The sequence below is a fragment of the Pseudomonas sp. NFIX28 genome, assembly GCF_900107395.1.
In the GTDB taxonomy this organism is placed as follows: Bacteria; Pseudomonadota; Gammaproteobacteria; order Pseudomonadales; family Pseudomonadaceae; genus Aquipseudomonas.
This window is the reverse complement of the sequence record NZ_FNPW01000005.1, coordinates 275,007-437,947: the sequence shown is the minus strand read 5'-3', so window position 1 is coordinate 437,947 and position 162,941 is coordinate 275,007. Positions and strand designations below refer to the sequence as shown.

General features: G+C 62.6%; 153 protein-coding genes, 1 tRNA gene and 2 pseudogenes. 64 read left to right on the top strand and 92 right to left on the bottom strand.

From position 1 onward, the window contains the following. A partial coding sequence (locus BLV20_RS13095) for a contractile injection system protein, VgrG/Pvc8 family (RefSeq protein WP_256577764.1) occupies positions 1-308 on the bottom strand: 308 nt, incomplete at its 3' end. Between the two features lie 479 nt (positions 309-787). On the opposite strand from BLV20_RS13095, the gene BLV20_RS13090 reads away from it, so the two are divergent. Then, positions 788-1,048 carry a hypothetical protein gene (locus tag BLV20_RS13090; protein ID WP_092302047.1) on the top strand — a complete coding sequence of 87 codons (261 nt, stop codon included), beginning with the start codon at positions 788-790 and terminating at the stop codon, positions 1,046-1,048. A 511-nt stretch (positions 1,049-1,559) separates the two neighbouring features. On the opposite strand, the gene BLV20_RS13085 is transcribed toward BLV20_RS13090, so the two are convergent. From BLV20_RS13085 to BLV20_RS12950, 27 genes are all read right to left on the bottom strand, one after another. Continuing rightward, entirely contained in the window at positions 1,560-2,402 is an 843-nt protein-coding gene (locus BLV20_RS13085; protein ID WP_256577763.1) for a KilA-N domain-containing protein, read from the bottom strand. Between the two features lie 2,343 nt (positions 2,403-4,745). Then, positions 4,746-5,303 carry a Panacea domain-containing protein gene (locus BLV20_RS13070; RefSeq protein WP_175540188.1) on the bottom strand — a complete coding sequence of 186 codons (558 nt, stop codon included), beginning with the start codon at positions 5,301-5,303 and terminating at the stop codon, positions 4,746-4,748. 722 nt (positions 5,304-6,025) lie between these two features. Continuing rightward, positions 6,026-6,460 carry a hypothetical protein gene (locus BLV20_RS13065; RefSeq protein WP_092302037.1) on the bottom strand — a complete coding sequence of 145 codons (435 nt, stop codon included), beginning with the start codon at positions 6,458-6,460 and terminating at the stop codon, positions 6,026-6,028. Positions 6,461-6,724: 264 nt separating this feature from the next. Beyond that, complete coding sequence (locus BLV20_RS13060) at positions 6,725-7,516, bottom strand: hypothetical protein (protein ID WP_092302035.1); 792 nt, start codon at positions 7,514-7,516, stop codon at positions 6,725-6,727. Between the two features lie 186 nt (positions 7,517-7,702). Continuing rightward, positions 7,703-8,107, bottom strand: a complete 405-nt coding sequence (locus BLV20_RS13055) for a putative periplasmic lipoprotein (protein WP_175540187.1) — start codon at positions 8,105-8,107, stop codon at positions 7,703-7,705. 42 nt (positions 8,108-8,149) lie between these two features. Continuing rightward, positions 8,150-8,758 (bottom strand): tail assembly protein, encoded by a 609-nt coding sequence (locus BLV20_RS13050; protein WP_092302033.1) that lies wholly within the window; start codon positions 8,756-8,758, stop codon positions 8,150-8,152. A 10-nt stretch (positions 8,759-8,768) separates the two neighbouring features. Next, positions 8,769-9,149 (bottom strand): hypothetical protein, encoded by a 381-nt coding sequence (locus BLV20_RS13045; protein WP_092302065.1) that lies wholly within the window; start codon positions 9,147-9,149, stop codon positions 8,769-8,771. Between the two features lie 112 nt (positions 9,150-9,261). Continuing rightward, positions 9,262-9,867 carry a hypothetical protein gene (locus tag BLV20_RS13040; protein ID WP_092302030.1) on the bottom strand — a complete coding sequence of 202 codons (606 nt, stop codon included), beginning with the start codon at positions 9,865-9,867 and terminating at the stop codon, positions 9,262-9,264. Then, on the bottom strand, positions 9,864-10,343 hold the full coding sequence (locus BLV20_RS13035) for a hypothetical protein (RefSeq protein ID WP_371914310.1): 480 nt from the start codon (positions 10,341-10,343) through the stop codon (positions 9,864-9,866). The genes BLV20_RS13040 and BLV20_RS13035 overlap by 4 nt, the downstream gene beginning before the upstream one ends. Before the next feature lie 190 nt (positions 10,344-10,533). Next, complete coding sequence (locus BLV20_RS13030; RefSeq protein ID WP_092302027.1) at positions 10,534-12,327, bottom strand: DUF927 domain-containing protein; 1,794 nt, start codon at positions 12,325-12,327, stop codon at positions 10,534-10,536. Further along, entirely contained in the window at positions 12,314-13,159 is an 846-nt protein-coding gene (locus BLV20_RS13025; protein WP_092302024.1) for a toprim domain-containing protein, read from the bottom strand. The genes BLV20_RS13030 and BLV20_RS13025 overlap by 14 nt, the downstream gene beginning before the upstream one ends. Further along, complete coding sequence (locus BLV20_RS13020; RefSeq protein ID WP_092302021.1) at positions 13,156-13,383, bottom strand: hypothetical protein; 228 nt, start codon at positions 13,381-13,383, stop codon at positions 13,156-13,158. Before BLV20_RS13020 ends, BLV20_RS13025 begins: the two co-directional genes overlap by 4 nt. After that, on the bottom strand, positions 13,376-13,663 hold the full coding sequence (locus BLV20_RS13015; RefSeq protein ID WP_092302018.1) for a hypothetical protein: 288 nt from the start codon (positions 13,661-13,663) through the stop codon (positions 13,376-13,378). Before BLV20_RS13015 ends, BLV20_RS13020 begins: the two co-directional genes overlap by 8 nt. A gap of 3 nt (positions 13,664-13,666) precedes the next feature. Then, entirely contained in the window at positions 13,667-13,996 is a 330-nt protein-coding gene (locus BLV20_RS13010; protein WP_092302015.1) for a hypothetical protein, read from the bottom strand. Beyond that, on the bottom strand, positions 13,993-14,238 hold the full coding sequence (locus BLV20_RS13005; protein WP_092302012.1) for a hypothetical protein: 246 nt from the start codon (positions 14,236-14,238) through the stop codon (positions 13,993-13,995). Before BLV20_RS13005 ends, BLV20_RS13010 begins: the two co-directional genes overlap by 4 nt. Next, positions 14,235-14,546, bottom strand: a complete 312-nt coding sequence (locus BLV20_RS13000; RefSeq protein ID WP_092302009.1) for a hypothetical protein — start codon at positions 14,544-14,546, stop codon at positions 14,235-14,237. The genes BLV20_RS13005 and BLV20_RS13000 overlap by 4 nt, the downstream gene beginning before the upstream one ends. After that, on the bottom strand, positions 14,543-15,025 hold the full coding sequence (locus tag BLV20_RS30940; RefSeq protein ID WP_139192695.1) for a hypothetical protein: 483 nt from the start codon (positions 15,023-15,025) through the stop codon (positions 14,543-14,545). The genes BLV20_RS13000 and BLV20_RS30940 overlap by 4 nt, the downstream gene beginning before the upstream one ends. Further along, positions 15,022-15,705: a KilA-N domain-containing protein gene (locus BLV20_RS12995; protein ID WP_092302006.1), complete on the bottom strand. Its 684-nt coding sequence runs from the start codon at positions 15,703-15,705 to the stop codon at positions 15,022-15,024. Before BLV20_RS12995 ends, BLV20_RS30940 begins: the two co-directional genes overlap by 4 nt. Then, a complete protein-coding gene (locus BLV20_RS12990) occupies positions 15,702-16,007 on the bottom strand; it encodes a helix-turn-helix domain-containing protein (RefSeq protein ID WP_092302003.1) in 306 nt (101 codons plus the stop codon). The genes BLV20_RS12995 and BLV20_RS12990 overlap by 4 nt, the downstream gene beginning before the upstream one ends. Then, positions 16,008-16,262 (bottom strand): helix-turn-helix transcriptional regulator, encoded by a 255-nt coding sequence (locus BLV20_RS12985; RefSeq protein WP_092302000.1) that lies wholly within the window; start codon positions 16,260-16,262, stop codon positions 16,008-16,010. It lies immediately after the preceding gene. A 124-nt stretch (positions 16,263-16,386) separates the two neighbouring features. Beyond that, positions 16,387-17,304 (bottom strand): hypothetical protein, encoded by a 918-nt coding sequence (locus BLV20_RS12980; RefSeq protein WP_092301997.1) that lies wholly within the window; start codon positions 17,302-17,304, stop codon positions 16,387-16,389. 101 nt (positions 17,305-17,405) lie between these two features. Continuing rightward, positions 17,406-18,611 carry a tyrosine-type recombinase/integrase gene (locus BLV20_RS12975; protein ID WP_092301994.1) on the bottom strand — a complete coding sequence of 402 codons (1,206 nt, stop codon included), beginning with the start codon at positions 18,609-18,611 and terminating at the stop codon, positions 17,406-17,408. Positions 18,612-18,819: 208 nt separating this feature from the next. Further along, a tRNA-Phe gene (locus tag BLV20_RS12970) sits at positions 18,820-18,895 on the bottom strand. A 103-nt stretch (positions 18,896-18,998) separates the two neighbouring features. Then, positions 18,999-19,271 (bottom strand): oxidative damage protection protein, encoded by a 273-nt coding sequence (locus BLV20_RS12965; RefSeq protein ID WP_007921798.1) that lies wholly within the window; start codon positions 19,269-19,271, stop codon positions 18,999-19,001. Beyond that, on the bottom strand, positions 19,268-20,335 hold the full coding sequence (mutY, locus tag BLV20_RS12960) for an A/G-specific adenine glycosylase (protein ID WP_092301991.1): 1,068 nt from the start codon (positions 20,333-20,335) through the stop codon (positions 19,268-19,270). Before mutY ends, BLV20_RS12965 begins: the two co-directional genes overlap by 4 nt. Then, the gene (locus BLV20_RS12955) at positions 20,332-22,560 is read right to left on the bottom strand and encodes an AsmA family protein (protein WP_092301988.1); all 2,229 of its coding nucleotides are present in this window, start codon (positions 22,558-22,560) and stop codon (positions 20,332-20,334) included. The genes mutY and BLV20_RS12955 overlap by 4 nt, the downstream gene beginning before the upstream one ends. Before the next feature lie 68 nt (positions 22,561-22,628). Next, positions 22,629-23,039 (bottom strand): acetyl-CoA sensor PanZ family protein, encoded by a 411-nt coding sequence (locus BLV20_RS12950; RefSeq protein ID WP_092301985.1) that lies wholly within the window; start codon positions 23,037-23,039, stop codon positions 22,629-22,631. Positions 23,040-23,412: 373 nt separating this feature from the next. On the opposite strand from BLV20_RS12950, the gene BLV20_RS12945 reads away from it, so the two are divergent. The 7 genes from BLV20_RS12945 to BLV20_RS12915 all read left to right on the top strand — a co-directional run bounded on the left by BLV20_RS12945 (position 23,413) and on the right by BLV20_RS12915 (position 29,298). Then, positions 23,413-25,074, top strand: coding sequence for an OFA family MFS transporter (locus BLV20_RS12945; RefSeq protein ID WP_092301982.1), 1,662 nt, complete (start codon positions 23,413-23,415; stop codon positions 25,072-25,074). A 297-nt stretch (positions 25,075-25,371) separates the two neighbouring features. Continuing rightward, complete coding sequence (gene hisB / locus BLV20_RS12940) at positions 25,372-25,965, top strand: imidazoleglycerol-phosphate dehydratase HisB (protein WP_007921806.1); 594 nt, start codon at positions 25,372-25,374, stop codon at positions 25,963-25,965. After that, the gene (hisH, locus tag BLV20_RS12935) at positions 25,965-26,603 is read left to right on the top strand and encodes an imidazole glycerol phosphate synthase subunit HisH (protein ID WP_092301979.1); all 639 of its coding nucleotides are present in this window, start codon (positions 25,965-25,967) and stop codon (positions 26,601-26,603) included. Before hisB ends, hisH begins: the two co-directional genes overlap by 1 nt. Next, positions 26,604-26,864, top strand: a complete 261-nt coding sequence (locus BLV20_RS12930) for a DUF2164 domain-containing protein (RefSeq protein WP_092301976.1) — start codon at positions 26,604-26,606, stop codon at positions 26,862-26,864. It abuts the gene before it with no gap. 42 nt (positions 26,865-26,906) lie between these two features. Further along, positions 26,907-27,644 carry a 1-(5-phosphoribosyl)-5-[(5-phosphoribosylamino)methylideneamino]imidazole-4-carboxamide isomerase gene (hisA, locus tag BLV20_RS12925; protein WP_007921811.1) on the top strand — a complete coding sequence of 246 codons (738 nt, stop codon included), beginning with the start codon at positions 26,907-26,909 and terminating at the stop codon, positions 27,642-27,644. A 9-nt stretch (positions 27,645-27,653) separates the two neighbouring features. Further along, positions 27,654-28,424: an imidazole glycerol phosphate synthase subunit HisF gene (gene hisF, locus BLV20_RS12920; RefSeq protein ID WP_092301973.1), complete on the top strand. Its 771-nt coding sequence runs from the start codon at positions 27,654-27,656 to the stop codon at positions 28,422-28,424. Positions 28,425-28,542: 118 nt separating this feature from the next. After that, positions 28,543-29,298 carry a substrate-binding periplasmic protein gene (locus BLV20_RS12915; RefSeq protein ID WP_092301970.1) on the top strand — a complete coding sequence of 252 codons (756 nt, stop codon included), beginning with the start codon at positions 28,543-28,545 and terminating at the stop codon, positions 29,296-29,298. A 121-nt stretch (positions 29,299-29,419) separates the two neighbouring features. Here BLV20_RS12915 and BLV20_RS12910 read toward each other — a convergent pair whose 3' ends face one another. From BLV20_RS12910 to gpmI, 4 genes are all read right to left on the bottom strand, one after another. After that, on the bottom strand, positions 29,420-30,178 hold the full coding sequence (locus BLV20_RS12910) for a divergent polysaccharide deacetylase family protein (protein ID WP_092301966.1): 759 nt from the start codon (positions 30,176-30,178) through the stop codon (positions 29,420-29,422). A 163-nt stretch (positions 30,179-30,341) separates the two neighbouring features. Beyond that, complete coding sequence (locus BLV20_RS12905; RefSeq protein ID WP_092301963.1) at positions 30,342-31,652, bottom strand: S41 family peptidase; 1,311 nt, start codon at positions 31,650-31,652, stop codon at positions 30,342-30,344. A 31-nt stretch (positions 31,653-31,683) separates the two neighbouring features. After that, positions 31,684-32,970 (bottom strand): murein hydrolase activator EnvC family protein, encoded by a 1,287-nt coding sequence (locus tag BLV20_RS12900; protein ID WP_092301960.1) that lies wholly within the window; start codon positions 32,968-32,970, stop codon positions 31,684-31,686. Positions 32,971-33,106: 136 nt separating this feature from the next. Next, entirely contained in the window at positions 33,107-34,636 is a 1,530-nt protein-coding gene (gene gpmI / locus BLV20_RS12895; RefSeq protein ID WP_092301957.1) for a 2,3-bisphosphoglycerate-independent phosphoglycerate mutase, read from the bottom strand. A 150-nt stretch (positions 34,637-34,786) separates the two neighbouring features. Between gpmI and BLV20_RS12890 the strand changes: the two genes are divergently transcribed. The 3 genes from BLV20_RS12890 to secB are packed head-to-tail and all read left to right on the top strand — an operon-like array spanning position 34,787 to position 35,994. Next, the gene (locus BLV20_RS12890; RefSeq protein ID WP_007930821.1) at positions 34,787-35,200 is read left to right on the top strand and encodes a rhodanese-like domain-containing protein; all 414 of its coding nucleotides are present in this window, start codon (positions 34,787-34,789) and stop codon (positions 35,198-35,200) included. Between the two features lies 1 nt (position 35,201). Continuing rightward, positions 35,202-35,456 (top strand): glutaredoxin 3, encoded by a 255-nt coding sequence (gene grxC, locus BLV20_RS12885; protein ID WP_092301954.1) that lies wholly within the window; start codon positions 35,202-35,204, stop codon positions 35,454-35,456. Between the two features lie 55 nt (positions 35,457-35,511). Beyond that, positions 35,512-35,994, top strand: coding sequence for a protein-export chaperone SecB (secB, locus tag BLV20_RS12880; protein ID WP_092301951.1), 483 nt, complete (start codon positions 35,512-35,514; stop codon positions 35,992-35,994). Positions 35,995-36,146: 152 nt separating this feature from the next. Here secB and trmL read toward each other — a convergent pair whose 3' ends face one another. Beyond that, positions 36,147-36,602 carry a tRNA (uridine(34)/cytosine(34)/5-carboxymethylaminomethyluridine(34)-2'-O)-methyltransferase TrmL gene (trmL, locus tag BLV20_RS12875; protein ID WP_007930832.1) on the bottom strand — a complete coding sequence of 152 codons (456 nt, stop codon included), beginning with the start codon at positions 36,600-36,602 and terminating at the stop codon, positions 36,147-36,149. Here trmL and BLV20_RS12870 point away from each other — a divergent pair. Next, positions 36,601-37,041 carry a hypothetical protein gene (locus BLV20_RS12870; RefSeq protein ID WP_092301948.1) on the top strand — a complete coding sequence of 147 codons (441 nt, stop codon included), beginning with the start codon at positions 36,601-36,603 and terminating at the stop codon, positions 37,039-37,041. The two genes, trmL and BLV20_RS12870, sit on opposite strands and share 2 nt — an antisense overlap. A 712-nt stretch (positions 37,042-37,753) precedes the next feature. Here the strand turns inward: BLV20_RS12870 and ntrC are convergent. Then, a complete protein-coding gene (gene ntrC / locus BLV20_RS12865) occupies positions 37,754-39,190 on the bottom strand; it encodes a nitrogen regulation protein NR(I) (RefSeq protein WP_092301945.1) in 1,437 nt (478 codons plus the stop codon). Further along, positions 39,187-40,272, bottom strand: a complete 1,086-nt coding sequence (glnL, locus tag BLV20_RS12860; protein WP_009046535.1) for a nitrogen regulation protein NR(II) — start codon at positions 40,270-40,272, stop codon at positions 39,187-39,189. The genes ntrC and glnL overlap by 4 nt, the downstream gene beginning before the upstream one ends. A 475-nt stretch (positions 40,273-40,747) precedes the next feature. Between glnL and BLV20_RS12855 the strand changes: the two genes are divergently transcribed. Continuing rightward, entirely contained in the window at positions 40,748-41,863 is a 1,116-nt protein-coding gene (locus tag BLV20_RS12855) for a bifunctional transcriptional activator/DNA repair enzyme AdaA (protein ID WP_092301942.1), read from the top strand. On the opposite strand, the gene BLV20_RS12850 is transcribed toward BLV20_RS12855, so the two are convergent. The 4 genes from BLV20_RS12850 to glnA form a co-directional block, all read right to left on the bottom strand. Further along, entirely contained in the window at positions 41,835-42,350 is a 516-nt protein-coding gene (locus BLV20_RS12850) for a DUF4124 domain-containing protein (RefSeq protein WP_092301939.1), read from the bottom strand. The two genes, BLV20_RS12855 and BLV20_RS12850, sit on opposite strands and share 29 nt — an antisense overlap. Positions 42,351-42,438: 88 nt before the next feature. After that, positions 42,439-42,981: a chorismate mutase gene (locus BLV20_RS12845; protein ID WP_092301935.1), complete on the bottom strand. Its 543-nt coding sequence runs from the start codon at positions 42,979-42,981 to the stop codon at positions 42,439-42,441. A gap of 86 nt (positions 42,982-43,067) precedes the next feature. After that, positions 43,068-45,095 (bottom strand): toxin-antitoxin system YwqK family antitoxin, encoded by a 2,028-nt coding sequence (locus tag BLV20_RS12840; protein ID WP_092301932.1) that lies wholly within the window; start codon positions 45,093-45,095, stop codon positions 43,068-43,070. A gap of 178 nt (positions 45,096-45,273) precedes the next feature. After that, on the bottom strand, positions 45,274-46,680 hold the full coding sequence (gene glnA, locus BLV20_RS12835; RefSeq protein ID WP_007929953.1) for a glutamate--ammonia ligase: 1,407 nt from the start codon (positions 46,678-46,680) through the stop codon (positions 45,274-45,276). Between the two features lie 330 nt (positions 46,681-47,010). On the opposite strand from glnA, the gene thiI reads away from it, so the two are divergent. Both thiI and typA read left to right on the top strand, forming a co-directional pair. Continuing rightward, positions 47,011-48,465 (top strand): tRNA uracil 4-sulfurtransferase ThiI, encoded by a 1,455-nt coding sequence (gene thiI, locus BLV20_RS12825; protein WP_092301926.1) that lies wholly within the window; start codon positions 47,011-47,013, stop codon positions 48,463-48,465. Positions 48,466-48,604: 139 nt separating this feature from the next. After that, on the top strand, positions 48,605-50,425 hold the full coding sequence (gene typA, locus BLV20_RS12820; RefSeq protein ID WP_009046549.1) for a translational GTPase TypA: 1,821 nt from the start codon (positions 48,605-48,607) through the stop codon (positions 50,423-50,425). A gap of 266 nt (positions 50,426-50,691) precedes the next feature. Here typA and BLV20_RS12815 read toward each other — a convergent pair whose 3' ends face one another. Further along, on the bottom strand, positions 50,692-51,132 hold the full coding sequence (locus BLV20_RS12815) for a YkgJ family cysteine cluster protein (RefSeq protein WP_092301923.1): 441 nt from the start codon (positions 51,130-51,132) through the stop codon (positions 50,692-50,694). A 265-nt stretch (positions 51,133-51,397) separates the two neighbouring features. Here BLV20_RS12815 and BLV20_RS12810 point away from each other — a divergent pair, with 265 nt between their 5' ends. From BLV20_RS12810 to BLV20_RS12785, 6 genes are all read left to right on the top strand, one after another. Beyond that, entirely contained in the window at positions 51,398-53,848 is a 2,451-nt protein-coding gene (locus tag BLV20_RS12810; protein ID WP_092301920.1) for a glycogen/starch/alpha-glucan phosphorylase, read from the top strand. A gap of 210 nt (positions 53,849-54,058) precedes the next feature. Next, complete coding sequence (locus BLV20_RS12805; protein ID WP_092301917.1) at positions 54,059-55,069, top strand: class 1 fructose-bisphosphatase; 1,011 nt, start codon at positions 54,059-54,061, stop codon at positions 55,067-55,069. 3 nt (positions 55,070-55,072) lie between these two features. Next, positions 55,073-55,675 (top strand): DUF924 family protein, encoded by a 603-nt coding sequence (locus tag BLV20_RS12800; RefSeq protein WP_092301914.1) that lies wholly within the window; start codon positions 55,073-55,075, stop codon positions 55,673-55,675. A 59-nt stretch (positions 55,676-55,734) separates the two neighbouring features. After that, complete coding sequence (locus BLV20_RS12795) at positions 55,735-55,941, top strand: hypothetical protein (RefSeq protein WP_092301911.1); 207 nt, start codon at positions 55,735-55,737, stop codon at positions 55,939-55,941. A 92-nt stretch (positions 55,942-56,033) separates the two neighbouring features. Next, on the top strand, positions 56,034-56,288 hold the full coding sequence (locus BLV20_RS12790; protein ID WP_092301908.1) for a hypothetical protein: 255 nt from the start codon (positions 56,034-56,036) through the stop codon (positions 56,286-56,288). Positions 56,289-56,323: 35 nt separating this feature from the next. Further along, on the top strand, positions 56,324-56,893 hold the full coding sequence (locus BLV20_RS12785; RefSeq protein ID WP_092301905.1) for a lipocalin family protein: 570 nt from the start codon (positions 56,324-56,326) through the stop codon (positions 56,891-56,893). A 43-nt stretch (positions 56,894-56,936) separates the two neighbouring features. Here the strand turns inward: BLV20_RS12785 and BLV20_RS12780 are convergent, their stop codons facing one another. Then, positions 56,937-58,301: a formimidoylglutamate deiminase gene (locus tag BLV20_RS12780; protein WP_092301902.1), complete on the bottom strand. Its 1,365-nt coding sequence runs from the start codon at positions 58,299-58,301 to the stop codon at positions 56,937-56,939. Positions 58,302-58,453: 152 nt separating this feature from the next. Between BLV20_RS12780 and hutC the strand changes: the two genes are divergently transcribed. The 19 genes from hutC (at position 58,454) to BLV20_RS12685 (ending at position 82,555) form a co-directional block, all read left to right on the top strand. Further along, positions 58,454-59,203, top strand: a complete 750-nt coding sequence (hutC, locus tag BLV20_RS12775; protein ID WP_092301899.1) for a histidine utilization repressor — start codon at positions 58,454-58,456, stop codon at positions 59,201-59,203. 9 nt (positions 59,204-59,212) lie between these two features. After that, positions 59,213-59,785 (top strand): HutD/Ves family protein, encoded by a 573-nt coding sequence (locus BLV20_RS12770; RefSeq protein WP_092301896.1) that lies wholly within the window; start codon positions 59,213-59,215, stop codon positions 59,783-59,785. Between the two features lie 496 nt (positions 59,786-60,281). Then, positions 60,282-61,964, top strand: a complete 1,683-nt coding sequence (gene hutU, locus BLV20_RS12765) for a urocanate hydratase (protein ID WP_092301893.1) — start codon at positions 60,282-60,284, stop codon at positions 61,962-61,964. A gap of 153 nt (positions 61,965-62,117) precedes the next feature. After that, the gene (locus tag BLV20_RS12760) at positions 62,118-63,587 is read left to right on the top strand and encodes a purine-cytosine permease family protein (RefSeq protein WP_092301890.1); all 1,470 of its coding nucleotides are present in this window, start codon (positions 62,118-62,120) and stop codon (positions 63,585-63,587) included. A 74-nt stretch (positions 63,588-63,661) separates the two neighbouring features. Further along, the gene (locus tag BLV20_RS12755; protein ID WP_092301887.1) at positions 63,662-64,630 is read left to right on the top strand and encodes an ABC transporter substrate-binding protein; all 969 of its coding nucleotides are present in this window, start codon (positions 63,662-63,664) and stop codon (positions 64,628-64,630) included. 70 nt (positions 64,631-64,700) lie between these two features. Then, positions 64,701-65,552, top strand: coding sequence for an ABC transporter permease (locus BLV20_RS12750; RefSeq protein ID WP_092301884.1), 852 nt, complete (start codon positions 64,701-64,703; stop codon positions 65,550-65,552). Next, positions 65,549-66,379 (top strand): quaternary amine ABC transporter ATP-binding protein, encoded by an 831-nt coding sequence (locus tag BLV20_RS12745; protein ID WP_092301881.1) that lies wholly within the window; start codon positions 65,549-65,551, stop codon positions 66,377-66,379. The genes BLV20_RS12750 and BLV20_RS12745 overlap by 4 nt, the downstream gene beginning before the upstream one ends. Before the next feature lie 99 nt (positions 66,380-66,478). After that, positions 66,479-68,002 (top strand): histidine ammonia-lyase, encoded by a 1,524-nt coding sequence (gene hutH, locus BLV20_RS12740; protein WP_092301878.1) that lies wholly within the window; start codon positions 66,479-66,481, stop codon positions 68,000-68,002. Between the two features lie 147 nt (positions 68,003-68,149). Then, positions 68,150-69,688 carry a histidine ammonia-lyase gene (hutH, locus tag BLV20_RS12735; RefSeq protein WP_092301875.1) on the top strand — a complete coding sequence of 513 codons (1,539 nt, stop codon included), beginning with the start codon at positions 68,150-68,152 and terminating at the stop codon, positions 69,686-69,688. A gap of 155 nt (positions 69,689-69,843) precedes the next feature. Further along, positions 69,844-71,253, top strand: a complete 1,410-nt coding sequence (locus BLV20_RS12730; protein WP_092301872.1) for an amino acid permease — start codon at positions 69,844-69,846, stop codon at positions 71,251-71,253. A gap of 16 nt (positions 71,254-71,269) precedes the next feature. Further along, the gene (gene hutI, locus BLV20_RS12725; protein WP_092301869.1) at positions 71,270-72,475 is read left to right on the top strand and encodes an imidazolonepropionase; all 1,206 of its coding nucleotides are present in this window, start codon (positions 71,270-71,272) and stop codon (positions 72,473-72,475) included. A gap of 10 nt (positions 72,476-72,485) precedes the next feature. Then, positions 72,486-73,289, top strand: coding sequence for an N-formylglutamate deformylase (gene hutG / locus BLV20_RS12720; protein WP_092301866.1), 804 nt, complete (start codon positions 72,486-72,488; stop codon positions 73,287-73,289). A 256-nt stretch (positions 73,290-73,545) separates the two neighbouring features. Then, positions 73,546-74,517, top strand: coding sequence for a prolyl aminopeptidase (gene pip / locus BLV20_RS12715; RefSeq protein ID WP_092301863.1), 972 nt, complete (start codon positions 73,546-73,548; stop codon positions 74,515-74,517). After that, entirely contained in the window at positions 74,514-74,951 is a 438-nt protein-coding gene (gene dtd, locus BLV20_RS12710; RefSeq protein ID WP_092301860.1) for a D-aminoacyl-tRNA deacylase, read from the top strand. The genes pip and dtd overlap by 4 nt, the downstream gene beginning before the upstream one ends. 277 nt (positions 74,952-75,228) lie before the next feature. After that, a complete protein-coding gene (locus BLV20_RS12705; RefSeq protein ID WP_092302061.1) occupies positions 75,229-77,013 on the top strand; it encodes a glucan biosynthesis protein G in 1,785 nt (594 codons plus the stop codon). Beyond that, a complete protein-coding gene (gene mdoH / locus BLV20_RS12700; protein ID WP_092301857.1) occupies positions 77,006-79,576 on the top strand; it encodes a glucans biosynthesis glucosyltransferase MdoH in 2,571 nt (856 codons plus the stop codon). The genes BLV20_RS12705 and mdoH overlap by 8 nt, the downstream gene beginning before the upstream one ends. 356 nt (positions 79,577-79,932) lie before the next feature. Next, the gene (locus BLV20_RS12695) at positions 79,933-80,730 is read left to right on the top strand and encodes a transporter substrate-binding domain-containing protein (protein WP_092301854.1); all 798 of its coding nucleotides are present in this window, start codon (positions 79,933-79,935) and stop codon (positions 80,728-80,730) included. Between the two features lie 138 nt (positions 80,731-80,868). Further along, a complete protein-coding gene (locus BLV20_RS12690; protein ID WP_371914316.1) occupies positions 80,869-81,828 on the top strand; it encodes an amino acid ABC transporter permease in 960 nt (319 codons plus the stop codon). After that, complete coding sequence (locus tag BLV20_RS12685) at positions 81,821-82,555, top strand: amino acid ABC transporter ATP-binding protein (RefSeq protein WP_092301848.1); 735 nt, start codon at positions 81,821-81,823, stop codon at positions 82,553-82,555. The genes BLV20_RS12690 and BLV20_RS12685 overlap by 8 nt, the downstream gene beginning before the upstream one ends. Positions 82,556-82,674: 119 nt before the next feature. Here the strand turns inward: BLV20_RS12685 and BLV20_RS32035 are convergent, their stop codons facing one another. The 11 genes and pseudogenes from BLV20_RS32035 to ubiE form a co-directional block, all read right to left on the bottom strand. Continuing rightward, positions 82,675-83,379 (bottom strand): methyl-accepting chemotaxis protein, encoded by a 705-nt coding sequence (locus BLV20_RS32035; protein ID WP_371914315.1) that lies wholly within the window; start codon positions 83,377-83,379, stop codon positions 82,675-82,677. A gap of 198 nt (positions 83,380-83,577) precedes the next feature. Beyond that, a pseudogene (locus BLV20_RS32030) lies at positions 83,578-84,591 on the bottom strand (methyl-accepting chemotaxis protein); the annotation flags it as partial. 171 nt (positions 84,592-84,762) lie between these two features. Next, positions 84,763-85,470 (bottom strand): 16S rRNA (uracil(1498)-N(3))-methyltransferase, encoded by a 708-nt coding sequence (locus BLV20_RS12675; RefSeq protein ID WP_092301842.1) that lies wholly within the window; start codon positions 85,468-85,470, stop codon positions 84,763-84,765. Further along, positions 85,467-86,261 carry a twin-arginine translocase subunit TatC gene (gene tatC / locus BLV20_RS12670; RefSeq protein ID WP_092301839.1) on the bottom strand — a complete coding sequence of 265 codons (795 nt, stop codon included), beginning with the start codon at positions 86,259-86,261 and terminating at the stop codon, positions 85,467-85,469. Before tatC ends, BLV20_RS12675 begins: the two co-directional genes overlap by 4 nt. Next, the gene (tatB, locus tag BLV20_RS12665) at positions 86,258-86,701 is read right to left on the bottom strand and encodes a Sec-independent protein translocase protein TatB (RefSeq protein ID WP_092301836.1); all 444 of its coding nucleotides are present in this window, start codon (positions 86,699-86,701) and stop codon (positions 86,258-86,260) included. The genes tatC and tatB overlap by 4 nt, the downstream gene beginning before the upstream one ends. 10 nt (positions 86,702-86,711) lie before the next feature. Beyond that, positions 86,712-86,990, bottom strand: coding sequence for a twin-arginine translocase TatA/TatE family subunit (locus tag BLV20_RS12660; protein WP_092301833.1), 279 nt, complete (start codon positions 86,988-86,990; stop codon positions 86,712-86,714). A gap of 25 nt (positions 86,991-87,015) precedes the next feature. Beyond that, entirely contained in the window at positions 87,016-87,348 is a 333-nt protein-coding gene (locus BLV20_RS12655) for a phosphoribosyl-ATP diphosphatase (protein WP_007925883.1), read from the bottom strand. 2 nt (positions 87,349-87,350) lie between these two features. Continuing rightward, a complete protein-coding gene (hisI, locus tag BLV20_RS12650) occupies positions 87,351-87,743 on the bottom strand; it encodes a phosphoribosyl-AMP cyclohydrolase (protein WP_007925882.1) in 393 nt (130 codons plus the stop codon). Between the two features lie 81 nt (positions 87,744-87,824). Further along, positions 87,825-89,429: a ubiquinone biosynthesis regulatory protein kinase UbiB gene (gene ubiB / locus BLV20_RS12645; RefSeq protein WP_092301830.1), complete on the bottom strand. Its 1,605-nt coding sequence runs from the start codon at positions 89,427-89,429 to the stop codon at positions 87,825-87,827. Then, complete coding sequence (locus tag BLV20_RS12640) at positions 89,426-90,049, bottom strand: ubiquinone biosynthesis accessory factor UbiJ (RefSeq protein WP_092301827.1); 624 nt, start codon at positions 90,047-90,049, stop codon at positions 89,426-89,428. The genes ubiB and BLV20_RS12640 overlap by 4 nt, the downstream gene beginning before the upstream one ends. Next, positions 90,049-90,819, bottom strand: a complete 771-nt coding sequence (gene ubiE / locus BLV20_RS12635; RefSeq protein ID WP_092301824.1) for a bifunctional demethylmenaquinone methyltransferase/2-methoxy-6-polyprenyl-1,4-benzoquinol methylase UbiE — start codon at positions 90,817-90,819, stop codon at positions 90,049-90,051. The genes BLV20_RS12640 and ubiE overlap by 1 nt, the downstream gene beginning before the upstream one ends. Positions 90,820-90,974: 155 nt before the next feature. Between ubiE and BLV20_RS12630 the strand changes: the two genes are divergently transcribed. The 3 genes from BLV20_RS12630 (at position 90,975) to BLV20_RS12620 (ending at position 92,679) form a co-directional block, all read left to right on the top strand. Next, on the top strand, positions 90,975-91,250 hold the full coding sequence (locus BLV20_RS12630; RefSeq protein WP_092301821.1) for a polyhydroxyalkanoic acid system family protein: 276 nt from the start codon (positions 90,975-90,977) through the stop codon (positions 91,248-91,250). 207 nt (positions 91,251-91,457) lie between these two features. After that, a complete protein-coding gene (locus BLV20_RS12625) occupies positions 91,458-91,880 on the top strand; it encodes a phasin family protein (RefSeq protein WP_092301818.1) in 423 nt (140 codons plus the stop codon). Positions 91,881-91,890: 10 nt separating this feature from the next. After that, positions 91,891-92,679 carry a phasin family protein gene (locus BLV20_RS12620; RefSeq protein ID WP_092301815.1) on the top strand — a complete coding sequence of 263 codons (789 nt, stop codon included), beginning with the start codon at positions 91,891-91,893 and terminating at the stop codon, positions 92,677-92,679. A 75-nt stretch (positions 92,680-92,754) separates the two neighbouring features. Here the strand turns inward: BLV20_RS12620 and BLV20_RS12615 are convergent, their stop codons facing one another. From BLV20_RS12615 to BLV20_RS12570, 10 genes are all read right to left on the bottom strand, one after another. After that, on the bottom strand, positions 92,755-93,375 hold the full coding sequence (locus tag BLV20_RS12615) for a TetR/AcrR family transcriptional regulator (RefSeq protein ID WP_092301813.1): 621 nt from the start codon (positions 93,373-93,375) through the stop codon (positions 92,755-92,757). 57 nt (positions 93,376-93,432) lie between these two features. Then, complete coding sequence (phaC, locus tag BLV20_RS12610; RefSeq protein WP_092301810.1) at positions 93,433-95,115, bottom strand: class II poly(R)-hydroxyalkanoic acid synthase; 1,683 nt, start codon at positions 95,113-95,115, stop codon at positions 93,433-93,435. Between the two features lie 109 nt (positions 95,116-95,224). After that, positions 95,225-96,082 (bottom strand): poly(3-hydroxyalkanoate) depolymerase, encoded by an 858-nt coding sequence (phaZ, locus tag BLV20_RS12605; protein WP_092301807.1) that lies wholly within the window; start codon positions 96,080-96,082, stop codon positions 95,225-95,227. A 135-nt stretch (positions 96,083-96,217) separates the two neighbouring features. After that, positions 96,218-97,897: a class II poly(R)-hydroxyalkanoic acid synthase gene (gene phaC, locus BLV20_RS12600; RefSeq protein ID WP_092301804.1), complete on the bottom strand. Its 1,680-nt coding sequence runs from the start codon at positions 97,895-97,897 to the stop codon at positions 96,218-96,220. Between the two features lie 258 nt (positions 97,898-98,155). Continuing rightward, positions 98,156-98,536 carry a gamma-butyrobetaine hydroxylase family protein gene (locus BLV20_RS12595; RefSeq protein ID WP_009041814.1) on the bottom strand — a complete coding sequence of 127 codons (381 nt, stop codon included), beginning with the start codon at positions 98,534-98,536 and terminating at the stop codon, positions 98,156-98,158. Between the two features lie 152 nt (positions 98,537-98,688). Next, positions 98,689-100,029 (bottom strand): ATP-dependent protease ATPase subunit HslU, encoded by a 1,341-nt coding sequence (hslU, locus tag BLV20_RS12590; protein ID WP_092301801.1) that lies wholly within the window; start codon positions 100,027-100,029, stop codon positions 98,689-98,691. A gap of 57 nt (positions 100,030-100,086) precedes the next feature. Beyond that, a complete protein-coding gene (hslV, locus tag BLV20_RS12585) occupies positions 100,087-100,617 on the bottom strand; it encodes an ATP-dependent protease subunit HslV (protein ID WP_003186641.1) in 531 nt (176 codons plus the stop codon). A 211-nt stretch (positions 100,618-100,828) separates the two neighbouring features. Further along, a complete protein-coding gene (locus BLV20_RS12580) occupies positions 100,829-101,548 on the bottom strand; it encodes an SPOR domain-containing protein (RefSeq protein ID WP_092301798.1) in 720 nt (239 codons plus the stop codon). Between the two features lies 1 nt (position 101,549). After that, complete coding sequence (gene argS / locus BLV20_RS12575) at positions 101,550-103,286, bottom strand: arginine--tRNA ligase (RefSeq protein ID WP_092301795.1); 1,737 nt, start codon at positions 103,284-103,286, stop codon at positions 101,550-101,552. 195 nt (positions 103,287-103,481) lie between these two features. Further along, complete coding sequence (locus BLV20_RS12570; RefSeq protein ID WP_092301793.1) at positions 103,482-105,701, bottom strand: primosomal protein N'; 2,220 nt, start codon at positions 105,699-105,701, stop codon at positions 103,482-103,484. A 169-nt stretch (positions 105,702-105,870) separates the two neighbouring features. On the opposite strand from BLV20_RS12570, the gene rpmE reads away from it, so the two are divergent. The 3 genes from rpmE (at position 105,871) to BLV20_RS12555 (ending at position 108,366) form a co-directional block, all read left to right on the top strand. Beyond that, positions 105,871-106,089, top strand: a complete 219-nt coding sequence (gene rpmE / locus BLV20_RS12565) for a 50S ribosomal protein L31 (RefSeq protein WP_009046593.1) — start codon at positions 105,871-105,873, stop codon at positions 106,087-106,089. A 41-nt stretch (positions 106,090-106,130) separates the two neighbouring features. After that, positions 106,131-106,913, top strand: a complete 783-nt coding sequence (locus BLV20_RS12560) for a thermonuclease family protein (protein WP_092301790.1) — start codon at positions 106,131-106,133, stop codon at positions 106,911-106,913. A 184-nt stretch (positions 106,914-107,097) separates the two neighbouring features. Then, entirely contained in the window at positions 107,098-108,366 is a 1,269-nt protein-coding gene (locus BLV20_RS12555) for a malic enzyme-like NAD(P)-binding protein (protein ID WP_092301787.1), read from the top strand. Between the two features lie 151 nt (positions 108,367-108,517). On the opposite strand, the gene BLV20_RS12550 is transcribed toward BLV20_RS12555, so the two are convergent. Further along, positions 108,518-110,953 carry a penicillin-binding protein 1A gene (locus BLV20_RS12550; protein ID WP_175540192.1) on the bottom strand — a complete coding sequence of 812 codons (2,436 nt, stop codon included), beginning with the start codon at positions 110,951-110,953 and terminating at the stop codon, positions 108,518-108,520. A 216-nt stretch (positions 110,954-111,169) separates the two neighbouring features. Between BLV20_RS12550 and BLV20_RS12545 the strand changes: the two genes are divergently transcribed. The 12 genes from BLV20_RS12545 to BLV20_RS12485 all read left to right on the top strand — a co-directional run bounded on the left by BLV20_RS12545 (position 111,170) and on the right by BLV20_RS12485 (position 127,415). After that, the gene (locus BLV20_RS12545; RefSeq protein ID WP_092301780.1) at positions 111,170-112,222 is read left to right on the top strand and encodes a pilus assembly protein PilM; all 1,053 of its coding nucleotides are present in this window, start codon (positions 111,170-111,172) and stop codon (positions 112,220-112,222) included. Next, complete coding sequence (locus tag BLV20_RS12540) at positions 112,222-112,788, top strand: PilN domain-containing protein (RefSeq protein ID WP_092301777.1); 567 nt, start codon at positions 112,222-112,224, stop codon at positions 112,786-112,788. The genes BLV20_RS12545 and BLV20_RS12540 overlap by 1 nt, the downstream gene beginning before the upstream one ends. After that, positions 112,785-113,402 carry a type IV pilus inner membrane component PilO gene (locus tag BLV20_RS12535; RefSeq protein ID WP_092301774.1) on the top strand — a complete coding sequence of 206 codons (618 nt, stop codon included), beginning with the start codon at positions 112,785-112,787 and terminating at the stop codon, positions 113,400-113,402. Before BLV20_RS12540 ends, BLV20_RS12535 begins: the two co-directional genes overlap by 4 nt. Next, positions 113,399-113,926 carry a pilus assembly protein PilP gene (locus BLV20_RS12530; protein ID WP_092301771.1) on the top strand — a complete coding sequence of 176 codons (528 nt, stop codon included), beginning with the start codon at positions 113,399-113,401 and terminating at the stop codon, positions 113,924-113,926. Before BLV20_RS12535 ends, BLV20_RS12530 begins: the two co-directional genes overlap by 4 nt. A gap of 13 nt (positions 113,927-113,939) precedes the next feature. Beyond that, positions 113,940-116,009, top strand: coding sequence for a type IV pilus secretin PilQ (gene pilQ / locus BLV20_RS12525; protein WP_092301768.1), 2,070 nt, complete (start codon positions 113,940-113,942; stop codon positions 116,007-116,009). Positions 116,010-116,013: 4 nt separating this feature from the next. Then, positions 116,014-116,532, top strand: a complete 519-nt coding sequence (gene aroK / locus BLV20_RS12520) for a shikimate kinase AroK (protein ID WP_092301765.1) — start codon at positions 116,014-116,016, stop codon at positions 116,530-116,532. 148 nt (positions 116,533-116,680) lie between these two features. Then, positions 116,681-117,781: a 3-dehydroquinate synthase gene (gene aroB / locus BLV20_RS12515; RefSeq protein ID WP_092301761.1), complete on the top strand. Its 1,101-nt coding sequence runs from the start codon at positions 116,681-116,683 to the stop codon at positions 117,779-117,781. Between the two features lie 10 nt (positions 117,782-117,791). Continuing rightward, a complete protein-coding gene (locus BLV20_RS12510; protein WP_092301758.1) occupies positions 117,792-119,381 on the top strand; it encodes an SPOR domain-containing protein in 1,590 nt (529 codons plus the stop codon). A 350-nt stretch (positions 119,382-119,731) separates the two neighbouring features. Continuing rightward, a complete protein-coding gene (gene gltB, locus BLV20_RS12500) occupies positions 119,732-124,177 on the top strand; it encodes a glutamate synthase large subunit (protein ID WP_092301755.1) in 4,446 nt (1,481 codons plus the stop codon). Between the two features lie 33 nt (positions 124,178-124,210). Continuing rightward, positions 124,211-125,629 carry an FAD-dependent oxidoreductase gene (locus tag BLV20_RS12495; protein WP_092301752.1) on the top strand — a complete coding sequence of 473 codons (1,419 nt, stop codon included), beginning with the start codon at positions 124,211-124,213 and terminating at the stop codon, positions 125,627-125,629. Positions 125,630-125,855: 226 nt separating this feature from the next. Then, positions 125,856-126,923 carry a uroporphyrinogen decarboxylase gene (gene hemE / locus BLV20_RS12490; RefSeq protein ID WP_092301748.1) on the top strand — a complete coding sequence of 356 codons (1,068 nt, stop codon included), beginning with the start codon at positions 125,856-125,858 and terminating at the stop codon, positions 126,921-126,923. A 144-nt stretch (positions 126,924-127,067) separates the two neighbouring features. Further along, on the top strand, positions 127,068-127,415 hold the full coding sequence (locus tag BLV20_RS12485; RefSeq protein WP_092301745.1) for a YgiW/YdeI family stress tolerance OB fold protein: 348 nt from the start codon (positions 127,068-127,070) through the stop codon (positions 127,413-127,415). Between the two features lie 92 nt (positions 127,416-127,507). Here BLV20_RS12485 and BLV20_RS12480 read toward each other — a convergent pair whose 3' ends face one another. Next, positions 127,508-128,719: an MFS transporter gene (locus BLV20_RS12480; protein ID WP_256577766.1), complete on the bottom strand. Its 1,212-nt coding sequence runs from the start codon at positions 128,717-128,719 to the stop codon at positions 127,508-127,510. A gap of 178 nt (positions 128,720-128,897) precedes the next feature. Here BLV20_RS12480 and BLV20_RS12475 point away from each other — a divergent pair, with 178 nt between their 5' ends. Continuing rightward, positions 128,898-129,791, top strand: a complete 894-nt coding sequence (locus tag BLV20_RS12475) for a LysR family transcriptional regulator (protein WP_092301739.1) — start codon at positions 128,898-128,900, stop codon at positions 129,789-129,791. Positions 129,792-129,870: 79 nt separating this feature from the next. On the opposite strand, the gene BLV20_RS12470 is transcribed toward BLV20_RS12475, so the two are convergent. The 21 genes from BLV20_RS12470 to BLV20_RS12370 all read right to left on the bottom strand — a co-directional run bounded on the left by BLV20_RS12470 (position 129,871) and on the right by BLV20_RS12370 (position 148,973). Further along, a complete protein-coding gene (locus tag BLV20_RS12470; RefSeq protein WP_092301736.1) occupies positions 129,871-130,674 on the bottom strand; it encodes a hypothetical protein in 804 nt (267 codons plus the stop codon). 25 nt (positions 130,675-130,699) lie between these two features. After that, positions 130,700-131,926 (bottom strand): beta-ketoacyl-ACP synthase, encoded by a 1,227-nt coding sequence (locus tag BLV20_RS12465; RefSeq protein ID WP_092301733.1) that lies wholly within the window; start codon positions 131,924-131,926, stop codon positions 130,700-130,702. After that, complete coding sequence (fabG, locus tag BLV20_RS12460; RefSeq protein WP_092301730.1) at positions 131,926-132,654, bottom strand: 3-oxoacyl-ACP reductase FabG; 729 nt, start codon at positions 132,652-132,654, stop codon at positions 131,926-131,928. The genes BLV20_RS12465 and fabG overlap by 1 nt, the downstream gene beginning before the upstream one ends. Beyond that, complete coding sequence (locus BLV20_RS12455) at positions 132,651-133,124, bottom strand: hotdog family protein (RefSeq protein WP_092301727.1); 474 nt, start codon at positions 133,122-133,124, stop codon at positions 132,651-132,653. The genes fabG and BLV20_RS12455 overlap by 4 nt, the downstream gene beginning before the upstream one ends. Next, positions 133,121-134,317 (bottom strand): beta-ketoacyl-[acyl-carrier-protein] synthase family protein, encoded by a 1,197-nt coding sequence (locus BLV20_RS12450; RefSeq protein ID WP_092301724.1) that lies wholly within the window; start codon positions 134,315-134,317, stop codon positions 133,121-133,123. Before BLV20_RS12450 ends, BLV20_RS12455 begins: the two co-directional genes overlap by 4 nt. Further along, positions 134,314-134,799 (bottom strand): DUF3261 domain-containing protein, encoded by a 486-nt coding sequence (locus tag BLV20_RS12445; RefSeq protein WP_092301722.1) that lies wholly within the window; start codon positions 134,797-134,799, stop codon positions 134,314-134,316. The genes BLV20_RS12450 and BLV20_RS12445 overlap by 4 nt, the downstream gene beginning before the upstream one ends. Next, positions 134,796-135,542, bottom strand: a complete 747-nt coding sequence (locus BLV20_RS12440; RefSeq protein ID WP_092301720.1) for a class I SAM-dependent methyltransferase — start codon at positions 135,540-135,542, stop codon at positions 134,796-134,798. Before BLV20_RS12440 ends, BLV20_RS12445 begins: the two co-directional genes overlap by 4 nt. Next, the gene (locus tag BLV20_RS12435) at positions 135,539-136,786 is read right to left on the bottom strand and encodes an NAD(P)/FAD-dependent oxidoreductase (RefSeq protein ID WP_092301718.1); all 1,248 of its coding nucleotides are present in this window, start codon (positions 136,784-136,786) and stop codon (positions 135,539-135,541) included. The genes BLV20_RS12440 and BLV20_RS12435 overlap by 4 nt, the downstream gene beginning before the upstream one ends. After that, on the bottom strand, positions 136,773-137,948 hold the full coding sequence (locus tag BLV20_RS12430; protein WP_092301716.1) for a cation:proton antiporter: 1,176 nt from the start codon (positions 137,946-137,948) through the stop codon (positions 136,773-136,775). The genes BLV20_RS12435 and BLV20_RS12430 overlap by 14 nt, the downstream gene beginning before the upstream one ends. Next, positions 137,945-140,284: an MMPL family transporter gene (locus BLV20_RS12425; RefSeq protein ID WP_092301714.1), complete on the bottom strand. Its 2,340-nt coding sequence runs from the start codon at positions 140,282-140,284 to the stop codon at positions 137,945-137,947. Before BLV20_RS12425 ends, BLV20_RS12430 begins: the two co-directional genes overlap by 4 nt. After that, positions 140,268-141,008, bottom strand: a complete 741-nt coding sequence (locus BLV20_RS12420; protein WP_256577760.1) for an outer membrane lipoprotein carrier protein LolA — start codon at positions 141,006-141,008, stop codon at positions 140,268-140,270. Before BLV20_RS12420 ends, BLV20_RS12425 begins: the two co-directional genes overlap by 17 nt. Beyond that, positions 141,005-141,430: an acyl-CoA thioesterase gene (locus tag BLV20_RS12415; protein ID WP_092301712.1), complete on the bottom strand. Its 426-nt coding sequence runs from the start codon at positions 141,428-141,430 to the stop codon at positions 141,005-141,007. Before BLV20_RS12415 ends, BLV20_RS12420 begins: the two co-directional genes overlap by 4 nt. After that, positions 141,423-142,967: an HAL/PAL/TAL family ammonia-lyase gene (hutH, locus tag BLV20_RS12410; protein WP_092301710.1), complete on the bottom strand. Its 1,545-nt coding sequence runs from the start codon at positions 142,965-142,967 to the stop codon at positions 141,423-141,425. Before hutH (BLV20_RS12410) ends, BLV20_RS12415 begins: the two co-directional genes overlap by 8 nt. Further along, the gene (locus tag BLV20_RS12405) at positions 142,948-143,904 is read right to left on the bottom strand and encodes an LpxL/LpxP family acyltransferase (protein ID WP_092301707.1); all 957 of its coding nucleotides are present in this window, start codon (positions 143,902-143,904) and stop codon (positions 142,948-142,950) included. The genes hutH (BLV20_RS12410) and BLV20_RS12405 overlap by 20 nt, the downstream gene beginning before the upstream one ends. Continuing rightward, positions 143,901-144,635 (bottom strand): glycosyltransferase family 2 protein, encoded by a 735-nt coding sequence (locus BLV20_RS12400; RefSeq protein ID WP_092301704.1) that lies wholly within the window; start codon positions 144,633-144,635, stop codon positions 143,901-143,903. The genes BLV20_RS12405 and BLV20_RS12400 overlap by 4 nt, the downstream gene beginning before the upstream one ends. A gap of 98 nt (positions 144,636-144,733) precedes the next feature. Next, positions 144,734-146,413: an acyl-CoA synthetase family protein gene (locus BLV20_RS12395; RefSeq protein ID WP_092301701.1), complete on the bottom strand. Its 1,680-nt coding sequence runs from the start codon at positions 146,411-146,413 to the stop codon at positions 144,734-144,736. After that, complete coding sequence (locus BLV20_RS12390) at positions 146,410-146,955, bottom strand: COG4648 family protein (RefSeq protein WP_092301697.1); 546 nt, start codon at positions 146,953-146,955, stop codon at positions 146,410-146,412. Before BLV20_RS12390 ends, BLV20_RS12395 begins: the two co-directional genes overlap by 4 nt. Then, a complete protein-coding gene (locus BLV20_RS12385) occupies positions 146,952-147,206 on the bottom strand; it encodes an acyl carrier protein (protein WP_092301694.1) in 255 nt (84 codons plus the stop codon). Before BLV20_RS12385 ends, BLV20_RS12390 begins: the two co-directional genes overlap by 4 nt. A gap of 9 nt (positions 147,207-147,215) precedes the next feature. Further along, positions 147,216-147,476: a phosphopantetheine-binding protein gene (locus BLV20_RS12380; RefSeq protein WP_092301691.1), complete on the bottom strand. Its 261-nt coding sequence runs from the start codon at positions 147,474-147,476 to the stop codon at positions 147,216-147,218. Continuing rightward, the gene (locus tag BLV20_RS12375; RefSeq protein WP_092301688.1) at positions 147,451-148,266 is read right to left on the bottom strand and encodes a lysophospholipid acyltransferase family protein; all 816 of its coding nucleotides are present in this window, start codon (positions 148,264-148,266) and stop codon (positions 147,451-147,453) included. The genes BLV20_RS12380 and BLV20_RS12375 overlap by 26 nt, the downstream gene beginning before the upstream one ends. After that, positions 148,242-148,973, bottom strand: a complete 732-nt coding sequence (locus tag BLV20_RS12370) for a beta-ketoacyl synthase chain length factor (RefSeq protein WP_092301685.1) — start codon at positions 148,971-148,973, stop codon at positions 148,242-148,244. Before BLV20_RS12370 ends, BLV20_RS12375 begins: the two co-directional genes overlap by 25 nt. Before the next feature lie 333 nt (positions 148,974-149,306). Here BLV20_RS12370 and BLV20_RS12365 point away from each other — a divergent pair, with 333 nt between their 5' ends. Continuing rightward, positions 149,307-150,077, top strand: coding sequence for a ParA family protein (locus BLV20_RS12365; RefSeq protein ID WP_092301682.1), 771 nt, complete (start codon positions 149,307-149,309; stop codon positions 150,075-150,077). Between the two features lie 109 nt (positions 150,078-150,186). Here BLV20_RS12365 and trxC read toward each other — a convergent pair whose 3' ends face one another. Further along, positions 150,187-150,621, bottom strand: coding sequence for a thioredoxin TrxC (gene trxC, locus BLV20_RS12360; protein WP_092301679.1), 435 nt, complete (start codon positions 150,619-150,621; stop codon positions 150,187-150,189). 223 nt (positions 150,622-150,844) lie between these two features. Here trxC and BLV20_RS12355 point away from each other — a divergent pair, with 223 nt between their 5' ends. Beyond that, positions 150,845-151,141, top strand: a complete 297-nt coding sequence (locus BLV20_RS12355) for a type II toxin-antitoxin system HigB family toxin (protein WP_092301676.1) — start codon at positions 150,845-150,847, stop codon at positions 151,139-151,141. Beyond that, positions 151,138-151,539, top strand: coding sequence for a helix-turn-helix domain-containing protein (locus tag BLV20_RS12350; protein ID WP_092301674.1), 402 nt, complete (start codon positions 151,138-151,140; stop codon positions 151,537-151,539). Before BLV20_RS12355 ends, BLV20_RS12350 begins: the two co-directional genes overlap by 4 nt. A gap of 4 nt (positions 151,540-151,543) precedes the next feature. Here the strand turns inward: BLV20_RS12350 and selO are convergent, their stop codons facing one another. The 5 genes and pseudogenes from selO to BLV20_RS32020 form a co-directional block, all read right to left on the bottom strand. Continuing rightward, entirely contained in the window at positions 151,544-153,007 is a 1,464-nt protein-coding gene (selO, locus tag BLV20_RS12345) for a protein adenylyltransferase SelO (RefSeq protein WP_092301672.1), read from the bottom strand. 48 nt (positions 153,008-153,055) lie between these two features. Then, complete coding sequence (mscK, locus tag BLV20_RS12340) at positions 153,056-156,406, bottom strand: mechanosensitive channel MscK (protein ID WP_092301670.1); 3,351 nt, start codon at positions 156,404-156,406, stop codon at positions 153,056-153,058. A 34-nt stretch (positions 156,407-156,440) separates the two neighbouring features. Next, on the bottom strand, positions 156,441-158,183 hold the full coding sequence (locus BLV20_RS12335) for a potassium/proton antiporter (protein ID WP_092301668.1): 1,743 nt from the start codon (positions 158,181-158,183) through the stop codon (positions 156,441-156,443). A 219-nt stretch (positions 158,184-158,402) separates the two neighbouring features. Next, positions 158,403-159,266: a methyl-accepting chemotaxis protein gene (locus BLV20_RS32025; protein ID WP_371914314.1), complete on the bottom strand. Its 864-nt coding sequence runs from the start codon at positions 159,264-159,266 to the stop codon at positions 158,403-158,405. Then, positions 159,258-160,013, bottom strand: a pseudogene (locus BLV20_RS32020) (MCP four helix bundle domain-containing protein); the annotation flags it as partial. The pseudogene BLV20_RS32020 and the gene BLV20_RS32025, both read right to left, overlap by 9 nt. A gap of 296 nt (positions 160,014-160,309) precedes the next feature. On the opposite strand from BLV20_RS32020, the gene BLV20_RS12325 reads away from it, so the two are divergent. Together BLV20_RS12325 and BLV20_RS12320 are read left to right on the top strand one after the other, a co-directional pair. Beyond that, positions 160,310-160,540, top strand: a complete 231-nt coding sequence (locus BLV20_RS12325) for a hypothetical protein (protein WP_092301664.1) — start codon at positions 160,310-160,312, stop codon at positions 160,538-160,540. Further along, positions 160,537-160,839 (top strand): cell division protein ZapA, encoded by a 303-nt coding sequence (locus BLV20_RS12320; protein WP_009041856.1) that lies wholly within the window; start codon positions 160,537-160,539, stop codon positions 160,837-160,839. Before BLV20_RS12325 ends, BLV20_RS12320 begins: the two co-directional genes overlap by 4 nt. Positions 160,840-160,959: 120 nt before the next feature. Here the strand turns inward: BLV20_RS12320 and BLV20_RS12315 are convergent, their stop codons facing one another. Beyond that, a complete protein-coding gene (locus tag BLV20_RS12315) occupies positions 160,960-162,762 on the bottom strand; it encodes an acyl-CoA dehydrogenase (protein ID WP_092301662.1) in 1,803 nt (600 codons plus the stop codon). Positions 162,763-162,941 lie beyond the last annotated feature (179 nt).

The following is a 162,941-nucleotide window of genomic DNA, read 5'->3' as shown; positions in this document are numbered from 1 at the left end:
TTGTGGCGCAGGTAGTTGAGCTGCGGGGTCAGGCTGATGCTGTAGCGGGTCAGCTTGCGCCCGGAATCGCCCTGGGCGATGCGGTATACCAGGCCGTGGATCAGGCCTTTGCCCGTACTGCCGAAGGTCAGGCAGGCCGGCTTGTGCAGCAATTCTTCGAGCTTGAGGTCGGGACGCGCGCTGACCAGTTCGATATCGAAGCAGAAGGGCTGGTTGAGGGCTTCGCGGCCAACGAAACCGAGGACCTGAAGGTCGACCGAGGCGCCTTCGATCGTCAGGGAAATATGGGTAGCGTTAGCATCCAGCATGCCGTGAAATCCATCCATTGAATAAGCAGGGGGGGGGCGGATGGTGGCGCAATCAACTAACGGGCTCAAGTCAGTAGAGGGCTTGAATTCGCTATGGGCAAATAAATCAGATGGTTCCTACAGGCCTTTTCCGGTCCGTCTTACTTAGAGTCGATAACGCCTTGTGGATAAGTACTGTCAGCTCCCTGATTGCTGTTACGTCCGGTCACTGACTGAGGATTGTGCTGAATGGGGAGGCCTGCTTACCCTGGGTCGGTCGCTGCCAAATCAGCGGCCGGGTGTAGGAACCCGCCTTACGATACGTACAGCTTCCGAGTAGAATCGGCCGCTTTTCGCCGCCTGTCTGTTATGGCGGCTGTACGTAGGCACGCTTTGGCGTGACCGGATCGTGTAGCCGGTTCCTACCCTGCGTACAGCTGCCACCCGGCCTGTAGGAAGGCTTGGTGATGGTTCCTAAATATCTACACGGAGCTTCATCAATGAACGGATATATCCCTCTACAAACCCCCACCGAGAATCCCGTCCTGCTGATTGATAGCAATGCAGCGCTGACGGATTTGCTGGCCTGCGCCGACCAGCGCGTACGTGCCATCCACAAACTGATGACCCGTCTGTCCTGCATGACCGCCAAAACGGCAGATGAAAGTGATCTGTTCCAGATCGCCGATATCGCCGCGCTGCTGCTGAGCGATGGAGTGGCCTTGCTTGATGCTGCGCAGGGCAAGGCGATGCAGGCCTGAGGAAGGGAGCGATAGCCGTAGCAGAGGTATCGTCAAATCGCAGGCAATAAAAAACCCCTGAATCTTTCGATTCAGGGGTTTCGGTATTAGTGGTGCCAGAGACGGAATCGAATAGTTGGCTGTAGGCCTTTATTTTAAAGGGTTTTGCTTTGATTGATATATAAATCTACTCACAAATCTACTCTCTTTCTGAAATGCGGCTCTGTTTTGATCCTGCCGACGACGGGCGAAACGGTGCTGATTTCCTCTGTATGAGCCCGACGAGTGGTAAGCCCGCATTGCCACACTTTTGCAGTGATGGTGCTGGCGTTGTTTGGCACTTACACACTGAGGTGTTCTTGCCATTGCCTCGCATCAGCGCTACCCCGTATCAGGGTAGTGGTCATTCATGGGGGGAGTGTTGGTGGCTACCCTGGATTGTGCCATCTCACCGATGGCCGGCCCCTAGAGAGAGTGGGCTCCATCAAGTCGACCGATGCCGGTATCTCGGCATCGGTTTTAAATCAACAGGTTACGCTAGCTTTTCCAGTAGTGCCGGCAGGTACTGTAGCGCCACCGGGTCTTTTTCCTGAAAGTATGCCCGGCATCGTTGTGGAATCCACGTATCGTAGAAGTACAGTCGGAAATCGCTTAAAAGCTCTATGGGGTAAAGTCGGGCGTCGACAACACGCCCATCCAGATACTGATGTTGATAGTTCGGAAAATTTTTTGGCTCGATGCCTTTTTCTTTACGCAGCCAACCAGAAAACATTCTCCCGCTAGAGATGTCAGGGATCATATTTTCGGGCAGAACATAACCATCAGCCTCTAACGGTGCAATCAGAGCCAGAACAATTTCATTGAGCATCGAGAAGTGTGTGTGGGGAATCTTCGCTCTGTTTGCGATATACCGCTGGAGATGTACAGGGACACGCGCGGCATTTTTTGGAGATACCCCTCCAGCCATCCATTCGGTAATCCAAGCGGTCACCTGGACAGCGAAATCTGCCGATAGCCACTGAGCAAGGTGGAGAGCTACCTGGGGATGTACCCAGGTACCTTGGTAATTGCCACCTTTTACTGACTGTACCAAGACCGCAATCGGTAGCTTGAGCGACTTAGACAAAGCCTCAAGAAAATCACTATTTGTCTTTGTAGTATGATAGTGGCTAAATTTTTTATCAGCCGCTTGGCACATAGCTGTGGCGTTGATGTATCCATCTACGGCGCGCTGGTGAATTAGGTTGCCTTCCATCTCGTGCGGAATAACCGGCAAATCCATTTGAACCATTTTGTTCCCCTCGTGGCGATAAGGTGACTTGTCCTGCACCCAGATGCCCTGGAGTGCTGGGTTATCCGAGGTCTTCGGCGTCACACTGAGCCCTTATACCGGGTCTAGTGGCACTCGGCTATTGCCCTTTAGGATTGTGCTTCTTGCTTCGATGGGAAGGTTGTCTATATCTAACTCCCATGATGGGTTTAAGCGCCTATGGCTAGTAGATGCCGGAAATTCTCTACGCATCTTCCTGCGGCGCGATCCAGCAAGGCTGGCTGAGCTCCCATTTCGGTAGGGCAGGTGCCGCGACACGCTTTCATTATTCGTGAAACGTGTCGCGGTAATGATGGCGCATATTTGCGCTATGAACCAAAGCTGGATGATCTTCCGCCGCGGGTGAAATACCCCTGATCAGGGGTATTTAAACACCATCCATCATCTGGACAGATTACCCGGCAGAGCCAAAGTGACGGAATCCCACTTTGGTCCGGATGGCTCAAATGTAAGCCGTCGGCTCGGTTCGTGCCTGCTTTAGCCTGCTGTCAGGTGTGCAACTGACCAGCTTTACTCGGTCTATCCATGCCGATACTGAGGCCCATTTTATGGACGGGCGACGATCCTAGGCTAGCGTCATGAGTACAGGTCAAACAGTTGGCCTGCCCATGAACCACTTGTTCAAAGGAAAGATAATGGAGCGCTATAGGAACTTAGGAGGAGACTCAAATGTGGCTGCATTTGAGATAGGGAATGGATCTATCACGGTCGAGTTTAATGACCGGTCGCAGTACCTGTACACCGATCAGAGTGCGGGGCCTGGGTCTATTGCGGAAATGCATCGGCTGGCTAGGGCCGGTAGAGGACTGAATAGCTACATTGGGCGTGTTGTCAGGAAAGGTTACGCAAGAAAAATTCGCTAAGAAACGGGGTGTGCGACACGTTTTGTGAATTTCGAAAACGTGTCGCGTACTCAAGCATGGAGCATTTAGGACGCCGCCCTGAAGCTGCGTAGCCATATGAGCCACGCAGCTTTCAAAGCGGTAATGGAGCTTTTTGTTTGAGAGGGCTACAGCGGCAAGACCAGGGTAGGAGCCACGTGGCAGAAAGGGGCAAAGCAGGGAATCCTGCTTTGAGGGACATGGTGAATATCACCACACCTTGGCCAGAATTGAAGGGGGGCTCACTTAACGCCCCCATGATTTAAAGGTGAGCCAGGATCACATTTGCTTGAAGGTGTTGCTGTCATCGCAACACCTGCTCCAACCTGCTGTCAGGGCAGGCGAATCACTTGTATAAACTCTTGACGGGCTCCGGCGCCAGCAGAGCACCTATCGAGCTGAAAGGCACGCAGCGATTGGGCTGCGGCCAAATTGGCCCTTGTCTGTGGCAGGAAACCCGTCAAGGCCCTGTCAAGTATTGCTTGGCGCGCTAAGGATTTATCTGGCCCGGTATTTCACTACCTCATCTCGCCGCTTTTGGCCTAGCGATTGATCGAGCATTTACCTTGACGGCGACCTCTCGGATTTTAGACGCGGCTGGTGCTGGACAATCTGCGCGAATGCCCGCAGAGCGTTGTCCTGTATGGCTTTCAGCGTTCCAACTGCTGGTGGCGCCAGATAAATCCGTCAAGACCTGTAAAGAATTTCGTCAAGGCTCCGTCAAGGCTGGTCAAGGATTATGGCCGCGTTTGCTTGGTTCGACCGTGGGCCACTTGTCCCGTAAGTGACTGTCGCGGTCCCTCACTGTTTCTGGACATGGTGGCTGTCCGGCTGCCTACCCGATCTGCCGCCAGCCCGTGCTGGCTTTGGCTCCCAGCCCGAGTTGGATAATCTGCGGCCTCTCCGGGTGTCCAGAGCCTGTCCAGAATCCGTCTGAGGTCTGTCAGGGGTATGAGACGGCGAAAGCCAGGTTCTTTGACGGCCGCCGCATGGATAGGCCTTAGACGCCCACGTTGCGCGGATTCCGTCTTATGTCTGTCTTACATTCCGTCAAAGTGAAGGTTGATGATTAACAGCTTTTATGGTCGGCCATAAGGGGGCGTTGGTCGTTATAGGCCGTGCTGCTTTAGAAATCTGGCGATCTTTGGTTTTACGTCGGGGGAAGCGTCAAAGCCTTCTCGAATACGCAGGAACTCGTCGGGGAGGAATGGATCGTGAGTTCTGATCTGTTTTTGCGCCACGCCAGTCTCGAGGGCGTCTGCTCTTCTTATCACCGCGTCACGGTAAACGACCCAGCTATCATGTTTAACGAATCGGTGTGAGCCCAGCGAAAGAATGCATGTCGTATCTGCGTATTTGCCCGAATAAACGGAGGAGATGTTCACGAGCAAAACAACGTTATCAGCGTGAAACGGACAATAAACTGGGTCGTTGATCACTATGTGTAAATGATCAGAGCCGCCAGTAGGAATCAACAAAGTTCCTTTCTGAAGTATTGTCCCTGGCATCAAATGAACTCAGATATTTTCCTAGCAAGGGCCCGCCGCTCGCGGAGATCCTGCGCTTTGCTTTCAGCAAGATCTTCACCAACGCCGAGGGCTATGAAGGTAGATTTCGGATCAATATCTACCGAGGTGCCGTGCGGGTCGTGCCATTCGGGGATGTGCTTATGAGTGTAGTCCCGAAGCTGGTATTTGTTCATGTGCCCAAATTGATGCCAAACGGAGTCAAGTACCGAAAAGTCCGAACGGCTCAGTTCATCAAGGTCGTCGAAGTTTTGCAGCTCTCTAGCCAATTTCACTTCGTTATCAGATGGCGGAGAAATCCATGAACTCCACTCAGCCGATCCGCGCTTACCTTTGATTAAATCTAAGGTCGCAGACAAAACGGGGCCATGAGGCATCGAAACTGCTCGATCCTCTGACATTGGAACGTCAAACCTATTCATCGACTCTCTATCAGCCAAATACATCAGCTTGATGAGCTTCAGATTTGGCAGCGAACCTTCGGCGCGGGCCAAGAAGAAAGCCGCAATCTGCGCTACCTTCTGTTCACTGAAAATCACGTGTTACCTCTCTTCCCCACTCCTTGGGGTGGTCCAGCATACAAATGGTCGCGAATTATCAACCGACCTACAGGTTAGTCAATAGGCCTGCCCACAGGTTCAGCCCAACGGTATCGACCTCTCCGGCGAACGGTGCACGCTGCTTGCGTTAGCTATAGCACTCCCTGGGCACCCACGCACGTCCAGCACCATAAAGAATCGACATAACCCTTCTGCTCGAGTGAGTAAACCGTTGAGAGCGGGGAGTGTTCTGTTCATGACGTGGGACACTCAATACTCCACTGTCAGAACGTTTACTCTGCAAGTTTCGAGGTTTCCAGTCGAAACACCTGCTTTTGGTGGGAACCACCGTGGAAATCTCGCGCCTGGAAACCTCAACATTTCTCAACAGGCAGGCCGCCAAGGTTCGCGCCCGCATCGCGTAAGAGGGTGCGAACCAAGTGCGCGAACCTTAGGTGCGAACTTGCTGCCGGTACGCATCGGCAGGCGCGTACCGATCGTGCGTACCTGGCTGCGTACCATCGGCACAAAGCTCGCTCCCAAGGAGCATTCGCGCACTCCAAGTGCGCGAAGAAACTGCGTGAAGGGTGCGTGAAAACTTGCAGAGGGGTGGGCTTCGCGCATTCACCAGGTGCGCGACGGACGTGGGTGAAAGACTGCGCGAAATACGCCGGCCGGAACTGGGCGCCAGCCTTTCACGGAGTATTTCGCAATAGGGTTGGCTACGAGTCAATGTGCTCAATCCTGATGATAACCTCGCTTGGGATTATTCGGCCTGAGCTGGGGCGGATTGAAACTTCGCGTTCTTCAGGGTACTTCGGCTGTTGAGATTCGATGGCTACCACGCCGTGCTGTTTGAACAGTGTGTCGTCGATCCAGTAGACGACTCCTGGGATGCTATTGCCGTCTCTATCATGGGTAGCGAAACACTCTGCTGTCTTCTTATCTCGAGTGGTCGAGATGAACGCAGAGCCCCATGTCCCTGTCTCGATCTGTTGAGCATTTACTGCATTTTCCTCAGAGCTCCCATACGTGAAGGTTCCGTCATAGCGTGCTTTGCCATCATGTAAGGGAGTAACTTCCCCTTTATCGCCGTTCACCTTGATCAAGCCTGCTGATGCGGTGTGGATTGCGAGCGAGACGCCTCTGTAGAGCATGTATTTGCCTCTTGGTTGGAAGATGGGCGAAACCGTGGATATCAGAGTGGATACCGCCCAACCTGGTCAGCGCCAACGACTTGTCAAAACTTGACATCGGACGGCGCGGGAACCTGACAAAACCTGACATCGAGTCGAGTGCGCAAGCCTACCGTGATGTTGACAAATGTTGACATCGGATCGGCCTGGAGCCGATGACAACGCATGCGGCCTGTTAGCAAAAGTTAGTCCAGTGAGAGGTTTGGCTAATCGCAATAATTCATGTCACAGAGCTTCTGCGAGAATTTTGCTTTCATCCCTTGCCAAGTTGTTCCGTAGTGCGTCTGCCAGTTCTTTTGATTCTCGTGCAACCTCGGACAGATACTCTCGTCTCACGACTCTAATGCAACATCCAACCTGGCTGGGTATGTGTGCCGAGAATAGAAATTCGCTTTTCTGAACCTCTGTTAGCACTAGCTCACCCTCGAGGTTCCTCTCGCATTCGAATATGGGTGAATCTACGACGATGATCGGAAAGGCGAATGCCAAACGCGGTAGCTTTCCCTCTCCTCTATCTTGAGATACTCCGTGGCAAGCTTTTAATGCCGCTATAGCTGCGCCGAAGGCCTCATCGTGATTACCTCCCATGGCCTGGCGGAAACCATAACCTCCACGGTTAGGGCGTTGTATATATGCAGCCAGTAGAGGAAGTTCGCGCTGTATTCCCATCGATATACGTTTTGCCAATACGGCGCGGGCAACACCAGATTTAACGCCAAAAGCATCTAATCTATTTGAGGTTTTGAGTACGTCATCGGACATGAATACTACCCAGGGCTTTTGGGCTGACTTGCATTCAACGACAAAGGAAATGTCCAATATTCCAATCCAGTCCGGATCTTGCGCAAGCACATCTATTTCTCGTCCTTTATCGGCTTGGGGGTCGGCAAAGGTGGCAGATTGTCTAACATCGAACCCTGCCTCGCGAAATGCCGCCGCCGCTTCCATTTCCAACGGGAAGCCGGTTTTATTTAGCCATTCAGTGACGCTCTTGGTTAGCGTGCCAGATTCCTTCATAGGCAGAACCTCAATTTAGAATGGGCTTATGTTGGAGCCGGGCGGCTCCGTGACGGAGATCCCTGTGATGGATGGTAACCAGGCGTGGTGGTTACTTTTGGTGGTTACCGGTGTGGTTCCCCACTCTCCAGCAAGGCCGCCAGTGAGAGACGATATGATCTCAGTGGGACTATATCGCCTGTTTGCCTAGTAGGCTGTGGGCGTAATAGTGATGCCGCCAGGAGTGACCGAAAGGCGTCGTCTGACCGATTCGCCAACCTTCAAATCAACTTCGGTTTCTACTAGCCCGCCGCCGCCACAAGCCGCGCTCGGTTTGGCGCCGATAACGTGCTTGCCCGGTGCTAGCCCGAACCGGGCAACCTCACCGGCAGCAAACTCGGCGGCCAATGTTCCATCGATATAGAAGCGATGGTTACAGCCAGCTCCAAACATTCCGCTGTCCCGTGTCACAACCAACTGGGAACTTCCATTGGAGCTGAAAGCAAAGAACCTTGATGGTGGGACAGGATCGGCATTGCTGGCGGAAATAGGGGAAGTCGAGCACCCCGACAATAAAAAACTGACCAATCCCATCATCAAAATCCTTCGCATAACTCTCTCTCCATCAAAAGGGTGAATGTAGCACTGACTGGATCAGACCTGATCCTCCGCATAAATCCCGGCACTGATGATTGCGCCACCCCATCGACGGTAGCCGATGCAGAGCGGCACCGGGTTGCCGGATGCAGTGGTGTTTCGGGCGCTGCCAAACGCATATCCGGGTTGATTTTCCGGAGCGGCGCTGGTCTTAAGGCCTTTTGCTTGGGGGCTGAGCATCTGGATTACGCCACCGGCTGTAGAAGCCACCCCAGCCGCGATAAGGCTAGCGCCGAGCGGGGTGGTAGAGCCGAACGAGAATGCTCCAACTATGACCAGCGCAATGCCTAGGACTGTTTGCAGCAGGCCGGCACGCTTGCTCCCGCAGATCACTGGAACAATCTTGATCTCGCGACAACCACCCAGTTCAAACTCTTCCTCTCCGACATTCTTTCCATTGCGGTAGACGGTGAACTCCAGCCCTTTCGCTTTGGCGTTAGCCAATTCCCGAAAGAACCCTGGATGGTTCACATCGATAGCTCTCATTGCTTCCCGAGTATCCCCGCGATCAAGGAGAAAGGTGTGCTCTTTTCCGAACTTCTTACCGAGCGATCCGCACAAGGTGATTTTGGTTCGCGGGGTGTACTCAATTGCTAATGCGGTCATTTTCGTTCTCCTATGGATTGATGGCTGGGGCCGTGGTGCCCAGGCGAATGGCGAGCAGGGATCGCGACATGCGCGCCTGATCGAATGTCACCTGCTCGCGTTGAGGGTCGTAGTTCCAGATCCGGTCGTAGATCGCCTTGTATGCCCTTGCACCCCGGAACGTTCCTCGCAGTAGATCGGCCGAAATTCGGGCCTCCTCTTCGGTGAAAAATGGCCCGTCAATGGTCACCTTCTGGCCATCGCGGACGTGCTGAACGTCCCAAACCAAATAGCCAGAATCCGGGCCCTGTTTCAGAGGGTACGATTCAAAACGATTGGTCTTGCACGCCTCCTCGAAGCGCTCTTGATGAGTAGGCGGTCGGCTCGCCGCGTTACTGTCCTGTTCCGTCATGTATACCTCTGGTGCGCCGCTGGCGCTGGTCATGGGCTGATGCCCGGTGGTGGTGCTCTGTGTGTCGCGACACGTTTTGCGAGTGACCAAAACGTGTGGCGTACCGAAAGAGTTATTTGCCGACGAGGCGCAGGTCTGGCGGCAGCTTCGGGCCGAACGGCGCACCAGGTGCAAACGGGTCGGGCAGCAGGTGCTCCGGGCATTCCCTGATGAATTGCGCAGTCGCGAGCTGGCAGGCGTTGAACAGCGGCGCGTCGTTCCACTCTTGGCCACGGCGGGCGGCGCTGTCCTCGAGCGCGTAGGCGAACACCAGATCGGCCAGGCTGGCCAAGCCATCCTTCCGTGCCGTCTCCCGCTCCACGGTGTTGATCGCCAGCAGGTCGCACAGCCGATCGAATCCAAGTCCTTCGGCTAGTCCCTCGGTGTCCAGCACCAGAGAGCGACCGAAACCAGAAAGCACTGTGCGCAGGTCTTGCCACTCCGACCCGCGGTGGTCGGTGGCCGCCTGCTCAATCTCGGCGATGGCGCTGGCGGTGAATGGCAGGTACTGGCGCAGTTTGCTGGCCTTGCGGCGCATGGCCCGACGCTCTCCGCGGATCGAATCAAGCCGCTCTCCGAAGATGCGGCAGATCCGCCGAGTGGTGATCAAGCTGGTGCTCATGCTGGCGCCCGGTTTTTTGGCAATGTCCACCAGGGTGATAACGAGACTGGTGCTCATGGACGAGCCTCCATAGGTGTGTTGTCGTAGCTGGCGCGCAGATGGGCGCCAGTCGTGCAATGACGGCCGGTGGGCGCGTAGCAGCCCCGGCAAGCCATGATGTGGTTGAGGTATTGGTCGCGGGCACGGCGCCACTCAGTTGTGGCTGTGGCGGCGCTAGCGTGCGGGCTGCTGTAGAGCAGCGCCGGCCGCTCGATGCGGTTGGCCAGCATCAGACGCGGGCGCTCCGGATCACGGCTTGCCAGATTCGTCTTGTTGTTGCTCGCGATGGTTGGGGGCATGTGATTGAGCAGGGCGGAAAGGAGGCTCACAGCGTCACCTCGCCCCGATTGTTCGTAATCCAATGTTCCTGTGATTTCAAAAACACCGGCAACAGCGGCAACAATGGCAACAGCCCCGTAAACTGTGGCCTCCAGGCGTTGCGGATGCTGCCATTTCGTTGCCACCGGTTTTTTACCGGCAACAGTGATAACCAAGCAGATGGGTAGAACCGCTTACTTATGTTGAAAATGAGGTGTGTGTTGCCAGTTGTTGCCACTTTTTTTATAGGCTGGCAACGGCTGTAAGCCCCGCCCCACAAGGCCGTTGCCGGTGTTGCCACTGTTGCCAGTGATTCTAGGTTCCTGTGAACTCTGGCAATCCGGGCAAGTGGTGTTTGGGGACCGTTCATGCGCCACCCCCTTCGCGATCTATTACCTCTGGATCGACCACGTACAGGCGAGCCTGGCCACCACCCGGGAGACGGTAGTTTTTGGTTTTGCGTTCGCTGTCGCGGCGGGCGAGAGCGTTCGCGGCCTCCAACGCCTTGATGATGCGAGACAGGCCGTAGCCATGGGCAGCTTCGATCAGTGCTGGCTTGTTGAACAGATACAGACGGTTGTTGCCCACGAGCTCCCAATAGCCGGCCCGGTTGAATACCTTCGTGTCGGGCGTCGTGTCGTCGACATCGGAAAAGCGGCTGCTGCCGTGGCGATCGATAAAGTCGAGGATGCCGGCCAGGATCTGGCGGTCTTCGGCATTGCCGCTACCGACCCGGCTGAGCCATTCGCCGTAGAGCAAGCGACAGTCGGCGAGGGCGGCGCCCGGCTCCCAGGGCAGCAGCCCGTAGGCGGTGGCCATCTCGCCCGCCAGCGCGATCACCGCGAAACGGTCAGCCACTCGGCCGGTCTGGGCGTTGTCTTCGACGAAGGTGGCGCGCACACCGGCGAAGTCCTCGAGCAGCCCGGCCTGGTCGTCGCTGGCGAGCAGCTTCTCGACGAACGCTGGTCCGAGGTGGCCATGGTGGGCGCCGACCGCCACGGTGAGTTGGCGGTGAAAATCTGCGCCCTCCAGGCCGTGCAACTCATCAAAGGCCCGATGCGTGCGGGTGCCAGCGTTCACGTCGACCATGCGCAACTCGGCGCCAGCGTGGGCAGCATTGCCGGATATGGCGGCGTGCTCGGAGAGGGAGCGCTCGCCGCTGGAGAGCGTTAGCAAGCGCCAGCTCAATTTGGCGCGACCTTCACGCTCTCGGGTCATGGTGCCTTTGCCCTGACCGTTGGCGAGTGAGTAGGCCATTTCCTGGACGCGCTTGGGGTCGGCGCGCTTGATCTCGTCCAGGGGCAAGATCGTGTCGTTACGGCTCGACGCCTCGATCTCCAGGCCGCCCTTGGTCATGTCCCAACTGGCGGCGAACCCCCCCGGGTCACCCCACACCGACGAGCCGATCAACTGCGCCAGCGACTTGCCGCTCGAGCTGTCGCCCACCAGGTGAACACCACCGCCCAACACACCGACCAGGCTTAGCAGCGGCCCGGCCAGCGAACAGCCGATCGCCAGCGTCAGTACCGGGTTGCCGGCGCACTTCGCGGCCACTTCCGTTTGCCATAGCGCCAACTCGCCGCGGCGACTGAAAAGAACCTGAGCTTTGTTGCTGGCCTGGTACCGCACCTTTTCGCTGCCGATCGTGCGCCCAGGTAGTACGAACGCCCCCGACTCGTGCCAACCCGGCCGGCTGGTGGTGGCGAACACCTCGGCGGGGCGCTGGTCGAGCAGGTACTCCATGAACGTGCCACGTTTCTTGAGGGCGATAATGACGCCCATGCCGAACAGTGCGCGCCGGGCGTCCTCACCGCTGCCGCCGAACACCTCCATGGCGATGATCCATTCCTTGATCCCGCTGTCGGTCACCAGGCGCAGCAGCCGGCCCTCGCTGCCGTCGTCGCTGTTGGTGGTGCGGGCCACCACCGTGACGGGGCTTGCAATCCACTCATCCGTGATAGGACGGTCGCCGGTATCGCCCTCGGCGTCGTCTTGGTCGACGGCGGCACGCTTAAAGTTGTGCCAGTAAACGCCTGGGCGCAGCTTGCGTCCTTTCTCGTTGGTTACCCAGTGCTCGTACACGGCCCAGCAGGGACGATCAGGCGCAATGGTGGCCACATCAGGTCGAAGGTTGATCACGTTCGTCTCAGGCTTGGACATTGGCGAGCTTCCAGTTGGCGAGGTCGTTGAAGTCGGTGAGGTCGTCAGGGGCGCCCTCTGGCCATTCCGGAAAGGCCACTTGGCCGCCTACGGCCGCCGCCGCGGCGTTCGCCGCTTTGCGCCCGGGGTTACCGTCGGTGAGCCGATCGTCGTCGCCAGCGATCACGATTGCCTGCCCTGGGTAGCGAGAGCGAAGGCCCATCGCCGCGGGGATCAGGTTGCCCGCGTTCATGGCGGCAGCGACGACGTAGCCCCCGTGCTGGTGGAGGCTGGCGGCCGTCGCCCACCCCTCGCAGATGCAAAGCACAGAGCTGGGCTCGATGATGCCCAGCGGCGAATAGGTGCCCTTCACGCGACCACCAGGCAAGAAGCGTTTGGCGCCGTCCGGGGCAATTCGTTGCAGGTTGACCAAGCGCCCATCCAGGTACAGCGGGACAAGGAGGTCAGCGCCACGCTGGCGCAAGCCGTAGGAGCGAACTCCTTTGGCGACCAGGTACGGATGATCCGGGGCGGCGCGGCGCGCATTCCGCCACCAGCGGTTGACCAACTTGGTGGTCTGCTGCTGGCGCTGGTGCTGCTCGGCCTCGCGCTGGTGCCGGGCCTGGTCCACCGGCTCACGACTACACCAGGTGCTGGCGCCGCCGGCTTTCCAACTGCCGAACGCGCCAGAGGCGATGCCGTCCAGGTACAGCACGTACCAGCCGTTGAGGGTGCCCGGCTTGTCGTCCGGGACGCGGAACCGGTGAATGGTACCGTCGGGCAAGGGAAGCCAATCGAGCGGCCCGTAGACGGCCTGGAGTGCATCACGGAATAGGATCGTTGCGTCAGTCATGCGGCCCCCTTCGGCGGGGTAAACCGCTTGGCCAGACTCTCCAGTTGCAGCGTGAGCCGCTCCAGTTCATCGCAGTGACGGCCTTGGTCGCCTTCCGAGATGCGCAGCTCCAGGAAGCCAATCAGGGTTTCCACCAGCAGCGCATAGCTGGCGCTGTCGATGTGCGCGCCTGTGCTGGGCGGACCGCCGCTACCTTTGCGCTTGAGCGGAGTCACGTTACTCATGGCCGACCTCCCGGCGATCAGCACCAGCAAAGGCCCGGCAGACCTGGCCGTTATTCACGCCGTGCCAGTGGGTAATGTCATCGATTGCATCAACTAGACAGGCTGTCACCTGGGCGCCAGCACTACGCATAACTACGCGCCCGCACTCGGCGTCGGCCTCGGTCAAAAACGGTCCCAGCAACGCCCTGGGCATCTTCGGGTGGGTGACGTAAAACATCTCGATGGCTTTTTTCGGGCAAGCCGATCCCGTCGACGCTGATGCGCCGTTTTGAATTTTCATGGTTTAAGTCTCTTCGGAGGCTGTTGGTTCGAACCGTGCTGCGCCGTCGCGCATCGCACGCAAGCCCAGGACTGCTGCCCGCGCTACCGACTCTGCAAAGCCGATCTCCAGACTTGTGTAGCGACCACCCATGCTGGTGATCGCGAACTCGATGGCGTGAAATGCTTCGGTTTCATCGTGGGCGGCGAGCTCGTAAACCTCGCACTCGAAGAAACCGACACCCTTCTTCCAGTCAGAAGCCACACCCGGATTGTTCCGAGGCCAGTTAACCAAACGGCCTTCGGAGTCGCGTCTGGTAAAGCTCAGATCGTCCCGCGTTTGGATGGCATTCATTTAGCCACCTCCGCAGCGACCAGCGCTTTCTGCATCTTCTCGACTTCACAGTCGACGTAGTTCGCCCAGTCGTAACCCAAGAAGCTGCCGAGGTTGGCCAGCTCCTCAATATCGCGAGATTTGCCGTGTTTCATGTCCTTGTTGATGGAGTTGAACAGCACGCGCATGTGATTGATGCGTTCGTGAGTGGCGCGGAGCAGGTCGAGAGCATCGTCGGCGATGCTGGCAGTGGTCTGGCTCATTGCGCACCCCCGTTGTCTATGCCACTCCGCTTACCAACCACGCCATAGGAGGCGCCCAGGTGACGATGCCGCCAGCAGAAATTGCCGCTGAAGGTGCGGATTTGCTCAAGGTGCCGTGCGATATCACAAGCCAGTTCATTGTTGTAGCCGCCCATGGCGGGTATCACGAACGTCAGCAGGATTTTCTCCAGCTCTGCACATTCCTCCCTGGCGAAGTTCATTGAGCACATTTCGTTGGCATCCAGAACCGCTTCACGCAGCACCTCGCCCTCGATGGTTGCTATGGCAGGCAATGTCTGCAGATTCATTGCACACCCCCTTGTGCTTCCAGGGTGCGAACGATGGCCATGTGGATGTTGTAGCGGGCGAGGCGAACGGAGAGGGACGAGTTTGCGCGGAGAGCACTCAGGGCCATGCGGCGGTGAACAAAGGCGCGAATTGCGGACGGAATGAGGGCGTGTTTCATGGGTGTAGCTCCTTTTGCTGGGGAGCTACCACCGTTCGCGACCAAGCGAATTTGGGTGGCAGCTGTGCGCGGGTTGGTCGACTGGGGCAAAAGGAACCCAGCAGGCCCGAAGGCCTCCCGCACACAGCCGCCATAAAACGAAACTGCGAGCGCAAAAAAAGCGCCTGCAATCGAAATGGGGGCGCTGTTGCGCCTTTTGCTTACCGGGCGACCAAACCCGATCGCTGAATTTGCAGCGACGGGTAAACCATACCGGCGAGCATGATTGCTGGCAAGAAAAGTTATCGACCTTTCATCGCCGATCATGAATGTGGTGTTCATGCGGCATCACTCCGAAGGTGCTTGGCGGTCAGGCTCTGGACGTAGCGCAGGAGAGATGCTTTACGGGCTGCGAAGTCTTTTCCCTGGCCGATCAGCAACACGTCGCGGATCTCGATCAGCGTCACCAGCAGCAGCTCATGTGCGGTGAGTTCGTCGCGATTACGTCCAGCAAATTGGCCGGTGATTACCTGGTTGATCAACTTGGCTTCGTTGATGAAGTGGTGGCGTTGGGGAGTCTTGCCGCTCTCCTCGTAAGCGATTGCCAGAGCGTCACACAGGCCGCGATAGCCGACGGCGGATTGCTGGCGGGCTTGCTGCCAATTGGCGTGGTCACCGTGGATCAGCGCCTCAATCTGCATGTCACACCAGACAGAGAACTTGGCATCACACCAACGGGCGAAGGCCACTGCCAGCTTGGGATGGAGCCATGTACCACCAGCGTTACCGCGGCGAGATTTCAAATACCCGGATTTCCGGGTATTCAAGATTGTGGACGGCCCCGCAGCGGGATGCTGAATCTCATCCAGGGCGCGGATGTAGTCGAGTGTCTCAGCATTATCGAGCCAGTGATCGAGGCGCTTGCCGAAGCGTTCTGCGATCACGGTTGCATGAAGCCAGCCGTCGGCGTTGAAGGTGACGGCCTGGCCCTGGTAGTCGAAGGGAATGATGCGAGCCTTCATGGTGTCCCCCTGACCGGCGGGTTGGTGCTGAGGTAGTACAAAGCCATGCCGCGGTGGGTACGACCTTGATCGTCGGTCAGCGTGAGGCGCTCCGTCATGATCCTGTGGCCCATGTCGCGCAGCTCGTTGATGCGGGCTCCTGGGCGAACGATGTTCAGCTCGCGAATGGCGGTGAAGGTATCAATTGGGCCTGCTTGCAGTCGCTCCAGAAGGCGAGCGCGCTGTGCCGTTCCGCTGGTATTCTCTACGTGAGTTTTTTCTGGGCTGGCCTTATTGGGTTGGCCTTTTTTTTGGTCGGCCACTTATGCAGCCTCCACTCGCAGAGCGACCAACGAGTCGCACCAAGCAATAACTTCTGCCTCGATCCAGACGGCGGACTTCGGCCCCAGCATTACTTGCTTAGGGAAGCGCCCTGCGGCAATACGGCGGTAAATCTCAGAGGTGGAGAGGGTGGTCAGAGTTTTGACTTCGCCCAGCTTGATGAAGCGAAGTGGCCGCTCAGGCTGGACTGGGGATTGTTCGGTTTGCTTGCGGATTGGGTGGGTTGTGTTTGCCATGCTAGCGCCTCCTTGGGTGGCGTTGAGAACATGGGCTTATGCTGGGGCGGATTACGGTAGGTGTAACCGCAATTGCGGTTTTTCGTTCCGCAATTGCGGTGATCGTATAAATCGCTGGGTGAGGTTATTTCTCTTCTGCTATAGCCTTGTTTGCGGCAGAAAATATTTCGTCAAGATTGCGCTCTTTCAAGCCACGAAAAGAGAAACGCTCCAAAATAGCTGACTTGATGGCGGACTGTTTCATTCCTTGAGGTCTTGGGCGATCAATTGGCGACTCTAATAGTTTTAACAGCGCAGCAGTGGCCAGCAAATGTGACCTCTTAGATGTATTGTGTGCTGTTTCTTGTCGCGTTAACTCAGCTTTCGCCAACCTTTCTCGTAAGTGCTGATTTTCTAAAAGAGCTGACTTTAGTTGGCTACTTAAGACCTCGACGCCTGCTTCATTGTCAATCACCTGAACGCTCGAGTAGCCGATTGTTACAGGCATTGCTTTTATTTCATCTCTAGCGGCCCTTCGCAGCCAGATTACCTCTTCGACGAGTCTGTCCGAAATATTAATAGCCCGGTCATACCATTCCTCAAATGCCTCCCCAGGGGTATATCCTCTTCCAGTCAGCCACTCACATAACGCGCTGTAATCAACGAAGGTCAGGTCGGGAACAATAATCTCATCAAAATCACGTAGGGTTCTCGCGGCTTTAAGGCGACCTATCTCAACGGCGTTAATCAGTTTTGGTAGGAATATCTCCGTGATATTTACGAGTTTGGAGGTTGCCTCGTATGACAGTAGGTGGCCAGTGTATGCAGTAAGCTCAGGTATGTTTACATTCCCGGCAGCCCATTGATCGCAGGCGATTAGCTCAGCAGCTTCCTGGAGGGTCATCATCCAAGCGCCAAAGTTTTCCAGTTCAACCAGGCTATCACCAAGGGTGTGATGTTGATGAATTACGTCAGTGATGTGTTTTTCTACTAATTCATCTTCCGTGCTGCAATGTCCCAATAATTGGGTTTTGTCTATGCCACGTATTATTCCGTCATTCATCACGTCACCCTTCCAAGCGCTCCCACTGCTGAATAGGTCTGCCAGTCAGGCGGGTGGGAAGTCCGCTTTTCGCTCCGTCGAGCTAGGCCAGCCAAAATTGTTTATGCCTTTCGTTTGATGCTCACCACGTTAGCGCCAGCGCACAGTGCGTCGATTGAATCTGCCCAGGCTTGCATCATTTCCCGGCGCTGCTCGACGTAGGCGGCATGGTTGTAGGTGCCGCGTATCTCGTCGCTGTCACCGTGGGCCAATTGACGTTCGATCCAATCCTTGTTGTACCCGCGACCGTTCAGTTCTGTGCTGAGTAGGTGACGGAAACCGTGGCCGGTCTGCTTACCTTCGTAGCCCATCATCCGCAACGCTTTGTTCACTGTATTCTCGCTCATGGGGCGCTCGGGATTGGCGCCAGCAAAGACCAGTGCGTAGCGCCCAGTGATCTCTTGGAGCAGGCGCAGGATGGCGACGGCCTGGCGGGGCAGGGGGACGATGTGAGGGCGGCGGGCTTTCATGCGCTCGGCCGGAATTGTCCAGGTTGCGCGCTCCAAGTCGAACTCAGCCCAGGGGGCTTGGCGAAGCTCGCCCGGGCGAACGGCCGTCAGTGTCAGCAGGCGGATGGCGTGCCGGGTAAGCGAGTGGATATTCGCGGCCTCGCTCTTGGCCAACAGTTCTGGGAGTTCAGCAAAGGTGACGTGCGGATGATGGCGGGCAGCTTTGGGTGGTGCTGCTACCACACTCAGATCCGTGGCTGGGTTGGCGTCAACGACGCCCTTGGCCAGCCCATACCGAAATATCTGGTGTAGCCATTGTCTGATCTTACCGGCGGCATTTAGCGTGCCCCGAGCTTCAACCTTGCGCACCAACTCCACCAGATCGGGCCGAGTGATCGCTTTCACCGGTCGGGCACCGATACCCGGAATCAAATCATTCTCCAGGTACAGCTTGGCTTTGTAGGTTGTGCTCTCTGCCCAGCGGGGGGCGTTGTAGGCAAACCACTCTCGCGCCAACGTCTCGAAAGTCAGCCCCTCGACCTTCTGTGCTTGTTTGGCGGTTTTTTTCTGCTCGCCGGGGTCGGTGCCTTCAATCAGTAGCTGGCGTGCCGTATCGCGAAGTTGACGAGCTTTCAGTAGGGTGACCGCTGGGTATGGGCCGAGCGCCAACATCTTCGCGCTGCCGTTGAAGCGATACCGATAGCGCCACAGCTTGGAGCCGGTCGGGGTCACCTCTAGGCACAGGCCATTGGCGTCGGTCAGCCGGTACAGCTTGTCCTTCGGCTTGGCGGTACGGATGGTGGTATCTGAGAGTGGCACGCAGCCTCCTTGCAGGCCGCACCAGGCGGGCATCTTGCCGCTCTGGTGTGAGTAGATTTCTAGACCGAACTGGATCTACTCACGAATCTACTCACATATGTTTGGGCTTACAAGGGAACGGTTGGGAACCGTAGAAAGCAAAAAGCCCGCACTAGGCGGGCTTCTTGTGTGCTTTCTGGTGTGCTTGGCATCACCTGAAAACGAAAGGTGGTGCCCAGAGACGGAATCGAACCGCCGACACGGGGATTTTCAATCCCCTGCTCTACCGACTGAGCTATCTGGGCAACGGGGCGCATTAAACGGGTTTTTCGGGGGGGCGTCAAGCAAGTTTTGAAAAAAAGTTTAATTATTACCGCCGCTTACGTTCCCACCCCGATTTGGCTGGAATTATTCGGACGGCGGCACGTAGCCGTCGGCCTTGGCGTATTCCTCGCCGGAGAAGAACTTGTCCATCTCGCCCTGCAAATATTTGCGGTCTTCGGCGTTCATCATGTTCAGGCGTTTTTCGTTGATCAGCAGGGTCTGGTGTTTCTGCCAGTCGGCCCAGGCCTTGGCGGACACGTGCTCGAAAATCTCCTGGCCCTTGGCGCCCGGATACGGAGGACGCTCCAGGCCCGGCAATTGTTCTTTGTACTTGCGGCACATTACGGTGCGGGTCATTGCAACTCTCCTGCGTTCAATACGTCGGCCGCGCGCTTAAGCAGTTTTTTAACCGGGGCGGCGAGGCCCAGGCGCGGCGGGGTGGCGAGGTTATACCAGAGCCAGTCGGCCTCGGCCACGTGATGGGCGGCGGCCTGGACCTGCACCAGCCAGGGCTCGATGGCCAGCTGGAAGTGGCTGAAAGTGTGCACCAGCCCGGGCATTTCATGCTGCTTGCCCAGCTCCAGCGAGTGCTGCGAAGCCAGGTGTTCGAGGTCCGCCAGGTCGTCCAGCTCCGGCAGGCTCCACAAACCGCCCCACAGGCCAGTGGAGGGCCGCCGGTACAGCAGGATGGCGCCCTCGTGGTTGGCCAGCATCGGCATCAGCGTGCGCTTCTGCGGGACGGCCTTGCGTGGCTTGGGGATCGGGTAGCGGGTTTCCAGGCCCAGCATGTGCGCTTCGCAGCCGCGCTCCAGAGGGCACAGCAGGCAGCTGGGTTTGCTCCGGGTACAGAGGGTGGCGCCCAGGTCCATCATCGCCTGGGTGTAGTGGTTTACCCGGCTCTGCGGGGTAAAGCGCTCGGCCGCGGCCCACAGCTGCTTGGCCACCTTGGGTTCGCCCGGGTAGCCCTCTTGCGCGGTAAAGCGCGCCAGTACGCGCTTGACGTTGCCGTCGAGGATCGGCGCGCGCAGGCCCATGCTGATGCTCGCGATCGCGCCGGCGGTGGACAGGCCGATGCCCGGCAGCTCGGTGAGTTTCTCCACATCGCGGGGAAACTCGCCGCCATGCTCGGCGACCACGATCTTCGCGGTCTTTTGCAGGTTGCGGGCGCGGGTGTAGTAACCCAGGCCGGTCCACAGGTGCAGCACTTCGTCTTCCGGCGCGGCGGCCAGGGCCTGGACCGTCGGCAGCGAGGCCATGAACCGGTCGAAGTAATTGAGCACGGTGCTGACCTGGGTCTGCTGCAGCATGATTTCCGAAACCCATACCCGGTACGGATTGATTTCCTGCTGCCAGGGCAAGTCATGGCGGCCATGGCGGTCGTACCAATCCAGGACCGCCGGGGCGAACTGCTCGGCTCTCATCGGTTGAACAGCCCTTTGAGCGCGTTTTTCAATTCCGGGCTGACCTTGTCGCCGAGTTTTTCATCGAGTTTCTCGCTGAGGCGATCGCCGGCCAGCTTGGCCGCGATCTGGCCCAGGCCGTCGCGGTCCAGGCGGCAGGCCTTGGCGCCCAGCTCCAGCGGGCCACGGCAGCGCAGCGGCAATTCGATGCCGACAAAACGCTCGCCGACCTGGCAGGCCGGGTCCGGCATGTCGCGTTTGTCGCCTTCGACGATGATGCCGACGCGGTAATCCATGCCCAGTACGCGCAGGTCGATGTCGCCATTGCCTTTGACGCTCATGCCGGGGATGCGCACTTTCAGGTCCGGGTTGCTGGCCACGCCGTTACGCAGGGTCAGGTTGCCCTTGAGCTCCTGGAAGGGCGTGTCCTTGCCCCGTGGCTCGCTGCTCAAGGTCTTGCGATTCAGCGTGGCGATGCCCTGGCACAGTTGCTGTTCGAGGTTGGCGTTGAGCAGCACGCCGTTGTTGATGACGAAGCTGGCATTGCCGTTGAGGCCGTCGACCAGCGCCTTCTGGCTATTGCCGCTGCTGGTCAGGTTGCTGTCGAGGGTCACCAGGCCCTTGACCGGCGGGTTCTGCCCCTGGCTTTCGAGGATGCGTTCCACCGGTACGCGGCTGATTTTGGTCTGCAGGCTCATCAGCGGCGTCGGCTGGCGCACGTCGAGGTTGCCGTTGGCTTCGAAGCTGCCGTCGTACAGCTCGCCGCGCAGGCCCTCGAGTTTCAGCAGGCCGCCCTGGCCGTTGGCCTTGAGCGTGGCGTTCTGAATCGGCAGCTTGTCCAGGGTCAGCAGGCCGAAGCTCAGGTCGGCATTCACATCCAGCTTGCTCAGGCGCTCCACCGGCAGCAGGCGCTCGGTGCTCCAGGCGGCCTTGGTCGGCGCGTCCGGCAGCGGCGAGTTGCCGGCCCCGGCGATAGCGCTGGCTTCGCTGCTCTGCACTTCGGCCTTGCGCGCCACCGCGGCGCTGTTGGCTTCGGCGGATTTCGGCGGCAGGTAGCGGTCGACGTTGAAGGTGTCGGCCTTGAGCTGCGCGCGCAACGATTGCTTGGCCAGGTCCTCGATCGCCAGGCGGCCGCTGAAGCTGCTGTCGTCGAGTTTCAGGTTGATGTTTTCAAAGGCGATGCTGTTCGGCGTGGCGGACAGGCGGCTGACCAGCTCGACCTTGCTCAGGCTGCCTTCGGCCATGGCTGGCAGGGTCTGGCCGATGCTGTCGACGAACTTGGCCAGGTCGAACTGGGCGATGGAAATACCGCCGCTGAGCTGCGGGGTCTTGTCCAGGTCGTTGACCTTCAGTTCGCCGATGGCGCGCAGTTGGTTGAGCGAGAGTTTCAGGCTGTTCCATTCGGCAACGTTGGCGGCCTTGTCCAGCAGCAACTGGCCCTGGGCGGAGAAGGTCAGGGTCTTGCCTTGCAGCGGGTCGCCGGCGGCCTCGCCGGAGAGCTTCATGTCTTCGAACTGGTAGCGTTGCAAGGCGGGCTCGAAGCGCATCTGGCCATTGAGCTCGGTGCGCACACGCACCGCCGGCTGGGTGCTGGCGAGGAAGGCGGTGAGCTTGACCGGAGTATTGGTCGCCTCATGGATCGGCCCGGTGCTCAGCTGGATGCTTTCGGCGGTGAACTGCTTGCCGCTCTGTTCGTCGTTGTATTCGACCCGGGCGTTGTTCACGGTCAGGCTGTCGATATCCAGGCGGATCGGCTGCGCCGGTTTTTCTGCGGTGGCGGGGGGCGCTTCGGCGGTTTCGCCAGTGCTGGTGGCCGGGGTTGCGGCCTGCTTGTCGGCGGGGGCGACCTTGCCGATGTCTTCCCAGTTGCCGTGGCCGTCCTTGTTGCGGGTCAGGCGCAGGTTCAGGCCTTCGACACGTACATCGCTCATTTGCACTTCGCGGCGCAGCAGCGGCAACACGCGGACCGACAGGCCGAGCATTTGCAGGTCGGCGAACGGCTGGGTCGGGTTGGCCAGGGTGGCTACGCCGGCTTCGTGCAGCTCCAGGCCCAGCCAGGGAAACAGGCTCCAGCCGATATCGCCATTGAGCGTCAGCTCGATATGGGCCTTGTCGCGGGCTATCTGGCGAATTTCTTCTTTGTAGTCGTTGGGATCAAACAGGTGGGTCAGGGCGAAACCCAGAGCCACGATGATCAGCAACAGCCCGAGAAGTACCAGACCCAGGATTTTGCCGAACGCTTTCATGGGCGAGTCCTTGTAGTGTCGAATTCGAATTTAGCCGCAGAGTATAACGCTCCGGGCCTGGCGGCTGGTCACTGATCGTTTTGCAGCACGTCCAGCGGTATCCGCAGCTTGGCCGCCAGCGCCCGGGCTTCGAGGTGCCCGGCGGGGGCCAGCAGACGCAGGGTGGCGCCGTGCCGGGCGGCCATGTTCCGGGCTTCGCTCACCAGTCGCTCCGCCACGCCGCGCCGCCGGGTGACCAGGCGCACACACAAGTGGGACAGGTGCCAGACGTCTTGGTGCCGTTGCAGGCGGGCGGCGCCCAGCAGGCGGTCGTTGAAGCGCCCGGCGATCAGGCTGCCGTCGCCCAGGGCGGCCTCGATCAATTCCAGGTCGTTGTGCTGCGGCGCGAACAGCCATGGCGGAGCATCGCGGTAGATCTTCTGCAGGTCCTGCTGATCCTGATAACTGGCTTCTTTCAGCGACTCGACAACGATGGGCATGGAAAATCCTGTGCAGAGCGAAGGGCTGGCCATTATCGACAGCCGCGCATGGGCTGGCGAGGGGCAGGCATCTGTAGGAGCGAGGCTTGCCCGCGAAGCGTATTGCCTGACACACACCCATCCACCGCATAACGCCCATCGCCGGCAAGCCTGGCTCCTACACCGTCGTTCGGTGCAGGTGATGCGGAAAAGATGATGGCAGTTTGCTTTTTCTGTCGCGAGCAAATGGTAATCTCTCGCAGTTCGTCTGCCCTTCTGCGACCAAAAGTCGCACTCTATGGAGCTTCACTCAATAAAACGGCCAGCCTGCGTGCAAAGGTCGTGGGTGAAGAGTGGCCGGCGAATAATTCCAATAATTGGGGGAAAACCACTCATGAGCACTAGCACCGAGGCGGGCGTCATTGCCGCCCAGCCGGCGTTCTTGTCCAAAGAGCGCATCATCGCCAAGCCCGGTTTCAACCGTTGGCTGGTTCCACCGGCCGCCCTGGCCATTCACCTGTGCATTGGCATGGCCTATGGCTTCTCGGTGTTCTGGTTGCCACTGTCCAAGGCCCTGGGCGTGACCGCGCCGGTCGCCTGTGCCCCGGACATGAGCTTCATCGCCCAGGTCTTTTCGTCCCAGTGCGACTGGCCGATCTCGATGCTCGGCTGGATCTACACCCTGTTCTTCATTTTCCTGGGCTGCTCCGCGGCGATCTGGGGCGGCTGGCTGGAACACGCCGGCCCGCGCAAGGCTGGCGTGGTGTCGGCGCTGTGCTGGTGCGGTGGCCTGCTGATTTCGGCGCTGGGCATCTATACCCACCAGATCTGGCTGATGTGGCTGGGCTCCGGCGTGATCGGCGGTATCGGCCTGGGCCTGGGCTACATCTCGCCGGTGTCGACCCTGATCAAATGGTTCCCGGACAAGCGCGGCATGGCCACCGGCATGGCGATCATGGGCTTCGGCGGTGGCGCGATGGTCGGTGCGCCGCTGGCGGCGGCGCTGATGGGCCACTTCGCTTCGCCAACCGGCGTCGGCGTCTGGCAGAGCTTTTTGGTGATGGCGGCGATCTACTTCGTGTTCATGATCGGTGGTGCGCTGTCGTATCGCGTACCGCCGACCGGCTGGAAGCCTGAAGGCTGGACCCCGCCGGCGAAAAAAGCCGCGAACGCGATGATCACCCACCGTCACGTGCATGTGAACGTGGCCTGGAAAACCCCGCAGTTCCGCCTGGTCTGGCTGGTGCTGTGCCTGAACGTTTCCGCGGGTATCGGCATTCTCGGCATGGCTTCGCCGCTGTTGCAGGAAGTCTTCGCCGGCAAGCTGCTGGGCAACGAACTGGCCTTCGGTCAGTTGGATGCCTCGCAACTGGCGTCGATCGCGGCGATCGCCGCCGGCTTCACCGGCCTGCTGAGCCTGTTCAATATCGGTGGCCGCTTCTTCTGGGCGTCGTTCTCCGACTACCTGGGGCGCAAGAACACTTACTTCGTGTTCTTCGCCCTGGGCTTTGCCTTGTACGCGCTGATTCCCAACCTGGGCCACCTGGGCAACGTCGCGCTGTTCGTGGCGGCGTTCTGCATCATCCTGTCGATGTACGGCGGCGGTTTCGCCACGGTTCCGGCCTACCTGGCGGACCTGTTCGGCACCCAGATGGTGGGCGCGATCCACGGTCGGCTGCTGACCGCCTGGGCGGCGGCGGGCGTGCTGGGCCCGGTGCTGGTGAACTACCTGCGTGAATATCAGTTGAGCCTTGGCGTCGAGCGCGCCGCGGCCTACGACATCACCCTGTACATCCTCGCCGGCCTGCTGGTGCTGGGCTTCCTGTGCAACCTGCTGGTGCGCCCGGTGGCCGACAAGTACTTCATGACCGACGCCGAGCTGGCCGCCGAACAGGCGCTGGGCCATGACAAAGGCGCGGACAGCAGCACCGTGCTGGAGTGGAAGGCTTCGTCCGGCAGCGTGCCGCTGGCGGTCGCCGCCTGGCTGGTGGTGGGTATTCCGCTGGCGTGGGGCGTGTGGGTCACCCTGCAGAAAACGGCGGTGCTGTTCCACTAAGCACCTTGCGCCTGGCGCGACAGCCAGGCGCACCACCTTCCCGTAGGAGCGAGGCTTGCCCGCGATGAGCGAACGATAGCGGGACATGCCTGGCGCACCGCGCGATCCTGTTCGCGGGCAAGCCTCGCTCCTACGGAGGATTTGTGATTGGCCGTGGCCATATTGCTTGTCATGACAGGTACAGCCCCGGCTTTATTGGCTCCAGCCCGTCAGGATCTTGTCCTGCGTGTTCCTGTTTAGCCGCCGTCCGGCCTATAATGTTCGCCTTTTTCGCCCAATGATTTTGCGGAGCTGGTGATGGCCGAACGTAAGGCGTCCGTCGAGCGCGACACTCTGGAAACCCAGATCAAAGCCTCGATCAACCTGGATGGCACCGGAAAGGCCCGATTCGATATCGGGGTTCCCTTCCTTGAGCACATGCTGGACCAGATCGCCCGTCACGGGCTGATCGACCTGGATATCGAAAGCAAAGGCGACTTGCATATCGACGACCACCACACCGTGGAGGATGTCGGTATCACCCTGGGCCAGGCCTTCACCAAAGCCATCGGCGACAAGAAGGGCATCCGCCGCTACGGCCACGCCTACGTGCCGCTCGATGAAGCGCTGTCGCGCGTGGTGATCGACTTCTCCGGCCGTCCCGGCCTGCAGATGCACGTGCCTTACACCCGCGCCACCGTGGGCGGCTTCGATGTCGACCTGTTCCAGGAATTCTTCCAGGGCTTCGTCAACCACGCCAACGTCACCCTGCACATCGACAACCTGCGCGGGCACAACACCCACCACCAGATCGAAACCGTGTTCAAGGCTTTCGGCCGCGCCCTGCGCATGGCCGTGGAGCTGGATGACCGCATGGCCGGGCAGATGCCTTCGACCAAGGGCGTGCTGTAATGCAGACGGTCGCGGTTATCGATTACGGCATGGGCAACCTGCACTCGGTGGCCAAGGCCCTCGAGCACGTCGGCGCCGGCAAGGTTTTGATCACCAGCGATGCCGCTGTGATTCGCGAAGCCGACCGGGTGGTATTTCCCGGTGTCGGCGCGATTCGCGACTGCATGGCGGAGATCCGTCGCCTGGGCTTCGACGCGCTGGTGCGTGAAGTCAGTCAGGACCGTCCATTCCTCGGCATCTGCGTGGGCATGCAAGCCTTGCTCGACCGCAGCGAAGAGAACGACGGCGTCGACTGCATCGGCCTGTTTCCCGGCCAGGTGAAGTTCTTCGGCAAGGACCTGCATGAAGACGGCGAGCACCTGAAAGTCCCGCACATGGGCTGGAACGAAGTGCAGCAGAAGGTCAGCCACCCGCTGTGGCACGACATCCCGGACCTGGCGCGCTTCTACTTCGTGCACAGCTACTACATCGCCGCCGGCAACGCGCGGCAGGTGGTCGGTGGCGGTCACTACGGCGTCGATTTCGCCGCGGCGCTGGCTGAAGGTTCGCGCTTTGCCGTGCAGTTCCACCCGGAAAAAAGCCATACCCACGGCCTGCAACTGCTGCAGAACTTCGCGGCGTGGGACGGTCGCTGGTAAATGGCTATCAAGAAGTCCAAACCGCCGATCCTGAGCCTCACGCCCGAGCAGGAAAGTGAGGCCAATCAGAAGATCCAGCGTTTCATGGAAGATCGCTTCGAGCTCGACCTGGGCTCGTTCGAGGCGGCCGAGATTCTTGAACTGTTTACCCGCGAAATTGCTCCGCACTATTACAACAGGGCGATTTTCGATGTGCAGACCCACCTCAAAGAGCGGTTTGAAAGCATCGAAAGCGACTTGTGGGCGCTCGAGAAAAACTGATTCCCGAGTGAAGCTGAACAATCGAATTTGAAGGTTTGCCAGATGCTGATTATCCCCGCTATCGATCTCAAAGACGGTGCCTGTGTACGTCTGCGCCAAGGCCGCATGGAAGATTCCACGGTGTTCTCCGATGACCCGGTGAGCATGGCTGCCAAGTGGGTGGAGGGCGGTTGCCGCCGTCTGCATCTGGTCGACCTGAACGGCGCCTTCGAAGGCCAGCCGGTCAATGGCGAAGTGGTCACCGCCATCGCCAAGCGCTACCCGAACCTGCCGATCCAGATCGGTGGCGGCATCCGCTCGCTGGAAACCATCGAGCACTACGTCAAGGCCGGCGTGAGCTACGTGATTATCGGCACCAAGGCGGTGAAGGAACCCGAATTCGTCGCCGAGGCCTGCCGCGCCTTCCCGGGCAAAGTAATCGTCGGCCTCGACGCCAAGGACGGCTTCGTCGCCACCGACGGCTGGGCCGAGGTCAGTAGCGTGCAGGTCATCGACCTGGCCAAGCGCTTCGAAGCCGACGGCGTGTCCGCCATCGTTTATACCGACATCGCCAAAGACGGCATGATGCAGGGCTGCAACGTGCCCTTCACCGCTGCCCTGGCCGCTGCCACCAAGATCCCGGTGATCGCTTCCGGCGGTATCCACAACCTGGGCGACATCAAGGCCCTGCTGGATGCCAAGGCCCCGGGGATCATCGGCGCGATCACCGGCCGGGCGATCTACGAAGGCACCCTCGATGTCGCCGAGGCGCAAGCCTTCTGCGATTCGTACCAAGGCTGAGGACTCACCATGGCGCTGGCTAAACGCATCATCCCTTGCCTGGACGTGGACAACGGCCGGGTGGTCAAGGGTGTCAAGTTCGAGAACATCCGCGATGCCGGCGACCCGGTGGAAATCGCCCGTCGCTATGACGAGCAGGGCGCGGACGAAATTACCTTTCTCGACATCACCGCCAGCGTCGATGGCCGCGACACCACGCTGCATACCGTCGAGCGCATGGCCAGCCAGGTGTTCATCCCGCTGACCGTCGGCGGTGGCGTGCGCACCGTGCAAGACATCCGCAACCTGCTCAATGCCGGCGCGGACAAGGTCTCGATCAACACCGCGGCGGTGTTCAACCCGGAATTCGTCGGCGAAGCGGCGCAGCATTTCGGCTCGCAATGCATCGTCGTCGCCATCGATGCGAAGAAGGTTTCCGCGCCGGGCGAAACCCCGCGCTGGGAGATCTTCACCCACGGCGGGCGCAAGCCTACCGGGCTGGACGCGGTGGAGTGGGCGAAGAAGATGGAAGGCCTGGGCGCCGGCGAAATCCTGCTGACCAGCATGGATCAGGACGGCATGAAAAACGGTTTCGACCTGGGCGTGACCCGCGCCATCAGCGATGCCCTGGGCATTCCGGTGATTGCGTCGGGCGGCGTCGGCAACCTGCAGCACCTGGCCGACGGCATCCTCGAAGGCCACGCCAGTGCGGTGCTGGCAGCGAGCATTTTCCACTTCGGCGAATACACCGTTCCCGAAGCCAAGGCTTATATGGCGCATCGCGGCATCGTCGTGCGCTAGGCCTTGTACGTAAATCGCCTGGTCGCCACCGGGCGAGCTTGCGTACGGAGCCTAGCCACTGGACAGCATGGCGGGCTCGCGGCACTCTTGGGCACGCCATGGATTCCGGTAGCCCGTCATGTTCAAACGTCTTTTTCTTGTTCTTGTCAGCGCTTCGGTATTCTTCGCCGCAGGCGCTCGCGCAGCGCAAACATCCGGCACCTCCCTGGTGCTGCTGACGGAAAACTTCCCTCCCTACAACATGGCCACCAATGGCAAGAACTTCGCCCAGGGCGAGAATATCCACGGCATTGCCGTGGATATCGTCCGCGAAATGTTCAAGCGTGCCGGGATCAATTACAGCCTGACCCTGCGCTTTCCCTGGGAGCGCATCTACAAGCTGGCCCTGGAACAGCCCGGCTATGGCGTGTTTGTCATGGCGCGGCTGCCGGAGCGCGAAGCGCTGTTCAAATGGGTCGGCCCCATCGGCCCGGATGACTGGATCATGCTGGCCCGGGGCGACAGCAAGATCGCCCTGCAATCGCTGGAGCAGGCGCGCAACTACCGGATCGGCGCCTACAAGGGCGACGCCATCGCCGAGACCCTGGCCAAGCAAGGGCTCAAGCCGCTGGTGGTGTTGAGGGACCAGGACAACGCCAGGAAGCTGGTCGGCGGCCAGATCGACCTGTGGGCCACCGGCGACCCCGCCGGGCGCTATCTGGCCCGGCAGGAGGGCGTGACCGGGCTCAAGACCGTGCTGCGCTTTCACAGTGCCCAGCTGTACCTGGCGCTGAACAAAGAGGTGCCGGACGAGACCGTCGTCCAGCTGCAAGCCGCGCTGGATCAGCTGCGCCAGGAAGGGCTGGTGGAAGAAATCATGGGGCGTTATCTGTAGGCAAAGTGCAGTTGAGTATCGCGGGCAAGCCTCGCTCCTACGGATTCAGGGCGTTTGTGGCAATCGCGCCATGTAGGAGCGAGGCTTGCCCGCGATGCGTCCAGCCCGACGCCACCCAACCTCAGCGGTAAACCCCATCCTTGCCGTGCCCAGCCATGGCCCTGTTGCTGCGCACGCTGATCATCAACTTGATATCGATCCAGTCGATGCCCTGGGCCTTGAGCCTGGGCAGTTCGCGCTCGAGCACGGCCAGGGTCTGCGGGTAGGGATGGCCGATCATCACCGCCGAGCCCTGCTTGCGCGCCAGGTCGATCGCGGTCTGCAATTGATGGCTGATGGCCTCTTCGGTGCGTTCGTCGTCGAGGAACACATCGCGGGATACGCTGGCCAGGCCGATCTTCTGGGCCTCGGCGGCGGCCACGGTCCTGGCGCTGGTGCGGCTGTCGACAAAGAACTTGTGGCGGCGCTGCAACTCCGCCATCAGCCAGGCCATGGCCTGGGGCTGGGAGGTCATGCGGCTGCCCATGTGGTTATTGATGCCGCTGGTGTAGGGCACGGCCTTGAAGGCGGCGTCGAGGCGCTTTTGCAGCTCTGCGACGGGCAGCTCGGGGTGCCAGGCGAAGGGCCCGGTGGCCGGGTCCATGGGCATGTGCAGGATGACGATCTTGCCGGCGCGGTGGGCTTCGCGGGCGAACTCGGTGGCGTGCGGCGTGTCGGGCATGATCGCCGTGGTCACCGGGCCCGGCAGGGCCAGCACGCGGCGATCGCGCGGCAGGTTCTGCCCCAGGTCGTCGATGATCAGGCTCAGGTAGGCCTTGCGCGGAGCGGGCTCGGCGGCCTGGGGCGAGGTGCAGGGGAGAAGGCACAGGAGCCCGGCCATGAGCCCCGACAGCCACCTTGAATGGGGTTGGCGTTTGGTCATGGGGATTTGCAACATAGGGTTCGGGTAAAGCCTTGGCGGGGTGTGGCGGCCATGATGAGGCTATCGCGAGCAAGCTTCGCTCCTGCGGAGGAGGCGGCGGGCTTGCTCGCGATGGGTTCCATCACTTGCTGCGGGTGATGCTCAGGCCCTTGAGCAGGCTGAGGGCCTGGGCCAGCTGGTAATCGTCGTCCTGCGGCATCGGCTTGGGCTTGCTGCCGGAAGCAGTCGGCTTGTCGGCGCCGCCATTGCCATTGCCCAGGTGGCCTTGCAGGTCGGCTTCCTTGAAGTATTCATTGTCCTGCGCTTCGCTGGTGATCTTGGCGCGACGCACCTCGATGTCCGGCACGATGCCCTGGGCCTGGATCGAGCGGCCGTTCGGCGTGAAGTACAGCGCGGTGGTGATCTTCAGCGCGCGGTCGTTGTTCAGCGGCAGCACGGTTTGCACCGAGCCCTTGCCGAAGCTTGGCGTGCCCATCACCACGGCGCGTTTCTGGTCCTGCAGGGCGCCGGCGACGATCTCCGAAGCCGAGGCGCTGCCGCCGTTGATCAGCACCACCATTGGTACCGCTTCGCTTTCGTCCTTGCCGGTGGCGGAGAAGCGCAGCTCGGAGTTGGCGATGCGGCCCTTGGTGTAGACGATCAGGCCCTTGGTGATGAAGTGGTCGACCACTTCCACCGCCGCCTGCAATACGCCGCCCGGGTTGTTGCGCAGGTCGAGGACGATGCCGTTGAGCTTCTTGCCGTTGTCCTTGCGCAGCTTGGCCAGGGCTTTGGACACTTCTTCGCCGGTCTTGACCTGGAACTGGGTGATGCGGATATAGCCGTAGCCCGACTCCAGCAGCTGGCTCTTCACGCTTTTCACCTGGATGATGGCGCGGGCCAGGGTCACGTCGAACGGCGCACCGCCGTCACGTACCAGGGTCAGGGTGATTTTCTGGCCGATCTTGCCGCGCATCTTGTCCACGGCTTCGGTCATGCTCTGGCCGCGGGTCGGCTGGCCGTTGATCTTGACGATCAGGTCGCCGGCCTGGATGCCGGCCCGGGACGCCGGGGTATCGTCGATCGGCGACACCACCTTGATGATGCCGTCCTCGGCGCCGACTTCGATGCCCAGGCCGCCGAATTCGCCGCTGGTGCTTTCCTGCAGCTCGGCGAAGTCTTCAGGGCCAAGGTAGGCCGAATGCGGGTCGAGGTTGCTGAGCATGCCCTTGATCGCGTTTTCCAGCAGGGTCTTGTCGTCGACGGGTTCGACATAAGCGGCCTTGATCCGGTCCATGACCTCGGCGAAGGTGCGCAACTCTTCGAGCGGCAGTGGCGCCTTGGTGGTCGTGGCGGCTGTCGATTGGGCGGTTTCGGCGGCAAACGCCAGGGGCGCACCGATCACCAGAGCGATCGTCAGGGCCAGCGAGGTGAGGCGGGACAAATGCAGCATGTCGAACGAACTCCTGAATGAGATGGCGCACTTATCCTTGTGCGCGGCACCATTGTGCCGGGTCGCTTGGGCGACCCTGCTGGCGAATAGCGAAGTACAGTGCAGGCGCGCCCTGTCCGCCACTGCTACCCACAGTGGAGATGGATTCGCCGGCCTTGACGATATCGCCCGCTTCTTTAAGCAGCGTCTGGTTGTGCCCGTAGAGGCTCAAATAGCCGTTGCCATGGTCGAGGATCACCAGCAGGCCGGCGCCGCGCAGCCAGTCGGCGAACACGACGCGGCCGCCATGGACGGCATGCACCTGGCTGCCGGCCGAGGCGCTGATCATCACCCCGTCCCACTTGGTCCGGGCATCGTCGCCGCGGCTTTCGCCGAAGCGCGCCAGCAGTCGACCATCAACCGGCCATGGAAGTTTTCCCCGGGATGAAGCAAAAGGGCCTCCATAGGAGGCGCCTGCGCTGGAAACCAAGGGGCCGGGCGTCGCTCGGGGCGGCTTGCGCGGGCTGTCGTCGGCATCGGCCTGGGCCTCACGCAAACGCTTTTTTTCGGCTTCCTGCTGGGCGAGCAGCGCTTTCTGCCGCGCTTGCTCCGCCTCCCGGGCCTGGCGGGCCAGGGTTTCCTCGATGGTTTTGAGCACCTTGCCCAGGTCGGCCTGGTCCTGCTCGCGGGCCTTGAGCTTGTCGCCACGGGCCTTCACGTCGTCATTGAGCTTGGCCAGGGCCAGCTGGCGCTCCTTGCGGACCTTGTCGAGCTCTTCACGCTGAGTGTCGAGGCTGCTTTTCTGCACCAGCAGCTGGGCTTGCTGCAGGGAGATTTCCTTCTCGACATTGGCCAGCTGGCGCAGGGTCTCGTTGAAATTCTTCAGTTGTTCCAGGCGGGCCTGGCTCAGGTAGTCGTAATAGGTCAGGGTGCGGGCGAATTTTTCCGGGTTCTGCTGGTTGAGCAGCAGCTTGAGGTACTCCTGGCGGCCGTTCTGGTAGGCCGCGCGGGCCTGGATGGCGATCAGTCGTTGCTGTTCAATGCGCGCGCTCTGGAGTTTTTTTTTCTCCTCATCGAGCCGCTGCAGCTCGGATTCGCTTTTCTTCAGCTCTTTTTGCAGGGCCTCGACCTGTTTTTCCAGCTTGCCCATCTCGGTTTCGGTGCCGCGCAGGTCTTTCTGCACGCCGGACTTTTCTTCCTGCAACTTGCCCAGCAGCTTCTTCAGCTCGGCAATGTCCTGACGCGTAGCGTCCAACTGTTGTTGGGTTTGCGCGCGCTCGTCGGCGAAGGCCGGTTGGAGCAGGCAGATCAGAGCAAGGGTAATCAGGGCGCGAAGCATAGAGGCGGGCGACACCAGGGAAAGGGACGGCCTAGTATGCCCGCCCCTCGCTGCAAAAAAAACGCCTCAAAGCCAACTGCTTTGAGGCGTTCGTCATAAAAAGCCGTTTCCGGCCAATTATTGGGCCTTTTTGATATCAGACCAGTATTGAAGTGCCAGTCATTTCCGCAGGCTGCGGCAGGCCCAGCAGCTTGAGCATGGTGGGCGCCACGTCAGCCAGCACGCCGCCGTCGCGGACTTTCAGGTTGCGCTTGCCCACATAGATGAAGGGAACCGGCTCGCTGGTATGGGCGGTGTGGGCCTGGCCGGTGGAGGCGTCGGACATCTGCTCGACGTTGCCGTGGTCGGCAGTGATCAGGGCTTCGCCGCCGACCTTTTCCAGGGCCTCGACGATCCGGCCGACACACTGGTCCAGGCACTCAACGGCCTTGACCGCGGCGTCGAACACGCCGCTGTGGCCGACCATGTCGCCGTTGGCGTAGTTGACCACGATCACGTCGTAGCGCTGGTTTTCGATGGCGTCGACGATCCGGTCGGTGACTTCCGGCGCGCTCATTTCCGGCTGCAGGTCGTAGGTGGCGACTTTCGGCGACGGGATCAGGATGCGTTCTTCACCCGGGAACGGCTCTTCGCGGCCGCCGGAGAAGAAGAACGTCACGTGGGCGTATTTCTCGGTTTCGGCGATGCGCAGCTGGGTCTTGCCGTTTTTCGCCAGGTAATCGCCCAGCACGTTTTCCAGGCTGCCCGGGGCAAAGGCCGCAGGGGCCGGAATGCTCGCCGCGTATTGGGTCAGCATGACGAAGCCGGCCAGTTTCGGCTGGCGGGCGCGTTCGAATTCCTTGAAATCGTCTTCGACGAACACCCGGCTCAGCTCGCGGGCGCGGTCGGCGCGGAAGTTCATGAACACCACAGCGTCGCCGTCTTCGACCTTCACCGGCTCGCCGAGGGTGGTGGCCTTGACGAATTCGTCGCTTTCGCCACGTTCATAGGCCGCTTGCAGGCCTTCCTGGGCGGTGGCGGCGTTGAATTCGCCATTGCCGTCGACGATCAGGTTGTAGGCCTGGGCCACGCGGTCCCAGCGGTTGTCGCGGTCCATGGCGAAGTAACGGCCGATCAGGCTGGCGATGCGGCCCTTGCCCAGGGTCTTGAAGGTTTCATCCAGCAGTTCGATCGACGAGGCAGCGCTTTTTGGCGGGGTGTCGCGACCGTCGAGGAAGGCATGCAGGTAGATCTTCTCGGCGCCGCGCTTGAACGCCAGTTCGGCCATGGCCACCAGATGGTCCTGGTGGCTGTGCACGCCGCCATCGGACAGCAGGCCGAGGATGTGCACGGCCTTGCCGGCGGCCACGGCTTTATCCACGGCGGCGCAGATGGTCGGGTTCTCGAAGAACTCGCCGTCGCGGATGGCCTTGGTGACACGGGTGAAGTCCTGGTACACCACACGGCCGGCGCCGAGGTTCATGTGGCCGACCTCGGAGTTGCCCATCTGGCCGTCCGGCAGGCCGACATCCATGCCCGAACCCGAGATCAGGCCATGCGGCACGCTGGCGTACAGGCGGTCGAGGACCGGCTTCTTGGCCGCATAGATAGCGTTGGACTCCTGGCTCTCGCTGTGACCGAAGCCATCCAGAATCATCAGGACCAAAGGTTTAGGCGTGGTAGTCATAGATTCCACTCGTGGCTGGATTGGGAGAAGTTGGAAAAAGGGAGTGGCAGTTTAAAGAGAAGTTCCGGTGGCGTCACCGCCGGGCGGGGTTTGGCCGGCCCGGAGGGCTGTGTATACTGGCCGACATTTTAACGCCCTGGAACCTCCTTGATGGTTGCTCACCTGATTCAATTCGCCACTGAACACTATTTGCTCGTCGGCGCCTTCGTCATCTTGCTGGCTCTGTTGATCGCTCACGAACTGAGCCGCGGCGGCCGCAGCCTCAGCACCCGTGAACTGACCGCGCTGGTCAACAGCGAGCAGGGCGTGGTGATCGATATCCGTCCGACCAAGGACTTCGCCGCGGGCCACATCGTCGGCGCGTTGAACATTCCCCAGGACAAACTGGCCGCCCGCGTGGGCGAGCTGGAAAAGCACAAGGCCAAGACCATTATCCTGGTCGACGCCCTGGGTCAGCACGCCGGCACCCACGCCCGCGAGCTGATGAAATCCGGCTTCACCGCCGCCAAGCTGTCCGGCGGCGTTGGCAGCTGGAAAGCCGACAACCTGCCGCTGGTGAAGTGATATGGCTAACGTCGTCGTCTATTCCAGCGATTACTGCCCCTACTGCTCGCGGGCCAAGTACCTGCTCGAGAACAAAGGCGTAGCCTTCGAAGAGATCAAGGTCGACGGCAAGCCGCAGGTTCGCGCCGAAATGGCCCAGAAGGCCGGGCGTACGTCCGTGCCGCAGATCTGGATCGGCAGCACCCATGTGGGCGGTTGTGACGATTTGTTCGCCCTGGAGCGCGCCGGCAAGCTCGACGCGCTGCTCGCGGCCTGACTGACCACCCAAGTTCAGCAAACCCTACATGACCCGAGATCAAGAAGGATCTGAGATGACTGACCAACAGAACACCGCTGCGACCGAAGACGAATCCGCACCGCAATTCTCGCTGCAGCGTATCTATGTACGTGACCTGTCTTTCGAAGCTCCGAAAAGCCCGGCGATCTTCCGCCAGCAGTGGGAGCCGAGCGTCGGCCTGGACCTGAACACTCGTCAGAAAGCCCTGGAAGAGGGTTTCCACGAAGTCGTGCTGACCCTGTCGGTCACCGTGAAGAATGGCGACGAAGTGGCGTTCATCGCCGAAGTGCAACAGGCCGGTATCTTCCTGATCAAGAACCTGGACGACGCTTCGATGAGCCACACCCTGGGCGCGTTCTGCCCGAACATCCTGTTCCCGTACGCTCGCGAAGCGCTGGACAGCCTGGTGACCCGCGGTTCGTTCCCGGCCCTGATGCTGGCTCCGGTGAACTTCGACGCGCTGTACGCGCAAGAGCTGCAACGCCTGCAGGCAGCCGGTGAAGGCAGCGTTCAGTAAGCGCTTTGCCCGAGCATGAAAAAAGCGCCGTTAAAGGCGCTTTTTTCATGCTCGGGCAAAACATTCGGGTAGGAGCGAGGCGTGCCCGCGAAGGGGTCGACGCGAAACGTCCGAAGCACTGCGTTATCGTTCATCGCGAGCAAGCTTCGCTCCTACTTGAACCCCAGCTGGCGCCAGGCTTCGTAGACGGCCACCGCCACGGTGTTGGACAGGTTCAGGCTGCGGCAGCCTTCGCGCATCGGCAGGCGCAGGCGCTGTTCGGCGGGCAGGGCATCCAGCACCTCGGCGGGCAGGCCGCGGCTTTCCGGGCCGAACAGGAAGGCATCGCCCTCGGCGAAGCTGGCGTCGTGGAAAGGTCGCGAGCCCTTGGTGGTGAAGGCGAACAGGCGCGGATGGCCTAGGCTTTCAAGACAGCTGGCGAGGTCGGCATGGCGCTGCAGGGTGGCGTACTCGTGGTAGTCGAGGCCGGCCCGGCGCAGGCGCTTGTCGTCCATTTCGAAACCCAGCGGCTCGATCAAATGCAGGTGGCAGCCACTGTTGGCGCACAGCCTGATTACGTTGCCGGTATTCGGCGGAATTTCTGGTTGAAAAAGGATGACGTGAAACATGCACGGCTCCGAAGAAAAAGACAGGCCGCATTCTACGCCTGAAGCGGACGTCCGGCCGAAGCTAATGCTGCGGGTGTTCGGCTCGCTGGCGATATTCGGCTTGATGGTCGGGCTGATGATCGGTCGCCTCACCACGCCGGACCCCACCGAGCTGCAGCAAGTGCAGGTCCAGCCCAATGCGCTGGTGGTGTGGTTCAACAACGAGCCCAAGGTCCATGGCGAGCACATCGACGGGGCCGTGGCGCTGCTGTTCGAGGCCGAGGGGCGAGCGCAGAAGGGCCAGTTGAAGATCAACGACAAGGACGCCAACTGGCGGGTGCGGTCGACCGAGAAAGGGTTGTTGCTGAATGTGGTCGCAGCACGGGCGCTGCACGGCGAGTGGTCGGGCAGCGAGGTCGACGGGCGCTGGCGCCTGGAGATCCAGCTGCGCGAGGAATAAAAGAGGGGATTCCCGGCCTGCCTGTACCAAGGTCCCCAAAAGCGTGAGGGCCGCGCCGATCGCGTCGGGCCCGGTGTAAAGAGGGGAATCCCCGGCCTGCCTGTACCAAGGTTCCCGAAACGGGTGGGGCTCGTCGCTGTGAACGCGGAGAGCCCGGTGTTAAAGAGGGAAGCCCCGGCCTGCCTGTACCAGGGGTCCCTAAACGGTGGAACCCGTCGCTGCGAGCGGTATGGGTTCCGGGTGTAAAGAGGGGGAGTCTCGGCCTGCCTGTACCAAGGTCCCCAAAACGGGTGACTGATTGCATTCAATCTTGATGACTTGCTTTGCAGGGGGCGTGCCAATTTCGGCTTAAACGGTTAAGCCATTTTTTGAGAAAAGCTCAAAGCCCCGGTTTACGGGGGTTTCGCCGTTATGCAGAGATTTTTTTCGAGAAAAGTCGGGATTGCCCAAAGGAAAATCCCACGTCCAGCCGCGCATTCGGGTAGTGCAGGCTCACCATTGCGGTGCACAAAAAGCTTCGCGGGCAAGCCTCGCTCCTACAGAACACCTTCATCTGTAGGAGCGAGGCTTGCCCGCGATTGGCCCTGTCATCCGGCACAACATGAACGTCTTGCGCCGTAGTCGCTGCCGAAGGGCGCGCAGGATCTCAAGATCGCTGAAGGCCTTCGGCCTTATCGCAGCCTGCGGCAGCGGCTACAGGGGGGTACACAGCTCAGCCCTCGTCGGTGTCGTCGTCATCCCCGCCATCGACCTTCATCCCCAACTCTTTGATCTTGCGCGTCAGGGTGTTGCGGCCCCAGCCCAGCAGCACGGCGGCGTCGCGACGGCGGCCGGCGGTGTGCTTGAGGGCCGTCTCGATCATGATCCGCTCGAAGCTCGGCACCGCGCTGTCCAGCAGGCTCGACTGGCCGCGTGCCAGGGCCTGGTCGGCCCATTGGCGCAGCGCCTGCTCCCAGTTGGTCACTGGCGCCGAGTCCTGTGGCAGGCTCAGCAGCTCCGGCGGCAGGTCGCTGATATGCACTTCGCGACCCGAAGCCATCACGGTGATCCAGCGGCAAGTGTTCTCCAGCTGGCGCACGTTGCCGGGCCACGGCAGGTTCTTCAGGTATTCCTCGGTCTCGCTTTTCAGCAGCTTGGGCTCGACGGCCAGCTCCTGGGCGGCACGGCTGAGAAAGTGCTTGGCCAGGGTCGGGATGTCTTCGCGACGGTCCGACAGGCGCGGAATATGAATGCGGATCACGTTCAGGCGGTGGAACAAGTCTTCCCGGAACTTGCCGGCGTGCACCAGGGTTTCCAGGTTCTGGTGGGTCGCGGCGATGATCCGCACATCGACCTTGACCGGCGTATGCCCGCCGACCCGGTAGAACTCGCCGTCGGCCAGCACCCGCAGCAGGCGGGTCTGGGTGTCGGCCGGCATGTCGCCGATCTCGTCGAGGAACAGGGTGCCGCCGTCGGCTTGCTCGAAGCGCCCGCGCCGCAGGTTGGCCGCGCCGGTGAAGGCGCCTTTTTCATGGCCGAACAGCTCGGATTCCATCAGGTCCTTGGGAATCGCCGCCATATTCAGCGCGATGAACGGCGAGGCCGCCCGCGGGCTGTGACGGTGCAGGGCATGGGCCACCAGCTCTTTACCGGTACCGGACTCCCCGTTGATCAGCACGGTGATGTTGGAGTGGCTGAGGCGACCGATGGCGCGAAACACCTCCTGCATCGCCGGTGCTTCGCCGATGATTTCCGGGGTGCGGGCCAGCGCCGGGATCACTTCCAGGCCTTGCTGCTCCTGGGCGTGCTGGTTGGCGCGCTTGACCAGCGACACCGCTTCGTCGACATCGAACGGCTTGGGCAGGTACTCGAAGGCGCCGCCCTGATAGGAGGCGACAGCGCTGTCCAGGTCGGAGTGCGCGGTCATGATGATCACCGGCAGGCGCGGGTGCTGTTCGCGGATCCGCGCCAACAAATCCAGGCCGCTGGCGCCGGGCATGCGGATGTCGGAAATGATCACGTCCGGCTGCTGGCGGGCCAGGCGACTCATCACACCATCGGCGCTATCGAAACTCTGGGTGGTCATGCCTTCCTGCTGCAAGGCCTTCTCCAGAACCCAACGGATAGAACGGTCGTCATCGACGATCCACACGGTTTCACTACGGCTCATGTCGATGGGGCTCCTTGTTCCAGTGGCAGAAAGATCGAGAAGGTGGTGTGGCCGGGATGGCTGTCACACTCGATCAGGCCCTGGTGCTGGCTGATGATGTTCTGGGTAATGGCCAGGCCCAGCCCGGTGCCGTCAGGGCGGCCGCTGACCATGGGGAAGAAAATGGTTTCCTGCAGTTCGGCGGGGATGCCCGGGCCGTTGTCGATGATCTCGATCTTGGTCACCAGGCGGTGGCGCACGTGGCCGATGGTGAACTGGCGCATGGTGCGGGTGCGCAGGCAGATGCGGCCCAGGCGCAGCTCGTTCTGGCTGCTGATGGCCTGCATGGCGTTGCGCACGATGTTCAGCACCGCCTGGATCATCTGTTCGCGGTCGATCAGCACATCGGGAATGCTTGGGTCGTAGTCCCGCACCAGAGTGATGCAGCCCTGGCTTTCGGCTTCCACCAGGCTGCTCACGCGCTCCAGCACTTCGTGCACGTTGCACATGGCCAGCGACGGCAGCTTGTTGGAGCCGAGCATGCGATCCACCAGGTTCCGCAGGCGGTCGGCCTCTTCGATGATGACGTTGGTGTAGTCCTTGAGGTTCTCGTCCGGCAGTTCGCGGGCCAGCAACTGGGCGGCGCCGCGAATCCCGCCGAGGGGGTTCTTGATCTCGTGGGCCAGGCCGCGCACCAGCATCTTGCTGGTTTCCTGCTTGGACAGCTGGGCCTCTTCCTTGGTGATCCGCAGCAGGCGGTCGCGAGGGTGGACCTCCAGCAACAGCAGGGTGTCGCCATTGCTCAGGATCGGCGTCACGGCGTAGTCCACGGTCAGGGTCTGGCCGGTCAGCGCGGTGAGCATGGCTTCGCGCTTGGTGAACGGATGCGCCTGTTCCACCGCCTGGCGCAGGGAGCTCAAGGCTTCGGCCGATTCGGTGAACAGTTCGCTGATGAATTGCCCATGGCTGCGCTGGCCGCTGATGGCCAGCAACATTTCCGCCGCCGGGTTCATGTACTCAAGGCGCAGGTCGGCGTTGAGCAGGATGGTCGCGGTGGTCAGGTTGTCGAGTAGCAAGCGGTGCAATTGGTCGCTGATGGTCATGGGTAAATGTTGACCTCTTTTGAAGCAAGGCAACCCAGGCCTGATCCCGGATTGCGCGCGCGGATAACGCGCTGATATGGAGAAAATGCAAAAACCAAACCAAGGCTCCGAAAAGAAGCGTTCAAGCCCTGAAACAGACGTATGAAGTTCTCTTTCGCAGCGTTTTGCCGGCTGCGCTGGGTACTTTCGAACCAAAATGGGATGCGGATGGAGGCAGGTGCAGTTTGGTGCACCAATATAGTGCGATTTGTTCTGGGCTGCGCTAGAGAATAGCCGGCTGCCCGCAGGCCAGGATTTGCAAGCTGCCTTGGCCTGGATTATTGATGCCGGAACGACGACAGGTCCTTTGGCCAGGCTGTTTAGCGTGGCGCGGGCTTGGGGTAGCGCTGGCGAATCGACGCCTGATTTGCGGCGGCATCCGCTGTGGCGCTGCTCTACAGTGCACAGACATTTCCCCCTGGTGCTGGAGACGGCCATGGACAACGCCCCCTTGCTGTTTCAACTGCCCGACGACGATACCCTGTACCGCGCCTTGCTCGAGCGCGACCCGGCCTATGACGGGTTCGCTTTCGTCGGGGTCAAGAGCACGGGGGTGTTCTGTCGGCTGAGCTGTGCGGCGCGCAAGCCCAAGCGCGAAAACACGGTGTTCTTCAGTTCGATCAAGGCCTGCGTCGAGGCTGGTTTTCGCGCCTGCTTGCGCTGCCGCCCGCTGGAGCAGACAGGCGCCCAGGAACCCCTGGTCAAGCAGCTGCTGACTTTGCTGGAAAGCAACGCGGACAAGCGCTGGTATGAAGGCGACCTGATCGAGCTCGGCTTCGACCCTTCCACGGTGCGCCGGGCTTTCAAGCGCCACTTTGGCGTGACCTTCCTGGAAATGGCCCGGCTGCGGCGGATCGGCGAGGGCATGCAACAGCTGGCGGGCGGCGCCAGCGTGATCGATGCGCAGATCAGCGCCAGTTTCGATTCCGACAGCGGCTTTCGCAGTGCCTTCGCCCGGCTGCTCGGCCAGCCACCGTCGAACCTGCGCGGTCGCGAACTGCTCAAGGCCGACTGGCTGCAAACCCCGATCGGCGTGATGCTGGCAGTGGCCGATGCGCAGGCCCTGCATCTGTTGGAATTCTTCGATCGCCCGGCCCTGGCCACTGAGCTCAAGCGTCTGCAAAAGAACACCGGCTCGACCATCGGCTTTGGGCGTTTTGCACCCATCGACCAGATCGAGAGCGAGTTGCGGCGTTTTTTTACCGGTGAGTCAGCAAGCTTTGCCACGCCGCTGGCGCTGAGCGCTTCGGCCTTTACCCGCACGGTCTGGCAGGCCCTCAGGGCGATACCTCCAGGCGTTACCCGCAGTTATGCCGAGGTGGCGAGCAGCATCGGCTCGGCCTCCGCCGTGCGGGCCGTGGCTCGGGCCAATGGCGCCAACCAGATCGCCATCGTGATTGCCTGTCACCGGGTGATAGGTTCCGACGGTTCGCTCACCGGTTATGGCGGCGGGCTCTGGCGCAAACGCTGGTTACTTGAGCATGAGCGGCGCCTGTACGCGCAGCTTTCGGCGCGCCAGAACCTCAGGGCCGATGAACCCGTTGCAGGGTGAAGGTCAGCGCCGGGCTTTGCTGGATCACCCGCTCGCCATCGAGCACCTGCACCGCCAGGCGGTGCTCGCCGCGATCGATATTCACCAGTTGCAGGCTTGGCTGGTTGCCGGGTTGGCCATAGGGCTGGCCGTCTAGCAGCAGGCGCAGGCGATGCTCGTTGCGCAGGGGCGGTTGCAGCTGGACTTCGACGTTGAAGGTGCCGTTGTTGGCGCGCACCACGCCGCCGTTCGGCACGCCGCTCAATTGCAGGGTGGTGTAGGCCGATGCGCGGGTGGGGGGCGCCTGCGCGGGTTCGACACCGGGAAGCATGAGCGGCGGGGGCGCCTCGATGCGGTTCAGCGGCGCCAGCTCGACGGCCTGGCTGGAAACGCCGGCCGGCGGTTGGTCGCTGTAGGCGGTATTGCCGTGGCTGTCGGTGTAGCGGTAGATCTGCGCGGCGGCCGGCAGGGCGGCCAGCAACAGCAGATAAAGGCAGTGCACACGCATGGCGGCTTTCCTGGGGGCTTGGGTCGGCGACTTCAATGATGAAAGTGCCTTCAGCATAGAGCCGCAGACCGGGCCCAGGTTCGCCGCTTTAACCTTTGAACACACAAAGCTCGGCGGTGGCGCGAACCAGCGCCAGTTGGCGCAGTGCCGGGCGGTCGCCGTCGTGGGTGGCCTGGGCCAGCCATTGCGGGCACCGCGGGTCGTTGCGATGGGGGCTGAAATCGGCCAGTTGTTGCAACAGGCGCTTTTGTAACTGATCAAGTTGCGGGCGAATCTGCCCCACCAGGTCCGGGCGCGGGGTGTCCGGTGCCTGGCCTTGCAACGTCCAGTCGGACAGCCGGGCGTACTGCACCAGCTTGTTGGCCTCGATCTGCGCGGCAAAGAACTGTTCCACCGCCGCGCTATCGAGTTTGTAGGCGGGCGCCTGGGCCACCGCGCCGGCAATCACTTCGCGCTCGCGCGGGCGGTCTTCCACCGGTTTGTGGCTGTCCCACTTGCTCAGGGCCACCTGGTCGGCGATGGCCAGGCGTTCTTCGATGGTGGCCAGCAGCGGGCCAAGGGCGGCGGGAGCGGCGCAGGCGTTGCCGGCCAGCAACAGGGTCAACAGGGCGAGGCAGAATCGTGAAGGCATAAGCGGTCTCGGCTTTTCGGGGGCAATGTGGCGGCCATGATGCACGCAAAGCCGCGGTGCCTGGCAAGCATCGGGCGCAAGGCGAGTCATTGGCCGGCCGCCCCGCAACCGGTTGGGCTGGAAGACAGCTGCTTGCCGCTTTCGTCATAGACGATCCGGCAGGCGCTCAAGCCGTTGTCGATCAACTCGCGGCTCTTGATCGCGCCGTTGCGGTGATAGCACAGCTGTTCGCCGGCCAACTTGGCCTGGCCATGGTTCTTGAGCCGCTGTTGGTTGACGGTCATCCACTCGAAGCCGACCTTGTTCACCTGGCAATCGATCTGGCCGTTGTCGTAGTAGGTGATTTCGCTGACCTTGTCGTCCTCGCCGATGACGCGCTCGCGGGTCTTGCGGCCGGTCCGGGCATCGTATTCGCGGTATTCCTGCAACTCGCCGAACAGGTAGTCGCGCTCCCTGGTGACCCGGCCTTGCCTGAATTCACGGGCCATGCCGCAGTTCCGCACTTCGCTCCTGTAGCTTTCGAAGCGGCAGCGGGGTGTGGCGGAGAATATCTGCCCATGCTCGTCCAGCTGGGTCATCAGGCCGATGAAATCGCTGCCTTCGACGCGACCGACCGTGGCGGGCGAACCGTCGGCGAGGAAGGTCAGGTAGGGCCCTTGCTGGTTGCCATTGTGATAACTCATGTCCGACAGCAGCACCTTGCCATCGGCGCTGTAGACCAGCGAACGGCCCTCGCGCTGGCCGTTCTCGTAGTTGTAGGAGTACATCAGTTGGCCGGCGTCGTTGTAGCCCTCCTGGGTGCCCCAGAGAATGCCGCCGCGATAGTGCTCAATCACCCGCAATACCCCCTTGGTGTCGGTATCGCGCAGTTCGCCTTCCATTTTGTCGGCGACAAACCCGACGCTGTGGGTATGGCCTTCGGCGGTCTTGAGTTGCCATGGGCCGCTACGCAAACCCTGGTCGAAATTGCCGGTGCCTTCCCTGGTTAGCCAGGGGCCCTGGCGCAGGTCGTCGAGATAGTCGCCGCGTTCGACCACCACGCCGCCTTCACGCACTTCGCTGGGGCCGTTGCGCAGGTCCCGGGCGTAAGTGACAAAACCACCGCTCTCAGGTATTTCGGACTCCACCAGGTTGATGGTCCAGCGGCCCTCGCGCAGGTTGTCACGATATTCGCCGGTCATGAAGTAGCCTTCGCTCTCATTGGACAGGCTCCACTGGCCCTGGCGTTTGCCATCGATATAGCGACCCTGGGACCAGCTATTGTGCGGGCCGCCAATACCCCATTCGCCGGTGCGTTGGCCGTGGGCATAGGTACCCTGGGCGGCGACGGCACGGCTGGAATCGGAGTATTCCACGCAGGCCCCGTCCTCGCTGCCAGTGAAGCGCTGCGGCTCGGTTTCCCAGGCGATGCGGCTGGCCCGGTAGTTGTACAGCAGGGGCTCGCCCTCCAGCGCAGGCGTTTCGCCGCGCCAGTAGGTGGCGGTGAGAAAGCGCCCGTCCTTTTCGGCGAAGGTCTTTTTGTAGCTGTACTGCTCGGCTCCGGGCGGATTGGCGGTGATGGGCTGTCCGTTCTGGTCGAAGTAACCCACCAGGGTGCCGGCCGAATGGTCGAGCTGGTTGAACTCGTCGAAACCCGAGTCTTCGTAGAAGTAGCTGTAATTCAGCGGTGTCAGCTGGCGCAGGGCCTGTTTCACCGTCGGGGCATCGAGTTTCTTGCGGTCTTTGGCGATGCGGTCCAGGGCGGGTTGCAGATTTTCCAGGCGCTGGTAGAGGCGGTCGTCTTCGTTATAGCGATAGGCGTGTACACGGTACTGGCCGCGCTGTTTGAACAGCACCAGGCGGGTCAGGGATTCATCGTCCAGGGCGACGTTGAACACGGACTCGATGGTTGCATCGCCAAAGTCGTCCAGCAGCTGCGGCTGGCTCTCGTCCGGGTCGGTCGAGTAATAACCTTTGACGCCGCCACCCTGCTTGATAAAGGCCAGGGTCGCCGAGCTTTCCGCCAGGCCGACGATCAGCGGGTGGGCCAGTGACTTGTCGGCATAGAAAGGCGCCGCCTGGGTGCTGCCGAACGCCAGGCAGGCGATCAGGCCGAGAGAACGAGTCCACTGCATACGAATCCCTTCGTCGTCGAGGCGCCGGACAGAGGGCGCGAAAGGCGCGGATTATCCATGGATGGCTCGCCTGGGGGAATGCTCCGCGGCGATGGCCGGGCAATAAAAAAGGCCTCCCGAGGGAGGCCTTTTTTCTTGTTACGTAGCATGTCGCGCCGTGCGTGGCGGCGCTACTGGATCAGCAGCTGTAGTACAGCTCGTATTCCAGTGGGTGTACGAAGGTACGGACCTTGATTTCTTCTTCGCTCTTCAGGGCGATGTAGGCGTCGATGAAGTCGTCGCTGAAAACGCCGCCTTTGGTCAGGAACGCGCGACCTTTGTCCAGCTCTTCCAGGGCTTCTTTCAGGCTGCCGCAAACTTGTGGGATCTCTTTCGCCTCTTCAGGCGGCAGGTCGTACAGGTTTTTGTCAGCCGCGTCGCCAGGGTGAATCTTGTTCTGGATACCGTCCAGGCCGGCCATCAGCAGGGCAGCGAAGGCCAGGTATGGGTTGGCAGCCGGATCCGGGAAGCGTGCTTCGATACGGCGGGCTTTAGGGCTCGACACGTAAGGGATGCGGATCGAAGCGGAACGGTTGCGAGCCGAGTAGGCCAGCATTACCGGGGCTTCGAAGCCTGGTACCAGACGCTTGTAGGAGTTGGTCGAAGGGTTGGTGAAGCCGTTCAGGGCCTTACCGTGCTTGATGATGCCGCCGATGAAGTACAGGGCGGTATCGGACAGGCCGGCATAACCTTCGCCAGCAAAGGTGTTCTTGCCATCTTTGGAGATGGACATGTGCACGTGCATGCCCGAGCCGTTGTCGCCGTACAGAGGCTTAGGCATGAAGGTAGCGGTGCGGCCGTAGGCGTCGGCTACGTTGTGTACGCAGTACTTGAGGGTCTGAACTTCGTCGCCCTTGTTGACCAGGGTGTTGAACTTCACGCCGATTTCGTTCTGGCCGGCAGTCGCCACTTCGTGGTGGTGAACTTCGATGACCAGGCCCATTTCTTCCATGGCATTACACATGGAGGTACGGATTTCGTGGTCGTGGTCGAACGGCGGAACCGGGAAGTAGCCGCCCTTGACGCCTGGACGGTGGCCTTTGTTGCCGCCTTCCACGTCCTGGTCGGACATCCACGAGCCTTGCTCGGAGAAGATCTTGAACATGGAGCCGGAGATGTCGGACTTGAACTTCACTTCGTCGAAGATGAAGAACTCAGGCTCCGGACCTACGAATACGGTGTCGCCGATGCCGGTGGACTTCAGGTATTCCTCGGCGCGCTTGGCGATGGCGCGTGGGTCGCGATCGTAGCCCTGCATGGTCGAAGGTTCGATGATGTCGCAGACCAGGATCAGGGTCGGCTCTTCGGTGAACGGGTCCAGGACGGCGGTTTCGTCAACCGGCATCAGGATCATGTCGGAGGCTTCGATGCCTTTCCAGCCAGCGATGGAGGAACCGTCGAACATCTTGCCGATTTCGAAGAAATCGTCATCCAGCGCATCACGGGCCGGCATGGTCACGTGGTGCTGAGTGCCTTTGGTGTCAGTGAAGCGCAGATCAATCCATTTGACGTCATGATCTTTGATGAGTTGAACCGACTTCGACATAGTGTCCTCCGGGTGGCTTCGGGCGAGTGTTGGTGTGCCCTTAGAATGTGGGTGATGCCGGCGCAGATACTCTGCCAAGGCAACCTGCCTCACAAGGGAGCAAATTGCATGCCAGTGCTCCGAGTTGGGTTTTTTGCCCCAAACTCACGCATTCCCGAGGCCATTTGCCCCAGATTGGCAAAAATGCGCACCGCAATGTTGCGCTTTTTCAAGGCAGTGACCTGTTTTGGTGCGCGAAAAACCCAGTGCACATTAATTGGTTAAACCTTGAGCAATTTCCGCTATAATCCGCGCCCCCCTTTTTCGGCTGGCCCAGCGCGCGCTGTTTTCATGAAACTAATCGTTAAAGTTTTCCCGGAAATCACCATCAAGAGCCGCCCGGTACGGACGCGTTTCATCCGTCAGTTGGCGAAGAACATCCGTGCCGTGCTCCGCGATCTGGACCCGGCCCTGGTGGTCAATGGTGTGTGGGACAACCTCGAGCTGGAAACCGCCATCAGCGAGCCGAAAGCCTTGAAGGAGATGACCGAGCGCCTGAGCTGCATGCCCGGTATCGCGCATTTCCTGCAGGTCGATGAGTACCCGCTGGGCGACTTCGACGACATCGTCGCCAAGTGCAAGCAGCACTTTGGCGAAGCCCTGGCGGGGAAAGTTTTCGCCGTGCGCTGCAAGCGCGCCGGCAAGCATGAATTCAGCTCCATGGACGTGGAGAAATACGTCGGCAGCCAGCTGCGCCGGCAGTGCGGCGCCGCCGGGATTTCCCTGAAAGAGCCGGAAATCGAAGTGCGGATGGAAATTCGCGACAAACGGTTGTTCGTGATCCACAGCCAGCACAACAGCATCGGCGGCTACCCGCTGGGCGCCCTGGAACAGACCCTGGTGCTGATGTCCGGCGGTTTCGATTCCACGGTGGCGGCCTACCAGATCATGCGCCGCGGCCTGATGAGCCACTTCTGCTTCTTCAACCTGGGCGGGCGTGCCCACGAATTGGGCGTGATGGAAGTCGCGCACTATATCTGGAAGAAGTACGGCAGCTCCCAGCGCGTGCTGTTCGTCAGCGTGCCGTTCGAGGAAGTGCTCGGCGAAATCCTCGGCAAAGTCGACAACAGTCATATGGGCGTCATTTTGAAGCGTATGATGTTGCGTGCCGCGTCGAGCATCGCCGACCGCCTGCACATCGACGCGCTGGTCACCGGCGAGGCGATTTCCCAGGTGTCGAGCCAGACCCTGCCGAACCTCTCGGTGATCGACTGCGTGACCGACAAGCTGGTGCTGCGCCCGCTGATCGCCAGCCACAAGCAGGACATCATCGACCTGGCCAACGAAATCGGCACCGCCGACTTCGCCAAGCACATGCCGGAGTACTGCGGGGTCATTTCGGTGAATCCCAAGACCCACGCCAAGCGCCATCGCGTGGAGCATGAAGAGAAAGAATTCGACATGGCGGTGCTCGAGCGTGCGATCGAGCGGGCCAAACTGGTGCCGATCGATCGGGTGATCGACGAACTGGGCCAGGATTTGCAGATCGAAGAAGTCAGCGAGGCGCTGGCCGGTCAGATCGTGATCGACATCCGTCACCCGGATGCTCAGGAAGACGACCCGCTGACACTTTCTGGCATCGAGATAAAAGCGTTGCCGTTCTATGCATTGAATGCACGCTTCAAGGAACTGGACCCTACTCGCCAGTACCTGCTGTATTGCGACAAAGGCGTCATGAGTCGCCTGCATGCTCACCATCTGCTCAGTGAGGGACATGCCAATGTGCGCGTTTATAGACCGAGCTAAGTGCCCGGGGCTGTTTGCCTGTGGCTTGCGTCACCGGCCCCCCGACGCCACCGTCAAGCTGTAACGGCCTTGCCGGACTCTATTGTTAATCGCTGCCAGCAGTTGTCAGCACACCGAATCCTCTGATCGAGATACACAAGTGATCGAAAATCTACGCAACATCGCCATCATTGCTCACGTTGACCACGGTAAAACCACCCTGGTAGACAAACTCCTGCGTCAATCCGGCACCCTGGAGCGCAACGAGCTCAACGACGAGCGCGTGATGGACTCCAACGACCAGGAAAAAGAGCGTGGTATTACCATCCTGGCCAAAAACACCGCCATCAACTGGAACGGCTACCACATCAACATCGTGGATACTCCGGGCCACGCCGACTTCGGCGGCGAAGTTGAACGCGTAATGTCGATGGTCGACTCCGTTCTGCTGCTGGTCGACGCTCAAGACGGCCCTATGCCGCAAACCCGTTTCGTGACCAAGAAGGCTTTCGAAGCCGGCCTGCGTCCGATCGTGGTCATCAACAAGGTCGACCGTCCAGGCGCGCGTCCTGACTGGGTTCTGGACCAGATCTTCGATCTGTTCGACAACCTGGGTGCCACCGAAGAACAGCTGGACTTCAAAGTCGTCTACGCCTCGGCCCTGAACGGTATTGCCGGTCTGGACCACACCGACATGGCTGAAGACATGACCCCGCTGTACCAGTCGATCGTCGACAACGTTCCGGCTCCGGCCGTTGACCGTGACGGTCCGTTCCAGATGCAGATCTCGGCTCTGGACTACAACAGCTTCCTGGGTGTTATCGGCGTTGGCCGTATCGCTCGCGGTCGCGTCAAGCCGAACACTCCGGTCGTCGCTATCGACACCGAAGGCAAGAAGCGCAACGGCCGTATCCTGAAGCTGATGGGTCACCACGGTCTGCACCGTGTGGACGTTGAAGAAGCCGCTGCCGGCGACATCGTCTGCATCAGCGGTTTCGACGAGCTGTTCATCTCCGACACCCTGTGCGACCCGACCGCTGTTGAAGCGATGAAGCCGCTGACAGTCGACGAGCCAACCGTTTCCATGACCTTCCAGGTCAACGACTCGCCATTCTGCGGTAAAGAAGGCAAGTTCGTGACCAGCCGTAACATCAAGGAACGTCTGGACAAAGAGCTGCTGTACAACGTTGCACTGCGCGTTGAAGAAGGCGACTCGGCTGACAAGTTCAAGGTTTCCGGCCGTGGTGAGCTGCACCTGTCGGTACTGATCGAGACCATGCGTCGCGAAGGTTTCGAAATGGGCGTTGGCCGTCCTGAAGTAATCATCCGTGAAGTCGACGGCGTGAAGCAGGAACCGTTCGAAAACGTCACCATCGACATCCCTGAAGAATCCCAGGGCAAGGTCATGGAAGAAATGGGCCTGCGTAAGGGCGACCTGAGCAACATGGTTCCGGATGGCAAGGGCCGTGTACGCCTGGAATACAACATCCCGGCCCGTGGCCTGATCGGTTTCCGTAACCAGTTCCTGACCCTGACCAACGGCGCAGGCATCCTGACCTCGATCTTCGATCGCTACGCTCCGATGAAGTCCGGCCACATGTCCGGTCGTCAGAACGGCGTACTGGTTTCGGTCGAAACCGGCAAGGCGCTGACCTACTCCCTGGAAACCCTGCAGGCGCGCGGCAAGCTGTTCGTCGAGCACGGCCAGGAAATCTACAACGGTCAGATCGTTGGTCTGAACAGCCGTGACAACGACCTGGGCGTGAACCCAACCAAAGGCAAGAAGCTCGACAACATGCGTGCTTCGGGCAAGGACGAAACCATCGCCCTGGTTCCGCCGGTTCGTTTCACCCTGGAACAGGCTCTGGAATTCATCCAGGACGATGAATTGTGCGAAGTGACTCCTAAGTCCATCCGTCTTCGCAAGAAGATCCTGGACGAAGGCGAGCGTACCCGCGCTGCCAAGAAAGCCAAGAACTGATCTTTTAGTTCAGGCTGAATAAAAACGCCCCCGGTCGAAAGGCCGGGGGCGTTTTTTTATGCCTGCGAAAAAGACCGGGTCCCGTAGCCGCTGCCGAGCCCCAGCGAGGCTGCGATCGACCGCGTAGCGGTCGTAAAACAGGCAGACTCGGTGTGTCATGGATGCGGCGTGGCTTGGGAGGGGCGGCTGCTTTGCAGCCGATCGCAGCCTCGCTGGCGCTCGGCAGCGGCTACAGGGCCAGGTGGCAGGGCTGCCGGGGCAGGTCTTTAGAAGCGCTCAAGGGTTCGGCTGCTGCTGGTGCTGCGTTCCACCGGCTTGGGCTTGTACGCGCAATAGCCTGGGCGCGGGCCGATCTTCGGGTGGTTGCGGCAGGTGTCCGGGCGCTTGTCATAAATGGTGCACAGGCGGCTTTTACGATCCAGATACAGGCAGTCGTTGTTGCTCATGCGCTGCAGGGTGAAGATCTCGGACTTCTGGTTGTAGCGCTCGACGATGCCTTCCTTCTGCAGGCGCTTGGCGATGTTCTTCGCCGGCTCGCCGCGCTCGAACTCGTCGACGATGCCGATGCGGATCAGATCCTTGATCTTGACCTCCACCGGCAGGGTGCAGCAGCTGGACATGCAGGAGCCGCACATGGGCGCGGAATACTTGGCCCAGGTATCGAGTCGGTCGATTTCCGCGGCGGCGATCAGGTTGGACTTCATCATGCGTGTTTCCAGCGTGTGTATCAGGGCGCGCGATCATACCGGGACGGGTGAATTTTTGAACAACCATTTAACGGAATTTACCCGTGCCCTGGGGGATTGCGAGGGTCGGCACGGCATCTGCATCATGTTTGCCAGCTGCCGCAGGCGGCATCGTCTCCGTTCGGGCAATTGCAGGGCGCGCCGAACCAGAGCCTTTGCCTTCTGTCAGACCGACTAGGCTCAGACAATTCCTTGCTCACTGTCTATCTCGCTCGAGGTCGTATTCATGACTCAGGAACTGCAGGTTCGTGACGCTGAGGTGGCCGCTTTTCGCGACGCCGTCCTGACCAAACTCACCTACGCGGTGGGCAAAGACCCGGACCACGCCTTCGACCATGACTGGTTCGAAGCCATCGCCCTGGCGGCGCGCGATCACATGGTCGAGCACTGGATGGACCATACGCGGCAGATCTACCGCAAAGGCCAGAAGCGCGTTTATTACCTCTCCCTGGAATTCCTCATCGGCCGCCTGCTGTACGACAGCCTGAGCAATCTCGGGTTGCTGGACGTGGCGCGCGATGCCCTGAGCGACCTCGGCGTCGACCTGGAACGCATTCGCTTGCTGGAGCCGGACGCGGCACTGGGCAACGGCGGCCTCGGTCGCCTGGCGGCGTGCTTCATGGAAAGCATGTCGACCCTGGGCATCGCCGGCCACGGCTACGGCATCCGTTATGAACACGGCTTGTTCCGCCAGGCCGTGGTCGACGGCTGGCAGCAGGAGCAGACCGAGCACTGGCTGGACTTCGGCAACCCCTGGGAGTTCGAGCGCCCCGAAGTGATCTACTCGATCGGTTTCGGTGGCGGGGTCGAGACCGTCACCGACGAGGCCGGCCACACCCGGCAGGTCTGGTGGCCGGCGGAAACCGTGCGTGCGGTGGCCTACGACACGCCGGTCGTCGGCTGGCGCGGCGCCAGCGTCAACACCCTGCGCCTGTGGCGCGCGCGGGCCATGGAAGATTTGCACCTGGAACGCTTCAACGCCGGCGACCACCTCGGCGCGGTGGCCGAGGTGGCCCGGGCCGAGAGCATCTCGCGAGTGCTTTATCCGGCGGACAGCACCGAAGCGGGGCAGGAATTGCGCCTGCGCCAGGAATACTTTTTCGTCTCCGCGTCACTGCAGGACCTGCTGCGCCGGCATAAGAACATGCACGACTCGGTGCTCAGCCTTGGCGAGCATGCGGCGATCCAGCTCAACGACACCCACCCGTCGATCGCCGTGGCCGAGCTGATGCGCCAACTGGTGGACCTGCATGGCATCGCCTGGGACGCGGCCTGGCAGATCACCGTCGAAACTCTCGCCTACACCAACCACACGTTGCTGCCCGAAGCCCTGGAAACCTGGCCGGTGGGCCTGATGGAACGCATGCTGCCGCGGCACATGCAGATCATTTACCTGATCAACGCCCAGCACATCGATTCGCTGCGCGCCAAAGGCATCCATGACTTCGACGTACTGCGCGCGGTGTCGCTGATCGAGGAAGACAACGGCCGCCGCGTGCGCATGGGCAACCTGGCGTTCCTTGGTTCCCACAGCATCAACGGCGTGTCCGGCCTGCATACGCAGCTGATGCGCAGCACGGTGTTCTTCGAGCTGCACAAGCTGTATCCGGAGCGGATCAACAACAAGACCAACGGCATTACCTTCCGCCGCTGGCTGTACCAGGCCAATCCCCAGTTGACGGCGATGCTGGTCGAGGCGGTCGGCTCGGAAGTGCTGGATAACCCCGAGGAGTTGTTGATCAAGCTCGAACCCTTCGCCGACAAGCCGGCCTTTCGCAAGCGGTTCGCCGAGCAGCGCCTGCACAGCAAGCGCGCGCTGGCGGCGATCATCCATGAGCGCCTGGGCATTGCGGTCAATCCGGCGGCGCTGTTCGACGTGCAGGTCAAGCGGATCCACGAGTACAAGCGCCAGTTGCTCAACCTGATGCACACCGTGGCGTTGTACCAGGCGATTCGCGCCGAGCCGGAAATCGACTGGGTACCGCGGGTGAAGATTTTCGCCGGCAAGGCCGCGGCCAGCTATCACCAGGCCAAGCTGATCATCAAGCTGAGCAACGACATCGCCCGCACGGTGAACAACGACCCGACCGTGCGAGGCCTGCTCAAAGTGGTGTTCCTGCCCAACTACAACGTCAGCCTGGCCGAGAGCATCATCCCGGCGGCGGACCTGTCGGAGCAGATTTCCACCGCCGGCTTCGAAGCCTCGGGCACCAGCAATATGAAGTTCGGCCTCAACGGCGCCCTGACCGTCGGCACCCTGGACGGCGCCAACGTCGAGATGTGCGAGCGGGTCGGCGCCGAGCACATGTTCATCTTCGGCCTCAGCGCCCAGCAGGTGGAGGCGCGCAAACGCAATGGCGAGTTCAGTGCGATGCCGGACATCGCCGCCTCGCATCGTCTCAACGATGTGCTGCACGCGATTCGCGGCGGGGTGTTCTCGCCCGACGATCCGGCCCGCTACACCGGGTTTATCGATTCGCTGATCGACTATGACCGCTTCCACGTGTGTGCCGACTTCGACTCCTACTGGAGCGCCCAGCTGCATGTCGAAGAGCGCTGGCGCGATAGCAATCAATGGTGGCGTTCGGCGGTGCTCAACTGCGCGCGCATGGGGTGGTTCTCTTCGGACCGGACCATTCGCGAATACGCCACGGAAATCTGGAAGGCTCTGGAATAGGGCGCTCGCGGGGCTGATGCGGAATTTCGCGCGCCGCCTGGGAGCCCCGCCAGGGCGCTTTCCCGGGCGGCTACAGGGCGGATTTCGGTCTACGCTAAATCCCACACATGAACTCTCTGGGGCGGATCTCGTCTCATAGGAGGAAATGCGCCCCGACTCGCGTTAAACTGCGCGGGTTTTTTAGCCCCCCCCATTCCTCCGGAGCCTTCCATGTCCCGCGTTACCCTGAGTCGCTATTTGATTGAGCAGACCCGCAGCAACAACACTCCTGCCGATCTGCGCTTCCTGATCGAAGTGGTGGCGCGTGCCTGCAAGGAGATCAGCCACGCCGTGTCCAAAGGCGCCCTGGGCGGTGTCCTGGGCAGCATGGGCACTGAAAACGTGCAAGGCGAAGTGCAGAAGAAACTCGACGTGATCTCCAACGAGATCCTGCTCGAAGCCAACGAATGGGGCGGCCACCTGGCCGGCATGGCGTCCGAGGAAATGGACAATGCCTACCAGATCCCGGGCAAGTACCCGAAAGGCGCCTACCTGCTGGTATTCGACCCGCTGGACGGTTCGTCGAACATCGACGTCAACGTGTCGGTCGGCACCATCTTCTCGGTACTGCGTTGCCCTAACGAGCACCTGAGCCAGAACGAAAGCCTCAACGAAAAAGCCTTCCTGCAGCCAGGCACCCAGCAGGTCGCCGCCGGTTACGCGATCTATGGCCCGCAGACCATGCTGATCCTGACCCTGGGCGACGGCGTCAAGGGCTTCACCCTCGACCGTGAAATGGGCAGCTTCGTGCTGACCCACGAAAACATCACCATTCCTGAAACCACTCAGGAATTCGCCATCAACATGTCCAACCAGCGTCACTGGGAAGCCCCGGTCAAGCGCTACGTCGGCGAGTTGCTGGAAGGCGAGACCGGTCCGCTGAAAAAGAACTACAACATGCGCTGGATCGCCTCGATGGTCGCGGACGTGCACCGCATCCTGACCCGTGGCGGCCTGTTCATGTACCCACGCGACAGCCGCGAGCCGGAGAAGCCGGGCAAGCTGCGCTTGATGTACGAGGCCAACCCGATGTCCTTCCTGATCGAACAGGCGGGCGGCGCTTCCACCGACGGTCACCAGCGCATTCTCGACATCCAGCCTGAAGGCCTGCACCAGCGCGTAGCGGTGTTCCTCGGCTCGAAGGAAGAAGTCGCCCGCGTTACCTCCTACCACAAGGCGTAAATCATGACCGCGCCCTGGCAGCCCCTGCTCGACTGGTGGTTCGGTTCTGCCGAGAAACCGGCGGACATCGTGGCGGCAAAGGGCAAGCTCTGGTTCGGCAAGCGCGACAGCCAGGACCTTGAGGCGCGCGAGCGTTTCGGGGACCTGGTGGAGCAGGCGCTGGCCGGCGGCTTGAGCGAGTGGGCGCAATACCCGCACGGCTGGCTGGCCCTGGTGCTGTTGCTCGACCAGCTGCCGCGCATGCTCTATCGCGAAACCCCCAAGAGCTTCGCCGGTGACCTGCGTGCCCAGGCGCTGGTGGCCCAGGGTATCGCCGCGGATTTCGACCGGCAGCTATCGCCGATGCAGCGCAGCTTCATCTACCTGGTGTTCGAGCATTGCGAGAATCTGGCGGTGCAGAACGAAGCGATTTCCAGGTTCGCCGCCTTGCACGACGAGCAGCCGCTGGCTGACCAACCGGTCTTCGCCGATCTGCTGGACTACGCCGAGCGGCATCAGAAAATCATCGCCCGGTTCGGGCGCTTCCCCCATCGCAACCGGCTTCTCGGGCGTGAATCGACGCCGGAGGAACTGGCATTCCTGCGCGAGCCGGGTTCCAGCTTCTAGTTCTTCTGCATTTTGTATCGCGGGCAAGCCTCGCTCCTGCGGTTGCGTAGGAGCGAGGCTTGCCCGCGAAGCTTTTCCAGATCAACTACCGCGAAAACGTGGTCAGCGACGGGGCGTCAATTTCCATAACGGCGGCGTTGGCGCTGCGTTTATGTCGACTGGCCATCATGAAAGATGAGGCGCGCCGAGGCTTGTCCGACGAAATGCTTTTTGCTTGCGCAAAGTGGCTGATCGCAGAGCAAATGCTGGGCGCTGGGTCACAATAAATAGCCGTCTGGCTGGGGAACCAGACGGGGCTTTTCTCTTCTAAGCTTCTGGTTGGCAGCATGCCATCCCCCGTCCGTCCAGGAGTTTCACCATGTCCCTGCGTTCTCTCGCTCTGTTGTCGTTCTGCGTGCTGTTGGCTGCGTGCAGCAAGGTCAATCAGGAAAATTATTCCAAGCTGTCGGCTGGCATGCCCAAGGCCGAAGTTGAAAAACTGCTGGGCAAACCGACTGATTGTTCCGGCGCGCTGGGGATGTCCAGCTGCACGTGGGGCGACAAGAACAGCTTTATCAGCGTGCAGTACGCCGGTGACAAAGTGCTGATGTTTTCCGGGCAAGGCCTGAAGTAAAAAAACCGGGGCCACGTGCCCACGGGAGAAAAATAATGATGCGTTTGCTAGTCACTCTTCTGGCCGGCTTGTTGTTGGCCGGCTGCGCCACGTCCCGGGACGATTCGCTGGCGCCCAAGACCGTTAATCACGTCGATCTCAAGCGTTACCAAGGGACCTGGTACGAGTTGGCGCGTTTGCCGATGTATTTCCAGCGCAATTGCGCGCAATCCGAAGCCCGCTACACCCTGCTGCCCGAAGGCAACATGGCGGTACTCAACCGCTGCCTGACCGCCAACTGGCAATGGGAAGAAGTGCGGGGCACGGCAACGCCGCAGGCGCCGGATAAAACCGACAAGCTATGGGTCGAATTCGATACCTGGTTTTCCCGGCTGATTCCGGGCCTGGCCAAGGGCGATTACTGGGTGCTGTATGTGAGCGACGACTACAAGACCGCCATTGTCGGCAATCCGGATCGTCGATACCTGTGGTTGTTGTCGCGCCGGCCGAATGTCAGCGAGGCCGTTCGCGAGGACCTGCTGAGCAGGGCGCGTCAGCAGGGGTATGACACCACCCGCCTGATCTGGCGAGTGTCGGACTCGGCAATGGCCAAGACCTCGAAGTGAATCCATCAAGGAGCCAGCAGGCTGGCTCCTGCGGTGATGGGCTTTAGCCGAGCAGTTCGCGCAGTACCTGAGTAAAGGCCCGGTTACTTTCTTCTTCGCCCGTGTGGCGGCCGTCACGCACCACCCACTGGCCATTGACCAGCACATCGCGCACCTGGCGATCGCCGCCAGCGAACAGCCAGCGGTTGAGAATGCTGTCACCATCGGCAGTGGCCAGGTAAGGATCGTTGCCGTCGAGCACCAGCCAGTCGGCGCGCTTGCCCACTTCCAGGGCGCCGATCGGCTGCCCCAGGGCCTGGGCGCCGCCGTCCAGCGCGGCGTCGTACAAGGTGCGGCCGACCATCGGCTGGTCGCTGCGATACAGCCGGTTGCGGCGCTGGTCGCGCAGGCGCTGGCCGTATTCCAGCCAACGCAATTCCTCCACCACGCTCAGCGACACATGGCTGTCGGAACCGATGCCCATGCGGCCGCCCTGGGCGAGGAAATCCACTGCGGGGAAAATCCCGTCGCCGAGGTTGGCCTCGGTGGTCAGGCACAGGCCGGCAATCGCCCGGCTTTGCGCCATGAGGCTGACTTCTTCGGCGTTCGCGTGGGTGGCATGGACCAGGCACCAGCGTTGGTCGACCTCGGTATTTTCGTACAGCCATTGCAACGGCCGGCGCCCACTCCAGATCAGGCAGTCGTCGACTTCCTTCTGCTGTTCGGCGATGTGGATATGCACCGGGCAGTGCTTGTCGCCGGCGGCCAGCACTTCGCTGATCTGCTGCGGGGTGACCGCGCGCAACGAGTGGAAGCACAGCCCCAGCTGCTGGGCCGGTTGCTGCGCCAGCAGCGGTTGCAGGCGGCTTTGCAGCTTGAGGTAGTTTTCCGTGCTGTTGATGAAGCGGCGCTGGCCTTCATTGGGCGCCTGGCCGCCGAAACCGGAGTGGCTGTACAGCACCGGCAGCAGGGTCAGGCCGATGCCGGCGGCGCTGGCGGCCTGGCTGATGCGCAGGGACAGCTCGGCCGGGTCGGCGTAGGGCTGGCCGCTGGTGTCGTGATGCACGTAATGGAATTCGGCGACCGAGGTGTAGCCGGCCTTGAGCATTTCGATATACAGCTGGCGGGCGATGATGCCCAGCTGGTCCGGGCTGATCTTGCCGACCAGGCGGTACATCAGGTCGCGCCAGGTCCAGAAACTATCGTTGGGGTTGCCGGCCACTTCCGCCAGCCCGGCCATGGCTCGCTGAAAGGCGTGGGAGTGCAGGTTGGGCATGCCCGGTAGCAGCGGGCCTTGTAGCCGCTCGGCGCCTTCTGCGCTGGCATCGGCCTGGATGTGGGTCAGCAGGCCGTCGGCACTGACCTCGAGACGTACATTATTGGCCCATCCGTTAGGCAGCAGTGCGCGTTCGGCAAAGAAGGCGGACATGGTTCAAGCACCCCGTCGTGTGTTATTTGTATATACATATACAGACGTTTGCCTGCTCGGTAAACTCCGGCAAGCTAGTGGGCCGTACGGCCAGTTCGCCGGAACTGGCCACCCAGGCCACCACCCCCTTTACTGACAAACAAGGATTTCCCGTGCCGACTCCGCCCGCCAACTCCCCGCTGGCCGCCCATCTGGGCGATAGTCCGGCGCCCCTGTATGTCCGCGTCAAGCAGATGATCACTCAGCAGATCGAGAGTGGAAACTGGCCGCCGCACTACCGTGTGCCCTCGGAAAGCGAACTGGTCAGCCAGCTGGGTTTCAGCCGCATGACCATCAACCGCGCCCTGCGCGAGATGACCGCCGAAGGCATGCTGGTGCGCATGCAGGGCGTGGGGACCTTCGTCGCAGAGCCCAAGAGCCAGTCGGCGCTGTTCGAAGTGCACAACATTGCCGACGAGATCGCCTCGCGCGGTCATCGCCACACCTGCAAGGTCATTACCCTGGGCGAAGAGGCGGCCGGCTCCGAGCGCGCCGTGGCCCTGGAAATGCGTGAAGGGCAGCGGGTCTTCCACTCGCTGATCGTGCATTTCGAGAACGACATCCCGGTGCAGATCGAAGATCGTTTCGTCAACGCGCTGGTGGCGCCGGATTACCTGAAGCAGGACTTCACCCTGCAGACGCCCTACGCCTACCTGAGCCAGGTCGCGCCGCTGACCGAGGGCGAGCATGTGGTCGAGGCGATTCTGGCCGAGCCGGAAGAATGCAAGTTGCTGCAGATCGAGCGTGGCGAGCCGTGCCTGCTGATTCGTCGCCGGACCTGGTCCGGCCGTCAGCCGGTGACCGCCGCACGCCTGATCCACCCGGGTTCCCGTCACAGCCTGGAAGGGCGGTTTCATAAGTAAGGGGCATAGATGACACAGTTGAACGTTTTGCGCGCGGCCAGCTATCCGCGCATGCCGTGGAAGAACGGCGGCGGCAGCACCGAAGAAATCACCCGCGACGCCGGGGTCGGCCTGGAAGGTTTCGGCTGGCGGCTGTCGATTGCCGACATCGGCGAGTCCGGCGGCTTCTCCAGCTTTGCCGGTTACCAGCGGGTCATCACCGTGCTGCAAGGCGCGGGCATGGTCTTGAACGTGGATGGCCAGGACACCCGGGCGCTGTTACCGCTGGACCCCTTTGCCTTCAGCGGCGCGAGCCAGGTGACTTGCAGCCTGATCGACGGGCCGATCCGCGACTTCAACCTGATCTACGCGCCGGACCGCTACAGCGCTCGCTTGCAGTGGCTGCAGGGCGTGCAGCGCTTCTTCACCCAGGCCGGCACGGTGCTGATATTCAGCGTGGCCGAGCAAATGCGCGCTGACCTGGGCGGTGGCGTCGTCGCCTTGCTTGAACGCCATGACTGCCTGCAACTGCTGGAAAACCCAGGCTTGCGGGAAGTCACCGTCAGCGGCGCGTGCTGCGTGATCGAACTGACTGCCATCTGACCTGTAACCGTTGCCGCAGGCTGCGATAGGCCGGGGTCGCGCTCGACTCGAAGAGCCTCCGGGGCCTGCAAGAGCGTGTCTCCTTCGGAGCCGATCGCAGCCTTCGGCAGCGGCTACACAAGGCTTGCTTCTCTCCCTTCCTGATGTTGTTTCCCCTCGCGCACTCATTTGTTACCGAACGCCCCAGCATGGCGCAACGCCCTGGCGAAGTAACAGCCAACAGCCTGCCTGCCAGATCCTTCGCAAAAAAATAATCGCCGCTGAAACCCTTGGTCCCAGGGCTTCTCCAGCCTTTCCAGGGTTTTTCTCGAAGGCACGTTCAGCGAGTTGGCCGATCGATTGCATATGCTTGTATGTACAAGTAAAGACGTATGCGTATGAGTCACTGAAGACTCTTCGCAGCGTCCCCTGATTCGCTTGCTGCGCAGCGCCCTGCGCGCAGGCTTGCTCGCCCACTGCCTGGGTTGGTTTGGATTGATCGCTGAGGAGTTTTTTCGTGACTGAGAATAAACCTACGAAATACCGGAACGTCGAAATTCGCGCTGCCCGCGGCAACAAGCTGACCGCCAAGAGCTGGCTGACAGAAGCGCCGCTGCGCATGCTGATGAACAACCTCGACCCGGAAGTCGCCGAGAACCCGAAAGAACTGGTGGTTTACGGTGGTATCGGCCGCGCCGCGCGCAACTGGGAGTGCTACGACAAGATCGTCGAGAGCCTGACCAACCTGAATGACGACGAGACCCTGCTGGTGCAATCCGGCAAGCCGGTCGGCGTGTTCAAGACCCACAGCAACGCACCGCGCGTGCTGATCGCCAACTCCAACCTGGTACCGCACTGGGCTACCTGGGAGCACTTCAACGAGCTGGATGCCAAGGGCCTGGCCATGTACGGCCAGATGACCGCCGGCAGCTGGATCTACATCGGCAGCCAGGGCATCGTCCAGGGCACCTACGAAACCTTCGTCGAAGCCGGTCGCCAGCACTACAACGACGACCTCAAGGGCCGCTGGGTCCTGACCGCCGGCCTCGGCGGCATGGGCGGCGCCCAGCCACTGGCCGCGACCCTGGCCGGTGCCTGCTCGCTGAACATTGAATGCCAGCAGACCAGCATCGATTTCCGCCTGAAGACCCGCTATGTCGACGAGCAGGCCACAGACCTGGACGACGCCCTGGCGCGTATCGCCAAGTACACCGCCGAAGGCAAGGCGATCTCCATCGCCCTGTGCGGCAACGCGGCGGAAATCCTGCCGGAAATGGTCCGTCGCGGCGTGCGTCCTGACATGGTCACCGACCAGACCAGCGCCCACGACCCGCTCAATGGCTACCTGCCGGCCGGCTGGACCTGGGAGCAGTACCGCGAACGCGCCAAGACCGAGCCGGCGGCGGTGGTCAAGGCGGCCAAGCAATCGATGGCCGTGCACGTCAAGGCCATGCTCGACTTCCAGAAGCAGGGCATCCCGACCTTCGACTACGGCAACAACATCCGGCAGATGGCCCAGGAAGAGGGCGTCGAGAACGCTTTCGACTTCCCGGGTTTCGTACCGGCTTATATCCGTCCGCTGTTCTGCCGCGGCATCGGTCCGTTCCGCTGGGCCGCGCTGTCGGGTGATCCGCAGGACATCTACAAGACCGACGCCAAGGTCAAGGAACTGATCCCGGACGACGCTCACCTGCACAACTGGCTGGACATGGCGCGCGAGCGCATCAGCTTCCAGGGCCTGCCGGCGCGTATCTGCTGGGTTGGACTGGGCCTGCGCGCCAAGCTCGGCCTGGCGTTCAACGAAATGGTGCGCAGCGGCGAGCTGTCGGCGCCGATCGTCATCGGTCGCGACCACCTGGACTCCGGCTCGGTATCCAGCCCGAACCGCGAAACCGAATCGATGCAGGACGGTTCCGACGCCGTGTCCGACTGGCCGCTGCTCAACGCCCTGCTGAACACCGCCAGCGGCGCGACCTGGGTTTCCCTGCACCACGGCGGCGGCGTCGGCATGGGCTTCTCCCAGCATTCCGGGATGGTGATCGTCTGCGACGGTACCGACGAAGCGGCCGAGCGTATCGCCCGTGTGCTGCATAACGACCCGGGCACCGGTGTCATGCGTCACGCCGATGCCGGTTATCAGATCGCTATCGACTGCGCCAAGGAGCAGGGCCTGAACCTGCCGATGATCACCGGCAAGTAACAGGCGGCAAGACCTCGGCAGGGGCGGGCTCGCTCGCGAACACGGATACGTCCAGCGCCATTTCTGCGTCGGACGATCCCATCGCGAGCAGGCTCGCTCCTCAGGGGCGGCGATCGAGTCTCCAGAACAAGAACAATCCACAGAGGTTGGACCATGGCTGTCAATGATGATCGTGCAAGCAGTAAGCCGTTAATCGAGAAGCGGTCGATCAACTACATTCCCGAGGCTGAACGCCACGGCAAGCTCTACAGCCAGTTCACCCTGTGGTTGGGCGCTAACCTGCAGATCACTGCCATCGTCACGGGCGCCCTGGCCGTGGTGCTGGGCGGCGATGTGTTCTGGTCGCTGATCGGCCTGCTGATCGGCCAGTTGCTGGGCGGCGGCGTGATGGCATTGCACGCGGCGCAAGGGCCCAAGCTTGGCCTGCCGCAGATGATCTCCAGCCGGGTGCAGTTCGGCGTCTATGGCGCGGCCATTCCGATCGTGCTGGTTTGCCTCATGTACCTGGGCTTCACCGCCACGGGCACTGTGCTTTCCGGCCAGGCCCTGGGCCAGCTGTTCGGCGTCAGTGACAGTGTCGGCATCCTGATCTTCGCCAGCGTCATCGTGCTGGTCACGGTGCTCGGCTACCGGGTGATCCATTTCATCGGCCGTGTTGCCAGCGTCATCGGGGTGATCGCCTTCGTTTACCTGTTCAGCCGCCTGATGAGCCAGACCGACGTCGGCGCCCTCCTGGAAATCCGCCATTTCAGCTGGAGCAGCTTACTGCTGGCGGTGTCGCTCGCGGCATCCTGGCAGATCGCCTTCGGCCCTTACGTGGCGGACTATTCGCGCTACCTGCCAAGCAAGACCTCCTCGGTGAAAACCTTCCTCGCCGCCGGTGCCGGTTCGGTGATCGGCGCGCAGGTGGCGATGATCCTCGGTGTATTCGCCGCGGCCATGGCCAACGGGCAGTTCGCCGGCCATGAAGTGGCCTACATCGTCGGCCTGGGCGGCAGCGGTGCCACCGCTGCGTTGCTGTACTTCAGCATCGCCTTCGGCAAGGTCACCATCTCGACGCTTAACTCCTACGGGAGCTTCATGTGCATCGCCACCATCATCAGTGGCTTTCGCGGTCACCTGGAAGTGACACGCCTGCAACGCCTGGCCTTTGTGCTGGCCATCGTCGGTACCGCGACCCTGATCGCGTTGCTCGGCCAGCACTCGTTCCTCGGTGCGTTCAAGGCTTTCATCCTGTTCCTGCTGGCCTTCTTCACCCCATGGAGCGCGGTCAACCTGGTGGATTACTACTGCATCACCCGCGAGAACTATGACGTGCCGGCCCTGGCCGATCCGAACGGTCGCTACGGCCGCTGGAACATCCTGGGTATCAGCGTCTATGTGATCGGGGTGCTGGTGCAGCTGCCGTTCATTGCCACCAAGTTCTATACCGGCCCGCTGGTGGAGGTCCTGGGAGGTGTGGATATCTCCTGGATCGTCGGCCTGGTGGTTCCCGCGGCGTTGTATTACGTCTGCGCGAAAAAATGGCATGGCGCTGTACCCGATCGCCTGATCCTGCCGGTAGAGCAGGATTCGATCACAGAACAAAAGCTGAGTGGGGCAGGCCGCGCATCTGCGGTCTAAACCTGATTGGACGTGGACGGGCTGGATGCCTCTTAACTGCCGTAATCCATTTCAATGATTGGGAGCGTCACACAATGAAAATGCATAAGACCCTGCTGACCACTTTGCTTTCCGCGGGCCTGCTGGCCGGCGCCGGTGCCACCCAGGCGGCCGGCTGGTGCGAGTCCGGCAAACCGGTGAAATTCGCCGGCCTGAACTGGGAAAGCGGCATGTTGCTGACCGACGTGATGCAAGTGGTCCTGGAAAAAGGCTACGGCTGCAAGACCGACAGCCTGCCAGGCAACTCCATCACCATGGAAAACGCCTTGAGCAGCAATGACATCCAGGTCTTCGCCGAGGAATGGGTCGGCCGCAGCGAGGTTTGGAAAAAGGCCGAGAAGGCCGGCAAGGTGGTCGGCGTCGGCGCCCCGGTCGTGGGCGCCGTCGAAGGCTGGTATGTGCCGCGCTACGTGATCGAAGGCGATGCCAAGCGCAAGCTCGAAGCCAAGGCCCCGGACCTGAAGAATGTTGCCGACCTGGGCAAATACTCCGCCGTGTTCAAGGACCCGGAAGAGCCGAGCAAAGGCCGTTTCTACAACTGCCCGGCCGGCTGGACCTGCGAGCTGGACAACAGCGAAATGCTGAAAAGCTACGGCCTGGAAAGCAGCTACACCAACTTCCGCCCAGGCACCGGCCCGGCGCTGGATGCCGCGGTGCTGTCGAGCTACAAGCGTGGCGAGCCGATCCTGTTCTACTACTGGACCCCGACCCCGCTGATGGGCCAGGTCGACCTGGTGAAGCTGGAAGAGAAGCCCGGCGTGGACAAGAGCGTGACCATCAAGGTCGGCCTGTCCAAGACCTTCCACGAAGAGGCGCCCGAGCTGGTGGCCGTGCTGGAAAAGGTCAACCTGCCGATCGACCTGCTCAATCAGAACCTGGCGCGCATGACCAAAGAGCGCATCGAATCACCGAAGCTGGCGAAAATTTTCCTCAAGGAACATCCTGAAGTCTGGCACGCATGGGTGAGTGATGACGCAGCCAAGAAAATCGACGCGGCCTTGTAGGTAGAGCCTTCCCGGCTGTTTGAAAGGCAGCCGGGAGCCTTGCCGCAACCCACTTGATCGAGAGTCTCTTATGTTTCCTGAAAGCTTCACTTTTTCCATCGCCGACTGGGTCAACAGTTGGGTCGATTCGCTGGTGACCAACTACGGCGATGTGTTCCGCCACATCTCCGACACCCTGCTGTGGGCCATCGTCAACCTCGAAGGCCTGCTGCGCATGGCGCCCTGGTGGCTGATGCTGGCGATTGTCGGCGGCATCGCCTGGCACTCGACGCGCAAGCTGGTGACCACCTCGGTGATCGTCGGCCTGCTGTTCCTGGTCGGCGCGGTCGGTCTCTGGGACAAGCTGATGCAAACCCTGGCGCTGATGCTGGTGGCGACCTTCATTTCGGTGCTGATTGGCATTCCGCTGGGCATTCTTTCGGCGCGCAGTAACCGCCTGCGTTCGGTGCTGATGCCGCTCTTGGACATCATGCAGACCATGCCGAGCTTCGTGTACCTGATCCCGGTGCTGATGCTGTTCGGCCTGGGCAAGGTGCCGGCGATCTTCGCCACCGTGATCTACGCCGCGCCGCCGCTGATCCGCCTGACCGACCTGGGCATCCGCCAGGTCGACGGCGAAGTCATGGAGGCGATCAACGCCTTCGGCGCCAACCGCTGGCAGCAACTGTTCGGCGTGCAACTGCCGCTGGCCCTGCCGAGCATCATGGCCGGGATCAACCAGACCACCATGATGGCCCTGTCGATGGTGGTGATCGCCTCGATGATCGGTGCCCGTGGCCTGGGCGAAGACGTACTGGTGGGCATCCAGACCCTCAACGTCGGCCGTGGCCTGGAAGCCGGCCTGGCGATCGTGATTCTGGCCGTGGTCATCGACCGTATTACCCAAGCCTATGGTCGTCCACGCCATGAGGTGAGCAAATGAACGATGCAATCGTGAGCAAGATCGAAGTCAAGAACGTCTTCAAGATTTTCGGCAACCGTTCGGCCGACGCGCTGAACATGATTCGCCAGAACAAGACCAAGGACCAGGTGCTGGCCGAGACCGGCTGCGTGGTCGGGGTCAACGACCTGTCGCTGAGCATCGGCACCGGCGAGATCTTCGTGATCATGGGCCTGTCGGGCTCCGGCAAGTCGACCCTGGTGCGCCACTTCAACCGCCTGATCGACCCGACCAGCGGCGCGATCCTGGTGGACGGCGTGGACATCCTGCAATACGACATGGAAGCCCTGCGCGAATTTCGCCGGCACAAGATCAGCATGGTGTTCCAGAGCTTCGGCCTGTTGCCGCACAAGACCGTGCTGGAAAACACCGCCTACGGCCTCAAGGTACGTGGCGAGAGCAAAGCCGTCTGCACCGAGCGCGCGCTGCACTGGATCAACACCGTGGGCCTCAAGGGCTATGAGAACAAGTACCCGCACCAGTTGTCCGGCGGCATGCGCCAGCGCGTCGGCCTGGCCCGGGCCCTGGCGGCGGATACCGACATCATCCTGATGGACGAGGCCTTCAGCGCCCTCGACCCGCTGATCCGCGCCGAGATGCAGGACCAGTTGCTGGAACTGCAAAAGACCCTGCACAAGACCATCGTCTTCATTACCCACGACCTCGACGAGGCCGTGCGCATCGGCAACCGCATCGCGATTCTCAAGGACGGCCGGCTGATCCAGGTCGGTACCCCGAAAGAGATCCTGCATTCGCCGGCGGACGAGTACGTCGACCGCTTCGTGCAGCGGCGCGCGGCAGTGGTTTGAAGGCTTGGGGCGGGCCTCTTCCCCCGTAGGAGCGAGGCTTGCCCGCGAAGGCAGCGATAAAGCTGCATCAATGTTCAGGTTGTACCCGTGAGGTCGAAGATGTCGCAGGCTGAAAAAATCGTTATCGCCGACGCCCCATTGCGTTGGCAGGATGTGGTCGCAGTGGCGCGGCAGGGCGCGCAGCTGGAGCTGTCGGCCCAGGTCTGGGCCCGCATCGAGAACGCCCAGGCCATCGTCCAGCGGATTGTCGCCAGCGGTGAGCGCGCCTATGGCGTGAACACTGGCCTTGGCGCGCTGTGCAACGTTTCGCTGCAGGACGAACAGCTGGCCCAGCTGTCGCGCAATACCCTGCTCAGCCATGCCTGTGGCGTGGGCGCGCCGCTGGCCGACGAGCAGACCCGGGCGATCATCTGCGCAGCCATCGTCAACTACAGCCACGGCAAGTCCGGCGTACATCGCCGGGTGGTCGAGGCGCTGCTGGCGCTGCTCAACCGCGGCATCACCCCGCAAGTGCCGTCCCAGGGCTCGGTGGGTTACCTGACCCACATGGCCCATATCAGCATTGCCTTGCTCGGCGTCGGCCAGGTCAGCTATCGCGGGCAGGTCGTGTCGGCCGAGCAGGCGCTGGCGGCAGAAGGCCTGGCGCCGGTGCAGCTGGGCGCCAAGGACGGCCTGTGCCTGGTCAACGGCACGCCGTGCATGACCGGCCTGGCCTGCCTGGCCCTGGCCGATGCCACGCGCCTGCTGCAATGGGCCGATGTGATCGGCGCCATGAGCTTCGAGGCGCAGCGCGGGCAGATCGCCGCGTTCGATGCCGAGATCATCGCGCTCAAGCCGCACCCGGGCATGCAGCAGGTGGGGAGCAACCTGCGTGCCTTGCTCGAGGGCAGCGAAGTGATCGCCGCCAGCAAAGGCATCCGTACCCAGGATGCCCTGAGCATCCGTTCCATCCCGCAGGTTCACGGCGCCGCCCGCGATCAGCTGGCGCATGCCACGCGGCAGGTCGAGACCGAGCTCAACTCCGTCACCGACAACCCGATGCTGCTGGGCACCCCGGACAACTTCCGGGTGATGTCCCAGGCCAACCCCCACGGCCAGTCGGTGGCATTGGCGGCGGACCTGCTGGCGATCGCCATGGCCGAGGTCGGCTCGATTGCCGAGCGCCGCCTGGACCGTCTGATCAACCCTCATGTCAGCGGTTTGCCGGCGTTCCTGGTGAGCAACCCCGGGGTCAACTCCGGAATGATGATCGTCCAGTACGTGGCCGCCTCGCTGTGCGCGGAAAACCGCCAACTGGCGCAACCGGCGGTGCTCGACAACTACGTCACCTCCGGCCTGCAGGAAGACCACCTGAGCCTGGGCACCAATGCCGCGCTGAAGCTTTCCCGCGCGCTGGAAAACTGCACGCAGATCCTCGCCATCGAATACCTGCTGGCGGCCCAGGCCTTCGAATTTCTCAAGCAACAGCGTTTTGGTGCCGGCACCGATGCGGCCTGGAAGCTGCTGCGCCAGAAGGTTCCGGCCTATGACCAGGACCGCTGGCTGGCCCCGGATATCGCCAGCGCGGCGGCGCTGCTCAAGGCCCCGGCCTTGCTGCAAGAGGTTTTACCGGGCGTGCAGTGAAGCGCGCTCCGCAACGACAGGATCCATACGACGACGTTTCCACAAAACCAGCGTGCCAAGGCGCCACTCGCTCATAAAGGCGAGCTGCGACGGATAACGGAAGCTTCCGGAGCGACTGGTAGTTAATAAAAAACTCTCAAAAGGAGCATGAATGTGACTGCGCTAAATCTGATTCCAGGCCAACTGACCCTGGCCCAACTGCGGACCGTCTACCAGCAGCCGGTAACCCTCAGCCTCGATAACAGCGCCTCGGCGCAGATCGATGCCAGCGTCGCGTGTGTCGAGCAGATCCTTGCCGAGAACCGCACCGCCTATGGCATCAACACCGGTTTCGGCCTGCTGGCCTCGACCCGTATCGCCAGCGAAGACCTGGAAAACCTCCAGCGCTCGCTGGTGCTGTCCCACGCCGCCGGTGTCGGCGAACCGATCAGCGATGCCCTGGTGCGCCTGGTCATGGTGCTCAAGGTCAACAGCCTGAGCCGTGGTTTCTCCGGTATCCGCCGCCAGGTGATCGACGCGCTGATCGCCCTGGTCAATGCCGAGGTCTACCCGCATATCCCGCTTAAGGGTTCGGTGGGCGCTTCCGGTGACCTCGCGCCGCTGGCCCATATGTCCCTGGTGCTGCTGGGCGAAGGCAAGGCCCGTTATAAAGGCCAATGGCTGGACGCCACCGAAGCCCTGAGCGTGGCCGGCCTCAAGCCGCTGACCCTGGCGGCCAAGGAAGGCCTGGCGCTGCTCAACGGCACCCAGGTGTCCACCGCCTTTGCCCTGCGCGGCCTGTTCGAAGGCGAAGACCTGTTCGCCGGCGCCCTGGCCTGTGGCGGCCTGACGGTCGAGGCGGTGCTGGGTTCGCGTTCGCCGTTCGATGCGCGGATTCATGCCGCTCGCGGCCAGAAAGGCCAGATCGACGCCGCCGCGGCGTACCGCGACCTGCTGGGCGACAGCAGCGAAGTCTCCAAGTCGCACCAGAACTGCGACAAGGTGCAGGACCCGTATTCCCTGCGCTGCCAGCCGCAGGTCATGGGCGCCTGCCTGACCCAGTTCCGCCAGGCCGCCGAGGTGCTGGTGGTCGAAGCCAACGCCGTGTCGGATAACCCGCTGGTGTTCGCCGCCGAGGGCGACGTGATTTCCGGTGGCAACTTCCACGCCGAGCCGGTGGCCATGGCCGCCGACAACATGGCCTTGGCCATCGCCGAGATCGGCTCCCTGAGCGAGCGCCGCATTTCGCTGATGATGGACAAGCACATGTCCCAGCTGCCGCCGTTCCTGGTGGCCAACGGCGGGGTCAACTCCGGCTTCATGATCGCCCAGGTCACCGCCGCGGCACTGGCCAGCGAAAACAAGGCGCTGGCCCACCCGCACTCGGTGGACAGCCTGCCGACTTCCGCCAACCAGGAAGATCACGTGTCCATGGCCCCGGCCGCCGGCAAGCGCCTGTGGGAAATGGCCGAAAACACCCGTGGCATCCTCGCCGTGGAATGGCTGGCGGCCTGCCAGGGCCTGGACCTGCGTGACGGCCTGAAGACCTCGACCAAGCTGGAGAAGGCCCGCGCCACCCTGCGCAGCAAAGTGCCGTTCTACGAAAAAGACCGCTTCTTCGCCCCGGACATCAACGCCGCGAGCGAACTGCTGGCTTCCCGCTGCCTGAACGAGTTGCTGCCGGCCAAGCTGCTGCCGAGCCTGTAACGACCATGCCTGTAGCCGCTGACGAGGCACGAGGCTGCGATGGGCTGCGCAGCAGCCCCCGAGGGCGCTCCTGCGGAGCGCTTCGCAGCCTCGTGCCTCGGCAGCGGCTACGGGTGGTTCCGGTTTTCTCCGATAAAAATAATTAGGGACGAGAAATGCAACAGCAAGCTCAAGGATTAAAACGCGGGCTGTCTGCCCGGCATATTCGCTTCATGGCCCTGGGGTCGGCGATCGGCACCGGGCTGTTCTACGGTTCTGCCTCGGCCATCCAGATGGCCGGCCCCGCGGTACTCCTGGCCTACCTGATCGGTGGCGCCGCGGTGTTCATGGTGATGCGCGCGCTCGGCGAGATGGCCGTGCACAACCCGGTGTCCGGCTCGTTCGGCCAGTACGCCAGCAATTACCTGGGGCCACTGCCGGGCTTCATCCTCGGCTGGACCTATGCCTTTGAAATGATCATCGTCTGCCTGGCCGACGTCACGGCCTTCGGCATCTATATGGGCTTCTGGTTTCCGGAAGTGGCGCGCTGGATCTGGGTGCTCGGCATCGTGTTCCTGATCGGTGGCCTCAACCTGTGCAACGTCAAGGTCTTCGGCGAGATGGAGTTCTGGCTGTCGCTGCTGAAAGTCGGCGCGATTGTCGCGATGATCCTCGCCGGCTTCGGCATCATGCTGTTCGGCATCGGCACGGCCAGCAACGAACAGGCCACCGGGATGGCCAACCTCTGGGCCCACGGCGGTTTCATGCCCAACGGTATCGGCGGCCTGATCGCTTCGTTCGCGGTGGTGATGTTCGCCTTTGGCGGCATCGAGATCATCGGCATCACCGCCGGCGAGGCCAAGGACCCGCAGCGGGTGCTCCCCAAGGCGATCAACGCGGTGCCGATGCGCATCCTGCTGTTCTACGTGCTGACCCTGTTCGTGCTGATGGCCATCTATCCATGGCCGCAGATCGGCAGCCAGGGCAGCCCGTTCGTGCAGATTTTCGACAACCTGGGCATCAGCTCGGCGGCGACCATCCTCAATATCGTGGTGATCTCGGCGGCGGTGTCGGCGATCAACAGCGACATCTTCGGTGCCGGGCGCATGATGTACGGCCTGGCGCAGCAAGGGCAGGCGCCCAAGGGGTTTGCCCAGCTGTCGAAGCAGGGCGTGCCGTGGATGACCGTGGTGGTGATGGCCGCCGCGTTGCTGGGCGGTGTGCTGCTGAACTATCTGATTCCGGAGAACGTGTTCCTGCTGATTGCCTCGATCGCTACGTTTGCCACGGTCTGGGTCTGGCTGATGATCCTGATCACCCAGGTGGCCATGCGCCGCTCGATGAGCGCCGAACAGGTCGCCGAACTGAAATTCCCGGTGCCGTTCTGGCCCTGGGCGCCGGCAGCCGCCATCGTGTTCATGCTGTTCGTCTTCGGCGTGCTGGGTTACTTCCCGCAAACCCAAGCCGCGCTGGCGGTGGGCGCGGTGTGGATCGTGCTGCTGGTGATTGCCTATCTGCTATGGGTCAGGCCGGCGGCCGGCAAGGCTGTCTTGGTGCACCACGACCCTTCTTTGTCCCATCGATAACTAACGGAGGCCTTGGATGAAAACTCTCTGGCAACACTGCCACGTCGCAAGCATGGCGCAAGGCGTTTACTCGATCATCGAGGATGCCGCCATCGTGACGTCAGGAGCGCTCATAGAGTGGATCGGCCCGCGCGACCAGGTCCCGGCCGGCAACTATGCCGAGTTGCATGACCTGGCGGGGGCCTGGGTCACCCCGGGCCTGATCGACTGCCACACCCACACGGTGTTCGGCGGCAACCGCAGCGGCGAATTCGAGCAACGCCTGCAAGGGGTGAGCTACGCCGAAATCGCCGCCGCCGGTGGCGGTATCGCCAGCACCGTGCGGGCCACCCGCGCGGCCAGCGAGGACGAACTGTTCGACAGCGCCCGCAAGCGCTTGAACAGCCTGCTGCGCGACGGCGTGACCAGCGTCGAGATCAAGTCCGGCTACGGCCTGGACCTGGCCAGCGAGCGCAAGATCTTGCGGGTGATCCGTCGCCTGGGCGCCGAGCTGCCGGTCAGCGTGCGCAGCACCTGCCTGGCGGCCCACGCCTTGCCGCCGGAATACGCCGGGCGCGCGGACGACTATATCGAGCACATCTGCGCCGAAATGCTCCAGGCCCTGGCCGCCGAGGGCCTGGTGGACGCGGTGGATGCATTCTGCGAATACCTGGCGTTCTCGCCGGAACAGGTGGAGCGGGTATTCGTCGCCGCGCAGAAGCTCGGCCTGCCGGTGAAGCTGCATGCCGAGCAGCTGTCGTCGCTGCATGGCTCCAGCCTGGCGGCGCGTTACCACGCGTTGTCGGCCGACCACCTGGAGTTCATGACCGAGGACGACGCCATCGCCATGGCCAAGGCCGGCACCGTCGCCGTTTTGTTGCCGGGAGCGTTCTATTTCCTGCGCGAAACCCAGTTGCCGCCGATGGACGCGCTGCGCAAGCACGGGGTGAAGATCGCCGTGGCCAGCGACCTCAACCCCGGCACCTCGCCAGCGCTGTCCCTGCGCCTGATGCTGAACATGGCCTGCACCTGTTTCCGCATGACCCCGGAAGAAGCCCTGGCCGGCGTGACTCTGCACGCCGCCAGTGCGCTGGGCATGGAGCAGACCCACGGTTCGCTGGAGATCGGCAAGGTGGCGGACTTCGTCGCCTGGCAGATCGATCGTCCCGCCGACCTGGCCTACTGGCTGGGCGGCGACCTGGAAAAGCGCGTGGTGCGCCACGGCGTTGAAGTGGATTTATAGGAGAGCGGCTGTGGATAAGGTTCTGAACTTCAAACAAGGCCGGGTGCCACTGCTGATCAGCATGCCCCATGCCGGCCTGCGCCTGACCCCCGCGGTCGAGGCCGGGCTGATTGCCGAGGCACAAAGCCTGCCAGACACCGACTGGCACATCCCTCGGCTCTACGCGTTCGCCGAGGAGCTGGGCGCCAGCACCCTGGCGGCCGAATACTCGCGTTTTGTCATCGACCTCAATCGTCCGTCCGACGACAAGCCTTTATATGTCGGCGCCACCACCGGGTTGTACCCGGCCACGCTGTTCGATGGCGTGCCGCTGTTCCGCGAGGGGCTGGAGCCGTCGAAGCAGGAGCGGGCGACTTACCTGGAAAAGGTCTGGACGCCTTATCACCGCACCCTGCAGCAGGAGCTGGCGCGGCTGAAGGCCGAGTTCGGTTATGCCTTGCTGTTCGACGCGCACTCGATCCGCTCGCTGATTCCACACCTGTTTGAAGGCAAGCTGCCGGACTTCAACCTGGGCACCTTCAATGGCGCCAGCTGCGATGCCGAGCTGGCCAGCCAGCTGGAAACGATCTGCGCCCGCCATGCCGACTACAGCCATGTGCTCAACGGGCGTTTCAAGGGAGGGCATATCACCCGGCACTACGGTAACCCAGCCGAGAACATCCATGCCGTGCAACTGGAGCTGGCGCAGAGCACCTACATGGAAGAGTTCGAGCCGTTCCGCTACCGCGACGATCTGGCGGCGCCGACCCAGGTGGTGCTCAAGCAGCTGCTGCAAGGGCTGCTGGCCTGGGGACAGGAGCGTTACGGGCGCTGAGGCCGACAGCAAAACCCGGTAGCCGCTGCCGCAGGCTGCGATAAGGCCAAAGGCCTTCAGCGATCTCAAGATCCTGCGTCTGCTGCGCAGTCGAGCGCAGCCTGCGGCAGCGGCTACGGGTGCGCCTGGCTTTGCGGGGGGAACAACCGCATTTTTTCCAAGGACATGCTCATTCCGTAATTCGGGTTTATGATGCCGGACGGCAGAATAATTGAAGTCCCCCCAGGGATGACCTCGACCCCTTACGGAGCGCGCAATGCAGACTTTGTACCCGCAGATCAAACCCTATGCCCGGCACGATCTGGCTGTCGACGAACCCCATGTGCTGTATGTCGATGAGAGCGGTTCCCCGGAAGGCTTGCCGGTGGTGTTCATCCACGGTGGCCCGGGAGCCGGGTGCGATGCCCAGAGTCGCCGCTACTTCGATCCGAACCTGTACCGCATCATCACTTTCGACCAGCGCGGTTGCGGGCGCTCCACCCCGCACGCCAGCCTGGAAAACAACACCACCTGGGACCTGGTCGCCGACCTCGAGCGAATCCGCGTGCACCTGGGTATCGAGAAATGGGTGCTGTTCGGCGGCTCCTGGGGGTCGACCCTGGCCCTGGCTTACGCGCAAACCCATCCTGAGCGTGTCCATGGCCTGATCCTGCGCGGGATCTTCCTGTGCCGCCCGCAGGAAATCGAATGGTTCTACCAGGCCGGCGCCAGCCGCCTGTTCCCCGATTACTGGCAGGACTACGTGGCGCCGATCCCGCTGGACGAGCGCGACGATCTGCTCAACGCTTTCCACAAGCGCCTCATCGGCAACGACCAGATCGCCCAGATGCATGCGGCCAAGGCCTGGTCGATCTGGGAAGGGCGCACCGCCACGCTGCGGCCGAACCCGCTGGTGGTCGATCGTTTCTCCGAGCCGCAGCGCGCTTTGTCGATTGCCCGGATCGAATGTCATTACTTCACTCATAATGCGTTCCTTGAACCGAACCAGCTGATTCGCGACATGGGCAAGATCGCCCACCTGCCCGGCGTGATCGTGCATGGTCGCTACGATGTGATCTGCCCGCTGGACAATGCCTGGGAATTACACCAGGCCTGGCCGAACAGCGAACTGCAGGTGATTCGCGATGCCGGTCACGCCGCGTCCGAACCGGGCATTACCGATGCCCTGGTGCGTGCCGCCGATCAGATGGCCCGGCGCCTGCTCGACCTGCCGCTCGAAGAAGCATGAAGGGGCTGTTGCAGCGCGTGCGTGGCGCGCGGGTCGAAGTGGCGGGCGAAGTCGTCGGGGCGGTGGACCGGGGGTTGCTGGTGCTGGTCGCGGTGGAGCCCGAGGACACCCGGGCCAGCGCCGACAAGCTGTTGCACAAATTGCTTAACTATCGGGTCTTCAGTGATACCGAAGGCAAGATGAACCTGTCCCTGGCCGATGTGGAGGGTGGTTTGCTGCTGGTTTCGCAGTTCACCCTGGCCGCGGACACCAAGAATGGCCTGCGTCCGAGCTTTTCCACGGCGGCGCCGCCAGCCCTTGGCGAAGAACTTTTTGACTATCTGCTATGCAAGGCGCAACAGTTGCATGGCAAAGTAGCATCAGGGCGTTTCGGAGCGGATATGCAGGTCCATCTGGTCAACGATGGCCCGGTAACCTTCCTGTTACAGACCTGAAAGTGCTTGAAACATCTTTTTCGGCCGAAACCGGCCGAAAACAGGCGTTTTTCGCGATAAATACTTGGTTGCCCCTGATGCGTTGTAACGCGGGCTACTAGATAATCGCGCGCTACGGGGATCAGCGTTCGTTGGTCCGTTTTTGACTTAGGTAGAGACTTGTTCGGAACCGTTTGGGGAATCATTTAGCCCCATCGGAGTCGGAACAATGCTCGCCAACCTGGCATATAGATAGCTGGCAGTTGGTTTTTTGATCTGTTTTCGGCGAGGGTTGCTCGTGATTGTTAGTCCCTGTAATGCACCAAAATTGTCTGCCAATCGGTTACGAAACGCACTGGTGACGGGCTCTGCACTGCTCTGCCTGCTTAGCGCCGGCCAACTCTGGGCATTCAATCTGGATGATGTATCGGCCAAGGCCAAGGACCTGGCTGGGCAAAAGTACGAGGCTCCGCGCAGTAACCTGCCGAACGAATTTCGCGAGATGAAATTCGCGGACTATCAGAAAATCCGCTTCCTGCCCGAAAAAGCCGAATGGGCCAAGCAGAAGACCCCATTCAAGCTGTCCTTCTATCACCAGGGCATGCATTTCGATACGCCGGTGAAAATCAACGAAATCACCACGAACACCGTCGAAGAGATCAAATATGACTCGACGCGTTTCGATTTCGGCGACCTCAAGTTCGATCCCAAGGCCACCGAGCAGCTCGGTTATGCCGGCTTCCGTGTCTTGTACCCGATCAACAAGGCGGACAAGCAAGACGAAATCATGACCATGCTTGGCGCGAGCTACTTCCGCGTCATCGGCAAGGGTCACGTCTATGGTCTGTCGGCCCGTGGCCTGGCCATCGACACGGCGTTGCCGTCCGGTGAGGAATTCCCGCGCTTTACCGAATTCTGGATCCAGCAACCCAAGCCGACTGACAAGCATTTGGTGATCTTCGCCCTGCTGGATTCGCCGCGTGCCACGGGCGCCTATCGCCTGACCCTGCGCCCGGGCAGCGATACCATCGTCGACGTCAAGGCGCGGATGTTCCTGCGTGACAAGGTCGGCAAGCTGGGCATCGCCCCGCTGACCAGCATGTTCCTGTTCGGCGCCAACCAGCCGTCGAAAGTCCTCAACTACCGTCGCGAGCTGCACGACTCCAGCGGCCTGTCGATCCATGCCGGCAACGGCGAGTGGATCTGGCGTCCGCTGAACAACCCGAAACACCTGGCGGTGAGCAACTTCTCGGTAGAGAACCCGCGTGGTTTCGGCCTGCTGCAGCGTGGCCGCGACTTCAGCCACTACGAAGACCTCGACGACCGCTACGACAAGCGCCCAAGCGCCTGGATCGAGCCGAAGGGCGACTGGGGCAAAGGCACTGTCGACCTGGTGGAAATCCCGACCGCGGACGAAACCAACGACAACATCGTGGCGTTCTGGAGCCCGGAAAAGCAGCCTGAGCCTGGCCAGCCGTTCGACTTCGCCTACCGCCTGCACTGGACCCTGGACGAAGCGTCCCTGCATTCGCCGGACAGCGCCTGGGTCCAGCAGACCCTGCGTTCCACCGGTGACGTCAAGCAATCGAACCTGATCCGCCAACCGGACGGCAGCGTGGCCTACCTGGTGGACTTCGAAGGCCCGTCCCTGGCGGCATTGCCGGAAGACACCGAGGTGCGCAGCCAGGTCAGCGTCGGCGACAACGCCGAGCTGGTGGAAAACAGCGTGCGCTACAACCCTGAGACCAAGGGCTGGCGCCTGACCCTGCGGATGAAGATCAAGGACCCGAGCAAATCCACCGAGATGCGCGCGGCCCTGGTCAAGAACGCCACCCCTGTCGAGCCGGCCAAGGCCGTGCAACCGGCTTCCACTTCCTCGATCGCCAAGGCCGACAAAGTCGCCGCCAAGCAGAAGGAAGCGGATGCCAAGCAAGCCGAAGCCAAGCCTGCCAAGGACGCCAAGAACCACAAAGACGCCAAGCAGCCTGCTGCTGCCGAGGCGGCCCCAGCCACACCGGAATCTGTCCCGACCGAGCAAGTCCTGACCGAGACCTGGAGCTACCAGTTGCCTGCCGATGAGTAACTCTCAAGTACAGCCAGAGACTCTTGCCGAGTATCTGGCGCACCTGCCGATGACCGATGAGCAGCGCGCGGAACTCGCGGGCTGCAAGTCTTTCAGTGAACTGCACGAACGCCTGTCGTCGTCGACGTTCGATGCGCCTGCCGATGCCTCCCAGGCCTCGGTGGGCCGCCGATTGACCTTGAGTTCCGCCGAGGAGCTGATCGATGCCGAGATGCTGGTGCTCGACGCCAGCGGTCGCGTGTGCCTCAAGGCCACGCCGCCGATCCGCCGGACCAAGGTCGTTCCCGAGCCATGGCGCACCAATATCCTGGTGCGCGGCTGGCGGCGCCTGACCGGCCGGACCAATCCGCCGCCGCCACCGAAAGATCAGAACGTGCTGCCGGCCGCCCGCTGGCGCACCGTCGGTTCGATCCGTCGCTACATCCTGTTGCTGCTGATGCTTGGCCAGACCATCGTCGCCGGCTGGTACATGAAAGGCATCATGCCGTACCAGGGCTGGTCGTTCGTCGATCTGGAAGAAGTGCTGCACCAGCCGCTGCTGCAAACCGCTACCCAGGTGCTGCCGTATGCGCTGCAAACCAGCATCCTGATTCTGTTCGGGATCCTGTTCTGCTGGGTTTCGGCCGGTTTCTGGACCGCGCTGATGGGCTTCCTCGAGCTGCTCACCGGTCACGACAAGTACCGTATTTCCGGCAAGAGCGCCGGCAACGAGCCGATCCCGAAGGACGCGCGCACCGCCCTGGTGATGCCGATCTGCAACGAAGACGTGCCGCGGGTGTTCGCCGGCCTGCGGGCGACCTTCGAGTCGGTGGCGGCCACCGGCGACCTGGACCGTTTCGACTTCTTCGTGCTCAGCGACAGTAACGACACCGATATCTGCGTGGCCGAACAACAGGCCTGGCTGGACGTCTGCCGCGAAACCAAGGGCTTCGGCAAGATCTTCTATCGCCGTCGCCGCCGTCGCGTGAAGCGCAAGAGCGGCAACCTCGACGACTTCTGCCGCCGTTGGGGCAGCGACTACAAGTACATGGTGGTGCTCGACGCCGACAGCGTGATGAGCGGCGAATGCCTGACCAGCCTGGTGCGCCTGATGGAAGCCACGCCGGATGCGGGCATTATCCAGACTGCGCCGAAAGCCTCGGGCATGGACACCCTGTATGCGCGCATGCAGCAGTTCGCGACCCGCGTCTACGGCCCGCTGTTCACCGCCGGCCTGCACTTCTGGCAATTGGGCGAATCCCACTACTGGGGCCACAACGCGATCATCCGCATGAAGCCGTTCATCGAGCACTGCGCCCTGGCGCCGTTGCCCGGTAAAGGTGCCTTCGCCGGTGCGATCCTGTCCCACGACTTCGTCGAAGCGGCGCTGATGCGTCGTGCCGGCTGGGGCGTATGGATTGCCTACGACCTGCCGGGCAGCTATGAAGAGTTGCCGCCGAACCTGCTGGACGAACTCAAGCGTGACCGTCGCTGGTGCCACGGCAACCTGATGAACTTCCGCCTGTTCCTGGTCAAGGGCATGCACCCGGTGCACCGTGCGGTGTTCCTCACCGGGGTGATGTCCTACCTGTCGGCGCCGCTGTGGTTCTTCTTCCTGGTGCTGTCGACGGCCCTGCTGGCGGTCAACACCCTGATGGAGCCGCAGTACTTCCTGGAACCGCGCCAGCTCTATCCGCTGTGGCCGCAATGGCACCCGGACAAGGCGATCGCGCTGTTCTCGACCACTATCGTGCTGCTGTTCCTGCCGAAGCTGTTGAGCATCATCCTGATCTGGGCCAAGGGCGCGAAAGAGTTCGGCGGCAAGTTCAAGGTGACCCTGTCGATGCTGCTGGAGATGCTGTTCTCCATGCTGCTGGCGCCGGTGCGGATGATTTTCCACACCCGTTTCGTGCTCGCCGCGTTCCTGGGTTGGGCCGCGACCTGGAATTCGCCGCAGCGTGACGACGACTCCACGCCGTGGAGCGAAGCGGTAAAACGCCATGGCCCGCAGACCCTGCTGGGCTTCTGCTGGGCATTGCTGGTGATCTGGCTGAACCCGAGCTTCCTCTGGTGGCTGGTGCCGATCGTCGGTTCGCTGATGCTGTCGATCCCGGTGTCGGTGATTTCCAGCCGCGTCGGCCTGGGCCTGAAGTCCCGTGACGAAAGCCTGTTCCTGATTCCCGAGGAATACGCACCGCCCCAGGAGCTGGTGTCTACCGACCAGTACACCCATGAAAACCGTTGGCATGCGCTGAACGACGGTTTCATCCGGGCGGTGGTCGATCCGCAGCAGAACGCCCTGGCCTGTGCCCTGGCGACGTCCCGGCACGGTCTGGCCGAGCCGATCGAATGGCTGCGTATCGAGCGTGTCCGCCATGCCCTGAAGGTCGGGCCGGCCGCGCTGAACAACAGCGAGCGCCTGGCGCTGCTGAGCGATCCGGTGGCCCTGGCCCGCCTGCACGAGCAGGTCTGGAGCGAAGGCCATGCCGACTGGCTGAGCGCCTGGCGGCAATCGGTGGATGAAGACCCTCATGCACCGCTGCTGCCGTTGCGACCGCTGGCGGCAGTCGCCCAACCGGCCTGACGACAACGCCCTTGAGCCCACACTCAAGGGCGTTGTTGTTTGTGGGCCCCGTAGCCGCTGCCGAGCCCGCGAGGCTGCGATAAGGCCCCCAGGGCCTTCCAGCGATCGACAGCGCTGCGCGGCTTCGCGTCGATCGTCCGAACGCGGCCCGAACCTGCGGCAGCGGCGACATGGAGTTTGTCGTCCCCTGTGTAACAACAAATCCTGGTCAAACCCTTGTGCAAACGAACGGGTGAGTTAGCATCGCACCCCGAATTGCCGCGAACGGGCCGTTTCTGGTGCCCGTATCTGCCGGTTTTCCAAGGAAAATCGGCCGCGGGTTCGCCTCACAATAAAATGGGTTCAGGGGACTTAAGATGAAGAAGTATCTCTCGATGCTGCTGCTCGGCGTCACGGCAATGGTGGCGGTCAATGCAGCCCAGGCTGGCGCCATCGACGATGCGGTCAAGCGCGGTACGTTGAAAGTCGGCATGGATCCGACCTACATGCCGTTTGAAATGACCAACAAGCGCGGCGAGATCATCGGCTTCGAAGTCGACCTCCTCAAGGCCATGACCAAGGCCATGGGCGTCAAGCTGGAATTGGTCTCCACCGGCTACGACGGCATCATCCCGGCCCTTTTGACCGACAAGTTCGACATGATCGGCAGCGGCATGACCCTGACCCAGGAGCGCAACCTGCGCCTGAACTTCAGCGACCCCTTCATCGTGGTCGGCCAGACCCTGCTGATCCGCAAGGAGCTGGAAGGCACCATCAAGTCTTATAAAGACCTGAACACCGCCGACTACCGCATCACCTCCAAACTGGGCACCACCGGCGAAATGGTCGCCAAGAAGCTGATATCCAAGGCCAAGTACCACGGCTACGACAACGAGCAGGAAGCCGTGCTCGACGTGGTCAACGGCAAGGCCGACGCCTTTATCTACGACGCCCCGTACAACGTGGTGGCGCTGAGCAAGGTCGGCAACGGCAAGCTTACGTTCCTCGACAAGCCGTTCACCTACGAGCCCCTGGCGTTCGGCCTGAAGAAGGGCGACTTCGACAGCCTGAACTTCATCAACAACTTCCTGCACCAGATCCACGAAGACGGCACCTACGATCGTATCCATGACAAGTGGTTCAAGAGCACCGAGTGGCTCAAGGACATGGAGTAACACTCGGTCAGACAGACCGAGTCGCCCCCATTCGCGGGCAAGCCTCGCTCCTACGGATTCACGCAATCCCTGTAGGAGCGAGGCTTGCCCGCGAAGGCCGCGTCCCTGGCGCCATAAAATCTGGAACCCTGCACAGTGATCAAACATAAAAAAGCCCAATGGCCCTGGCACGCATTGACCGTGCTGGTGCTGATCGGCCTGGCCGGCGCGCTGTATTACGCCACCTCGCTGATGTCTTACGAATGGCGCTGGAACCGCGTACCGCAGTATTTCGCCTATCAGGCCGAGGAATCGCAGCGGGCGGCGGACATCTCCAGCGTCAGCGAAGTGGTACGCAAAGGCGGCAAGGCCGAGGTCACGCTGCGCAACGACGCGGGCAACGAGCAGTTGCTGACGGTCGACGAAAACAGCCTGCAAGTCGCCCGTGGCGACGATGTGGCCGAAGGCGATGTGATCGGCGTAACCCGTCACTGGGCGGCCGGGCCGCTGCTGCTGGGCCTGTGGACCACCTTGTGGCTGTCGGTGGTGTCCGGGGTGCTGGGCCTGTTCATCGGCCTGGCGACCGGGCTTTGCCGACTGTCGAACAACCCGACCCTGCGCGACCTATCGACCATCTATGTCGAACTGGTACGCGGTACGCCGCTGTTGGTGCAGATCTTCATTTTCTATTTCTTCATCGGCACGGTGCTGAACCTGTCCCGCGAGTTCGCCGGGATCGCCGCGCTGTCGCTGTTCACCGGCGCCTATGTGGCGGAAATCGTCCGTGCCGGCGTGCAGTCGATTGCCCGTGGCCAGAACGAAGCGGCCCGCTCCCTGGGCCTGAATGCCAGCCAATCGATGCGCCATGTGGTGCTGCCGCAAGCGTTCAAGCGCGTGCTGCCGCCGCTGGCCGGGCAATTCATCAGCCTGGTCAAGGACACCTCGCTGGTGTCGGTGATCGCCATTACCGAGCTGCTCAAGAGCGGCCGCGAAGTCATCACCACCTCGTTCTCGCCGTTCGAGATCCTGTTCTGCGTGGCGGGCCTGTACCTGTTGATCAACCTGCCGCTGTCGAAAATGGCCAGCCGGCTTGAGCGGAGGCTCGCGCAAAGTGATTGAAGTCCGCGATCTGGTAAAAGTCTTCGACACCCGGGGCCAGGTGGTCCGCGCGGTGGATAACGTCACCACCCAGGTGGCCAAGGGCGAAGTGCTGGTGGTGATCGGCCCGTCCGGCTCCGGCAAGTCGACCTTCCTGCGCTGCCTCAACGGCCTGGAGCAGTTCGATTCCGGCTCGGTGAGCATCGATGGCCTGCAACTGGCCGATCCCAAGACCGATGTGAATGCCTATCGCCGCGAAGTCGGCATGGTGTTCCAGCACTTCAACCTGTTCCCGCACATGACCGTGCTGGAAAACCTCTGCCTGGCGCAGAAGGTCGTGCGCAAGCGCGGCAAGCAGGAGCGCGAGGCCAAGGCCCTGGCCTTGCTGGAGAAGGTCGGTATCGCGCAGAAGGCCAACGAGTTCCCGTCGCGGCTTTCCGGCGGCCAGCAGCAGCGCGTGGCCATTGCCCGGGCGCTGGCCATGGAGCCAAAGGTCATGCTGTTCGACGAGCCGACGTCGGCGCTGGACCCGGAAATGGTCGGCGAAGTGCTGGATGTGATGAAAACCCTGGCCCTGGAAGGCATGACCATGGTCTGCGTGACCCACGAAATGGGCTTTGCCCGGGAAGTGGCGGACCGGGTGCTGTTCTTCGATCACGGCAAACTGCTGGAAGACGCCTCGCCAGCGGCGTTCTTCGACGCGCCCCAGGACCCGCGGGCCCAGGCGTTTCTGCGCCAGGTGCTGTAGGTTTTTCGTTAGCCTGAACCTATCGCGGGCAAGCCTCGCTCCTACAGATAACGCTCATCTGTAGGAGCGAGGCTTGCCCGCGATTGTTTCACCCCGATATCAAACGAAACCGGCTCGGATCAAACCCGGAAGCGCCCGACCAGGGCCTGCAGATGGGTCCCCAGGCGCGCCAGCTCGACGCTGGAGGCCGCTGTCTCCTCACTGGCTGCCGAGGTCTGCTCGGACACATCGCGCACGTTCAGCACGCTCCTGTTGATTTCCTCGGCTACCGCGCTCTGCTGCTCGGCCGCGGCGGCGATCTGCTGGTTCATCGCCTGGATCGCCGAGACGGTGCGGGTGATGTTTTCCAGCGAACCGCCGGCGCGACGGGTCAATTCGACGCTGCTGTCGGTCAGGCTGCGGCTGTTGTCCATGATGTTGGCCACTTCCTGGGTGCCGTTCTGCAGGCCGACGATCAGCTCCTCGATCTCTTCGGTGGACTTCTGGGTGCGCTGCGCCAGGCTGCGCACCTCGTCGGCGACCACGGCGAAACCGCGTCCGGCTTCACCCGCGCGGGCGGCCTCGATGGCGGCGTTGAGGGCCAGCAGGTTGGTCTGCTGGGCCACCGACTTGATCACGTCGAGCACGCTGCCGATCTTGTCGCTTTCCTGTTTCAAGTGGCCCATGGCGGCGGTGGAGTTGCCGACTTCGGCCGCCAGGCGTTCGATCTGCGCGATCGCCTCGCCAACCACCTTGTCGCCTTCGCGGGCCTGCTGGTCGGCGGCGACCGCGGCTTCCGAGGCCTCCTCGGCGTTGCGCGCGACTTCCTGGACCGTGGCGGCCATTTCATTCATGGCGGTAGCCACCTGGTCGGTCTCGACTTTCTGGCTGTTGACCCCGGCGCTGGTCTGTTCGGTCACGGCCGACAGCTGTTCGGCGGCGCTGGCAATTTGCGTGACGCCATCGCTGATGCCGCCGATCAGCTCGCGCAGGCTCAGGGTCATGCGTTGCATGGCCTGTTGCAGCTGGCCGAGTTCGTCGCGCCGCTCGACATGCAGGTTCTCGCTGAGATCGCCCGAGGCGACACGCTCGACCACCCTGAGGGTCTGGCGCAGCGGAATGACGATCTGGCGGGTGATGCTCCAGGCGGCGACCAGGCCGAACAGCAGGGCCAGCGCGGTGACGATGGCCAGGGTGCTTCTGGCTTGGGCGGCGTCGCTGTCGCGTTTGTGGGTTTGCGCGATGGTCAGCTGTTTGCTGACTTCCATCAGGCGATCGCCCTGGGCCGCCATGCGTTTGAGGGCGGCGGCGCTGGCCAACTGGGAGTCGCGAAACTCGCTGACCGCCGAGCGGTAGCTCTTGAGCGCGTCGGTGGCCTGCTGCAGGTTGGCCAGGTGCTGCTCCGGCAATTTGGCTGGCAGGCCGGCGAGGTTGTTCAGGGCGTTGTCGATGGCGTCCAGGGCCGGTTGTTCGGCCTCGGCCTTGCCGCTGTAGGTGTAGCCGCGGACCTGAAAGCGTGCCTGCTGGATCAGTTTGCTCAGGTCGATGACGCTGTTGAATTGCGCCACGCTGTCGCCCTGCAGCATGGATTTCTCCACTTCGGCCACCCGGGCCACGGCGTTGTCGGCGGTGGCGCCCAGCTTGGCGCGGGCGGCTTCGCGGTTGGCGGTGGCGCGGGTCATGTCGGCGAAGGCCAGCTTGTATTCGCCGACGGCGGCAAGCTGCTGGTCGAGCATGGCGATGCTTTCAGGCATGGCCAACATTCTGCGTGCGGTCTGCAAGCCTTCGTCGAGCTTGTTCAGCAGGTCGCTGACCGGCCCCGGGCCTTGCTCGCCACGGCGCATTTCATAGTCCAGGCGCGCGATGCGCAGGTCCTTGGTCAGCTCGTTGAGGGTGGAGATGTAGCCCAGCTTGTCGCCACGCTCGATCACATTGCCCAGGCCCAGCCAGCCGGTCGCGGTGATCAGCAGGGTCAGTAGCAGCACCAGGCCGAAGCCAACGCCGAGTTTGAGGTTGACGCTCACATTTCCCAGACTCTGGGCTAACCAACGGTACATGCTGCGAACTCCCTTGGGCCATTAATAGGTTTTGTACCAAGGCTATCGGCTGCGCCAGATTAATCTGAAGCCAAGGAATAAGGCTTGCCGGCGATGGCGCCGTGTCAGGCGCATCGCTATCGCGGGCAAGCCTCGCTCCTACGGGGGAGTGAGGTGGGGGGATTGAGGGGGTTAGAAGAGACGGGCGAGAAGGGCGGTCACGGCGGTTTCGACCCGCAGGATGCGCTCGCCGAGCTGCACCGGTTGCAGGCCCGATTTGCCCAGCAGGTCGATTTCGTAAGGGATCCAGCCGCCTTCCGGACCGATGGCCAGGGTTACCGGCTCATCCAGGCCGCGCGGGCAGGCCGGGTACTGGCCGGGATGACCGACCAGCCCGAGGGTGCCTTCGACCAGCGCTGGCAGGCGGTCTTCGACGAAAGGCTTGAAGCGTTTCTCGATGACCACTTCCGGCAGCACGCTGTCGCGGGCCTGTTCCAGGCCGAGGATCAGTTGCTCGCGAATCGCCTCGGGTTCGAGGAACGGCGTTTGCCAGAAGCTTTTCTCGACCCGGTAGCTGTTCACCAGCACCAGCCGCGGCACGCCCATGGCGGCGACGGTTTGCAGCACCCGGCGGAGCATTTTCGGCCGTGGCAGGGCCAGCACCAGGGTCAGGGGCAGCTTGGCCGGTGGCGGCAGGTCGAGGCTGACTTGCAGCTCGGCCTCCTGCGGCTCCAGGCGCAGCAGCTCGGCCGTACCCATCAGGCCGCCGATACGGCCGACCCGCAGGCTGTCGCCCACCGCGGCGCGATGGACTTCCTGCATGTGGGTCAGGCGGCGATCGCGCAGGATCACCCGGTCGGCCGCGATGAAGTCGGCCTCCTCGAGCAACAGCAGGTTCACGCTTGGGTCGCTGGCGGCTGGTCGTTGTGATCTTCCGCCGGCTGGTCGTCCGGATGGTCGCCGCGCTTGCTGATCAGGCTGCCGAACAGGATGCCGATCTCGAACAGCAGCCACATCGGTACTGCCAGCAAGGTCTGGGAGAAAATGTCCGGCGGGGTCAGGATCATGCCGACCACGAAGCAGCCGATGATCACGTACGGGCGGATTTTCTTCAGGTAGGCGACGTTGACCACGCCGATCCATACCAGCAGCACCACCGCCACCGGGATCTCGAACGCCACGCCGAAGGCGAAGAACAGGGTCATGACGAAATCGAGGTAGCTGGTGATGTCGGTCATCATTTCCACGCCGGCCGGAGTGGCCGCGGCGAAGAATTTGAAGATCAACGGGAACACCAGGAAATACGCGAAAGCCATGCCGATGTAGAACAGCAGGATGCTCGACACCAGCAGCGGTACGGCGATGCGCTTTTCGTGCTTGTACAGGCCGGGGGCGATGAAACCCCAGATCTGGTGCAGGATCACCGGGATCGCCAGGAACAGCGAGACCATCATCGTCAGCTTGAGCGGCGTCAGGAACGGCGATGCCACGTCGGTGGCGATCATCGTTGCGCCTTCCGGCAGATACTGGCGCAGCGGTGTGGAAACGATGGTGTAGATCTGCTGGGTAAAGGCGAACAGCCCGCCGAAGATCAGGAAGATCGCCGCCACGCAGCGCAGCAACCGGGTGCGCAACTCGGTGAGGTGCGACACCAGCGGCATATGTTGGTCGTTTTCCGGAATATCGCTCATGGGGCTCGCGGCGGCAAAGTAGGGTCGTGGGGGGCTGGCGTGACGGGTGCCGTCACGGGCGCAGCCGGTTCGGCCGGTGCAGTTGCCGCAGCGGCGGGGCTTGCGGTGGTCGCATTGGCTGGCGTTCCAGGCGCCGCGGCGGGCGCATGAATGCTCTGCTCGGCCACGGGCTCGACCGGCGTTGGTTGTTGCTGGACCGGATTGAGGATTTTCCGCGCTTCCTGCTCCAGCGACAGAATGTGTTCGTTGTGCAGTTGTCGACGAATTTCATCGGCACCGATTTCCCGTTCAACTTCCTGTTTGATCGCATTGAAGCTGCGCTTCAAGCGGCCGACCCACAGGCCAGCCGTGCGCGCGGCGCCCGGCAAACGCTCGGGGCCGAGCACCAGCAGGGCCACCAGGCCGACGAGCAGCAGTTCAGAGAAGCTGATACCAAACATTAGTCAGTGCTCACGAGTCTTTGCGGGTCGGCTCTTCGACTTTCTGCGCCTGCACGTCGATGGTGTGCGGCTGGTTCAGCGGAGCGCTTTGCGGCTGGACCGGTGGAGCAGGCTGCGCGGTCGGTGGCACGCCGGGCTCGGCAGGTTTTTCGTCGTCGTTCATGGCCTTGCGAAAGCCCTTGATCGATTCGCCGACATCGGTGCCGAGGTTTTTCAGCTTTTTGGTACCGAACACCAGCACCACGACAATCAGGATGACGACCCAGTGTTTCCAGTCAAAAATGCCCATGCTGCGTTTCCTCTCTAAATAATGTTCAGGCGGACGGGCGCGAAGCTTTCTCGGCGTGTCCGGACAAACCGAAGCGCCGGTCCAGTTCATCGAGAACGGCCTGCGGATGCTGCCCGAGCTGGGCCAGCATGACCATGGTGTGGAACCACAAGTCGGCGGTTTCGTAGATTACATCGCTGCAGTCGCCGCTGTGGGCGGCATCCTTGGCGGCAATGATGGTTTCCACCGACTCCTCGCCGACTTTTTCCAGAATCTTGTTCAGGCCCTTGTGGTACAGGCTGGCGACATAGGAGGTGTCGGCGGCGGCGCCTTTGCGCTCTTCCAGCACCTGGGCCAGACGGGTCAGGGTATCGCTCATGTTCAGTGTCCTGCTTGATAGATCGCGTGCGGGTCTTTGAGTACCGGATCGACCGTTTTCCAGTCGCCGTTTTCATAAACGCGGTAGAAGCAGCTCTGGCGGCCTGTATGGCAGGCAATGTCTCCGATCTGTTCGACCATCAGGATGATGACGTCGGCATCGCAGTCCAGGCGCATTTCATGGAGCTTTTGCACATGCCCGGACTCTTCTCCCTTGCGCCACAGCTTGCCACGCGAACGTGACCAGTAGATGGCACGGTTTTCGGCAGCGGTCAGGCTCAGCGCCTCGCGGTTCATCCAGGCCATCATCAGCACGCGCCCGGTCTTGTGATCCTGGGCGATGGCCGGCACCAGGCCGTCAGCGTCCCATTTGATCTCGTCCAGCCAATCTTTCATCTTCGACTCCGACAACGGGGTTCGACGTGCTCGTCGAGCCTCGGCAATGCAAAACAGTGTGCCAGCCGCTAGCCTGGCTGGCTATCGGCGCACGACCAGATACAAGCCCACCGCAATCATGATGCCGGCCGGCCAATGACCCAATTCGTTCAGCGGCCCGCCGGCGGCGAGGATCGCGCCACCGCCCAGGTGTGCCGCGCCGAGTAGACGCAGAAACCAGTCGTCCTTGCGTCGGTGCCAGGGTGGCGAAGGGTCCTGGGCATGGGGCTGGGACATGCGCTCGAGCAGGTCGCGGGTCATGTTGGCCAGGTGCGGCAGTTGCTCGACCTGGCTGTGCAGGTTGCCCAGCAAGGCTTTGGGGCTGACGCGCTCGCGCATCCAGCGCTCCAGGAACGGTTGGGCGGTGTTCCACAGGTCCAGCTCCGGGTACAGCTGGCGGCCCAGGCCTTCGATGTTCAGCAGGGTCTTTTGCAGCAGGACCAGCTGTGGCTGCACTTCCATGTTGAAGCGGCGAGCGGTCTGGAACAGGCGCATCAGCACCTGGCCGAAGGAAATATCTTTTAACGGTTTTTCGAAGATCGGCTCGCACACGGTACGGATCGCCGCTTCGAATTCGTTGAGCTTGGTCTCTGCCGGCACCCAGCCCGAATCGATGTGCAACTGCGCCACGCGCCGGTAATCGCGCTTGAAGAAGGCAAACAGGTTGCGCGCCAGGTAATCCTGGTCTTGCGGGGTCAGGCTGCCGACGATGCCGCAGTCGATGGCAATGTACTGCGGGCTCCAGGGTTGCACGGTGCTGACGAAGATGTTGCCCGGGTGCATGTCGGCGTGGAAGAAACTGTCGCGGAACACCTGGGTGAAGAAGATCTCCACGCCGCGCTCGGCGAGCATTTTCATGTCGGTGCGCTGGTCGGCCAGGGTCGCCAGGTCGGTCACCTGGATCCCATAGATGCGCTCCATGACCAGCACTTTCGGCCGGCACCAGTCCCAGTACACCTGCGGCACATAGAGCAGCGGCGAACCTTCGAAGTTTCGCTTGAGCTGGCTGGCGTTGGCGGCCTCGCGCAACAGGTCGAGTTCGTCGTAGATGGTCTTTTCGTAGTCGCTGACCACGTCTACCGGGTGCAGCAGGCGGGCGTCGGCCGAGACCTTCTCGGCGGCGCGGGCAAGGATGAACAGCCAGGCCAGGTCCTGCGCGATGACCGGCTTGAGGCCCGGGCGGATAACCTTGACTACCACTTCTTCGCCGCTCTTGAGCTGGGCGGCGTGGACTTGCGCCACCGAGGCGGAGGCCAGGGGCTCGATATCGAAGCGGCTGAACACCTCGCTGATTTTCTTGCCCAGTTGCTCTTCGATCAGCGCCACCGACTTCTTCGAGTCGAATGGCGGCACGCGGTCCTGCAGCAGCATCAGCTCGTCGGCGATGTCTTCGGGCAGCAGGTCGCGGCGGGTCGAGAGAATCTGCCCGAACTTGATGAAGATCGGCCCCAGGTCCTGCAAAGCCAGGCGCAGGCGCGCGCCGCGGCTCAGCTCCAGCTGCTTGCGTGGAAACCAGCGCCAGGGCAAGGCGTAGCGCAGCGCCAGGAGGAACCAGGGCAGCGGCAGGGCGAACAGCAGGTCATCGAGGCGGTAGCGGATCACGACGCGCTGGATGCGCAACAAACGGCGGACGGCAAGCAGCTTCATGCGTTATCGCTTGGGTCAAGGGATCGGGAAAGGCGCTCGAAGCGCGCCTCGAGGCGTTCCAGGTCGAGCTTGACCCGGTCCAGTTCACTGAAGCGGGCCTCGGCTTCGCGCTGGCCCACCAGGGTGCGCGATTCTTCGGCCAGGTATTCGGCGAGGTTCTGGTTCAGGCTGGCGAAACCCTGGCGATACCAGCGCGCGCGGCTGCGCAGATGGCCGCTGAACAGCTGGGTGGCCACCGGGCCGAGCCAGCGCGAGAGTTCGTATTCCCAGTCCAGCTCCAGGTCCTGGAGGATGGCGGACAGCTCCAGCAGGACGCCGCTGTCGCCTTCCAGCTCGACTTCGGGGCCGTGCAGCACCGAAGTCTTGTCCTGGCTCAGGGCCAGGCGCACCAGGCTCGACGCCGGCGCACGCAGGGTGCAGTCGGCCTCGGCGGCCCAATGCGCGGCGAGGGTCAGGCCCTCGTCGCCGGGAATGACGAACAGCTGCAGGCTAGGGCTGCGGCAATCGACGGCGATGACCTTGCCGTTCAAATGCTGCAAGCGTGGCAAAGCCGTGCTGTCGAGACGCAGTACACGGTTGAGGCCGTGTTCGACGCTGGCGAGCAGGCCGCTGAGCAACATCAGGGTTTGATGCCGCGGTGCAGGGCAACGATGCCCGCGGTCATGTTGTGATAGGTCACTCGATCGAAGCCGGCGTCGACCATCATCGATTTCAGGGTTTCCTGGTTCGGGTGCATGCGGATCGATTCGGCCAGGTAGCGGTAGCTTTCCGAGTCGTTGGTGATCAGCTTGCCGGCCAGCGGCATGAAGGCGAACGAGTAGGCGTCGTAGACCTTGGACATCAGCGCGTTGGTCGGCTTGGAGAACTCCAGCACCAGCAGGCGGCCGCCGGGCTTGAGCACCCGCAGCATCGAGCGCAGGGCATCTTCCTTGTGGGTCACGTTGCGCAGGCCGAAGGCGATGGTCACGACGTCGAAATGGTTGTCCGGGAACGGCAGTTTTTCCGCGTCCGCCTGGACGAATTCGATGTTGCCGGCCACGCCCTTGTCGAGCAGGCGGTCGCGACCGACCTTGAGCATGGAGGCGTTGATGTCGGCCAGCACCACCTGGCCGGTAGGGCCCACCAGATGGGAAAACTTGCGGGTCAGGTCACCGGTGCCGCCGGCGATGTCCAGCACGCGATTGCCCGGGCGAACGCCGGACAGTTCGATCGTGAAGCGTTTCCACAGGCGATGCATGCCACCGGACAGTACGTCGTTCATCAGGTCGTACTTGGCGGCCACCGAGTGGAACACCTCAGCGACTTTTTCCGCCTTCTGGCTTTCCGGAACGTTTTTGAAACCGAAGTGAGTGGTGGGTTCGGCATCGCTGCCTTTGCGCTGATCGGTCATATCGCTGTCACCAAAAAAGAATGCGGGACATTCTAATCCCGGTGGCGGTCTTTGTCTTGGCAAGGCTGAATGTAAGATAGTGAAGCGCCGGGGCGTTTTGACGCAGTGCAGCTCAAGACGCTCAAGGCAAGTCCCGATAAAACAGGAGTCATTCAATGGCCCGTATAAGTGTTGAGCGTGCCCACGGCCTGGGTAAGGAGGCAGCCCGTGAAAAGGCTGACCAGTTGGCGCAGAAACTGGCCGAACAATATGGCCTGGAGCCGCAGTGGTCGGGCGATACCCTGAACCTCAAGCGTTCGGGGGTCAAAGGTGCGGTGCTGGTGGGCGACGATTCGATCCGAGTCGATGTCGAACTGGGCCTGCTGATGTCCGCCATGAGCGGCATGATCAAGTCGGAAATCGAAAGGGCGCTGGATAAAGCCCTGGTCTGAACCGCTGCGCCGAAGTTGGTTTGCCGGCGATTCCGGGTGTTGCAATGACGCCCGCAAACGCATCGCTGGCAAGCCTGTTTCACCTGATGGCTGCCACCTTTTTCATGACATTGGTTAGGGTGCCGATTCTAATTTTTCTCACTACTTTGTGCCTGAGCCCACTTTCCTGCGGGCAGTTCCTCAAACCTTCTGCGCGTGAGGTGCACCATGGCCAAAGTAATTCTGAAGAAAAAAGTTGATGCCGCATCAACCACTCTGAGTGAAGTCAGATCCTATGCCCGCAAGATCTGGCTGGCAGGCCTGGGTGCCTACACCAAGGTCGGCCAGGAGGGCAGCGAGTACTTTCAAGAGCTCGTGAAGGCTGGCCAAACTGTTGAAAAAAAAGGCAAAAAAGTTGTGGCTGAACAACTGGATGCCGCTAACAGTCAGATCGAAGACGTGAAAGGGGATGTCAATAGCATCAGAGGCAAGGTCGAAGCGCAGCTGGATAAAGTCGAAAGGGCTTTTGACTCGCGTGTCGCAAGTGCCTTGAATCGCATCGGCATTCCGTCTAAACATGACGTTGAGACACTCTCTGCTAAGCTCGATGAGCTAACGGCATTGCTCGAACGTGTCGCGCGTAAACATTAAGGAGAACGGGATGGCTGGTAAAAAGAATACTGAAAAAGAAGGCAGCTCGTGGATCGGGAAGGTCGAAGACTACTCCCGTAAAATCTGGCTTGCTGGTTTAGGCGTGTACTCGAAAATCGACACTGACGGCAGCAAGCTTTTCGAGTCGCTGGTCAAGGATGGCGAGAAAGCCGAGAAGCTCACCAAAAGCGCTGTCGGCAAGAAAGTCGACGCCGCCAAGGACTCCGCAAGCTCGGCAAAATCGCGCATCAGTGGCGTCAAGGACCGCGCGCTGGGCAAGTGGGACGAGCTGGAAGGTGCATTCGACAAGCGCTTGAACAGCGCCATTTCGCGTCTGGGCGTGCCTAGCCGCAATGAAGTCAAGGCGCTGCACAGCAAGGTCGACACCCTGACCAAACAGATTGAAAAACTCACCGGGGCCAAGGTGGCTCCGATCGCGACCAAGACTGCAGCGGCCAAGCCTCTGGCTAAAACCGCAGCCAAGCCGGCAGCCAAGGCTCCGGCCAAGGCAGCAGCCAAACCTGCCGCGAAACCGGCAGCCAAAACTGCGGCGGCCAAGCCGGCTGCAAAACCTGCCGCCAAGCCAGCAGCAAAACCTGCTGCCAAACCCGCCGCGAAACCGGCAGCGAAAAAACCAGCAGTGAAGAAACCGGCAGCACCCAAGGCCGCTGCACCGAAGCCTGCGGTTGCCGCCAAGCCGGCAGCGGCGGCCAGCCCTGCGAACTCCGCAGTGCCGCCAACGCCTGCCGTTACCCCGACTGCCGCGCCAGCACCAGCGACGCCAACCAGTCAGTCCTGAATTTTTCGGGATATACAAAAACGCCCGGCCTGGTAAGGCCGGGCGTTTTTGTTTGTGGGCTTGTTGTGGTGCCGATCAACGGTGCTCGTCAAGGCAGCGCAGGGCCATCTGCTCGGTAGCCAGCTTCGCTGGTGGCAGCAGGTGCGGCGCCACCAGCATCATGATCTGGTAGACCACCACCCGCACTTCGCCCTCGCGATCGAGAATGCGCTGATAGTCCAGCGAGAACAGCAGGGTCATGGTGATCTGCTCCACCAGTTGCCCCAATGCCTGGGTATCGCTGACCAGTTGGCCCGACGCCTTGAGCCTGGCCAGCAGCGAGGCCAGGGTGCGCTTCAGGGCGTTGAGCAGGTTGCGAATACCCTTGGCCAGTTTCGGCAGGCGCCCGGCCAGGTTGGACAAGTCCTGGAACAGGAAGCGGTAGTGCGCCAGGCGCTCGACGATCAGGTGCAGGAACAGCCAATGGTCTTCGGGGGCCAGGTGTACATCGGCGGGCGGGTCGAGCAGGGGCGTCAGCTCATTTTGAAAGCGCTCGAACAGGCCGAGGACCAACGGTTCCTTGCCGTGAAAGTGGTAGTAGAGATTGCCGGGGCTGATCCCCATTTCATTGGCCACTTCCATGGTCGAGACATTGGGCTCGCCCTTGTGATTGAACAACTGCAGGGCACATTCAAGTATGCGGTCGCGGGTTTTCATCCAGTCTTCTTGGTTATTCAGTCTGGCCGCGACCCTGGGGCCGCGACGTGGGGAAGTTCAGCGTACGCGCACGTAGGTGCCGGGCGCCGCTTCCATCGGTGGATAGTTCTGATTGCCCAGGGTCATCAGGGTTTCGCGCTGGACGCCGGAGCGTTTCTGGATCCAGTCCAGCCATAGCGTCCACCAACTGCCTTCGACGCTCTTGGCGTCGTAATACCAGGCCCGCGGGTCGCTGCTGAGCTTGCCGTTCTCGACGTAGTTGGCCTTGGGATTGCCCGGTGGGTTGAGGATGCTCTGCACATGCCCGCTGTTGGACAGTACGAAGCGCTTGTCGCCGCCCAGTAGCAGGGTCGAGCGATACACCGCATCCCAAGGGGTGATGTGGTCGTTGATTCCGGCAACGCTGAAGCTGTCGATCGTGACTTTTTGCAGGTCGATCGGCGTGCCGCACACTTCCAGGCCGCCAGGGTGAGTCATCGGGTTGTGCTTGAAGAAGTCCAGCAGGTCGCCATGAAAGGCCGCGGGTAGCCGAGTGTTGTCGTTGTTCCAGTAGAGAATGTCGAACGCCGGTGGCTCCTTGCCCAGCAGGTAATTGTTGACCCAGTAATTCCAGATCAGGTCGTTGGGCCGCATCCAGGCGAATACCTTGGCCATGTCGCGACCGTCGAGCACGCCCCTTTGATAGGAGCGGCGCTTGGCCGCCTCCAGGGTCTGCTCGTCGGCGAACAGTGTCGCCGGGCTGTCCAGCTGGCTATCCAGCAGGCTGACCAGATAGGTGGAGCTGGAGACCCGACGCAGTTGCCGCTTGGCTTGCAGATGGCCTTGCAGGGCGGCAATGGTCAGGCCGCCGGCACAGGCACCCAGCAGGTTGACATCGCGACTGCCGGTGATCGCCCGGCAGGCATTCATGGCTTCTTCCACGGCTTCGACATAGCTCGACAGGCCCCATTCACGATGCCGCACATCGGGGTTGCGCCAGCTGATGATGAAGGTCTGCAGGCCGTTCTTCAGGGCGAACTGCACGAAGCTGTTGGTGGGGCTGAGGTCGAAGATATAGAACTTGTTGATCTGCGGCGGCACTATCAGCAAGGGCCGCGCGTACTGTTTTTCGCTCATCGGCTTGTACTGGATCAGTTCCAGCAGCTCGTTGCGAAACACCACCGAGCCAGGTGTGGTGGCCAGGTTCCTGCCCACCTCGAAGGCCTGTTTGGTGACCTGGCTGGGTAGGCCATTGTTGTGCAGCAAGTCGTCGACCAGATGACTGATGCCGCGGATCACGCTGTTGCCACCGGAGTTGAAGATTTCCTTGATCGCCAGCGGATTAAGCAAGGTGTTGGAGGGGGACACCGCATCGTTGAGCAAGTTGAAGGCAAAGTGTGCGCGGGCCCGGTCGTCCTCGCTCATGTTGCTGTCGTCGATCCAGCTCTTGATCTGTTTCTGCCAGCTGAGATAAGCCTGCAGGCCGCGTCGGTAAAAGGGGTTCAGGCTCCAGGTCGGATCGGCGAACCGGTTGTCCTGGGGGTTGGGCTTGTGCAGCGTTTCACCCAGCAGTACACGGCCCAATTGGCCACCCAGCGCCAAGGCGTGGCGGGCGCTGTGCACCGGGTTGCGCAGGCCGTAAGTGGCCACGCTGCGTAGAGTGGAAAGCAAGTCACGGCCGCGCAGGCCGGTGATGGCACTCTGGGCGGTGATGTAGGTAGCGGGTGTGGGCAACGAGCCCGCCGTTGGTTTGTCTCGCATGCTTCAACACTCCTTCGTCAAGCTATCAACAAGCACACCAAGACCTATCACCATAGTAGGTCCTGGACCATCCTGCGTTCGCGACGATCCTGTCGACAGACGCTTTTTGCTACGTACCGCTAAATGGTGTTGGATGCGGGTGCATCACTGCCCTTTGCCGTTCCTCCTCGAGAAATTTCATGACGATCGGTGCGACGGCCTCGGCCCGGGTAATCAGGAACAGATGGCCATCATCGATGATGTGTAACTGGGCGTTGGGAATGCGCCACGCCAGCATGCGCATATTGATCAACGGGATCAGCGGGTCGTCGTCGCCGGCCAGTATCAGGGTCGGCTGGTGGATCTTGTGCAGCCAGTGGATGCTGGTCCAGCCGAGACCGGCGAACAGCTGCCAGTAGTAGCCCAGCTTGCCGGCCGAACGGACCTTGCTGGCATGCTCGGCGGCCAGGTTGGGGTCACGACGGAACGAACCGCCGTAGATCAGCGGGGCGATGCGGATCACGTGGGAGGGCTGGATGTAGCGCCGCGGGCTGGCCATCATCCACAGCACCTTGGGTTTGCCCGGCACCATGAAGGCGCCCGCGGCAGTGGCGGCCAGCACCAGTTTCTTGCAGCGTTCGGGGTAGTCGTAGGCGAATTGCTGGGCCAGCGCACCGCCCCAGGACACACCCACCGCATTGACCTGCCCATAGTCGAGGTAATCGAGCATGCGCGCGGTCAGCTTGGCCAGGCCGGGAAAACGGTAGGGTCGGCTCGGTGTCGAGGAGCCGCCAACGCCCGGTACGTCGAAAGCGATGACTTCCAGGTCCGGGTCCAGAGCCTGGACGAACGGAAACACCAACTCCAGGTTGGCGCCGATACCGTTAAAGATCAGCAAGGGTGTCAAGTGAGGCTTGCCGGGACGTACCGCGGTACGAATGGTCTGGCCATCCAGATCGACGGTACGGAAGACGAACGGTTGAGGCATGCCTTGGCCCTATTGGTGGAATCAATATCCTGCAGGAGCGAGCCTGCTCGCGAAAAAAATCGTCCTGCCGACCCTTTGCCTGAGGCCGGCAGAGCGTTATCGCAAGCACGCTCGCCCCTGCAGGGGTGCTATCGGTCAGCGTTCATGGACATAAGTACCCGGCGCCGCCTCGGCCGCTGGATACGCCTTGTTGCCGAGAATACTCGGCGTCTTTTTCAGTTTGCCCGAACGCTCCGCCTGCCAGGCCTGCCAGTGCAGCCACCAGGAGTCGGTGTGCTTGGTCGAGTTTTCCTGCCAGACGTCGGCGCTGGCCGGCATCTCTTCGCTGGTCATGTAGCGCGACTTGGGGTTGCCCGGCGGGTTGAGGATGCTCTGGATATGCCCGCTGCTGGACAGTACGAATTCGACCTTGCCGCCAAACAGTTGTGCCGACTTATAGCAGGACTTCCATGGCGTAATGTGGTCGTTGGTGCCCGCCAGGGAGAAAATATCGGCGGTGACCTGCTTCAGGTCGATTGGCGTGCCGCACACTTCCAGTGCATTGGGGCGGACCAGTGGATTGTTTTTGAACATTTCGATCAGGTCGCCATGGAAGGCCGCGGGCAACCGGGTGGTGTCGTTGTTCCAGAACAGGATGTCGAACACCGGCGGCTCGTTGCCCAGCAGGTAGTTGTTCACCCAATAATTCCAGATCAGGTCGTTGGGCCGCATCCAGGCGAAGACCTTGGCCATGTCTCGACCTTCCAGTACGCCGGCCTGGTAGGAGTGGCGCTTGGCGGCCTCCAGGGTCTGCTCGTCGACGAACAACGCCACCTGGGTATCCAGGGTGGTGTCGAGCACGCTGACCAGCAGCGTCATGGCATTGACCTTTTTCTCGCCCAGGGCCGCGTAATGGCCCAGCAGCGCGGTGCAGGTAATGCCGCCGGAGCAGGCGCCGAGGATGTTCACGTCCTTGCTGCCGGTGATGGCGATGACCACATCGACCGCTTCTTTCAGCGCTTCGATATAGGTCGACAGGCCCCACTCGCGCTGTGCCTTGGTCGGGTTGCGCCAGCTGACGATAAAGGTCTGCACGCCGTTGCGCAGGCAGAAGCGCGCCAGGCTCTTGTCCGGGCTGAGGTCGAAGACGTAGAACTTGTTGATTTGAGGTGGGACCACCAGCAACGGGCGCTCGTGCACCTGTTCGGTCACCGGGCGGTACTGGATCAGCTCCAGCACGTCGTTGCGAAACACCACCGCGCCTTCACTGGTGCCCAGGTTCTTGCCGATCTCGAAGGCGTCCATATTGACCTGGCTCGGCATGCCGCCGTTGTGCACCAGATCCTTGGCCAGGTGGGAAAGACCGTCGAGCAGGCTTTTGCCGCCGGTCTCGAAGAAGCGCTTGACCGCTGCCGGGTTGGCGGCAGTGTTGGTCGGCGCCATGGCTTCGGTCATCAGGTTGATGACGAAGTGGCCGCGACTGATGTCCTGTTCGGAGAGATTGCTCTCGCCGATCCAGTCGTGAAGCTCCTTGCGCCACGCCAGGTAGGTTTGCAGATAGCGTTTGTACAGCGGGTTCTGGCTCCAGGCCGGATCATTGAAGCGACGGTCATCGCCCTCCGGCTGCAGCGTCGATTTGCCGAACATCACGTTCTTCAATTCGACGCCGAAATGAGCCACATGTTTGGCGCTGTGCAGCGGTTGTTTGATGGCCTGGGTCAGCACCATGCGAGCAGAACTAAGCAGATCTTTCCGACGTAAACCGATGACAGGATTCAGGCCCAGAGTGTTTTCCGAGGCTTGGCGTTTCAGGTCATCGTTGTTCTTGTTACTCATCTACGACGCTCCATTGTCCTGAGACGAGTACCGGACCTGCTGTGTAGTCACACAGCAAAGATGCCAGGTACTACTGCTCGGGTGACCGTTGATTCTGCATTACTGCTTTTTTGTTCAGAGAACACTGCAGGGAACTTGCCAGCTCCATTGGTTACCCGAGTTTAATTTTTTTCGCAAGCAGGCCAATCGTTGGCCATGCAGCCCAGCATTCAAACAGATGAATTTAGAAAATGCCCTCTAAAGCGTCAGAGGTCCGCTCTAGAGCATCAGCTTGACGATTGACTCATTCGGGTCGCGAGACTTGCCGGCGGCCTGGAGCTCAGCAAGATAATCCTTCCACAGGTCGTCCTGACGCACCGCCAGCTGGTACAGGTAATCCCAGGTGAACAGGCCACTGTCATGCCCGTCGTCGAAGGTCAGTTTCAGTGCGTACTGGCCGGCCGGTTCGACCTTGGTCAGGCCGACGCCGATCTTGCCAAATTGCAGGATGGGTTTGCCGTGGCCCTGGACCTCGGCGGAGGGGGAGTGCACCCGCAGGAATTCGGCGGGCAGGTGATAGACCTCGTCTGGCGCGTAGGTCAGCGTCAGGGTCTTCGAGGCTTTGTGCAGGTTGATGGCGGTAGGGAGTCGAGTGGTCATGGGGCAGCCTGCGGTCCGTCTGTACGAGAAATCCCAGCTGCGGGAGCCGGCCGGCTCGCGATGGATTCAGAAACGCCGCACCTCTTCAGAGGTCCGGCGTTGTCGGTGATGCCTATCGCGAGCAAGCTCGCTCCTGCAGGGGGACGTGCTCGTTACAGGATATAACGGGACAGGTCTTCGTTCTGCGCCAATTCGCCCAAGTGGCTGTTGACGTAGGCGGCGTCGATGCGGATCGGCTCTTCGCTGTGGGCGCTGGCCAGGTCGCCGGCGCTGAACGACACCTCTTCGAGCAAGCGCTCGAGCAGGGTGTGTAGGCGACGGGCACCGATGTTCTCGGTTTTCTCGTTGACCTGCCAGGCGATCTCCGCCAGGCGCTTGATACCGTCCGGCTGGAACTCGATGGTCAGGCCTTCGGTTTTCAGCAGCTCGCGGTATTGCTCGGTCAGGGAGGCGTGAGGCTCGCTGAGGATGCGCTCGAAGTCTTCCGGCGACAGCGCCTTGAGTTCGACACGGATCGGCAGGCGACCTTGCAGCTCGGGCACCAGGTCGCTCGGCTTGCTCAGGTGGAACGCGCCGGAAGCGATGAACAAGATGTGGTCGGTCTTGACCATGCCCAGCTTGGTGTTGACGGTGCAGCCTTCGATCAGCGGCAACAGGTCGCGCTGCACGCCTTCGCGAGAGACGTCGACGCCACCGGAGTTACCGCGCTTGGCAACCTTGTCGATTTCGTCGATGAACACGATGCCGTGCTGTTCGACGGCTTCCAGGGCCTTGGCCTTGAGCTCTTCATCGTTGACCAGGCGGCTGGCTTCTTCGTCGCGGATCAGCTTGAGCGCGTCCTTGATCTTGAGCTTGCGGTTCTTGCGCTGGCCCTTGCCCATGTTGGCGAAAAGGCTCTGCAGCTGGTTGGTCATCTCTTCCATGCCCGGTGGCGCGGAAATGTCGACGCCGCTGACTTCAGCCACTTCGATCTCGATTTCCTTGTCGTCCAGCTGGCCTTCGCGCAGGCGCTTGCGGAACAGCTGGCGGGTGTTGGAGTCCTGGGCCGGGGCGGCGTCCTCGTTGCTGAAGCCCATGCGCGCCGGTGGCAGCAGGGCGTCGAGGATGCGTTCTTCGGCGGCGTCTTCGGCGCGGTGGCGGACGCGGGTCATTTCCTGTTCGCGGAACAGTTTGATCGCGGCATCGGCCAGGTCGCGGATGATCGATTCGACGTCGCGACCGACGTAACCGACTTCGGTGAACTTGGTCGCTTCGACCTTGATGAACGGAGCGTTGGCCAGCTTGGCCAGGCGCCGGGCGATCTCGGTCTTACCGACGCCGGTCGGGCCGATCATCAGGATATTCTTCGGGGTCACTTCGACACGCAGCTCTTCAGGCAGCTGCATGCGGCGCCAGCGGTTACGCAGCGCGATAGCGACGGCGCGCTTGGCATCGTCCTGGCCGATGATGTGGCGGTTGAGTTCGTGGACGATTTCGCGGGGAGTCATGGGCATAGTAATTGGCGGTCCTCAAGCAAGAATGAATGCCGTGGCGCGATGGCCGAAACAGGCTTATTCCGCGAGATCCTGCTCCTCAATGGTCTGGGTGTGGTTGGTGAATACGCAGATGTCGCCGGCGATGCCCAGGGCGGTTTCGACGATTTCGCGGGCTGACAGGTCGGTTTTCTTCAGCAGGGCGCTGGCTGCGGCCTGGGCGTAAGCGCCGCCGGAGCCCATGGCGATCAGGCCATCTTCCGGTTCGACCACGTCACCGTTGCCGGTGATGATCAACGAGGCGTCCTTGTTGGCGACCGCGAGCATGGCTTCGAGGCGGCTCAGGGAACGGTCGGTGCGCCATTCCTTGGCAAGTTCGACGGCGGCGCGTACCAGATGCCCCTGATGTTTCTCAAGCTGGCCTTCGAAGCGTTCGAACAGGGTGAAGGCGTCAGCCGTGGCCCCGGCGAAGCCGGCGATAACCTGGCCGTGATACAGGCGACGAACTTTTTTTGCGTTGCCTTTCATCACGGTGTTGCCGAGGGAAACCTGGCCGTCGCCGCCCATGACGACTTTGCCGTGGCGGCGGACTGAAACGATGGTGGTCAAGGGGAGAGTCTCCACGCTGCGGGGCGAAAATGCCCTGATGGGAACTCATATGGGGGTGGCGAGAGGTTTTTCAACTGCGGCGCGGGTTGCGGGACGAGCGGTCTTTGTTGCGGGCGGGAGGGATATCAATGAGGCCGCTATCGCAAGCGAGCCCGCGCCTGCAGGGCTCACATATGCCTTGCAGGAGCGAGCTGGCTCGCGATCAGCCGCATCAGCGGCTCTGGCGCTGTTGTAACAACAGGTTGCTGAAGCCGGCGCCGGACAGTTGCTTCTGCGCGGTGGTCAGCTGTTCGCGGTTGCTGAATGGGCCGACCAGCACGCGGTACCAGGTCTCGTCCTTGACGGTGCCGGACTCGACGGACACCGATTGCCCCAGCAGGATGATCTGCGCGCGGACCTTGTCGGCATCGGCCTGTTTGCGGAACGAACCGGCCTGCAGGAAGAACCGGGTCACCGGCGCGGCCTTCGCCACCTGCGCCACCGGTGGTGCGGGCGGCGGGGTGATGCCGGCCAGGGCGGCCTGGGCCCGCGCGGTGTCGATCTTCGCCGCTTCCGCCGGGGTCACCGGGGTAGTCGGGACCACGGGCGCGGTCTGTGGCGTCGGCAGGGTTTTTTCCGGCACGGCTTCGGGCGGCACTATCACTTCCGACTCCGGCAGCAGGGTGTAGAAGTCGTACTTCGGTTTCACCGGCTGCTGCGGGCTCGGCGGGGTCTTGTTGGCCTCGGCGATCTTGGTGTTCTTCTGCTGCTCAAGCCGTTCGCGCTTGACGCTGTCGCCGCCCTTGCCCGGCTCCAGCTTCATCAGGAACACGATGAAGGCGCCCACGGCCAAGCCGATGACCATCCACAACCAGCCCGGGATCGGTTGTTTTGCTGGAGCTTGGTAACGGCTGGCGCCACGCTTGGGTGCAGGTTTCTTCTTGGCAGCCAACTTACATTTGCTCCAGAACTTTCAGGCCCAGCAATTCCAGACCTTGCTTGAGGGTACGACGGGTCAGCTCGGTGAGGCGCAAGCGGCTCTGCATCTGCGTCGGCGATTCGGCACTGAGGATCGGGCAGTTTTCGTAGAAGCTGGAGAACAGCCCGGCCACGTCGTACAGGTAGGTGCACAGAATGTGTGGCGTGCCCTTGTCGGCCACGTTGTTCAGCACTTCGCCGAACTGCGCCAGCTTGGCCGCCAGCTCCAGTTCCTGGGCGGCTTGCAGGCTGATCTGGCCCTGTACTTCGCTGAAGTCCTTGCCCAGCTTGCGGAACACGCCGGCGGCGCGGGTGTAGGCGTAGAGCAGGTAAGGCGCGGTGTTGCCTTCGAAGTTCAGCATCAGGTCGAAGTTGAAGCTGTAGTCGCTGGTGCGGTGCTTGGACAGGTCGGCGTATTTCACCGAGTCGATGCCCACTACCTTGGCGATGTTGCGCAGTTCGGCCTCGGCCAGCTCCGGGTTCTTTTCCTTCACCAGGCTGTAGGCGCGTTCTTCGGCTTCGGTCAGCAGGTCGATCAGCTTCACGGTGCCGCCGTCGCGAGTCTTGAATGGACGGCCGTCGGCGCCGTTCATGGTGCCGAAGCCCATGTGCTCCATTTCCATCGGATGGGTCACGAAGCCAGCCTTGCGGGCCACCGCGAACACCTGCTGGAAGTGCAGGGCCTGGCGCTGGTCGACGAAATACAGGGCGCGGTCGGCCTTGAGCTTGCCGCTGCGGTAGCGCACGGCCGCCAGGTCGGTGGTGGCGTACAGATAGCCGCCATCGGCCTTGACGATAATCACCGGCAGCGGCTCGCCTTCGGCGTTCTTGAACTCGTCGAGGAACACGCACTGGGCGCCGTTGCTCTCGACCAGCATGCCCTTGGCCTTGAGGTCGTTGACCACGTTGATCAGGTCGTCGTTGTAGGCGCTTTCGCCCATCACGTCGGCCATGGTCAGCTTGACGTTCAGCAGTTCGTAGATCTTCTGGCAGTGGGACAGGGAAATGTCCTTGAACTTCGTCCACAGCTCCAGGCAATCCGCGTCGCCGGCCTGCAGCTTGACCACCAGGCCGCGGGCGCGGTCGGCGAACTCTTCGGATTCGTCGAAGCGCTGCTTGGCGGCGCGGTAGAAGTTCTCCAGGTCCGACAGCTCGTCGCTGGTAATCGGGTTTTCCTGCAGGTAGGCCATCAGCATGCCGAACTGGGTGCCCCAGTCGCCCACATGGTTCTGACGGATCACTTCGTCACCGAGGAATTCCAGGACCCGCGCCACGCCGTCGCCAATGATGGTCGAGCGCAGGTGGCCGACGTGCATCTCCTTGGCCAGGTTCGGTGCCGACAGGTCGACCACGGTGCGCTGCTGCGCGCCGGCCTTGCGCACGCCCAGGCGCGCATCGGCCAGGGCGGCGTCCAGGCGGGTGGCCAGGGCCTGGGTGTTCTGGAAGAAATTGATAAAGCCCGGGCCGGCGATCTCGGCCTTGCTGACCTGCTCGTCGGCGGGCAGGGCGGCGATGATTTTTTCCGCCAGGTCGCGGGGCTTCATGCCGGCTGGCTTGGCCAGCATCATGGCGATGTTGCTGGCGAAGTCGCCATGGGTCTTGTCGCGGGAGTTTTCTACCTGGATCGCCGGCGTCAGGCCTTCTGGCAACACACCTTCGGTGACGAGTTGGGTGATGGCTTGCTGGATGAGCTGGCGAATGGTGTCTTTCATGGTCTTCTCTTTCAACCGCTGGCGCGGCGGCGCTTCGATGCGCAGGTGGAAAAACTGGGCATTATCCGTTGCGAAGACGGGCTTGCCAACTATAGCCGGCTGTGCGGTGGCTGTTCGGGCCTTATCGCGGGCAAGCCGGATCGCCGCCCGCTCGCTCCTACAGAAGCGTGCCTGTCCAAGATGGCGGTTTTTCTATCAATACAGGTCCACAGGGTCAACATCCAGCGACCAGCGAACCTGGCGCCCGCTGGGCATCTGCTCCAGGACCAGCAACCAGTGGCTCAGCAGCTTGTGCAGCGGTGCCCGGGCGTTGGCCTGTAATAACAGTTGCGCGCGATAGCGCCCGGCGCGGCGTTCCATGGGCGCCGGTACCGGCCCCAGGAGCTCGATACCGCCCAGGTTCATGTCTGCCAGCAGGCGTTCGGCCTCGCTGCAGGCTTCGTCGAGGAAACCTTCGGCCTGCCCGGGCTTGTGCGCCTCGGCGCGCAGCAGGGCCAGGTGGGCGAATGGCGGCAGGCCGGCGGTGCGGCGTTCGCTCAAGGCTTGTTCGGCAAAGGCGAAGTAACCCTGCTCGGTCAGTTGCACCAGCAGCGGATGGTCGGCCAGGTGGGTCTGGATGATCACCTTGCCCGGCTCTTCGGCCCGCCCGGCCCGGCCGGCAACCTGGACGATCAGTTGCGCCATGCGTTCGCTGGCGCGGAAGTCGCCGGAAAACAGGCCGCCGTCGGCATCGAGGATCGATACCAGGGTCACCCGTGGGAAGTGGTGCCCTTTGGCGAGCATCTGGGTGCCGACCAGGATGCAGGGGTGGCCTTTCTGGATGGTGGCGAACAACTGGTTCATCGCATCCTTGCGCGAAGTGCTGTCGCGGTCGACCCGCAGGACCGGGTAGTCGGGAAACAGGATCGACAGCCGCTCTTCGGCGCGCTCGGTGCCGGCACCGACCGGGCGCAAGTCGACCTTGCCGCATTTCGGGCAGTGCCGGGGCACGCGTTCGGAGTGGCCGCAATGGTGGCAGCGCAGCTCGCCGTAGCGCTGGTGCACCGTCATCCGCGCGTCGCAGCGTTCGCATTCGGACATCCAGCCGCAGTCGTGGCACAGCAGGGTCGGCGCAAAACCGCGGCGATTGAGAAATACCAGCACCTGCTGCCCTGCGGCCAGGGTCTGGCCGATGGCTTGCTGCATGGGGCCGGAAATGCCGCTGTCCAGCGGCCGGCTCTTCACGTCCAGGCGCAAAAAGCGCGGCTGCTTGGCGCCACCGGCTCGTTCGTTCAGGCGCAACAGGCCGTAACGGCCGGTGTAAGCATTGTGCAGGCTTTCCATCGACGGCGTGGCGGAGCCCAGCACGATCGGAATGTTTTCCTGGCGTGCGCGGACCAGGGCCAGGTCGCGGGCGTGGTAGCGCAGGCCTTCCTGCTGTTTATAGGAGCCGTCGTGCTCTTCGTCGATGATGATCAGCCCGGGGTTTTTCATCGGCGTGAACAGCGCCGAGCGGGTGCCGATAATAATGTCGGCCTCGCCGTCGCGGGCCGCCAGCCAGGCGTCCAGGCGCTCGCGGTCGTTGACCGCCGAGTGCAGCAGGGCGATGCGGGCATTGAAGCGTTGTTCGAAGCGCGCCAGGGTCTGCGGGCCGAGGTTGATTTCCGGGATCAGCACTAGCGCCTGCTTGCCGGCTTCCAGGGTTTCGCGGATCAGCTGCAGATAGACTTCGGTCTTGCCGCTGCCGGTGACCCCAGCCAGCAGGAAGGCGTGGTAACTGTCGAAACCGGAGCGGATGGCCTCATAGGCGGCGCGCTGTTCGCTGTTGAGCGGCAGTTCCGGCTGGGCCAGCCAATGTTCATGGCGTGCACCGGGGGCGTGCCGGCGGACTTCCACCTGCACCAGGTCCTTGGCCAGCAACAGGTCCAGGCTGTCCTTGCTGAGCATCAGCTTGCTCAGCAAGGCGTGGGCGACGCCGTGCGGGTGCTGGGCCAGGGTCGCCAGGGCTTCGCGCTGGCGCGGGGCGCGGGCGATGCGTGGGTCGTCGAGGCTGGCGCCGGGGCTGGCCGACCAGAAGCGTTCCTGTCGCGCTTCGGCCGGTTCGCCCTGGCGCAGCAGCACAGGCAGCGCCCAGCTCAAGGTATCGCCGAGGCTGTGCTGGTAATACTGCGCGGTCCACAGGCACAGCTTGAACAACGTCGGCGGCAGCGGAGGGGTGGCATCCAGCAGGGCCAGGGCCGGCTTGAGTTTGTCCGCCGGGACGTCGCTGCTGTCCGCGACCTCGACCAGAATGCCGATCATTTCCCTGCGCCCGAACGGCACTCGCAGGCGCATGCCGGGATGCAACTGGGCACGCCGCACGCCGGCAGGGGCCCGGTAGTCGAACAAGCGGCGCAGCGGGGAGGGCAGGGCGAGGCGCAAAATGGCGTCGGGCACGCGGGGAAATCTCATTGAACAGGCGGTAAAGAAGGCCCGGAGCCTAGCAGACGGTCGGTGCGAGGGACAGCTTGCGTGATCGCAAAGGTCTGGTAGAATCCGCGGCCTAATTACGTGCGGTATTCAACAATAGTGTTGGGTGGCGGCACGCTAGCCTGAGGAAAACACCATGAAAGCCGATATCCATCCGGAATACCCAGCAGTTGCCGTAACTTGCAGCTGCGGCAACAAGTTCGAAACTCGTTCGACCTACGCTAAGCCGCTGGCGATCGACGTTTGCAACGAATGCCACCCGTTCTACACCGGTAAGCAGAAGACTCTGGATACCGGCGGCCGCGTTCAGAAGTTCGCCGATCGTTTCGGTGCTTTCGGCGCGAAAAAGGCCTAAGGCTGATCGGTCTGGAAAGCTACCTCGGCTTTTCCACGCTGGTGAAAAAGGCGTCCCTTGCGGGCGCCTTTTTTGTGTCCGCGATTTGGCTCTCCAGCGCCCAGGCGTTCTGCCCGACGCCGGGCGGGTTGGCGTCCGCGCAGGTCCAGCGAGTGGTCGATGGCGACACCTTGCGCCTTGCCGATGGCCGCAGCGTGCGCATGATCGGCCTCAATGCGCCGGAGCTGGGCAAGAAAGGCCGCACCGACGAACCCTTCGCAGTTGCCGCCCGCCAGCGCCTGCAGGCATTGGTTGCGGCCAGCAACGGCCGGGTCGGCTTGCTCCCCGGACGGGAAAGCAAAGACCGTTATGGGCGAACCCTTGCCCATGTCTATGGTGCCGATGGCGCCAATCTTGAAGCGCAGCTGCTTGCCGAAGGGCTGGGATACCAGGTGGCGATAGCGCCGAACGTCGATTTGTTCAACTGCCAGCAAGCCGCCGAGCGCAGCGCGCGCCAGGCCCGGCTAGGGCTGTGGCGTAAATCCTCTGTACTGAAAGCGGAGCAGATCAAGGCATCCGGCTTTGCCCTGCTCAGTGGCCGGGTGAGCAAGGTGCAACGTAATCGAGGCGGTGTCTGGATCGAATTGCAGGATTCGGTTGTATTGCGCATTGCACCCAATCTGCTTGGACAATTCACTGCCGTGCCGCTGGACCGCCTGCAGGGGCGGCAGATCGAGGCGCGCGGCTGGGTGCTCGACCGCTCGCGCAACGCTGGTTTGCAGGCGGGTCAGGCGCGCTGGATGTTGCCGCTGACCCATCCGGGAATGTTCCAACTGGTTCAATAAATAAAAAATTGTAGACATTTTTTATTCTGATTGTGAACAGTCTACCCCTTGTGTTCCGTGGCTCTTGGCCCAAAGTCGTAGCCTGCGGGCCTTGACAGGGGTGACTGGTCAGTCTTGTGGGGACTTTGCGACACGCGTATCCTCGGCGGTCCGTCTGTCCAACAGTAAAAAGCGGAATGCCCACATGTCTGATTTGAAAACTGCCGCTCTCGAATATCACGCCAATCCCCGTCCAGGGAAACTGAGTGTCGAGCTCACCAAGGCCACCGCTACCGCCCGCGACCTGTCGCTGGCCTACAGCCCCGGCGTAGCCGAACCAGTACGCGAAATCGCCCGCGATCCTGAGCTGGCCTACAAGTACACCGGCAAGGGCAACCTGGTTGCAGTCATTTCCGATGGCACCGCGATTCTCGGCCTGGGTAACCTCGGCCCACTCGCTTCCAAGCCAGTAATGGAAGGCAAGGGCGTGCTGTTCAAGCGCTTCGCCGGCATCGACGTATTCGACATCGAAGTCGATTCCGAAAGCCCGCAAGCCTTCATCGACACCGTCAAGCGCATCTCCATCACCTTCGGTGGCATCAACCTGGAAGACATCAAGGCGCCTGAGTGCTTCGAGATCGAGCGCGCCCTGATCGAACAGTGCGATATTCCGGTATTCCACGATGACCAGCACGGCACCGCTATCGTTACCGCAGCCGGCATGATCAACGCCCTGGAAATCGCTGGCAAAACCCTGTCGGACGCGAAGATCGTCTGCCTGGGCGCCGGCGCCGCCGCTATCTCCTGCATGAAGCTGCTGGTGAGCATGGGCGCGCGCATCGAAAACATCTTCATGGTCGACCGTACCGGCGTGATCCATTCCGAGCGCGACGACCTGAACCAGTACAAGGCGGTCTTCGCCCACGCTACCGACAAGCGCACCCTGGCCGACGCCCTGAAAGGCGCGGACGTGTTCGTCGGCCTGTCCGGCCCGAACCTGCTTAGCGCCGAAGGCCTGAGCTCCATGGCTGCCAACCCGATCGTGTTCGCTTGCTCGAACCCTGATCCGGAAATCGCCCCGGAACTGGCACACGCCACTCGCAGCGATGTGATCATGGCCACTGGCCGTTCGGACTACCCGAACCAGGTCAACAACGTGCTGGGCTTCCCGTTCATCTTCCGTGGTGCCCTGGACGTTCGCGCCAAGCGCATCAACGAAGAAATGAAGATCGCTGCGGCCAACGCCCTGAAAGACCTGGCCAAGCTGCCAGTGCCGAAGGAAGTCTGCGCAGCCTACGGCGTCGACGCGCTGGAATTCGGCCGTGAGTACATCATTCCGAAGCCGATGGATGCCCGTCTGATCACCGTGGTTTCCGATGCCGTGGCCAAGGCCGCGATCGAGACTGGTGTGGCGACCCTGCCGTATCCGAAGAACTACCCGCTGAAAAGCGTGGATGACGTGTTCAACGGCTAAGCCGCAGACGCGTTGAACAAAAAAGCCCCGGCTCGCGAGAGTCGGGGCTTTTTTGTGGCTGTTGCTTTGGGTTGCGTGGCCTGGAGCGGCCCCGTTGCAGGCAAGCCTCGCTGCGGTACGGGGCGCGGGGCCTGGCTGCGCTGGCGCGCGATCAGAACAGGTCGATCGGCGCTGCCTCGTCTGCCGGCAGCGGGCTGCCAGGGGCGTAGCCATTGCCCAGTTCGTTGACCGACGGCGGTGTGTCTTCGCTCTTGAACAGTTCGAAATAGGCGTTTGGCGTGCCCGGTGTCGCGGCGCGGCCGCTGACCGGGTCGACCCGCAGGCTGAGAATGCCTTCCGGCTCGGGCTGGGTGTGGGCCGGCTTGTCCTTGAGGGCGGCGCCCATGTAGTTCATCCAGATTGGCAGGGCCACGGTGCCGCCGTACTCGCGACGGCCGAGGCTTTCCGGCTGGTCGAAACCGGTCCAGACCGTGGTCACGTAATCGGCGTTGTAGCCGGAGAACCAGGCGTCCTTGGATTCGTTGGTGGTCCCGGTCTTGCCGGCCAGGTCGGTGCGGCCCAGGGCCAGGGCGCGACGCCCGGTACCGAGCTTGATCACGTCTTCCAGCATGCTGTTGAGGATGTAGGTGGTGCGACCGTCGATGATGCGCTCGGCCACCGCGGGCGCCTGCACAGGCGCCTGACTCGGGGTCTCGCCAGGGACGTTGCTCACCGTGAAACTCTGCGGCTCCGGTGCGGCGATTCCGCTGCTGGCGATATCGCCGGTCGGTACGCTCGGCGGGTTGGCGGTAAACAGGGTTTCGCCGTTGCGGCTTTCGATCTTGTCGATGATGTACGGCGTGACCTTGTAGCCGCCGTTGGCGAATACGCTCCAGCCGGTGGCGATTTCCATCGGTGTCAGGGTCGCGGTGCCCAGGGCCAGCGACAGGTTGCGCGGCAGGTCCTGTTTGTTGAAGCCGAACTTGCTGATGTAGTCGATGGTGCGATCCACGCCCAGGCTTTGCAGGAGGCGGATCGAAACCAGGTTGCGCGACTTGTACAGCGCCTCGCGCATGCGGATTGGACCGAGGAAGGTATTGGTGTCGTTTTTCGGACGCCAGACCTTGTCCAGGTATTCGTCGACGAACACGATCGGCGCATCGTTCACCAGGCTGGCGGCGGTGTAGCCATTGTCCAGCGCGGCGCTATAGACGAACGGCTTGAAACTGGAACCGGGTTGGCGCTTGGCCTGCAGCGCCCGGTTGTAGTTGCTTTGCTCGAAGGCGAAGCCGCCCACCAGCGAACGAATGGCGCCGTTTTGCGGATCGAGGGACACCAGCGCACCCTGAACGACCGGGACCTGGCGGAACTTGAGCGAATTGTCCGCCTGGCGCTGCACGCGAATCAGGTCGCCGACCTGCGCGACATCGCTCGGCTGCTTGGGTGCGGCGCCCATGCTGTTGGTGTTCAGGAACGGCCGCGCCCATTTCATGCTGTCCCAGCTCACGTGCTCTTCGCCGGTGCGGGTCAGGACTTGCAGGCCATTCTTGTCGACCTGGGTGACGATCGCCGGCTCCAGGCCGCTGATGCTGCGTTGCTTGGTCAGCTCTTGGGCCCAGGCGGCGTGGGTCTTGCCGGGCAGGCGCGATTCCGGGCCGCGATAGCCATGGCGTTGGTCGTAGGTGATCAGGCCTTCATGGACGGCGGTGTTGGCCAGTTCCTGCAGGTCGCTCGGTACCGTGGTGGTCACGCGGAAACCTTCGGTGTAGGCGTCGCTGCCGTAGCGGCCGACCATCTCGGCGCGGGCCATTTCGGCGATGTACGGTGCGTTCACTTCCGGCGTCGGTACGTGATAGCTGGCGTTCAGCGGCTCGTTGATAGCGGCGGTGTAGTCCGCCTCGCTGATCTTGCCGAGCTTGTACATGCGCCCGAGGATCCAGTCGCGGCGCTCCTTGCTGCGCGCCGGGTTGGCCAGCGGGTTGAAGCGCGACGGTGCCTTGGGCAGGCCGGCGATCATGGCCATCTGCGCCAGGCTGACATCGCGGATCGACTTGCCGTAGTAGACCTGCGCCGCAGCCTCGATGCCGTAGGCGCGGTTACCCAGGTAGATCTTGTTGACGTACAGCTCGAGGATCTCGTCCTTGGTCAGTTGGCGCTCGATTTGCAGGGCCAGGAGGATCTCGGTGGTCTTGCGCGAGAAACTGCGTTCGCTGCTCAGGAAGAAGTTCTTCGCCACCTGCATGGTGATGGTGCTGCCGCCGGACTGGATGTGTCCGCTTTTGATCAGCTGGGTCGCGGCCCGCATCAGGCTGCTGGGATCGACGCCGTAATGGTTGGCGAAATTGTCGTCTTCAGCACTTAGTAACGCATTAATGAAGTTGGGGGGAATGTCGGCGAAACGGATGGGAGTGCGGCGCATTTCGCCGAATTCTGCGATCAACTTGCCGTCGCTGCTGTACACCCGCAGGGGAATCTGCAACTGGATACTTCTGAGCGCCTCTACCGACGGTAACCCAGGGCTAAGATAGAGAAACGCGCCGGAGAGAGCGAGGAGCAGCCCGCAGAACACAGCGACGATGGACCACCCGAAAAACTTCAGCAGACGAATCAAGGCTTTTGGATTTCCAGAGAAAGGAATGAATTAGGCGTCAGGTATTCACAGTCAGGAATCGGCTCACGCAGCAGATAAATCGCGGAAAAAACGCTGGGCATTATAAGCATTTTTCCGTAGGAGGCGTCATTTGCCCGTCTGTCAAGACGTCGTGATTGAACGCAATGGACATTCCAGAGTCCGTAAGTCACGGATAGTCATAGGGAATTGGTAGTGCTAGGACTCTTCAGTAAAAAGGCGAGTTCCCTCCTGGGGATCGATATCAGCTCCACCTCGGTCAAGCTTCTTGAATTGAGCCGTGTCGGCAACCGCTTTCGGGTCGAGGCTCATGGCGTGGAGCCATTGCCGGCCAATGCCGTGGTGGAAAAAAACATCGTCGAGCCCGAAGGGGTGGGGCATGCCTTGTCCCGCCTGCTGACCAGGGCCCGGCCGGGCGCGAAGCACGCGGCGCTGGCAATGGCCGGCTCGGCGGTGATCAGCAAGGTCATCGAGATGGAGGCCGGGCTTTGCGACGACGATCGGGAAAGCCAGCTCAAGGTCGACGCCGACCAGTACATTCCTTACCCGCTGGACGAGGCCGCCATCGATTTCGATGTGCTTGGCTATTCGGCCCGTAATCCCGAGCGCGTCGATGTGTTGTTGGCCGCCTGTCGCAAGGAGCACATCGAAATTCGCGAGGCGGCCCTCGAGCTCGCGGGGCTGACGGCGCGGGTAGTGGACCTGGAGACCTGCGCACTGGAGCGTTCGTTTGCCCTGGCGGCCGGATCGCCGGCGGCGCGGACGGTGGCGCTGGTCGATATCGGCGCCACCTTGACCACCCTGAGTGTCGTGCATGAAGGGCAGATCATTTATTCCCGCGAGCAGTTGTTTGGCGGGCACCAGTTGACCGAGCACATCCAGCGTCGTTATGGCCTGTCGAAAGACGAGGCCGAGCTGGCGAAAAAACAGGGTGGCCTGCCGGACGGCTACGCCAGTGAAGTGCTGCAACCCTTTCAGGAGGCGGTCGTGCAGCAGGTTTCGCGTTCGTTGCAATTCTTCCAGGCCTCTGGCCCACAGCGTCAGGTCGATTCCGTCCTGCTGGCGGGCGGAAGTGCCTCGGTTCCCGGGCTTGCGCCGTTGATCGAGCAGCGCCTGGGCCTGCCTGTGCTGATCGCCAACCCCTTCGCTGGCATGAGCCTTGGCGCCAGGGTCGATGCCGCGGCGCTGGCCAGCCAGGCCCCCGCCTTGATGATCGCCTGCGGGCTGGCCTTGCGGAGTTTCGACTGATGGCGCGGATCAATCTTCTTCCCTGGCGCGAAGCGCGGCGTGAACAGCGGCGCCGCCAGTTTTTCCTGGCCCTGGCCGCGGCTGCGGCGATAGCCCTGGGGGCGGTGTTCGCGGGTGACCGGGTCATCGATCGGGCCATCGACAGGCAGGTGGCGCGCAACAATCACGTCGGCGCGCAGATCACCTTGCTCGATCAGCGGATCGCCAAGATCGGCGAGTTGAAGCTGCATCGCGAGCAGTTGGTGGAGCGGATGAAGATCATCCAGGACCTGCAAGGCAATCGTTCTACCAGCGCGCGGGTGTTCGACCAGTTGGCCCGCACCCTGCCGGACGGGGTGTACTTCACCGATGTCAGGATGAGCGGCCAGACCCTCTCCATCACCGGGGCGGCCGAGTCGAACCATCGGGTTTCGGACTTGATGCGCAACCTGGACGCCTCCGCCTGGTTCGACGCGCCAAGTCTCACGGAGGTCAAGGCCGCCGGGGCGGACAATGCCGACCAGGTCAACGTGTTTCAGCTGACCGTCCATCAGACCCGGCCTGCTACGGATGAGGCTGGGCAATGAGTCTGTCCGGTAGCTGGGCGCAATTGCGTCGTATCGACCTCGGCGAGCTGGAAGTAAGCAACATGGGGGCGTGGCCTGCCCCGCTCAAAGGCGTGGTCGTGGCGTTGGCGATGCTGCTGGTGCTGCTGCTCGGCTACAACCTGTATCTCAAGGACCTGTTGCTGCAGCTCGACCAGCGACGGGCGGATGAAACCGTGCTCAAGCAGCAGTTCGCCAGCAAGGCGCGGCTGGTGGCCAACCTGGGCCCCTACACCGAACAGATGAAGGCCATGGAGGCCGCCTTTGACCTCATGCTGCGCCAGCTGCCCAGCGATACCGAGGTTCCGGGCCTGCTTGAAGACATCAGCCGCACCGGGCTTGGCAGCGGGCTGGAGTTCGAAGAAATCAAGTTGCTGCCAGAGGTGGTCCAGCCGTTCTACGTCGAGTTGCCGATCCAGATCACCGTCACCGGCGGCTATCACGAGCTGGCGACTTTTGTCAGCGGCGTGGCCGGCTTGCCGCGGATTGTCACCCTGCATGATTTCCAGGTCAGGCCGGTTACGCCGGAGCTCGGTTCGAAGCTGCGCATGAACATTCTGGCCAGGACATACCGCTACAAGGTGCCACGCCCATGAAGCGCCTTCACTGCGTGTTGCTGGCACTGACCTGCGTCGAACTGGCCGCGTGTGGCGGCGCTGACGATTTCAGCGACCTGGATGCCTATATGAACGAGATGCGGTTAAGGCCGCCCGGTGAGATTGAACCAATGCCGGCATTCGGGTCTTACCCAACGTTCACCTATAACGCCGCACCCTTGCGCAGCCCGTTTCAACCCGCGGTCCGGGTGGACCTGGCAGGACGCCGGGCAGGCTCGCCCGGGGTCAAGCCGGACCCGAACCGAGCCAAGCACTATCTCGAGGGTTTCAGCATCGAGCAATTCGAGATGGTGGGTACGCTTTCCAATGCATCCGGCTTCTTTGCGCTGTTGCGCGGTGCCGGTGGCGTGCATCGGCTGAAGGTCGGCGACTACCTGGGGCGTAACGATGGGCGGATTGTTGCGATCAGCGACTCACAGGTCGACGTGGTCGAGATTGTTCCCGATGGAGCGGGAGGGTGGCTGGAGCGCCCACGGACCATTCCATTAAAAGAACATTCATAGTGGAACTCGCATCATGAACAGGATCTTTTCAGCCTTCGGTATTGCGCTAGGGATGGCGCTGCTTTCACCGATGGCCACGGCGGCCAGCCTCAAGGCCCTGGATGTCGCGGCACTGCCAGGGGATCGCCTGGAATTGAAGCTGACCTTCGATGGGCCGGTGCCCGAGCCGCGCGGCTACACCACCGACCAACCGGCGCGGATTGCCCTCGATCTGCCCGGTGTCGTCAGCCAGCTGACGGACAAGAGCCGTGACCTGGGCAATGGCAATGCCCGCAGCGTGACGGTGGTCGAGTCGGGGCAGCGTACCCGGGTGGTCGTCAACCTGAACGCGCTGGCGCCCTACAGCACGCGCGTGGCCGGCAACCAGTTGTTCGTGGTCATCGGCCAAGGGGCAGCGCCGCAGAATGCGCCGGGGCTGCCTGTTGCTTCATCCGGCAAGGCCAAGGCCGCGGCTTCTGCCGGCCGGGCGATTCGCAGCGTGGATTTTCAGCGTGGCGAGCAGGGTGAAGGCAATGTGCTGATTGACCTCTCCGACTCGGGCATGAGCCCGGATATACAGGAGCGCGACGGCAAGCTTGTCCTGACCTTCGCCAAGGCCCGCCTGCCGGAGCCCTTGCGGGTCAGGCTGGACGTCAAGGATTTCGCCACGCCCGTGCAGTTCGTCAGTGCCCGTGCGGACTCCGGCAAGGCCGTCATCACCATCGAGCCTGGCGGCCCCTTCGACTACTCGACCTACCAGACGGACAACAAGCTCACGGTAAGCGTCAGGCCGATAGCCTCGGACGATCTGCCGCAACGCAATGCCGAGCGCTCGGCGTACAACGGCGAAAAGCTTTCGCTGAATTTCCAGGACATCGAGGTCCGCTCGGTGCTGCAACTGATCGCCGACTTCACCAACCTCAACCTGGTGGCCAGCGATACGGTGCAGGGCGGCATCACCCTGCGTCTGCAGAACGTGCCGTGGGATCAGGCCCTCGATCTGGTGCTCAAAACCAAGGGTCTGGACAAGCGCAAGGTGGGCAATGTGTTGCTGGTGGCGCCGGCCGACGAAATCGCCGCGCGCGAACGCCAGGAGCTGGAATCGCAGAAACAGATAGCCGACCTGGAGCCGCTGCGGCGCGAACTGTTGCAGGTCAACTACGCCAAGGCCGCGGAGATCGCCAAGTTGTTCCAGTCGGTCACCCGTGCCGAGGACAAGTCCGACGAACGGGGTTCGATCACGGTCGATGAGCGGACCAACAACATCATTGCCTACCAGACCCGGGAGCGCCTCGACGAGCTGCGGCGGATTGTCAGCCAGCTGGATATCCCGGTGCGCCAGGTAATGATCGAGGCGCGGATCGTCGAGGCCAATGTCGACTACGACAAAAGCCTGGGCGTGCGCTGGGGCGGTTCGATCCAGAACCAGGGCAACTGGAATGCCTCGGGAGTCAGCAACGGCGCTAACGGTTCTTCCACCATCGGCACGCCGGGCAGCACCAGCAGCAACTCGCCGTTCGTCGATCTGGGCACCACCGCCAACACGTCCGGCCTCGGCATCGCGTTCATCACCGATAACGTGTTGCTGGACCTGGAACTGACGGCCATGGAAAAAACCGGTAACGGGGAAATCGTCTCCCAGCCCAAGGTGGTCACGTCCGACAAGGAGACGGCGAAGATCCTCAAGGGCACGGAAATTCCCTATCAGGAAGCCGCCTCCAGCGGAGCGACTTCGGTGTCGTTCAAGGAAGCATCGCTGTCGCTGGAGGTGACCCCGCAGATCACCCCCGACAACCGCATCATCATGGAGGTCAAGGTCACCAAGGACGAACCGGACTACCTGAACAAGGTCCAGGACGTACCGCCGATCAAGAAGAACGAGGTCAACGCCAAGGTGTTGATCAACGACGGAGAAACCATCGTCATCGGCGGGGTTTTCTCCAATACGCAAAGCAAGGTTGTAGATAAAGTGCCATTTCTCGGCGATGTGCCGTATCTTGGCCGCCTTTTCCGGCGTGACGTGGTGTCGGAGAAAAAATCCGAGCTGCTGGTATTTCTCACTCCGCGTATCATGAACAACCAGGCGATTGCTGTGAGTCGTTGATTCTGTGCGAAATTTGATTCTTGTTGGGCCAATGGGGGCTGGCAAAAGCACCATTGGTCGCTTGCTGGCCAAAGAGCTGCGCCTGCCATTCAAAGATTCCGATAAGGAAATTGAGTTGCGCACGGGCGCCAATATCCCATGGATCTTCGATAAAGAAGGTGAGCCGGGCTTTCGTGATCGAGAGCAGGCCATGATCGCCGAGCTGTGCGCCGCCGATGGCGTGGTTCTGGCGACCGGCGGCGGTGCGGTGATGCGTGAAGCCAACCGTCGGGCCCTGCATGCCGGTGGCCGCGTGGTCTACCTGCATGCCTCGGTCGAACAGCAGGTCGGTCGCACCGCCCGGGATCGCAATCGACCGCTGCTGCGCACGGCCGATCCGGCGAAGACCCTGCGGGACCTGTTGGCGATTCGTGATCCGCTTTATCGGGAGATCGCCGACCTGGTGGTTGAAACCGATGAACGGCCACCGCGCCTGGTGGTGCTGGACATACTGGACCGCCTGCAGCAACTGCCTCCCCGTTAATGCGCAGCGTGAAATGCGCTATCCTCGGCGCCTTGCCATGATCGCTTCGGATTGTGGCGCATGGCTATTGCGCAACGTCAGAAAACCAGGCGATGCCAGTCGTTAATGTAAGGCAGGACACCAGCTTCCATCTTCACTGTGGGGACACATGCAGACACTTAAGGTCGATCTAGGCGAGCGCAGCTACCCGATTCATATTGGCGAAGGTTTGTTGGACCGGCCCGAGTTGCTGGTTCCGCACATCGCCGGGCGGCAAGTGGCGATCATTTCCAATGAAACCGTAGCGCCGCTGTACCTTGAGCGTCTGAAGCACAGTCTTGCGCAGTTCTCGGTGATCTCGGTGGTCTTGCCTGACGGCGAGGCGTTCAAGAACTGGGAAACCCTGCAGCTTATTTTCGATGGCCTGCTGACCGCACGGCACGACCGCCGGACCACGATCATCGCCCTTGGTGGCGGTGTAATCGGCGACATGGCCGGTTTTGCCGCCGCCTGCTACCAGCGCGGCGTCGATTTCATCCAGATTCCTACCACCTTGCTCTCCCAGGTCGACTCGTCGGTGGGCGGCAAGACCGGTATCAACCATCCGCTGGGCAAGAACATGGTCGGCGCCTTCTACCAGCCGAACGTGGTGCTGATCGATACCGCCTCGCTCAATACCCTGCCGGCTCGCGAGCTGTCGGCCGGCCTGGCGGAAATCATCAAATACGGTCTGATCTGCGACGAGCCGTTCCTTACCTGGCTTGAAGACAACGTCGACCGTTTGCGAGCCCTGGACCAGCAAGCGCTGACCTACGCCATCGAACGCTCCTGCGCGGCCAAGGCGGCCGTGGTCGGTGCCGACGAGCGTGAGTCTGGCGTGCGCGCCACGCTGAACCTGGGGCATACCTTTGGCCATGCCATCGAAACCCATATGGGCTACGGTGTCTGGTTGCATGGTGAAGCGGTCGCTGCTGGCACCGTAATGGCGCTGGAGATGTCCGCGCGCCTTGGCTGGATCTCCGCCGAGGAGCGTGATCGCGGTATTCGCTTGTTCCAGCGCGCGGGCTTGCCGGTCATTCCGCCTGAGGAAATGACCGAGGCGGATTTTCTCGAACACATGGCAATTGACAAAAAAGTGATCGATGGTCGTTTGCGTCTGGTGCTATTGCGCCACATGGGCGAAGCCGTAGTGACCGACGATTATCCGAAAGAGGTTTTACAGGCCACGCTGGGAGCGGATTACCGCGCCCTGGCTCAGCTTAAAGGTTAATAAGATCCCCATGACTAGTTTGCACGCCGACGAGGCCTTCCTCGGCCACTATCAGTTGAGCCATGACCCTTTCGCTCCACGGGTGCCTGGTTTCAAGTTTTTCCCTGCCCAGCGCAAGCCGGTGCTGGGGCAGTTGCACCACCTGGCGCGCTACAGCCAACTGCTGCTGGTCGTGACCGGCCCGCAGGGCAGCGGCAAGACGCTGCTGCGCCAGGCGCTGGTAGCCAGTACCAACAAGCAGTCGGTCCAGAGCGTGGTGGTTTCCGCCCGTGGCGCCGGTGATGCGGCGGGCGTTCTGCGCCAGGTGGCCCAGGCGCTGAATGTCGAGCAGGCCGAGATCGGCCCGATCCTGGCGCAAATAGTGCAGCTGGCGCTGACCGGCCAGGAAGTCTATCTGCTGGTGGATGACGCCGAGCAACTCGACGAGTCGGCGCTTGAGGCGCTGCTGGCGCTCGCCGCCGGTGCACCGGAGGGTCGTCCGCATGTGTTCCTGTTCGGCGAGTCGTCGCTGATTGCCGGCCTGGAGCTGCTGAGCGCGGACGAAGAGCGCTTCCATGTCATCGAGCTGCAGCCCTACACCGAAGAAGAAACCCGCGAATATCTGGCGCAGCGTCTCGAAGGCGCTGGCCGAGGTATCGAACTTTTCTCCGCGGATCAGATCAGTGATATTCACGAAGGCTCCGATGGCTGGCCTGGCAACATCAACCAGGTCGCCCGGGATGCAATGATCGAAGCCATGATTGCCAGCCGCTCAGCGGTCAAGCGTCCAAGTATGGGGTTCAATATGCCGAAGAAACACGTATTGGCGATATCCGCAGTGGTCGTGGTGGCCGTTGCCGCTGCCTGGCTGATGCCGGGTCGCAGCAAGGCGCCAGCTACCACCGGCGCGCCAGCCAACGAACAGGCACAGCTGCCGCTGGGGCAGACGCCGCAACCGAACAGCAATGGCAGCCCGGCTGTCGAGTTCGCCGGTTCGTCCCAGCCCATGCCGCTGCCGTTGGTTGGCCAGTCGCAACCGGTCATGCGCGGTCCGCTGGCCGAAGCCGCCGGTGAGATCACCGAGGGTGATGATGGCGTTCCAGTGGAAGGTTCCAGCGCCACACCGCCGACCGTAACCACCGTCGCACCGCCAGCTGGCGTGCCGGCCGGCCCCGCGCCGACGCCTGAGGCCCGTCCGACCCCGGCACCGACCCAGGTCGCTGCCGCCAAGCCGGCGCCGGTGGTCAAGCCTGCTCCTGCTCCGGTCAGCAAGCCGGCCGCACCGGCCGCCAAGCCGGCCGAGAAGCCTGTCACCGTAGCCAAGGCCGCCACTGGCGGTAGCTGGTACGCCGGCCAGGCGCCAGGCAACTACGTCGTGCAGATCCTGGGCACCAGTTCCGAAGCCGCGGCGCAGAGCTTCGTCAAGGAGCAGGGCGCTCAGTACCGTTATTTCAAGAAAGTCCTCAACGGCAAACCGCTGTATGTAATCACTTATGGCAGCTTCAGCAGCCGTGATGCAGCCGTTACCGCTATCAAGGCCTTGCCAGCGAAGGTTCAGGCTGGTAAACCTTGGCCTCGCACTGTCGCCAGCGTCCAACAGGAACTGGCAGCAACTCGCTGAAGATTCGGCGGCCTTACCCAGGCCGCCTCTCCCAGCACCTCAAAAAAATCCGCATGCGCATGCTGCCTTCAAGGCCGCGTGCCTTGTGGTGTCTGCGTCACAGTAGCTTTTGAGTCGTCGCGGTCCAAACTAAAAAAGTTTTGACTAGCACAGCATATCGCTTTAAACCTTTCATAAATGCGACATGGATTTGCGACATTTCGTCGTCAAATTTGTGAGCGTCTGTGTCGGTGTGTACAATGACCTCCCTTTTGCCCCCGCAAAGCCGGCGTACGTTCGGCGTGGAAGGTAACTGGTTGAATTGAAAAGAAATTTGTCTCGATAAGAGGCAGCCTGGTGAGAAAGTGTCTATGAAAGCAGGTCTGTACCAACCAGATGAATTCAAGGATAACTGCGGTTTCGGTTTGATAGCCCATATGCAGGGCGAACCCAGTCATACCCTTTTGCAAACGGCCATTGAGGCCCTGACCTGCATGACCCACCGCGGTGGGATCAACGCGGACGGCAAGACCGGCGACGGTTGCGGTCTGCTGATTCAAAAGCCTGACGCGTTCCTGCGAGCCATTGCCCAGGAAACCTTCAGTGTCGAAATGCCCAAGCAATATGCCGTGGGCATGGTCTTCTTCAACCAGGATCCGGCCAAGGCCGAAGCCGCTCGCGAGAACATGAACCGCGAGATCCTCGCCGAAGGCCTGCAACTGATCGGCTGGCGCAAAGTGCCAATCGATACCAGCGTCCTTGGCCGCCTGGCCCTTGAACGCCTGCCGCAGATCGAACAGGTCTACATCGGCGGCGAAGGCCTGAGCGACCAGGACATGGCGGTCAAGCTGTTCAGCGCCCGCCGTCGTTCGTCGGTGGCCAACGCCGCTGACACCGATCACTACATCTGCAGCTTTTCCCACAAGACCATCATCTATAAAGGCCTGATGATGCCGGCGGACCTGGCCGCCTTCTATCCGGACCTGGGCGACCCACGCCTGCAAACCGCGATCTGCGTGTTCCACCAGCGCTTCTCCACCAACACCCTGCCGAAATGGCCGCTGGCGCAGCCATTCCGCTTCCTCGCCCACAACGGCGAGATCAACACCATCACCGGCAACCGCAACTGGGCCCAGGCGCGGCGGACCAAGTTCACCAACGACCTGATGGACCTGGAAGAGCTCGGCCCGCTGGTCAACCGCGTGGGCTCCGACTCCTCGAGCATGGACAACATGCTCGAACTGATGGTCACCGGCGGCATCGACCTGTTCCGTGGCGTGCGGATGATCATTCCGCCAGCGTGGCAGAACGTCGAGACCATGGACGCCGACCTGCGTGCGTTCTACGAATACAACTCCATGCACATGGAACCGTGGGACGGCCCTGCGGGCGTGGTCATGACCGACGGCCGCTACGCCGTCTGCCTGCTCGACCGTAACGGCCTGCGCCCGGCGCGCTGGGTCACCACCAAGAACGGTTTCATCACCCTGGCTTCGGAAATCGGCGTCTGGAACTACCAGCCCGAAGACGTGATCGCCAAGGGCCGTGTCGGCCCGGGGCAGATCTTCGCCGTGGACACCGAAACCGGGCAGATCCTCGACACCGACGCCATCGACAACCGCCTGAAGTCCCGTCATCCGTACAAGCAATGGCTGCGCAAGAACGCCCTGCGCATCCAGGCGACCATGGAAGACAACGACCACGGTTCGGCGTTCTACGACGTCGACCAGCTCAAGCAGTACATGAAGATGTACCAGGTCACCTTCGAGGAGCGCGACCAGGTGCTGCGTCCTTTGGGCGAGCAAGGCTATGAAGCGGTCGGCTCCATGGGCGACGACACGCCGATGGCCGTGCTGTCCCAGCGCGTGCGCACGCCATACGACTACTTCCGCCAGCAGTTCGCCCAGGTGACCAACCCGCCGATCGACCCGCTGCGCGAAGCCATCGTCATGTCGCTGGAGATCTGCCTCGGTGCCGAGCGCAACATCTTCCAGGAATCGCCTGAGCACGCCTCGCGCGTGATCCTCAGCTCGCCGGTGATCTCGCCGGCCAAGTGGCGCTCGCTGATGAACCTCGACCGTCCGGGCTTCGAGCGTCAGGTCATCGACCTGAACTACGAGGAAAGCCTCGGCCTGGAAGCGGCGATCCGCAACGTCGCCGACCAGGCCGAAGAAGCCGTGCGCGCCGGTCGTACCCAGATCGTCCTCAGCGACCGCCATATCGCTCCGGGCAAGTTGCCGATCCACGCTTCCCTGGCCACCGGCGCGGTGCACCACCGCCTGACCGAGAAGGGCCTGCGCTGCGACTCCAACATCCTGGTGGAAACCGCCACCGCGCGCGATCCGCACCATTTCGCGGTGCTGATCGGTTTCGGCGCCTCGGCGGTCTATCCGTTCCTGGCCTATGAAGTGCTGGGCGACCTGATCCGCACCGGTGAAGTGCTGGGCGACCTCTACGAGGTGTTCAAGAACTACCGCAAGGGCATCACCAAGGGCCTGCTGAAGATCCTGTCGAAGATGGGCATCTCGACCATTGCGTCCTACCGCGGGGCGCAGCTGTTCGAGGCCATCGGCCTGTCCGAGGAAGTCTGCGACCTGAGCTTCCGTGGCGTGCCGAGCCGCATCAAGGGTGCGCGCTTCGTCGACATCGAGGCCGAGCAGAAAGCCCTGGCCGCCGAAGCCTGGAGCCCGCGCAAGCCGATCCAGCAAGGCGGCCTGCTGAAGTTCGTCCACGGTGGCGAATACCACGCCTACAACCCGGACGTGGTCAACACCCTGCAAGCCGCCGTGCAGCAGGGCGACTACGCCAAGTTCAAGGAGTACACCGCGCTGGTGGATAACCGCCCGGTGTCGATGATCCGCGACCTGTTCAAGGTGAAGACCCTGGACACGCCGATGGACATCAGCGAAGTCGAGCCGCTGGAGCAAATCCTCAAGCGTTTCGACTCCGCCGGTATCTCCCTGGGCGCGCTGTCGCCGGAAGCCCACGAAGCCCTGGCCGAAGCCATGAACCGCCTGGGCGCGCGTTCCAACTCGGGTGAGGGCGGCGAAGACCCGGCCCGCTACGGCACCATCAAGAGCTCGAAGATCAAACAGGTGGCCACCGGCCGTTTCGGCGTGACCCCGGAATACCTGGTCAACGCCGAAGTGCTGCAGATCAAGGTGGCCCAGGGCGCCAAGCCCGGCGAAGGCGGCCAGCTGCCGGGCGGCAAGGTCAATGGGCTGATCGCCAAGCTGCGTTACGCGGTACCGGGCGTGACCCTGATTTCGCCTCCGCCGCACCACGACATCTATTCCATCGAAGACTTGTCGCAGCTGATCTTCGACCTGAAACAGGTCAACCCGCAGGCGCTGGTCTCGGTGAAGCTGGTGGCGGAAGCCGGTGTCGGCACCATCGCCGCTGGCGTGGCCAAGGCCTATGCCGACCTGATCACCATCTCCGGCTACGACGGTGGCACCGGCGCCTCGCCGCTGACCTCGATCAAGTACGCCGGCGCGCCGTGGGAACTGGGCCTGGCGGAAACCCACCAGACCCTGCGCGGCAACGACCTGCGCGGCAAGGTCCGGGTGCAGACCGACGGCGGCCTGAAAACCGGCCTCGATGTGATCAAGGCGGCGATCCTCGGCGCCGAAAGCTTCGGCTTCGGCACCGCACCGATGATCGCCCTGGGCTGCAAATACCTGCGCATCTGCCACCTGAACAACTGCGCCACCGGCGTCGCGACCCAGAACGAGAAGCTGCGCAAGGATCACTACATCGGCACTGTCGACATGGTGGTGAATTTCTTCACCTATGTCGCCGAGGAAACCCGTGAGTGGCTGGCCAGGCTGGGCGTGCGTTCGCTGGAAGAGCTGATCGGTCGCACCGATCTGCTGGAAGTGCTCGAAGGCCAGACCGCCAAGCAGCATCACCTGGACCTGACCCCGTTGCTGGGCAGCGACCATATCCCGGCGGACAAGCCGCAGTTCTGCCAGGTCGATCGCAACCCACCGTTCGACCAGGGCCTGCTGGCCGAGAAGATGGTCGATATGGCGCGCTCGGCGATCAACGACAAGAGCGGTGCCGAGTTCGCGCTCGACATCTGCAACTGCGATCGTTCCATCGGTGCACGGATCTCCGGCGAAATCGCCAGGCTCCACGGCAACCAGGGCATGGCCAAGGCGCCGATCACCTTCCGCTTCAAGGGCACGGCCGGTCAGAGCTTCGGCGTGTGGAACGCCGGCGGCCTGAACCTCTACCTCGAAGGCGACGCCAACGACTACGTGGGCAAGGGCATGACCGGCGGCAAGCTGGTGATCGTTCCGCCCAAGGGCAGCGCCTACAAGACTCAGGACAGCGCGATTATCGGCAACACCTGCCTGTACGGCGCTACCGGCGGCAAGCTGTTCGCCGCCGGCACCGCGGGCGAGCGTTTCGCCGTGCGCAACTCCGGTGCCCACACCGTGGTGGAAGGCACCGGCGATCACTGCTGCGAATACATGACCGGTGGTTTTGTCTGCGTGCTGGGCAAGACCGGTTACAACTTCGGCTCAGGCATGACCGGCGGTTTCGCCTACGTGCTCGACCAGGACAACACCTTCGTTGACCGGGTCAACCACGAGCTGGTGGAAATCCAGCGGATCAGCGGCGAAGCGATGGAAGCCTATCGCAGCCACCTGCAGCGCGTGCTGGACGAATACGTCGAGGAAACCGGTAGCGAGTGGGGCCGTAACCTGGCCGAGAACCTCGATGACTACCTGCGCCGCTTCTGGCTGGTCAAGCCGAAGGCTGCCAGCTTGAAATCGTTGCTTTCCAGCACCCGTGCCAACCCGCAGTGATATGCGCCTGAAGAGTTTGATGAGGTTTTAACAATGGCTGAACGTCTGAATAATGACTTCCAGTTCATCGAGGTCGGGCGCAAGGATCCGAAGAAGAAACTGTTGCGTCAGCGCAAGAAAGAGTTCGTGGAGATCTACGAGCCCTTCAAACCCCAGCAGTCGGCCGACCAGGCCCACCGCTGCCTGGGTTGCGGTAACCCGTACTGCGAATGGAAGTGCCCGGTGCACAACTTCATTCCCAACTGGCTCAAGCTGGTGGCCGAGGGCAACATCCTCGCCGCCGCCGAGCTGTCGCACCAGACCAACACCCTGCCGGAAGTCTGCGGCCGGGTGTGTCCGCAGGACCGCCTGTGCGAGGGTGCCTGCACCCTCAACGACGGCTTCGGCGCGGTGACCATCGGTTCGGTGGAGAAGTACATCACCGACACCGCCTTCGCCATGGGCTGGCGCCCGGACATGTCCAAGGTCAAGCCGACCGGCAAGCGCGTCGCGATCATCGGCGCGGGCCCGGCGGGCCTGGGCTGTGCCGACGTGCTGGTACGCGGCGGCGTGACCCCGGTGGTGTTCGACAAGAACCCGGAAATCGGCGGCCTGCTGACCTTCGGCATCCCCGAGTTCAAGCTTGAGAAGACCGTGCTGAGCAATCGTCGCGAAGTCTTCAGCGGCATGGGCATCGAGTTCCGCCTCAACACCGAGGTCGGCAAGGACGTGACCATGGAGCAACTGCTCGCAGAATACGACGCGGTATTCATGGGCATGGGCACCTACACCTACATGAAGGGCGGCTTTGCCGGTGAGGACCTGCCGGGCGTCTACGACGCGCTGGACTTCCTGGTCGCCAACGTCAACCGCAACCTGGGCTTTGAAAAGTCGCCGGAAGACTTCATCGACATGAAGGGCAAGAAGGTCGTGGTCCTCGGTGGCGGCGACACGGCGATGGACTGCAACCGCACGTCGATCCGCCAGGGCGCCAAGTCGGTGACCTGTGCCTATCGTCGTGACGAAGCGAACATGCCGGGCTCGCGCAAAGAGGTGAAGAACGCCAAGGAAGAAGGCGTGAAGTTCCTCTACAACCGCCAGCCGATCGCCATTGTCGGCGAGGACAAGGTCGAAGGCGTGAAGGTGGTCGAGACCCGTCTCGGCGAACCGGACGCCCGCGGCCGCCGCAGCCCCGAGCCGATCCCGGGCTCCGAAGAGGTCATCCCGGCCGACGCCGTGGTCATCGCCTTCGGTTTCCGCCCGAGCCCGGCGCCATGGTTCGAGCAGTTCGAGATCCAGACCGACAGCCAGGGCCGTGTCGTGGCACCGGAGCAAGGCCAGTACAAGCACCAGACCAGCAACCCGAAGATTTTCGCCGGTGGCGACATGGTGCGCGGTTCTGACCTGGTGGTGACGGCGATCTTCGAAGGCCGCAATGCGGCTGAAGGGATCCTGGATTACCTGGGCGTGTAAATCTGCTTGATCGGCGTCGCTCCATTCGCGGGCAAGCCTCGCTCCTACAGAAGCTGCATGATCCTGTAGGAGCGAGGCTTGCTCGCGAAGAGGCCGGCCGAATCAACGCGGAATTAGTCGATGTAGTCCGCGACAAATTGACCCGATAGATAAAAGGCACGGCTCTCGCCGTGCCTTTTGCGTCGCGCTCTGAGAAAATGCCCGCACTTTTTTTCCGGATGCCGACATGACTGCCCTGAAGAACGACCGTTTCCTTCGTGCCCTGCTCAAGCAACCCGTAGACGTCACCCCGGTGTGGATGATGCGTCAGGCTGGGCGCTACCTGCCTGAATACCGCGCCAGCCGTGCCAAGGCCGGCGACTTCATGAGCCTGTGCATGAACCCGGAGTTCGCTTGCGAAGTCACGTTGCAACCGCTGGATCGCTACCCGCAGCTGGACGCGGCGATCCTGTTTTCCGACATCCTGACCATCCCCGACGCCATGGGCCAGGGCCTGTACTTTGAAACCGGCGAAGGTCCGCGTTTCAAGAAGGTCGTCAGCACCCTGGCCGACATCGAGGCCCTGCCGATCCCCGATCCGCACAAGGACCTGGGCTACGTGATGGACGCGGTCAGCACCATCCGCCGCGAACTCAACGGCCGCGTGCCGCTGATCGGCTTCTCCGGCAGCCCCTGGACCCTGGCCACCTACATGGTCGAAGGCGGCTCGTCGAAAGACTTCCACAAGACCAAGGCGATGCTCTACGACAACCCGCAAGCCATGCACCTGCTGCTGGACAAGCTGGCGCAGTCGGTCACCAGCTACCTCAACGGCCAGATCAAGGCCGGCGCGCAAGCGGTGCAGATTTTCGACACCTGGGGCGGCAACCTGTCGGCGGCGGCGTACCAGGAATTCTCCCTGGCCTACATGAAGAAAATCGTCAGCGGCCTGATCCGCGAGCACGAAGGGCGCAAGGTGCCGGTGATCCTGTTCACCAAGAACGGCGGCCTGTGGCTGGAAAGCATTGCCGATGCCGGTGCCGACGCGCTGGGCCTGGACTGGACCTGCGATATCGGCGAAGCGCGCCAGCGGGTCGGCGGCAAGGTCGCCCTGCAAGGCAACATGGACCCGACCGTGCTCTACGCCAAGCCGGAAGCGATCCGCGCCGAAGTCGCGCGCATCCTCGCCAGCTACGGCAAGGGTAGCGGCCACGTGTTCAACCTCGGCCACGGCATCACCCCGGAAGTCGACCCGGAGCACGCCGGTGCCTTCCTGCGCGCGGTGCACGAGCTGTCGGCGCAGTATCACCAGTGATCGCGAACCGATAACCAGGCCCGGCATTCGCCGGGCTTTTTTTTGCCTCTCCATGCGGTCCTGGAAAAGGGCCCGGCCGATTAAGTTTCAATTCAGCCTGGCTGGTTAACCTGGCTCCATCGAAACCCACATTGGATCACTGCCATGAAAACCCGTTATCTCGTTCTGTTGCTTGCCCCGTTGTTCAGCTCGGCCGCCCTGGCGGTTGGCTACACCGGCCCGGGCGCCCAGTCCGTCACCAGCGTTGCGGCGGCCAACGACGCTTCGGACGATACGCCGGTGGTGCTGCTGGGCCACGTGGTCAAGAAGCTGAACAACGACGACAAGTACGAGTTCAAGGACGCCAGCGGCACTATCACCGTCGAGATCGACGACGAGGACTTGCCACCAGTGGCGTTCAACGAGAAGACCCAGGTCAGGCTGACCGGTGAAGTCGAGAAGGGGCTGATGAAGCGCGAAATCGATGTCGACCTGGTGGAAGTCGTCAAGTAAGCCGATCGTCCGCTTTCAACTGTCGCCCATGCCGGCGACCGGGCTCCGCGTATGCATCGCGCAGGCTGGTCGCCGGCATGGCCGTTCAGGGATTACCGAGTGGCCAGCGGCGGCAGCTTGGCCAGCTTCAATGCCACCAGCAGCGCCACCACCAGCAAGGCGCCGATAAACAGGCCGATGCCATTCCACCCGGCCATGTGCCAGAACACCCCACCCGCCGTCCCGGCGATGCTCGACCCGGCGTAATAGCTGAACAGATACAGCGATGAGGCCTGCCCCTTGGCCTTGAGGGCGCGGCGACCGATCCAGCTGCTGGCGACCGAGTGGGCGCCGAAGAAGCCGAAAGTGAACACCAGCATGCCAACGATCACCACCGCCAGTGAGGCGAGCATGGTCAGGGCAAGGCCGGCGAGCATCAGCGAAATGGTGGCCCAGAGCATTTTGCGCCGTCCCAGGCGGTCGGCCAGGGCGCCGATTTTGGCCGAGCTGTAGATCCCCGACAGGTACACCACCGACAGCAGGCCGACGAAAGCCTGGTCCATGTGATACGGCGCGGCCAGCAGGCGATAGCCGATGTAGTTGAACAGCGTGACGAACGCGCCCATCAGCACGAAGGCTTCGAGGAACAGCAGCGGCAGGCCGGCATCGCGAAAGTGCATGGCAAAGCCGTCCAGCAGGCTGCGCGGGTGCAGCGAGCGGGGGCGGAAGTTGCGCGATTCGGGAAGGATTTTCCAGAACACCGCCGCCGCGATCAGCGCCAGGCCACCGATCACCAGCATTGCCGTGTGCCAGCTGACGAAGTCGATCAGCACCCCGGTAATCAGCCGTCCGCTCATGCCGCCAATGGCATTGCCGGCGATGTACAGGCCCATGGCCAGGCCGATGTGCTGCGGATGGATCTCTTCGCTCAGGTAAGTCATCGCCACCGCCGCCAGGCCGCTCAGCGACAGCCCCACCAGCGCGCGCATCAGTAGCACCCCTTGCCAGGTCGGCATCAGGGCGCTGGCGAGGGTGCACAGCGCCGCGGCGAACAATGCGGCAACCATCACCGGCTTGCGGCCGATGCAGTCGGAAATCGGCCCGGTGACCAACAGGCCGATGGCCAGCAGGCCGGTAGCCACCGAGAGAATCAGGCTGCTCTGCGCCGCGTTGATGGAAAATTCCCGGGACAGCAGCGGCATCATCGGTTGCACGCAGTAGAGCAGGGCGAAGGTGGCAAAACCGCCGCAGAACAGCGCCAATACCGTGCGCATGAACATGGGCGTGCCTTTTTCGATGTAGGCCTCGTTCAGTTGCGCGACCACCTCATCGAGAGCGGTGGGAGGAAGTTCATGGGCGAGCGGAGCGACAGCGGTTTTCACGATGGACCTCGGGGGAGCGCAGCCCGGTCAGGCATTGGAAAAAAGCATATAGCTGGCTAATGTTTCTTTCCAATATATTGTTCGACCTGATTGATATGTTTAGCGACCTAATGAGGTGTCCATGGAATTGCGTCACTTGCGTTATTTCATCGCGGTGGCCGAAGAGCTGCACTTCGGCCGCGCCGCGCAGGCCCTGGGCATCTCCCAGCCGCCCCTGAGCCAGCAGATCCAGGTGCTGGAGCAGGAAATTGGCGCGCGCCTGTTCGAGCGGACCAACCGTCGGGTCGAACTCAGCGAAGCGGGGCGGCTGTTCCTCGATGAAGCCCGGCAGGTACTGGCCCAGGTCGACAAGGCCGCGGATGTGGCCCGCCGCGCGCAACGGGGGGAGTTGGGCGAACTGAAGATCGGCTTCACCTCGTCGGCGCCCTTCAACTCGAACATTCCCCAGGCGATCTTCACCTTTCGCCAGCGTTTTCCCGAGGTGCGCCTGATGCTGCGGGAAATGAGCAGCACCCAAGTGGCCGAGGCGCTGATGGATGAGTCGATCCAGGTCGGCATCATGCGGCCGTTGCCGCTGCCGGATGAGCTGGGCGTGGTGGAGTTGCTGCGCGAACCGCTGGTGGCGGTGCTGGGCTCCAAGCACCCGCTGGTAGCGGGCAGCGAAGCCGGGCTGGCGCTGTCGGCCCTGGCCCACGAGCCTTTCGTGTTTTTCCCGCGCAGCTATGGCAGCGGCCTGTATGCGCAGCTGCTGTCGCTGGCCCGGGATGCCGGCTTCACCCCGCACTTTGCCCAGGAAGCGGGCGAGGCCATGACCATCATCGGCCTGGTGGCGGCGGGGCTGGGTGTCTCGGTGTTGCCGGCGTCCTACCAGCGCATGCGCATCGACGGCGTGGTCTATCGACCGCTGCTCGATCCCGAGGCGGTCTCGGCGGTGTGGCTGGCGCAACGCACCGATCAGCGCTCGCCGATGGCCAAGGCCTTTGTCGAATTGCTGACCCGCAAGGCCGAGCTGTAGCCTGCCAGGCGTGATGACAAGCCGGCCTGTTTGTGAAAAAGGGCGCCCGAAGGCGCCCTTTTGCGTTCCTGCCGTTCAGTCAGTCAACGTGCGCCAGGTCCCCGCGCAGTGCCACGCTCGACACCACCATGCCCGCATGGCACTGGAATTTTTCGGAGTCTTTGTACAGGTCCCGCTGGTCGACGCTGGCAATGTTGATTACGGCGTTGGCGTCGGCTTTCTTCGCGGCGTTCTGCAGGGTCGCGAGGGCGGACTGCAGGGCCCAGAAGCACGCTTCCTCATCGGTTTTGTTCGAGCCGTTGGTCTTGCGGCTGCTGCTGACGGTGTCGAGCTTGCGCACTTGTTTGGGCAAGGTTTCGCCGGCCAGGTAGAACTTCACGCTGCCGTCGAGCAGGCCGGCTTCGGTGGCGCGTTTGACGCCTTCGCGAAAGCTCAGGTAGGTCGGCTCTTCGGCGCCTTGCTTGACGATGCCCAGATCGTTGACGAATTCGATGTCCGGGTTGATCGACAACTCCTTGAGCACGTTGCCGCGCAGGCGGTTAACCCAGCGGTTGTAGTTTCTGTGGATCTTGCCGTCCTTGGCATCCAGGCCATAGCTGCTGCGATAGTCGATTTCGAAGGAGGTCGCGGTGAACGGGATGTCGACTTCGGCATGGTGGCGGCCCCGCACGGTGATGGCTGCCTTGATCATGCCCGGGCGCACCGACTGCACGACCCATTGGCGGTCGATGAGCGCGGTGACGATGGCGCGGCTCATTTGCGCTTGGGTAAAGCCCAGGTTGGGGGAAAACTCTTCCTTGGCGTTGTAGACCGGTTTGCTGGTGCAGCCGCCGAGTACGAAAACCAGGGCCAGCAAGGCGGCGATGCGGTGAAACTGAGTCATTCCCTTTACTCCAAATGTCGTGCGGTCAAGGCCAGCGGCGGAAAATCAGCGAGGTGTTGACGCCACCAAAAGCAAAATTGTTGTTCATCACATATTCGTGGTGCATCTGCCGGAATTCGCCGCGCAGGTAATCCAGCTCGCCGCAGCGCGGGTCCACCGTGTCGAGGTTGAAGGTGTGCACGTAGAGGTCGCGGTTGAGCATCTCGATGCAGAACCAGGATTCCAGCGCGCCGCAGGCGCCCAGGGTGTGGCCGAGGAAGCTCTTCTGCGAACTGATGGGCATCCGGCTGCCGAACAGGCTGCTGGTAGCCAGTGTTTCGGCAATGTCGCCTTGTTCTGTAGCGGTGCCGTGGCCGTTGACATAACCAATGGCCGAGGGCTCCAGGCCGGCGTCTTCCAGCGCCAGCTCCATGGCCCGGCGCATGGTCACCTGCTCCGGACGGGTGGTGTGCTGGCCGTCGGCGTTGCTGCCAAAGCCGACGATCTCGGCGTGGATGCGCGCGCCACGAGCCAGCGCGTGCTCCAGCTCTTCGAGCACCAGCATGCCGCCGCCTTCGCCGATCACCAGGCCGTCGCGGTCGCAATCGTAGGGCCGCGGGCTGGATTGCGGGGCATCGTTCTTCAGGCTGGTGGCGTAGAGCGCGTCGAAGACCATGGCTTCGGTCGGGCACAGCTCTTCGGCGCCGCCGGCAAGCATCAGCGGCAGGCGGCCGAACTTGATCGCCTCGTAGGCGTAGCCGATGCCCTGGCTGCCGCTGGTGCAGGCGCTGGAGGTGGGGATCAGCCGGCCGGTGAGGCCGAAGAAGATGCTGATATTGGCCGCGGTGGTGTGCGGCATCATGCGCACGTAGGAGTTGGCATTGAGGCCTTCGGCCACCGAGTTCAGCAGCATGTTGCCGAACGCCTTGATCTCGTCGGTGCTGCCGGTGGACGAGCCACAGGCCACGCCCATGCGCCCGTCCTTGATCGATTCGTCGCCCAGCAGGCCGGCATCGGCCAAGGCTTGCTCGGCGGCACCCACGGCGAGCCGCGACACCCGGCCCATGCTGCGCAGCTGCTTGCGCGTCCAGTGGCCCGGCACCTTGAAGTCGTCGATGGGGGCGGCCAGGCGCGTGTTGAGCTCGCTGAAGCGATCCCACTCGTCCATGCGGCGAATGCCGCTGCGGTTGGCGCTGAAGTTGGCGGCGATGGTTGCCCAGTCGCTGCCCAGCGAGGTGATGCCGGCCATGCCGGTGACGACCACGCGTTTCATCAGACCAGGCCTCCGTTGACCGCCAGCACCTGGCGGGTGATGTAGCCGGCCTCGGCGGACATCAGGAAGTTCACCGCGCCGGCGACTTCTTCCGGGGTGCCCATGCGCTGGGCCGGGATCATCTTCAGCAGCTCGTCCACCGGCACGTTCTCGTCGAGCATGGCGGTGTCGATCAAGCCCGGCGCCACGCAGTTGACGGTGATCTTGCGTTTGCCCAGTTCGATGGCCAGGGCCTTGGCCGCGCCAATCAGGCCGGCCTTGGAGGCGCTGTAGTTGACCTGGCCGCGGTTGCCGACCTGCCCGGACACCGAGGCGATGCAGACGATGCGCCCGGCCGCGCGGCGGCGGATCATCGGCATTATCAGCGGGTGCAGCACGTTGTAGAAACCGTCGAGGTTGGTGCGCAGCACGGTGTCCCAATCGTCTTCGCTCAGCGCCGGGAACGCGCCATCGCGGGTCAGGCCGGCGTTGAGCACCACGCCGTAATAGGCGCCATGGGCTTCGACGTCGGCTTCGAGAATGGCCTTGCAGCTGGCGCGGTCGGTCACATCGAATTGCAGGATGCGCGCCTGGCGCCCCAGGGCCTCGACCTCGGCCTGCACGGCCTCGGCTTCGGCGCGGCCACTGCGGCAATGCAGGATCAGGTCATAGCCGGCCTGGGCCAGGCGCAGGGCGATGGCACGGCCGATACCACGGCTGGAGCCGGTGACCAGGATGGATTCAGTCATGGCTGGACTCCTGTTGATAAGGCGGATGATTCGTTCAGGTAGCTGTCGGCCTGTGGCGGACAGAACACGTTGAGGCGGGCGCTGGCCTGAATGCCGGGGGCACTCAGGTGGCATTCGAACACGCCCATGCCGTTGTCGTCCTGCAGGGAGCGCACGGCGTGAATGTGCAGCTCGCTGCCGACCGGGAAGTGTTCCACATTGCATTCGAACTTGCGCGTGCCGAGCAGGAACCCCAGCTCGACGGGCCGGCCTTTGCGGCGTGCGTGGCAACCGGCATAGGCGGCGACGCTCTGGGCCATCAGTTCGATGCCGACCCAGGCCGGCAGGCTGCCGTCGGCGCGGTTGAACAGGCCTTGGGGGCGGACCGTGAGGCAGGTGCGGATCTGCTCTTCATCGAACGCCAGGACCCGGTCGATCAGGATCATGTCGCCAGCGTGGGGCAGCAGTTCGGCGAGCGGCCAGTCAATCATGGGGCGTCTCCGAGAATCAGGCTGACGTTGTTGCCGCCAAAGGCGAAGGAGTTGCTCATCAGGCAGCGTGGCGCGTCCTGTTCCAGACGGGTGGCGGTGGTGGCCCATTGCAGCGACGGCAATTGCGGGTCGGCCAGGGCGTCCCAGACATGGGGCGGCAGGGCGTGCGTGGCGTTGTCGCTGGACAGGCTCAGCCAGCAGAACGCCGCTTCCAGGGCACCAGCGGCGCCCAGGGTGTGGCCGCTCATGGGCTTGGTCGACGAACAGGGCACGCCGGCCGGGAACAATTGCTCCACCGCCAGGCTTTCCATGGCGTCGTTGTGCTGGGTGGCCGTGCCGTGCAGGTTCAGGTAACCGATCTGTGCGGCTTGCAGGCCGGCGTTGTGCAAGGCTTTCTGCATGGCTTGCAGGGCACCGCGACCGCTCGGCTCCGGCGCGGAAATATGGTGCGCGTCGGAGCTGGCGCCGGCGCCGAGCAAGGCGATCGGTTGCCCGCCGAGGTGTTCCTTGCTCATCAGGAACAGCACCGCCGCTTCGCCGATGTTGATGCCGTCGCGGTTGAGCGAAAACGGGTTGCAGCGCTGCGCGGACACCGCTTCCAGGGCCGAGAAGCCGTTGAGGGTCAGCTTGCACAGGCTGTCGACGCCGCCGCACAGCACCGCGTCGCACAGGCCCAGGTCGAGCAGGCGGCGGGCGCTCATCAGCGCCCGGGCGCTGGAGGTGCAGGCGGTGGAAATCACATAGGCCGGGCCGCTGAGCTCGAGCCAGTCGGCGAGGAAATTCGCCGGGGCGCCCAGCTCTTGCTGGCGATAGTCGTAATCGGCCGGGAAGTGCCCCTCGCGCATGTAGTGGGCGATGCCATGGCTGGCTTCGTCGATGCCCGAGGTGCTGGTGCCGAGGACGATACCGATGCGGCTGCGGCCATAGCGGGCGATGGCCAGGTCGATGTCGCCACGGATCTGCAGGGCGGCTTCCAGCAGCAATTGGTTGTTGCGGCTGCCGTGCTGCGCCAGCCCTGGCGGTATGCTCGCCAGCGGTCCCTGGACGGCGGCCACCGGTATGCTGCGCTCCGGCACCCAGCCGCTTTCGACGCGCATGCCGGAGCAGTCGCCGGCAAACAGGTTGCGGGCCACGTGTTGCTTGTCACGCCCGAGGGCGCAGATTACCCCCAGGGCATTCAGGTAGGCCGTCATGAGGCGTTCTCGGCGGTCAGCGGGCTGATGTGGTAATGCAGGCCCCGGGGCAGTTCCAGGCGAAAATCCAGGGCCTGGTGGTAGCGGATGCGCCAGCGCGGGTCGAGCTCGCGTTGTGCGCCCTGCTGCCGGGCGGACGGATAGTTGTCGCGCAGCTCGCCCGTGGGAGTCAGGGCAAACAGCAGCGCGGCGAACAGCTCGCGCGCCTCCGGGTTCGGCGGTAGCAGGCCGTCGGCCTGCCAGCGGCCTTCGATCAATTGCTGGCGCGCCAGGGGAATGCCCAGCGGGTCGATCAGCGACCAGCGGATGCCCGGCCCTTCGGCCTGGATCACCAGCAGCCAGTCCTGGCGCTGCTCGGCCTGCTGGCGCTCGATATGCAGCTGCAACGGCAGGGCCAGGCTCGGGGTTTTCTCGGGCAGCGGCGGCTGGCCGGCGCAGGCGCTCAGCAACAGCAGGCAGCTGACGAGCAGGGCACGGATCATCCAGCGGTACCTTCGTGTAGAGGTTTGCGGGCAACCACATTGACCAGGGTTTCTTGCCGCTGGCCAAAGGGTTTCGGGCGGCGCAGGCCGAAGCGTTCGAGCAGCCCGAAATCCTTGGCGCGGCTCCACCACAAGTAAGGATATGACACGTTCCGCGGGGCGAATTCAAAGCCCTGTCGTCGGATCATTTCCAGGTACTGCGCCGCGCTTTTCTGCACGTGCATCGGGTGGCGGAACAGCCAGCGGATCACCCAGGTGTCGATATAGGCCTCGGTGGACTCGGCGAACAGCAGGTAACCGCCTGGCTTGAGCACGCGATAGAACTCGGCGAGGGCCTTTTCCTGTTCCACCAGGTGATGAAAGGTCTGGTGGCAGAACAGCAAGTCGACACTGGCGCTGGCGACGTCCAGGGTCGCGCAGTCGCTGCCGATCAGCTCGACCTGCAGGCCCTGGCGCGCGGCTTCTTCACGGCTGAGCCCGAGGCTGTGCGGGTCGGCGTCCAGGCCGATCAGGCGTCGCGGGGCGAACACCTGGCGCAGGTGCTGGAACGACTTGCCCTGGCCGCAGCCGGCATCGAGCAGCACCGGGTTGGCCGGCGGCGGGCTGTCGAACAGGCTGCGCAGGTCGTTGATCGCCACGCGCAGCACATGGTGCTGCCAGGTATGGCTGCGCAGGAACCAGAAGCCGAAACGGGTTTCCTCGACGTAGCTGGCGCTCAAGTACTGCGGCTGGGCGTCGCTCATGGAGCCTCCGCGGCGCAGATTTCCGAGAGCATGCGCAGCCGGCGCTTGGGTTCGCTGACGAACGGGTTGCGCTCGTCCCAGGCATAACCGGCGAGGATCGAGCTGATCATCCGGCGAATTTCCGGCGCGCTGCCGCGGTGGAAAATCACGTCCTGGAAGGTCCCGGCGTACCAGCCCTCGACGTAGCAGCGGAAGGTGTCGACGCCGCGCTTGAGGGGGATGGCGAACTCGTTTTGCCAATCGACGCGCTCGCCTTGCAATTGCCGATGCAGCACGGCGGCGGCCATGCTCGCCGAACGCATGGCGATGGTCACCCCGGAGGAGAACACCGGGTCGAGGAACTCCGCGGCGTTGCCCAGCAGCGCGAAGCCCGGGCCGTGCAGCGTCTTGACGTTGGCCGAGTAGCCGCCGATGGCCCGCGCCGGGGTGTCCCAGACGGCCTTGGGCAGGAGCTTGGCCAGGCTTGGGGTTTCATCGATGAAGCCGCGCAGGCACAGGTCCAGGTCGTCGTCCCGGCCGTCGAAGTGCTCCTTGGCCGCGACGACGCCGATCGAGCAACGGCCGTTGCTGAACGGGATGGTCCAGAACCATACGTCGCGCTTGCTCGGATGTGTGGTGATGAGGATCTTTTCCCGCTCGAAGGCCGGGCTGTCGATACGGTCTTCGATGTGGGTGAACACCGCCTGGCGCACCGGGAAGTTCGAGGGCGCCTCCAGGTCCAGCAGGCGCGGCAGCACACGGCCGTAGCCGCTGGCGTCGAGGACGAAATCGGCTTCCACGCGGTATTCGCTGCCGTCTTCGCGCAGGACCTGCAACTGCGGTTTGGCCAGGCTGAAATCGGCGCTGACGATGGCCTCGCCGTAACGCACTTCAACGCCTTGCAGGGCGGCCTGGTCGGCCAGCAGCTTGTCGAAGTCGGCGCGCTGCACCTGAAAGGTGGTGGGCTTGCCGCCGCTGAAGGTGTCGCCGAAGTCGAAGGCGCTGTAGCGCTCGCCCCAAGCGAAGGCGGCGCCGTTCTTGAGCTGGAAGCCCGCGGCGTTGACCGCATCGAGCATGCCGGCTTCCTCGACGAAATCCAGGCAATGGGACAGCAGGCTTTCGCCAATCGAAAACCGCGGGAAATGCTGGCGCTCGACGATCAGCACGTCGTGGCCCTTGCCCTTGAGCAGCGCGGCGGCAATGGCGCCCGATGGGCCAGCGCCAATCACCAGGATCTGGCGGCGTTCCATTTCAACTGTTGGCACTGGGGCTCCTTGCCGGTTCGGCGATGTTCAGGTTCAAAGGGACCAAAGGTTTTCGGTGCAGCCCGGCCAGGGCCGGCATCAGGGTCGCGACCAGGCCCATGAGCATCAGCGCGAAATACAGCGCCGGGCTGATCAGCTGTTGTTGCAGCAACAGGTTGAGAAAAACGATCTCGCTCAGCCCGCGAATGTTCAGCAGCAGGCTTTCCCGCCAGCGGCTGGCGCCTTCGAAGGAGGCGCCGGCCCAACTCAGGCCGAGCCAGTTGCCGAGCAACTTGCTGGCGATCGGCAATAGCAGCAACGCCCCCAGCTGCACCCAGCCTAGGCTGTCCAGGGCGTTGTGCACGTTGATCTGCACGATGCCGAACGTGAGGATCAGCGGGATCGCGATACCGCTCTGCAAGCGGCCCATCCAGGCTGCCTTTAACGGCAGCACCAGCGGCACCTTGAGGGCGGCCATGCACAGCACGTAGCCGATGCCGAGAACCAGCGCGTTGAGCTTGTAATGCTCGGCCACCGCCAGCAGGCCGAAGAAGCCCAGGCTGTGCAGCAGCGGCTGGCGCAGGCCGAGGCCACGCAGGAGCAGCGGCAGGCAGGCCCCGGCCAGCGGCAGCAGCAGGCTGCTCAGGTGCAGGCTGCCTTGGGCGACGCCGAACAGGGTCCAGCAGCCGAGGTCGATGAGGATCGCGGTCTGCACCAGGCGCCGGGTGGCCTGTGGCGGGTAGTCGATATGCCGCAGGTACAGGTACAGCACGGGGATCGCGGTGATGGCGAACAGCAGGCCGACCGCCAGGGAGCTCAGCCAGGGTTGCGCCGGCAGCAGCCAGACCGCCGTGGCCAGCCCGCAGGCGAAGGGAACCCCGAAGCTCGGCAGGGCGATCTTCAGGCTCTGGCGGTCCAGGCGCAGGTCGATCACGTCGCTGAGGATGTGCCCCAAAAGCAGGGCGAAACTCAAGCCGTAGAGGTTTTTCAGCCAGGCCGGCGAGACCAGTTGGGCGCCACTGAGCTGCCAGTGCGGTTCGATCCAGAACAGCATCAGCAGCGGCAAGCCGAAGGTGGCCAGCAGCAACTGGCTGACGATCGGGATCAGGCCGAAGCGACTGCCGATACGGGTAGCGAGCGCGAACAGCAGCAGCGCCATGAGCCAGAACAGGGCAACCATCACGGCACGGCCTCCACAGCGGGATGGCGATGGGCCTGGTGGCCGGCCCAGGGCGCGAGGAGGAAGCTGAAGGCCAGGCCCAGGCTCACCGACAGGCCGAAGTTACTGACCGCCGGGGTGCTGGAGATTGCCAGCAGGCCGAACGACAGCCAGGTGGTCAGCGCCGCGAGCAAGGTGCCCAGCAGGCTCACCGCGGCGCCGCCGATCTGCTCGCGCATGAGGATGGCGTAGTCGACGCTGATGGCGGTCACCAGCAACAGGCCGAACAGGCTGAACAGGGTCAGCGGCTGCCCAAGCCAACCCAGGCTGGCGAGGCTGCACAGGGCCGCCAGCAGCGGCAGGGCGACGATGCGCAGGGCGCCGCCAAGGCCGAACGGCAGGATCAGCAGCAAGACGATCAACACGCAGGAGGCGAGCTTGAGCTCGGCGGCGCTGATCTGGGTGGCGGCGAAGACCTTGTTCAAATCGCCCAGACGGTCCACCAGTTGCACCCCAGGCAAGTCCTGCGCCTGTATCCGCAGTAGTTGCGGGTTGTTCAGCCCCTGCAGGCTGACCATGGCCGCCACGCCGTGCTCGGTGGGCCCCAGCCACAGGGTGCGGTAAGGCTCGGCCAGCGGGCCCTGCAAGGCGGTGTCGATGTCTACGCTGGGCAGCGCGCGCAATTGCGCGAGTTCCGCGTCCAGCGCCGCGACCGGCACGCCGAGCTCCAGCAGCGGCTGCCAGTGCCGCGGCAGTTCATCCAGGGCCTGGCGTAGCCGCTGTTGTGTGCCGGGCAGGCTCACCAGCTGGTTGAGCGACAGGTAGCCCTGGAGTTTTTCCAGGTTGACCAGTTGGTCCAGGCGCTCGCTCAGGGCGTCGAGGCGTTCGAGCAGCTGTGGCTGGTCGGCGCCGCGCACCAGGAAGAACTGGCTGGTGGGCTGGTAGCCGGTGATCCGCGCGATGGCCTGGGCTTCGTCGAGCAGTTGCGGCGGCGTGCCGACCCATTGGCGAATGTCGTTTTTGCTCTCGAGCTGCCACAGGCCGGCGGCGCAGAAGGCGATCAACAGCGCCAGCAGCCAGGCGCCGGACACGCGTTGCAGCAGCTGGGAGCGCAGGTTCAGCAGCCACTCGGCTACCCGCAGCGGCCATTGCGCCGGTTGCAGCTCGACGCCGCGCAGCAGCGCCGGCAACAGGCAGACCGCGCTCAGGTAGGCGCCCAGCAACCCGGCGGCGGAGAACACGGCGATCTGGGTCAGCGCCGGGAAGGGCGTCCAGGCCAATGCCAGGTAGCCGATGCAACTGGTGGCCAGGCTCAGGGTCAGCCCCGGCAGGGTCAGGCGCAGCGCCGGCCAGCTGCGCCACGGGCGCAGGCTCCAGCTCTTGGACAGGTAGTGCAGCGGGTAGTCGACGGCGACGCCGATCAGGCTCGAGCCCAGCACCAGGGTCATTACGTGCATCTGGCCGAAGAACGCGACGCACGCCACCGCGCCAAACAGCATGCCCACCAGCACCGGCACGAAGGCCAGCAAAACCCGCCAGCGACGGAAGGCCAGCAACAGCAGCAGGAGGATGCCGACGGTCGCGCCGCCGCCAACCCAGGTGATCTCGCGCGAGGCTTGCTGCTGGCCGCTGGCGGCGTAGAGCAGGCCGCTGGCGGCCAGCAGCTGGACGTCGGCCCGGGCAGCCTGTTCGCGGCTGTTTTCCAGCAGGTCGGCCACCTGCAACGGCAGCCGCATGTCGAAGGCGTCGCCGCTGGTGCGGGCTCGCAGCAGCACCCAGCTCTTGCCGTCGGCGTCGGCGATCAGCGCGCCGCTGCCGATGTCCAGTTGCACCGCGCCGCGTTGCGGCTGGCTGTTCTGGATGCGCCCGGTCAGGCCCAGCCAATCGTCCTGGCTCGGCACCAGGCTGAACCCGCCGAAGGGGTCGAACAGCGTCTGTACGCGCTGCTGGATAAAAGCGCCGGGGTGCTCGATCAATTGCTGGCGGTCGGCGGCGCCAAGCATCGCCAGGCGCCCTTGCAGCAATTGCGCGCGCAGCGCCGGCAGGTCGGCCTGCAGGCTCCATTGGACCGTTTCGAACAGCCCGCTGGCTTGCCATTGTTCGCCCAGGCGCTGGGCCATGGCGATCGCCTGCTGGCGCTCGACGTGGCCCACCAGCACCAGCATTTCGCGGTTCAGCGGCTCCTGCATGCGTTGCTCGGCCTTGAGCTCCAGGGCATCGGGCTCGGTGCCCGGCACCAGTTCCATGAGGTTGGCCGTCAGCGGCGCGCCATGGCGCCATTGCCAGCCGGCCAGGGCCAGCACGGCCACCAGCAGGAGCAGGAACAGCCGCGGCCAGGCGCGTTCACTGGGCAAAGTCATGTTGCTCCGCTTCGCTCAAGGGCTGGCTGCTGATGCTGTCGTGCAGCTTCAGCACGGTGCTGTCGCCCTGGGTTTCCAGCAGCTCGATGCGCTGCACCAGTTCGCCGCCGTCGATATTGATTTGGTTGAACACTTGCTTGAGCAGCAGCGAGCGTGGGGTCAGGGTCAGTTTCCAGGCCTGGGCGTCGCCGGCCAGGGCCAGCTCGAAGTCGCGTTGCAGGCCGCTGCTGTCGCCTTGCAGCACGGCGAGGAACAGCCGGTTCTGCTCGGCCCCGGCGCTCTTGTTCGGCAGCATCTGCCAGCCGCTGGGGTCGCGGCGGGCAATGCCTTGGCCGGTGATGCGGTAGTCCTGTTGCAGCGGCGTCTTCAGCAGCCACAGCAGGCCGTGGCCTTTGGCCAGGACGAAGCAGCCCTTGCTGGTCAGAGGCTGGGGCAGGGCGCGCAGGTGTTTTTCCTGGACGAAACTGCCGTGGATCACCTCGGGCTTGGCCAGCTGGTCGCTGAGCTGTTGCAGGTCGAAGGCGTTGGCCAGCGGGCTGAAGCCGAGCGCTAACAACAGGCCCAACAGCCTGTAGCCGCTGCCGCCTGGCTGCGATCGATTGTGCAGCGGGCGCCCGGCGTTATCGGCCTGGCATCGTGGGCTCGGGTTTTGCGGCTGCTGCGCGGCCGATCGCAGGCTGCGCCAGCGGCTACAGAGGTTACGAAGGCACGAGATCGGGCTCATGACAGAACCTGCGTAACAGCGTCGACAAACACCTTGGGCGAGGCCAGTTGCATCTCGCGGCTGGCGATTTCTACCGCGACCTGCACCGAGCTGGCGCGGGTCAGGCGTTCGCCGGTTTCCAGGTCGCTGATCAGGTAATTGATCTTCAGGCGGTTTTCCCACTCCACCAGGCTCGCGCGCACGTTGAGCTTCTGGCCGAATACCGCGCCGCGTACGTAGCGCAGCTGCAGGTCGATCACCGGCCAGGCGTAGCCGGAATCGCGCATCTGCTGGTAGTTGTGGCCGAGCTTGTCGAGCAGGGCGCAGCGGGCCACTTCCAGGTACTTCACGTAGTGCCCGTGCCAGACCACGTGCATGCTGTCGACGTCGAAAAACGGCACCAGGATCTCGGTGTCCGCGTGCAGTACTCCCTGACTACGCATGCAGCCTCCAGTGTTGCTCGGCGATGCGTTGGAGGCACAGGCGCAGCTCGCCTTCCAGGGCACGGTCTTCGATCACCGGCGCGAAGTCCTCGGCCAGCTCGCGGTGCATGGCCGCCAGGGCCGGCGGCAACGGCCGCGCATCCTCGGCCTGGCCACGCAGCCAGACGCCTTGATTGGCGGCCAGCAAAGTGGCGGCGGCAACCTGCTCGGTCAGCTCCAGCACGCGGATCGCATCGCGCGCGGCGATGGTGCCCATGCTTACCTTGTCCTGGTTGTGGCATTCGGTGGAACGCGAGAACACGCTGGCCGGCATGGTGTTTTTCAGCGCTTCGGCGGTCCAGGCGCTGGTGCCGATCTGCACGGCCTTGAAGCCGTGGTTGATCATCGCGCGGTCCGCCGGGGCGCCGGACAGGTTGCTCGGCAGGCCATGGTTGTAGCGCTCGTCCACCAGCAGCGCGAGCTGGCGGTCCAGCAGGTCGGCGACGTTGGCCACCAGGTTTTTCAGGCTGTCCATGGCGAAGGCGATATGGCCGCCGTAGAAGTGCCCGCCGTGCAGCACGCGTTCGGCCTCGGCGTCGATGATCGGGTTGTCGTTGGCGCTGTTCAGCTCGGTCTCGATAAAACCGCGCAGCCAGCCCAGGCTGTCGGCCAGCACGCCCAGCACATGGGGCGCGCAGCGCAGCGAGTAGCGGTCCTGGAGGCGGTGCAGCGGCGCGGTTGGGGCGTCGATGGCCAGGTCCTGGCGTAGCCAGGCGGCGACTTGCATCTGCCCCGGGTGCGGCTTGGCGGCGAACAGGCGCTCGTCGAAATGCTCCGGATTGCCTTGCAGGGCGACCACGTTCAGCGCGGTGATGCGCGTGGCGAGCTTGAGCAGGTAATCGGCGCGGGCGAAGGCCAAGCAGGCCAGGCCGGTCATCACCGCGGTGCCGTTCATCAGCGCCAGGGCTTCCTTGGGGCGCAGCACCAGCGGCTCCCAGCCCAGCTCGCCATGCACTTGGGCCGAGGTCCGGCGCTCGCCGCGGAACATCACCTCGCGCTCGCCGGACAGGGTCGCGGCCACGTAGGACAACGGCGTCAGGTCGCCGCTGGCGCCCACCGAGCCTTCTTCGGGAATCAGCGGCAGGATGTCGTGCTCGAGGAAGGCCTGCAGGCGCTCCAGCAGTTCCACGCGCACCCCGGACACGCCGTGGCACAGCGACTGCAAGCGCGCCGCCAGCACCGCGCGGGTGGCCTGCGGGTCCAGCAGCTTGCCCAGGCCGCAGCCGTGGAAGGTATACAGATGACGGGGCAGCGCCTCGACGTGCTGCAGCGGCACGGCGACCACGCAGGAGTCGCCGTAGCCGGTGGTCACGCCGTAGATCACGCCTTCCTTGTCCAGCAGCGAATCGAGGAATTGCGCGCCCTTGGCGATGCGCTGGCGGAAGGCACTGTCGCCCTGCAGTCGAGCCGGCGCCCGACGGTTGGCCAGGGCCAGCACGTCTTCGATGCGCAAAGGGAGTTCGCCGAAGGTTACCGGCTCAAGCGGATGCGTCGTCATCGGTCTTCCAGAAAGGGTAAAAGTTGAACCATTGTTGGGGCGCTTCGAGACAGTACTGGCCCAGGCGCTCGGCATAGCGGGCGGTCCACTGGGCGATGACGTGCTCGCGGTCGCTGCGCTTCCACACCACGGCCTCGGTAAAGGGTTCGAGGATGACCCGGTAGCGGCCATGGTTTTTCAGGCAAAGCAGCAGGTTGACCGGGCATTTCAGCAGGCCCGCCAGCAGCCACGGCCCCTGGGGAAAAGGCGCCGGATGGCCGAGGAAGTCCACCTGCACGTTGCGTCCGCCATGCAGCGGCACGCGGTCGCCGGCGATCGCCAGCCATTCGCCGCGGTCCAGGCGCTGGCTGAGTTGCAGCATGATCGCCGGGTCCAGCTCGCTGACCTGGATCAGCCGCAGGTTGGTGGCCCCGGCCTCGCCCAGCAGGCGGTTGAAGCGTTCGGCGTGCTTGGTGTGCACCAGCACATTCATGGTGACCTTCTCGCCCAGCTCGGCCAGGGCCCGGCAGACTTCGAGGTTGCCCAGGTGGGCGCCCACCAGCATCTGCCCGCGGGTGCCGCGAAACTGATCGCGCAGGCGGGCCGGGTCGACGATCTCGATCTGTTCCAGGCGCAGCTTGCCGTTCCACACGTCGAGCTTGTCCAGCAGGGCGTCGGCGAAGGCCATGAACTGGCCGAATACCCGCCAGTGGTTGGGGCGCAGTTCGGCCTTGCCGCTCCACTCGGCCAGGCGCCGCTGGTACAGCCAGGCGCTGTGGCGGGCACGGCGGCCGAACAGAAAGAAATAGAACACGATCGCGTACAGCACCGGGCTCAACACCCGGCGCCCGAGCACGCGCACGCCGAAGGCGGTGAGCTTCATCAGCCAGAAGCTGCCGCGTTCTTCGTGCGCGGCCCAATGTTGCTTGCCCGGCTGTTTGTCGGAGAGCTGCGTCATGCTTGCCACCGTCGCCAGAGAATCAGCGGCGCGCGCAGCAACATGCCGAAGAACAGCCGGGTGTGCATGCTGGAAATCAGCGCGTTGTCATGGAACAGGCGAAAGTGCGACAGGCCGTCCTGGGGGTAATGGACCTTAGTCGGCAGCCAGCGCATCGGCTGGTTGCGCCAGGCCAGGCGCACGAGGATCTCCGGGTCGAAGTCCATGCGTTTGCCCAGGCGCACCGAGTCGATCAGGGCCAAGGTCGGCGGCAAGGGGTAGACGCGGAAGCCGCACATGGAATCGGGGATCTGCAACGACAGGCTGTTGATCCAGACCCAGACGTGGGTCAGGTAGCGCGCGTACAGGCGGCCCTTGGGCACGCTCTCGTCGTACTGTGGATAACCGCAGATCAGGGCCTCGGGATGGGTTCGCGAGTGGTCGATGAAGGTTTCGACATCCCGCAGGTCATGCTGGCCGTCGGCATCCACTTGCAAGGCGTGGCTGAAACCCAGGCGCGAGGCTTCGCGCAACCCGGCCATGACCGCGCCGCCCTTGCCCTGGTTGACCGCGAGCTTGACCAGGAACACCCGTTCGCGCTCGGCCAGCCGTTCCAGCACGGCGGCGCAGGCCGGGCTGCTGGCGTCGTCCACCAGCACGCAGGGCAGGCCGCTGGCGAGCAGGGCCTCGACCACCGCGGGCACGGCGGTTTCGTGGTTGTAGACCGGGATCACGGCGCAGGGGTTATGCATGGGGGTTGCCTCCCGGGCGTCCGCTGCGCGGCCGATCGCAGCCTTCGGCAGCGGCTACAGGAAGCCGCTGGGGGCTGCGCTTGCCTGGGGCCAATAACTTATCCACAGGCGTTCTCCAGCAGGATGCGGCCGCTGGAGCAGGCGGCGCTGCGACTGCGATAGGCAAAGTACAGCTTGCCGCGCTCTTGATCGAAGCGCAGGTGCAGTTTCACCCGGTCTCCAGGCCGTACCAATTGCTGGAACTTCAACACTTCCATGCCGGCAAAGCGCCCCGGCAGGTTGAGCAATTGCTGGCCCAGCGCCAATGCCCAGTCGACCTGCACCACGCCCGGCAGCACCGGGGCCTGGGGAAAGTGGCCGCTGAAGTAGGCGAGGTCCGGCGGGACCGCCAATTGCAGGTTCCATTCGCCATCGACCTCGAGCTGTTCCAGCACCTCCGGCGCCTGTGGCCGTGGGGCCAGCAGCAGGGCCTCGACCTCGGCCTGGGGCAGCTTGCCCTGGCTGTTCAGGGGCAACTGGCGCAGCAGGCGCCAGCGGCGGGGCAGCGCCAGGGGCTCGCAATGCTGGCTCAGGTGTTGGCGCAGCGCGTGGGTGAGTGCCCGGCGGCCCTGGTTGCGCAAGGCGTGCAGGCCTTGTTCGCTGAGCACCAGCAGCGCGCCGAGGGAGGCACGGTTTTCCCGGACCACTCCAAGGCGCGTTTCGGCGACCCAGGCATGCTCGGCCAGGGCCTGTTCCAGCATTGGCAGGGAAATGCGTTTTTCTTCCAGCTTGACGATCCGGTCCAGGCGCCCGAGCAGTTCGAAACGCCCATCGGCGGCAATGCGCGCGGCATCGGCGGTGTGTTCGACATGCCCGGCCGGCAGGTAGGGCGAGGCGACCAGCAGGGCGCCGTCGCTGTCCTGGCTCAGTTCGACGCCGGCGAAGGCTTGCCACAGGCTGTCGCCCTGGCGCCAGGCGATACCGCCGGTTTCCGAGCTGCCGAGGATTTCCGTCGGCCATTGTTGCAAGCGTTGATGCAGTGCTTGCGCGGCGTCGGCGGGCAGCGCGCCGCCGGAGGAAAACACCCGGCGCACCGGGCTCAGCGCCGGCCAGTCGAGGTTGTCGCCCATGCGCTTGAGCAACGCCGGGCTTGCGACCCAGGCAAAGGCCGGGTGTTCGCGGCTGGCGCGTTGTAGGTCTTCCGGGAACGGCAACTGCCGCCGGACGAAGGTGCGCCCGGCGCACAGCGGCCAGAGCACGCGGAACAGCAGGCCGTAGATATGTTGCGTGGCCACGCTGCCGATAATGCAGGCCTGGCCCAGGCCAGCGCCCCACAGCTGCTCCAGGGCCTGGATTTCGTTGGCCAGCTGGCGCAGGGATTTGTCGATGCGCTTGGGCTCGCCGCTGGAGCCGGAGGTGCACAGGCTCAGGCGGCAGGCGTCGAGGTCGAGTTCGGCTGCGGGCAAGGGCGGCTGCTCGAAATCGCTCAGGCGGGCATCGCCGGGTTGGTCGGTCAGCCACAGGTCGACTTGCGTCGACCAGCGTTGGCGGGTCTGGGGTTGCAGGTCGGCGGGCAGCAGCACGCCGACCCCGGCGCGCCAGGCACCGAGCAGGGCAATGGCCAGTTCGGCGGCATCTTCCAGGTGCACGGCCAGGCGCTGTACGCCCTTGGCCTGCAAGCCCGCGGCCAGGCTCAGGGCCTGGTGCCGCAGGTGGCTGTGATCGAGTGCCGGGTCGAGCGCGACGGCCCGCTCCGGCAGCGACTTGAGCAGCAAGTGCTCAAGTTTTATCCAATTCATGCGCGGCCTCGTACGCGTTGTCGTAGCAGCCATTCAATGGCAAACAGCAAGCCCATCAACCCGTAGGCGATCAGGCCGTTGTACAACGTCCACCAGCTCAGCGGCGCCCACAGGGTCAGGGCCGCGGCGAGCAATCCGTTAAAGAGGAAAAACACACTCCAGGCGATGGTCACCTGGCGGGTATAGCGAATGGCCTTTTCCGGCAGTTGCGGCTCGCTGAGGCGGGCCAGGCGTTCGACGATCGGCGGGCCATATTTCAGGCTCAGCCCGAACAGCATGAGCATGAAGCCGCTGATCAGCACCGGGTACCAGCGCAGCAGCAGCGGGTTATCGAACAGCGCCAGCAGCACGCAGAAAACCAGCGCGGCCCCTGCCATCCAGCGGCTGCCAGGGCGCCGTCGGCCGGTCAGCGCCCGGGCCAGCCACAGGCCGCCGAGCAGCAGGCCGAACTGCCAGGGAGCGAAATGCTCCATGCCGAAATACACCGCAAAGGGATACAACAGGCCCGCCAGCAGCAGGCCAAGGCCGACCAGACGGCTCATGCGGCCGGCTGGACCAGACGATAGACCGCCTCGACCACGTCGTTGACGGTACGCACCGCCTTGAATTCCTCGGCGGCGATTTTCTTGCCGGTCTTGCGCTTGATGTGATCGATCAGGTCGACGGCATCGATGCTGTCGATTTCCAGGTCCTGATACAGGTTGGATTCCAGGCTTACGCGTTCCGGTTCCAGTTCGAAGAGTTCCACCAGGGCATCACGCAGGGTGTTGAAGATGTCGTCGCGAGTTTGCATGGTCCGGTCTCAAGCTGCCTGTTTTGCAGTGACGAACGCCGCAAGGCTCGCCACATTGGTGAAGTGGTTGCGGGTGTCCTTGGCGTCGGCGTCGATCTTGATGCCGTAGCGTTTCTGGATCGCCAGGCCCAGTTCCAGGGCGTCGACGGAATCCAGGCCCAGGCCTTCACCGAAGAGCGTCAGCTCGTTGCCGATGTCTTGCACGCTGATGTCTTCGAGGCCCAGGGCATCGATGATCAACATTTTAATTTCCTGGTGCAGATCGCTCATCTTCGGCGAGCTCCTTAATGAAGTAGTGGTGCAAAAAATCGTTGAGCTTGCGCGAGGCCTGCGGCGCGGGGCCCTGGGCGGCAAAGGTGTTCGGGTCTATATCGGCGCCGACGCGAAAACTGAAGTGCACGCGGCGCATCGGGATGCGATACCAGGGTTCGGCCTTGGTCAGGGTGGTCGGGCTGACCTTGATGACCACCGGGGTGATGATTCTCGCACCCCGCAGGGCGATTGCCGCGCCCCCCCGATGAAAGGCCGGCGCCTTGCCCGGCAGGGTGCGTGTGCCCTCGGGGAAAATCACCAGGGTCTGGCCGTTGCGCAGGGCTTCGCCGGCGGCGTCGAGCATGTCCATGCTGCCGTCGTTGCTGATGTATTCGGCTTTGCGAATCGGGCCGCGGGTAAAGGGGTTCTGCCACAGGCTCTGCTTGACCACGCAGTTGGCATTGCGCACCAGGCCGATGAGGAATACCACGTCGATCAGCGACGGGTGATTGGCGATGATCATTTGCCCCGGACGGCCGAGTTTTTCCGCGCCCTGGACTTCGTAGGTCAGCACGCCGGTGCGGGCCATGAAACGGATAAACAGCCAGAACAACCGGCCAATGGTGCGACGCGCGCGCTGGCGATGCGCCTCGGCGTTGCCGGGCAGGCGGGCAAGCAGCGGGAAAACCACCAGGCGCAGGCACAGGCAGCCCAGGCCGAACAAGGCAAAGCTCGCCGCGGTGGCGACCAGGCGCCAGTAGTAGGCGTCGCGGGGTTTTGTGTTTACAGGTTGCGTTGCCAGTTCCATACACGGTTCTTCCAGGCATGTTGGCAGGAGATCTGCTCGCCGAGCAGGGTACGCAACAGATTCAAGGCATGGGGCCACTCGCTGCGCGGCTCTTCGCCGGTGGCGGTCCCGAGCGTCAGTTGCCACTGCTCGCCGGGTGTCAGCAACAGGCCCACCGCATAGGGGAAAGGCACGTCGTCAATCCAGCTGGCATAGGCTTGGGGCGGTTGCTCTTCGGTGACGATCAGCAGCACCGCCGGCGCGCCTTCCTCAAGCAGCGACGCGGCCTCTAGCAAGCCGTGCTCAAGGCCGTCGCCAGCGGCGGCGAGGGCGGTCATTTCGCTGGTTTCGCCACGCATGATTGACCACAGGCCGATCACCGCGTTGTGCACCGAGAGGCTGAATTGGGTCGGGGACAAAGGCTGCTCGGCCGCCAGGTCGCTGAGAATCTCGAAAGTCCGTGGTGTTTCGCCATGCCGGGAAATAAAGACCAACGGTAGCTGCTGCAGGCCTTCGGCCAGCGGCCAGCCCACGCTGAATGCCATGCGGGCCATGCGGCCGAGACGTCGGCGTTGCATGGCCGGAAGGAACGACACGTCGGGGGCGGCCTCACTGCTCTCAAGCACGACCGGCTGTCGGCTCCAGGCCTGCCAATCGTCCACGCTTTCGAGCCCAGGGGCCCACGCGCGCCATCGGGCGATATTGAAGTTGATCACTTGAAAATTCATCCCGCCCCTGCGGGCTTCCTTGACGTGCACAGGTGTTTCGATCGCTGACTCACCTTGCACGAAGCTACAGCCGAGTGGCGCGCATTATCCCGGTGTGACTGGCTTGTAGCAAACACTGGTTACGTTTTGCACAGTAAAAAACGACAAATCTGACAGGTGAAAAGTGTCATTTTGCCATTATCGGAAGGAGCGAGGCGAGGATGCGAACACGTTCAAAAAGTCTAGGCTGTTTCCGGCCATTGGAGCTGACTGGGCGGCCTGCCGTCGGCGAGGTAGCGAAGCAGCGGCGCTCGCTACTACACTCGGTGATCTTTGATGCAGGGAGGTTCTGACATGCGGCGCGTGGTGTTCAATCAGAAAGGCGGAGTCGGCAAGTCGAGCATTGCCTGCAATCTGGCGGCGGTGAGCGCCAGCGAAGGTTATCGCACGTTGCTGGTGGACCTGGATGCCCAGGCCAACTCCACTCAATACCTCACCGGGCTGACCGGCGACGATATCCCCATGGGGATCGCCGATTTCTTCAAGCAGACCTTGTCTTCCGGGCCGTTCTCGAAGAAGAACCAGGTCGATATCTACGAAACGCCGTTCGACAACCTGCATGTGGTGACGGCCACCGCCGAGCTGGCGGACCTGCAGCCCAAGCTCGAGGCGAAGCACAAGATCAACAAGCTGCGCAAACTGCTGGACGAGTTGGCCGAAGACTACGACCGGATCTACCTGGACACTCCGCCGGCCTTGAACTTCTATGCGGTTTCGGCGCTGATAGCCGCCGATCGGGTATTGATTCCCTTCGACTGCGACAGCTTCTCCCGTCAGGCCCTGTACGGCCTGCTGGCGGAAATCGAAGAGCTCAAGGACGACCACAACGAGGATTTGCAGGTCGAAGGCATCGTGGTCAACCAGTTCCAGGCCCGCGCCAGCCTGCCCCAGCAAATGCTCGATGAACTGATCGCCGAAGGTTTGCCGGTGTTGCCGGTGTACCTGGGCAGCTCGGTGCGCATGCGCGAGTCGCACCAGGCCAGCATGCCGCTGATCCACCTCGACCCACGGCACAAACTGACCCAACAATTCGTCGACCTGCACAACCTGCTGGAAAGCGCCTGACCCTCCGTAGGAGCGAGGCTGGCCCGCGATGAGTATCTGAGATTCAACATTGTCGTCGGCTGTCGGGGCGTTTCGCGGGCAAGCCTCGCTCCTACGGTTTGTGGGGGGGTTAAATTCCCTGGCTGCGCAACCAGCTCAGCAACTGCGGTAACGGGAAGGCGCCACTCTGGCGTGCCACTTCCCGACCGTTCCTGAACAGGATCAGGCTCGGGATCGAGCGGATCCCCAACTGCGCCGACAATTGCTGATTGGCCTCGCTGTCGAGCTTGGCCAGCCGGCATTTGCCCGCCAGTTGCGCTGCCGCCTGCTGGAAAACCGGGGCGAACGATTTGCACGGCCCACACCAATCCGCCCAGACATCCACCAGCAACGGCAGGTCGCCCTTGATCTGGCTGGCGTAGTCGCCTTGTTTCAATTCGAAAGGCTGGCTCAACAGCACCTGGCCCTTGCAGCGCCCGCATTTGGGCAGGTCGGCCAGGCGCTCGGCGGGGATGCGGTTCAAGCCGTTGCAATGGGGGCAAGGGATCAACAGTGGCTCGGACATGACGGGGGCTCCAGGTAAGTGCTCGATAGTCTCGATCTGGAGTCTGCGGGCCGGTTTATCAAGCTGTTGCATATGCTCATACATCTTTGCGCGGCCGCTGCCTGCCCGCTTCTAGGCTTGAGGGCGATGCACCGTACCGTTGGTCCGGGAGCATGTATAGCAACTTGCGATAAGTTGCCCCACCCTCTAGGCTGCTATAGCAGTATGCGATAAGGATGTTTGCATGCGCGTAATCACCGCTAAACGCATTTGGGATGCCAAGGAGAAATGGCCGCACTCGGCCCAGGCGCTGGATGCCTGGTATCGCGCGCTCAAGCGCAATCGGCTTGCGGATTTTGCCGCGATGAAGGCGATGTTTCCCGCGGTGGACAAGGTCGGGCCGCTGCATGTGTTCGATATCGGTGGCAACAAGATCCGGCTGATCGCGGTGGTCCGTTATACGACGCAAAAGCTCTATATCCGCCACGTGTTGGACCATCGTGAATATGACCGGGGCAAGTGGAAGGAGGATCGAGGATGAGTGTGTTGATCGAACAAGTGGCCGAACACTGGCAGTTCGTGGCGCCATTGCTGCGCAAGCCGAAAACCGAGGCCGACTACGACAGGCTGGTCCAGGCCCTTGACGAGTTGCTGGACCTGACCGGGGAAGACGAGACCCACCCTCTCAACAGCCTGGTGGAGATCATCGGGGACTGGATCGAAGCCTACGATCTGGAGCATCGCCCGATACCTGTCGCCAGCGGGGTCGATGTGTTGCGCTACCTGATGCGCGAACACGGCCTGACCCAGAGCGACCTGCCCGGCGTCGGCGCGCAGTCGGTGGTCTCGGAGATCCTGAGCGGCAAGCGTCAGCTCAACCTGCGGCAGATCCGCTGGCTGGCCGAACGTTTCAAGGTCTCGGTGGAAACCTTTATCTGAGCCCTCAGGAAGAGCAACTGATTTCCAGGTGCTTGCCCCATTCGGGTGGGCGTTCGGCGTAGCTGTCCATGCCGGGCTGGTGCTCGAACGGCTTGCTCAACACTGAATGCAGGCGGCGAACTTCGGTGTAGTCGCCTTGCTCGGCGGCATCGATGGCCTTCTGCGCCAGGTAGTTGCGCAGGATGTACAGCGGGTTGACGGCGTGCATGCGTTCCCGGCGCAGCGTCTGGCCCTGGACCGGGTCGCGGGCGACCCGGGCCTTGTACAGGTCGGCCCAGGCATCGAAGCCTTGGCGGTCGACGAAATCGTCGCGCAGCCGGGCCACGGCCAGTTCCGCAGGTTCGTCCCCCAGGCGGCGCAAGAACAGGCTGTAGTCCACGCCGCTGCCCTGCATCAGTTGCAGCAGGCGCTCCACCAGCTTTTGATCTTCGTCTTCGGCGGTGGTCAGGCCGAGGCGGCGGCGCATCAGGTCCAGGTAGTGGGCCTGGAACAGCGGCAGGAACAGGCCGAGGCTTTCACGCAGGGCCTCGACGCTGATGAAAGGCGTCAGCGCCTGGGCCAGGGCGCTGAGGTTCCACTGGCCGATCGGCACCTGATTGCTGAACGAGTAGCGCCCCTGGTCGTCGGAATGGTTGCAGATGAAATGCGCATCGAAGTCGTCGAGGAAGGCGAACGGCCCGAAGTCGAAGGTGATGCCCAGGATCGACATGTTGTCGGTGTTCATCACCCCGTGGCAGAACCCGTAGGCCTGCCATTTGGCGATCAGTTCGGCATTGCGCTCGACCACTTCGCGGAACATCGCCAGGTAGGGTTCCGGCTGCTCCAGGCATTCGGGAAAGTGCATGGCCAGCACATGTTCGCCCAGTTGTTTCTGCTGTTCGGGGCGTTTTGTGTAATAGAAGTATTCGAAGTGGCCGAAGCGGATATGGCTGGGCGACAAGCGCAGCAACATCGCCGCGCGTTCCTGCTTTTCGCGCCAGACCGGGGTGTCGGAGCCGATCACGCACAGTGCCCGGGTGGTTGGGATGCCCAGGGCGTGCAGTGCCTCGGAGGCGAGGAATTCGCGGATCGACGAACGCAGGACGGCACGGCCATCGCCCATGCGCGAGTAGGGCGTCTGGCCGGCACCCTTGAGGTGCAGGTCCCAATGCTCGCCGGCGGCGTTGTACACCTCGCCCAACAGCAAGCCGCGACCATCGCCCAACTGCGGGTTATAGGAGCCGAACTGATGCCCGGAATAGACCATCGCCCGCGGTTCCGCTTCGGCCCACAGCTTGTGCCCGCCGAACAGCTCGGCGAACACCGGGCTTTCGGCGGCTTTGGGGTCCAGGTCCAGCAACGCCATGGCCGCCGGGCTGGCCACCACCAGGCGTGGGTGGTCGATCGGCTCGGGCAGCACATGGGTTGAGAATGCATCGCCCAGGCGGGCGAAGCGATTGTCGAAGGTCAGTTCGTCGAGGGCTTTCAACGGCCATCTCCAGCAGAATGTCCGAGCATTCTGCTAGGGATAGCGCCCTTAGTCGAGCCTGCTGGCGGGCGGTTCCCGCAGCGGTTTGCCATCGGGGATCGGCACGATGGTCTTGGCCTCCGGCTCGATGGGCACCATTTTGTATTCCTGGCCATGGAGGTTTTTCAGGTAGATCTCCATCTGGCGGAACGAGATGTTGATGTGCTGTTTCTTGAACTCGCGGTTGATGAAGCGGTTGACCTCATCGAGCACCGGGTTGCGGTCCCCCAGCTCGCGCACGTGCATGCGCAGTTCATGGTCCAGGGTGCTTTCGCCGAAGTTGAGGAAGTACACATGCGGCTCGGGTTCTTTGAGGACCCGCGGGTTATCGCGGGCCGCCTTGAGCAGCAGCTCCTTGACCAGGTCCAGGTCCGAACCGTAGTCGACGCCGAGCTTCAAGGTCACCCGGGTAACGGTATCGGTCAGCGACCAGTTGATCAGCTGCCCGGTGATGAAGGTCTGGTTCGGGACGATGATGTCCTTGCGGTCGAAGTCGGTGATGGTGGTGGCGCGGATGCGGATCCTGCTCACCGTGCCCGACAGGTTGCCGATGGTGATGGTGTCGCCGATGCGCACCGGCCGTTCGAACAGGATGATGATGCCGGAGATGAAGTTGGCGAAGATCGCCTGCATGCCGAAACCCAGGCCCACGGACAAGGCCGCCACCAGCCATTGCAATTTGTCCCAGCTGACGCCGAGGGTCGACAGGGTCGAGACGAAGCCGATGCCGGCAATCACATAGGACAGCAGCGTGGTGGTCGCGTAGGCGCTGCCCTGGGCCAGGTTCAGCCTGGACAGCACCAGCACCTCCAGCAGTCCCGGCAGGTTGCGCGCCAGGGCGAAGGTGATGCCGACGATGATCAGCGCGCCGAGCATGTCGCCGATGCTGATGGGCACCATGCTCATGTTGGCGCCGGTGCCGCTGGTGTATTCGTAGAGGGTGATGTTGTCCAGGTAGGAGAACACGCTGATCAGGTCCGACCAGACCCAGTACAGCCCGGCCATGAAGCCGCCGAGCAGGGCCAGGCGGATCAGGCGCAGGGACTGTTCGTTGACCTTCTCGATGTCCAGGGTCGGCTCTTCGACCACCGCTTCGCCGTCACCGGCTTCCTTGGCGGCCTGGCGTTTGGCCAGGGCCCGCTGGTAGGCCAGGCGTCGGGCGGCGACGCTCAGCCCGCGGACGAAAGTGGCTTCGATCACCAGCCAGAACATCAGCAGGTACAGGGTGTTGATCAGGCGGTCGCTGAGCTTCAGCGCGGTGTAGTAGTAGCCGAAGCACACGGCGATGAACAAGGCGATCGGCAGCGCGGTGAACAGCACCGCCACCGCCTTGCGGAACAGCGAGGCGTTCTGGTGCGTCGGACTGCTCAGCAGCAGGCGGCTGAGCAGCCAGGCCATCAGGGCGTAGCAGGTCAGGACCACGCCGATGCCGAGCACGTCATCGGCCAGCGCCGCCGGTTGATGTTCGGCCACGGCGACCACCGCCACCAAGGCCATGACCACCAGCCCGAGGCGGCGGATCCAGCCCTGGAGGAACTCGACCTGGGGTTTTTCCCAGCGAAAGTGCAGCTCGGCCACGCCGCCGGGGGCGAGGATCCGGTAGGCGGTGTAGAACACCAGCCAGGCCTGGGCCATCTGCAACAGCGCCGCGCCGAGGTTGGCGTTCTGCCCGCGGGCGTCGAACTGCAAGGCCAGGCCGCACAGCGCCAGGCCGAGGGCGACCGGCATCGCCAGCAGGATGTTGACCAGGATCGCCTGCGGCGTGTGCCATTGGCTGTCGCGCTTGAAGTGGCCGATGTCCTGGTGAACCTTGTTCAGGCGCAGGTACAGGTTCTTGCGCCGCCACAGCAGGGCGGCGATCAGCAGCAACAGCGGCAGGAACAGCAGCGGCCGTTGCGCCAGGCCGTCGGCCAGTTCGCTCAGGCTGGACGACCAGGGCAGGGTGGTGACCTGTTTTTCCAGGCGCAGCGGCACGGTTTGCAGCCACTCGGTGTCCAGCGGCTTGTTGCTGGGGATCCAGAACATCTGCTCGTCGAGGGTTGCGCGCAGGCTTTGCGAGGTACTCAGCAGTTGCTTCTGATTGAGCTGCAGGGTGATGGATTCGTTGAGCAGGGCGCTCAGCTCGCGGTTCAGGCGCTCCAGCAGGTCGGCGCGGGTGATGGCCAGGTCCAGCAGGGTTTTGCGCAGTTGCGGGGTGACTTGTTCGGACGGCTGGGTGGCCAGCAGGTTTTCGACATAGCTGCTGGGGCTGGTAATCAGCTCGCGTTGCTGGTTGACCTCGAACTGATACAGGCGAATGTCGGCGATCTGGTCGGCCAGGTCACGGTCGAGCCGCAGGTGCGGCAGGGCCTGCTTCTGTTTGTAGAGAATTTTCGACAGCAGCAGGCTGCCCTTGAGAACGCTGATCTGCTCGTCCAGCGCGGCATCGCTCTGGGTCACGCTGTCGAGTTGCTGCTTGGTCTGCAGGTTCTGCTGGGTCAGCTCGTTGAGGCGGTCGGTGCTTTTGAGCAGGTAGTCGGAGAGCTTCAGGTTGGCCGCGCTTTCGGTCGCCAGGAGGCTGCTGCTGCCGGCCTTTTGCGCTTCGATCGATTGCTGGGTGACGGTCTCCTGGGACTGGGCCAGGCGCTTCTGGTTGATCAGGGTTTGCAGGTCCTGGATTTCCTGCTCCAGGCGCGCGGTTTTTTCCATCAGCAGGTCGTGCTGGCTATTGCCCAGGTCCTGCAGCTGGCTGTTGCCGGCCAGTTCCTGGCGGCGCAGCGGGATCAGTGCATTGATGGCGGCCAGTTCGGCATTGAGCTGGTTGCGCTGGTCGGCGTTGATCGGCTTGCCGGCATCCTTGCCGTTCTTGAGGATCGTATTGATCTGCTGGATACGGGTCTGGCTGCTGCTGATCTCGGCCTGGGCGCGTTCGGGGCGGGTTTGCGCGGTAATGGCCAGGCTGTTGGCCTCGGCCAGGGCTTTTTGCATGTCGCCCTGCTGGGTGGTGCGCTCGGTCAGCAGTTCTTCGAGCTGCGCCACCGGCAGATTGGCGTAGCGCTGGGCCACCGGCACCACCTTGGTGGCCTTCAGGCGGGCCAGCTCGCGCTGGTTTTCGCTGGTCTGGCGCGGTGCATTGCTCAGCTGCTGCTTGAGGTCGTTCAGGCGCTGCTCGTAATCCTGCTTGTTCGACAGCTGGGTCAGCGTCTGTTGCAGCACCGCTTGCAGGGCCTTTTGATCGGCCTCCGGCAATTTGCGCTCGGCGATTTTATCCAGGCTTTTCTGGACGGACTCGGCACTGGGCGGCTCGGCCGCTTGCAGTGGGCCGACAGAAAGACTCAAGCCCAGCAGGGCAGTGGCGAAAAGAATACGCAGGGTTGGCATAGAGACCGGTCAAGCTGGATGAGAAGTTGGCAGTTTAGAGGAAGAGTCCAGGGCCTGGGCGACTTCCTTCGGGGAATCTGACGCCCACTTTGCTGATCTTGTTCCCGTCCATCACGGCAACGGTCCAGATGGTGTTGTTCCATTCCACCTGGTCGCCGACCACCGGAGCACCCCCCACTTTCTGGGTGATGAAGCGGCTCAGCGGCATGTCCGGATCGAGCCCTTCGAGCTTCAGTCCATACAGCGCCGAAACCGCGCCCAGCTGGGCGTCGCCTTCCAGAACGAAGTCGCCGAAGAAGCGCAGATCGAGGCCTCGTTGCGGTGCCTGGCTGAAGAGTTTTCCGAGGGCCGGCAGGTTGTGTTCATGGCCGATTACACAGAGCAAATCATCGGCTTCCAACACCGTACTACCCGACGGATGGAGCAGTTGCTGGCCACGAAACAGGGCAGCGATACGGGTGCCTTCGGGCATTTTCAGCTCGCGCAACGCCGCGCCGATGCACCATTTCTCGGCGCCGAGGCGGTAGACGAACAGCTCCCATTCGCTGGTGACATGCACTTCCAGGGCGGAACGGGAAATCGGCAGCGGCTCCGGCGGCACCGTGACTTTCAGCAGCTTGGCGATCCACGGCAGGCTGGTGCCTTGCAGCAGCAGCGACACCAGCACAATAAAGAAGGCCAGGTTGAAATACAGCTGGGCTTCGGGCAACCCGGCCATCAGCGGGAACACCGCCAGAATGATCGGCACCGCGCCGCGCAGGCCGACCCAGGAAATAAAGGCTTTCTCGCGCCCATGGAAGGCCTTGAACGGCAGCAGGCCGACCATCACCGACAGCGGGCGGGCGAACAGGATCATCCACAGCGCCAGGCCCAGCGCGGGCAGGGCGATGGGCAGCAGGTCGTGGGGCGTGACCAGCAGGCCAAGCACCAGGAACATGCCGATCTGGGCCAGCCAGGCCATGCCGTCGAGCATATGCAGGATGCCGTGCCGGCTGCGCACCGGACGGTTGCCGATCACCAGGCCGCACAGGTACACCGCGAGGAAGCCGCTGCCATGCAAGGCGTTGGTCAGGGCAAAGATCACCAGGCCGCCGGCGATCACCAGGATGGGGTACAAGCCGGTTGCCAGGTTGATGCGGTTTACCAATTGCAGCATCAACCAGCCGCCGCCCAGGCCGATCAGGCCGCCGATGCCGAATTCGCGCACCAGATGCCCCAGCAGGCTCCAGTGCAGGCCGGTCTGGCCGCTGGCGAGCATGTCGATCAGGGTCACGGTGAGGAACACCGCCATCGGGTCGTTGCTGCCCGACTCGATCTCCAGGCTGGCGCTGACCCGTTCGTTCAGGCCCTTGCCGCCGAGCAGCGAGAACACCGCCGCGGCGTCGGTGGAGCCAACGATGGCGCCGATCAGCAGGCCCTGGATCAGGTTCAGGTCGAACAGCCAGGCGGCCGCCATGCCGGTCAGGCCGGTGGTGATCAGCACGCCGATGGTGGCCAGCGACAAGGCCGGCCACAAGGCCACGCGGAAACTCGAGACCCGCGTGCGCAGGCCGCCGTCGAGGAGGATCACCGCAAGGGCGAGGTTGCCCACCAGGTAGGCGGTTGGGTAATTGTTGAAAATGATGCCGCCACCGTCGACGCCGGCGGCCATGCCCACGGCCAGGATAATCACCAGGATCGGGATACCGAGGCGGGACGAAAGAGAACTCACCAGAATGCTCGCACCTACCAGCAACGCGCCGATCAAAAACAGGCTGTTGATGGTCGTTGCATTCAAAGGCAGTACTCCAGAGGCGGAAAGGCGGGCGCAAACTGACCATGCAGTCTGCGTGCCAGCGATTCTAACCTGTTGAAATACGATGCTGTCAAAAAGCTTTTGCGCCTGTTTACAGGCGGCATAAAACTGTCGCCCGGCGGCTGCCCCCGGCAGGCCTCATGCCGCCTGCAGCGAGGGTTGCGGGCGGCGATCAGCGGTGCCGGCGGCGGGTGCGGGGCGCTACAGGGTGAAGCGCGCCACCATGCTGTTGAGGTCCACGGCCAGGCGCGCCAATTCGTGGCTGGCGTCGCTGGTCTGGTTGGCGCCGGTGGCCGATTGCACCGACAGGTCGCGGATATTCACCAGGTTGCGGTCGACTTCGCGGGCCACCTGGGCCTGTTCCTCGGCAGCGCTGGCAATCACCAGGTTGCGCTCGTTGATTTCATTGACTGCGGTATTGATGGTGTCCAGGGCGTCATCGGCGCCACGGGCGATGGTCAAGGTCGATTCGGCGCGCTCGGTGCTGGTGCGCATCGATTCGACGGCATGCTCGGTGCCATTCTGGATGCTGTCGATCATGCTTTCGATTTCGCTGGTGGATTGCTGGGTGCGGTGGGCCAGGGCGCGCACCTCGTCGGCGACCACGGCGAACCCGCGCCCGGCATCGCCGGCCCGGGCGGCCTCAATCGCCGCGTTCAGGGCCAGCAGGTTGGTCTGGTCGGCCAGGCCGCGGATCACGTCCAGCACCTTGCCGATGTCGCGCGATTCCTCGGCCAGCTCGCTGATCCGGTTGGCCGAGCTCTGCACTTCGCGGCTCATCAGTTCTATGGCGCTGACGGTCTCGCGCACCAGATTGCGGCCTTCGCTGGCCGATCGGGTGGCGTCGTTCGAGGCCCCGGCGGTGCTCACGGCGTTGCGTGCCACTTCCTCGACCGCGCAGGTCATTTCGTTCACGGCGGTGGCCGCCTGCTCGATTTCGTTGTTCTGCTGGGTCAGGCCGCGGGCGCTTTCGTCGGTGACGCTGTTCAGTTCTTCCGCGGCCGAGGCCAATTGGCTGGCGGAGCCGGAAATATGCAGCAGGGTCTGGCGCAGTTTTTCCTGCATGCTCGCCATGGCTTGCAACAGCCGCCCGGGCTCGTCGCGACCGTCGACCTGGATGGCCTGGGTGAGGTCGCCCTCGGCAATGTGTTCCGCGGCATGCAAGGCGTTGGCGATCGGTCGGGTGATGCTGCGGGTCAGCAGCCAGGCGAACACCATGGTCAGGGTGGTGGACAGGGCCAGCAGGGCGACCGCCAGGTTGAACGCCGAAGCGTATTCCTCGGCAGCTTGCTGGTTGGCTTCCCTGGAGCGCTGGCTATTGATCTGTACCAGCAGGTTGAGGACTTTGTTGATCTGCTGCGAGTTGCTCATCAGTTCGTTGTTCAGCATCGCCTGCAGCTCGTCGAGCCGGTTGTTGCGCGACAGTTCCTTGAGGCGTTCCTCGAGCTGGCGGTACTCGGCGAGCAGCTTGAGGTAATGCTCATAGGCCTCGCGTTCCTGCGGGCTGCTGACCAGCTTTTCGTAGGTGCCGCGGATTCTTTCAATCTGCTGGTTGCTCAGCTCGAGTGACTCGCGGGTCTTGGCCTGTACCTCGGGGCCCCGGTTGACCACCAGGCGGTAGGACAGCACTTGCAGGCGCAACATCTGTTGGGTGAACTCGCTGATGCTCTGGATGCTGGGAATGTTGTCGGTGGAGATGGTGACGGTTGCCGCGCGAATCTTGCCCATCTGGTTCAAGGCGAAGATGCCCAGGAACAACATCAGGCTGCCGATCAGTGCAAAGCCGAGAAATGCCCTCGGGGCAATGTTCATGTTGCGTAGAGACATGGGATCTACCTCAGGGATGCGCAATTCAAACCGCGGTGGTTGATAGGGCTTGCCTGACCTATCGCGCGGAAAAATGGATTCTTGATGCGGCGGGGAGAATTTCAGAAAGATCTGATGGGCGACGAAGTGTCAGGAACCAGACGGATGAATGGCAGTCTCTAAGGTTCGCAGGCAAGGTCACCCGCCAGGTAAATCAAGGCGTTGCGCCGGGATAATCCCTGGCATCCGGGGTGACTTTTCTTTATCGTACGCGCCCTTTGAAAAATGCTCGGAAAATCAAAATGTTGGAAGCATCCCTAAGCCAATTGGAACAGCTTGTCAGTGACCTGGTGCAACAGAACCAGGAGCTGGCGGGCACGAACGAAACCCTGAAGGCAGAACTGGCCCAGGCCAAGGATGAGAACGAAAGCCTGCAACTGAGCCTGATGGAACAGGAAGAGAAGCAAGGCGCCACCGCGGCCCGTATCCAGGCCCTGGTCGAGCGCGTCAGCGCCGGCCCTGTCAGCGCATGAGGCAGGGTGCCGACGGGGTAAAGGTCGTCTCGATTCTCGGCGAGGACTACTCGATCAAGGCGCCGGCCGGGGAAGAGCAGACCCTGCTGGATGCCGCGTTGATGCTCAAGGCCACCCTGGCCGAGACCAAGAAGAAATACCCGACGCTGATCGGTGACCGCTTGCTGGTGCTGGCGGCGATGAACCTGTGTTCCCAGCAGCTCGAAATGCAAAAGCGCCATCAGCAGGAACTCGACCGTTACCAAGAGCAAGTCAGCGCCACGGTCGAAGTGATCTCCAAGACCATCAGCCAGAACTGACGGGCTGGCCTGCAACCGGTTGCGGTTGGGCCAGAGGCATCGTTATCGCGAGCAAACTCGCTCCTGCAAGGGTTGCATCGAGCCTGCGGGAGCGAGCTGGCTCGCGATGTTCCCAGCCCTTCAGAACCACTCGTCCTGCATGCCCAGGCAGGTATCGTCGCGTGCTTCCAGCAAGGCCAGCTCGTGGTGGCAGGCCGGCACTTCCCAGGTCAGGAAGTAACGCGCCGCCTGCAGCTTGCCCTTGTAGAAACCCACATCCGCCGCGTTGCCTTTGGCCAGGCCTTCCTGCGCGCGAACCGCCTGTTCCAGCCAGCGCCAGCCGATCACCGTATGTCCGAAGGCTTTCAGGTACAGCGCCGAATTGGCCAGGCTGCTGGTGACCTTGCCCTGGGCCAGGTCGGTGAGCAGGCCGATGGTCACGCCTTGCAGGCGCGCCACCAGTTTTTCCAGCGGTTGGCGCAGCGCCGTCAAGGCGTCGTGGGCTTGGGCTCGCTCGCTGGTATCGGCGATCAGGCGGATCAGTTGCTTGAGGCCCGCGCCGCCGTTCTGCGCCAGCTTGCGCCCCAGCAGGTCCAGTGACTGGATGCCGTGGGTGCCTTCATGGATCGGGTTCAGGCGGTTGTCGCGGTAATACTGTTCCACCGGATATTCGCGGGTGTAGCCATGGCCGCCGAGGATCTGGATCGCCAGTTCGTTGGCCTTCAGGCAGAACTCCGATGGCCAGGATTTGACGATGGGCGTCAGCAAATCCAGCAGTTCGTGGGCCTGCTTGCGCTGGTCCTCGCTGGCCAGGGTGGTGGTGTCGTCGAACAGCCGCGCGGCGTACAGGCCCAGGTCGAAAGCGCCTTCGACGTAGGCTTTCTGGGTCAGCAGCATGCGCCTGACGTCCGCGTGCTGGATGATCGATACCGGTGCGGTATGCGGGTCCTTGCTGTCCGGCAGGCGGCCTTGCGGACGTTCGCGAGCGTATTCCAGGGAGTACAGGTAGCCGGCATAGCCGAGCATCACCGCGCCCATGCCGACGCCGATCCGCGCCTCGTTCATCATTTGGAACATGTAGCTCAGGCCATGGTGCGGCTTGCCCACCAGATAGCCGACACAGTCGCCGTTATCGCCGAAGTTCAACGCCGTGGAGGTGGTACCGCGCCAGCCCATCTTGTGGAACAGCCCGGCCAGCAGCACGTCGTTGCGCCGGCCGAGGCTGCCGTCGTCGTTGATCAGGAACTTGGGCACGATGAACAGCGAGATGCCTTTCACGCCGGCCGGTGCGTCCGGCAGCTTGGCCAGCACCATGTGCACGATGTTTTCCGACAGCGAGTGATCGCCGCCGGAGATGAAGATCTTGTTGCCCTTGAGCCGGTAGGTGCCGTCCGCCGCCGGTTCGGCGCGGGTACGGATGTCCGCCAGCGACGAGCCGGCATGGGGCTCGGTCAGGGCCATGGTGCCGAAGAAGCGCCCGTCGATCATTGGCTGTAAAAAGCGTTGTTTCTGCTCGTCGGTACCGAAGCTTTCGATCAGGTTGGCCGCGCCCATGGTCAGGAACGGGTACGAAGTGGAAGCCGCGTTGGCTGCCTGGAAGTGCGCGAAGCAGGCCTGGGACAACAGCGTCGGCAGCTGCATGCCGCCGGCCTCGAAGCTGCGCGCGGCATTGAGGAAGCCGGCTTCGAGAAAGGCGTCGACCGCGGGTTTGACTTCCGGAATCAGGATCGCCTGGCCGTCTTCATAGCGCGGTTCGTTTTCATCGCCCTTGCGGTTGTGCGGGGCAAAGAACTTCTCGGCGATGCTGCGCGCGGTGCCAAGGGCGGCGTCGAAGGTTTCCCGGTTGTGCTCGGCAAACCGCTCGCGCTGGGTCAGGCCCTCGGCGTCGAGGACTTCATACAGCTCGAAAGCCAGATTGCGGGAACTGAGCAACGTCTCGGACATGGCGGCCTACCTGCTTTATAGGGAATGAACCGAGTCTAGGCGGGTGAATAAACCCTGAACAGCAAGATTGATAAGGGTGATAAAGGCGCCAAACAGGCACAGCCCCTGTAGCCGCTGCCGAAGGCTGCGATCGGCCGGAACGGCCGCAGCGATTTCATTGCCGCCGAAGCCCCTGCGGG

Coding starts and splice junctions, on each gene's coding strand:
- BLV20_RS13090 (WP_092302047.1), top strand. CDS start 788: ATGAACGGATATATCCCTCTACAAACCCCCACCGAGAATCCCGTCCTG.
- BLV20_RS13065 (WP_092302037.1), bottom strand. CDS start 6,460: ATGCTCTACAGAGGCGTCTCGCTCGCAATCCACACCGCATCAGCAGGC.
- BLV20_RS13060 (WP_092302035.1), bottom strand. CDS start 7,516: ATGAAGGAATCTGGCACGCTAACCAAGAGCGTCACTGAATGGCTAAAT.
- BLV20_RS13055 (WP_175540187.1), bottom strand. CDS start 8,107: ATGCGAAGGATTTTGATGATGGGATTGGTCAGTTTTTTATTGTCGGGG.
- BLV20_RS13050 (WP_092302033.1), bottom strand. CDS start 8,758: ATGACCGCATTAGCAATTGAGTACACCCCGCGAACCAAAATCACCTTG.
- BLV20_RS13045 (WP_092302065.1), bottom strand. CDS start 9,149: ATGACGGAACAGGACAGTAACGCGGCGAGCCGACCGCCTACTCATCAA.
- BLV20_RS13040 (WP_092302030.1), bottom strand. CDS start 9,867: ATGAGCACCAGTCTCGTTATCACCCTGGTGGACATTGCCAAAAAACCG.
- BLV20_RS13030 (WP_092302027.1), bottom strand. CDS start 12,327: ATGTCCAAGCCTGAGACGAACGTGATCAACCTTCGACCTGATGTGGCC.
- BLV20_RS13025 (WP_092302024.1), bottom strand. CDS start 13,159: ATGACTGACGCAACGATCCTATTCCGTGATGCACTCCAGGCCGTCTAC.
- BLV20_RS13020 (WP_092302021.1), bottom strand. CDS start 13,383: ATGAGTAACGTGACTCCGCTCAAGCGCAAAGGTAGCGGCGGTCCGCCC.
- BLV20_RS13015 (WP_092302018.1), bottom strand. CDS start 13,663: ATGAAAATTCAAAACGGCGCATCAGCGTCGACGGGATCGGCTTGCCCG.
- BLV20_RS13010 (WP_092302015.1), bottom strand. CDS start 13,996: ATGAATGCCATCCAAACGCGGGACGATCTGAGCTTTACCAGACGCGAC.
- BLV20_RS13005 (WP_092302012.1), bottom strand. CDS start 14,238: ATGAGCCAGACCACTGCCAGCATCGCCGACGATGCTCTCGACCTGCTC.
- BLV20_RS13000 (WP_092302009.1), bottom strand. CDS start 14,546: ATGAATCTGCAGACATTGCCTGCCATAGCAACCATCGAGGGCGAGGTG.
- BLV20_RS30940 (WP_139192695.1), bottom strand. CDS start 15,025: ATGAACACCACATTCATGATCGGCGATGAAAGGTCGATAACTTTTCTT.
- BLV20_RS12995 (WP_092302006.1), bottom strand. CDS start 15,705: ATGAAGGCTCGCATCATTCCCTTCGACTACCAGGGCCAGGCCGTCACC.
- BLV20_RS12985 (WP_092302000.1), bottom strand. CDS start 16,262: ATGGCAAACACAACCCACCCAATCCGCAAGCAAACCGAACAATCCCCA.
- BLV20_RS12980 (WP_092301997.1), bottom strand. CDS start 17,304: ATGAATGACGGAATAATACGTGGCATAGACAAAACCCAATTATTGGGA.
- BLV20_RS12965 (WP_007921798.1), bottom strand. CDS start 19,271: ATGACCCGCACCGTAATGTGCCGCAAGTACAAAGAACAATTGCCGGGC.
- mutY (WP_092301991.1), bottom strand. CDS start 20,335: ATGAGAGCCGAGCAGTTCGCCCCGGCGGTCCTGGATTGGTACGACCGC.
- BLV20_RS12955 (WP_092301988.1), bottom strand. CDS start 22,560: ATGAAAGCGTTCGGCAAAATCCTGGGTCTGGTACTTCTCGGGCTGTTG.
- BLV20_RS12950 (WP_092301985.1), bottom strand. CDS start 23,039: ATGCCCATCGTTGTCGAGTCGCTGAAAGAAGCCAGTTATCAGGATCAG.
- BLV20_RS12945 (WP_092301982.1), top strand. CDS start 23,413: ATGAGCACTAGCACCGAGGCGGGCGTCATTGCCGCCCAGCCGGCGTTC.
- hisB (WP_007921806.1), top strand. CDS start 25,372: ATGGCCGAACGTAAGGCGTCCGTCGAGCGCGACACTCTGGAAACCCAG.
- hisH (WP_092301979.1), top strand. CDS start 25,965: ATGCAGACGGTCGCGGTTATCGATTACGGCATGGGCAACCTGCACTCG.
- BLV20_RS12930 (WP_092301976.1), top strand. CDS start 26,604: ATGGCTATCAAGAAGTCCAAACCGCCGATCCTGAGCCTCACGCCCGAG.
- hisA (WP_007921811.1), top strand. CDS start 26,907: ATGCTGATTATCCCCGCTATCGATCTCAAAGACGGTGCCTGTGTACGT.
- hisF (WP_092301973.1), top strand. CDS start 27,654: ATGGCGCTGGCTAAACGCATCATCCCTTGCCTGGACGTGGACAACGGC.
- BLV20_RS12915 (WP_092301970.1), top strand. CDS start 28,543: ATGTTCAAACGTCTTTTTCTTGTTCTTGTCAGCGCTTCGGTATTCTTC.
- BLV20_RS12910 (WP_092301966.1), bottom strand. CDS start 30,178: ATGGCCGGGCTCCTGTGCCTTCTCCCCTGCACCTCGCCCCAGGCCGCC.
- BLV20_RS12905 (WP_092301963.1), bottom strand. CDS start 31,652: ATGCTGCATTTGTCCCGCCTCACCTCGCTGGCCCTGACGATCGCTCTG.
- BLV20_RS12900 (WP_092301960.1), bottom strand. CDS start 32,970: ATGCTTCGCGCCCTGATTACCCTTGCTCTGATCTGCCTGCTCCAACCG.
- gpmI (WP_092301957.1), bottom strand. CDS start 34,636: ATGACTACCACGCCTAAACCTTTGGTCCTGATGATTCTGGATGGCTTC.
- BLV20_RS12890 (WP_007930821.1), top strand. CDS start 34,787: ATGGTTGCTCACCTGATTCAATTCGCCACTGAACACTATTTGCTCGTC.
- grxC (WP_092301954.1), top strand. CDS start 35,202: ATGGCTAACGTCGTCGTCTATTCCAGCGATTACTGCCCCTACTGCTCG.
- secB (WP_092301951.1), top strand. CDS start 35,512: ATGACTGACCAACAGAACACCGCTGCGACCGAAGACGAATCCGCACCG.
- BLV20_RS12870 (WP_092301948.1), top strand. CDS start 36,601: ATGCACGGCTCCGAAGAAAAAGACAGGCCGCATTCTACGCCTGAAGCG.
- trmL (WP_007930832.1), bottom strand. CDS start 36,602: ATGTTTCACGTCATCCTTTTTCAACCAGAAATTCCGCCGAATACCGGC.
- ntrC (WP_092301945.1), bottom strand. CDS start 39,190: ATGAGCCGTAGTGAAACCGTGTGGATCGTCGATGACGACCGTTCTATC.
- glnL (WP_009046535.1), bottom strand. CDS start 40,272: ATGACCATCAGCGACCAATTGCACCGCTTGCTACTCGACAACCTGACC.
- BLV20_RS12855 (WP_092301942.1), top strand. CDS start 40,748: ATGGACAACGCCCCCTTGCTGTTTCAACTGCCCGACGACGATACCCTG.
- BLV20_RS12850 (WP_092301939.1), bottom strand. CDS start 42,350: ATGCGTGTGCACTGCCTTTATCTGCTGTTGCTGGCCGCCCTGCCGGCC.
- BLV20_RS12845 (WP_092301935.1), bottom strand. CDS start 42,981: ATGCCTTCACGATTCTGCCTCGCCCTGTTGACCCTGTTGCTGGCCGGC.
- BLV20_RS12840 (WP_092301932.1), bottom strand. CDS start 45,095: ATGCAGTGGACTCGTTCTCTCGGCCTGATCGCCTGCCTGGCGTTCGGC.
- glnA (WP_007929953.1), bottom strand. CDS start 46,680: ATGTCGAAGTCGGTTCAACTCATCAAAGATCATGACGTCAAATGGATT.
- thiI (WP_092301926.1), top strand. CDS start 47,011: ATGAAACTAATCGTTAAAGTTTTCCCGGAAATCACCATCAAGAGCCGC.
- BLV20_RS12815 (WP_092301923.1), bottom strand. CDS start 51,132: ATGATGAAGTCCAACCTGATCGCCGCCGCGGAAATCGACCGACTCGAT.
- BLV20_RS12810 (WP_092301920.1), top strand. CDS start 51,398: ATGACTCAGGAACTGCAGGTTCGTGACGCTGAGGTGGCCGCTTTTCGC.
- BLV20_RS12805 (WP_092301917.1), top strand. CDS start 54,059: ATGTCCCGCGTTACCCTGAGTCGCTATTTGATTGAGCAGACCCGCAGC.
- BLV20_RS12800 (WP_092301914.1), top strand. CDS start 55,073: ATGACCGCGCCCTGGCAGCCCCTGCTCGACTGGTGGTTCGGTTCTGCC.
- BLV20_RS12790 (WP_092301908.1), top strand. CDS start 56,034: ATGTCCCTGCGTTCTCTCGCTCTGTTGTCGTTCTGCGTGCTGTTGGCT.
- BLV20_RS12785 (WP_092301905.1), top strand. CDS start 56,324: ATGATGCGTTTGCTAGTCACTCTTCTGGCCGGCTTGTTGTTGGCCGGC.
- BLV20_RS12780 (WP_092301902.1), bottom strand. CDS start 58,301: ATGTCCGCCTTCTTTGCCGAACGCGCACTGCTGCCTAACGGATGGGCC.
- BLV20_RS12770 (WP_092301896.1), top strand. CDS start 59,213: ATGACACAGTTGAACGTTTTGCGCGCGGCCAGCTATCCGCGCATGCCG.
- BLV20_RS12760 (WP_092301890.1), top strand. CDS start 62,118: ATGGCTGTCAATGATGATCGTGCAAGCAGTAAGCCGTTAATCGAGAAG.
- BLV20_RS12755 (WP_092301887.1), top strand. CDS start 63,662: ATGAAAATGCATAAGACCCTGCTGACCACTTTGCTTTCCGCGGGCCTG.
- BLV20_RS12750 (WP_092301884.1), top strand. CDS start 64,701: ATGTTTCCTGAAAGCTTCACTTTTTCCATCGCCGACTGGGTCAACAGT.
- BLV20_RS12745 (WP_092301881.1), top strand. CDS start 65,549: ATGAACGATGCAATCGTGAGCAAGATCGAAGTCAAGAACGTCTTCAAG.
- hutH (WP_092301878.1), top strand. CDS start 66,479: ATGTCGCAGGCTGAAAAAATCGTTATCGCCGACGCCCCATTGCGTTGG.
- hutH (WP_092301875.1), top strand. CDS start 68,150: ATGAATGTGACTGCGCTAAATCTGATTCCAGGCCAACTGACCCTGGCC.
- BLV20_RS12730 (WP_092301872.1), top strand. CDS start 69,844: ATGCAACAGCAAGCTCAAGGATTAAAACGCGGGCTGTCTGCCCGGCAT.
- hutI (WP_092301869.1), top strand. CDS start 71,270: ATGAAAACTCTCTGGCAACACTGCCACGTCGCAAGCATGGCGCAAGGC.
- pip (WP_092301863.1), top strand. CDS start 73,546: ATGCAGACTTTGTACCCGCAGATCAAACCCTATGCCCGGCACGATCTG.
- dtd (WP_092301860.1), top strand. CDS start 74,514: ATGAAGGGGCTGTTGCAGCGCGTGCGTGGCGCGCGGGTCGAAGTGGCG.
- mdoH (WP_092301857.1), top strand. CDS start 77,006: ATGAGTAACTCTCAAGTACAGCCAGAGACTCTTGCCGAGTATCTGGCG.
- BLV20_RS12695 (WP_092301854.1), top strand. CDS start 79,933: ATGAAGAAGTATCTCTCGATGCTGCTGCTCGGCGTCACGGCAATGGTG.
- BLV20_RS32035 (WP_371914315.1), bottom strand. CDS start 83,379: ATGGCCGCCACGGTCCAGGAAGTCGCGCGCAACGCCGAGGAGGCCTCG.
- tatC (WP_092301839.1), bottom strand. CDS start 86,261: ATGAGCGATATTCCGGAAAACGACCAACATATGCCGCTGGTGTCGCAC.
- tatB (WP_092301836.1), bottom strand. CDS start 86,701: ATGTTTGGTATCAGCTTCTCTGAACTGCTGCTCGTCGGCCTGGTGGCC.
- BLV20_RS12660 (WP_092301833.1), bottom strand. CDS start 86,990: ATGGGCATTTTTGACTGGAAACACTGGGTCGTCATCCTGATTGTCGTG.
- BLV20_RS12655 (WP_007925883.1), bottom strand. CDS start 87,348: ATGAGCGATACCCTGACCCGTCTGGCCCAGGTGCTGGAAGAGCGCAAA.
- hisI (WP_007925882.1), bottom strand. CDS start 87,743: ATGAAAGATTGGCTGGACGAGATCAAATGGGACGCTGACGGCCTGGTG.
- ubiB (WP_092301830.1), bottom strand. CDS start 89,429: ATGAAGCTGCTTGCCGTCCGCCGTTTGTTGCGCATCCAGCGCGTCGTG.
- BLV20_RS12640 (WP_092301827.1), bottom strand. CDS start 90,049: ATGTTGCTCAGCGGCCTGCTCGCCAGCGTCGAACACGGCCTCAACCGT.
- ubiE (WP_092301824.1), bottom strand. CDS start 90,819: ATGACCGATCAGCGCAAAGGCAGCGATGCCGAACCCACCACTCACTTC.
- BLV20_RS12630 (WP_092301821.1), top strand. CDS start 90,975: ATGGCCCGTATAAGTGTTGAGCGTGCCCACGGCCTGGGTAAGGAGGCA.
- BLV20_RS12625 (WP_092301818.1), top strand. CDS start 91,458: ATGGCCAAAGTAATTCTGAAGAAAAAAGTTGATGCCGCATCAACCACT.
- BLV20_RS12620 (WP_092301815.1), top strand. CDS start 91,891: ATGGCTGGTAAAAAGAATACTGAAAAAGAAGGCAGCTCGTGGATCGGG.
- BLV20_RS12615 (WP_092301813.1), bottom strand. CDS start 93,375: ATGAAAACCCGCGACCGCATACTTGAATGTGCCCTGCAGTTGTTCAAT.
- phaC (WP_092301810.1), bottom strand. CDS start 95,115: ATGCGAGACAAACCAACGGCGGGCTCGTTGCCCACACCCGCTACCTAC.
- phaZ (WP_092301807.1), bottom strand. CDS start 96,082: ATGCCTCAACCGTTCGTCTTCCGTACCGTCGATCTGGATGGCCAGACC.
- phaC (WP_092301804.1), bottom strand. CDS start 97,897: ATGAGTAACAAGAACAACGATGACCTGAAACGCCAAGCCTCGGAAAAC.
- BLV20_RS12595 (WP_009041814.1), bottom strand. CDS start 98,536: ATGACCACTCGACTCCCTACCGCCATCAACCTGCACAAAGCCTCGAAG.
- hslU (WP_092301801.1), bottom strand. CDS start 100,029: ATGCCCATGACTCCCCGCGAAATCGTCCACGAACTCAACCGCCACATC.
- argS (WP_092301795.1), bottom strand. CDS start 103,286: ATGAAAGACACCATTCGCCAGCTCATCCAGCAAGCCATCACCCAACTC.
- rpmE (WP_009046593.1), top strand. CDS start 105,871: ATGAAAGCCGATATCCATCCGGAATACCCAGCAGTTGCCGTAACTTGC.
- BLV20_RS12555 (WP_092301787.1), top strand. CDS start 107,098: ATGTCTGATTTGAAAACTGCCGCTCTCGAATATCACGCCAATCCCCGT.
- BLV20_RS12540 (WP_092301777.1), top strand. CDS start 112,222: ATGGCGCGGATCAATCTTCTTCCCTGGCGCGAAGCGCGGCGTGAACAG.
- BLV20_RS12535 (WP_092301774.1), top strand. CDS start 112,785: ATGAGTCTGTCCGGTAGCTGGGCGCAATTGCGTCGTATCGACCTCGGC.
- BLV20_RS12530 (WP_092301771.1), top strand. CDS start 113,399: ATGAAGCGCCTTCACTGCGTGTTGCTGGCACTGACCTGCGTCGAACTG.
- pilQ (WP_092301768.1), top strand. CDS start 113,940: ATGAACAGGATCTTTTCAGCCTTCGGTATTGCGCTAGGGATGGCGCTG.
- aroB (WP_092301761.1), top strand. CDS start 116,681: ATGCAGACACTTAAGGTCGATCTAGGCGAGCGCAGCTACCCGATTCAT.
- BLV20_RS12510 (WP_092301758.1), top strand. CDS start 117,792: ATGACTAGTTTGCACGCCGACGAGGCCTTCCTCGGCCACTATCAGTTG.
- gltB (WP_092301755.1), top strand. CDS start 119,732: ATGAAAGCAGGTCTGTACCAACCAGATGAATTCAAGGATAACTGCGGT.
- BLV20_RS12495 (WP_092301752.1), top strand. CDS start 124,211: ATGGCTGAACGTCTGAATAATGACTTCCAGTTCATCGAGGTCGGGCGC.
- hemE (WP_092301748.1), top strand. CDS start 125,856: ATGACTGCCCTGAAGAACGACCGTTTCCTTCGTGCCCTGCTCAAGCAA.
- BLV20_RS12485 (WP_092301745.1), top strand. CDS start 127,068: ATGAAAACCCGTTATCTCGTTCTGTTGCTTGCCCCGTTGTTCAGCTCG.
- BLV20_RS12475 (WP_092301739.1), top strand. CDS start 128,898: ATGGAATTGCGTCACTTGCGTTATTTCATCGCGGTGGCCGAAGAGCTG.
- BLV20_RS12470 (WP_092301736.1), bottom strand. CDS start 130,674: ATGACTCAGTTTCACCGCATCGCCGCCTTGCTGGCCCTGGTTTTCGTA.
- BLV20_RS12465 (WP_092301733.1), bottom strand. CDS start 131,926: ATGAAACGCGTGGTCGTCACCGGCATGGCCGGCATCACCTCGCTGGGC.
- fabG (WP_092301730.1), bottom strand. CDS start 132,654: ATGACTGAATCCATCCTGGTCACCGGCTCCAGCCGTGGTATCGGCCGT.
- BLV20_RS12455 (WP_092301727.1), bottom strand. CDS start 133,124: ATGATTGACTGGCCGCTCGCCGAACTGCTGCCCCACGCTGGCGACATG.
- BLV20_RS12450 (WP_092301724.1), bottom strand. CDS start 134,317: ATGACGGCCTACCTGAATGCCCTGGGGGTAATCTGCGCCCTCGGGCGT.
- BLV20_RS12445 (WP_092301722.1), bottom strand. CDS start 134,799: ATGATCCGTGCCCTGCTCGTCAGCTGCCTGCTGTTGCTGAGCGCCTGC.
- BLV20_RS12440 (WP_092301720.1), bottom strand. CDS start 135,542: ATGAGCGACGCCCAGCCGCAGTACTTGAGCGCCAGCTACGTCGAGGAA.
- BLV20_RS12425 (WP_092301714.1), bottom strand. CDS start 140,284: ATGACTTTGCCCAGTGAACGCGCCTGGCCGCGGCTGTTCCTGCTCCTG.
- BLV20_RS12420 (WP_256577760.1), bottom strand. CDS start 141,008: ATGAGCCCGATCTCGTGCCTTCGTAACCTCTGTAGCCGCTGGCGCAGC.
- BLV20_RS12415 (WP_092301712.1), bottom strand. CDS start 141,430: ATGCGTAGTCAGGGAGTACTGCACGCGGACACCGAGATCCTGGTGCCG.
- hutH (WP_092301710.1), bottom strand. CDS start 142,967: ATGACGACGCATCCGCTTGAGCCGGTAACCTTCGGCGAACTCCCTTTG.
- BLV20_RS12405 (WP_092301707.1), bottom strand. CDS start 143,904: ATGACGCAGCTCTCCGACAAACAGCCGGGCAAGCAACATTGGGCCGCG.
- BLV20_RS12400 (WP_092301704.1), bottom strand. CDS start 144,635: ATGCATAACCCCTGCGCCGTGATCCCGGTCTACAACCACGAAACCGCC.
- BLV20_RS12395 (WP_092301701.1), bottom strand. CDS start 146,413: ATGAATTGGATAAAACTTGAGCACTTGCTGCTCAAGTCGCTGCCGGAG.
- BLV20_RS12390 (WP_092301697.1), bottom strand. CDS start 146,955: ATGAGCCGTCTGGTCGGCCTTGGCCTGCTGCTGGCGGGCCTGTTGTAT.
- BLV20_RS12385 (WP_092301694.1), bottom strand. CDS start 147,206: ATGCAAACTCGCGACGACATCTTCAACACCCTGCGTGATGCCCTGGTG.
- BLV20_RS12380 (WP_092301691.1), bottom strand. CDS start 147,476: ATGAGCGATCTGCACCAGGAAATTAAAATGTTGATCATCGATGCCCTG.
- BLV20_RS12375 (WP_092301688.1), bottom strand. CDS start 148,266: ATGGAACTGGCAACGCAACCTGTAAACACAAAACCCCGCGACGCCTAC.
- BLV20_RS12370 (WP_092301685.1), bottom strand. CDS start 148,973: ATGAATTTTCAAGTGATCAACTTCAATATCGCCCGATGGCGCGCGTGG.
- BLV20_RS12365 (WP_092301682.1), top strand. CDS start 149,307: ATGCGGCGCGTGGTGTTCAATCAGAAAGGCGGAGTCGGCAAGTCGAGC.
- trxC (WP_092301679.1), bottom strand. CDS start 150,621: ATGTCCGAGCCACTGTTGATCCCTTGCCCCCATTGCAACGGCTTGAAC.
- BLV20_RS12355 (WP_092301676.1), top strand. CDS start 150,845: ATGCGCGTAATCACCGCTAAACGCATTTGGGATGCCAAGGAGAAATGG.
- BLV20_RS12350 (WP_092301674.1), top strand. CDS start 151,138: ATGAGTGTGTTGATCGAACAAGTGGCCGAACACTGGCAGTTCGTGGCG.
- mscK (WP_092301670.1), bottom strand. CDS start 156,406: ATGCCAACCCTGCGTATTCTTTTCGCCACTGCCCTGCTGGGCTTGAGT.
- BLV20_RS32025 (WP_371914314.1), bottom strand. CDS start 159,266: ATGCAGGAAAAACTGCGCCAGACCCTGCTGCATATTTCCGGCTCCGCC.
- BLV20_RS12325 (WP_092301664.1), top strand. CDS start 160,310: ATGTTGGAAGCATCCCTAAGCCAATTGGAACAGCTTGTCAGTGACCTG.
- BLV20_RS12320 (WP_009041856.1), top strand. CDS start 160,537: ATGAGGCAGGGTGCCGACGGGGTAAAGGTCGTCTCGATTCTCGGCGAG.
- BLV20_RS12315 (WP_092301662.1), bottom strand. CDS start 162,762: ATGTCCGAGACGTTGCTCAGTTCCCGCAATCTGGCTTTCGAGCTGTAT.